The organism is Microbacterium sp. NPDC091382, assembly GCF_044757025.1.
Taxonomy (GTDB): Bacteria; Actinomycetota; Actinomycetes; order Actinomycetales; family Microbacteriaceae; genus Microbacterium.
Map to the genome: position 1 here is coordinate 1 of NZ_JBIVUD010000002.1, position 230,686 is coordinate 230,686.

The following is a 230,686-nucleotide window of genomic DNA, read 5'->3' on the forward strand; positions in this document are numbered from 1 at the left end:
CCCCTTTGGCGTGGTTGGGGGGGGTGTTTTTTTTTGGGGGGCCGTGTGGGGGTTTTTTTTTTTTTTGGGGGGGGGGGGGGGCGGCGCGGGGGGGGGGGGGGGGGGGGGGGGGCCCCCCCCCCCCCACTCCCGTCAGATCACTCGACGCCGAACTCGGTGCACTTGTCGGCGAGGCTGACCCCGGCGATGTCGCCCGAGCAGATGTCGGAGGCCGACGCGTCACCCGCGGCGACGACGTCCTTGACCTTGTCCGGACCGACGAGCTGAGGCGTGACCGCGATGTACGGTGTGCCGTCCTCGAGCTTCTGGTCGGCCGTCGGCTTCGACCCCTTGAGGAGGTCGGTCGCGACCTTGATCGCGGCCTCGGCCTCGTCCTTGACCGGCTTGTAGACCGTCGCGGTCTGCCACCCGGCGAGGATGTTGCGAAGGCCCTCGACGTTCGCGTCCTGACCCGAGACGGCGACGCCCTTGAGGTCGCGGTCCTGGAGCACCTTGATGACGCCGTCGGCGTTCGTGTCGTTGGCGGCCCAGACACCGTCGACCTTGCCGCCGTTGGCGGTCAGGGCCTGTTCGAAGTTGGTCTGGCTCTTCGCGCCGTCCCAGGCCCCCGGGGGCTCGGCGACCGGCTTGATGCCCGCCGCTTCCATGACCTCGACGGCGCCCTTGCGGAACATCGCGGCGTTACCATCGGCGGGGTCTCCGCCGATGTAGAACACGGCGGCGGTCTTCGGGTCCTTGCCGGCGGCCTTCAGGCCGTCGAGCACGGTCTGACCCTCGAGCTTGCCCACCTCGACGTTGTCGAACGAGACGTAGTAGTCGGCGCCCGTGAAGGGGCGGTCGTACGCGATGACCGGGATGCCCTGCGACTTCGCCTTGGAGGCGACACCGGCGGCGGCGCCGTTGTAGTCGACGAGCAGCATGACGCCGCAGCCCTGCGTGAGCTGCTGGTCGGCGATGGTCGCGTACTTCGACGTGTCGCCCTGGGCGTTCTGGATGTCGACCTCGAAGCCGGCGCTCTTGAGCCCCTCGTCGAGGTACTTGCGGTCGAAGTTCTCCCAGCGGGGCGACGACGCCGCGTCGGGGAGGATGACGCACGCGCGGCCGGCCTCAGCGGGGGCGGCGCCACCGCTCGACCCGCCGGGCTCGGGTGTGCTCGTGCTGGAACAGCCTGCGAGCAGGAGTGCGGCGGCCCCGAGGGCTGCGGCAACGGACAGGGACTTCTTCATCGTTCGCCTTTCGACAGTGAAATCGAGCGTGCGCGACTTCGCGCTTGACGACGATCTTGATGTGTTCACGAAATGAAGTCAAGATGTGAACATAACGCTTTCGTCACCGTCGACGGTCGTCCCGAACCTCCCCGGAAGCGGCGTCCGGCGCGCCCGGATCAGGTGCGGCCGGTGCCGAGTCGGCTGCGTCGCGTGAGGGCGTCGAGGGCGACGGCGAAGACGAGGACGGCGCCGGTCACCATGAACTGGACGGCGGAACTGAGGTTGATGAGCGTCAGTCCCGACGAGATCGCCTGGATCACGACGACCCCGAGCAGCGCGGCGAAAGCCGATCCCCGTCCGCCGAACAGCGAGGCGCCCCCGATGATGGCCGCAGCGATGGCGTTGAGGTTCGTGTCGGCAGCCCCCGTGCTCTGGTTGGCGGCGGCCAGCCGGGCGGCGGCGAGTATGCCGCCGGTCGCCGCCAGAACCGAGCACAGCACGAACACCGAGACCACGATCCGGTTGACGCGGATGCCGGCACGCCGAGCCGCCTCGATCGATCCTCCCACCGCGAACACCGAGCGGCCCCAGCGCGTGCGAGTCAGGGCGAGGTGCGCGACGACCACCAGCAGGACGAAGAGCACGAACATGACGCCGACACCTCGGGAGAGGTTGAGGTACCAGGACCCGCCCACGAGCCCGATCAGGAGCAGCGCACCGCGGATCAGGATGAACGCGATGCGTTCGCTCTCGAGCTCGGCGGCGGCGCGTCGTCGAGCTCTGCCGACGAGCGTCGCGGTGTAGGCGAGCGCCGTGATCGTCGACAGGACGTAGGACAGCCACGGGGGGAGGTACATCTGCTGTGCGAACTGCACGACCCACGAATCGAACGGCAGATTGATCGAGCCCGCGTCCCCGAGCACCCAGAGCTGCACGCCCAGCAGGCCCAGCAGACCCGCCAGGGTGACGACGAAACTCGGCAGTCCGAGTGTCGTGCGGAGCAGCCCGTAGACCGCACCGACGACGCAGCCGGCGGTCAGCGCTGCACTTATCGCGAGCCCCACCGGCCACTGCAGCTGCACCGCGGCGACCGTCAGGATCGCCGCACCGACGCCCGACATCGACCCCACGGAGAGGTCGATCTCGCCGATGAGGAGCACCAGCACGATCCCGAGCGAGATCGTCCCGAGGGCGGCGCACTGCATGAGCATGTCGCTGAGGTTCCGGCTCGTGAGGAACACGGGATTGAGGGCCTGGAACACGACGGCGATGACCACGAGGGCGAGCACCACCGGCATCCGTCCGACGTCCCCGGCACGCACGCGTGCGAGCATCCGGGCGAGGATCCCGTCGTCGCCGGTCACCGGTCGCCCTCCAGGCGGCGTCGAGCGCCTGCGAGGGGGATGACAGGAGCGCGTGGCTCCTCGGGAGGCGGCACCGGGCGGGCGGAGTCGAGCGCACCGGTGATGGCCGCGATCAGGACCTCGCTGGTGGCCGTCTCGGCGTCGAACTCGCCGTTGTTGCGGCCGAGGCGCAGCACCACGATGCGATCGGCGACGGCGAGCACGTCGGTCAGGTTGTGGCTGATGAGGATGACGCCGTGGCCGCGATCCCGCAGCCGTTCGATGAGGTTCAGGACTTCGGCGGTCTGCGCGACGCCGAGCGCGGCGGTCGGCTCGTCGAGGATCACGATCCGCGGTTCGCCGATCAGCGACCGGGCGATGGCCACGGTCTGACGCTGCCCGCCGGACAGCGTCGACACCGGGACGCGGACGGAGGGGATCTTCGCGGCGAGTTCACGCAGCAGCATCCACGTCCGCTCCTCCATGCCGACCTCGTCGAGGCGTCCACGGTCGATGAGCTCGCGACCGAGCCAGAGGTTGGCGACGACGTCGAGGTTCTCGCACAGGGCGAGGTCCTGGAACACCGTCGCGATGCCGAAGTCCTGCGCGTCCGCCGGGCTCGAGAGCTGCACCTGCTCGCCGTCGAGCTCGATCGTGCCGGCATCGGCGGGGTGGACGCCGGCCAGGATCTTCACGAGCGTCGATTTCCCCGCGCCGTTGTCGCCGACGAGGGCGACGACCTCGCCCTCGCGGACGCGGAAATCGACGCCGTTGAGCGCCCTCACGGCGCCGAACCGTTTGTCGATTCCGCGCATCGACAGGACGTGGTCGCCGGTGCGGCGAGGGGAGACGCTCACGCGGGGTGCTCTCATTCCAGGCCTGCGGCGGCGCAGGCCTCGGCGTAGGGGGGCGTGCAGATGTCGTCGACCGTCCAGAACCCGTCGGCGACGACCGTCGAGGCGATGTCCTTGACGGTCACCGCGACCGGGGTGAGCAGGGTGGAGGGGATGCCCTCGACGGTGATGTCGCCCGTCGGCCGCTCACCCGCCGCCAGCTCGGTCGCGACGTCGGCGGCGATCGTCGCCTGTTCGCGGATCGCCTTGTAGACGGTCATGTACTGGTCGCCCGAAACGATGCGCTGCAGGGCGGTGAGCTCCGCGTCCTGACCGGTGACGATCGGGAACGGTGAGACGTCGGCGGCGCGCAGCGCGGCGATGGCGCCGCTCGCGGTGCCGTCGTTGGCGGCGTAGACGGCCGCGATGTCGTCGCCGTACTGCGCCAGCTGCCCCGCGACCCACGCCTGCGCCTTGTCGGGACTCCAATCGGGGGTGTCGTATTCGGCGAGGACCCGGAGGCCCGCCTTCTCGATCACCCGCCGGGCGCCGTCGCGGAACTGGGCGGCATTGCTGTCGGTGGGGGCACCGTGGACCATGAGGACGCCGCCGTCCATCCGGCCCTCCGCCTCGAGCCCCGCTACCAGAGCCTCCGCCTGCAGCTCGCCGACGCGCTCGTTGTCGAACGAGACGTAGTACGCCGGTCTCCCGCCTCCGATGATCATCCGGTCGTACGAGATGACGGGAACGCCTTCTGCTGTCGCGGAGGCGAGGATGGATGCCGCGGCTCGCCCGTCCACCGGATCGAGCACGAGCACGGCGGCGCCCGCCGCGAGCGCCGACTCCGCCTGCTGCTGCTGACGCGCGGCATCCTGATCTGCATTCGTGTACAGCACCTGCGCATCACCGAGCTCGGCGATCCGCTTCTCGAACACGGGGCGGTCGAACGTCTCGTAGCGCGCGGTCTTCTTGTCGGGCAGCAGCAGCGCGATCGTCGTCTGCTGCGGTGAGTTGTCTGGCAGAGCGCATCCCGAGAGTGCGGCGGCAGAAGCCGCCGCGAGCAGGGCGGCGGTGACGAGCCGTCTCATGCGGGGAACGCGACCAGATCGGCGTCGACGGCCACGTGATCGAGGGCCAAGGCGATGGCCCCGCGGGTCTCGGCCCATTCCGCGAATGCGGAGGCGACGATCTCGGGGACCCCGCCGCCCAGGATCGCGCGTTCCAGGGCGTGTCGGAGCGGCGCCAGCAGGATCTCACCGGCGCGCGCCAGCTCGCCGCCCACGACGATGCGCTCGGGGTCGATGAGGTTGCACAGGCTCGCCGCGGCGATGCCGATGTGACGGCCGGCGTCGGCGATGGTGCGCTGTGCGGGAGCGACACCGTCGCCTGCCGCCGTCACGAGGTCGCGGAGGCGGTGGATGCCGTCGGCCTCGCTGAATCCCGACAGGAGCGCGGGACCTGCGGCCACCGTCTCGAGGCAGCCCCGGTTGCCGCAGCGGCACAGCGACCCGTTCTCGTCGATCGTCATGTGCCCGATCTGACCCGTGCGGCCGCTCACGCCGCGGAAGAGTTCGCCGTCGACCAGCAGTCCTGCGCTGATGGAATGCCCGACCGTGACGTACACGGACGAGGAGGCCCCGCGGGCCGCGCCCTCGCGCGCTTCGGCGAGGGCGCCGAGGTTCGCCTCGCTGTCGACGTGAACCGGCCGACCGATGCGGGCGGAGAGGCTCCGGGCGATGTCGACTCCGTCCCACCCGGGCAGCAGCCCGGGCGTCGAGATGATGGACGTGCGCGGATCGACCGGCGCGGGCAGAGCCAGCCCGACGCCGAGAAGATCCGACAGCGACCCGCCGAGCCCGTCGACCATGTCGCCCAGCAGCAGGCTGAGCCGGTCGAGTTCGGCATCGTGCCGATGGTCGGGAGCAAGGGGGATCGAGGTCTCCGCGACGACGGAGCGTGTCGCGTCGGCTATCGCGACGTGCAGCTTGCGCGTCGAGAAGTGCGCACCCGCGACCAGCCCGACCTGACGGGCGAGCGAGACGAGAGTCGCGCGCCGACCGCTCCGCGAGGTGAAGGACGTGTGGAGCACGCCCGACGCGGTCAGCTCTTTGACGATGTTCGACACCGTGGCGGGGGAGAGCCCGGTGGCGCCGGCGAGCTCGATCTGCGTCAAGCGCCCATGCCTCTTGAGCGAATCGAGCAGTCGCGCACGATTCGCTTCTCGCAGTGAGGACTGCGAGCCGGGCGGAGTTGACCGGCGAGCCACGGGGACACCCTACCGTGCGCAGGGTCGCTTGAGTCGGGATGCCGCCCGGGAGGGCTCGTCAGGAGCCGTCGACAGCGCGCACGCGGACGATGTTGGTCGATTCGTCGAGTTCGGCGACCTTCGGATGGGCCTTCACGAAGTCCGAGAACGAGCGGTGGCCGAGAGCCTTCTCGCTGAAGGAGGGGTCCATGCGCTTGAGCAGGTTCTTGACCGCCGACAGATGCATCCACTCCTCGTCGGTGCGGACCTGCTCGAGGCGCAGAGCGCGGGAGAGGAGCTGCTCCACCGGGTCGGCGGCCTTCCGTCGACGGCGCCCCGTCGACGGAGTGGTCTCGGGGGCGGGCTCGGGTTCGGGGGTCGCGACACCGGGCAACGCGTCGTAGGCGTCGAACTGATCGCACGCGGCGGCGAGCGACTTCGCCGTGGACCCGGCGACGCCGACGGCGACGACGACACGACCCAGCCGCTTGCACCGCTGCGCGAGCGGGACGTAGTCGCTGTCGCCGGCGACGATGACCACGTGCGTCAGGTCCTCGAGCCGGAACAGGTCCTCGACGGTGTCGACCGCGAGGCGGATGTCCGCACCGTTCTTGGCATACGCGGCCGCCGGGAACAGCTGGACGAGGTCGACGGCGCGGGCGACGAGCTGCTGACGGTAGAGGGAGTTGACCGGCGACGACCAGTCCGCGTAGGCGCGGGTGAGGACGAGGGTTCCGAAGGATGCCGCGTAGTCCATGATCGCGCCGACGTCGATCATGGCGGCCGCCAGACGCTCCGAGATCTCCTTCTCGTCGGGGTCCGCTGCGATCCGCTGCCGGTCACGCGAGTAGCTGTTGCGACCGTGGACCCGGTCGTACCAACTCATGACGATGTTGTCGAAATCGAGGTAGACCGCAACGCGAGGAGTGGAGGAATCCGGCATCCCCCCAGTCTTACAGCTTGTGCCGGGAGCGTGGTGTGGAGAGGGATGCGCGAAGACATGGCCCACTCATAGACTCTGGCCCATGCCGTACCTCGTGTCCCTCGTCGTGCTGGCGGGGATGATCTTCGCGCTGATCGACATCATCACGCGGGACCAGAGCCTCGTGAAGCACATGCCCAAGACGGTGTGGCTGTTCGTCGTCATCCTGCTGCCCTTCCTCGGCACGGTCCTCTGGTTCGCCATCGGGCGGGAGTACCCGCAGCGCGAGGTCCGCCGCGCGCCGCAGTTCGCGCCGTGGGCGACCGAGCCGGCGGCCCCACCGGTGCGGGTGGCGGACGCCCGATCGACCGAGCAGCAGCTCGCGGACCTCGAGCGCGAGATCGAGGAGGAGCGTCTGCGCGCCGAGCTCGCCCGCCGACGCCGCGAGCTCGGCGACCCCGCCTGAGGCGGCCTCAGCTGCGCGGGTAGACGACGCCGATCTGGCGACGGATCTCGTCGAGGGTGCCCATGATGGCGATGCTCTCCTCCAGGGGGAGCAGGTCGCTGTCGATCCGCCCCTCGGCGATGAGCTGCTCGGCGTAGAGCGCCTGAAACTGCATGCCGCGACCCTCGATCTCGGTGCGGAACTCCTCGACGAGCGTGCCGTCCAGATCGAACACCCGGAACGACGTCGGTGCGTAGAACACGCCGTCGATCTCGATGCGACCCTTCGTCCCGACGATCTGCGCCGCGTTGGCGCCCGCACCCCGCATCGACGTGAGCAGCGACGACACCCCGCCGGACGTGTGACGCACCGAGATGGCGACGTCGGTGTCGGCGCCGGTCTCGCCGAGTTGCGCCGTCGCGAGGATCTCGGCGGGGGCGCCGAGGACGTCCCAGGCGAAGGAGACCGGGTAGATGCCGAGGTCGAGGAGCGCGCCACCGCCGAGGGCGAGATCGTTGAGCCGGTGACCCGGATCGGTGGGCAGGTTCTGCGTGTGGTCGGCGCTCAGCGCCCGCACGTCGCCGATGACTCCGGCCGCGAGGATCTCGCGCAGGCGAACCATGTGCGGGAGGTACCGCGTCCACATCGCCTCCATGGCCAGCAGGCCGCGGTCCGCAGCGAGGTCGCGGATCGCGACGGCCTGGTCGGCATCGAGCGTGAGGGGCTTCTCGATGAGCACGTGCGTGCCGTGCTCGAGTGCGAGGGTCGCGCATGCGAGGTGGTGGCTGTGCGGCGTCGCGACGTACACGATGTCGACGTCGGGATCGGCGACCAGCTCCTCGTACGAACCGTAGGAGCGGGGGATGCCGTACTGCGCGGCGAACTCCTGCGCCGACTCCGCGCGGCGCGAGCCCACGGCGACGACGGTGAGACCGGCTGTCTTCAGGTCGGCGGTGAAAGCGTGGGCGATGCCACCGGTGGCCAGGATTCCCCATCGAAGAGCGGTCATGTCCCGAGCCTATCGGCGGGCGAGGCTCCGCCGACCTAGAGTCGAACCGTGGCCCGCACCCCCGACTCCGCCCTCGGCCGCTTCCGCGAACTCCTGCAGATCCCGACCGTCTCCCTCGACCCCGGCGACCCCGACGCCGACGGCGGCGACTTCATCCGCTTCCACGAGGCTCTCGTCCGGCTGTACCCGGTGCTGCACGCGGTCCTCGAGCGCGAGGCGATCGCAGAGTACTCGCTCCTGTATCGCTGGCGCGGGCGGGATGCCGCGACCCCGCTCGTCCTGATGGCGCACATGGACGTCGTCCCCGTCGTCGCGTCGGAATGGTCCCATGAGCCGTTCGGCGCCGAGGTGGTCGGGTCCGGCGACAGCGCCGAGGTCCACGCCCGCGGCGCGGTCGATGACAAGGGGTCGCTCGTCGCGATCCTCGAGGCCGTGGAATCGCTCGTCGCCGAAGGGGTCACGCCCGAGCGCGACGTGTACCTCGCCTTCGGTCACAACGAGGAGGTCGCCGGTGACGGTGCGCTGGCCATCGTCGAGGTGCTGCGACAGCGCGGTGTCCGACCCTCGCTCGTGCTCGACGAGGGCGGCGCCGTCGTCGAGGGGGCGCTCCCGGGCGTCACCGTTCCCACCGCGGTCATCGGCGTCGCCGAACGGGGTGTCATGACGGTGCACCTCACCGCGCGGGAACTCGGCGGGCACGCGTCGACGCCGCCCCGCGACCCCGCCACCGCGCGGCTCGCGCGAGCCGTCCTGCGGCTGCACCGCCGCCCGTTCCCCACGCGGCTCGTGCCGCCGGTGCGGGCGATGTTCGAGACGGTCGCTCCGCACACGTCGGGCCCCCTCCGGCGGGTGTTCGCGAGCATCGGTGTGACCGGCCGCCTCCTCGTCAAGGTCTTCCCGCGGTTGGGGCCGGAGCTCAACGCGCTCGTGCGGACCACCGCGGTGGTGACCGAGCTCTCCGGAGCGGCCGGGGCGAACGTCCTCGCGACGTCGGCACGGGCCAGCGTCAACGTGCGCCTGCTTCCCGGGGACACCGCGTCCTCGGCGGCGGATCGCATCCGTCGGGTCATCGGCGACCCGCACATCGAGGTCGAGGTGGTCTCGGCATCCGATCCGTCGCCGGTGTCGCCGTGGTCGGGCCCCGCGTGGGACCGCCTCGCGGCCGCGACGCGGTCCGCACTCGGCGAGGACGTCCTGCCGACCCCCTACATCCAGCTCGGAGCGAGCGACAGTAGGTGGTTCACCGCGATCAGCGACTCCGTGTACCGCTTCACGCCGTTCCACCTGACGCGGAGTGAGCGCGAGGCGCTGCACTCGCACGACGAGCGCATCCGGATCGGCTCGTGGCTGCGCGGCATCGAGTTCTACCGGGACCTGCTCCGGGCGAGCTGACTCAGCCCGACAGCGCCTTCGAGATCCGCTGGAGGGAGACCGGCTCGGCGGTCCCGAGCCGCTGGGCGAACAGGCTCACGCGGAACTCCTCGAGGAGCCAGCGCGCGTGCACCAGGTGCGCAGGGGCGTCGGCCGGGAGCGGCAGCGTGCCCCCGGCATCCGTGAACATCGCCGCGGCGCGCTCGAACTCGGTCATCCGCTGGCGGTCGCGGCCGGCGTTGTCCGACAGCGCGTCGACGCGTTCCTTCGCGCCCTGCAGGTATCGGGGGAGGTGAGCCAGGCGGGGAAGACCGGTGCGGGACAGGAAGCCGGGGTGGATGAGCCCCGCGAGCTGTCCCTTCACATCGCCGAGGGCGGCGAGCAGGGTCATCGAGTTCTGGTTCTTCACCGCCCGCTCGACGTCCCGCTGGAGAGTGAGGATGCGGGCGGCGAGCGAGACGGTCTGGAACAGCTCGTCGACGATCCGGGCCGAGAACGCGTCACGGGCCGCGGTGAAAGCGGCCTCGGTGCGGAGCACGGCGTCGCCCATGACGGCGTCGGCGACAGCGACGCGCGCATCCTCGATGAGCGCCTTGGCGGAGGTGTACGGCGAGGCAGCCAGGGCCAGCTTCTCGGGAGCCGTCAGATGATCCATGACGTACGCCGTCGGAGAGGGAACCGCGAGCAGCAGCAGACGTCGGGCGCCGGCGCGGGTGAGCTCGGCGGCGCGTTCAGCGGTCGCCTCGATGCGCAGCGATGCCCCGTCCTTCGCATCGACGAGGGCCGGGTAGCCGCGTACGACCCCGCCCGCGACCTTCGTGTCGACGACCTCGGGAAGGTCGCCGACATCCCACGTCGTGATCCCGGTGCGCTCGATCGGCGCGCTCGCCGCAGCGACGGCCGCGGCGGGGGATGCCGCCGGCTGCGGCCCGCGCTTCGGCGCGAGCGAGCGGGCGACCGACTCGCGAGCACGACCCGCGAGGCGGTCCTGCAGCTCGCGGAGGTCGCGGGATGACCCGACGGTGCGCCCGCGTTGGTCGACGGCGCGGAACGAGACGCCCAGGTGGGCGGGGACCCGCTCGAGGTCGAAGTCGCGTTCGGTGACCGGCTGGTGCGCGACGCGCTGGATGCGCGCGGCCAGCGCCGCCCGGAGAGTGGATGCCGGGAGCCCGTCGGTGTCCTCGGGGCCTGATCCTCGCAGCTCGTCGCCGAGGGTGGTCGCCCAGTCCGCCGCCGGGACGACGTGGCGCCGGATCGCCTTGGGGAGCGCCTTGATCAGCCCGGTGATGAGCTCGTCGCGCATGCCGGGCACCTGCCAGTCGAAGCCGTCCGGACGCAGCTGGGCCAGAAGGGCGAGCGGCACCACGACGCTCACGCCGTCGTCGGGAGCACCGGGCTCGAAGCGGTAGGCGAGTGAGAGCACCTGATCGCCCTGGCGCCAGCGCGCCGGGAAGTCGCGCTCGTCGGTGCGGGCGGACTCGCCGAGCAGGTCTGCCTCGGTCATGTCCAGGAGCTTGGGAGTCCGCGGCTGCGTCTCGCGCCACCACGATTCGAATGAGCGGACGTCGAAGACGTCGTGGGGTACGCGCGCGTCGTAGAAGGCGTACACGGCCTCGTCGCCGACGAGGATGTCGCGGCGGCGCTCGCGCTCCTCGATGCGCTCGAGCTGACGACGGAGCTCGCCGTTGCGGCGCTCGAACGCCGTCAGCCGCTTGTCGAGGTGCTGACTGTTCCACTCGCCCTCGACGAGCGCGTGACGCAGGAACAGCTCCCGCGCCAGGTCGCGGTCGCGGCGGGCGAGCTGCACGCGGCGGCGGGGGATGATCTCGACCCCGAACAGCGTCACCTTCTCGGCCGCGACGGCGGCACCCGCATCCTTCGACCAGTGCGGGTCGCTGAGGCTGCGGTGCGCGAGGTCGCCGGCGAGGTCCTCGGCCCAGGCGGGGTCGATCGCGGCGACCGTGCGGCCGAACAGGCGGGAGGTCTCGACCAGTTCGGCGGCCATGACGGCGTCGGGCGAGGCCTTGCGCAGCCCCGAGCCGGGGAAGACCGCGAACGACGCACCCCGGGCGCCGCGGTACTGAGGCAGGGGCTTGCGCGCGCTCTTCTTCGCCGGATCGGTCGTCACGGAACGCGTGTCGAGGATGCCGATGTGCGAGAGGAGCCCCGACAGGATCGCGCGGTGCAGCGCGTCGGGGTCGGCGGCGCCGGCGGGCTGACGCAGGGCATCCTTCGGCGACCCCGAGCGCGACAGCGTGCTCAGCTGCCGGTGCACGTCGAACCACTCGCGGACGCGCACGTAGTTGAGGTGCTCGCTGCGGCACAGACGCCGGAAGGCGCTCGAGCCGAGCTCGCGCTGCTGCTCGCGCAGGTGGTTCCAGAGGTTCAGCAGGGTGAGGAAGTCGCTCGTCGGGTCGACGAAGCGGGCGTGCAGCCGGTCGGCCTCCTCGCGGCGTTCCTCGGGGCGCTCGCGGACGTCCTGGATCGACAGCCCCGACACGATCGCGAGCACGTCGCGCGAGACGCCGAGCTTCTCCGCTTCGAGCAGCATCCGCGCGAATCGCGGATCGATCGGCAGACGTGCGATGCGGCGACCGAGGCCCGTGAGGCGCAGGGCACCTGTGCGTCCCGTGACGGCGCGGAGCTCGGTGAGCAGTTCGACGGCCGCCTTCACGCCGCGGCTGTCGGGCTTGGTGAGGAACGGGAACTCTGTGACGTCGCCGAACCCGAGCGACAGCATCTGCAGGATGACGGAGGCGAGCGAGGTCCGCAGGATCTCGGGCTCGGTGAACTCCGGGCGCGCCGTGAAGTCGTCCTCGCCGTAGAGGCGGATCGCGATGCCCGCCGACGTGCGCCCGGCACGGCCGGAGCGCTGCTGAGCCGACGCCTGCGAGATCGCCTCGATCGGCAGTCGCTGGATCTTCGAGCGCACGCTGTAGCGCGAGATACGCGCCGTGCCGGTGTCGACGACGTACCGGATGCCGGGGACCGTCAGGCTCGTCTCGGCGACGTTCGTGGCGAGGATGATCCGCCGCCTCACTCCGGCGACGGAGGACGGCTCGAACACGCGGTGCTGCTCGGCGGAGGAGAGCCGACCGAACAGCGGCAGCACCTCGGTGGGCCGGGCCTCCTTCGCGTACAGGCCGCGGACGGCATCCATCGCGTCGCGGATCTCGGCCTCGCCCGGGAGGAACACGAGCACGTCCCCGTCGGGCTCCCGATCGAGTTCGCGGAGCGCGGCGAGCAGACCGTCGACGTCGTCCTCGGACTCGGTGTCGTGCGCGCGATATCGGATCTCGACGGGGTAGGTGCGCCCGGAGACCTCGATGATCGGCGCGGGGACGCGCTCGCCGTCCGGTGCCGTCGCCGCGAAGTGAGCGGCGAAGCTCTCGGGGTCGATCGTCGCCGAGGTGATGATCACCTTGAGGTCGGGGCGCTCGGGCAGGATGCGGGCGAGGTAGCCGAGCAGGAAGTCGACGTTCAGCGATCGCTCGTGGGCCTCGTCGACAATGATCGTGTCATAGCGGCGCAGCAGCCGGTCGCGGTGGATCTCGTTGAGCAGGATGCCGTCGGTCATGAGGGTGACCTGGGTGGCGTCGGTCACCTCGTCGGTGAAGCGGACCTTGTAGCCGATCGCGCCGCCGAGCGGCACCTGCACCTCGTGGGCGAGGCGCTCGGCGATGGAACGGGCGGCGATGCGCCGGGGCTGCGTGTGTGCGATGCGCGTGCGGCCGAGTTCGAGACACATCTTGGGCAGCTGCGTCGTCTTTCCCGAGCCGGTGGCACCGGCGACGATGACGACCTGGTGCACCGCGATGGCGCGCGTGATCTCGTCCCGTGCGGCGCTGACGGGCAGCTCCGGGGGATACGAGATGACGGGGGCGGGTGCGGACACAGCCTTCGATGCTATCGCGCACGCGGATGCCGACGGTCGCCCGCGCGTGTCGCGGCGCCGGCGGGCGGGTCTCTCAGCGCTCGGAGCTCTGCGGCTCGTCGAGCAGGGGCAGGTCCGCGGCCGTCACGAGGCGGGAAAGGATCGCGTGCTCGACGAGGCGCGCGCGCCGGTTCGTGGCGAGCTTGCCCGCCCCGCCGCGCAGCCCCTGTACGCCTTCGCGATCGAACTTGTCGCACACGTTGTCGAGCTTGCGGTTGAAGGTCGTCAGCGGCCATCCGAGGCGTTCGGCGGCCTTCGCCGACGTCGGGATCTGACTCGACCCCATCATCCCGCCACGCAGGATGGGCTCGCACAGCGCCATCAGGAGAAGACGCTGGCTGGCCGTCAGGGGGACCGCGCCGATCGTCGTCCCGCCGTCGGTGCTGTCGCCGTCGAGGCCTGTGACCCGGCCGGTGAACCGGGCCGCGCCGTTGCGGATGGTGAACTCGTACGTGTAGGCCCCGGCCGTGAACATGACCATCAGTTCCGGGAACACGAGGGGGACGCGAGTGCCGGGGCCGAGCATCGCCTGATAGGCGCCGTCGGACGTCGCCAGGGCGACCGAGATCGACCGGCCCGTGTTCGTGAGCCACCACATCCCCTGAGACGACTCGATCTCGAGCAGCCGCCGGTGCAGGTACGGGTTCGTGTCGATCACCAGATCGGCGTCTCGTCCGATCGAGTAGGTCTCACCCGGCGTCGGGTGGAACCATTCGCCGCAGAACTCGATGCCGATCTCGGCGGCATCCGTCTCGGCCGTCATCTCGACGTCTTCCGTCATCACATGCCCCCTTGAACGATCTGGACGATTCCCCACGCGGCGCCTGCGACGACGGCGGCACCCGCGATCCCGACGGCGATGATGCCACCGCGGCGCGAGCGCGCCGGGGGCGGCGGGGCAGGCGGGGTCGGCGGTGCGACGGGTGCGCGCGTGATCGCGGGGAGCGTGTCGGCTCCGCGGGGAGCATAGACCGCACGCGAGGGCAGCGCGCCCGCGGCTGACGCCGTGCGCGGAGTGTCGGCACGGCCGTGGGCGACAGGGCGGGTGCCGGTGACCGACCTCCCCCGGCGCTGCGCCGCCCGCGTCGCGTCATCCGTGCGCCGCTCGGCGAGCAGCGTCTCGTCGTCGGGCGTGCGCCGCTCGGCGAGCAGCGTCGCGTCATCCGTGCGCCGCTCGGCGAGCAGCGTCTCGTCGTCGGGTGTGCGGCGCTGCGCGAGGAGCGTCTCGTCCTCGGGAACCTGAGGGGTGACGCGGTGCGTGCGGTCGTCGACCGGGTCAGTCATGTCGTCTCCGGCGGGACGGCACCGTCTCGACCTCGATCGTGCCGGTGGCGGGTTCGCTCGTCACGAGGCCGCCCGTCGTGTCCTCGAGACGAGGGTGGATGCCGCCCCCCACCACGTCCACGACGATCGCCGTCACGTTGTCGCGACCGCCGTGAGCGAGGGCCTGGGAGATGAGCGCGCCCGTCGTCTGCGCGGGGGAGGCTCCGGAGAGGAGTCCGGCGCGGATCGCCTCATCGGTGATCTCGCCGGAGAGGCCGTCCGAGCAGACGAGCAGTCGCTCGCCCGTGACCACGGGCAGGAGCCAGAAGTCGGCCGGGCTGTGCTCGCCGCCGACGGCTCTCGTGATGACGTTGCGCCCCTCGAAGGTGGACATCTCCTCCCGGGCGAGGCGACCGGCATCCACCATCTCCTGCGCAACGGAGTGATCGACGGTGAGCTGCTCCAGGCGCTCGGACAGCAGCCGGTAGACCCGAGAGTCGCCGACGTTGACGACGAGCCAGCGGTTCTCGCCGTTCTGCTGCACCGCGACGATCCCGGTGAGGGTCGACCCCGCTCCGCGGGTCGTCCGTCGGGAGATCGCACCGACTGCTGCATGCGCGGCGTGCACCGCGTCCGCGACCTCCTCGGGCGTCACGTCGCCGCGGCCCACGAATCCCCGGAAGGCGTCGATCACGGCGGCGGAGGCGAGATCGCCCGCCTCGTGCCCGCCCATCCCGTCGGCCACGACGAAGACGGGGAAGCTCGCCAGGTGCGAGTCCTCGTTCACCCGCCGGCGGAGGCCCGTATCGGTGAGGGCGCCGCTGATGACCTCGAACGGAAGACCGGAGGGCTCGCGCATCGTCATCGCCCGCCTGCGTCGAGGGTGAGTTCGGCGTCGCCGAGGAGGAACCGGCCGCGGACCGAGACCGGCGTTCCGACCGGGATCTCGGACTCGCTGTCGCCGACGATGACGCCGTTGGTGGACGAGAGGTCCGTGATCGACCACCCGTCGTCGGTGCGGCGCAGGAGCGCGTGGGTCTTCGAGACCGTACGGGTCGCGTCGTCGATCGCGACGGCCTGCGCCCCGGGCTCGTCCCCGGGCACGGCGGGGTTGCGCCCCAGGACGACCACGGCAGCCGTGAGCGCGACGGTCTGCCCGGTGGGCAGCATGAGGGCGGCGCTCGGTCGCCGGTGCGCCGCGAGGACGGTGTGTTCGTCGACCTCGGTCTCCGGCGCTCCGGTTCCCTCGACTGCGGGCGCCGCAGCGGTGGCGACGGGAGCGGATACGGGTGCGAGGGGCGGCGGCGACCACGGGTTCGTGGGGACCGGCGCCCCCGGCTGCAGGGCGAGGGCGACGGGGGTCGGTGCCGCGGGCGACGGAGCCGCCGTTGGCGGCGGTGCGAACGCCGTGGTGTCGGCGGGCGCGGCTGCGGCGGCGGGCGCCGGGGACGCGGCGAAGGGCGTCGGAGGGATGCCGCCGCGGGGGATGCCGAGCCAGGTCGCCGAACCCCACCCGATGATCGACGCCCAGACGGGGAGCAGGAGGGCTCCGAGGACGGCGAATCCGCCGCTGCGCCCGAAGCCGCGATTGAGAGGTCCCATCATCCGGAGCATGATGACGATCGCCGCTGCGGCGAACGCGATGAAGAAGAGCATCGGGACGACGGTCGCGGCGAGGAGGGCACCCGAGGCGTCCCCGCCCGCGCCGAACGCCGCGCCCTGGGCGGACTGCACGATCAGCGACGCCGTCACCGACGAGAGGATCGCGGTCAGGATGCCGCCACCGACCAGGACGGCGGCCCACCAGCCCTTCATGCCCGCCAGCTCGAACAGCTGCCAGAGGTTCCAGACCGGAACCCAGGCGCGACCCGGCGGTCGGCCCACCTTTCGGAAGACGGCCGCGAGAGCCAGCGACCCCCAGACGTACACGCCGACGGCAACGATCAGCTGGACCGCTGCGGCGGCCAGCGATACCGCCGCGAGACCCGCTGAGGATCCGACCGCGGCCTCGGCGATCGGGAGCACGCTCCCCGTCGTCACGCTCTGCATGTGTCCTCGTCCTCCGTCATGGGTTCCCTCGGTCCCGCATCGCACACCCTATCGGCGCCGGGGCCGCCTGCGCGGCACCAACGATCGCAGCGACAGCCGTGCCCGCAGGCGCGCCCAGAAGCCCTTGCCCGTTGCGAAGCGGGAACGCTCGGCCGTCACGATCCGCCAGAACTCCTCGTTCTCCTCGGCCGACGGAGGTACCGCGTCGAACACCGAACGGTCGGCCCACGTCGCCAGCCGTGTTCCGGCCGCCCCGTCGGTGCCCTCCCCGAAAAGTCGCGCGAGCTCCTGGCGCGTCAGATGGGCGGGCGCCGTGTACCCGTGATCGACGGCCGTGTCGACGTACTCATCCCACCCGCCGGTGAATCTGCCGGCGACGTCGGGACGGCGCCGCCGGCTCCGGCGACGGAGCCCCTTGACCGCGAGGACCGTGACGACCGGGCCGATGAGGACGACGACCCCCAGCAGCGAGACCCCACCGATCCGGACAGCCGTCCACAGTGCGGTGAGGTCCGACTGTCGGTCCGGCCCATCCTGCGCGGGGCGCTCGCCGTCGGCGGGAGACGCATCGGCGGGCAGGACCGGCTCGGCCTCGTCGCGTCGCACATCAGTGGGGTTCTCGGGATCCCTGCGCTGGTCCGGATCGGGGGAGGGGAAGCTCGCGTGCTGAGGTGTGACGTCCACCGGGGTCCATCGGCCCCCGGCATCCTGCACCTCGATCCACGCGGCGAGGTCGCCGCCGCGGCAGTCTCCGTTCTCGCACACCGGCAGCTCCTCAGAGGACGCGAGCCGCGTGCCGACCACGACACGGGCGTCGAAGCCGAGCTGATCGGCGATGAGCATGCCGGCGACGGCGAACTGCTCGTCATCGCCCACCGCGGCGACGAGGTCCGCATCGGAGCCGCCCGGAGCCTCCGCCTCGCGGTCCAGGAGCTGCGTGAAGAGCACGCCGATGCGGTCGGCGGAGTGGCCTGCCCGCGAGGACTGGAACCCTCCTCCGCCGAGATCCTCCAGCCACGACGGTGTCCGACCGGGGGTGAGCTGCAGGGCGTGGCTCAGATAGCCGCGCGAGCGGAGCCGGTCGATGAGGGTTTCGAGCCCGGCTCCTCCCGTGCCTGCCTGCTGCGCCTCGATCCAATCGGTCAGCGAGGCCGGGACCGCCTCCGGCGGCACCGACGGTCCGGTCCGGGACGGCGTGAGCGACGCCACCGCCTGTGCGGCGGGCTCGGGGGTCACCTCGAGCCGGTACGCGTCTCCCGCCCGGAGGCCGGGGTCGGCGATCTCGATCGCGGTCCCGGTCTCGGTATTGGAGAAGAAGCCGTCGGCGAGGTCGTCCGACCGGGGACCCTCGAACCCGATCGCTCGGAGGATGCCGGTGGTCGGGACCCAGATGCCTGCTCCGGCGCCCATGCGCACCGTGACGACCGCCGCGCCCTCCGCGGCGCCGTCCGCGGCGCCGTCGAGGCTCGAAGGGACTCGGGTGAAGGACGCGGACCGGTCCGCGAGACCCGCGATCGGGTCGATCGCGCGGACGGTGCGGCCGTCGTAGAACGGGAGCGTCGCCAGTCGCACCCGGTCGATCCCCGCCGACGCCGCCACGGAGAAGAGCGTCTCGTCGTACCGTTCGTCGGCGAACGACGCGCGGTAGGCGGCGAGCGGGCTCGGTGCACGCTCGAGCTCGAGGACCGGGTCGATGCCGCTTCGCGCGACCGTCCGCGGCTGGTCGGCGAGAGTCCACGGACCCCATACCGCCGCGACGGCGACGGCGACGGCGATCATCGCCACGGCCGTTCCCGCGCGGGCGGCGCCGCCGCGTCGCCGATCTCCGGGATCCCGCACGACGCCGCTCGCAGCGCCCGCCGTCGCGAGTGCCCGTCGCCGCTCGTGGGTCGTCCTCCAGACGACAGCCAGGAGAGCGGCCACCACACCGGCGAGACCGACGAGGGTCTCCGGCTGGACCGCGACCGCACCGATGCGCAGCGCTGTGCTCAGCGAACGTGCCCCGAAGACGACCCCGAAAACGGCGGGCAGGAAGGCGACGGCGACCGCAGGCATCCACCATCGCGTTGCGCGCCAGGCGATGGAGAGAGCCGCGGAGGAGCAGCCCAGGAAGATCAGCAGCGCGGGAGCGAGCGTCGCCTGATAGCTGCCCAGCGGCAGCTCGAGGGTGAGCAGGTCCTTCCACCCGGTCACGGGGGCGGTGGCGACATCGGCGAGCGCCCGTACCGCGGCGTCGGCCGATCCCAGCGACCCCGTTGCGGCGACGGGGACGCCGAGGGCGAGGTAGGCGCCGAGGGCTGCGACTGCGACCCACCAGCCCGACCAGCGCCACCGGGTGCCCATCGCCGCCACGAGGTGACCCGCCGCGATGCCGACGACGGCGACCACGATGAACGCTCCGCTGCGGTAGATGGGCCAGGCGGCGACCGCCCCCACCGCCAGCAGCAGGTCGATGACGAGAGCTTGAACGACGTAGAAGCCGGCGCGCGAGGGACCCGTCCGGCGGCGAGCGCCCCGACGCGTGGGCGGGGAGGTCACGACTGTCCCCCGCGCGCCAGGAGTTGGCGGAGATCCTTGAGCAGTCCGATCGAGATGACGGTCATGCCCCCGAGTCGACGGATGCCGGGCGCGGCGCTCGGCGCGCACACGAGCGCGACGACGGCGACCTCCGACCCGAATGCGAGAGCTGCGGCCTGCAGCTGGGTCGGGGTGGGCGTCGAGCCGCACACGAGGAAGGCGATCGAGGCATCCGGGTGATGTCCCGACGCGAGCGTCGCGACGTCGCGCAGGCGACTCGGGTTCTCGCCGCGCTCGATGCCGGCGAGCTCGTCGAGGAGTGTCCGGCTGGAGATCGTCGTGAGGGTGCGGAAAGTCCGCATGCGGCTGCGGGCGAACTCGGGGATCTCCGCCCCCGCGACGACGTCGACGTCGCGTCCGTCGCGGATGCCTCGCACGCCGATGGATGCCGTGGCGCTGACGGCGAGCTCGAACTCGTCCTCGTCGGCGTACTCGTCGGCGCCGAGGGCGAGGACGAGGATCATGCGGGAACGCCGGGTCTCCTCGTACTGGCGCACCATCATGGCGCCGGTCTTGGCCGTGGACTTCCAGTGCACCTGGCGGAGGGAGTCGCCGGGGACGTAGGGGCGCAGCGCATGGAACGAGAAGTCGGCGTCGACGATGGTGCGCGAGGGGCTGCCTTCGAGGTCGCGGATGAGACCGGTCGCGGAACTGCGCAACGCCGTCGTCACGGGGTGGACGTAGAGCGTGTGCGTGTCCTGCCAGGTCGCTTCGCGGGTCAGGATGCCCAGCGGGTCGCCGCGGACGGTGCGCGCGGGGCCGACCGTGATGACACCGCGGTGCTGCGTCGGGATGACGACGGTCTCGGAGAGCTCGTGCCCGGGACGAAGAAGCGGCACGTGCACGTCGACGAGTCCGTCGCCCACCGGCAGGTCGACTCTGCCCGGAAGCGCCGTGCGCCTGCCGACGTTCGCGACGACGAGAGCACCCTCCACCGGGGTCCCCGCCACGACGCGGTCATGAGCCAGGCGGAGGGTCACCTGATAGGCCCGGGCGCCGAAGAGGAAGGGGACCGACAGGATGAGCAGCAGCAGCGCCGCCCCGCCCGCGACGGCGAATTCGAGCAGACCGCATCCGAGGCCGACGCCGAGTCCGACGACCGCCAGCGCGACCACCATCCTGCCCGCGGGTGCGATCGTCTCGGCGGTGGCGCGCGCAGCCCGGGCGGCGGCGCGACGGAGCCGCCGCCAGCCCTGGACGCCGCGGACGGCGAGGGCGGTCGTCGTTCCGGCCGTTCCGTAGCTCGTGCGGGTGCGTCCCGTCGCCTGCGAGGTGCGGGTGAGTCGGGACTCGATCGAAGAGCTCACACGTTCTCTCGCTGACGACGTCCGTCCGTGCGCTCCTGCTGGGACGGCGGGACGACGTCGAGCAGGACCTGACCGATGACGGCCTCGGCGGTGACGCCGTCGAACTCGGCCTCCGGGTCGAGGATCAGGCGGTGAGCGAGAACCGGGACCGCCAGCGCCTTCACATCGTCGGGCGTCACGTACGTGCGTCCGTGCGCGAGCGCCCAGGTGCGGGACGCTCTGGTCAGCGCCAGCGCGCCGCGGACGCTCACTCCCAGGCGCACCTCGCGTGCCAGGCGCGTCGCGTCGACCAGACGGGCGATGTAGTCCAGGACGAGAGGGGCGAGGTAGCCGCCCCGTGCGATGTCGGCCATGCTGACGATCCCCTGGGGGGTGACGACGGGCGCCACGTCGCGGGATGCCTCGCCCGATGCTTCGAGGATCTGCAACGTGGCGGCGTGGTCGGGATAGCCGAGGGATGTCTTCATGAGGAAGCGATCGAGCTGGGCCTCGGGGAGCCGGTAGGTGCCGGCCTGCTCGACCGGGTTCTGAGTGGCGACGACGAGGAAGGGGACCCCGACGTCCCGGGTGATGCCGTCGACGGTGACGTGGCCTTCCTCCATCACCTCGAGCAGGGCGGACTGGGTCTTGGGGGACGCGCGGTTGATCTCGTCGGCGAGGACGACGTTCGCGAAGATCGGGCCCTGGTGGAACTCGAACTCCCCGCGCCGCTGGTCGTAGACGGTGATCCCGGTGACGTCGCCGGGAAGGAGGTCCGGGGTGAACTGGATACGGGAGCTGGTGCCCTGGACCGAGCGTCCCATCGCGCGCGCCAGCGAGGTCTTCCCGGTGCCGGGGTAGTCCTCCAGCAGAAGGTGGCCCTCGGACACCATGGCGGTGAAGGCCAGCTCGATGACGTGTCGCTTGCCGAGCACGACCTGCTCGACGTTGTCGACGAGCGTCGTGAAGGTCTCGGCGAACCAGGCGCTCTGCTCCTGGGTGATCGTCATCGTGTTCCTTTCGAAGAACGGGTGCGCTGCGGTGGCGGTTCAGCCCGCGGGGGCGTCGGGGTCGGGTTCCGGTTCGGGATCCGGCGGCGGAATCTGGCGGCAGTCGACGGTCAGACCCGGAGGGCTCTGCAGCTCGGCGAGCGCGCCCGTCCACCGGATCGTATACGTGACCGACAGCGGACCGAGGTCACCCTCGCGCACGCTCTTGTCGACCGTGGCGACGTTGCGCCCGATGTCGCGGGGGAACCAGTCCCGCGCCGCCTCGTCGGAGCGGCAGGAGGGGAGGTCGTCGGTGGCGACGTAGACGGGCCAGTCGGCGCTGCCCGACTCGGGGACGATCGGCGTCTCACCGGAGCATTCCGCGTCGAACCCGAGGAACGTGTCGCACCAGACGGCGCCCCACCGGTCGCCCGGTTGGTTGAGTCGCGGCGCGAACGCATCAACGGACCGACCGTTGAGCCGGTAGCGCAGCTGTGCTCCTTCGAACGGCGGCTCTCCCGCGTCGCTGTGCCCGCTTGCCGCATAGGTGAAGCCGGAGCCCTGATCGCCGCGAGGGGTCGGTGAGACGGAATAGGTCAGCCGGCCGGGCACATCGACGTTGCCGGTCGGCCGGGCCGTGACCTGGTCGTTCGTGACGCCGAACCCGGCGGTGCCGTTGAACGTGCTCGTCACGCAGACGTGGATCGTCTTGCGCTGGAACGCCACCGCGTCGAATCTCTGACTGGACGAGCGGGTGTTCGGGGTGCAGGCGGGAGACTCGCTGAACCCGAACAGCGGCTCGGTCCCGGCGCTCTGTCCGGTGACGCGCACCGACACCGTCATCGAGTTCGACGTCGTCGTTTCGGACAGCTCGATCGTGGGCGCCCCCACGCCATGGGCGGAGAGCTCCAGCGCCCGTCCCTCGCTGGAACCGCCGGCGATGGGCGGCAGCTCGAACTCGGTGAGCGGAGTCGCGGTGAGCTGGGTCGGTTCGTTGGACCCGACGCGATAGCCCGTGAAGGTCGCCGTCCCCCCGCTGACCGGCTGCGTCGCGCTTCCCGCGACCCCACCGGCCAGTCGCACCGTACCCGTCGTGTCATCCAGTCCCGTCACCGTGACCGTCGCCAGGCCCCCTTCGCCGCCGTTCGGCTCCGGCTGGAAGGATGCCGCGGCGGGCCGCGCCGGGGGACGGTAGGCCCACGCCGTGGTCCGGACCGCTCCCCGCGAGGCGCCGACGTCGTTCGTCGCGCGAGCCTCGTACACCCGCTGCTCGCCGACCGGTGCGGAGATCGGTGCGCACACGCCCGAGGCCGGGCATGTCGCGACCTCCCGGCCGCCCGTCGTGATGCGGTATCCCTGGACGGCCGGGTAGGAAGCGGCATCCGCTGTCACCCGGAGACTCACCGTGTCCTCGCTGTACGCGGTCCACTCGACACGTGTGGGGTTCGCGGGGAGCCCTCGGAGGTCGAGGACGATCGACCCGTTGCGGTCGCCGCTGGACTGCCGCCCCTGAGCGTCTTCGACGACGAAGGTACCCGCGCAGCGGGCCGCGCCCTCGGCATCCGAGCTCCAACTGGCGCGCACCGCACGATCGCCCGCCGGAGCGAATCGGACGCCGTCGCAGTTGCCCGAACTGGCCGCACCGACCACGCGCAGGGGTGTTCCCGGCAACGGGTTGACCTCACCGTCGGCGCCGACCACCTCGATCGTGCAGGACGTGGTTCCGTCGGCCTGCGAACACGTCTTCACCGCGGAACCACCGCGGGGCAGCGTCGAGGGCGAAGGGCCGACGGTGAGGATGAGGTTCGCGGCGGCGGCATCGGGATGGCTCGGCAGCGAGATCGTCACCTGTTCCTCGCGCCCGGGGCGCGCTTCGTCACGCCCGGTCACCGTCACGACGGCGTCCTTCTGCGTGACCTCGAACTGGTCGCCGCGGTACGAGACGTCGAACTCGAGCGCGCCGTCGTCGGCAGCGCCCGCCCACCGCACCATACGGGTGAGGTCGAAGGTCTGCGTCTGCCCCGGGCGTACCCCGATCGAGGCGCTCCGCAGCGACGGCTGCGGTATCTCCGCCTCGATCCGAACGGGCACCGACAGGACGGTCGGGTCATCAGCGCCGGCCAGCCGTGCCGACACGATGCACGAGTCTGTCCACGGCGCACCGCGGCCTGCGCTGTAGCGGATGATGGTGCCCGACACGACGCGGCACGTCGCCTCCGATCGTGCGCCTGCGGTCTTCGTGCCGGCGCCGTCGAGCACGAGCGCGGCGTCGTCGGGGACGGCGACCAGGTCGGCGAGATCGACGTCGACGCTCTCGCCTTCGCGCACGAGGAGGGGCTCGACGCCGTTGCGGAGCGCGAGGCGGACCTCGTCCGTCCCCGGGACGCGGAGGAAGCCGTAGGTGGTGACATCGGTGCCGTCGAAGGCCGTCCCCCTCACCTCGAACGGGATGAGCCGGCTCTGCGCGGGCAGGTCGCCCGAGATCTTCCAGCCCGACACACGCAGATCGTCCGACGCGCCCCACAGCCGCAGTGTCAGGGACGACGGATCGCCGCCGGTCCAGGCGACTTTTCCGCTCAAAACGTCGACGCCGGTCGGGAAACGGTCCCGGTCCTCGATCGTCAGCACGGTGTCCGCGACGACGGGGTGGTCCGGCACCGGATCGCGCACGACCTTGACGACCAGCAGGCCGATCGCGGTGTCGCCGTCGGCGTTGGCGACTTCGTACGAGTAAGAGAAGGTTCCCAGGGCGGTTCCGGCCCGGATCGTCACGGCGGCACCGTCGACGCTCACGCGGTCGGCCAGCGCGTCGAATTCGGGGCTGTCCGCCGGGGCGTTCGGAACGACGTCGGTGAGCTCGAGAGCGCTGCCGAACGGGTCGACGTCGTTGTCGGCGGGCCGCACGACGACGGTGCTGTCCGCTCCCGCCTGCACCTGCACGTAGTCGCTGAAGGTCACCGGGCTGGGATCGCTCTGACCGGCGATCACGCCGACGCGGACCTCCCCGACGCCGGTGGCGCCTCGGGCATCCTTCACCTGATAGGCGAACCTCACCTGCCCGGATGCGCCCTCGCTGCTCGTGTAGACGATCGACCGCCCGTCGGCGGAGATCGTCGCCGACCCCCGCTCGGGCTGGGTCGTGATCGCGTCCAGCGCGACATCGTCGCCGTCGGGATCCACCGCGTACGGATCGAAGCGGATGCTGACGGACTGGCCCGCGACGACCCGCCCGACGAGGGTGCGTGGCACCGGCGCGCGGTTCTCGTCGCCGCCGGTGACGGTGACGGTGACGCGCGCCGTGTCGACGACCTCGGGGAAGCCCAGGCGGTAGATCGTGTAGCTCAGCGCATAGGTGCCGGCCTCGCGCGGCGCGAGGTAGCGGAGCATGCGTCCCGACGCGAAGGCGAGGCCACCCCCCGTCTCGTTGACGATGGACGAGGGATCGATGCCGACGAGGGCACCCGCGGGCGCCCGGTCGTTGTCGAGGACGGGGATGTCGACCTGCGTCCCGCCCCGGACCGTCACGGCGTCGTCGACCGCGATCGGCTGCTCCGCGGAGCCCGCGGGGAGGAGGATGACGGTGACCTCACCCTCCGCCGTCGTCGCCTCGCCGCCGTCCGTGAGCGTGTAGCGGACGACGCCCAGGCGCCCGGGGCGGCCGTCGTCGGTCGTCCCGCTGACGCGGAGGAGGCTCTGTCCCACGAGGTCGACACCGAGCGAGGCCGTCGGGTCGCTGTCGGGGCGGACGTCGTCGAGGAGCAGGACGAGCCCGGCAGGGTTCGCCGCCGCCGAGGCGACGTCGATCGTCGCATCCTCGCCCGGGCGGACGAAGGCGGTGAGGGGCGGTGTCGTCACGACGGTGTCGGCGGGGTCGCGGACCGTCACGCGAGCGAGCGCGGACGCCTCGGTCACGCCGTCGCGAACGGAGTACTGGACGACGTACGACCCCGCCTCGCGCGCCGTGAAGGTCATGCGCAGAGCTGAAGGCGTGGGGGTGACCGTGGCGCGCTCGGAGTCGAGGGCGACGAGCGATCCGATCGACAGCGGGCCCGACGCGCCCGTGACGTAGGGAGTGAGGTCGACGTCCAACGGTTCGCCCACGACGCCGGTCACCGCGAACGACTCGGCCTGGAGGTCGGGCGCGGGGGTAACCTGCACCGTGACGGCCTGCGTGGTCGTCGCGCCTCGGGAGTCCGAGACCACGACCGGAACAGGGATGCTGGCAGCCTCCGTCTCGCTCGGATCGGGATGCTGATAGGTGAACTCACCCTCGGGGGAGGTCGTGGCCGTCCCCACGGAGGGCGCTCCGTCGATCCCGGCGAGATACACCGGGTCGCCGTCGGGATCGACCCACCCTCTGAGGAGGTCGGCGGTCACGGTGCCCCCGGGTGCGACGGACAGGACCGGCCAGGTGGCCTTACAGTCGGGGACGCCGCACCAGACCGGAGGCGAGTTCTCCTCGTCGGGGACCACGCGGACCGTCACGGTCGCGTACTCGGACAGACGTCCGCCGGGCGAGGTCCCGTCGGTGACGCGATAGCGGAACGTGGCAGTGCCGGTCGCGTCGGGCGAGACGTCGAGTGCGATCTGCTGTTCGGCGCCGGTGATGCTGGCACGACCGAAGGCGGCATCCACCCCCTCGAAACCGCCCACGTCGATGCTGAGGACGTCCTCATTCGGATCATGATCGTTCAGGAGTACCGGGAGCAGGGCGACCGAGCCCGCACGCACACCGAACTCGTCGTCCACGGCGACGGGGGGCTTGGGTTCGAGGACCCGCTCCACGTCCTCCTCGGTGTCGGGGGCGGCTTCGCTCGTGTCCTCGGGACGCCACTGCTGCGACGACGGGACGAGCACGCCGTCGGGAACCCGCCACACCCAGCCGGACCCGCGGTCGTTGAGGGCGAGACGCGACCCGTTGCCGACGAACACCGGGTCGACCGCGTCGCCGATGGTCGCGCCGGCGTAGTCGAGGGGCACCGTCTCGTCAGGTCGCTCGCTGGACCAGAGGCTCCCGCCGCCGGTGCCGTCGCCGAGCCAGGCGGCGTTGACGGTCCGCCCGGACGGTGTCGGGACAGCGGGGGAGCCGAGGCCCGCGGACTCCACCGGCCGGTCCGCTGGCCCCGATTCGAGCGGCACACGCGTCATGCCGGTCGGGTCGGCGATGTACGCGGCGTCGCCGGTCGTCGCCGCGCGTTGGAGGAGGGCGCCGGGGAGCGGGGTCGTGCGCACCAGATCGTCGCGGCCGCGCACGGCGACGTCGCCCGTGGTGACGTCGTAGAGGACCCAGCGACCCCCGACCGCGCTCACCTGGGCATCGACCGGGGCGATCGGTGTCTCGTCCTGGCCGATGATGCGGCCTGTCGCGGCCTCAGCGCGGACGATGAGCTTCTCTGCGGCCGAGTACGCGTAGACGACGCCCTCGGCGTCGACCGCGACGGCGGATGCCGAGAAGCGCGGCGCCTCCTCGTCGGCGTTGCGCTCCACCTCGGCGTAGGGGTCGATGGGGGAGGCCGCGCCGCCGCCAGAGAGGGTCGCCCCGAAGACGCCGCCGCCTTCGGTCCGGTAGACGATCGCGTCTCCGGCCGTGACGATCTCGACCGTCCCGGCCGGCGTCGGTGCCGTCGCGTCATCGTCCTCGCCGGTCAGGTCCGCGGGTTGGGCGAGATCGACGTCCGAGAAGGCGGAGCCGCCCTCGCTGAACACGAACAGCCGGTCGGAGGTCTGCGCGACCTGGGTGCCGTTGACGACCTGCTTGACGGTGTCGATCTCGCCGAGGTCGAGATTGACCCGCGCGTAGCCGCTGCCGGCACCGGTCTGCAGCGCCCACACCGTCGGATCCTCGACCGGTGTCTGCTGCGCGTCGTAGCCCGGCCAGACGACAGCGAGCGTTCCGACGACGGCGACGATCGCCGTGACGGCACCTGCGCCGATCCAGGTCGACCGTCGCACGCGCGGCCGGTCGGTTCCCGAGCGTGCCATTCAGCCCGCCCCGCCGAGGAGGACGGCCGTGACCGCCGCGGCGGCTGCCGCGACCATGACGCCGGCACCGAAAACGAGGGCGATGACGGTGCCGCGTCGCATCCGGCGTGCGGGCTCCGCGCCCGCGAGGACCGTCCCCTCGTCGGGCCGTCGCGCTGCGGCGCTCCGACGGCGCTCTGGGCGGGACGAGGCGTACTCGACGGCCGGCCGCACCGGACCGCGCGGCAGGTCGTCGGCGAAGTCGACGGTCGCCCCGGCGGCTGCCCATTCATCCACGGCGACCTCGAGCGGGGTGTGCGGCACGCCCATTCGGTGCTGGATCACCTGGAGGTCGTGCGCGAACGCCGCGGCGGTCGGATGCCGCGCCGCAGGGTCACGGCTCAGGGCGCGCGCGAGCACGGCATCCAGCTCGGGTGGGACGTCGGAACGGCCGATCGGCGCGTAGGCGGCCTTCCGGATCCGGGACTTCAGCTGATCACGGGTGTTCTGCCCCCGACCGGGGCGTTCGAACGGGCTGCGACCGGCGAGGAGGGAGTAGACGGTGGCACCGAGGCTCCACACCTCTGCCGCGATCGACCCGGACACGCGTTCGTCGACGACCTCGGGTGCGGACCACGGCACCGACATCGCGAAGACCTCTTCGGTGTCGGGACGGGCCTCCACGGCGGCGGCGATCCCGAAGTCCGACAGGACGGGCGAGCCGAACGCCGTGACGAGGATGTTCGACGGCTTGATGTCGCGGTGCAGCAGGCCCGCTCGATGCGCCGTCTCGAGCGCGGAGCCGATCTTGACCCCCAGCTGCAGCACCTCCGCCACGGGAATCTCCTCACGGCGGTAGCGATGCGTGAGAGAGGTCGGGCAGTACTCCATGACGAGGTACGGTCTGCCGTCCGCTGACACCGACGCCTCATGGATGGTGAGGATCGAGGGGTGAGCGCTCAGACGCGCCATGACGTCGGCCTCGGCGTTGAACATCCGCAGCACGTTCTCATCGACCACGTCTTCGAGGAGCACCTTCACGGCGACGGGACGCCGCGGGAGGTTCTGTTCGAACAGGAACACGTCGGCGAATCCGCCCGTGCCCAAGGGGCGGACGTAGGTGAACCCGGAGATCCCGGGCGGCGAAGAGGGAAGCCGGCTGGACACGCGGTCGTTCATCCCCCCGTCGAGGGGTCGAGCGTGTCGAAGACGGCGGTCACACCGTCGCCGAGATCCAGTTCGGTTCCGACCGGTACCCGCGAGGCGGCGCCCCCGCGCAGCAGCGCTGCGGCGCCGGTGGGCGGTCGCACGATCGTCCCGTTCGTGGAGCCCAGGTCGCGCACCACCAGGGTGCTGCCGTCCAGGACGGCCTCGAGGTGAGTTCCCGAGATCTCCTTGTGCGGCGAGGACACGCGCTCTACACGGGCCTCCGGATGCTCGCTCGGCCGCGGTCCGCGGCCGAGGACGACGGGCCTGTCGAGGGGAACGGTGCGACCGCCGGGGAGCCGCAGGCCGTAGGAGTTCTCCGGCGGCGGCGTGCGGGAGCCGCGCCGCGAGCCGAACCGCGTGCGCTCGTCGGGGAGGTCTGTGCGGCGAGCGTCGTCGCGCAGGAAGTCGGGCAGCTCGAGGTCGTCCTCGTCCTCGAACAGGCGCGCGAACAGGCTGCGGTCGACGGAGATCGTCTGAAGGACGTCGATCTCCTCCTCGGTCGTCGACGGGGCGGGCGCGGGAGGAGCGGGTGTCGGGCCTGCGATGGTGGGGACGGCGACCGTCACCGGAGCGAGGGTCCCCGCCGGGACCTCGCCGGCCGCAGCGGACGTGACGTCGGCTTCCGGCTCACGTCCGGCGGGGAAGGGACGCCCCCACGACAGCTCATGGGCTCGCGTGACACCCAGGCCGAGAGGCAGCAGGTCGCCGCCGGCGGATCCTGTCCCGAGGGCGAGGCGGATGCCGACGGCCCCTGCGAGCGCCGTCTCGATCCACGTCCGCGCCTCAGCGCCGGACACCCGCGTGCGATCCGAGGTCTCGACGATCGCCGCGCCTCGCACGGCGACCCGCACCGGCTGTGCGTCGTCGTCGGGGAACTCGGCGACGGCGAAGTCCGGCAGGTCGTGGATCCCGCCGGCCACGAGCACGCTCAGGACGTCCTCGAGGACGGCTGTCTCGGCCACCGCGGCGTTCCACAGGCGCGCCACCATGCCCTCGGCAACGGCGGCGCCGAGCAGGATGGCGAATCGATCGCCGGCCATGGCGTACCCCGCCTCGGCGGCGAGCGTCGGGGTGGGGTAACGGAACACGGTCACAGCCTACTGATGGGCGGCGCTCAGACCCATCCGCGGAGCCAGTTGTGCATCCAGTAGAACTCCATGGGCACGCTGATCGCGGCCCACAGCGGGTACCAGAACACCGACACGGCGACGATGATCGCCGTCGCCGTCAGCACGATCCGCCGTCCCGCGAGCCGCGCTCCCGCTGCGTCCCGGCCCGATCCCCAGACGGCGCGCAGTGCGAGGCCGACCGCGAGGAGCATGAACGGGAGGACCAGCACCGTATAGAACTGGAAGATCGTCCGCTCGGGGTAGAAGAGCCATGGAACGTACGTCGCCCCGACACCGACGAGCACGATGCCGGCGCGCCAATCCCGGGTCCGGAGCCCGTGCACGACCATCCAGAGCACGGCGAGCACGCCGAGCCACCAGAGGAGGGGGTTCGGCATCGAATACAGGATCTCGATGCAGCCGCGCGCGCTCGCGCACCCGTCGACGCCGTCCGCCGTGTTGCCCACGTACATCGACGTCGGGCGCAGCAGGAGCGGCCACTGCCAGGCGGGGCTCGCATAGGGGTGCGACGAGGTGATCTGGGCCGTCGCCGTGTAGATCGTCTCGTGGTAGTGCCAGAGGTTCTGCAGCGGCAGAGGCACCCACGACCAGGATCCCTGTGCGGGAGTGCCGTCGACCGCGTGCCTTCCGTAGCCGCCGTCCGTCGTGAGCCAGCCGATCCAGCTCGAGAGGTAGACGACGACGGCGACGGGCACGAAGACGAGGAACGCCACGGCGCCCTGGCGGACGGCATCCGCAGGCCAGAAGAAGACGCCCAGCCGTCGCCGGGCCAGCGCATCGCTGACGACGGCGTAGACGCCCAGCGCCCCCAGCACCCACGCGCCCGACCACTTCACACCGCACGCCGCGCCGCCGGCGACGCCCGCCGCGAACAGCCACGGTCGCCACCAGAGCACGGGTCCCCACCAGGGCGCCCGGCCCCCGGCATCCCGTCGCTGCATCGCGTGCGCGAGCCGGTCGAGGTGGTGCCGCCTGTCGAGCAGGACGAACCAGAGCATGAGGAGGACGAAGAGGGTGAGGACGATGTCGAGGATGGCGACACGGCTCATGACGATCGCGAGCCCGTCGATGGCCATGAGGCCGGAGACGACCGAGCTGAAGACGATCGACCGGCTCAGCTGCCACGCGATGGCGTAGAGCACCAGGACCGCGAGCGTCCCGGCGAGCGCGACGGCGAAGCGCCAGCCGAACGACGAGGTCGGTCCGAACAGGGCCATCCCGGCGCCGATCAGGTACTTCCCGAGCGGCGGGTGGACCGCGAAACTCGGTTCCGTCTCGTAGATGCCGGTCTCACCGGCGGCGAAGCGCTGATCGGCGTCGTCGGGCCAGGTGGCGGCATAGCCGAGATTCCACTGACTCCACGCATCCTTCACGTAGTACGTCTCGTCGAAGACGATCGCGTGCGGGTGGCCGAGATTCCAGAACCGCAGGATGCCGGCGAGGATCGTGACGACCAGCGGCGCGATCCAGGCCGCCGCGGGGAGGGCGTTCACCCGGCGGAGAAGGGCGTCCACGCGGGAGTCCAGACGGGGACGCATCGAGAGCGGCGGCAGCAGTGGTTCCGCGGTCGAGCTCACGGCGACCAGCCTATGCTGGGGCGGTGCTGATCCTCGCCGCGACCCCGATCGGAAATCTGGGCGACGCGACGGCGCGTCTGCGCACGGCCCTCGAGGACGCGACGATCGTCGCCGCGGAGGACACCCGCACCACCCAGCGGCTCCTGCAGGCCCTCGGGATCGAGAACCGGCCGCGGCTGATCGCCCTGCACGACCACAACGAGAAGCAGCGCGCCGGCGAGCTCGTCGCACTCGCGGCAGCCGAGGACGTGCTGCTGCTCAGCGATGCGGGGATGCCGACGGTCAGCGACCCCGGCTACGCGGTCGTCGCCGCGGCCGTCGAACAGGGCGTCCACGTGACGGCGCTCCCCGGGCCGAGCGCCGTGATCACCGCCCTCGCCCTCGCCGGCCTGCCGACCGACCGGTTCACGTTCGAGGGCTTCGCACCTCGCAAAGCGGGGGAACGTCGGACGATCTTCGGCTCCCTCGCCTCCGAGGCGCGCACCATGGTCTTCTTCGAGGCGCCGTCGCGCCTGGCCGAGACGCTCGCCGCCATGGCGGAGGCGTTCGGCGCGGACCGTCGCGCCGCCGTGTGCCGCGAGCTGACGAAGCTTCACGAGGAGGTCGTCCGCGGCCCGCTCGGCGAGCTCGCGGAGTGGGCCGGGCAGGGCGTCCGCGGCGAGATCGTCGTCGTGGTCGAGGGGGCGAGCGTCCGCGCAGTCAGCGAGGACGACGCCGTCGCCCAGGTGCAGGCGCTCGTGGCCTCCGGCATCCGCTTGAAGGACGCGGCCGGTGAGGTCTCGCGGGAGACCGGGCTGCCCTCGCGAGACCTCTACCGTGCCGCCGTGGCGGCGAAGAAGCCGCTCAGCCCTTGACGGACCCGGCGGTCAGGCCGCCGACGATGTAGCGCTGCAGCGACAGGAACAGCGCCAGCACCGGGATGGAGGCGAGGATCGCTCCCGCGGCGAAGAGCCCCCAGTTGCTGGCGAGCTGGTTCGAGACCCACTGGTACATCCCGACCGCGAGGGTCCAGTTGTCCTCGGAGACGAGGACGATCTTCGCGATGATGTAGTCGCCGAAGGCTGCGATGAACGCCAGGAGGCCGACGACGGCGAGGATCGGGGTCACCAGCGGCATGATGAGGCGCCAGAAGATCTGTGCATGCGTCGCACCGTCGATCTTGGCCGATTCGTCGATCTCCATCGGGATCGTGTTGAAGAACCCGTACATGAGGAACGTGTTCACGCCCAGTGCACCGCCGAGGTATACGCAGATGAGGGCGATCTTGGAGTTGAGCCCCAGGACGGGGAACACCTCGCCGAGGGTCAGCAGCATGAGGAAGATCGCGACGAACGCGAGCGCCTGCGGGAACATCTGGACGATGAGGAGGGCCGTCAGGCTGATCCGCCGGCCGCTGAACCGGAACCGCGAGAAGGCGTAGGCCGCCGCCGCGCCCATGAGGACGGCGCCCGCCGCCGACGCGCCGCCGACGAGCAGCGTGTTGCCGTACCAGGCCCAGTAGCTCGTCTCGGTGAGGGCTGCGTAGTTGCCGATGTCGATGACGGAGAACAGGGCGTTCGCCGCCGACAGCGTGCCGCCGGGGTTGAAGGACGCCGACAGGACGTACACGAGCGGGAACATCGCATAGAACAGGAGTCCCGCCGCGACGAGGTACTTCCAGCCGACGTCGAGCATCCACCGCCTGCGCTGCGCGGGTCGGAGGGTCGAGGCACGGCGAGAGGACCCACCGGTCGTGATGGTCGCGGTGGTCGCGGGGGTGGAGGGAGCGGACATCACTGGTACTCCTCGAGCTTCTTGGTCTGACGGAACGCGAGGGCGGACACGGCGCCCACCACGATGAACACGAGGATCGACAGGGCGCTCGCGAGACCGTAGTCGGCCTTGCCTCCCGAGACTCCGGAGATGTCGTAGATCGCGGAGATGAGGATGTCGGTGTACCCGAGTGCGTACGGGGCACCCGGGATCGCGGGCCCGCCGGCGTTGAACATGTAGATGATCGTGAAGTTGTTGAAGCTGAACGCGAAGGAGGAGATCAGCAGCGGCGCCGTCGAGACCAGCACGAGCGGGAGGATGATCGCCCGCAGCTGACGGAACCGGCCGGCGCCGTCGATCGAGGCCGCCTCGAGCGCATCCTGCGGAAGCGCCTGCAGAGCACCCGTGCACACCAGGAAGTAGTACGGATAGGTGAGCCAGACGTTCACGAACAGCACGGCCCCGCGAGCGAGCCACGGATCGCCCAGCCAGTCGATGTTCGCGCCGCCGAAGAAGAGCTCGTTGATGACGCCGAACTCGGCGTTGAACATGCCGCGGAACAGCAGGGCGGACATGAACGCCGGGAACGCGTACGGGAGGATGAACAGCGTCCGGAGGATCTTCCGACCCCGCACCCGAGGATCGTTGAAGATGAGCGCGAAGACGAGTCCCATCGCGAAGGGGATGAGGACCGAGAGCACCGCCCAGACGAAGGTCCACCCGGTGACCAGTCCCAGCGTCTCGAGGATCGTCGGGTCGGTGAACAGCTTGACGAAGTTGTCGAAGCCCACGCTGACGACCCACCCGGTGGGAAGCGTCGTGCCGTCGCCGGCGACGAAGTTGCCGGTCGGACTCGCGGTGTAGACGAGGCCGGTCGCGCTGTCGGTGATCGTCTGCGTCTCGGCATCCCACGTCATCGTGGACTGGTAGACGGCACCGCTGGAGCCGTCGCGGGTGCGGATCGAGCCGTCGTTGGGATCGTCGGAGACGGGGACGCGGAGGTCGATGACGGCCTGCTGCGTCGCCTGGTCGCCGATGATCTGGTTGCGGGGGACGACGTTCCAGCCGGGGACCTCGGTGGCGGGTCCGGATGCGGGGGCGGGGCCGACGGAGCTGAGCGGCTCGTCGGCGGAGCCGGCCAGGAGCTCACCGTCCTCGACGACGGCGAAGCCCAGTTCGCCACCGCGTTCGACGACGGTGAGGGGGAGGGTGGGGGCGCCCTCGACGCGCCGCTCGCCCTGGGCGAGCGAGGCGGCGACCGCCTGCTCTTGCGAGCCGATGTGGCCGGCACCGTAGTTCGTGAAGGCGATGTACCCCGTGTAGAGGAAGATGAACACCTGGAACACGAGCAGGAACGACAGCCCCGGCAGCAGGTACTTCAGGGGCAGGGCGCGTTTGGTGAAGTACACGACGTCGGCTGCGAGGAGCAGGGCGACGGCGACGCCGAACACGATCCAGGACTGGGCCTGGAACGCGGCGATGATGCCCAACAGCCCCATCGCGTTGATGAGGCCCATGAGGACCAGCTTGACCAGGAACCCCCAGCCGAGGCCCGACCAGCGGCGGGCGTGGGACTCCGTCGCCGGCGGTGCCTCTTCCGGCAGGGTGGGGCTCTGCAGAGCCGTCATGTCGTCTCCCTCTCGAGGAAAGTGGTCTCCGGGGGCGGGGCGTGCCCGCCCCGCCCCCGGAAGCGTGTCAGCCGATGGTCTTCTCGAGGTCGGCGACCATGGTGGTCCAGGTGCCCTCGGGGTTGGCACCCTTGATGATCTGCACCTGAGCGGCGTTCCAGAGGTCCCAGACCGAACCCATCTCGGGGATGCTCGGCATCGGGCCGCCGTTCTTGGCCGAAGCGGCGAAGCCGGCGATCACGGGGTCGGACGAGACCTCCTCGGCGAGGTCGGACCAGGCCGGGATGCGCGGGTCGGCCTCGTAGAGGGCCTTCTGCGCGTCGTAGGTCGCGAGGTACTTGGTGACGAACTCCTGTGCGACGAGAGCGTTCGCGCTCTCAGCGCTGATGTAGAAGCCCTGCACACCGACGAACGGGGACGCGGTCTCGCCGCCGGCCGACGGGATCGGGTTCACCTTGATCTTCGCGCCCTGGTCGGTCAGCGCCTTGATGGCCCAGGGGCCCTGGATCGTGTAGGCGGCCTTGCCCGAGGCGAACAGCTCGTTGTTGGTGTCGTAGTCGATCGTGGTCGAGATCTCGCCCGAGCCCTTCTCGCCGTGCTCGCCGAGCCACGTGGCGAAGGCGGTTCCCGCGTCGCCACCCATCCCGACCTCGTTCGTGTAGGACCCGGAGGAGTCCTGCGTGAACACCGGGGCGCCGAAGGAGGTCTGGAGACCGTACATCGTGTACGCGTCGCCCTTCGCGTTCTCGGTGTTGATGACGAACGGACGATCGGCGCCCGACTTCTTGCCCGCCGCGATCATGTCGTCGAAGGTCGCCGGCGCGTCCTCGCCGACGAGGTCGGTGTTCTGGACGAGCGCGACGCTCTCGAGCGAGTAGGGCAGGCCGTAGGTCTGGCCGTCGTACGTGAAGGCGTCGGTGGCGACCTTCTCGAACTTCGAGGCGTTCTCGCCGAGGTCGACGGTCGCCACGACGCCCGCCTGCACGAAGCCGCCGAGCCAGTCGTGCGCGCCGATCGTGATGTCGGGACCCTTGCCGGTGGGCACCTGGTTGGTGAAGTCGTTGCGGATGTCGCCGAAGTTCTTCTGGACCAGATCGATCTTCGCGCCGGTCTCCTCCTCGAACGTCTTCGCGGCGGCCGTGATGGCGGGCTCGCGGTTCTCATCGGTCCAGACGGTGAGGGTCACGCCGCTCGCGTCGATCGGAGCCGCCGACTCGGGCTCCGCCGGGGTGGTGGTGCTGCTGCCGCCGGCGCAACCGGCCAGCAGCAGGGAGCCGGCCGCCAGTGCGGCGATGCCGATACCCATCTTGCGCATGGATCTTCCTTCCGGATGTGGTCGATCCGACTGTCCTCTTGCGAGGTCGCGCCGTCACGACCGGGGGTGTGATCGCCGCAGCCGAGTGGCCGGGGCGGTTTTCTCTCAGTGCTGTCGACGGTGTCCCGTCGTGGGGCGATCGGTCATCGATCCCCCAGGGGAGCTGAGTGCGCCAGGCGGACGACGGCGACGTCGCCTCCTGCCAGCACCAGCGTGTCCCGGACGTCGGTCTGCGCGAGCAGGTCGGTTCCGGTGGTCGTGAGCGACACCTCGCGGGTGTCGTGGTTGATCGCGATGAGGTAGTCCGCGTCGCTCCCTCGTCGCACGATCGTCTCCACGCCGTCGGGCGTGGCGGGGACGTCGACACCCGCATCGGCGTAGACCTCGCGCATGATGGCGCGGAGACCGTCGGCATCCGATCGGGTACTGATGTACCAGCCGACACCGTCACCGTGGACGTTCCGCGTCACGGCGGCGCCTCCCTCGGCGGGTCCGGAGGTGTACGTCGCACGGACGTCGGCGGTCGTGACGACGAGATCCTCCTGCCACACGTCGGCGGCGAACGACTCGCCGCCGAACCGGATGCCGGTGGCGTGTCCTGCGCGCAGGGGCAGGTGCTCCTCGACGCGGACTCCGAGCGCGTCCTGCAGCACGGCGCCGTAGCCGCCCGGGTGGACGGCGTCGTTCTCATCGACGACGGCTGAGAAGAACGAGACGACGAGCGTGCCGCCCTGAGCGACGTAGGCGGTGAGGTTGGCGGCATCGGCCGCGGTCAGCAGGTACTGCGCGGGGACGACCACGAGACGGTATCGCGAGAGGTCGTGGCCGGGCAGGGCGAAGTCGACGGTGATGTCGTCGCGCCACAGCCGCTCGTAGAACGCCCGGACGCGCTCGTCGTGGCTGACGTCCTCAGACGGGCGCCACTCGAGATCCTGCGCCCAGAACGATTCGAAGTCCCAGAGGACCGCGACGTCGGCCTCGACCCGGGACCCCTGCACCTCGGCGAGGCGCCCGAGCTTCGCGCCGAGGTCGACGACCTCGCGGAACACGCGGGACTCGGTCCCGGCGTGGGGGAGCATCGCGGAGTGGAACTTCTCGGCGCCCGAGCGCCCCGCGCGCCATTGGAAGAAGAGGATGCCGTCGGCTCCGCGGCCGAAGTGGCTCAGGGAGTTCCGTGCCATCTCTCCGGGGCGCTTCGCGACGTTGCGCGGCTGCCAGTTCACCGCCGAGGTGGAGTGCTCCATGAGGATCCAGGGCTTTCCGCGGCCGACCGAGCGGCTGAGGTCGGCGGCGATCGCGAGGCCGATCTCGCCCTCCTCGTCGGCTGCCCAGAGGTAGTGGTCGTCGGAGACGATGTCCACCTCCTCGGCCCAGGCCCAGAGGTCGACGCCGTGGTGCTGGTTGGCCATGAAGTTCGTCGTGATCGGCTGCGAGGCGTGTGCGCGGATCGCGGCCTTCTCGATGCGGAAGCACTCGCGCAGCATCTCATCGGTGAACCGGGCCCAGTCGAGCTTCTGTGCGGGGTTGATCGTCGAGGGCGCGGCGGCGGGTGCGCCCACGTGGTCCCACTCCTCGTAGTGCTGGCCCCAGAAGGCGGTGCCCCACGCGGCGTTGAGGCCCGCGATCTCGCCGTACTTCCCCTCGAGCCACCGGCGCCAGGCGCGGACCGAGTGCGGCGAGAAGTCCTCACCCACGGGGACGCCGTACTCGTTGTGGATGTGCCAGAGGACGACGGCCGGGTGGTCGCCGTACCGCTGAGCGAGCGCGCCCGCGATGCGGCCGATCGCCTCGCGGTACTCGGGCGCGGAGTGCGACACCATGCCGCGCGCGCCGAACCCCATCGACACGCCGTCCTTCGTCACGGCGCGGGCGTCCGGGTACTGGGCGAAGAACCAGGCCGGGGGAGAGGCCGTCGGGGTGCCGAGGTCGACGGCGATGCCGTTCGCGTGCAGCAGGTCGATGATGTCGTCGAGCCAGGCGAAGTCGAACTCACCCTCGCGCAGCTCCAGGAGCCCCCACGAGAAGATGCCGATGCTCACCATCGTGACGCCGGCCTCGCGCATGAGGCGCACGTCCTCGTCCCAGACCTCCCGCGGCCACTGCTCGGGGTTGTAGTCACCGCCGTAGGCGATGCCGTCCAGTCGCGGCCAGGCGGGGGTCGTCATGCGGCGGTGCCATCCTCATCGATCGAGTGCCACCGGATGTCGGGGTAAGCGACTGGGACCGGTAACAGGTGCGCTTCGAAGTGTAGGTCGGATGCCGCGCCCCACCCGCTCCCGTTATCGAACTGTGACCGGTCCCAGTCCCGATCTGCGGCGTGGTCGCCGGGGTATAGAGTCAGCGCGTGGTTCTCCCTCCTGAACGCAGACGTCCCACCATCCGCGACGTCGCGGAGGTCGCGGGGGTCTCGCATGGGACGGTCTCGCGCGTCATCAACGGCGGCCGCTGGGTGTCCGAGGAATCCCGGATCGCGGTCGAGGAGGCGATCCAGGCGACCGGGTACACGGTCAGCCACGCGGCCCGCTCGCTGGCGACCGGCAGAGCGAACTCGGTCGCATTCCTGCTCACCGAACCGCAGCATCTGCTCTTCGCCGACCCCACCTTCGCGCTCCTGCTGCGCGGGGCGACCGAGGCTCTCGCTGCGCGTGACATGACGCTCGTCCTCCTCATCGCGGAGCACCCGTCCCAGTACGCGAACATCGAGCGGTACGTGCGTGCCGGTCACGTCGACGGCGTCCTGCTCATCTCATCCCACGAGTCCAACCCCCTGCTGGCCGCCCTCACCGACGCGGGTGTGCCCACCGTCTGCACCGGCGTCCCGCTCGGCGATCGAGCGCACGTGCCCACCGTCTCCGTCGACGAGGAGGGGTCCGCTCGCGAGATGACCCGACATCTGATCGACCGCGGGTACCAGCGCATCGCGATCATCACCGGCCCGGACGACACCCCGGGCGGTCGCTACCGCCTCGTCGGCTTCCGTGAGGAGATGGGCGACCGCTTCGATCCCGCCCTCGTCGAGCAGGATGTCTACTCGAGCGACGCCGGTGAGGCGGCGATGGCCCGACTCCTCCGGCGGGCGCCCGACATCGACGCGGTGTTCGCGGCATCCGACATCATGGCCGTCGGTGCGATCGCGGCGCTCCGCGAGGCGGGACGCCGGGTTCCCGAGGACGTCGCGGTCGCAGGTTTCGACGACTCGGGTCTGGCGGCCACCACCCACCCGCCGCTGACGACCATGCGTCAGCCGTGGACGGAGATCTCGCGTCGCATGGTCGACGTGCTTCTCGAGGTCGTCGACGGCGGGCCCGGCGAGTCCATCGTCCTGCCGACGACGCTCGTGCCGCGTGCGAGCGCCTGAACCGTCGCTGCAGCGGAGCCCGTCATGAACGACGGTGGTCCGTGCGTCGCCCGTAGAATCTCCAGGTGACTTCCGGCGGCTCCTTCTACATCACCACCCCCATCTACTACCCGAGCGATCTGCCCCACATCGGGCACGGGTACACGTCGGTGGCGGTGGACGCGCTCGCGCGCTGGCACCGCCAGTCGGGCGACGACACGTGGATGCTCACCGGCACCGACGAGCACGGTCAGAAGATGCTCCGCGCGGCGACCGCGAACGGCGTCACGCCCCAGGAATGGGTCGACAAGCTCGTCGAGGAGTCGTGGTTCCCGCTGCTGAGGACCCTCGACGTCGCCAACGACGACTTCATCCGGACGACGCAGCCCCGCCACGAGGAGCGTGTCAAGACGTTCGTGCAGGCGCTCTACGACAGCGGGTACATCTACGCGGGCGAGTACGAGGCGCTCTACTGCGTCGGCTGCGAGGAGTTCAAGCCCGAGGCCGAGATCGTCGACGGCACCGGCCCCTTCGAAGGCCTCAAGGTCTGCGCCATCCACTCCAAGCCGCTCGAGCTGCTGCAGGAGAAGAACTACTTCTTCAAGCTGAGCGAGTTCCAGGACCGCCTGCTCGAGCTGTACAAGACCCAGCCCGACTTCGTGCGGCCGGACTCCGCCCGCAACGAGGTCGTGTCGTTCGTGCGCTCCGGGTTGAAGGACCTCTCGATCTCGCGGTCCGCCTTCGACTGGGGCATCCGCGTGCCGTGGGACGACTCGCACGTCATCTACGTGTGGGTCGATGCGCTGCTGAACTACGCGACCGCCGTCGGCTACGGCGACGATCCCGAGCAGTTCGAGCGCCGCTGGCCGGCGTATCACGTCGTCGGAAAGGACATCCTCCGATTCCACGCCGTCATCTGGCCCGCCATGCTGATGGCCGCGGGGCTCGAGGTGCCCAAGGGGATCTTCGCGCACGGCTGGCTGCTCGTCGGCGGCGAGAAGATGTCCAAGTCGAAACTGACGGGCATCGCACCGACCGAGATCACCGACGTCTTCGGGTCCGACGCCTACCGGTTCTACTTCCTGTCGGCCATCGCGTTCGGTCAGGACGGCTCGTTCTCGTGGGAGGACCTCTCCGCCCGGTATCAGGCCGAGCTCGCGAACGGTTTCGGGAACCTCGCGTCGCGCACGGTCGCCATGATCGGTCGCTACTTCGACGGTGTCGTGCCGACCGCGGGTGAGCCGACGGAGATCGACCTGCGGGTGCAGCGGACGGTGGCGGATGCGGCGACGGCAGCCGACGCCGCGATGACCGCTTTCCGCCCCGACGAGGCGATCGCCTCGATCTGGCGGATCGTCGATGAGCTGAACGGATACATCACCGAGAACGAGCCGTGGGCGCTCGCGAAGGACGAGGCCAAGCGCGACCGGCTGTCGACCGTGCTGTACACGGCGGCGGAGGGCCTGCGCGCCCTCGCGGTGCTGCTGTCGCCGGTCATGCCGCAGTCCACGGCGACGCTGTGGGACGCGCTGGGCGCCCCGGGTGAGCTGAGCGCTCAGCCGCTCCGCGAGGCGGGGAAGTGGGGCCAGCTCCCGGCGGGCAGCACGGTGAAAACCCTCGCGCCGCTGTTCCCCCGTGTCGAGCAGACCGCATGACGACCGACCCGACCGATCCGAGCGGCTACGTCCGCCAGCGTGAGCAGTCCGCACGTGATGTGCGCTGGCCGGATCCGCCCGAGCCGCTCCCGGTCGCCGTCTACGACAACCACGCGCACCTCGAGATCGAAGACGGCGACGAGCCGCGCGGTCTCGACGACCAGCTGGCGCGCGCAGCCGCGGTCGGTGTGATCGGCGTGGTCCAGGCCGGAGGCGACATCGACTCCTCGCGCTGGTCGGCGTGGGCCGCGGCATCCCACCCCGCGGTGCTGGCAGCCGTCGCCATCCACCCGAACGAGGCACCGGCTTACAAGGAGGCCGGTCGCCTCGACGAGGCGCTCGCCGTCATCGACGAGCTCGCCGCGCAGCCGCGGGTGCGCGCCGTCGGCGAGACCGGTCTCGACTTCTTCCGGACGGATGAGGACGGCGTCCCCGCCCAGATGGAGAGCTTCGAGGCGCACATCGGCATCGCGAAGCGCCACGGCATCGCGATGCAGATCCACGACCGCGACGCTCACGACGCCGTCCTCGAGACCCTGGAGCGCGTCGGCGCGCCCGAGCGAACCGTGTTCCACTGCTTCTCGGGCGACGCCGATATGGCGCGGTACAGCGCCGAACGCGGCTACTGGCTGAGCTTCGCCGGGAACATCACCTTCAAGAATGCGCAGAACCTGCGCGACGCCCTCGCCGTGACGCCGCGCGAGCGGATACTCGTCGAGACCGATGCGCCGTTCCTCACGCCGACCCCTCACCGGGGTCGGCCCAACGCGCCCTACCTCGTGCCGGTCACGGTGCGTTTCATGGCCGCGGAGCTCGGGATGCCGCTCGACGAACTGTGCGCGCAGCTCGCGCAGAACACCCTCGAGGTCTACGGCGCCTTCGCGGACTGAGCCGTCTGCGCCGAAACGAGGCTCGCCGTGAGCGGCGGCCGCGTCGTCGCGCCGGGAACGAGCTCCCACGGCAGGTCGACGACCCGCGGGCCCTCATCGAGGAGAGCGGCCGGGAGCGTCTCGAACATCGCCTCCGCGGCGAGATCGGGACGGATGCAGACGTGCGTGACGCCCAAGCGTCGGTTGACGGCGCAGTCCGTCGTGCAGAGGGCGACGAGCTGTACGTCCCGCGGGATGACCAGCCGCATCTCCTCGAGCTGAAGGTAGACGTCGGGACCGTCCTCGGCGCCGGCGAAGATCGCGTCGGCGCCGTCGGCGAGGGCATCGGTCAGCAGCCGGGGGAGGGTGCGTCGCGACGGATCGACGGCGCGCACGAGCGGTTCGCGCCCGCGCACGGAGCTCCAGATCTCGTACGCCGCGCGCCCGATCTCATCACGGGGCTGACGGCCGTCCTCGGTCAGGAACACGATCCGCTGGGCTCCGGCGCGCTCGAGCTCGTCGAGGCCCGCCCGCACGGCGGCGTCGTACCCGGTGCGGATGCTGAGCCCGCGCGACCCGTCCACGAATTGGTCGTCGGCGACGATCGGGATGCCGCGCGCGATGGCCGCCTGCAGGAGCGGCTGGTTGCCGCGGGCGTCGGGGACGTAGAGCGCGTCGAGCGTCGTGCCCGAGATGAGGTCGGGGTTCGAGTCGGGGAGGACGGTCACGGTGAAGCCGTGGACGGCCGAGGCGCGGACCAGGGAGATGAGCTTGCGCGCGCGCTGGAGTTCGCCGCGGCGATCCGCCTCGGGGTCGTCGACCATGACGAAGCCGACCGTCATGGTCCTCCCGCTGCGGAGGGCCGCGGCGTGGCGATTGGGTACGTACCCGAGCTCCGCGGCGATCGCCTTGATGCGCTCCCGGGTCTCGGGACGCATGCTGCCGCGGTCGTTGAGCGCCTGGCTGATGGCCGCCGTCGACACGCCTGCGGCGCGCGCGATGTCCTTCAGCGTGACGCTCGGGCTCACAGCCGTTCGCCCTCGTCCGGCGAGACGCCTTCGCGGCTGCCCGGCAGGACCGTGCGGATCGCCTGGGCCCACTCCGTGCCGGCACCTGACGAGGCGAGCGTGTGGCCGCGGGCGATGAGCTGGTGCAGCAGCACGCCCGAGAAGTGACGCAGCGCGGTCTCCACCTCGGGCGAGTCGCCGCGGCGCCTGGCCCGTGTCAGCTCCTCGTCGAGGACACCGTGGACGAATCCGCGGAGATCGACCACCGAGGGGGAGACTTCGTGCACACGGCGGGCGGCGGCGTGCCGCTGCGCGGCGGCCTGCACGATCTCGCGCGCCTGGCCGACGGTCTCGGCCTCGTCGACGGGGGCGTGCAGACGGATCGTCTCGAGGTCCAGGAGCTCCACTCCGGGCAGGAGCGCGACCTCGGGGTCGACGTTGCGGGGCAGGCCGAGGTCGATGACGACCTGGGCCCGCGTGCTCCCTGCCCGGGCCGTCGCATGAGAGAACGCCTCGAGGGCGAACGTGTCGGTCGTCGCCGTGCACGTCACCACGACGTCGGCGGCGGCGGCCTCGACGGCGTAGTCGTCGACACCGACGTGAACGAGGTGCTCGCGGTTCGCGAACCGCTGGCGTCCGGAGCGCGAGTGCACGCGGATGTCCGTGGCCCCGACCGCACGCAGAGCGGCGAGGGCGGCCGCGGCGTATCGCCCGGTGCCCACGAGCAGGACCCGGGCGGTGTCCCAATCGACCCGCGAACTCACCAGGTCGACCGCGAGCCGGACGAGGGACCGGCCGGATTCACCGAGCCGCGTCGTGTTCTTGACGGCGCGGGAGGTCTCGGTCGCGCGCTGGAAGAGGTGCTCGAGCGGAGCGGTCGTCAGCCCGCGGTCGCGGGCGGCCTCGAGCGCGCGGCGGACCTGCCCCGCGATCTCGTCTTCGCCCACCGCCACGGAGTCGAGCCCGGACGCGACCGTGAAGAGGTGGTGCGCGACCTGGTTGCCGTGAGCGAAGTCGACGTTCTCACGCAACGACCGGTAGTCCATGTCGGCGGCGCCGGCGATGGCCTCCATCGCGGCATCCATCGCGGGGACGGGGGAGGCGAGGTCGGGTTCCTCGGCGAGGTCGAAGTAGGCCTCGAACCGGTTGCAGGTAGCGAGCACGACGGCTCCGCGTACCGAATCGTGGACCGCGGACAGGCGCTCAGCGAGGTCGTCGCCGACCGTCGAGAGCCGCTCGAGCGAGTCGAACGGTGTGGAGCGCTGATGCGCGGTCAAACAGACGAGCACGGTGCGGAGAACCCCCTTGGATCGCGACTAGTATATCGATTAACCGATTCGAGGAGTTCATCATTCCCGGCCTCAGCCACCCTCTCGTCGCCGCACGCACCCGCGAGTCGCGACTCGTCCGTGCACTCCTGGGCGATCGCCCCGACATCACTCCCGTCTGGTTCATGCGCCAGGCGGGTCGTTCGTTGCCGGAGTACCGGGCGCTGCGTTCACAGGGGACGATGCTCGACGCCTGCCTCGACCCCGCGCTGGCGAGCGAGATCACGATGCAGCCCGTCCGTCGGCACGGTGTCGACGCGGCGATCTTCTTCAGCGACATCATCGTCCCGCTCGCGCTCCTCGATATCGACGTCGAGATCGCCGCCGGCCGCGGCCCCGTGTTCTCGCAGCCGCTGCGCACCGCCGCCGACATCGCGCGCACGACGGCGATCGATCCCGCGCTCGTGGCCGAGCGTGGCGAGGCGATCGCGGACGCCGTCGGTCGCACGACGGCGATGCTCGCCGATCTGTCCGAGGAGCGCGGCGAGCCGCTGCCGCTCATCGGATTCGCCGGCGCCCCGTTCACCCTCGCCGCCTACCTCGTCGAGGGCGGCCCGTCGAAGGACCACCTCGCGGCCCGGCGCCTCATCCACGAGGACCCGGCAGCGTGGCGGGAGCTGACCATGTGGCTCGCCGAGGTGACCGGCCGCTTCCTGGCCCTGCAGATCGAGGCCGGTGCGAGCGCCGGCCAGCTGTTCGACTCGTGGGCGGGCGGCCTGAACCCCGACGACTACCGCGCGTCGGTTCTCCCGGCATCCGTCGCCGCGCTCCACCACGCGCGGTCGCTTCCGCTGCCCGAGGGTGTCGACCGCCTGCCGCTCGTGCACTTCGGTGTGGGGACGGGGGAGATCCTCCCCGACATGGCGACACCCGACATCGACGCGCTCGGCGTCGACTACCGCGTTCGCCTGAGCGATGCACGTCAGCGCATCGGGCGGGACCTCACGCTGCAGGGGAACCTCGACCCCGCGCTGCTGTTCGCGCCCGAGGACGTCCGGACCGCCGGGGTGCACCGCATCCTCGAGGACGGTCTCGCCGCCCGCGCCCACGTCTTCAACCTCGGTCACGGCGTGCCCATGGAGGCCGACCCCGACGCGATCTCGGCGGTGGTGCGCACGGTCCACGACTGGCGCGCGCCGTGACGCACGACGTCGTCATCGTGGGCGGCGGCATCGCCGGCCTGACGATCGCATGGGAGCTCGCCCGCGCGGGGCGCGATGTCGTCCTCGTCGAGGCGTCGGAGGACGCCGGCGGGATGCTGCGACGCGGCACGGCCGCCGGCGTCGAGGTAGATCTCGGCGCCGAGTCCTTCGCGACCCGCACGACGGGCGTCGCCGACCTCGTGGCCGACGCGCGACTGGCCGTGCAGCTCGTCGAGCCCGCACCGTCGGGTGCGCACGTCGCGTTCCGGCGGCGCTCCGGACGCGTCGACCGGGCGCCTCTGCCCCGTCGCGCCCTCGTCGGGATGCCCGCGGACCCGACCGCCGCCGACGTCGTACGCATCATCGGCCGCGCCGGTGCGCGTCGTGCAGCGCAGGAGCGTCACCTGCCCCTGCCGTCCGGTCCCGAGCCCACGCTCGCCGAGCTCGCGACGAGCCGGTTGGGTGCCCGGGTCACCGCCCGCCTCGTCGAACCCCTCTGCCGCAGCGTCTACTCGCAGAGCGCCGACAGCGTACGGCTGTCCTCGGTCCATCCCGTGCTCTGGGAGAAGACCCAGGTGCTCGGCTCGCTGACCGCCGCGGTCGATGCGCTCGCGCCCGCCGTCCGGACCGGGTCCGCCGTCCGCGGTGTCGAGGGCGGCCTCTGGCGACTCGCCGCCGAGCTCGAGGCCGCCGCTCTCCGAGCAGGCGCCGTCATCCGCACCGGAGCGCCCGCACGTACTGTCACGGCGACGACGGTCGAGCTCGACGGAGAGACCCTCGCAGCCCGTGCTGTCGTCATCGCGACCGGACCGACCGCCGCCGCGCGGCTGCTGCAGGTCGAGGCGGCGTCAGCGCCGCCCGTGGGCCTCGTCGTGGTCGAGGTCGTCGCCGACGGCTTCGACAGCTTCCCCGTCGGTTCCGGCGTCATCGCCGCCCCCGACGTCGACAGCGCGGCGAAGGCGCTCACCCACGTCGACGCGAAGTGGGAGTGGGCCGCCGCAGCCCTCCCCGCCGGCACCCACCTCGTCCGGCTCTCCGCCCGTGACGGTCGTCACCACGAGTTGATGGATGCCGCCGGCGCCGCCGCCGCCATCCGCACCCTGACCGGGGTCCGTCTCGCGCCGACCGACGTGCGCCGCGTCGTCCCGGTGGCGTGGCCGGACGCCGTCGCGACGCCGGGCGCACGCGCGACGGTCACCGATGCCGCAGCGACCCGCGGCATCCGACTCGCGGGAGCCGTCGCGGCCGGGACCGGACTCGCCTCGGTCATCCCGCACGCGCGCGCCCTCGCGTGCGATCTCGCCTCCCCTCCGATCCCTTCCGAAGGAGCACGTCATGTCCGCTGACGAGACTGTCCCCGGCCTCGGCTACACCCTGTTCGCGATCCTCGCGGGTCCTCGCCCGCGGACCGGGACACCCTCTCCGGGCGACGTGGACGACCTGCGGGCCGTCGCGGACGCCTTCCCCGCGGACGGCGTCACCCTGCGCGGGCTCTACGACGTGACCGGCATGCGGGCCGAGGCCGATCTCATGGTGTGGCTGCACGGCGAGGACCCGGCCGCCCTGCAGAAGGCCCTCCGCCGGCTGCGCCGGAGCGATGTGCTCGCCTCGTTCACCAACGTGTGGAGTGCGATGGGCGTGCATCGTGAGGCGGAGTTCAACAAGCGCCACGTCCCCGGATACCTCCGCGGCGAGCACGCCCGCGGATGGCTGTGCCTGTACCCGTTCGTCCGCAGCTACGAGTGGTACCTGCTCCCCGAGGAGGACCGCTCCCGCATGCTCGCCGAGCACGGTCGCAAGGGCGCCGTCTTCCGCGACGTCGTCGCCAACACCGTGTCGACGTTCGGTCTCAGCGACTACGAATGGCTGCTGCCCCTCGAGAGCGACGACCCCATCAGCCTCGTCGACATGATGCGCGAGCTCCGCGCGACGGATGCGCGACGCCATGTGCGCGAAGAGGTGCCGTTCTACACCGGTCGGCGTGTGGAGATCGACGAACTCACGGAGGTGCTCTCGTGAGCGCGCAGAACATCGGAGCGGTGAACCCGGAGTTCCGTCCGAAGCCGCCGCGGGCGACCGGAGTGGTCGTCGCCGAGGGCGCGGTCATCCCGGGCGCGACCGAGGGTGCGCGCGCGGGCGACCCCCACGCGACGATCCCCGTCGACTACGACGGGATCCTCCTGCTCGGCTTCGGCGGACCCGAGGGCCAGGACGATGTCATCCCGTTCCTTCGGAACGTCACGGCGGGTCGCGGCATCCCCGACGAGCGCCTCGAAGAGGTCGCGCACCACTACCGTCACTTCGGCGGGATATCGCCGATCAACGAGCACAACCGCGAGCTGAAGGCGGCGCTCGACGCCGAGCTCGCCTCTCGAGGGCTCGATCTGCCGGTGTACTGGGGCAACCGCAACTGGATGCCGTACGTCACCGACGCGATCGATTCCGCCGTCGCCGACGGGCGCCGCAAGCTCCTCGCCATCGCGACGAGCGCGTACAGCTCCTACTCCTCGTGCCGGCAGTATCGCGAGGACCTCGCCGACGCCGTCGAGGCGACCGGCCACCAGACCGATGTCCAGATCGACAAGGTCCGGCAGTTCTTCGACCACCCCGGATTCGTCGCGCCCTTCGTCGACGGCATCCGGGCCGGCATCGCCGAGCTCGTCGAGCGCGGCATCACCGACCTTGCGAACGAGGTCGAGATCCTCTTCTCGACGCACTCGATCCCGGCCTCCGACGCCGACCGCTCCGGCCCGCCGGAGCGCGGATTCGGCCCGGGCGGCGCGTACGTCGCGCAGCACCTGGCCGTCGGTGAGGAGATCATCTCGCGCCTCGGCTTCCCCGGCGCGTGGCAGCTGGTCTTCCAGAGCCGGTCCGGCCCGCCGCAGGTGCCGTGGCTCGAGCCCGACATCAACGATGCGATGCAGGAACTCCCGGGTCGCGGGCGCAAGGCCGTCCTCATCGTGCCGCTCGGGTTCGTGAGCGACCACATGGAGGTCATGTGGGACCTCGACACCGAGGCCATGGAGACCGCGGAGGATCTCGGCCTCGTCGCCGTCCGCACCGCGACCCCCAGCACGCATCCGAGCTACGTCGCGGGCCTCGTCGACCTCGTGGAGGAACGGCTGAAGGGCACGCCCGCGGCTGAGCGCCCCGCGGTGACGGATCTCGGCCCCTGGTACGACGTCTGCCGTCCGGGGTGCTGCGAGAACAAGCGTCTCGGTTTCCAGCCGGCGCTGTCGGGAGTCGCGCCGTGACCGCTACGTTGCGCCTCGGAACCCGGGCGAGCCTGCTGGCGACGACCCAGTCGCAGCACGTGGCGGATGCCGTGGCCGCGGCATCCGGTCGCGACGTCGAACTCGTGCCCATCACCAGCGAGGGCGACGTCCTCACAGGCCCGCTCGCGCAGATGGGCGGAACCGGCGTGTTCGCGACGGCGCTTCGCGATGCGCTCCTCCGGGACGAGTGCGACTTCCTCGTGCACTCGATGAAGGACCTCCCGACGGCGCCGTACCCCGGCATCGTCGTGGGTGCCGTGCCGGTGCGCGCCTCGCAGCGCGACGTCCTGCACTCCCGCGACGGGCTGACCCTCGATGAGCTGCCCGCCGGTGCGCGCGTCGGCACCGGGTCACCGCGCCGCGTGGCCCAGGTCCTCGCGCGCCGGCCCGACCTCGTGGTCGAGGGCATCCGCGGCAACGTCGACAGCCGTCTGCGCAAGGTCGCTGACGGTCAGTACGACGCGATCGTCCTCGCCGAGGCGGGCCTGCGGCGCATCGGGCGCGACGCCGCAGTCACCGAGGTGCTCGATTGGCCGACGTCGGCCGCGCAGGGTGCGTTGGCCGTCGAGATCCGCGACGGGGATGCCGCCGTGGCCGACGCCGTCGGTCTCATCGAGCACGCCGACACGGCTCTCGCGGCGAATCTCGAGCGCGCGGTGCTCCGACGGCTCGAAGCCGGCTGCGCCGCACCCGTCGCGATCGACGCGGAGCGTCGCGGTGACACGGTGACTCTGGTCGCCCACGTGTACGCCGAGGACGGGCGCCGCTCCGTCGTGGCGTCCCGCCGCCTCGACCCACACGTCGACGCCGATGCCGCTGCTGCCGACGTCGTCGCCGAGCTGCTCGAGGGCGGTGCCGCCGACCTCGCCGATCTCGCGGGGTCGTCGCGATGACCGGCGGCCTGCGGGGAGCGCGCGTCCTCGTTCCCCGCGCGGGCGCGTGGGGCGAGAAGGTCCGCGCCGACCTCCACATGCGCGGCGCGGAGGCCGTCGTCGCCCCGCTCATCTCGTCCGCGCCGCCGCGCGACACGGCCGCTCGAGATCGTGCGTTCACGGACCTCGCCGACGGGGCGTACGCCTGGCTGTTCGTCACGAGCGCGGCGAGCGTCGAGGAGCTCCGCGGGCACGGTGTCGCGATCCCCGCGACGACCCGCATCGCCGCCGTGGGTCGTGCGACCGCCCGCGCCGTCGCCGACGCCGGGTGGGAGGTCGATTTCGTCCCCGCCGGCGCCTCTTCGGCGACCGCCCTGGTGACCCAGTGGTGCGCCGATCGCACGCCCGCGACCACGGGGCCCGCTCTGGTCGTCCGGAGCGACCTCGCGCAGGCAGTCGTGAGCGACGAGCTCGAGGTCCGCGGGTTCGCCGTCGACGTCTGCATCGCCTACCGCACGGTCGGGGTCGACCTCGAGCCCGCCGTCGCCGCCGGTCTCCGCTCCGGCGGGATCGACGTCGTCCTGCTCACCTCCCTGAGCGTCGGCCGCGAACTCCGCCGGCAGGTCGGGGCCCTCCCGGCATCCACCCTCGTCGCCTCGATCGGCCCCGGCACGACCCGCGACGCCACCGCCCTCGGGTTCACCGTCGGCCACACCGCCCAGAGCCAGAGCATCGACGCGCTGATCGCCGAGCTCGACGCCCGCGTCCTTTCGGAGAAGTCCTCATGATCTCGTTCCCCACCCGCCGCCTCCGCCGGCTCCGCGGCACGCCCGCCCTCCGCCGCCTCGCCGCCGAGCACCACCTCGTGCCGTCGCAGCTCGTGCTCCCGGTGTTCGTGAAGGAGGGCATCGACTCCTCGCAGCCCATCGCGAGCATGCCCGGGGTGTCCCAGCATCCGCTCGACGCGGTCGCCGACGTCGTCGACGAGGCCGCCGCCGCGGGCATCGGTGGGATCATGCTCTTCGGTGTTCCGGCTGTTCGCGATGCCGCCGGCAGCGGCGCGACCGATCCGAACGGCATCCTCAACCGCGCGATCGCCGTGGCCGCGCGCGCCGCCGGTGGGCGACTCACGGTCCAGGCCGATCTCTGCCTCGACGAGTTCACCGACCACGGCCACTGCGGTCTGCTCGCCGCCGACGGCTCGGTCGACAACGACGCGACCCTCGAGGTCTACGCCGAGATGGGCGTAGCCCAGGCCCGCGCCGGCGCCGACGTGCTCGGCCTGTCGGGAATGATGGACGGCCAGGTCGCCGCGGTCCGCGCCGGATTGGATGCCGCGGGCTTCGCTCACGTCGCGATCCTCGCCTACTCCGCGAAGTACGCCTCCGCCTTCTACGGCCCGTTCCGCGACGCCGTCGAGTCGACCCTGCAGGGCGATCGCCGGACCTACCAGATGGACCCCGCCAACGCGCGGGAGGGCGTCGAGGAGGCCCTCGTCGACATCGCCGAAGGTGCCGACGTCGTCATGGTCAAGCCCGCAATGCCCTACCTCGACGTGCTCGCGCGCGTCTCGGATCGCTCGAATGTGCCGGTGTGGGCGTACCAGGTGTCGGGGGAGTACGCGATGATCGAGCACGCCGCCGCCGCCGGACTCATCGACCGCGAGCGCGCCATCGGCGAGAGCCTGCTCGGCATCCGCCGCGCCGGTGCCGACGTCATCCTCACCTACTGGGCCGTCGAGGTCGCGCACTGGCTGCGCGCCGGGAAGGAACTCGCATGAGCCGCAATCAGGAGCTGTTCGACCGTGCCCGCGGAGTGATCCCCGGCGGCGTCGATTCGCCGGTCCGGGCCTACGGCTCGGTCGGCGGCACGCCGCGGTTCATGGTGTCGGCGCAGGGCGCCTACGTGACGGATGCCGACGGCCGCGACTACGTCGACCTCGTCGCCAGCTGGGGTCCCGCCCTCCTCGGCCACTCGCACCCCGCCGTCGTGGACGCGGTGGTCGCCGCTGCGCGCCGCGGCCTCTCGTTCGGTGCGCCGACCGCCGCCGAGACCGAGCTCGCCGAGGAGATCCGCTCGCGCGTCCCCGCCGCTGAGCGGATCCGCCTCGTCTCGACCGGCACCGAGGCGACGATGACGGCGATCCGTCTCGCACGAGCCGCGACCGGCCGCGACCTGCTGATCAAGTTCGCCGGCCACTACCACGGGCACTCCGACGGCCTGCTCGCGCAGGCGGGCTCCGGACTCGCGACCCTCGCGCTGCCCGGGTCGGCGGGTGTTCCCGCTCCGATCGCGGCGCAGACCCTCGTCATCGGCTACAACGACCGCGCCGCCGTCGAGGAGGTGTTCCGCGCCCACGAGGGCCGGATCGCCGCGATCATCACCGAGGCCGCCGGCGCCAACATGGGCGTCGTGCCCCCGGCATCCGGGTTCACGGCGTTCCTCTCCGAGATCGCCCACCGGAACGGTGCGCTCCTCATCAGCGACGAGGTGCTCACCGGGTTCCGGTCATCGCGCTCGGGCTACGCCGGTGTACTGGATGCGGCGGGGGAGCACGTCGTCCCCGACCTCATCGCGTTCGGCAAGGTCATCGGCGGCGGGCTCCCCGTCGCCGCCGTCGCCGGGCGGGCCGACATCATGGACCTCCTCGCGCCGACCGGTCCCGTCTACCAGGCCGGCACGCTGTCGGGGAACCCGGTCGCCGTCGCCGCGGGACTCGCGACCCTCTCGAACGCCGACGACGCCGTGTACCGCACGCTCGACTCGGTGGCGCACACGGTCGCGGACGCGGCATCCGCTGCGCTCACGGATGCCGGAGTGCCGCACGTCGTGCAGTGGGCGGGGACGCTGTTCAGCATCTTCTTCGGCGAGTCCGTCGTGCACGGCGTGCCCGACTACGCGACGGCGACCTCGCAGGACGCCGACGCCTACGGCCGGTTCTTCCACGCGATGCTCGAGGGCGGCGTCTCGATGCCGCCGTCGGCTTTCGAGGCGTGGTTCGTGACGGCCGCGCACGACGACGCGGCCATCGGCCGGATCGTCGACGCCCTGCCCGCTGCGGCGAAGGCGGCAGCGGGCTGAACGGCGACCGGGGTCCCGGGCCACCCGCGCCGGGTGACGTCCGCACGACGCGCGGGGCGGGTGACGCCTCGTCCGCCCCGTCGGTCGGCTCCCGCCCGGCGGTCGGGCATCCGTCACCCTGAACGGCGGCACGAGGCCCGGCAACTAGGCTGGACCCCATGCCCGTCACCCTCCTCGGAGCCGCCGAGATCCGCGCCCTCGCCGCCGACCTCGACGTCACACCGACCAAGAAGCTCGGGCAGAACTTCGTCGTCGACGCCAACACGGTCCGCAAGATCGTCACGGCCGCGCGCGTGACCTCGGCCGACCGTGTCGTCGAGGTGGGGCCGGGTCTCGGCTCGCTGACCCTCGCCATCCTCGAGACCGGCGCCCCGGTGACCGCCGTCGAGATCGACCACCGCCTCGCCGAGCGCCTGCCGGCCACAGCCGCGGCGCACGGCGTGCCCGATGGTGCGCTCACCGTCGTGGCCCAGGACGCCCTGCGGGTGAGCGAGCTCCCGGGCGACCCCGACGTCCTCGTCGCGAACCTGCCGTACAACGTCAGCGTCCCGGTGCTCCTGCACTTCATGGAGCACTTTCCGACCATCCAGCGCGGCGTCGTCATGGTGCAGGCCGAGGTCGGCGAACGCCTCGCGGCTCCGTCGGGCTCGAAGGTCTACGGCGCCCCGAGCGTGAAGGCCGCCTGGTACGGCACGTGGCGCCTCGCCGGCACCGTCTCGCGTCACGTGTTCTGGCCCGTCCCCAACGTCGACAGTGTCCTGGTCGGCTTCGAACGGGATGCCGCGGCCCGCGGCACCGAGGAGGAGCGACTGCGCACCTTCGCGATCGTCGACGCGGCGTTCCAGCAGCGCCGCAAGATGCTCCGCCAGGCGCTCTCCACCGTGCTCGGCGGCTCGTCCGCCGCGGCCAGCGAGGTGCTCGAGCGCGCGGGCGTGGCTCCGACGGCCCGCGGCGAGGAACTCACGATCGAGGACTTCGTCCGCATCGCCCGCGCCTGATCGCTCGGCATCCGTGATCTCCTCTCGGAGCGAGATCCGCGCCCCGTTCTCAGCGAGTTCGCGCGTCGTTCATCACCGGTTCCCGAAACACGCCGGTAACATTTCGGAGCAAGGCGGGGGCACCCGAGCCCTGGCACCGACGGAAGAAGTGACCATGCGCCGCGCCGAGCATCCGGCCGCCGAACGGATCCTGCTCCACCTGAGTGACACGCATCTGCGTGGCCCGGGACCCCGTCTGTTCGACAGCGTCGACGGTGAGACGTCCCTGACCGCCGCTCTCGACGCCATCGAATCCAGTGGCATCGCGCCCGATGCGATCGTCTTCACGGGCGACCTCGTCGACCTCGGTGAGGCCGCCGCCTACGACGCGATCCGCGCGCTCGTCGAGCCCTTCGCCGAGCGCCTGGGCGCACGGCTGCTGTGGGTCATGGGCAACCACGACGACCGCGGTGCGTTCCGCGAGCACCTCCTCGACGAGGCGCCCGCCGACCCGACGGCACCGTACGACCGGGTCGACGAGCTCGACGGTCTCCGCATCGTCACCCTCGACACGAGCGTGCCGGGCCATCACCACGGCGAGCTCTCCGACGCGCAGCTCGAATGGCTGCGGGAGGTGCTCTCGACACCCGCGCCGCTCGGCACCGTCCTCGCGATGCACCACCCGCCGGTCCCGAGCGTCCTCCCGCTCGCGGCGAGCGTCGAGCTTCGCGACCAACGGCGCCTCGCCGACGTCCTCCGCGGCACGGACGTCCGCGCGATCATCGCCGGGCACCTGCACTACTCGACGTTCGCGACCTTCGCAGGCATCCCCGTGTCCGTCGCGTCGTCCACCTGCTACGCGCAGGATCTGACGGTCCCCGTCGGCGGCACCCGGCCGCAGGACGGCGCTCAGTCCTACAACCTCGTGCACGTCTACGACGACACGGTCGTCCATTCGGTCGTCCCGATCGACGCGTCGCGTCCGCTCGAGTACATCGATCCCGACGAGGCTCAGCGACGCCTGCACGAGGCGGGCGTCACCGGCTCCGTCACGCGTGCAAGTCGAGCGGGCGTGCCGGCGCTGCGCTGACCGCAGGGTCCTCCCACGGCGCACGGACCGGGAAGAGGCGCTCGAGCAGCCCGGTCACGGCGCGCACGCGCACCGGTTCGGGGACCTCGTGGTCGCCGCCGTCGTTGAGGCAGAACATGTCGACGTCGCTGCGCTCGGCGAGTCGCTCCATGCGCCGCAGCGACGCGGCCTGCGTCGTCTGGAAGTACCGCACCCGCGGGGCGGTCGAGGCGATCGCGCGTCCCGTGAACTGCGCGTAGTAGTGGTACAGGCAGTTGGTCACCGACACGTCGGTCGCGGAGCGGAAGCGGGATGCCGCGGTGCGCCGGATCTCCTCGGGGAACTCCCGTTCGAGCTCGAACATCACGGAGCGCCGCAGCGGCGCCGCGCAGTGCTCGAGGTCGCGGACGATCGTGCGGCCGAACCGCTCGTGCAGCAGCTCGCGGTTCAGGCGCAGCGCGTTGTCGTGGCCGCTGCGGGCGACGCGACGCGGCCCGGTCCCGATGCGCACGTCGCACTCGACGAACGACGACACGCCGGCGGGGGAGAAGAACAGTTCCGGCGAGAGCGGCCGGCCGAAGAACATGTCGTCGTTCGAGTAGAGGAAGTGCTCCGACAGACCCTCGATGCGGTGCAGCTGGGCTTCGACGGCGTGGGAGTTGTGCGTGGGGAGAACCGAGGTGTCCTCGAAGAACTCCTCGCTGCGGACGATCGTCACCTTCGGATGGTCGAGCAGCCATGCGGGGGCGGGGGAGTCGGTCGCGATGAAGATGCGGCGCACCCACGGCGCGTACATGTGGACGCTCCGCAGCGCGTACCGCAGCTCGTCGACGTGGCGGTAGCGCGCGGGCCCGTCGTCGCCGTCGCCGACCACGTACTCGGACATCTGGGCGGCGCGCTGACGCTGGAACTCCGAGGACGACCCGTCGACCCAGGAGAAGACCATGTCGATCTCGTGCGTGACGTCGCCCGGGTGCGGGTCGAACATGCCGTGCAGCGTCTGCCAGGTGCGTCCGAAGCGTTCGACGGCCGCCGGCTCGACGTCCTCCGCGGCGAAGACGCGACGGGTGAGGTCGTTGGGGTGCGGCGCCTCGACGAGCTCCTCGCCGAAGCGCCAGAACTCGACGCGCACCCCGTGGCCGGCGCCGTAGCGGAGCTCGCCGGCGATGCGCGGGCGGAACACCCGCACCGAGGCCGGTCCCGACGAGCGCAGACGCAGCTCACCGAACGGCACCGGCGTACCGCCCTTCGTCTTCGCGTAGAGCGGTTCCGCGGCGGCGCGGTCCGCGAGCGCGGCGATCGCGCGGTCGCGGTGAGCCAGATCGACGACCAGGCCCGGGATCGAGTGCGAGTGGCGGATGAGGAGGTGGGGGATGCCGGCGTCCGAGAGGGAATCGGCGATCAGCAGCAGGTCGGCGATGCGCGCCTGCTCGGGAGTGGTGTCGTCATGGCGCAGGTGCAGCATGCCTTTGATGAGGACGATGTCCTCGCGTTCGAGGAGAGCGGTCCAGGAACCACCCTCGGACGGCAGTGCAGTCAGTCGCGCCATATGTTCTCCTTGTTGTGCGTGTTCGGTCGAGCAAGAGTTGATGTCGGTCGTTTCGCCGACGTTTCGGGTGTCCGGCATCGCTAGCCTGGGGTGATGACCGACTACGCGGACCGTTTCCCCCCGTCGCGCAATGGCGACACCCACCGCCCCTATCAGGCGGCGTCCTCCCGCTACGATGCGGGGGCCTTCCGCCAGGTCGGCTCGAGCGGCCTGTATCTGCCGGCGATCTCGCTGGGACTCTGGTGGAACTTCGGGGACAACATCCCCTTCGACAATCAGCGTACTCTGCTCCGGCACGCCTTCGACCGGGGTGTCACGCACTTCGACCTGGCCAACAACTACGGCCCGCCGTTCGGATCGGCCGAGACCAACTTCGGGCGCATGATGCGGGAGGACTTCGCGCCCTACCGCGATGAGATCATCCTGTCGTCGAAGGCCGGATACGACATGTGGCCGGGCCCCTACGGCAACTACGGCTCGCGGAAGTACCTGATCGCCAGCGCCGAGCAGTCGCTCGCACGCATGAGCGTCGACTACGTCGACATCTTCTACTCGCACCGAGCCGATCCGGTGACGCCGATCGAGGAGACCATCGGCGCCCTCGACACCCTGGTCCGCCAGGGCAAGGCGCTCTACGTCGGGATCTCCTCCTACAGCGCCGAGCGCACCGAGGAGGCAGCGGCCGTCGCCCGGAGCCTCGGCACCCCGTTGATCATCCATCAGCCGTCGTACTCGATCCTGAACCGCTGGGTCGAGGACGGGCTCACGGACTCGCTGAAGACGGCGGGCATGGGCGCCATCGCGTTCACCCCGCTCGCGCAGGGCCTGCTGACCGACAAGTACCTCGGCGACGGCCGCGCCGAGCGCGCCCAGAGCCGCTTCTCGCTGCCCGACGGACAGCTGAACCAGAAGGCGCTCGAGACCCTCCGCTCGCTCAACGAGATCGCGCAGCAGCGCGGTCAGACGCTTGCGCAGATGGCCATCCAGTGGGTGCTGCGCGACGAGGTCGTGACGTCCGCCCTGATCGGGGCCTCGCGACCGGAGCAGCTCGATCAGAACCTCGCCGCCGTCGACGGGGCACCGTTCGATGACGACGAGCTCGCCCGCATCGACGCGCTGTCGGGGGCGATCGACGTCGACCTGTGGGCCGACTCGGCGAACGCGTGAGCATTCCCCTCGACACGACCCGGCGCGTGCACGTGCGCGCGCCGGGCAAGATCAACCTCTTCTTCGAGGTCGGTCCCGTCGGCGAGGACGGCTACCACGACGTGGCGTCCGTCTATCAGGCCGTCTCGCTCTACGAGGACGTGTGGGCCTCGCACGACGACACGACCTCGCTGACGGTCACGGGAGACGTCGATGTGTCGACCGTCCCGCTCGACGACTCGAACCTCGCGCTGCGTGCCGCGCGCCTGGTGACCGACGCCGTCGGCTGGGAGGGCGGCATCCGCCTGCAGATCCACAAGGGCGTCCCCGTCGCCGGCGGCATGGGAGGCGGTTCGGCGGACGCCGCTGCCGCTCTGGTCGCCGTCAACGAACTGGTCGACGGCGGGCTGAGCGCGAGCGACCTGCACGCCCTGGGCGCCCGCCTCGGAGCCGACGTCCCGTTCGCGCTCCTGGGTGGGACCGCGGTCGGGACGGGGCGCGGCGACGAGCTCGCCCCGGCGCTGGGTCGGGGATCCTTCGCATGGGTCCTCGTCGCGGACGGCGGCGGACTGTCGACCCCCGAGGTGTACGGCACCCTCGATCGCCTCCGCGCGGACGCCGACATCGCGCCCGACCGCGCCACTCCGTCGGTCGACCCGGCGGTGCTGCGGGCCCTGCGGTCGGGGGATGCCGCGGCCCTGGGCGCGGCGATCCGAAACGACCTGCAGCTCGCCGCCGTCCACCTCCGTCACGATCTGGCGGTGCTCATCGACGACGGTCTCGCCGCCGGTGCCCTCGGCGGCATCGTGTCGGGATCCGGCCCGACGACGGCGTTCCTGGCCGAGGGGACGGAACAGGCCCGAGAGCTCGCGGACCGCCTCACGTCCGCGGGTCACCGCGCGCACGCGGTCACGGGGCCCGTCGCTGGCGCACGACTGCTCTGACGTGGCGTCGTGTCGCCACCGCCGCCTAGCCTGGGGGGATGAGCTCTCTCGCTGATCGGTTCCACTCGGCCGCGCTCGACGATGGCCTCACGTCCGCCTTCGAGGCACGCGGCCTGCGGGCGGCGCGTGTCGCAGAGGACGACCGCGAGGGGACGCACCGCTGGCAGGATGCCGTCGCCCGCGGCTTCCTCGGCGGAGAGCCCACCGAGGCGCAGTACACCGAGTCCTTCGCGCGCAACGGCTACCGCCGCAAGGTGGGTGTCTACGACGACGGCGGCGTGCAGGCCGATGTCCCCGTCGCGACCTTCGCCTCGTGGGGCACCGAGCTCACCCTTCCCGGCGGCGCAGCGGTCCCGATGTGCGCCGTCAGTGCCGTGACCGTCGCGCCCACCCACCGCCGGCGTGGCATCCTCAGCACGCTCATGCGGGGCGAACTGCGCACCGCGGCATCCCTCGGCTTCCCCCTCGCCGGGCTCACGGTGAGCGAGTCCGGGATCTACGGCCGCTTCGGCTTCGCACCCGCCGTCACCGTCACATCGTGGGAGATCTCCACCCGCCGCACCGGCTGGATCGGCCCCGACGCGCCGGGCCGGATCGACTACATCACACGCGAGCAGGGGCGAGATGCCGCAACCGAGCTGTATGAGCGCATCCGACTGGCCACCCCCGGCGAGATCACCATGCCCGGTGGGCACTGGGACCGCACCTTCGGCACGCGTGCCGACGCCGAGAAGGCCGACAAGCTGCGCGTCGTCCAGTACCGCTCGCCGGAAGGGGCTGTCGAGGGCGTCGCGATCTACAGCATCAGCGAGGACGACGACGACTGGGCTGCCTCGACGGCGACCGTCTCGCGCGTGGTGGCGGGGACGGATGCCGCCTACGCCGGGCTCTGGCGCTTCCTGCTCTCCCTCGACCTCGTCGGGACGGTCCGGGCCGGCGAGCTGTCGGTCGACGAGCCGCTCTGGTGGATGATCGACAACAAGCGCGCGGCTCGCATCACGAGCCGTGACCACCACTACCTGCGCGTGCTCGACGTCCCCGCGACGCTGGCCGCCCGCAGCTACGACGTCGACGACGTCATCGCGCTGGAGGTGACGGACGCGCTCGGCATCGCTGACGGAACGTTCGTCCTGTCGGCGGGCGAGGCACCCGGCGTCGACATCGTCGACGAGGTTCCGCTCGGCGTGCCGCTCGTACGTCTCGGGGTGGAGGAGCTCTCGGCGATGCTCCTCGGCGGCGTCTCGGCGGTCACCTTGGCGCGCGCGGGTCGCGTCGAAGCGGACGATCCGCACCGCATCGCGCGGGTCTTCGCCGCGACGTCGACACCGCGGCTGAGCTTCTGGTACTGAGCGTGGACGCTCTCGCCTGGGCAGGTCTTCTCGTCGGCGGCGCCCTGCTGCTGTGGTCACTGTGGTCGACCCTGCGCGCCAATGCGGGGCGCCGCATCCCGATGCTGCGCAATGCGGACATCGTGCCGCCGGGGTCGATCGTGACGCGCGTCGTCGGCATCGCCGTCTTCGTGTTCTCGGCGCTGAGCCTCGCGGGCCGGTCGGGGCTCTGGCCGGCGGTCATCCTCTTCGTGGGCGCTCTCGGCGGAGCCCTGGCCATCGCCTGGCACAACCGGCGGGCGGCGCGCGCCGACCGGTCAGGCGACGCCGCGTAGCCTGGAGGCGATGGCACATCTTCTCGGGGCCGAGTCCCTGCACCTGGAATACCCGACCAAAGTCGTCTTCGACGGCGTCTCGCTCGGTGTCGACGAGGGCGACCGCATCGGCATCGTCGGCCGCAACGGCGACGGCAAGTCGAGCCTCATGGCCATGCTCGCCGGCCGGCGCGAACCCGACTCCGGTCGCGTCACCGTCCGCGGCGGTGTGACGATCGGCGTCCTCGAGCAGAGCGACGTCCTCCCCGACGACCTCACCGTGGGGCGCGCCGTCGTGGGCGACGGTCCCGCGCACGAGTGGGCCGGCGATGCGAAGGTGCGCGACGTCATCGCGGGCCTCCTCTCAGACCTCGACTGGGACGCCGCCATCGGCACGCTCTCCGGCGGGCAGCGCCGCCGTGTCGCGCTGGCGCAGCTCCTGACCGGGGACTGGGATGTGCTGGCCCTCGACGAGCCCACCAACCACCTCGACGTCGAGGGCATCGCCTGGCTCGCCGAGCACCTCAAGCGACGCTGGTCGGCGTCGTCGGGCGCGCTCATGGTCGTCACCCACGACCGATGGTTCCTCGACGAGGTCTGCACGAAGACGTGGGAGGTCCACGACCGCATCGTCGAGCCCTTCGACGGGGGCTACGCGGCATACATCCTGCAGCGCGTGGAGCGCGACCGTCAGGCGGCCTCCATCGAGGCACGCAGGCAGAACCTCGCCCGCAAGGAGCTCGCCTGGCTCCGCCGCGGTGCCCCTGCACGCACCAGTAAGCCCAAGTTCCGCATCGACGCCGCGAACGAGCTCATCGCCGACGTCCCCGAGATCCGCGACCGGGTCTCCCTCCAATCCCTCGCCGTCGCCCGCCTGGGCAAGGACGTCGTGGACCTGCTCGACGCCGGCGTCGCGTACGACGGCCGTGAGATCCTGCGCGATGTCGAGTGGCGCATCGCGCCGGGGGAGCGCACCGGCATCCTCGGTGTCAACGGCGCCGGCAAGTCGACGCTCCTCGGCCTCGTCTCCGGCACCGTCCAACCCACGAGCGGCCGTGTGAAGCACGGCAAGACCGTGAAGGTCGCCACCCTCACGCAGCGCATGGACGAGCTCGACCCGCACCTCGACGACCCCGTGCGGGTCGTCGTGTCCCGGCTCCGGACGACGTACACGTTCGGGGCGGGATCGAAGGCGCAGGAGCTCACCCCGGGGCAGCTCCTCGAACGGATGGGCTTCGCGTCCGCGCAGCTCTCCACGCCGGTCAAGGACCTCTCGGGTGGTCAGAAGCGGCGACTGCAGCTGCTGCTCATCCTCCTCGACCAGCCGAACGTGCTCATCCTCGACGAGCCCACGAACGACCTCGACACGGACATGCTCGCCGCGATCGAGGACCTCCTCGACTCCTGGGCGGGCACCCTCATCGTCGTGTCGCACGATCGCTACTTCATGGAGCGGGTCACCGACCAGCAGTACGCGGTTCTCGGCGGACGCCTGCGACACCTCCCCGGCGGGATCGAAGAATACCTGCGCCTGCGGGCCGCGCAGCCGCAGGCGACGGGAGCGGCGAGCCCGACGGCAGTGACGACGGATGCCGCGGGACCGTCGGCATCCGTTCTCTCCGGAGCCGAGCGCCGCACGGCCGAGAAGGAGGTCACGAGCCTCGAGCGCCGCATCGCGAAGCTCACCGACCAGATCGAGAAGGCCAGAGCGGCCCTCGCCGACCACGACCAGGGCGACTACGTCGGTCTCGGGGAGAAGATGCAGCGGATCACCGCGATGGAGGCCGAGGTCGGCGAGGCCGAGGAGCGCTGGTTCGAGCTGACCGAGCAGCTGGGCTGATCAGACGCGCGCCGCCTCGCGGAGCGTCAGCCCGGTCGTGAACTCCCGCGGCGCGCCGCTCAGCGGGTCGACGAAGCGCAGCTCCCGGGCGAGCAGTTGAAGAGGTCGCTCGGGGTCGTCCGGGGCTTCGTCGAGAAGGTCCGGGTAGAAGCGGTCGCCGAGGATGCCGAGGCCGATCCCGGCGAGGTGCGCGCGCAGCTGATGCATGCGACCCGTCCGCGGGTGCAGGCGCAGGTGCGCCGTCGACGGTCCGATGCGGATCGCCTCGACGAGCGTCTCGGCATTGGGCTCGCGGTCCTCGTGCACGACGGCGCGCAGGCTGCCTCGGGTGCTCGTGAGGTGCGAACGGACGACGCGGGGGAGCTCCGGCATCCCCTCGGCCGGGACCACCGTGACCGCTTCGTAGACCTTCCGCACCGCGCGATCGGCGAACAGGCTCTGGTACGCACCCCGGGACGCGGGGCGGACGGAGAACATGACCAGTCCGGCGGTCGCCCGGTCGAGCCGGTGGATGGGGGTCAGGTGCGGATTGTCGAACTCCTGCCGCAGCCGGACGAGAGCGGAGTTCTTCAGGAAGCCCCCGCCGGGCGTCGTCGGCAGGAAGTGCGGTTTGTCGACGACGAGGAGGTCTTCGTCGTGGTGGCGGACGACCACCTCGTACGGGATGTCGGGCTACTCGGGCGGATCCCGGTCGTACCAGAGGAAGTCCTACGCTACGAGCGGTGTCGTGCGTGTGACGATGCCGCCGTCGAAGGCCACGACCTCGCCGCGGTCGAAGCGGCTCAGGAGGATCTCGGGATCGATGTGGGAGAACCGTCCCGTCACGTAGTCGGCGATCGTGTCCCACGGGCCCGTCCGAGGCACCCGCAATCGGGTGGGACCCACCCCGTCGCGGACGGGGAGCGGAGCGCGCATCGCCATCGCGGGTCAGCCGTCGAAGCCGAGGCTGAGTTTGCGCAGCAGACCCGCGAGGCGCTCGCGGTCGGCCCGCGAGAGCTGGGCGAGCAGTTCGGCCTCGGCGTCCACGAGCCGCGTGATCGCGGCATCCACTCGGTTGCGGCCCTCTTCGATGAGAGTCACGAGGACGCCCCGTCCGTCGCCCGGATCGGCGGCGCGCACCACGAGACCGCGCTCGACCAGACGGTCGATGCGGTTCGTCATCGTGCCGCTCGAGACGAGGGTCTGCTGCAGAAGCTGCTTGGGACTGAGCGTGTAGGGCTCGCCGGCGCGGCGGAGCGCGGAGAGCACGTCCCACTCCCAGGGCTCGAGATCGCTGCGGTGGAACGCGTCGCGGCGCGCGCCGACCGGTCAGGCGACGCCGCGTAGCCTGGAGGCGATGGCACATCTTCTCGGGGCCGAGTCCCTGCACCTGGAATACCCGACCAAAGTCGTCTTCGACGGCGTCTCGCTCGGTGTCGACGAGGGCGACCGCATCGGCATCGTCGGCCGCAACGGCGACGGCAAGTCGAGCCTCATGGCCATGCTCGCCGGCCGGCGCGAACCCGACTCCGGTCGCGTCACCGTCCGCGGCGGTGTGACGATCGGCGTCCTCGAGCAGAGCGACGTCCTCCCCGACGACCTCACCGTGGGGCGCGCCGTCGTGGGCGACGGTCCCGCGCACGAGTGGGCCGGCGATGCGAAGGTGCGCGACGTCATCGCGGGCCTCCTCTCAGACCTCGACTGGGACGCCGCCATCGGCACGCTCTCCGGCGGGCAGCGCCGCCGTGTCGCGCTGGCGCAGCTCCTGACCGGGGACTGGGATGTGCTGGCCCTCGACGAGCCCACCAACCACCTCGACGTCGAGGGCATCGCCTGGCTCGCCGAGCACCTCAAGCGACGCTGGTCGGCGTCGTCGGGCGCGCTCATGGTCGTCACCCACGACCGATGGTTCCTCGACGAGGTCTGCACGAAGACGTGGGAGGTCCACGACCGCATCGTCGAGCCCTTCGACGGGGGCTACGCGGCATACATCCTGCAGCGCGTGGAGCGCGACCGTCAGGCGGCCTCCATCGAGGCACGCAGGCAGAACCTCGCCCGCAAGGAGCTCGCCTGGCTCCGCCGCGGTGCCCCTGCACGCACCAGTAAGCCCAAGTTCCGCATCGACGCCGCGAACGAGCTCATCGCCGACGTCCCCGAGATCCGCGACCGGGTCTCCCTCCAATCCCTCGCCGTCGCCCGCCTGGGCAAGGACGTCGTGGACCTGCTCGACGCCGGCGTCGCGTACGACGGCCGTGAGATCCTGCGCGATGTCGAGTGGCGCATCGCGCCGGGGGAGCGCACCGGCATCCTCGGTGTCAACGGCGCCGGCAAGTCGACGCTCCTCGGCCTCGTCTCCGGCACCGTCCAACCCACGAGCGGCCGTGTGAAGCACGGCAAGACCGTGAAGGTCGCCACCCTCACGCAGCGCATGGACGAGCTCGACCCGCACCTCGACGACCCCGTGCGGGTCGTCGTGTCCCGGCTCCGGACGACGTACACGTTCGGGGCGGGATCGAAGGCGCAGGAGCTCACCCCGGGGCAGCTCCTCGAACGGATGGGCTTCGCGTCCGCGCAGCTCTCCACGCCGGTCAAGGACCTCTCGGGTGGTCAGAAGCGGCGACTGCAGCTGCTGCTCATCCTCCTCGACCAGCCGAACGTGCTCATCCTCGACGAGCCCACGAACGACCTCGACACGGACATGCTCGCCGCGATCGAGGACCTCCTCGACTCCTGGGCGGGCACCCTCATCGTCGTGTCGCACGATCGCTACTTCATGGAGCGGGTCACCGACCAGCAGTACGCGGTTCTCGGCGGACGCCTGCGACACCTCCCCGGCGGGATCGAAGAATACCTGCGCCTGCGGGCCGCGCAGCCGCAGGCGACGGGAGCGGCGAGCCCGACGGCAGTGACGACGGATGCCGCGGGACCGTCGGCATCCGTTCTCTCCGGAGCCGAGCGCCGCACGGCCGAGAAGGAGGTCACGAGCCTCGAGCGCCGCATCGCGAAGCTCACCGACCAGATCGAGAAGGCCAGAGCGGCCCTCGCCGACCACGACCAGGGCGACTACGTCGGTCTCGGGGAGAAGATGCAGCGGATCACCGCGATGGAGGCCGAGGTCGGCGAGGCCGAGGAGCGCTGGTTCGAGCTGACCGAGCAGCTGGGCTGATCAGACGCGCGCCGCCTCGCGGAGCGTCAGCCCGGTCGTGAACTCCCGCGGCGCGCCGCTCAGCGGGTCGACGAAGCGCAGCTCCCGGGCGAGCAGTTGAAGAGGTCGCTCGGGGTCGTCCGGGGCTTCGTCGAGAAGGTCCGGGTAGAAGCGGTCGCCGAGGATGCCGAGGCCGATCCCGGCGAGGTGCGCGCGCAGCTGATGCATGCGACCCGTCCGCGGGTGCAGGCGCAGGTGCGCCGTCGACGGTCCGATGCGGATCGCCTCGACGAGCGTCTCGGCATTGGGCTCGCGGTCCTCGTGCACGACGGCGCGCAGGCTGCCTCGGGTGCTCGTGAGGTGCGAACGGACGACGCGGGGGAGCTCCGGCATCCCCTCGGCCGGGACCACCGTGACCGCTTCGTAGACCTTCCGCACCGCGCGATCGGCGAACAGGCTCTGGTACGCACCCCGGGACGCGGGGCGGACGGAGAACATGACCAGTCCGGCGGTCGCCCGGTCGAGCCGGTGGATGGGGGTCAGGTGCGGATTGTCGAACTCCTGCCGCAGCCGGACGAGAGCGGAGTTCTTCAGGAAGCCCCCGCCGGGCGTCGTCGGCAGGAAGTGCGGTTTGTCGACGACGAGGAGGTCTTCGTCGTGGTGGCGGACGACCACCTCGTACGGGATGTCGGGCTCCTCGGGCGGCTCCCGGTAGTACCAGATGAAGTCCTCCGCTCCGAGCGGTGTCGTGCGTGTGACGATGCCGCCGTCGAAGGCCACGACCTCGCCGCGGTCGAAGCGGCTCAGGAGGATCTCGGGATCGATGTGGGAGAACCGTCCCGTCACGTAGTCGGCGATCGTGTCCCACGGGCCCGTCCGAGGCACCCGCAATCGGGTGGGACCCACCCCGTCGCGGACGGGGAGCGGAGCGCGCATCGCCATCGCGGGTCAGCCGTCGAAGCCGAGGCTGAGTTTGCGCAGCAGACCCGCGAGGCGCTCGCGGTCGGCCCGCGAGAGCTGGGCGAGCAGTTCGGCCTCGGCGTCCACGAGCCGCGTGATCGCGGCATCCACTCGGTTGCGGCCCTCTTCGATGAGAGTCACGAGGACGCCCCGTCCGTCGCCCGGATCGGCGGCGCGCACCACGAGACCGCGCTCGACCAGACGGTCGATGCGGTTCGTCATCGTGCCGCTCGAGACGAGGGTCTGCTGCAGAAGCTGCTTGGGACTGAGCGTGTAGGGCTCGCCGGCGCGGCGGAGCGCGGAGAGCACGTCCCACTCCCAGGGCTCGAGATCGCTGCGGTGGAACGCGTCGCGTCGCGCGCGGTCGAGATGCCGCGAGAGGCGGTCGACACGGGAGAGGACCTCGAGGGGGGAGAAGTCGAGATCCGGCCGCTGCGCGATCCACGCGCTCACGATCCGGTCGACCTCGTCGTGTTCGGGGGCCATGCCCTCATCATCGCAGAGCGAGGTGAGGGGCGCCCGCATGGCAGACTTGTCGGGCGGCCGCCGGACCCCGGACGGCTGCGGTCCGCCGTGGTGTAATGGCAGCACGACAGCCTTTGGAGCTGTGAGGTCTAGGTTCGAGTCCTGGCGGCGGAGCATGACCAACAACCTCGATTCGCGTCTCGCCGTCGTCATCCTCGCCGCAGGCCAAGGTACGCGGATGAAGTCGTCCCTTCCGAAGGTGCTGCACCGCATCGGCGGACGCCCCCTTCTCGGGCACGTGCTCGACACCGCTCGTGACCTCGCTCCCGCGCACGTCGTCGTGGTCGTGCGCCACGAGCGCGATCAGGTCGCCGACGCCGTCCTCGGCGTCGCGCCCGAGGTCGTCGTCGTCGATCAGGACGAGATCCCCGGCACCGGTCGCGCCGTCGAGGTCGCCCTCGACGCGCTCAGTGGATTCGAGGGCGACGTCCTCGTGCTGAGCGGCGACTGCCCGTTGGCCGATTTCGACACGCTGCACGCCTTCGTCTCGGAGCATCGTGCCGCGCAGGCCGAGGCGACCCTCATGACCGCCGTGCTCGACGACCCGACCGGCTACGGCCGGATCATCCGCGAGAGCGACGGCAGCGTCGCCCGCATCGTCGAGCAGAAGGATGCCTCGCCCGAGGAGGCCGCCGTCGCCGAGGTGAACGCCGGCATGTACGTCTTCGCGGCCTCCGCTCTGCGCACTCACCTGCCGCGGGTCGGGACCGACAACGCGCAGCGTGAGAAGTACCTCACCGACATCGTCGCGTTGCTGCGACAGACCGACGGGCGGGTCGCGGCATCCATCGCCAAGGACGTGACCGTCACGTACGGCGTCAACGACCGCGTGCAGCTGTCCGAGGTCGGGCGGCTGCTGAACGCCCGGACGGTCCGGCGCTGGCAGCTCGAGGGCGTCACCGTGATCGACCCGGCCACCACGTGGATCGACGTGACGGCGACCCTCGCGCCCGATGTCACCCTGCTGCCGGGCACCCACATCCTGCGCGCGACGAAGATCTCCGCGGGCGCGACCGTCGGTCCGGACACGAGCCTCGTGGACTGCGAAGTGGGCGAGGGCGCCACCGTGACCCGCACCGATGCGACCCTCGCCGTGATCGGCGCGGGCGCGACCGTCGGCCCGTTCGCCTACCTGCGCGCGGGCGCCGAGGTGGGGGACCGGGGCAAGGTCGGAACGTTCGTCGAGATCAAGAACTCCACGATCGGCGAGGGCAGCAAGGTCCCGCACCTGTCGTACATCGGCGACACCACGATCGGTCGCAACGTCAACCTCGGTGCCGGTGCGATCACCGCCAACTACGACGACATCACGAAGCACCGGACCGAGATCGCCGACGAGGTCCACACGGGCTCGCACAACGTCTTCGTCGCGCCCGTTAGGATCGGTGAGGGCGCGAAGACGGGTGCAGGAGCCGTCGTCCGCAAGGATGTTCCGGCCGGCGCCCTCGCCCTCAGCATCGCCCCCCAACGGAACACCGTCGGGTGGGTCGAGAAGAATCGACCGGGAACGGGAGCGGCAGAAGCCGCCGCTCGCGTCCGGTCCGCACAGGAAGCTGGCGATGGGTCGCAAGAAGCAGCACACGGTTGACCTCGACTCGGAGCGCGGGATCGCGCCCGGCCTGGTAGCCAAGACCAAGAAGCGTCTCGTCGTCGCGTCGGGCCGCTCGCACGAGGAGCTCTCGGCTGAGGTCGCCGCGGCCCTCGGCACCCAGCTGGTGCCCACGGAGCACCGCACCTTCGCTTCGGGGGAGATCCTCACCCGCTTCGAGGTCTCGATCCGCGGATGCGACTTCTTCCTCATCCAGAGCTTCGGCCCGCCGGTCAACGAGTGGCTGATGGAGACGCTCATCATGCTGGATGCCGCGAAGCGCGCATCTGCGAAGCGGATCACCGTGGTCGCGCCGTACTTCCCGTATTCGCGGCAGGACAAGAAGGGACGGGGGCGAGAGCCCATCAGCGCTCGGCTGGTCGCTGACCTCTTCAAGACGGCCGGTGCCGACCGGGTGATGAGCGTCGACTTGCACGCCGCCCAGATCCAGGGCTTCTTCGACGGGCCCGTCGACCACCTGTTCGCCAAGCCCGTCCTCCTCGAGCACTTCGAGAACACGCTGTCGGCCGAGGACCGCGCCAAGCTCACCGTCGTCTCTCCCGACACCGGCCGCGTGCGGGTCGCCGACACCTGGTCCGACAGTCTGGGCGCTCCGCTGGCGATCATCCACAAGCGCCGCGACCCGAACGTCGCGAACCAGGTCACGGTGAACGAGATCGTCGGTCAGGTCGACGGACGCGTCTGCCTCCTGGTCGACGACATGATCGACACGGGCGGCACGATCGTCAAGGCTGCTCAGGCGTTGAAGGCCAACGGCGCCGAGCGCGTCATCGTCGCCGCGACGCACGCGATCTTCAGCGACCCGGCCACCGAGCGTCTCCAGGACCCCTCGATCGACGAGGTCGTCGTCACCGACACGGTGCCCCTGCCCGACGAGAAGCGGTTCGAGAGTCTCACGATCCTGCCGATCGCCCCGCTTCTGGCACGTGCCATCCGCGAGGTGTTCGAGGACGGGTCCGTCACGAGCATGTTCGACGGCGCCGCCTGAGGCTCTGCGGTCATCGCTGGACAGGCCGCACGCGGGCCCGTTAGCCTCGCGTCCATCGGGCGGGCTCCGTCTTCAGGTGATGCATAGGTCCCTGCAAGCAACGGCATGTGAGGACTGGCTTCTCTTGACGTGAACGCCCTGCACGACAGAGCGGGCGGGCACGACACGAGGAGGACCACACATGATCCGCACCACCGCCGTACCCCGGCCGATCCGCGTCGGCGCCGCCGCCGCGTCCATCGCAGGTCTCGCCCTGCTCGCGGGCTGCGCCGGCCAGACCACCGCGGACTCTTCCGACGCGGGGACCTCGTCGCAGAATCCGCCGGCATCGGCCGATGCCGGCAGCGGCTCGGGCACGGGCAGCTACAAGGACGGCACGTACACGGCCGACGGCAGCTACCAGACCCCCGAGACGGTCGAGAAGATCACGGTCACCCTGACCCTCCAGGACAGCACCGTCACCGACGTCCAGGTGACCGGTGACCCGCAGGCTCGAGAGACGCGCCAGTACCAGGCCGACTTCATCGGCGGCATCAAGGACGAGGTGGTCGGGAAGAAGCTCGACGACCTGTCGGTCGACAAGGTCGGCGGCTCCTCCCTCACCAGCGGTGGCTTCAACGCCGCGGTCAAGGAGATCCGGACCGAAGCCTCCTCATGACCGCGATCGCCCCCCTCGTCCATTCGTGGACGTTCGAGGCGATCGGAACGGTGTGGCGGATCGATGCCGCCTCGCCCCTCGACGATGGCGTCCGTGAGCAGATCACGGGCGCCATCGCCCGCTTCGACTCGGAATGGTCGCGCTTCCGCGTGGATTCACTGGTGAGCCGGCTGGGCGAGGCGGGCGGCGAGGTTCCGGCTCCCGCCGATACCGTCGCCATGCTCGATGCCTACGACGCCCTCGACGCCGCCACTGCCGGCGCCGTGAACCCCCTGGTCGGAGAGGCCCTCGCGCGGCGCGGGTACGACGCCGACTACTCCCTGATCGACCGCGGTGCGGTATCGGCCCCCCGCCACTGGCGGGAGCTGATCACGTGGTCGGCGGACACTCTGTCGCTGGCCGAGCCCGCCGTCGTGGACGTGGGTGCGCTCGGCAAGGGGCGCCTGGCGGACGTGGTGCTCGATCTCGTCCCGGTCGGTCCGGCGGTCGTCGACGCGGGCGGCGACATCGCCGTTCGCGGCGCGACCCAGCGGATCGCGCTCGAGCATCCGTACGATGCGTCGCGCGCGATCGGTGTCTGGTCGGTGACGGATGCCGCGCTCTGCGCGTCGGCGATCAACCGGCGGGCGTGGGGCGACGGCCTGCATCACGTGCTCGACGCGCGCACCGGGCAGCCGGTGCGTCGATACGCGGCCACCTGGGCCGCGGCCTCCGACGCGATGACAGCGGACGCAGTCGCCACCGCGTTGTTCTTCGACGGCGGTCCTCGACTCGCCGCCGACTGGGGAGCCGGATGGGTGCGGATGGGCACCGACGGCTCCGTCGAATGGTCCCCCCGATGCGAAGCGGAGTTGTTCTCGTGATCTCGTCTCTCAGTGCCGCGTGGACGCGCCTCGTCGGTGCGCTCGGCCGGTTCTCGATGTACCGGCTGGTCTTGCTGGCCCTGTCGCTGCTCGCGGTCGTCGCGGTCGTGCTCGCCTTCGCCGGCGCCGTCTCCGTCGCCCCTCTCGACCTCCTCGTGTCGCTCGCTGTCCTCGCCGCGTCGATCGTGGTGGTGGATGCCGTCGCCCAGCGCATCGTGCGCAGACCCTGGCGCATCGAATCGGCGCTCATCACCGCCCTCATCCTGGTGTTCGTCCTGCGGCCGGGTCTCGAGCCGATGGCGCTCCTCGGCCTTGCTCTCGCGGGTGCGATCGCCTCGGCGTCGAAGTACGTGCTCGCCTGGCAGGGCCGGCACATCTTCAACCCTGCGGCGGTGGGCGCGAGTGCTCTCACGATCATCAGCATCTGGGCACCCGATCTCGGATTCTCGGCCTGGTGGGTCGGTTCTCCCGCGATGACCGTCCCCGTGCTGCTGCTGGGGCTCGCCGTTCTCATCCGCACCGAGAAGGTGCGCGTCGTGGGGCTGTTCTTCGTCGTCGCGGTCGCGGTGGGACTGGTGCGCACGGTGGTGCAGGCGCAGGCCGCGGGGTTCGCGCTCGATCCCGGGATGACGTTCTCGAGCCTCGTCCTCTCGTCGCCGTTCCTCTTCCTCGGTGCGTTCATGCTGTCGGAGCCGCTCACGCTCCCGCCGCGGCGGTGGCAGCAGTTCACGGTCGCGGCCGTCGTCGGCGTCCTGGCGGGCTGGCCGCTCGCCGTGGGAGACATCACCCTCGGTCAGGAGCGGGCGCTCCTGATCGGCAACCTCGTCGCATTCGTCTTCGCACTCCGTACCTCGGTCCGGCTCACGATCGTCGAGCGCACCGCGGTGACACCCAGCGTGCGCGAATACAGCTTCCGCGCGGAGCGGCCGGTGAGATTCACGCCGGGGCAGTACCTCGAGCTCGAGGTGCCGCATGCGCGACCCGACTCGCGCGGCACGCGACGGGAGTTCAGCATCCTCTCCTCGCCGGCGGAATTGCCGCTCGTGCGGATCGCGATGCGCGAAGGGTCCCAGTCCAGCTACAAGAAGGCGATCGCCACGGTGGAGCCGGGGGACGAATTGGCCATCACCGGGATCTGGGGTGACTTCGTCCTCCCTCGCAACACGGAGGCCCCCGTCCTCATGGTCGCCGCCGGTATCGGCGTGACGCCTTTCGTCTCGCACCTGCGGCACCTGCGGATGACCGAGGAGCGCCGCGACGTCGTGTTCGTCTACGTGGCATCGGCGAGTGACGAGCTCGCCTTCCGCGACGATCTCGAAGCCGCCGGTATCCCGGTGATCGTCATCACCCGTGACGAGCCTGCGGACCTCCCCGACGGGTGGACGTGGGGCGGCGGCAGCCGGCTCGATGCCGAGAGTCTCGTGCGCCACGTGCCCGACATCGACCGTCGCCACGCGTTCGTCTCCGGTCCGCCGGCGCTCATCGCCTCGCTGACGCCCGCGCTGAGCCGAGCGAAGTCGATCACGACGGATGCCTTCAGCGGGTACTGAGCCGCCACCCGGACCTCGGCCGCGTCACGCGGTGGGTGAGTCGGGGCGAGCCGGCAGACACACCTCGAAGGTCGTCGAACCCGGCTCGGAGGCGACGTCGATGCGTCCCCCGTGCCCGGTGACGATCGCCTGGGCGATCGACAGACCGAGTCCCGTACCGCCGGTCTGGCGCGCACGCGACGAGTCTGCGCGGCTGAACCGCTCGAACAGTTCGTCGACGACGGACGGGTCGATGCCGGGTCCCTCGTCGTGGATGCGCAGGACGGCCTCGCCGTCCCGCGTCTCGACCGTCGTGGTGACACGGGTCCCCGCCGGGGTGTGCAGGCGGGCATTGGCCAGGAGGTTGGCAGCGACCTGGTGCAATCGACCCGCGTCGCCGGCGACGATCACCGGGGCGTCCTCGACCTCGAGGACCCACTCGTGGTCGGTGCCCGCGACACGGGCGTCCGAGACCGCCTCGACGGCGAGACGGGTGAGGTCGACGGCGCTGTAGACGAGCTCCGTGCCCTCGTCGAGACGAGCCAGCAGCAGCAGGTCCTCGACGAGAGCCGTCATGCGCAGCGACTGCGCCTGGATCCGCTCCAAGGACTCCTTCGTCGTGTCGGCGATGACCCCGGCAGCGATCCGGTCGGACGATTCCGCCTGACGGATGCCGCGCAGGGACAGCTCGGAGTACCCCCGGATCGAGGCGAGCGGGGTCCGCAGCTCGTGACTCGCATCGGCGACGAAAGCGCGCATCCGGTCCTCGTTGCGCTGGCGTGCGGCCAACGATGTCTCGACGTGGTCCAGAAGGGTGTTGAGGGCGTGACCCACCTGCCCGACCTCGGTGTGGGCGTCGGTGTCCTCGTCGGGGACGCGCTCGGTGATCGTGACGGCGCCCTCCGAGAGGGGGAGCGAGGCGACACGGGATGCCGTCGCGGCGACGGATCGCAGCGGCGCGAGGGCGCGACGGATCAGGAGCGCGATGATCGCGGCGAGGACGAGGAGGCCGCCCGTCGTCAGCAGGGCGACGGTCGTGACGATGCGCGCGCTGACGCTCGTCACCTCCGACGTCGGCAGGCCCGTGACGGTCGTGTAAGGCCCCGGCTCCTCGTGGATGCGGTAGTCGCCGAGGCCGGTCACGGTCGCGTCCGCCCACCCGTCCTGATCCGACGGCCCGAGCACGATTCGACTGACGTCGAGCGAGCGGACATCACCGTCGTCGTCGACGTAGGCCGCGGTGACCCCACCGAAGTTCCTCACGACGAGGACCGTGCCCCGTTCCTGCCGGCTGCGGCTGAGGATGTCCTGCGCGCGGTTGTTGAGATCCACGATGATCGAGTCCTGCGTCCGGGTGACCTTCGCGTCGAGGTTCTCGCGCAGGATCGACTCGAGAACGGTTCCCGTCCCGAGGCCGACCGTGATGAGGATCACCGAGACGAACGAGACGACGGCGGTGATGAGCCGCGCCTGGAGGCTCCAGCGGTGTCGCCGGCGTCGGGGTCTCGTGATCACTGGCTCGCTTTGATCATGTAGCCGACGCCGCGGACGGTGTGGATGAGGGGTTCCTTGCCTGCGTCGATCTTCTTGCGGAGGTAGGAGATGTAGAGTTCCACGACGCTCGAGCGTCCGCCGAAGTCGTAGTTCCAGACCCGGTCGAGGATCTGCGCCTTGGAGAGCACGCGACGCTGGTTCCGCATCAGGTAGCGCAGCAGTTCGAACTCCGTCGCGGTCAGTTCGATCTCGTCGTCGCCGCGGAAGACCTCGTGGGAGTCCTCGTTGAGCGTCAGGTCCCCCACGCGGAGAATGGGGTCGGCCGTGTCGGTGGATGCCCCGGCCCGACGCATCAGGCCGCGCAGGCGTGCCACGACTTCTTCGAGGCTGAAAGGTTTCGTCACGTAGTCGTCGCCGCCGGCGGTGAGGCCCGCGACACGGTCGCTCACCGAGTCCTTCGCGGTGAGGAACAGGACGGGGACGTCGTCTCCCGCCTGGCGCAGACGCTGGAGAACGGCCATGCCGTCGAGGTCCGGCATCATGATGTCGAGCACCATGGCGTCGGGGGCGAATTCTCGCGCGACGTTCAGCGCGTCGAAGCCGGATCCCGCAGTGCGGACCTCCCATCCCTCCATGCGGAGCGCCATCGAGAGGAGATCGGTCAGCATCTGCTCGTCGTCGACGACGAGGACGCGCAGCGGGGAGCCGTCGGGGCGCTGGAGGAGGGGGGCAGGCATCGTCATGGTGTCCATTCTCATGACGTTCCTATGAGCGCGCTATGGCCCGCCTTCGGTCACGCTTCGGATTGGAGATGACGCCGTGGGTGCGGGGGAGAGAGCAGGAACGCGAGCAGGAGCATGAGGCACATCCCGATGACGGACCCGAGCGTGTTGGCGACGACGTCGCGCAGGTCGGCGACGCGGGTGTCGATGAAGACCGCCTGGAGGATCTCGATCGCCGCGCTCGCGGCGGCGCCGAGTACCGGCGCCGCCCACCAGCCGCGCACGCCGAACCACAGGACCGCGATGACCCCGAGTGGGACGAACATCGCCACGTTCGCGCCGAACTCGACGCGGTCGAAGGTGATCCACGCGGTGGAGGGTCGTTCAGCGAACCACGCCAGCAGCCGGTTCAGCGCGGAGCCGATGTCCGACCCGTACGGCGCAGCGCGCAACGTGAGCCATCCCACCATCCACGCGTAGAGCGCGGTGAGGATCACGAGCACGATGCGCGCGGCGGCGCGGTGGACGCGCAGCCGCGCGTCGGCCCGACTCAGTGGGTGTCCTCGGCCTCGATCTCGCTGCGGTTGCCGGACCACAGCGTGTGGAACGTGCCGTCCTTGTCGATCCGCTTGTAGGTGTGCGCGCCGAAGAAATCGCGCTGACCCTGGATGAGCGCGGCCGGCAGGCGATCGGCCCGCAGTCCGTCGTAGTACGCCAGCGACGAGCTGAAGGCGGGCGCCGGGATGCCGGCGGCCGCCGACACGCGGACGATCTCACGCCAGGCATCCTGCGTCCGGCCGAGGGCCTCGACGAAATAGGGCGCGGTCAGCAGCACGGGGAGGTCTGCCTGCTCGTCGTACGCGTCCGCGATGCGGTTGAGGAACTGGGCGCGGATGATGCAGCCGCCGCGCCAGATCTTGCTGACCGCTCCGAGGTCGATGTTCCAGTCGTACTGGGCGGCGCCGGCGCGGATCTCGTCGAAGCCCTGGCTGTAGGCGACGATCTTCGAGGCGTACAGCGCGAGGCGGACCTGCTCGATGAAGGCATCGGCGTCCGGGACGGTGAAGTCCTCCGAGGACGGGCCGGGGAGCTCGCCCGCGACGTCGCGCTGCTCGCGGTGGCTGGAGAGCGAGCGGGCGAAGGTCGCCTCGGCGATGCCGGAGACGGGCACGCCCAGGTCGAGCGCGGTCTGCACCGTCCACGCGCCGGTGCCCTTGGCGCCGGCCTGATCGACGATGACGTCCACGAGGGGCTTGGCGGTGGCGGCATCCGTCTGCCGGAGCACCTCGGCGGTGATCTCGATCAGGTAGGACTCGAGCTCGCCGCGGTTCCACTCCTCGAAGACGTCGGCGATCTCGGCGGGGGTCTTGCCGGTGCCGCGCCGGATGAGGTCGTAGGCCTCGGCGATGAGCTGCATGTCGGCGTACTCGATGCCGTTGTGGACCATCTTCACGAAGTGTCCGGCGCCGTCGTGGCCGATGTGGGTGACGCACGGCTCGCCCTCGGCGACCGCGGCGATCGACTTCAGGATCGGGCCGAGGGTGACCCAGGCCTCGTCGGGGCCGCCGGGCATGAGGGACGGGCCGTTGAGCGCGCCCTCCTCGCCGCCCGAGACGCCCATGCCGACGAAGTTGTAGCCCGCCTCCGAGACGGCCTTCTCGCGGCGGATCGTGTCGGTGAAGAGGCTGTTGCCGCCGTCGATGATGATGTCGCCGGGCTCGAACACGCGCATGAGCTCGTCGATGACGGCATCCGTCGGCTTGCCGGCCTTGACCATGATGATCGCGGTGCGCGGCTTCTGCAGCGACGCGGCGAACTCCTCGTAGGTGAAGGCGGGGACGAATTCGGCCTCGGGGTGCGCCTCGATCAGCTCGTCGGTCTTCGAGCGCGAGCGGTTGAACACGGCGACCGTGTTGCCTTCACGCGAGGCGAGGTTGCGGGCGAGGTTCGACCCCATGACCGCGAGGCCTACGACACCGATGTTGGCCGAACCGGAGTCGGAACCGGTGGACGCGGATTCGGGGTGGGTGGGACGGTCCACCTCTTCGGGCTGCGGGGCCCCCTCGTGCTGCTGCGTGGCTTCGTGCGGAGCCTGATCCTGGTCGTTGGAATGTCCGGTGGAAGAGGGGGACGACGACATGCGTGGCTCCAGGTCTGCGTGAGGTGTGAGCGAGGGGGTGGGATGCCGGAACCCGGCGTTGCCCTCCCCGGTCACTGTATCGGCTGGCCCGGAGAGGACGGTCTGATGTGACGGCGTCAGTCCTTGTAGCTGCGCCCGAGGGAGAAGAACGCGCCGACGACGCAGACGGCGGTCGCAGTGGTCAGAGCTCCGACGAACCAGAGCAGTGCGTGCGACATCCATCCGTAGTCCATGGGTTCCTCCGTCTTTCGGGCGTGGCGGGACTGACGTTCCATCGTATCCATCGCGCTGATAGACTCGGTCCGAACTTCGGCGAGGGATGCACCGCATCCGTGATCGACGCGGTGAGCAGGCTTCGCGGCTTTCCTCACGCGCACGCGTTCGAGTCGAACCACAGACCACGTCGAGGCCGCTTCGGCCCCGATCACAGACGAGGCCGTACCGGCCCCGATGGACTGGGCCGCGAAGGCCCGCAAGGAGAACACTCATGTCGACAGAGACCGACACCAAGGTCGTCGCCGAGCTGCGCGAGCAGTTCGGCAAGGGCTTCGCCCGCCGTCTGCGCGCGGCCGGCAAGATCCCCGCCGTCATCTACGGGCACGGCACGGACCCCGTGCACGTCGCGCTGCCCGGTCACCAGGTCTCGCTGCTCATCCGCCGCGCCAACGCGCTGCTCGAGCTCGAGATCGACGGCACGCAGCAGCTGACGCTGGTGAAGGACGTCCAGAAGGACCCCGTGCACCAGATCATCGAGCACATCGACCTCCTCGTCGTCAAGAAGGGCGAGAAGATCCAGGTCGACGTCCCCGTCTCCGTCGTGGGTGAGCCGTTCTCCGGCACGATCGCAACGCTCGAGTACACGACCGTCACGCTCGAGGTCGAGGCCACGCACATCCCGCAGAACGTCGAGGTCTCGGTCGAGGGTCTCGAAGACGGTTCGCACATCACCGCCGGCGAGCTCACGCTGCCCCGTGGTGCGGTTCTGGTGACCGACCCCGAGACGCTGGTCATCGCCGTGGCACTGCCGCCGGCCCCCGTCGAGGACGAGGCGGAGGAGTCCGAGGAGGGCGCCGAAGCTGCCGAGTCCGACGAGGCTCCCGCCGAGGAATCCGCCGAGTAAGACCACTCCGATCGAAGCCCGTCGCCGCTGTCGCTGCGACGGGCTTCGTCGTCGAAAGGATCGTTCATGGCCGACACCTGGCTGATCGTGGGACTGGGCAACCCGGGTTCCCGCTACGAGGCGACCCGCCACAACGTGGGGCAGATGGTGATCGACGAGCTCGCGCGGCGGCGGTCCGAGTCTCTGCGCTCGCACAAGGCCGGCGCGCGGGTCGCGGAGTCCTGGCTGCGACCCGGCGGCGCGAAGATCGTGCTCGCCAAGCCCAACTCGTTCATGAACGTATCGGGCGGTCCCGTCGCCGGGCTCGCATCGTTCTATTCCATACCGCCCGAGCGGGTGGTGGTGGTGCACGACGAGCTCGACATCCCCTTCGACTCGCTCAAGCTGAAGATCGGCGGCGGCCACGGCGGCCACAACGGCGTCCGCGACGTCGCGAAGGCGCTGGGGACCGCGGACTTCCCGCGCGTCCGCGTCGGTATCGGCCGGCCGCCCGGACGTCAGGACCCGGCGGATTGGGTCCTCGACCCGTTCGGCTCCGCGGAACGGCAGACGCTTCCGGTCATGATCGGCGACGCGGCCGATGCCGTCGAGCAGTTGGTCGAGGAGGGTCTCCTCGCGGCGCAGCAGCGTCACCACGCGCCGCGTGCGTGACGTGCGTCGGTGATCATCTGATCCGCGACACACCGACCGTGGCGGCGGACATCCGAGCATGCCTCGTGCCCACGCCCGTTCTGGATTCGGAGATCGTCACCGGATGCGGATCACACCCCGCTCCGCAGTCCGATTCCGACGGATCCCTCCGAATCCGAGACACCGCAGACCCGCACCTCGGCCTCGCGCATCGGGACGGACCCGATGTCCGACGCGCCGCGTAGACTTCCCCGGTGACAATTCCCGGGATCGTGCGCGCCCTCGAACAGGCTGACAGCTTCCGGGAGGCCCTCGACGGCGCCGCCTCGGATGTCGACTTCTCGGCGGTGACGGGCCTCGACGCCCCGCTCCTCGCCGCTCTTCTCGAACGGCGCGCGGCGTCGGGTCGGCCTCCCGTGCTGCTCCTCGTTGCGCCCACGGGTCGCCGTGCCGAGAGCATCGGGGCCGCGCTGCAGTGCCTCCTGCCGGATGCGGCGGTGCGACACCTGCCCGCCTGGGAGACCCTGCCCCACGAGCGCCTCAGTCCCAGCGCCGAGACCGTCGGTCGACGTCTGAGCGTCCTCCGCGAGGCGGCGGACTGGGACGGTCGCACGCCTCTCGTGGTCACGGCATCCGTGCGCGGCGCCCTGCAGCCGATCGCGGCGGGACTGACGGATGCCGGTGTCGTCCGGCTCGAGCTCGGCTCGCGCGGACAGGCACTCGACGACGTCGTGCACCGCCTCGTCGACCTCGCCTACCACCGGGTCGACATGGTCTCGCGCCGCGGCGAGTTCGCGGTGCGCGGAGGCATCCTCGACGTCTTCCCGCCCGTCGCCGACCATCCCTACCGCGTCGATTTCTTCGGCGACGAGATCGACCAGATCCGTGCCTTCTCGGTCGCCGACCAGCGCTCGCTGCCGGGCGATGTGCGAGAGGTGACTCTGCTTCCGAGCCGCGAGCTCCTGCTCACCGACGCCGTCCGCGAGCGCGCGGCCGGCCTTCGGGACCGGATGCCGGGGCTCGGCGCCATGCTCGAGAAGATGAGCGAGGGTATCCCCGTCGAGGGCATGGAGTCGCTCCTGCCCGCCGTCGCCGACGCGGTGCTGCCGCTCGTGGACTACCTGCCCGAGGGCGCGGCAGTGGCCGTCGTCGACCCCGAGCGCGCCGTCACGCGGGCAATGACGCTCGCCGAGACCAACCGCGAGTTCCTCGAGGCGGCGTGGAGCGCCGCGACGGCAGGTGCGGACAGCCCCGTCGACCTCGGCGCGGGGGACTTCCTGACCCTGCCCGAGCTGCGCGAGGCGGCATCCGCTCGTGGGGGAGTGTGGTGGAGTCTCAGCACATTCGACTCCGGTGCGGCCGACGCGGCCGAGGAGGGCCTCGTCGACCGGACGGATGCCGCGGTCCGCATCCCGGCCACGGCGGTGCCGTCCTTCCAAGGCAACGTCGAGGGGGCGAGCGAGCACATCGGCAACCTCCTCGGCGCCGGCTGGCGCGTCGTCGTCGCCGCCTCGGGCCCGGGACTCGTCGATCGGTCCCGCGACGTCCTGTCGGAGCGGGGACTCGCGGCCCGGACCGCCGACGCGATCACCGAGGTCCCCGATGCGGGGATCGCCGTCGCAACCGTCGCGACGCTCGAGGCCGGGTTCCTCTTCGCCGACGCGAAGCTCGCGGTCTTCACCGAGAGCGACTTCTACGGTCGGACGATCGGCGGCGACAACCGGGTCGTGAAGAAGCTCGCGTCGCGCCGACGCAACGTCGTCGACCCTTTGCAGCTGACGCCGGGCGACCACGTCGTCCATTCCACGCACGGCATCGGCAGATTCGTCGAGCTCGTGCAGCGCGAGGTGTCCTCAGGCGGTCGGAACGCCGTCAAGAGCAAGCGCGAGTACCTCGTCCTCGAATACGCGCCGTCCAAACGCGGTCATCCCGGCGACAAGCTGTATGTCCCCACCGATCAGCTGGACCTGCTCTCGCGGTACGTCGGCGGCGAGGCCCCGCAGCTGTCGAAGATGGGCGGATCCGACTGGGCTGCCGCCAAGGGCAAGGCCCGCAAGGCCGTCCGCGACATCGCGGTGGAGCTCGTCAAGCTCTACTCGGCGCGCATGTCATCGAAGGGGTACGCCTTCGGTCCCGACACGCCCTGGCAGCGCGAGCTCGAAGAGGCGTTCCCGTTCGCCGAGACACCCGATCAGCTGCAGACGATCGACGAGATCAAGGCGGACATGGAGAAGCCGATCCCGATGGACCGACTGCTCTCCGGCGACGTCGGCTTCGGCAAGACCGAGGTCGCCGTCCGTGCCGCGTTCAAGGCGATCCAGGAGGGCAAGCAGGTCGCGATGCTCGTCCCGACCACGCTGCTCGCCAAGCAGCACCTCGAGACGTTCTCGGAGCGTTTCGCCGGCTTCCCCGTGAAGGTGAGGCCGCTGTCGCGGTTCCAGACCGCGAAGGAGGCGAAGGACACGCTCGCCGGGCTCGCCGACGGCACCATCGACATGGTGATCGGCACCCATCGCATCCTCACCGAGAAGGTCGTGTTCAAGGACCTCGGCCTGATGATCATCGACGAGGAGCAGCGCTTCGGCGTCGAGCACAAGGATGCGCTGAAGAAGTTGAAGACGAACGTCGACATCCTCGCCATGAGTGCGACCCCGATCCCGCGCACGCTCGAGATGGCCGTGACCGGCATCCGCGAGATGTCGACGCTCGCGACGCCACCCGAGGAGCGGCATCCCATCCTCACCTACGTCGGTCCCCGCAGCGACAAGCAGATCGCCGCGGCGATCCGTCGCGAGCTGCTGCGCGAAGGACAGGTGTTCTTCGTGCACAACCGGGTCTCGTCCATCCAGCGCGTGGCCGCCCAGCTCGCCGAGCTCGTGCCCGAAGCACGCATCGCCGTCGCCCACGGTCAGATGGGCGAGCACGCCCTCGAGCAGGTCGTCGACGACTTCTGGGAGCGTCGCGCCGACGTCCTCGTCTCGACGACGATCATCGAGACCGGCCTCGACATCGCGAACGCGAACACGATGATCATCGACCGCGCCGACAAGTACGGGCTCTCGCAGCTCCACCAGCTGCGCGGTCGCGTGGGCCGTGCGCGTGAGCGCGCGTACGCGTACTTCCTCTACGACGAGAACAAGCCGTTGAGCGAGACCGCCGCCGACCGCCTCGAGACGATCGCCGTCAACAACGACCTCGGGTCCGGCATGCAGGTCGCGCTCAAGGACCTAGAGATCCGTGGCGCCGGGAATCTGCTCGGCGCCGAACAGGCCGGCCACATCGCGGGAGTCGGGTTCGACCTGTACCTCCGCATGATCGGCGAGGCGGTCGCGACCTTCCGCGGCGAGGACACCGACGGACCCACCGAGCTGCGGCTTGAGCTGCCGGTCCAGGCGCGGATCCCCGAGTCGTACATCGACAGCGAGCGGCTGCGCCTCGAGGCCTACCAGAAGCTGTCGGCCGCGGCATCCGTCACCGCGTCGGCCGACGCGATCGACCTGGTGCTCGAGGAGCTCCGCGACCGGTACGGCACACCGCCGCCGGAGGTCGACGGACTCATCGCGATCGCGCGCCTGCGTCGCCGCGCCGCGCAGTCGGGGCTCTCGGACGTCGTCGCGATGGGGCCGAACCTGCGGATAGCGCCGGCCCACCTGCCCGACTCGATCCGGGTGCGCCTGCAGCGCCTGCACCCGAAGGCGAAGGTCGTTTCGGGTGGCGAGGCGATGGTCGTGCCGTTGCCGACCGCCGGGGGAGAGGCACTGGGCGATGCGGACCTGATCGCCTGGACGAGCACCCTGCTCGACCAGATCTTCCCGCTGCCGACCGGCGACCCGGCGGCCTGACGCGGGGAACGGTCCGACACGGAAGAACGCCCCGCCCGGCGTCGTGTCGGAGCGGGGCGTTTCGTCGTTCCAGGACGGCTCAGCCGGTGTTCTGCAGCCCCGCCGCGACGCCCGAGACCGAGAGCAGCAGCAGACGCTGCAGGTCCGGATCGACCTCGCCGCCCGGCGCATCGCGCAGGCCGCGGAGCGCGCGCAGCTGCAGGAGCGAGAGCGCGTCGACGTAGGGGCTGCGCATCTTCACCGCGCGGCCGAGGACCGGTCGGTTCGACAGGAGCTCGGTGCCGCCGGTGAGCTTCACGACCCACGCGCGCGTGAGCGCCATCTCCTCGCGGACGAGCGACGCGAGGTCGTCGCGGTCGCCCAGCTCGAGGTAGTGCCGGGCGATGCGGTCGTCGGTCTTCGCGAGGCTCATGGCGACGTTGTCGATGAGGGTGCGGAAGAGCGGCCAGTGCTCGTACGCCTCGCGGAGCGTGGTCTCGTCGCCCACCGCGTCGAGGGCCGTGCCCAGGCCGAACCAGCCGGCCAGATTGATGCGCGCCTGCGTCCATGCGAACACCCACGGGATGGCCCTCAGATCCTCGAGGGACTCGACCGACAGGCCGCGGCGAGCGGGACGCGATCCGAGCGCGAGCAGGCCGATCTCCTCCATGGGGGTGACCTGGGCGAACCACGGCGCGAAACCGGGCGCCTTGACGAGCGCGAAGAAGCGCTCGCGGGAGGCCGCATCCATGACGCGCGCCACGTCGGCGTACCGCTCGGCCGCCGACCGGTTCCGCTCCTCGTTCGAGGGCGCCGAGGCCATCATCATGGCGCCGGCGACCTGGTCGATGTGCCGCATCGCGATCGCCCGGTCGCCGTAGCGGGCGAAGATGACCTCACCCTGCTCCGTGAGCTTGAACCGGCCGTCGACGGAGTGCGGCGGCTGCGCGAGGATCGCGGAGTTCGCCGGCCCGCCGCCACGGCCGAGGGCGCCGCCACGACCATGGAAGAGGGTGAGCTCGATTCCCTGCGCCACGGCCCACGCCGAGATCTCGGCCTGTGCTTCGTAGAGAGCGAGGTTGGCGGCGACCGGCCCCACATCCTTGGACGAGTCCGAGTAGCCCAGCATGACCTCGAGGCGCCGCCCGGTGGAGGTGAGGCGCGAGGCGAACTGGGGCTGCTCCACGATCTCGGCGAGGATGCCGGGAGCCGCCTGCAGGTCCGCGAAGGTCTCGAACAGCGGGATGACGTCGAGTACGGGGGGAGTGCCGTCAGGCCCGACAGCGTGCCGGGCGAGCGTGTGCACGGCGGCGAGATCGTCCGCCGAACGCGTGAACGAGACGATGTAGCGGCCCGCGGCGCGGGGACCGTAGCGCTCCTGCAGGAACGCGATCGTTCGGAAGACCTCGAGGACCTCCTCGGCCAGCTCCGACCGCTCGGACCCGCCCCGTTCGAGTTCCTCGAGGACCTTCGCGTGCACGGCGGAGTGCTGACGCACCTCGAGTTCGGCGAGGTGGAACCCGAAGGTCTCGACCTGCCAGATGAGCTGCTGCAGGTGCCCGTACGCCTGGCGCGGCGCACCGGCCTGCACGAGCGCCTCCTGGACGATCCGGAGGTCGGTCAGCAGGTGCTCGGGGTCGCTGTAGGCCAGGTCCGCATTCCGAGTGCGGGTCGCGGCGATCTTCCTCGCGAGCAGCAACAGGATGCGGCGGTACGGCTCGTTGGGGGAGCGCTTGGCGATCTCCGCCGCGGCGTCCTCATCGGCATCCTTGAGTTTCTGCCACAAGGCGAGCGCTGCAGGCGTCGGGGGCGTGGTGGCGGCATCCAGGGTGAGTGTGCGACCGACGCGTCCGGCGGTCCGTTCGAGTCCGAGCAGGACGTGCTCGCTCGCGATGCCGGCGGCTTTGCGGGTCGTCTTCGCCGTCACGAAGGGGTTGCCGTCGCGGTCGCCGCCGACCCAGGAGCCGATCCGGACGAACGGCCGCACGAGCGGCGGGCGGGCACCGGCATCCTCGCCCTGCAGGGCGTCGTCGACGCGGCGGTAGACGTGCGGGATCGCGGTGTAGAGGGTCTCGTCGAAGACGCCCATGACCGAGCGGACCTCGTCGGTCGGCGACGGCTTCTCGGAGCGCAGCGGTGCGGTGCGCCACAGGGTGTCGACCTCTTCGAGCATGCGACGCTCTGCGCGTCGACGATCGGCGCTGTCGGCGTCCGTGGCGTCGCGGTCAGCGAGCAGTTCGGCCAGGCGACGGATGCTCGAGGACACCGCGCGGCGCCGCGCCTCGGTCGGGTGCGCCGTGAAGACGGGGTGGAAGCGGAGGTTCTGAAGGCGCTCGCGAGCGGCGTCCTCACCGATCTCGGATGCCAGGCTCCGATAGGCCGCGGTGATCGAGTCGCTCGCGTTCTTCGCGTCCACCCGGCCGCCGCGCTCACGGAGGATGCGGACGCGCTGGTGCTCCTCGGCGAGGTTCACCAGGTGGAAGTAGCACGTGAACGCCCGCGCGACCTCTTCGGCGCGCTCGAGCGTGTACGACTCTGCGATCGCGGCCGCGCGCGCGAACGCCTCGGGGGTGTCGTCCGTGTAGGCCTGGATCGTGGCGATCCGCAGGCGCTCGACATCCTCGAACAGGCCCGGCGAACCGCTCTCGCGGAGCACTCGCCCGAGGAGCGAGCCGAGCACGCGCACGTCGGTGCGCATCTGTTCCGGGATGTTCTGCTCGGCCTCGTACCGTCCGACGAGGTCGATCGCTTCGGTGTGGGTGAGTTCGTGCACCGTCTCACGCTAGCGGGGGTTCGAGGGGCTTCCTGACACGATGACGCGCCGCGACGGGCCTGTGAGGTGGGCGTCAGATCGAGATGGCGCCCGTGGCGATGAGGACGACCGCCACGACCGCGCCGACCGCGGCGATCACGAACAGTCCCGCTTCGACCGGCGAGAATACACGGGCCTTCTGCTCGCGCCGCCCGATGACGTAGAGCACGGTGCCCGGCACGATGATGACCAGGCACAGCAGCAGGTAGGTGAGTCCCGCCGCCCAAAGCAGGTACGCCGTGTACGCCGTCGCGAGCAGCGCGACCACCAGTTCTCCCGTGCGACGGGATGCGCCGTCCTGGATCACGAGCTTCACGCCGAAAGCCGCGGAGAGGAAGAACGGGATGAGCACGAGAGCGCTGGTCAGTTCGAGCGCGGCGTCGAAGGCGTTCTGCGCGAACAGGACGACGACGAGCATGACCTGTGCGAGGACCGTGGAGAGGGTGAGAGCCCCGATCGGGGTGTCGTTCCGGTTGGTGCGTCGCAGGAACGCGGGAAGGTCGCCGGCCCGGGCCGCGGACAGGAGGACCTCGGCGGCCATCAGCGTCCAGGCCAGGTACGCCCCGAGCACCGCGACGATGAGCGCGACGGCGACGAAGGCGGCGCCCCAGCCGCCGACGGCCTGTTCGAGCACACCGCCCATCGACGGCTGCCGGAGGCCCGCCAGCCGGTCGCGGGGGAGGATGCCGTACGACACGATCGTGACGCAGGCGAAGACGGCCAGGACGCTCACGAAGCCGAGTACGGTCGCGCGACCGACGTCGCTGCGCCGACGAGCGTGCCGGGAGTTCACGCTCGCCCCCTCGATGCCGATGAACACGAAGACCGTGACGAGCATCGTCGCGCGGATCTGCTCGCCGAGTCCTGCCATGTCGCCGCCGCCCCAGTTCGCCGCGAACACGGCCGGGTCGAAGACGGTCAGGCACAGAGCGACGAACACGACGATCGGGAGGACCTTCGCGACCGTGACGACGCGGTTGAGTGCCGCCGCCTGCCGCACGCCACGGCGGATCAGGAGGAAGAACAGCCAGATCCCGACCGACGAGACGGCCACCGCGAGCAGGGTGTCGCCCTCGCCGAGCTCCGGGAAGACGCCGCCCAGGGTCGAGGTGATGAACACCCAGTAGAAGACATTGCCGACGCAGGCGCTCGCCCAGTAGCCGAAGGCCGCGAAGAAGCCGAGGTAGTTCCCGAAACCCGCTTTCGCGTAGCTGAAGATCCCGGCGTCGAGGTCGGGTCGACGGATCGCCAGCCGATGGAAGACCAGCGCGAGCATGAGCATGCCGCCGCCCGCGATCGCCCATGAGATGAGCGCGCCGGCGACACCGGTGGATTCCGCGAAGGTCGAGGGGAGCGAGAAGACGCCGGCGCCGATCATCGATCCGACGACGAACGTCGAAAGCGTGAACATCGAGACGCGGGTCCCGCCGTCCGCGGGCGCCGCCGTGGAGACGGGGGAAGTCATCGAACCAGGGTACGTCGGAGGCCCTCCGGATGCCGCGGCCCGGCATCCCTCGTATCGTTGCGGTCATGTCGCAGTCATCGCCCGCATCCGGTGATCGCCAGCCCCCGGTGAGGGGCCTGGTCCGCGCCGTCGACACCATGCGCGCCGTCCGCGACCGCTGCGTGTGGACGCAGCAGATCCACCACGAGGACCTCGTGCCGTACCTGCAGGAGGAGGCGGCGGAGCTCGTCGACGCCGTCGAGAGCGGCACGCGCGCCGACCTCAAGGAGGAGCTGGGCGACGTCCTCTGGCAGGTGCTCTTCCACGCCGAGATCGCTTCGCGCGACGAGAGCGACCCGTTCGACATCGACGACGTCGCGGCGGCTCTCGCCGAGAAGATGATCCGCCGGCATCCGCATGTGTTCGGCGACGCGGTCGCAACCACGCCGGAGGAGGTCCTCGTGCACTGGAACGCGGCGAAGGCCGCGGAGAAGAAGGCGCGTACCAGTGTGCTCGACGGCGTCTCGATGCACATGCCCTCGCTCGCGCTCGCGCAGAAGGTGCTGGGGAAGGCGGCGCAGGTCGATGTGGCCGCGTCCGTCTGCTCGCGGGAGCCCACGAGCGAGTCGGAGCTCGGCGACGCGCTCCTCGCCCTCGTCGCCCTCGCGCGGACGGAGGGATGGGACGCGGAACGCGCGCTCCGGGAGCGGCTGCGTGCGCTCGCCGACGAGGTGAGGACTGCCGAGTCCTCCTGACGGCTCGCCGCGGTCTGCGAGACTAGGACCGTGCCCTCAGTGAACCCGCCGCGCGGCATGCGCGACTTCCTCCCCGCCGACAAGGCCCGCCGTGAGCGCGTCCTCGCGGTCATCCGCGATCGCTACCGCGCGCACGGCTTCGATGAGATCGAGACGCCCGTCGTCGAGGACTACGAGCGGCTCCACGCGGGCATCGGCGGCGACAACGAGAAGCTCGCCTTCAACGTCCTGCGACGCGGCCTCGACGCCGACGCGATCCGGGATGCCGCGGACGACCCGGCGGCGCTGTCCGATCTGGGGCTGCGTTACGACCTGACCGTCCCGCTCGCCCGCTTCTACGCGACCAACCGTGCGCAGCTTCCGACCGTGTTCCGGGCGATACAGATCGCCCCGGTCTGGCGGGCTGAGCGCCCGCAGAAGGGGCGCTACCGCCAATTCGTGCAGTGCGACATCGACATCATCGGTGACGCGACACCCCGCGCCGAGGTCGAGCTCCTCACGGCGAGCCTCGATGTGCTCGACGCGCTCGGACTCGAGGGCGGCACGATCCGGATCAACGATCGGCGTGCCCTCGACGCGATGTTGGAGGTCTTCGGGTTCGCCGGCGCGGACCGGGCGGGTGTCCTCATCACGATCGACAAGCTCGACAAGATCGGCCCCGCAGGAGTCGTCGCCGAACTGCGCGACCGCGGTGCGGACGAGTCCGCGGTGACCGCGTTCGAGACGTTCCTCACGCGCCCGCAGACACGCGAGTACCTCCCCTTCGGCGATGCCCAGATCCGGAAAGCGCTGCCGGCCGGCGTGCCCGACGAGGTCGTCGCGCACCTCGTCGGCATCGGCGACGCCGTCGCCGCCGCGCGCGGCGAGGTCGACGTGCCCTTGCACTTCGACCCGTTCCTCGTCCGCGGCATGGGGTACTACACGGGAACCATCTACGAACTCGCGCACCCCTCGGTGTCGTACTCGCTCGGTGGGGGCGGTCGGTACGACGGCATGATCGGCAGGTTCCTCGGCCAGGACGTTCCGGCTGTCGGATTCTCGATCGGCTTCGAGCGCATCGTCGACCTCGTGGGAGCGGGGGAGGATGCCGCGGCCCCCGCCGTCGTCCTCATCGCCGATCGCGACGTCCCGCTCACGGAACTCGCCACCCACAAGGCCTTCTTCGTCTCGCGGGGCGCCCGGGTGCGTCTCGAGCAGCGTACGAAGAACCTCAAGGGTCTGCTGGAGCGGTCGGCGGCCGACGGCTACACGTCGTTCGCGACGGTCTCCGCCGGGGCGGATTCTGCGACGCTCGAGACGCGTCCCCTCGGGTGACACGGTCGGCGCCCGCTGCTAGCGTGCGGCCATGACTCTCCACGTCCGCACGGTGCTGCCGAAGAACGGTCCCGCGACCGCGATCGAATTGACCGACGAGCAGGTCGACGCCCTCGGCGGCGGCAAGCGCGCTGCCGTCGTGGTGACGATCGGCGGTCGCACGGCACGCCTGCGTCTGGGCGTCATGGGCGGGCGCAACCTCATCGGCCTGTCGAAAGCCGCTCGAGCCGAGCTCGGCGTCGAGATCGGCGACGAGGTCGAGGCGCGGATCGATCTCGACACCGAGGAGCGTGAGATCGAGGTCCCGGAGGATCTCGCGCACGCCCTCGACGCCGAGCCTCAGGTGCGCGCGGCGTTCGATGCGCTCGCGCCGTCGCGGCGCAAGGAGATGGTCCGATCCGTCGTCGAGGCGAAGAAGGCGGAGACCCGTGAGAAGCGGGTCGCGGCGGCCGTCGATTCGCTGCGTTCGGCCGGAAGCGTCTGAGCACACTCCCCGCATCCGATCTTCTCGTCGACACCCGCACGTCGGAAACCGTTCACCCGCCCGGTGTGTGCTGACGGCGTGCCACGGACGACGCGGACCCTCCTCGCCCTCACCCTGCTCGCCGCCGGCGGCGCCGTCGCCGGGGCGCTGGCCGTCGGCATCCGCGTCGGCCTTTCCCGCCAGGCGGCACTCGCTCGTCGACGGATCGGGAAGCCCCTCGGCGAGACCCCGCCCATGGCCGACCGGGTCTGGCGGTCGGGGCTCGGTGGCGACCCGATCGATCTGTTGATGCTGGGGGATTCGATCGCTGCGGGGCTCGGCGCGCAGCACCGGAAGGAGACGCTCGGCGGTCGGCTCGCGAAGGCGCTGGCGGGGGAGCTCGACCGTCCGGTGCGTCTGCTGACGGGGGCTGTCGTCGGAGCCGAGTCCGCCGATCTCGCGGGCCAGCTCGCCGCTCTTCCGAAGGACTACCGCGCCGACGTCGCCGTGATCGTGGTCGGGGGCAACGACGTCACCCACCGCGTCCCGGTCGCGGTGGCCACCGGGCATCTGTCGGACGCGGTTCGACGGCTGCGGGAGATGGGCACGGCAGTCGTCGTGGGGACGTGTCCCGACCTGGGCGCGCTCCGGGCCGTCCCGCAACCGCTGCGCAGCATCGGTTCACGCGCCTCGCAGCAGCTCGCCGCCGCGCAAGCGGAGCGGGCCCGATCCGAGGGTGCCGGGGTGGTGTCGCTCCGCCGCGCCGTCGGGCCGTTCTTCCGGATCGACCCCGACGGCATGTTCAGCCTCGACCGCTTCCACCCGAGCGCTCTCGGATACCGGCGGACGGCCGAGGCGCTGCTTCCGGTGGTGCGGGACGCGTTCAGACGCGCCGACGGCGAAGCCGGAGCATCCGGTAGCCCGCCCCCACCGCGAGCACCCCGAGCCCGACGGGTACCGACGGCCACGGCAGCGTGACGACGAGGGCGACGCAGCCGCACGCCCCGAGGGTCTGCAGCAGGCGGGGATAGCGCCGCGCACTGCCCGTCTGCCGGAAGGCGGCGATGTTCGCGACGAGGTAGTAGAGCAGGACCCCGAAGGACGAGAACCCGATCGCTCCGCGGATGTCGCCGAGCGCGACGATGACCACGACCACGACGACGACGGCGATCTCGGCGTTGCGCGGGACGTGCCACCGTGCGTCCACGCTCGCCAGGATGCGCGGCAGGTCGCCCTCCCGGGCCATGGCGAACGAGGTCCGACCGATTCCCGTGATGAGGGCGAGGAGGGCGCCGAGGGATGCCGCGGCGGCGCCGATCCGGACGACGGGGGCGGCGGCATCCCACCCCGCGGCGCGGACCACGTCGACCAGGGGGGCGCTCGAGGCGGCGAGGGAGCCCGGTCCGAGGACGCGGAGAGCGACGAGGGCGATGACCGCGTACACGACGAGCGCACCTGCGAAGGCGAGGATGATCGCGCGCGGGATTGTGCGTGCGGGGTCGCGGACCTCCTCGCCGAGTGTCGCGATGCGTGCATACCCCGCGAAGGCGAAGAAGAGGATGCCGGCTGCTTGGAGGATGCCGAGGGGGCCGGCGGCGACGAGATCGATGCGTCCGTCGGCCAGGGGCGCAGCGGGGGAGAGGCCGGCGACGGCGACCAGAACGAGGGTCGCGAGGACGATCGCGACGAGGATGCGGGCCAGCTGGGCCGTTCGGGTGATGCCGAACAGATTCACAGCGCCGAGGGCGAGCGCGGCGAGCGCAGCGATCGGGCGCTCCCATCCCGGGGGCGCGACGTAGGCCGCGAACGTGAGGGCCATCGCCGCGCAACTGGCCGTCTTGCCGATGATGAAGCCCCAGCCCGCGAGGAAGCCCCACCAGGGGCCGAGCTCCGCGCGACCGTAGGCGTAGACACCTCCCGAAGTGGGATGCACCGCGGCGAGCTGAGCGGTGGACGTCGCGTTCCCGAACGCCACGGCGGCCGCGATCCCGAGGCCGAGGAGGAGTCCGGTGCCCGCCGCCTGCGCCGCCGGAGCGAACGCGGCGAACACGCCGGCGCCGACCATCGCGCCGAGGCCGATCACGACGGCGTCGCCGAGACCGAGGCGGCGAGACAGTCCGGGGGTGGGCACGGCGCGAGCGTACTCCAGGGAGGAGAACGAGTCTGTAATTATAGTTGCGCTATAATTAATGCATGATTATCCGCATCGACCCGCAGAGCGCGAAACCGCTGTTCGCGCAGATCGCCGACGCGCTCCGCGCCGACATCACCGGCGGTCGGCTCTCGGCCGGGCAGCGCCTGCCCGCGGCGCGTGACGTGGCAGAAGCTCTGCAGGTGAACCTCCACACCGTCCTCCACGCCTACCAGGACCTCCGCGACGAAGGTCTCATCGATCTCCGGCGCGGGCGCGGAGCGGTCGTCACCCCCGCCGGCGCGACTCTCGCCGGCATCCACGCCGAGATCGTCGCGCTGGTCGACAAGGCCCGATCCCTGGGCATCTCGCCCGACACCCTGTCCGCCCTCGTCAAGGAGGCTGCTCGTGACCACTGACACCCAGACGACCGTCCGTCGCCGTTTCACCCTCGTCGCGCTCGTCATCCCCGTCGTCGTGACCGTCATCGCCGTCGTCGCGCAAGCCCTGCTGGCCATCCGCGTCCCGGCCACCGTCGCGACGCACTGGGGATGGAGCGGGGCACCCGACGGTTTCGCGCCCGCCTGGTCGGTTCCCCTGGCCACAGTGCTCATCGGCATCGGACTGCCCGCCGTGCTCTTCGCCGCCACCGTCGGGGGACTCCGCCGCGGCGACCACGGTGCGGCCTATCGGGTCCTGGGTGCGGTCGCTCTCGGCATCGCGGTGCTCGTCGGCGCGCTCGGCGCGGCGACCCTCGGCATCCAGGTCGGTCGAACCGATGCCGCCGTGACGCTCCCCGTCCTGCTCATCCCGACGGTCCTCCTCGCCGCCGTCGGCGCGGGGCTCCTGGGGTGGGCGATGCAGCCCCACGTCCCGTGGCGGTCGTCACCGGCCGGAGCAGCGGTCGACGTCCCGGTGCGAGCGGGAGAGAGGGTCGTCTGGTTGCAGGGTGTCTCGCTCGCACGGGCGGGTGCGGTGGTCCTCTGGGTCGCCTTCGGCGTCGGATGCCTCGCGGTGGTGCCCGTGCTCTTCCTCGGCGATCTCGTCCCGGCGGTCATCGCGTCAGTGGTCGTCGTCGTCCTGTTCGTGGTCGTGGCCACGACGCTCCGCTTCCACGTCCGCGTCGATCCGGAGGGACTGACCGCCGTCTCTGCGGCGGGCTGGCCCCGGGTGCACGTCCCGAGCGACGACATCGTGTCGGCCGAGGTCGTCGAGGTCTCGCCCATGGAGGAGTTCGGCGGCTGGGGCATCCGCTGGTCCTCCGGCGGACGTCAGGGCGTCGTCCTCCGCAGAGGCGAGGGCCTCCTGGTGCGCCGTCGCGATGGGCGCACGCTCACCGTCACCGTCGACGACGCGGCCACGGCCGCAGGCCTGCTCAACGCCTACACGGCGTTGACGCCCGACCCGCAGCGCGATTGAGTGGCGGAATGGTCCATCCCGCACCGCACGACCCCGTGTCCGATCGATGGAACGGCGTCGACGCGTACCTGACCGAGATGCTCGTCGCCGAGGACGACGCGCTCGCGGCCTCGGTGTCCTCTCTCGCCGAGGAGGGGATGCCGGAGATCGAGGTGGCCCCGCTGGCAGGCAAGCTCCTGCACCTGCTGGCGAGGCTGGCGGGTGCCCGGCGCGTCCTCGAGATCGGGACGCTCGGCGCGTATTCGACGATCTGGCTCGCGCGCGCCCTGCCCGAGGACGGTCGGCTGGTGACGATCGAGGCCGAGCCCCGCAATGCGGCCGTGGCGCGTCGCAACCTCGAACGGGCGGGCGTCGCCGACCGGGTCGAGGTCCGCGAAGGCCGGGCGGCGGACGTCCTGCCGTCCCTGTCGGGCTCCGAGCCGTTCGATCTCGTCTTCATCGACGCCGACAAGGAGTCGAACCCGGTGTACCTCGAGTGGGCGGCGCGGCTCGGCCACCCGGGCACCGTCGTCGTCGTCGACAACGTCGTGCGCTCCGGTCACGTCGTGGAGACGGATGCCGGGCCGCAGGTGGACGGGGTCCGCGCGGGGCTCGAGATGCTCCGCGACGATCCCCGCTTCGAGGCGACCGCGCTGCAGACGCTCGATCGCAAGGGCTGGGACGGCATCGCCGTCGCGCTCCTCGTCTGAGGTCCGGTCCTGTGCGGCATCCCTCGCCTCACTAGACTCGATGACGGACCGACGACGCTCCCGTTCCATCCTCCACAAGCAAGGAGAAACCCCCGTGGCATTGATCGAGGCAGTAGGCGCACGCGAGATCCTGGACTCGCGCGGCAACCCGACCGTCGAGGTGGAGGTTCTGCTCGACGACGGCATCGTCCAGCGCGCAGCCGTCCCCTCCGGCGCGTCCACCGGCGCCTTCGAGGCGTACGAACTCCGCGACGGCGACAAGAGCCGCTACGGCGGCAAGGGCGTCCTGAAGGCCGTGAACGCCGTCATCGACGAGCTCGGCCCCGCGATCGAGGGCATCGACGCCAGCGAGCAGCGCGTCATCGACGAGATCCTCATCCAGACCGACGGCACCGAGAACAAGTCGCGCACCGGCGCGAACGCGATCCTCGGCGTCTCGCTCGCCGTGGCGAAGGCCGCCGCCGACAGCGCGGACCTCCCGCTCTACCGCTACCTCGGCGGACCCAACGCCCGGGTCCTCCCCGTGCCGCTGTTCAACGTGATCAACGGCGGCGAGCACGCCGACAACGGCATCGACATGCAGGAGTTCTTCCTCGCACCCATCGGCGCCGAGACCTTCTCCGAGTCGCTCCGCTGGGGCGCCGAGGTCTACCAGGTCCTGAAGAAGGAACTGCAGGCCGCCGGTTACGCCACGGGCCTCGGCGACGAGGGCGGCTTCGCCCCCGACCTCCCGAGCAACCGCGAGGGCCTCGACTTCCTCGTCAAGGCGATCGAGAAGGCCGGCTTCACCCCCGGATCGCAGATCGCCCTCGGCCTCGACGTCGCCGCCACCGAGTTCTTCTCCGACGGCGTGTACCGCCTCGAGAACAAGGACTGGTCCGCTGAGCAGCTCGTCGACTACTACGCCGACCTCGTCGACTCGTTCCCGATCGTCACAATCGAGGACGCGCTGGCCGAGGACGACTGGGAGAACTGGACCGCTCTCACCGAGCGCCTCGGCAAGAAGGTGCAGCTCGTCGGCGACGACCTGTTCGTCACCAACCCGCAGCGCCTGGCCGACGGCATCAAGCGGGGCGCGGCCAACTCGCTCCTGGTCAAGGTGAACCAGATCGGCACGCTCAGCGAGACGCTCGACGCGATCGACGTCGCCCACCGCGCCGGCTACACCACGATGCTCTCGCACCGCTCGGGCGAGACCGAGGACACCACGATCGCCGACCTCGCCGTCGCCGTCAACTCGGGTCAGATCAAGTCGGGCGCGCCCGCTCGGAGCGAGCGCGTCGCGAAGTACAATCAGCTTCTGCGCATCGAGGAGGACCTGGGCGAGGCCGCGGAGTTCATCGGGGCCGCCGCGTTCCCGCGCTTCACCGCCTGACCCGCGAGCGCACCGCACAGACACCGACGAGAAGGGGGAGCCATGGACAGACCATCGGCTCCCCCTTCCCGTGTCTCCCGGTCCCGACGTGCCCGGAACGACGGGGCGACACGGCGGCGCGTCGACGTCCGCGACTGGGTCGGCGGCATCCGGATGTCGGGGTTCATGGGGATCATGCTCGGCCTCGTCGTCCTGGCGTCCCTGGTGCTCGTCCCGACGATCGGGACCTACGTCGATCAGCGTCAGCAGATCGCAGCGCTGCAGCATGACGTGAAGGCCACGCAGGACGAGATCACGGAGCTCACCGCCGAGCGTGAACGATGGCGGGACGAGTCCTACATCGTCGCCCAGGCGAGGGAACGGCTGTACTACCGGCGTCCGGGCGAGGTCGTCTACCTCGTCGCCGATGATCTGCCCGCCGACGTGATCGAACCCGAGCAGCGTCCGGTGAGCGGGAGCGTCCAGGAGACGCAGCGTGACTGGATGACGCAGTTCCTCCGCTCGGTCACCGAAGCGGGCCTCGCCAAGACCGTCGCCCCGGGCTGACGCCCAGCCCCGTCGCGCGTCGCCGGGTACCCTTGAGCGGTGTCCCACCCGACCCTCTCGCCCGCATCCGCCGCCGACCACGCCACCATGCGTGAGCAGCTGGGGCGTCCGATGCGCGGCGTGCTCGGGATCGCGGCACGGTGCGCCTGCGGCAATCCGACCGTTGTGGCCACCGAGCCGCGGCTCCCCGACGGCACGCCCTTCCCGACGTTCTACTACCTCACGCATCCCGGGGCGACGGCCGCGATGTCGGCTCTCGAGGCCACGCAGGTCATGCGCGAGATGAACGACGAATTGGCCGAGAACGAGGAGCTCGCCACGGCGTACTCCGCAGCTCACGCCGCGTACCTCTCCGACCGCGAGGTCCACGGTACGGTCCCCGAGATCGCCGGAGTGTCCGCCGGGGGGATGCCGACCCGCGTGAAGTGTCTGCACGCCCTCGCCGCTCACGCCCTGGCAGCCGGCCCCGGCGTGAATCCCTTCGGCGACCTCGCATTGGCCCGAGGATCGTGGTCTCCGGATCGCTGCACGTGCGCGACGCCCAGGACGACCGGATGACGTCGGTCCGCGTCGTTGTGGCCGCCGCCCTCATCGCCGTGACGGCCGCGCTCACCGCGGCTGCACCGGCGCCCTCACCGACTCCGCCGGTGGACCCGGTGCGCAACATGGAGTACTGGCTGAAGGAGTACGGGATCTCCGACGCCTGGAAGACCACGAAGGGCGCGGGCACGACGATCGCGGTCATCGACACCGGCATCGGGCGCGGCCCGAAGGAGCTCGACGGGGCCGTCGTCGGCGGCGCCGACTTCTCGGGTGTCGGGAAGGCGGACGGTCGTACTCCCGTCGGTGACCAGGACCGCAATCACGGAAGCTGGGTGGCGTCGCTCGCGGCCGGTCGGGGCACGGCGGCCGACCAAGGCATGATCGGCGTCGCACCCGAGGCGGACCTGCTCTCCCTGTCGATCGGATTCGGCGACGATGCGAGCGTCCCGTTCGTCGATCAGGTCGCCGAAGCGATCCGCTGGGCGGTCGACCACGGTGCCGACATCATCAATCTGTCCTTCACGACCAACACGCTCGATTGGGACCGATCGTGGGATGACGCGTTCCTCTACGCCTTCGATCACGACGTCGTCGTGGTGGTCGCTGCCGGCAACCGCGAGAGCGGCACAGAGGAGGTGGGTGCTCCTGCCACGATCCCGGGCGTCCTGACGGTGGGCGGGGTCGACAAGGCGGGGCGGGCCAGCAGCACGGCATCGACGCAGGGCATCACGATCGGCGTCTCCGCCCCGAGCGAGGAGCTCCTCGGCGTATCTCCGAACGGGGACCTCGTCATCTGGGACGGCACGAGCGGCGCCGCGCCGATCGTCGCGGGCGTCGCCGCCCTCGTCCGCTCCGCCCACCCCGACCTCGACGCGGCGAACGTGATCAATCGCATCATCCGCACCGCGACACCATCCGACCGCGAGAAGAAGGTGCCCAACGCGCTGTACGGGTACGGACTGATCAACGCGGCGAAGGCCGTCTCGGCGCCCGTCACGGCCGTGTCGGCGAATCCGATGGGCGACCTGCGGGAGTGGATCCGACTCTATCGCCGCGCGGAATCCACGCCGGCGCCGAGCCCTACTCCCTCCCCGTTCGCCGTGGCTCCGCTCCCCGACGCCGAACCTCCGAGCACGGCGGCTTCCCCGCTTCTGCCCAGCAGCGATTCACTGCGCTACGGTACGGTGCCGCTCGTCGCGCTCAGCCTGGGGACTATACTGGTCGTGCTCGGGGTCACCGCTGCTGCCCGGCGCATCCGATCGGCGCGCACCTCGCGACCGCCGAGCCGTTGAATCAAGGAGTTCTTCCGACTGTGACTACCACTGTGCCCAAGATCCTGGTCGTCGGAGGCGGCTACGCGGGTTTCTACACCGCGTGGAAGCTCGAGAAGCACCTCCGCAAGGGTGAGGCCGAGGTCACCATCGTCGACCCGCTTCCCTACATGACGTACCAGCCCTTCCTCCCCGAGGTCGCGGCCGGCGAGATCGAGCCCCGCCACGTCGTGGTCGGTCTCCGTCGTCACCTCAAGCGCACCCGGGTCGTCATCGCGAAGGTGACCGGGATCGACCACGCGAGCAAGACCGCCACGATCACCCCTGAACTCGGTGAGCCGTGGCAGGAGCAGTACGACCAGATCGTCGTCACTGCGGGCGCCGTCTCGCGCACCTTCCCGATCCCCGGCATCGCCGAGAACGCCATCGGTCTCAAGACGATCGAAGAGGCCGTCGCCATCCGCGACCGCATCCTCACGAACTTCGACCGCGCGGCGAGCCTGCCTCCGGGACCCGAGCGGGAGCGTCTGCTCACGGTCGTCGTCGTCGGCGGTGGCTTCGCGGGCATCGAGGTGTTCGCCGAGACGCGTGCCTTCGCCAGCGCGCTGCTGAAGGACTACCCGAACATCTCCTTCGACGAGACCCACTTCCACCTCATCGAGGCCATGGGTCGGATCATGCCCGAGGTGTCGCTGAAGACGAGCGAGTGGGTGCTCAAGGATCTGGCCAAGCGCGGGGCGAACGTCCACCTCGACACCCAGGTCAAGGGCGCCGTCGACGGCAACGTCGAGCTGTCCACCGGTCAGGTCATTCCGACTGACCTCATCATCTGGACCGCCGGTGTCATGGCCAACCCGACCGTCGTGCGCGGCGGCGACCTCCCCGTCGAGGAGCGCGGTCGCCTGCGTGCCCGTGCCGACCTGCGCGTCGGGACGCCCGAGGAGTTCGTCGAGGGCGCATGGACCGCCGGTGACGTGGCCGCCGTGCCCGACCTCTCCGGGGGTGGCGTAGGCGGATTCTGCGTGCCGAACGCCCAGCACGCCGTCCGTCAGGGCAAGCTGCTCGCGAAGAACGTCGTGGCGGTGCTGCGCGGCGAGGAGCCCAAGGAGTACTTCCACAAGAACCTCGGTGCCGTCGCAGGCCTCGGCCTGTACAACGGTGTCTTCCAGTCCGGCAAGATCGCCCTCAAGGGCTTTGTCGCCTGGATCGCGCACCGCGGCTACCACGGCCTGGCGATGCCGACGTTCGAGCGCAAGTTCCGGGTGGTCGGCGACTGGTGGCAGAACTTCTGGCTCGGCCGCGACAACGTGTCGACCGAGACCCTGCAGAACCCGCGCCAGGTCTTCGAGGAGTTCGCCGCGCGTCCGCGCCCGGCCGCTCCGGAGAATCCCCCGATCGACCCGAAGTCGGTCGCAGCGGAGAAGACCGGAAAGGTCGCCGCGAGCTGACCGCACCGCATCGAGTGACCCCCGCGACGGCATCCGCCGGACCGGGGGTCGCTCTGCGTGACGGCTGCGCCGGGATACCCTGGCCACGGGCCCCCATAGCCCAATGGCAGAGGCAGGCGACTTAAAATCGCTTCAGTCTGGGTTCGAGTCCCAGTGGGGGTACGGGCTCATGCAGCGAGGATGCTGGGTGGATCGGCATCCCGCCACCGCTCGATCGTCTGCGTCGTCCAGAACACCGCGAACGCCGCGAGCGCGGCCGTCTCGCCGAGGAGCACGCCGCCTGCTTCGGGACGGACGACGCCCGCGACGATCGTGAGCACCAGCGCGATCACGATGGCGACGGCGACGGCGAGGTAGATCCGGCGGAAGACCCGCGCCGTCCGTTCCGCTGAGCTCAAGACGGTCACGAGGGGGATCGCCGCGAACATGGCGAAGAAGCAGACGGTCGCGACGAGGTGGAGGTTCACTCCGCCCGCGAACGGGAACGCCCCCGACAGCGTCGGCGCGAATGCGAGTATCGCGAGTGCCATCGACACCGCACCCGCCGTGCCCCCGACGACGACGACGCGCCGCCATGCCACCTCGCCCCGTGCCGCGAGGACCACGCCGAGCACGAGAAGGGCGACGACCATCGCGATGTACACACCGACGCCGTTGCGGACGGTCGGGAGCACGTCCGCCGGCACGAACGGCTGACCGCGGTAACCGGTGGGGATGATCGCGATGAGCGGTGCGAACACGGCGGCGACGTCCAGAATGATCGACTCCGCGTCGCGGCCGGACAGTGCGAGCAGAGCGACGGCGGCAGCGGTGAGTCCGCCGACGAACACGCCGCGGGCGGGGGAGTAGAAGTAGTCGCTGATCGACGGCAGCAGGACCCAGCCGTCCGCCGCGACCTGGAGGAGGACGGATGCCGCGATCGCCACCGCGACGGCGACCAGAGCGAGCCGAAGAGAGCGATGCGTACGCAGACCCGTCACACAGCGACCCTACAGGCGCGCCGCGTGTGCAACGTCTGGGAAGAGGCCCGCTGGGTCCGCACGCACGGCATGCGCGTCGTTAGGATGAGGGGGCTATCGATCGGAGATTCATGGAATACCTCATCCCGGTCCTGGTGGTCCTCGCCCTCATCGTCATCGTCGGCGTCTACCTCTGGGCCACCTACAACTCCCTCGTCGCCCTCGCTGTGCGCGTGGATGAGGCGTGGAGCGACATCACGGTCCAGCTCAAGCGCCGCGCCGACCTCCTGCCGAACCTCATCGAGACGGTCAAGGGCTATGCGGCCCACGAGAAGGCGGTCTTCGAGAATGTCACCCACGCGCGCGCCGAGACGCTCACCGCGACGACGCCTGCCGACGCAGGTGTGGCCGAAGGCCACATGCAGCAGGCGCTGAAGTCGCTGTTCGCCGTCGCCGAGGCCTACCCTCAGCTGCAGGCGAGCCAGAACTTCCTGCAGCTGCAGCAGGCGGTCGTCGACACCGAGGACAAGATCCAGGCCTCGCGACGGTTCTACAACGGTGGGGTGCGGGAGCTGAACACGAAGATCAAGGTCTTCCCCAACAACCTCTTCGCCCGGCGACTCGGTTTCGGGGAGCGGGAGTTCTTCGAGGTCGTGGACGGCGCGGCCATCGCCGAGCCGCCTCGGATCCAGTTCTGACGGTCCCGAGGCGGGCGACGACGTGCTCGGGGGCACAGCGTCCTAGGATGAGCCAGTGAGCGGTACCGACGACAGACCCCGAAGCGGATTCCTCGATTCGCTGCGAGCCCGCACCGTGTCCACGGACGTGTCGGGAACGGTCCCGCGCGGTCTGAAGGTCGCGACGGCCTACGCCTGGCGGTTCCTCGTTCTGGCGGCAGCGATCGCCGTCGTCGTGTGGATCGTCATCCAACTGCGGCTGCTGATCATCCCGCTCCTGGCGGCGATCCTCGTGACGGCGCTGGTCTGGCCGCTGTTCTCCCTTCTCGTGCGGCACCTTCCGAGGTGGCTGTCGCTCATCATCACCCTGCTCCTGACCATCGCCGTGATCACGGGACTCCTCTGGGTGGCGATCTGGCAGATCACGCGGGATGCGGCCTCCGTTCGCGACCGCACCATCGCCGGCATCGGAGACTTCCGCGACTACCTCATCGAGGGACCGCTGCACCTCACGGGTGGTCAGATCGACGACGCGGTCCGGCAGGGGTTCGGCATGCTCCAGGAGCAGGCGCAGCTGCTGTGGTCCGGGGCCCTCGCGATCGGATCGACGCTCGGACACGTGGGAACGGGGATCCTGCTCACCCTCTTCATCCTGATCTGCGTCCTCGCGGACGGAGCGGGTATCTGGCGCTGGGTGGTCCGGCTGTTCCCCTCCCGCGCTCGCGCGGCGGTGGACGGTGCCGGACGGGCGGGATGGCGCACGGTCATCACCTACGCACGAACGCAGCTGCTCGTCGCCACGATCGATGCGATCGGCATCGGTGTCGGGGCGGCTCTCCTCGGCGTTCCCCTCGCCGCCCCCATCGGTGTCCTGGTCTTCCTCGGCGCGTTCATCCCCTTCGTCGGAGCCGTGCTGACCGGTGCTCTCGCCGTGTTCCTCGCCCTCGTCTACAACGGCCCGTGGATCGCGCTGTGGATGCTGGTGATCGTCCTGGGCGTCCAGCAGGTCGAAGGACACATCCTGCAGCCGCTCCTCATGGGTGCCGCAGTGAAGGTGCACCCGCTCGCCGTCGTCCTCGCCGTGGCCGGCGGTGCGATGGTGGCCGGAATCGCCGGCGCCGTCTTCGCCGTGCCGCTGGCCGCCTTCGTCAACGTGGTCTGGCTCTACCTCTCGCGACGAGGGTGGCAGAGGCCGATGGCTCCCGGACCCGACGATCTGATCTGGAGCACCGTGCCACGAAGCAGGAGGACGAGCGCGTGAGCGAACGGACCGGAATCGCCGCCCCCACGCTGGCGGAGTTCGAGACGGCGGCGACAGAACTGGCGGGAGTCGTCTCGCGGACACCCGTGGAGGACTCCGAGTTCCTCTCGGGTGTCCTCGGCGCGCCGGTGCATCTGAAACTCGAGAATCTCCAGCGCACAGGATCGTTCAAGATCCGTGGGGCGACCTATCGTCTGTCACGCCTGACGGAGGAGGAGCGGTCGCGCGGCGTCGTGGCGGCGTCGGCGGGCAATCACGCGCAGGGGGTCGCACTCGGTGCGCAGACCCTCGGCATCCCGGCCACGATCTTCATGCCGCTCGGCGTACCGGTACCCAAACTGCTCGCCACGCGCGGATACGGCGCCGATGTGATCCTCGAGGGCGCGACCGTCGAGACCCCCCTTCGCCTCGCGCAGGAGTTCGCCGAGCGCACGGGGGCGGTCTTCATCCCGCCCTACGACAACCACGACATCATCATCGGGCAGGGCACACTCGGTCTGGAACTGATGGACGAGATCGCCGGCCTCGAGACGGTCGTCGTCGGGATCGGCGGAGGCGGCCTGGCGGCTGGTGTCGCCGCGGCGGTCAAGGCCCGTGCCGCGGCGGAGGGACGCACGATCCGCGTGATCGGCGTGCAGGCCGCGAACTCCGCCGGCTACCCCGGCTCGCTCGTCGCGGGTCGTCCCGTCGATGCCGAGCACGTGTCGCCGACCATAGCGGACGGGATAGCCGTCAAGCGGCCGGGCACCATACCGTTCGACATCATCCGGGATCTCGTCGACGAGGTCGTCACGGTGAGCGACGACGACATCGCACGCGCCATCCTGGTCCTCATCGAGCGGGCGAAGCAGGTCGTCGAACCCGCCGGAGCCGTCGGCGTGGCCGCGATCCTCACCGGGAAGGTGAGCGCGTCCGGTCCCACCGCGGCGATCCTCTCGGGCGGGAACATCGACCCGCTGCTGCTGCAACGGGTCGTCGCGCACGGGCTCGCGGCATCCGGGCGCTACATGACCATCCAGGTCCCGTTGCCCGACCGTCCGGGACAGCTCGCGCGCGTGTCGGAGCTGCTGTCGGTCGTCGGCGCGAACGTCATCGAGGTCCTGCACACGCGGCACGGTCAGGGACTGCAGATCAGCGAGGTGATCCTCCAGCTGAGCGTCGAGACGCGCGGTGAGGAGCATCGGGCTCAGGTCCTGGCGATCCTGCAGGACGCCGGCTACGCTCCGACGGTCGTCCCGAACTGAGCGTGCCGGCGCCCGTGTATCACTGGCCCGAGTAGGTCTCGACCTTGACGATCTCGACCGGGATCTCCTTGCCGTTCGGCGCGATGTAGCTCGTCTTCTCACCCTCGCGGAGGCCCATGATGGCCTCGCCGAGGGGGGATGCCTCGCTGTAGACGTCCAGTTCGCTGTTCGCGCCGATCTCGCGGTTGCCGAGGAGGAAGACTTCCTCACCACCGGCGACGACGGCCGTCACGACGGTGCCCGACTGGACCGTGCCGTCGGACTCGGGGGCGACGCCGACCTTCGCGTCCTTCAGCAGCTGCTGGAGGGTACGGATGCGCGCCTCCTGCTTACCCTGTTCGTCCTTCGCGGCGTGGTAGCCGCCGTTCTCCTTAAGGTCGCCCTCTTCGCGGGCGGCCTCGATGCGCTTGGCGATCTCCTCGCGGCCCGTCGTCGAGAGCTCCTCGAGCTCGGCGGCGAGGCGGTCGTAGGCCTCCTGGGTCAGGAACGTCTCGGACACGTGATCTCCCGGTGCGGTCGATGGGTAAGCCAAACGCCCCGGCAAGTCACCGGGGCGCGAGAGCCTTCAGCTTAGAGGATCCAGCAGGAGCGGACAAAACCCGTCGTCGCCTCGGCGGTCGTCGGAATCCGCTCCGTGAGGCTGCGGGTGTGGTCGTCCGAGGACGCCAGCTCGACGACCCTGAAGCCGACGATGCCGTGATCGGGATCCTGGGCCTCGAGTGCGCACGCGACCCTCGTGTCGGGTCGGATCGACACCTGGAAACTCACCTCGACGGTGTGCTCGTCGACGAGCGTGAACCCCGTGGAGTCGGCGTCCACCGAGTCGAGCGCATTCGACACCGTCGACCACGCGAGCAGGCCCGTGGCGGCGACGGCGACCGCGGCCACGATCACCCAGGTCAGACGGCGTGACGTCGCCGACCGTGTGCGTCCGTACCGCTCCGCGAGCTTGCGGTCGACGTCGGTCAGGGTCATGCGGCATCCGTTCTAGGCTGGGATCCCAGGCTATTCGCTCTGGCTGAGGAATGAGGTCACATGCCGGATCTGCGATGGCTCGCCGCCATCCCGTCGCCCACCCCGACCGGACCTTCGCCGACACCCACGGGACCGCCCGCCGAATCGGTGACGCCCGGCGTCGCGGGCTTCATCGCGATCGCGGTGGTGGCGATCGTGATCGTCCTTCTCGCCATCGACATGCTCCGCCGTATCCGTCGGGCTCAGTACCGGACGGACGTGACCGAGATGCTGGACGCCGAGGAAGCCGCCGCCCGGGGCGACGGTTCGTCGGATGACGACGCCTCCGACGGCGACACGAGCGCGCCGGGAGAGGTCAGCCCGGAAGGCCCAGCGAGGGACTGAGCGGCGCCAGCGAGATCAGCAGGCATGCGGCCCAGTGGCACAGGAATGCCAGGACGGTGCAGACGTGGAAGATCTCGTGGAATCCGAAGTGCCCCGGCCACGGGTTGGGGCGCTTGAGCGCGTAGATGATCGCACCGCCCGTGTACAGCAGACCGCCGACGATCACGAGCACCATCATCGCCACGCTCGCTCGCAGCAGATCACCGAGGTACATCACCGCGGCCCAGCCCAGGAGCAGGTACAGCGCGACGTAGAGCCACCGCGGCGCGTTGATCCAGAAGACGCGGAAGAGGATGCCGAGCAGGGCTCCCGACCACACGAGCACGAGCAGCAGAGTTCCCTGCGGGGGAGCGAGCGCCAACGTCGCGATCGGTGTGTACGTCCCTGCGATGAGCAACAGGATGTTGGCGTGGTCGATGCGCTTCAAGACGATCTTGGTCCGCGGGCCCCAATCGAAGCGGTGGTACAGGGCGGAGTTGCCGAACAGCAGGAGGGAGGTCGCCATGAACACGGCGGCCGCCCATTTGCCAGGCGTGCCCTGTGCAAGAGCGATCAGCACGATCCCCGCCGCGATCGCGACGGGGAACGTCCCGGCGTGGATCCACCCGCGCCACGTCGGCCGCAACTCGACCCGGCTGTCGACCGCCGCCGCGTCGAGAAGGGGCAGCTGGGGCATCTCAGCTCCATCGTCGGCACGGTGTCGGGTCACTCGGCCGAGCCTACGCGTGCAGCCATACCGGACGCTGAATACGAGGCGGTCCGGCTCCGACGGTACGGGCGGAGTAGCGTATCCCTGTGACCCGCGCATCCTCGACTCAAGGCCGTGGGCTGCTCTACCGCCTGTACAGCTCGAGACTGCGGCGGGAGATCGAGGCGGGGACGGTCCCGCACCATGTGGCGATGATGATCGACGGCAACCGCAGGTGGGCGAGGCAGCTCGGCTTCACGACGGTGTCCCACGGTCATCGCGCAGGTGCCGCGAAGATGCACGAGTTCCTGCGATGGTGCGAAGAACTGGGCATCCAGGTCGTGTCGCTGTATCTGCTGTCGACGGACAACCTCGTCAAGCGCGATTCGCAGGAACTCTCCGATCTCATCGAGATCATCGCCGACCTCGCCGGGACGCTCTCGCAGGAGCCCGGATGGCGCGTGCAGCACGTGGGCCGAGCTGAGATCCTGCCGCCGGATCTCGCCGCGACCCTCCAGACGGCGGAGGAGCGGACGCGCGAGAACACGGGACTCCACGTCAACCTCGCGGTCGGCTACGGCGGTCGCGGGGAGATCGTCGATGCAGTGCGGAGCATCATCGCGAAGCACAACGAGAAGGGCGGGTCCCTCGCCGAACTCGCCGAGAGCCTCACGCCCGAGCAGATCGGCGAGCACCTCTACACGGGCGGTCAGCCGGATCCCGACCTCGTGATCAGGACATCCGGGGAACAGCGTCTGAGCGACTTCCTGCTGTGGCAGTCCGCGCACAGCGAGTTCTACTTCGTGGAAGCGCTCGGGCCGGATCTGCGCGAGGTGGACTTCCTGCGCGCGATCCGCGACTTCGGCGACCGCGACCGTCGATTCGGCGGGTGACGCCGCTGCGCGGGGCGGCGGCCGACGGCATCCGTGGGAAAATCCGTCAGTGAGTGATCTGCAGTCCTACCTCGCCGGCTTCGACGTCGAGAGGGGGTACCTCAACTGGGCGTCGTTCGGGCCGCTGTCGGCCACGGTCCGCGAAGAGGCGCGTGCCGATGAGGAGCTCTCGGCGTCCGGTCGGCCCTCCGGGATCGACCTCGTGGCCGCGCACGTCGACGAAGCGCGCACACTCGTCGCCTCGATGCTCGGTGCGGATGCGGACGAGGTCGTCCTCGCCCCATCCACGACCGATGCGATGTTCCACGCGATGTTCGGGCTCTCGGGGACGGTTCTCCTGTCCCCGAACGAGTACCCCACCATCCCCGTCGCCGCGCGACGCGCCGCAGACCTCCGCGGGCGGGTGCGCGTGCGCGAGCTCGATCGGTCGACCGCGCGCGTCACGCCCGATGTCGTCCGCGACGCCCTCACCGACGAGGTCACGGCTGTCGCGGTCAGTCTCGTGGACTATCGGACGGGCTACGTCGCCGACCTCCCCGCCCTCCGCGACGTCGTGGGCGACCGCCTGCTCATCGTGGACGCGATTCAGGGGTTCGGCGTGGTCGACGTCGACTGGGCGGCGGCGGATGTCGTTGCAGGACACGGCTACAAGTGGGTCCGCGCCGGCCGGGGGACCGGGTTCGCCCGATTCTCGGTACGCGCCCGCGAACGCATCACCCCGGTCCTGGCAGGCGTCGCAGGCACGGCCGGAGAGCTGGGCGATCCCGAGGTGGGGGAGGCCCGCGCCGGAGCCGCCGCCTATGCGATCTCGCGGCCCGATCCGCAGGCGGCGGGACGGCTCAGCGCGGCCCTGCGCGAGATGACGGATGCCGGGGTCCCGACGATCGCCGCGCGCGTCGCCGAGAACGCTCGCCGCGTGATGGAGATCGCCGATGCCCGCGGCATTCCGGTGATCACCGATCGCGACCGGCATGCCGGCATCGTCGCGCTGAGTCCCGAGCCGGCGCGCGCGGGTGCCATCGCGGCGGAACTGGTCAACGCCGGCGTCACCGCGACCGTCCGCGGCGGGATCATCCGGATCTCGCCTCACGCGGGGACCTCGGACGACGCGTTCGGTCTGCTGGATGCCGCGCTGGCGGCCTCGGGCGCCGGCGCCGTCGTCATGCCGTCCCCGACACCGCTCCCGCTCGAGCCCTGACACGGAGTGTTCACGTCTCGGACACATCATGCGGCGTGTCGCGACGGTGCAGTGTCGTCGGGCGACCCTAGGTTCATCCCAACGGGCAAAGCGCCCGTTCGAGTCGGCCTCTCACGACTCGTGACCCCTGGTCGACTCGTGACTGCCGGGTGGGTTCCCACCCGGGGCGGGAGTGGGTTGTGGCCACACGAGCACCTGAGAAGCAGCGTCACCAGCACGAGTCCGCGGAGGCGGCTCAGGACCAGGAACTCCGCACGTACGTGCTGGACACCTCCGTCCTGCTGAGCGATCCGCGCGCGCTGTTCCGTTTCGCCGAGCATTCCGTCGTGCTGCCGGTCGTCGTCATCACGGAACTGGAGCGCAAGCGCCACGACCCTGAGATCGGCTACTTCGCCCGTCAGGCCCTGCGCCACCTCGACGAACTGCGCGTCGAGCACGGCCGGCTGGACTTCCCGGTCCCCGTGGGCGCGGACGGGACCCTGCGCGTCGAGCTGACGAACACCGACCCCTCGGTGCTTCCCGCCGGGATGCGGCTGGGCGACAACGACACGAGGATCCTGTCGGTGGCCATGCACCTGAGCCAGGACGGCCAGGCCGTCACCGTCGTGTCGAAGGACCTCCCGATGCGAGTCAAGGCCGCATCGCTCGGCCTGAACGCGGAGGAGTACCTCGCGGAGCAGGCTGTCGACTCCGGGTGGACGGGCATCGCGTCGATCGATCTCTCGGGCGACGAGGTCAGCGACCTCTACGACAGCGAGGTCGGCGTCAGCGAGGACGTCCGTGGCCTCCCGGTCAACACGGGCCTCGTCATCCATTCCGAGCGGGGGTCCGCCCTCGGCCGCGTGACCGGCGACGGGGCGTACAAGCTGGTCCGCGGCGACCGTGACGTCTTCGGTCTGCACGGTCGGTCGGCGGAGCAGCGGATCGCGATCGACCTGCTGCTGGATCCCGAGGTCGGGATCGTCTCGCTCGGCGGACGCGCCGGTACCGGCAAATCCGCGCTCGCGCTCTGCGCCGGCCTGCAGTCGGTGCTCGAGCAGCAGCAGCAGAAGAAGATCATCGTCTTCCGTCCGCTGTTCGCCGTCGGCGGTCAGGAGCTCGGCTACCTCCCGGGGGATCAGCAGGAGAAGATGAACCCGTGGGGGCAGGCGGTGTTCGACACCCTCGGCTCGGTGGTGACGGGCAACGTCCTCGAGGAGGTCGTGGCGCGCGGGATGCTCGAGGTCATGCCGCTCACGCACATCCGCGGGCGCTCTCTGCACGATGCATTCGTCATCGTGGACGAGGCGCAGTCCCTCGAGCGAAACGTCCTGCTGACCGTCCTCAGCCGTATCGGGCAGAACTCCCGCGTCGTTCTGACCCACGACGTCGGCCAGCGCGACAACTTGCGGGTCGGGCGTCACGACGGCATCGCGTCGGTCATCGAGACCCTCAAGGGGCACGATCTGTTCGGACACGTCACGCTCGTACGCTCGGAGCGCTCGGCGATCGCCGCGCTGGTCACGGACCTGTTGGAGGCCGGCGAACTCAGCTGAGGCTCCCGGCGAGACAGGACACCCCCGGTCGCTGACCGGGGGTGTCCTGTGGCAGCGGTGCCCCAGGGTTACGGAATCACTCCCAGAGGTAGCCCTCGCCGCGCACCGTCACGATGTGATCCGCGCCGAGCTTGGCCCGCAGATAGCGGACGTAGACGTCTACGACGTTCGAGCCCGGATCGAAGTCCAGACCCCACACCCGGCTCAGCAGCACCTCGCGGGTGAGCACCTCTCCCGCATTGCGCACGAACTGCTCCGCGAGCGCGAACTCGCGGGACGAGAGCTCCACTTCCCGACCGCCCACGCTGGCGCTCCGGGCGAGGATGTCCAGTGTCACGTCTCCGCGCGTGATCGAGGTGGGCGCGTTCGCCGCGCTGTCCCGCAGGCGCGATCGCACGCGCGCCATGAGCTCGGCCACGGCGAAGGGCTTCGGGACGTAGTCGCTCGCCCCGGCATCCAGTCCCTCGATCGTGTCGTGGGTTCCGCTCCGCGCCGTCAGCATGATCACCGGCGTCGTCTGGCCCGCCCCGCGGAGCTCGCGGAGGACGTCGAATCCGTCCATCGTCGGCAGCCCGACGTCCAGCACGATGAGGTCGATGTCCCCCGCGAGTGCGATCTCCAGGGCGTCGGGGCCGTCGTCGACGCCCACGGCCTCGTAGCCCTCGGCATGGACCGCGCGGGAGACGAGTGAGACGATGTGCGGCTCGTCGTCGACGATCAGGATGCGGGTCATTCGGTGGCCTCTCGCTGCAGCAGCACGTCGCCGGCGCGGATGGGGGATGGCAGCGTCCCCCTGGTGCCGATCGGTATCTCCAGGGTGAAGGTAGCACCGCCGCCGGGGGTGTCCGCGACGGCGCAGTGTCCGCCGTGGGCCTTGGCGATGACGTCGACGATCGCGAGCCCGAGCCCCGACCCGCCGATGTGACGTTTGCCAGCGCCCCGGTCGAAACGGCGGAAGATGCGGTGACGGACGGCAGGGGGGATGCCGGGACCGTGGTCGCGGACCCAGAGCTGGGCTCCGGCGGCGTTGACCGCGCTGCCGATCTCGATAGCCGTCCCGGCAGGCGAGTACTTCGCGGCGTTGTCCGCCAACGCCACCCACGCCTGCAGGAGGCGATCTCCATCCGCGCGGACGACGGCCTCGGCCGACTGCTCGACGCGCCACGCGTGGTCGCCGATGACCCCGACCATCTCGAACACCCGCTGCGTGAGCGCGGCCAGATCCACGTCACCGCGGGAGAGCCGTCCGCCCTCGACCGCGGCGAGCACATCGATGTCACCGATCAATCGCGTCATGCGGTCGAGTTCCGCGATGCTCAGGGAGCGGATCGCCTCGACGTCGCCGGAGTCGGCGGCATCCATCATCTCCAGGTGGCCCCGGACGATCGTGATGGGCGTCTTCAATTCATGTCGGACATCGTCCAGCAGTCGCTGCTGGCTCTCGAACGCGCCCTCGATGGAGTCCGACGTGTTGGCGGCGGCGAGCCCGCGTCGCTCCAGGACGGCCCAGCCGACGACTCCGATCCCCGCCAGCGCCGGCACGGCTGCCACGAGCCACGCCAGAGCCGTCCAGCCGGCTGCCTCCGGTGCGACGAGGAGGACGACGACGAACGCCGCCGCACCCGCGCCGACGAGGCCCGCGGCGGCGACGGCGAGAAGGATCCCGAGCCCCGGCGTGCCCCGTCGCGGTGGTGCGGCGGCGCTGTTCACGCTCCGATTATCAACCCGGGTGGGTCATCGAGAGGAGATCGAGCTTCTCGTCGAGCTGCTGCTCGGTGAGCTCGCCCCGCTCGACGTACCCGAGGTCGATGACGGCGTCGCGGACGGTGATCCCCTTGGCGACGGAGTGCTTGGCGATCTTGGCGGCGGCCTCGTAGCCGATGAGCTTGTTGAGCGGCGTCACGATCGACGGCGACATGCCCGCGTAGGCAGCCGCCCGCTCCTCGTTCGCTTCGAGTCCCGACACGGTCTTGTCGGCGAGGACCCGCATCGCATTGGACAGGAGGCGGATCGACTCGAGCAGCGCGGTCCCCATCACGGGGATCGCGACGTTCAGCTCGAAGGAGCCGGATGCCCCGGCCCACGCGACCGTCGCATCGTTGCCGATGACGCGGGCGGCGACCATGAGCGTGGCCTCGGGGACGACTGGGTTCACCTTGCCGGGCATGATCGAGGAGCCGGGCTGAAGGTCGGGGATGTGGAGCTCACCGAGTCCCGTGTTGGGCCCCGAACCCATCCAGCGGATGTCGTTGTTGATCTTCGTGAGCGACACGGCGATGGTGCGGAGCGCGCCGGACGCCTCGACGAGACCATCACGATTCGCCTGCGCCTCGAAGTGGTCCTTCGCCTCGGTGATGGGCAGCTCGGTCTCGGCCGCGAGCAGCTCGATCACTTTCTGCGGGAAGCCGAGGGGCGTGTTGATGCCGGTACCGACCGCGGTGCCGCCGAGGGGGACCTCGCCGACGCGGGGGAGGACGGACTGGACGCGTTCGATACCGAGGCGCATCTGCCGCGCGTAGCCGCCGAACTCCTGGCCGAGCGTGACGGGAGTCGCGTCCATCAGGTGGGTGCGTCCGCTCTTGACGACGCTCTTCCATGCCTCGGCCTTCTCCTCGAGGGCGACGGCGAGGTGGTCGAGGGCGGGGATCAGGTCGTCGATGAGGGCCTGCGTCACGGCGATGTGGACCGACGTCGGGAAGACGTCGTTCGACGACTGCGAGGCGTTGACGTGGTCGTTGGGGTGGACGGGGCCGCCGAGCTTGCGGGTCGCGAGCGTCGCGAGGACCTCGTTCATGTTCATGTTCGAGGAGGTGCCCGACCCGGTCTGGTACGTGTCAACGGGGAAGTGCGCGTCGTAGGCTCCGCTGACGACCTCGTCAGCTGCCCACGCGATGGCGTCGGCGATCGGGCCGTCGAGGGTGCCGAGCTCCTTGTTGGCGAGAGCAGCCGCCTTCTTGATGCGTGCCAGCGCCGCGATCTGCGTCGATTCGAGGCCCGACCCGGAGATGGGGAAGTTCTCGATCGCCCGCTGGGTCTGCGCGGCGTAGAGAGCGTCCTTCGGCACGCGCACCTCGCCCATCGTGTCGTGTTCGATGCGGTAGTCGGTCTCATCGGTCATGGTCGTTCACGTCCTCGTTTCGCGTGTGGTCGGGGGAAAGTGGGTCAGCCGGCTTCGCCGACGACCACGTCGGGCACAGCGGTGCCGTCCGCCAGGCGATAGTTCGCCCCGACGACGGCGACGCGCCCCTCGGCGACGGCTTCGCTGATGAGCTCGGAGGAGTGGAGGATGCCGGCGATCGTGTCGCGCAGGTGCTCCCGTCCGACCTCCTCGGCGTCCACGGTCGCGGCCGTCGTTCCGGGTGAGGCCTTGAGCACGCGGCGCACGGCCGGGACGATCGGCGCGACCTGGCGCCAGATCCCGGCCGGGAGAGCGGGCGCATCCGGTGCGGTGGACTCGATCGCGGCGCGGACGGCACCGCACTCGTCGTGCCCGAGGACCACGATGAGCGGCACACCGAGGACCGCGACGGCGTACTCGAGGCTGCCGACGACGGAGTCCGAGATGACCTGACCCGCGTTGCGGATGACGAAGAGGTCGCCCAGACCCTCGTCGAAGATGATCTCCGCGGCCAGTCGGGAGTCCGAACACCCGAACAGAGCGGCGGTCGGTCGCTGCACGTGCGCGAGCTCGTGTCGGCGCTCGGCGTCCTGGCGGGGATGCTGCGGCTCGCCGGACACGAAGCGACGGTTGCCCGCCAGCATCGACGCCCAGACGTCGGACGGAGTCGGGTCGGCGCTCATCGCGCCTCCTCTCGAAGTGTGCGGATCTGGTTCCCGAGGCTCTCCGCCACGGTCGTGGCCGCCGCGCGGTCGGTGGACTCTGCGAGGCCGATGACCACGGTGTCGGAACCCACCGTCGTGGCCAGCGCGTAATCGATCCCCTGGACAGGGCTCGGGAGTTCGTAGGCGTCCCATTCGATACCGTCGATCGTCGTCGCGCCGGTGGATGCGAAGCCGCCCAGCTTGCGCGAGACCCAGCCCTCGGGAGAGTCGAAGGACTGCGTGACCTCGACGTATCCGCGCGCGGGCGCGTAGACGATCCGCCATTCGCCACCCTCGACGCGCGCCGAATTCGGGCGCCAAGTGTCCGGGACCTCGGGGACGACGACTCCGTGTCCCGCAGTCTTCTCCGCTTGTGCGGCGGACGCGGCGACGTCGGCTTCGGGGATGTCGGCGGGTGTTCCCCGGGGGACGCCGAGATAGACGACGGCCATGATCCCGAGGCAGACGATGAGTGCGGCGATCAGGTTCCGGAAGGTCTTGCTCGACCGGTAGCGCTCCGATGAAGCCGCCTTGCGCGCCGCGGTCTCTTCCGGCGTCTCGGGTCGTCCCAACTCGGCGACGATGCGTTGCCGAGCCATCAGGACACGGCCTCGCCGTCCGGTCGGGCCTGGTCGAGACGGCGCTTGGCTCCCAGGAGCCACTCCTCGCACCGCGCGGCGAGCGACTCGCCGCGCGTCCAGAGGGCGAGCGACTCTTCGAGGGTCGGCGATCCCTGCTCCAGCTTCGCGACGACCTGCACGAGCTCATCGCGGGCCTGTTCGAAGGAGAGGGCCGACACGTCTCCGGCGTCGCTCGTCATGTGTCCCATCCTAGATCGCGGTGCCGGCGGCATCCGTCTCCGCCACCTCGCCCGCGGAGCGCGCGGCGAACGATCCCCGTCCGACCGTCACCACCACGTCCGTGCCTGCGGGCGCCTGGTGCGCATCACGGACGATCGCTCCGCCGGCGAGGTGGGCGATCGCGTAGCCCCGGTCGAGCGTCGCGCCCGGAGAGAGGGCGCGGAGGGACGCGCGCAGTTCGGCCGTCGTGCGGGCCGCGGCATCCCATCGCCGGGTCATCATCTCGCGGCCGCGCGATGACAGCGCGACGATCTCGTGCGCGCGGCTCGTCAGCATCGATTCGGGGTCGCGCAGCACCGGGCGCGAGCGCAGCTGCGCCAAGGCGGTGATGTCGTGGGCGACGCGCTGGGTCAGGCGGGTCCGCGCCCTGCTGCGCAGCTGCTGCACCACGGCGCGCTGCTCCGACACGTCCGGGACGACGCGCTTGGCGGCGTCGGTGGGGGTGGACGCGCGGAGGTCGGCCACGTCGTCGAGGAGAGGATGGTCGTTCTCGTGTCCGATGGCCGAGACGACGGGGGTGGATGCCGCGGCCACCGCACGGAGCAGTCGCTCGTCGCTGAACCCCAGCAGGGTCTGGGGATCGCCGCCGCCACGGGCGATGACGATCACGTCGACCTCGGGGTCGGCGTCCAGGGCCCGGAGCGCGGCGAGCGTCTCGGGGACGCAGCGGTCGCCCTGGACGGCGGCGTGGATCGTGCGGAAGCGCACGTGGGGCCAGCGCAGCTCGGCGTTGCGGTGGACGTCTTTCTCGGCGTCGCTGCGCTCGCCCGTGATGAGGCCGATCATGTGAGGGAGGAAGGGAAGTGGCTTCTTGCGCTCCGGATCGAACAGTCCCTCCGCCCGCAGCGTGCTGCGAAGGCGCTCGAGACGCTCGAGCTGATCGCCGAGTCCGACATGGCGCATCGAGGAAACCGTGAAGCTGAAGTCGCCGGTCTTGGTGAAGTAGTCCGCTTTGACGCAGGCCACCACGCGGTCCCCGACTTTCAGGTCGCCGGGCGTGCGCTGCAGCGTCGACGACCACATGCGGAACGAGAGCATCCCGTCGCCACCGGCATCCTTCAATCGGCCGAACACGTGCCCGCCACGGAGGTTCCACGCGGTGATCTCACCCTCGACCCACACCGAACCCCACTTCTGCACGAAGTCGCGGATCGTCTCATTGAGTCGCGAGACCGACGTGGGCGTCTCGGGGGAGGAGTCCCGAGGGTGCACCGCATCCGGTGGAGGCACGGCCCCCGCCTCGGTCTGGAAAGTGGTCACGGACATCCATCTTGGCCTACACGTCCCCCACCCAGCCGGGGGTTCGTACAATCGAGGGGTGACCTCACCAGCCGTTTCGCTGCCGATGCCCCGTATCCCGGGAGCCCGCGGGCGGCTCGTCGACCTTCCCGTCCAGGGAGACAAGCGCGTCCTCCTCGCCGCACCGCGCGGGTACTGCGCCGGCGTCGACCGCGCCGTCATCGCGGTGGAGAAGGCGTTGGAGCGCTACGGCGCACCCGTGTACGTCCGCAAACAGATCGTGCACAACATCCATGTCGTGACCGAACTCGAGTCCCAGGGCGCGATCTTCGTCGACGAGGTCGACGAAGTGCCCGAGGGGGCGCACGTCGTCTTCAGTGCCCACGGCGTCTCGCCCGCCGTCGTGAACGCGGCGGCCGATCGCGGTCTCCAGGCCATCGACGCGACGTGCCCTCTGGTGACCAAGGTCCACCGCGAGGCCGTCCGCTTCGCCCGTGACGACTTCGAGATCCTCCTCATCGGGCACGATGGCCACGAAGAGGTCGAAGGAACCGCCGGAGAAGCTCCTGAGCACGTGACGATCGTCAACTCGCCCGAGGACGCGGACACCGTGGTGGTGAAGGACCCGGACAAGGTCGTGTGGCTCTCGCAGACGACGCTGTCGGTCGACGAGACGATGGACACCGTCCGGCGCCTCCGCGAGCGCTTCCCGAACCTGCAGGACCCGCCGTCCGACGACATCTGCTACGCGACCCAGAACCGCCAGGTCGCGATCAAGAAGGTCGCTCAGGACGCGGACCTCGTGATCGTGGTCGGCTCGGCCAACTCGTCGAACAGCGTCCGCCTCGTCGAGGTCGCCCTGGAGTACGGCGCGAAGGCCGCCTACCGGGTCGACTATTCGCATGAGATCAAGCAGGAATGGCTCGAGGGCGTGCAGACGGTGGGCGTCACGTCGGGCGCATCGGTCCCCGAGGTGCTCGTCACCGAGGTGCTCGAGGACCTGGCCGGAGCGGGGTACCGCGACGTCGCCGAGGTGAAGACCGCCGAGGAGGACCTCATGTTCTCGCTCCCGAAGGAGCTCCGCCAGGACCTTGCGGGGCGCCGTGACGACCGCGCCCTCGGGGGGCGGCACCGCTCGTGAGTGACGAGCCCCGGCCGCGACCGCAGTACGGGGAGTACGCGACGCCGGAGGAGCAACGGGCGGCCATCAGAAAGCCCGTGCCGGAGCCGGTGGCCGCCGTCGATCCGCCGCATCCGCCGACCGCACCCGCAACCACGGTGGCGGCTCGCCCAACGCGGACGGCGGATCGTGTGATCACCCTGGCGCTCCTGGGCTACGGGCTGATCACGGTGATCAGTGCGATCCCGCAGCTCGTCGACTTCACCGAGTTCGCGAAGACCTGGATGACGGTGGCCGGCGTCGAGGGCGAATTCACCAACACCGGGCAGGGCGCACTCTGGGGCGGTATCGCCGCCACCGTCTTCGCTGTCGGATGGCTGCTCACCGCGGGGTTCGCGTGGTTGTCGCTCGCGCGAGGGCGGCTGAGTTGGTGGATTCCGCTCGTCGGGGCGATCGTGACGTTCGGGATCGTCAGTGTGTGCCTCGTCGTCCCCCTCTTCGGCGATGAGGGGATCATGCGCGGTCTCGCGTTCGGAGGCTGACCGCAGCCGGACCCGCATCCGTCGGAGCGGTTGAGTCGGAACTCTCTGACCTGGTATTTTTGTGCCCACTGCGGGTGCATCCTCGCGTGTTCCATTCGGGAGGAAACCGTGCACCGCACATCGCCCCGGAGGCTTGCCTCCTTCGCCGTCGCGACCGTGGCGTCTCTCGCGTTGCTGCTCGCCGGCCCGAACGCCGCTTTCGCGGGATCGGGTGCCACGGTGTCGACGACGCCGTCCCCGACCCCCACGGCCACTCGCACACCGACCCCCACACCGACTCCGGCGCGCGCCTTCACATCGGCGCCGCGGCCAACGGTGACGGGAACTCTCCGAGTGGGCGGCACGGTCTCGGCCGCCGCGGGAAGCTGGGCTCCGACGGCGACATTGCGGTATCAGTGGCGCCTCGACGGCGTCGCCGTGGCCGGCGCGACCTCCCGGACGTTCGCGCTCCCGGCCGGCGCGCTCGGCAAGCGCGTGAGCGTGACCGTGACGGCGACGCGCTCGGGGTACCGCACGACGAGCATGACGTCGGTGGCGTCGGCGACCGTGGCGCGGGGCGCCCTGGTACGCGGGAGTCTCAAGGTCTCCGGCGCTCCCACCGTCGGAGCCACCCTCACCGCCTCGGCGCCGGGATTCGGACCCGCGCCGGTCTCGTTCGCGTGGCAGTGGCTGCGTGATGGGAAGTCGATCCCCGGCGCGACGCGTCACATCTACGTCCCCACGAGCGCCGATCTCGATCGGACGCTCACGGTCCGTGTCACTCTGACGAAGCCCGGCTACACCGGCATCGCGCTGACCTCCCCGGGACTCACCGTCGGTCGGGCCTTCACCGCGTCGCCGGTTCCGGCGATCTCGGGAGCCGTTTCGGTGGGCGCGACCGTCAAAGTCGCCTCCGCGGCCTGGAAGCCGACTCCCGCAGCCATCACGTATCAATGGCTCCGCGGTGGCAAGGCGATCTCCGGCGCCACCCGGTCGTCATACAAGATCGTGGCCGCCGATGCGGGGAGCGCCCTTTCTGTGCGTGTCAGCGCGACGAAGGGCGGCTACACCTCCGTTTCGCGGACGAGTGCGAGCGTCGCTGTGCCTCGGGTGCTCACCGTGCCGAGCACCGTGACGATCTCCGGAACCGGCACCGTGGGGGAGACGCTGACCGCCGTCCCCGGCACCTGGGGCCCTGGAACCGTGACTTTCTCCTACCAGTGGCTCCGCGGTGGCACCCCGATCGCCGGGGCGACGGGTCGTACGTACCGTCCCGTGGCGGGCGACGCCGGGAAGACCATCTCGGTTCGCATCACGGGGGCACGATCCGGTTACACGACGGTGCAACGGACCTCGGCGGGGATCGCGGTGCTCGCAGCGTTCACGACCGCACCGACTCCGACGATCAGCGGATCGTCGAAGGCGGGCAGCCTCTTGACCGCGCAGACAGGTCAGTGGCAGCCCTCGTCGGCGACGTTGCGTCTGCAGTGGCGCGTCGACGGTGGCGCGGTCGCCGGAGCGACGGCATCCACCTGGCAGGTTCCGACATGGGCCGCGGGTCGCTCCGTCACCGTGTCAGTCACGGCGACCAAGAAGGACTATCGGACCGTGACGAAGACCTCGGCCGTGAAGAAGATCTCCTGGTCGCTCGGCGACACGATCACCCCGGGCACGACGCTCCGCACCGGCGTGCAGCTCACCTCACCGGACGGGCGATACGCGTTCAAGATGCTGGGCGACGGGAACGTCGCCGTGACGCGCGGCTACTCCCTGGTCCGGACGGCGAAGACCACCGGAACCCTCGACGGCACCCTCGTGTTCACCGGCGACGGCGAGCTCATGCTCCTCGATGAGAACGATGTCGCACTCTGGTCCACCAAGACGGCCGGTCTCGGGGGCACGGCCCTTCGGCTGGGCAACGACGGCATCGTCCGCGTGGTGAACGGTGAGGGCAAAGACGTGTGGACCAGCTTGCGGATGCCGGTGGTCTCCGACTCGACCGCGGCCGGGTCGTCCGTGCCCGGTCGTTACGGCTGGGCATATCCGCTGCGTCCCAACGGCTCGTTCACGACGTACTCGGGCCACAGCGGTGACGACATCGCGGCCCCGACGGGGACCCCGGTCTACGCGATGCGCGGTGGGACCGTCTCCGTTCGCGAGGTCTGGATCACCTCGGGATGCCCGTCGTGGGCGCCGAACACCTCGAAGCAGAAAGAGGTCGTCGTCACCTCGACGGTCGACGGTACGAAGATCGTCCAGGTGTATGCCCACCTGAGCGCATTCTCGGTGAGGGCCGGTCAGACCGTCTCCGCCGGTCAGCGAATCGGGTCGGTCGGCTCGACGGGCTGCTCGACGGGTCCTCACCTGCACACCGCGTTCACGGTGGACGGCGTGAGGTACGCCCTCTATCCGCGGGATGTCCTCGGCACGGCGTCATACTGACGCATACGACGAAGCCCCGGTCCTCGCGGACCGGGGCTTCGTCGTATGGCTGAGGTCAGGCGCCGAGCGACTTGCCTGCCGAGCCGAGCTGCTGCGTGGCAGCGACGACGCGCTGGGCCATCGCGGACTCCGCCACCTTGCCCCACGCGCGCGGGTCGTACTGCTTCTTGTTGCCCACCTCGCCGTCGAGCTTCAGAACGCCCTCGTAGTTGGCGAGCATGAAGCCGGCGACCGAACGCGTGAAGGCGTACTGGGTGTCCGTGTCGATGTTCATCTTCACGACGCCGTTCGCGACAGCGGTGGCGATCTCCTCGTCGGACGAACCGCTGCCGCCGTGGAACACCAGGTCGAGGGGCTTGGGGCCGGTGCCGAAGTGTGCGGCGATGCCCTCCTGGATCTCGCCGAGGAGCTCGGGACGGAGCTTCACGCCGCCGGGCTTGTAGACACCGTGGACGTTGCCGAAGGTGAGGGCCGAGATGTAACGGCCGTTCTCGCCCAGCCCGAGCGCCTCGACGGCCTTCGTGACGTCGGCGACGGTGGTGTACAGCGCGTCGTTGGAGCCCTCGTGCTGGACCCCGTCCTCCTCGCCGCCGACGACGCCGACCTCGATCTCGAGGATGGCGTTGATGTTCTTCATCCGGGGGAGCAGGTCCTTCGCGATCTCGATGTTCTCGTCGAGGGGAACGGCCGAGCCATCCCACATGTGGGACTGGAAGATCGGGTTGCGGCCCGCCTTGACCTCTGCCTCGGAGGCCTCGATGAGCGGCAGGACGAAACCGGGGAGAGCGTCCTTCGGGCAGTGATCGGTGTGGAGGGCGACCGTGATCGGGTAGTTCTTCGCGACCTCGGTGACGTACTTGGCGAACGCCAGCGCGCCGGTGGCGCGGCCCTTCACCGTATGCCCGGCGAAGTAGTCGGCCCCGCCCGTGGTGACCTGCAGGATGCCGTCGGAGCCGGCCTCGGTCAGGCCCTGGAGGACGGCGTTGATGGTCTGCGAGCTCGAGACGTTGATCGCGGGGTAGGCGAAGCCGCCTGCCTTCGCGCGGTCCAGCATGTCGGCGTACTGGTCGGGTGTGGCGACGGGCATGTCAGCTCCTCGGAGAAGTCGGTGATTCGCAGCAACTCTATCGAAGGGATGCCGCGCACTTCCGAGCGAGCTCTGCCCTCGGTCGAGCCCCGACCCTTCCGGATACGAAAGAATCCCGCTTCCTCCGCGCCGGCGAGGGGAGAAACAGAAGGTCGGGGGAGCCGACGGTCCTAGGCTGAGGCCATGGTGAGCCTGACTGCCGACATGAGTCCTCTGCACCCCGACCGCAACCTCGCGCTGGAGCTCGTCCGCGCGACGGAGGCGGCCGCGATCCGTTCGGTCCCCTTCATCGGACGGGGAAAGAAGGAACTCGCCGACGGCGCCGCGGTCGACGCGATGCGCGCGTTCCTCACGACCGTGAACTTCGACGGCGTGATCGTCATCGGTGAGGGTGAGAAGGACAACGCCCCGATGCTGTTCAATGGAGAACGCGTCGGCACGGGCCGAGGGCCGCAGTGCGACATCGCCGTCGACCCCATCGACGGTACGACGCTGACCGCCGAGGGACGCAACAACGCGCTCTCCGTCATCGCGGTCGCCGACCGCGGCGCGATGCTCGATGCATCGACCGTCTTCTACATGGACAAGATCGTGACCGGACCTGCCGGCGTCGGGGTCGTCGACATCCGACTGCCCATCGCCGAGAACATCCATCGCCTGGCCAAGGCGCTGGGCAAGCCTGTCGACGAGCTCGTCGTCTCGGTGCTGAACCGCCCGCGGCACGCGCAGCTCATCGACGAGATCCGGGATGCCGGGGCCGGCACTCGGCTCATGAGTGACGGCGATGTCGCCGGCGGTATCAATGCGGCGCGTCACAACGCCCGTACCGACATGTGCGTGGGGATCGGGGGCAGCCCGGAGGGCATCGTGACCGCTTGCGCCATCAAGGCGCTCGGCGGGCACATCCAGGGCCGCCTGTGGGCCCGCGACGACGATGAGAAACAGCGCGGCATCGACGCCGGTCTGACGCTCGACGGCCACGTGTACGAGGCGGACGATCTGGTCCGCGGGAACAACACGCTCTTCGTGGCGACAGGCGTCACGAACGGCGAACTCGTCGGCGGTGTACGTCGGGCCGGAGACTTCGTCTACACCGAGAGCGTCGTGCTGCGCGGGGCGTCGGGAACCCTCCGGCGGATTTCTTCGGAGCACCTGACCTCGAAGTGGCTGTGACGCTCGATCCGAGCTGCGGATCGCCGTAGCGGACACGCGCGCGAGGCGTCAACCCAGGATCGATCGCACGCGCTCTGGCACAATGGGCGATGGTGTCAGCTGTCCCCGGCACTCGCCACCGCCCTGTCAGGAGTCCCATGTCCACCGCATCCAGCAATCCGCGAACGGGTCAACTCTCGCTCACTGGCCACTTCCCGGCCACGCCGACCGGGCAGATCCCCATCGTCGGTCAAGCGACCGGCGGAGTGCGTCCGGTGACCGCTCAGGTTCCCGTGGTGGACGATCCCGCTCGCCGGCCCGACGTGCTGTTGCGGCGTCGCATGCCTCCGGGGCACGAGATCAGCGCATGGTGGATGATCGGCGCGTTCGTCGCCGTGTCCGCCGGCGTCGTCGGTCTCATGACGTTCTTCCCCGCCTGACCTCTTCTGTCAGTCGGTCCCGCAAATCGCCGACATCCGCCGTGTGCGGCAGGTCGTCCAGGAGTTCCGGGGCGGTCAGTCGACGCGTGGTCGAGTCGATCGGCTGCGGAGTCGACAGCGTTTCGAGTTGTGTGTCGTCGATCCCGGGGAACTTCCGCGCGCTGACGAGGACACGCGTCTCGAGCGATCCGACGAACCGGTTGTAGCTGTCGACGGTGCGCTCGATGGCGCGGCGGAGGTCGTCGGCGTGTCCGGCGAGTGACCCGAGCCGGTGGTACAACTCGTTCCCCAGATCGAAGAGTCTGCGCGCTTCGGTCGAGACCTCCTGCTGTGTCCACGTGTAGGCGACGGTCTTGAGGACGGCCCAGAGGTTCACCGGTGACGCCAGCGCCACCCGCCTTCCGAAGGCGTACTCGAGCAGGGCCGGGTCCTCCTCCAGCGCGGCTGCCAGCAGCGACTCGCTCGGGATGAAGCAGACGACGAATTCCGGGCTCGACGGCATCCCCGCCCAGTAGCGCTTCTTGGCGAGGGCGTCGATGTGAGCGCGGACGGCGGCGACGTGTCTCGCCAGCAGCCGCGATCGTCGCGCCGCTTCCTCGCCGACCGCGGTCACGGGGATCGCGCTCGCTTCGAGATAGGCATCGAAGGGGGCTTTCGCGTCGACGGCGAGGGCTTTCTGCCCCGGGAGGCGGACGATCAGGTCCGGTCGTCCACTCCCGGCATCCGAGGAGACGGACGTCTGCGTATCGAAGTCGACGTATCGCGTGAGGCCCGCCGACTCGACGATGCGGCGCAGCTGCGTCTCGCCCCAGACCCCGCGTGTTCCGTTGAAGCGGAGCGCGCCGGCGAGCGATTCGGTCGTCGCCCGAAGGGCATCGTCGGATTCCGCAGCGCGCCGCAACTGCTCGGCGAGGGAGCCGAACTGCTCGTGTCGGTCCCGCTCGAGATGGTCGACTTTCTGCTGCATGGCGGAGAGGGTCTCCTGCACGGGGGCCAGCGCGCGAAGGACCGTCTGCTCGCGCCGCTCGCGCTCGTCGCGCGCCGCCTGCTCGGCGTGCACCCGGCTCGTCACCTCGCGATGGAGGGCCCGCTGTTGATCGAGCTGCGTCTGGAGGGCGTCCTTGGCCGACTCGGCGGCTGATGCGCGCGCCTGCAGTGCGACGCGGCGGTTCGCCTCGCGCGCGGCGACGAACGAACCCGCCGCCAGCGCGCCCGCAACGAGACAGGCGAGAGCGAGGGCGGTGACGAAGGCGGCATCCATGACCCTCATCGTGCCGGAGGCCACCGACATCCGGAGTGTGCCGCGCGGCCTGGGCCCGGTCAGGCCGCCGAGGCCGGTACGGGATGCGGGATCTGCGGGATTCGGACGCCGAGGAGCATCGCCAGTTCCACGAGATCCTGTGCGCCGGCGCGCGCGGCGGAGTCGATCACGATGTGGGCGCAGGCGAGGGCATCGGCGGTCGCATCGTGATGCGGGAAGTCCAGGTGTCCGGCGGCCGCGGCGACGAACGGCAGCCGATACGACGGCAGATCGTACGTCTTCCGCGCGACGTGCAGGCTGCAGAGGTACCGCGCGGGCGGTGCGACATGGCCTGTGACCTCGCACGCGCTGCGAAGCACCCGCATGTCGAAGCCCGCGTTGTGAGCGACGAGGATGTCGCCGCCGACGAAGTCGAGCAGGCGGGGGAGTTGATCGGCCCAGGTGTCCGCCGTCACGACGTCGTCCTCACGAATCCCGTGGATGCCGACGTTGATCTCGAAGAACCGGTCGTGTCCTGCCGGCGGGCGGATGAGCCACCCTTCGGACGCGACGACCTGACCGTTCCGAACGCGGGCGAGCCCGACCGCGCAGGCGGAGGCGTTGGAGGAGTTCGCCGTCTCGAAGTCGATCGCGGTGAAGTCCAGACCCATGCCTTCACCCTCGCCGCGGGTGCCGCCCCAGCGATGGAGGCGCGCCGTGTCCCGGTCTCACCCGGATCCCGGCGCGGGCTCTCGCCGCCCGCCGCGTAGAGTGGATGCCCGTGGCTCTCACCATCGGAATCGTCGGACTGCCCAACGTCGGCAAGTCCACCCTCTTCAACGCTCTCACCAAGAACGACGTGCTCGCGGCGAACTACCCGTTCGCGACGATCGAGCCGAACGTCGGCGTGGTGAACCTGCCCGATCCTCGCCTCGACACGCTGGCCGAGATCTTCTCCTCGGAGCGGATCCTGCCGGCGACCGTGTCGTTCGTCGACATCGCCGGCATCGTGCGCGGCGCCAGCGAGGGTGAGGGGCTCGGCAACAAGTTCCTCGCCAACATCCGCGAGGCCGACGCCATCGCGCAGGTCGTGCGCGGGTTCGCCGACGACGACGTCGTGCACGTCGACGGCGCTGTGAACCCGAAGAACGACATGGAGACGATCAACGCCGAACTCCAGCTCGCCGACCTCGAGACGCTCGAGAAGGCGATCACGCGCTACGAGAAAGAAGTCCGGGGCAAGAAGCTCGACCCGTCGGTCCTCGAGGCCGCGAAGGCCGCGCAGGAGGCGCTCCAGCGGGGTGAGCTCCTCTCGGCATCCGGGATCGATCTGACGCCCATCCGCGAGCTGGGCCTGCTCAGCGCGAAGCCGTTCATCTTCGTCTTCAACGTCGACGAGGCGGTGTTGACGGATGCCGCGCGCAAGGCCGAACTGGCCGCGCTCGTCGCGCCCGCGCAGGCCGTGTTCCTCGACGCGAAGATCGAGTCCGAGCTTGCGGAGCTCGACCCCGAGGACGCGGCGGAGCTGCTCGCCTCGACCGGTCAGGACGAGTCGGGCCTCGACCAGCTCGCGCGCGTCGGATTCGACACCCTGGGCCTGCAGACCTACCTGACGGCGGGCCCGAAGGAGGCTCGCGCCTGGACGATCGGCAAGGGCTGGAAGGCGCCGCAGGCCGCGGGCGTCATCCACACCGACTTCGAGAAGGGCTTCATCAAGGCCGAGGTCATCTCGTTCGAGGACCTCGTCGCGGCGGGGTCGGTCCAGGAGGCGCGCGCCAAGGGCAAGGCGCGTCTCGAGGGCAAGGACTACGTCATGCAGGACGGCGACGTCGTCGAGTTCCGCTTCAACAACTGAGGATCCCCATGACACAGATTCAGCGCCAGGTGTTCGACGCCGAGGCTCGTGCCATTCCGTTCATCGACGAGGGGGACGGTCCCGCCCTCGTCCTGCTCCCCGCGCAGGGGCTGGATGTCGCCTACCTCGGCGGTCTCGCCAGCATCCTCGAGGAGGAGGGTTTCCGCATCGTCCGCATCGGGTCGCGCCGGCCCGGCGGCGATGTGGCCTCCATGCACGATCTCGCGACGGACGTCGTCGACGTCCTCGACCACCTCGAGATCGGTTCCGCGTGGATCGGCGGTCACGCGTTCGGCGGTGCCGTCGCTCGCACCGTGGCGCTGGATCACCCGGGCCGCGCGAACGGCGTCCTCCTTCTCGGCGTCGAAGCCGCCCGTGCGCTCGATGACGACGCGGCTCGTGCGCTGCGCAGCGCATTCTCCGCTCCGGTCGACGCACCCGACCCCGACGCCGTCCGCGCGCTCGTCGGGCCGGGGATCTCGATTCCGGTGGCCTGGGACGTCTTCGCACGCTCGCGCGACCTCGACGTCGAGGAACTGCAGAGCGCGGCGCTCGCCTCGACTCCGGTGACCGAATGGGCGAGTCTCGCCGCATCCCTTCCGATCCTCATCATCCAGGGTGCCGACGATCCCATCACCCCGCCTGCGAACGGCGACGACCTCCAGGCGACCGCCGCGGATCGGACGAGTGTCGTCCGGCTGCCGGACGCAGGGCACCTCTTCCCGATGACGCACCCGGGGGAGACGGCTTTCCAGATCGAGGACTACCTCGGCTGGGACTGACGCCCTTCGACGCGTCAGCGTCGAAGCGTCTCGTGGGGCAATTCGCCGAATGCCGATCGGTAGTGCTGCGCGAACCTCGGCAGGTGTGCGAATCCCCAGCGCCGGGCGACCTCGGCGACCGTCGTGGCGTCGGCATCCGCCCTCACGAGGTCCTGCCGGACGGCGTGGAGCCGTTCGGTGCGGACGTAGGTCGCCGGCGTCACTCCGAAGGTGCGCTGGAACGCGCTCTGCAGCCCTCGGACGCTGAGCCTCGACGCCGCGGCGATGTCCGCGACGCTCAGCGCTTCGCCGAGGTTGTCGTCGACGAACGCGACCGCTCGACGGAGGCCTCGCGAGCCGACGGACGTCTCCTCGACATCCGCATGGATGCCGAAGGTGCTGACGGTGGCGGCGAACACGGCGTCGACCGCCGCCTGACGGATCAGGTCGTTGTGAAGCAGCGTCTCGTCGTCGAAGATCCGCCCCACGTGGGTGATCGTCGATTCCCAATGGCGCTGCAGCTCCGGCGTCAACGCGCCGGAGTGCGGGAACCGGCCGCGGGCGTCGAGGTCCAGTCCCGTGAACGCCCCGAGAGCCGGGAGTCCCATCCCGACCACCTCGGCATTGACGGAGGAGGACCACGTCTCCGCCGTGCCCGGGCTGAGGAGGAACGGCGCGTCCACATCGACCCGCGACCCGTTCGACTCCGCGCGGAGTCCGCCGTCATCGAGACGCGCCACGCCGACGTACCCCCGAACGTCGATGTGCGAGTGTAGGAAACCGGTCGTCCGGAACCGCGAGACCTTCAGTCGCTCATCGCCCACGATCCGCTGGCGGAGCGAGAAGGCGCCGTCCGTCTCCCTGATGGATGCCCCGGCGGCGACCTCTCGCAGCAGGACGGCCGCGGCGCCGGGGTCGTGAGCTTCGCGCGTCACGTCGACGACGTGAAGCTCGGGGTCAAGAGGCATGGGTCATCTCTCCGATGTCATTCCAGCGCTTCGCTGGGAGCGCGGGTGGCGGAACCCTGCGGCTCGGGGATGACGTACAGGCCGGACGGGGAATTGGCGACGTGGCTGAGTGCGTCCAGCCATGCGGGGTTGAGCGACGGCTGGCGGCTTCCAAAGTATTGCCAGTTCAGATCCGCGCCGGGGTGCAGCCACACCACCTGCCGACCGTCGCCGAGGCTCTGATCGTTGCGCCACATGAACGTGAAGGCCTCGCCACGGCGCAGCTTCGTGGTGATCACGAGCTGCAGATGCGCGAGAAGTCGATCCTCGAACTCGGCGCGGATGCGGTCGTTGTAGATGAACTTGCCCACTGTGTCCTCTCGGGGTCGTGATATCCATTATGCGCACACGATCCGCAATGCGCAGAAACACAAGGGGCCGTCCTTCCCGTGCGACACGTAGGGTCGGACCAGGTGCAGTCGGACCGCAGCCGACTGGGGAAGAGAAGGACAGCGTGCCCGCGCTTCGTGAGCATTTCCGCTCCGCCGATCTCGGCGAGGCTGAGGCGTACATCACCCGCAGCTACGGGAGCGTCGACCTCGAGGCCCAGGACCTCGTGTTCGAGGAATCGAGCGTCGGCGACGATCGGTTCGGTCTCCGAAATCTCAACATCCGCGGCGGCTACAGCGCCGCGTGCGACCTTGATGCCGTCATCGTGGTCCACAGCGACGCGCGTTACGAATGGGAGATCGACGGTGAACGCGGTGACGCGGCGACCCCGGTCCTCTTCCAGCCGGGCTCGACCCTCGCCTGCCGGCTCCAGGACACCCGCGTCCGCGTCGTCGCCCTACCCATCGACGCGCTGACGGACCTCGCGCGGACCGTCTACAACGACGACACCGTGACGGTCCGTTTCGACGGCACGCGCGCCGCCGACCCGACGCTGCTGCGCGCGTGGCAGTCGGCGTCGGCGATGGCCTTCGCCGCCGGCGACGCTCTCGACAACGACCTCGCGAGGGCGTCGCTGTTCCGCTCGATCGCGGTCTCCACCCTCGAGGCGTTCCCTCTCATCGGGGATCGGGCCGACCGCGTAGAGACCGTCGCCCAGCAACAGCGGGCCTACCGCGCCGCCGTCGCGTTCTTCGAGCAGAACGCGTCTCTGCCGATCACCGTGGACGACGCCGCAGCGGCCGCCGGAGTCGGAAGCGCGGCGCTTCATCGCGCCTTCCGGGCGCACTCCGTGGCCGGGCGCACGCCGATGGATCATCTCACCGCCGTGAGGCTGGACGCGGCGCGCGCCGAGATGATCCGGACGGCGATCGGTTCGGTCGAGGACCTCGGCAAGATCGCGTTGCGTTGGGGATTCACGGCCGCTGCCCTCCGGCAGCATCACCTGGCCGCCTACGGGACCACCCCCGAGGACCTGCTCGGCGTCTGAGATCCGCCCGAAGGCAGTCGCTCAGTCCGCCTCAGCCTCGGGTTGACCCTGGCCCGGGCCGGGGCGGAACGTCGCATCGTCGGCGATGTCCACCCGGGTGACCCCGTCGTGCTCGCTCACCAGGTAGTGGGACTCCGCGGAGGGCGCGCCGCGGTCCTCAGGCTGCTCGAGGTCAGGGGAGCGGTCTTCCGGGTCTGTCGATGTCGTGCTGTCGTCGATGTCCACGTCGGCGTCCTTTCCGGGATGTCGTGACGACCACGGTAGGCGCGTGTCCGATGCGGCGCCCGGGGGTTGCTCCTGCGCCGACCGAGCGATAGGTCGGCGCAGACGGCACATAGCGTCCGGTGGCACGCTGGAGGCATGCCCGCTGTCCTGCCCCGCCCGAACCCCGTCCGCTCCGCTCTCTCCCGCATCGCGGCGGCCTCTGCCGGCGTCGCGGCGCTCCTGATCCTGGGACTGGCCGGCCCGGCTTTCGCGCACGATGAGCTCATCGGCAGCACCCCGTCGGCCGACGAGCAGCTGAGCACGGCGCCCACGTCCGTCGTGCTCACCTACTCGGCAGCGATCATGCACGAGGGCTCCGAGGTCGTCGTGGTGGATGCCGCGGGCAAGGACTGGGCCGAGGGCACGCCCGTCATCGACACGAACACGCTCACTGTCCCCCTCGCCACCGGTATGCCCGAGGCGGGCTATCTCGTGGAGTGGCGGGTCGTCTCGAGCGACGGGCACCCGATCAGTGGAACGATCCCCTTCGCCGTCGGCGATGCGACGCCCCTGCAGACGTCTCAGGCGACGCCGCAGCCCGGCGCCGATGCGACGTCGGTGGTCCCCTTCGTCGTCGGCGGCATCGTCGTGATCGTGGTCGTCGTCGTGATCGTCGCGGTCGCGGCCGCCCGTCGACGCGCGACGCCCCCGACACGCGACTGAGTCGGCGTCGGGGGCGTGATGCTCGTCGTCAGACGGTCTGGGCCGAGTGCGGCCCTTCGGCGATCTCCTCGACCAGCTTGGCGTTGAACGCGGGGAGATCATCGGGCGTGCGGCTCGACACGAGGCCGGCGTCGACGACGACCTCCTCGTCCTGCCAGGTGGCTCCGGCGTTGACCAGGTCGGTGTGCAGGCTGGGGTAGCTCGTCAGCGTGCGGCCGCCGAGGACGTCGGCCTCGACGAGGAGCCAGGCGGCATGGCAGATGGCGCCGACGGGCTTGTGCTGCGCGAAGAAGTCGCGCGCGAACCGCACGGCTGCGGTGTCCAGCCGCAGGTCGTCCGCGTTCACGACGCCGCCGGGGAGGACCAGGGCGTCATAGTCCGCCGCGTTCGCGTCACCGGAGATGGCATCGACGGGCTGCTCGTGCCCGTTCTTGCCCGTGATGGTTCCCGCTTCGGGGGCGATCATGACCGCGGTCGCCCCGGCATCCGTCACCGCCTCCCAGGGGGAGGTCAGCTCGCTGTCTTCGAATCCGTCGGTCGCGAGGAACGCGACGCGCTTTCCGCTCAGGGTGCTCATGGCCCCGACGATAGGCGTCGGACCGCGCGCGTTTCAGGCCCTTGACCCTCGCGCCGGTGCCGGTTAGGCGGGCGTAGCATGGACGCCATGGCCACCTCGAACCTGCCTACCCCGACCCTGCAGCCGCTCTCGACGCTTCCGAACGCGACCGAGCAGACGAACGCCGTCGAGCTCGTGGACGAGGGCGCGACGTGCTGCGGCGGAGGGTGCTGCAGCACCGACTGATCAGTGCGCGATGGCGGGAGACTCGCCGGCGTCCGATTCCGCAGGCTTCCGCACGAACAGCGCCAGCACGACCGCTGCGCTGGCCACGATCGCCCCGATGACGAAGGCCGCGTGGACGCCGTCCGCCTTCGCCAGCACCTCGTCCGTCCCGTCGGCCAGTCGGGCCGCCGTCGTGACGGTCATGATCGCGACGAACAGGGCGGTGCCGGCCGCGCCGGCGACCTGCTGGAGCGTCCCCACGGTCGCCGACCCGTACGGGTAGTACCGCCGGGGGAGCGAGCCGAGCGCCGACGTCAGCAGCGGCGTGAAGGTGAGGCCGAGGCCGAGGTTGAGCAGGAGGTGCACACCGATGACGAACGGCACCGTGGTGTTCACGTCGAACAAGGTCATGCCCCACAGCGCCGCAGCCGCGATGACCATGCCGGGGATGACGAGCGGCGTCGGCCCGACGCGGTCGAAGGCGTTGCCGACGAAGGGCGCCATGACGCCCATGAGGATGCCGCCGGGAAGCAGCATCAGGCCGATGCCCAGGACGTCGAGTCCCAGCACCTGCTGCAGATAGATCGGAAGGAGGACGATCGAGCCGAACAGCGCGGCGAAGACGACCACGACCAGTACGACCGCGAGCGAGAACGCGCGTGTCTGGAACGTGCGGAGATCGAGAAGTGCGCTGTCGGTCTTCTGCAGGTGCAGCTGACGAAGGACGAACAGGACGAGGGCGGCGGCGCCCACCACGAGGGGGATCCAGGGCTCGACGGGCGAGTGCCCGGACGCCGACTCGCCGATCGCGCTGAAGCCGTAGATGAGTCCGCCGAATCCCAGGGCGGAAAGCGGGACGGACAGCACGTCGAACCGGGCCTCGGGACGCGTCTCGGTCACATTCTTGACCCAGACCGCCCCGAGAACGATTGCGATGAGGGAGATCGGCAGCATCACCCAGAAGATCGCGTGCCAGGTGAGGGTCGAGAGGATGAGACCCGATACCGTCGGTCCGATCGCGGGCGCGACGGCGATCACGACGCTGATGGTGCCCATCATGCGGCCACGGTGCGACGGCGGGACGATGTTGAGCACCGTGGTGAACAGCAGCGGCATCATGATCGCGGTGCCGCTGGCCTGCACGATGCGGCCCGCGAGCAGGAATCCGAAACCGGGCGCGAGGGCTGCGACCAGGGTGCCGGCGGCGAACAGGCTCATCGCGGTGAAGAAGACGGTCCGCAGCGGGAAGCGCTCCAGCAGGAAGCCGGTCAGCGGGATGACGACGGCCATCGTCAGGAGGAAGCCGGTCGTGAGCCATTGGCCGGTCGCGACGGTGATGCCGAGGTCGGCGACGATGTCGGTCAGTGCGACGCTCATGGTCGTCTCGTTCAGGATGACGACGAAGGCGGCGACGACGAGCAGGGCGATGACCGGACCGGTCCTCTGCGGTGCCGACACGGGCGGAACGGTGGGCGTGGAGGCGGTGTCCGAGAGGGGCACGGGAATCCTTCGAGTGGGAGGGGCGGTCGGCGCGGAAGGCACACGGGCGACACGCACGTCGCGAGTCGTTCAGCCTAACGGATGCCGGTGCCGCGCCATTCCCGCCGGTCCACCGCACTCGCGCGGGGTTATGGTGACGGGATGAGCATGGGCGGGCCCGGAGGCTTCCGAGGAGGGTTCCGCGGCATCGATGAGGACGCGCAGCGCCGGCGCAACGCCTCGGCACCCCGCATCCCCGATCTCGGTCGCCGTGTCGTCGCCCTCTTCCGTCCCTACAGGCGTCGGCTCGCGGTCACCGCGCTCCTCGTCGTGGTCGGCGCGGCGGTCGGCGTGATTCCGCCGCTGCTCGTCCAGCGCATCTTCGACGATGCGCTCTTCCCCGTCGACGGGTCGCCGCCGCAGCTCGGGCTCCTGGGCGTCCTGGTGCTCTCGATGATCGGCCTGTTCGTCCTCGGCGCGGCGCTCGGGATCGCACAGACGTGGCTGACCTCGACGGTCGGCAACCGGGTGGCCGGAGACCTGCGCGTGCGGATGTTCGCGCATCTCCAGTCGATGGACCTCGGCTTCTTCACCCGGACCAAGACGGGCGTCATCCAGTCCCGGCTGCAGAACGACGTGGGCGGGGTGTCCGGCGTGCTCACCAACACGGTCACGAGCATCCTCGGGAACACCGTGACGGTGATCTCGGCGCTGGTCGCGATGCTCCTGATCGACGTGCGCCTCACGCTCATCGCCGTCGTCATGATGCCCGTGCTGATCCTCGTGCAGCGTCGGGTCGGTCAGGTCCGCGCCCGTATCGCCGGGCAGACGCAGGAGTCGCTGTCAGAGCTCAGCGCCATCACGCAGGAGACCCTGAGCGTCTCCGGGATCCTGCTGTCGAAGTCCTTCAACCGGCAGCGCGCCGAGTCGGAGCGCTATGCCGCCGAGAACCGCACCCAGATCGGTCTGCAGGTGCGCCAGGCGATGAGCGGCCAGGGCTTCTTCGCCGTCGTCCAGATCATCATGTCCTCGGTCCCCGCCGTCATCTATCTCGTGGCCGGCTTCTTCATCACGGGCGATGCGGTCCCCATCACCGCGGGAGCCGTCGTCGCGTTCACGACCGTGCAGGCGCGGCTGCTCATGCCGCTCATGGGCCTGATGCGCGTCGCGCTCGACGTGCAGACCTCGCGGGCCCTGTTCGCCCGGATCTTCGAGTACCTGGACCTGCGCCCCGCGATCGCCGACACCGCCGACGCGATCGACGTGACCGAGGCCCCCGGACCGGTAGGGCGGATCGAGTTCCGCGACGTCTCGTTCCGCTATCCCGATGCCGGGGCGGAGAGTCCCGCGACCCTCGACCGCGTCTCGTTCGTCGCGGAGCCGGGTCAGCACGTCGCCTTCGTGGGTCCCTCCGGCGCGGGGAAGACGACGATCCTCTACCTGGCGCCCCGCCTCTACGAGCCGACGGCGGGACGCGTGCTGTTCGCCGGTGCGGACGTCCGTTCGCTCTCGCAGTCCTCGATCATCGACCGCATCGGCATCGTGTCGCAGGAGACCTACCTGTTCCACGCCTCGATCCGCGACAACCTCCGGTACGCGAGGCCGGAGGCGACGGATGCCGAGATCGAGGCCGCCTGCGTCGCAGCGAACATCCATCACGTCATCGCCGGCTTCGAGGACGGCTACGACACGATCGTCGGCGAACGCGGCTACCGCCTCTCGGGCGGTGAGAAGCAGCGCATCGCGATCGCGCGCGTCCTCTTGAAGGACCCGCCGGTCCTGCTGCTTGACGAGGCGACCTCGGCGCTCGACACGGTCTCGGAGCGGGTCGTCCAGGAGGCCATCGACGAGGCGGCGCGCGGGCGGACGACCCTCTCCATCGCGCACCGGTTGTCGACGGTGATCGCCGCCGACGTCATCCATGTCGTCGATGCGGGACGCATCGTGGAGTCGGGGACGCACACGGAGCTGCTGGCGGCGGGCGGTCTCTACGCCGAGCTCGCGGCGCAGCAGGTCGCCGCGGCGCATATCGACGGGGCGGGTTAGGTCGACGGGGCGGGTTAGGTCGACGGAGCGGGTTAGGTCGACGGAGCAGGCTGAGTCGACGGCGCCGACTGAGGCGGTGTCACCACGGCCGCGCCGCGGCCAACAGCGGAGCGGATGCCTCATCGAGGACGACGCCCTCGTTCTCGGCTCGCTCGATGAGACCTCGTGTAAACGCGCCGAGGAGCTGCCGGTAGGTCTCGTCGGGGTGATGCTCCGCGACCCGGACGAGGGCCGGGACGTCCATGTCGAGGATCAGTCGCACGCGGGCGCGCGCCGCCTCGGCGAAGCCGGCGTCATCGAGGACCGCGAGCCCGCCGCTCATGCCGTCCAGGTAATCCTGGAGGACGGGGACGGCATGGCGCCGCTGCGTGATCGAGGTCCCGTCCGCCCGTTCTCGCCAGTGGACGACGACGTCGGGGACGACGTCGATGGCGGATGCCGCCGCGTAGAGCTGCTGCGCGACGACCTGATCTTCGTACGCCCGGTCCTCGGTGAACCGCAGGCCCTCACTGCGCCACAGGTCGATGCGACTGACCTTGGACCACGCGACGATGTTCCCCGACACATCGGGATGTTGCGAGAGCGTCGTGCGGCGCCGGGCGGGGGAGGTGGATGCCGCGACCCACGGCTGGACGACACCGGGGGCGTAGTGCCCCGCGGCATCCGCTCGCAGTCGGACGTACGCGCCGACGGCGACGTCACTGTCCGACTCCTCGAGGCTGCCCACGAGGGTGCCGAGCGCGGCCGGCAGCATGACGTCGTCGGCGTCGAAGAACGTCACGAAGGGCGTCTCGACGAGGTCGAGCGCCTCGTTCCGGGACGCGCCGAGGCCGCGCGCGACGTCATGGCGCACCAGGGCGAACCGCGGGTCCGCAGCGCTGGTCGCGGCGAACACCTCGGCTGTGTGATCGCGGGACGCGTCGTCGACGAGGATCGCGCGGAAGTCGTCTCGCGTCTGTGCGCGGAGAGAAGCGAGGGCCTCATCGGCGAACGCGCCGACGTCGCGTCCGGGAACGATGACGGTGACGGTCGGAGTGCTCATCAGCGCGATCGTACCGCCGCCACCGATGCGGCGACCGCGTCGGCGAGCGGGGTCGGTTCGATCCTCGCCTGGTGACCGAAGCTGAACCGCACCGACGTCTGTGCGACCTCGGGTGCGATCCCGAGCGCCACGAGCACGTGGGACGGCTCGTCGCTCCCGGCCGCGCACGCGGAGCCGCTCGAGGAGACGACGCCGCGCCGTTCGAGCTCGAGCAGGACGGCTTCGCCGCTGACGCCGGCGAAGGTGAAGCTCGCGGTCCCCGGCAGACGGTGGACGGGGTGACCCGTCGCACGCGCCTCGGGGATCAGCGCGAGGACCCGGGCCGTGAAGGCGTCGCGAACCGCCGTGACGCGCTCCGCCGCGCCCCGGCGCTCCGCCTCGGCGAGCTCGAGCGCGACGGCCAGCCCCACGGCGCCCGCGACGTTCTCGGTGCCGCTGCGGCGGTCGCGTTCCTGACCGCCGCCGTGGAGGAGAGGCTCCAGGGGGATGCGGCCGCGCAGTGCGAGAGCACCGATGCCCTGCGGTGCGCCGACCTTGTGCCCCGCGATCGAGAGCCCGTCGGCGCCCGTGCCCGCCAGCGGGAGCCAGCCGGCGGCCTGGACGGCGTCGAGGTGGAGGGGGATGCGCGTCGCCGCCGTGACTGCCGACAGCGCCGCGGCATCCTGGACCGTCCCGATCTCGTTGTTCGCGTAACCCAGCGAGACGAGCACGGTGTCCTCCCGCAGAGAGGCGGCGAGGCTCTCGGGCGACACGAGACCATCGGCGTCGACCGGGAGGCGTGTGACCGTCACACCGTGGATCCGCTCAAGGAACTCTGCCGACGCGAGCACCGACTCGTGCTCGATCGCGCTCGTCACGATATGGCCGGGGCGTCCGCTCCCGAGGAGCGCGGCGAGGGCTACCCCCTTCAGGGCGAGGTTGTTCGCCTCGGTCGCACCGGAGGTGAAGACGACGTCTCCCGGCCGCATACCGACCACCGCAGCGACTCGTCGCCGCGCATCGTCGAGGGCAGCAGCGGCATCCTCGCCGACCGAGTGGTGGCTCGAGGGGTTGCCGTAGCGCTCGCCGAGGAACGGCAGCATCGCGGCCCGCACCTCGGGCCGGACGGGGCCGGTGGCCGCGTGATCGAGGTAGAGCACGTCAGTCGCCGTCGATGCGGACGTCGAGGCCGAGGTCGAGCGCGCGGGCCGAGTGGGTCAGCGCGCCGACCGAGATGACGTCGACCCCGGTCTCGGCGATCGCGCGCACGGTGTCGAGGGAGACACCGCCGGATGCCTCGACCGTCGCACGCTTCGCGACCTGCGCGACACCTGCGCGAAGGTCGGCCGGCGTGAAGTTGTCGAGCATGACGGTGCCGATGCCGGCGGCCAGCACCGCCTCGATCTGGTCGAGCCGGTCGACCTCCACCTCGATGTGGGCCGTGTGCGGCAGACGGGTCTTCGCGTCGATGAGCGCTTCGGTGACGGACAGCCCGGAGCGCGTGAGGACGGCGAGGTGGTTGTCTTTGGCCATGACCGCGTCCGACAGCGAGTGCCGGTGGTTGGCGCCGCCGCCGCTGCGCACGGCGTGGCGCTCGAAGGCGCGCAGGCCCGGTGTCGTCTTGCGGGTGTCGGCGATGCGGACGCCGGTGCCCGCGACGGCGTCGACGTAGGCGGCGGTCACGGTCGCGATGCCCGACATGCGCTGGACGAAGTTCAGTCCGACCCGTTCGGCCGTGAGGATCGCGCGGGCGGGGCCCGTCACGACCGCGAGGACATCGCCCGGTGCGAACCGATCCCCGTCCTCGGCGCGCATGTCGGCCTCGATGCGGTCGTCGGTGAGGACGAACGCGGCGGAGAACACGTCGCCGCCGCTGAACACGCCCGATTCGCGCGCGACGAGTTCGGCGGTGGCGGTGGCGGATGCCGGAATGAGCGCCTCGCTCGTGATGTCGCCCCAGGGGGCGTCCTCGAGGAGCGCAGCGCGGACGGTGGTCTCGATGACCGCGGGCGAGAGCATCACGCAGCCCCTTCCAGATCGGGTCGGACGTGCGTATCGGCGGAGTCCGGGTCGTCTGTGCGGTGGTGGGAGCCCACCGAACCGGTCCGTTCGATCGCCGCAGCGACCATGAGTTCCGCGACGACCAGGAGGTTGGCGTTCTCGTGCTCCCTCGCGGTCACGGGGTGCGCCGTGAAGGCGTGCCAGGCGGCGAGTGTGCGGGAGGCGCGGCGGAGACCGTCGCCATTGCGCATCACCCCGGCATCCGTCCACATCAGTTCCTGCAGTGCGCGCCGGCTGAAGGGCGGGTGCGGGATGCCGTCGGTCGCCGTCTCTGCGACGGCTCCGATTCCGGCGGTCACCGGCCATGCCGCACCATCGGTCGCAGCCGCGTCTCCGGCGCGGGCGCCGAACACCGCTCCTTCGAGCAGGGAGTTCGAGGCCAGGCGGTTCGCGCCGTGCACGCCGGTGCGTGCTACTTCACCGACGGCGTAGAGACCGGGGACGTCGGTGCGCCCGTCGAGGTCAGTGACGACGCCGCCCATCAGGTAATGCGCCGCCGGCGTCACGGGAATCGGCTCCCGCGCCCAGTCGAGCCCGCGGGCACGGACGGCGGCGTCGATCGTCGGGAACCGTTCGGCGAGGAACACCGCACGCTCGTCGGGATCGGCGCTGTGCACCGCGGTGGCGTCGAGCAGAACCGGTCGCCCACCCTGACGCGCCATCGCGGCGGTCATCGCGCGGGCGACGACGTCGCGGGGCGCCAGCTCGCCGGCCGGGTGGGCCTCGAGCACGAAACGGCGTCCGCTCTCGTCGCGGAGGACCGCGCCCTCGCCCCGCACGGCCTCCGAGACCAGGAAGGCACCGCCGACGGCGAGCACCGTGGGGTGGAACTGCACGAACTCGAGATCGCGGACGGCAGCGCCGGCGCGCACCGCGAGGGCGATGCCGTCGCCGGTCGCCACGAGAGGGTTCGTCGAGTGCGCGAACACCTGACCGGCGCCACCGGTCGCGAGGATCACGGCGTCCGCCTCGACGCGCTCGCCGCCCAGGAGCTCCACACCGACCACGCGTCCGCTCCGGCGCACCAGGTCGGTCGCGAAGGAGTGCTCGAGGACACGGATGCCGCTGCGGCGGATCCGTTCGACGAGCGTGCGCTCGATCTCGGCCCCCGTCGCGTCGCCGCCGGCGTGCAGGATCCGGGGGAACGAGTGCGCGCCCTCGAGCCCGGTCCGAAGCGTCCCGTCGGCCTCTCGGTCGAACTGCACGCCGTCGTCGATGAGATCCCGGATCCGGTCCGGCCCCTCCGTGACCAGGACGTCGACGGCCTCAGGGTCTGCGAGGCCGGCACCGGCAACGAGCGTGTCGCGCGCGTGGTCGGACACTCGGTCGTCGGGGGAGAGGACACCCGCGATGCCTCCCTGCGCGTACCGCGTGTTCGATTCGCTGAGCGCGTTCTTGGTGACGACGGTCACCGCACAGCCCCCGGCGTCCGCGTGGAGCGCGGCGGTCAGCCCCGCGATCCCCGAGCCGACGATGACCACGGCGGTCACGGCTTGGCCGCCAGCATCCGCTCGAGGGCGGCACGCGCCGGGTCGGCGACGTCGGCGGGAACCGTGATCCTGTTGCGGACCTCGCCGGCGACGAGTCCTTCGAGTACCCAGGCGAGGTAGCCCGGGTGGATGCGGTACATCGTCGAGCAGGGGCAGACGACCGGGTCGAGGCAGAAGATCTCGTGCTGCGGGAACTGCGCCGCCAGGCGCTGGACGAGGTTGATCTCCGTGCCGATCGCGAAGGTCGTCGGTTCGGTCGCGGCGGCGATGGCCTTGCGGATGTAGTCCGTCGATCCCGCCTCATCGGCAGCGTCGACGACCTCCATGGGGCACTCGGGGTGCACGATCACGCGCACATCCGGGTGATCCGCGCGCGCTTGGGTGATCTGACCGACCGTGAACCGCCGATGCACCGAGCAGAATCCGTGCCAGAGGATCACACGGGCGTCCTCCAGCTGCGCCTCGGTCGCGCCGCCGAGGGGCTTGCGCGGGTTCCACATCGGCATCCGCTCGAGGGGGACGCCCATCGCCTTGGCGGTGTTGCGGCCCAGGTGCTGGTCGGGGAAGAAGAGCACGCGCCGGCCACGCGCGAACGCCCACTCGAGCACGGTCCGAGCATTGGAGGACGTGCAGACGATCCCGCCGTGCCGGCCCACGAACCCCTTGATCGCGGCGGACGAGTTCATGTACGTCACGGGGATGACGGGGAGCAGCCCCTCGGCATCCGGGGTGTCCATGTCGCCGTAGACGTCGGCGAGCTGCTCCCAGCACTCCTCGACCTGGTCGATGTCGGCCATGTCTGCCATCGAGCATCCGGCGGCGAGGTTCGGGAGGATGACGGCCTGCTCGGGCCGGGAGAGGAGATCGGCGGTCTCGGCCATGAAGTGCACGCCGCAGAAGACGATCGCCTCGGCGTCGGGGTGCTCCAGGGCCGCGTTCGCGAGCTGGAAGCTGTCGCCGACGTAGTCCGCGTGGGTGACGACTTCTTCGCGCTGGTAGAAGTGTCCGAGCACGACGACGCGCTCGCCGAGGGTCCGCTTGGCGGCGACGATGCGCGCGGCGAGGTCGGCCTCGTCCGCCTCGCGGTACTCGGCCGGGAGCTGCCCCTGTCGCGGCGCGCCCGCGGGGATGACGTCGCCCATCGACGAGCCCGGGCCGTAGCCGGGGCGGGAGTCGAAGGTCCAGGGGGCGGCGGCGAGGTCGGTGTTGCAGGTCTCCGCGACGACCTCACCGCTGACGATGGCCTGGATCTCATGGTCGACGCTGGGATCGATCGGGCGGGGCAGCAGGGTGACGCGGGTTGCGCTCATGTCGGTTCGGGTCCTTCACTGCGGGAGCGGGCCGCGATCGGCCAGCTCGACGTCCTGGTTGTAGCGGTAGAGGCGGGCGGGCCGGTGACTGCCGGTGCGGAAGTCGTCGGTGGGGATGAGGGTGCCGGACCCCTCGACCTGGCGGCGGAAGTTCGCGGGGTCCAGGCGCCGGCCGAGGATGGCCTCGTACACCTCGCGCAGCTCGGCGAGGGTGAAGAGGTCCGGGAGGAAACCGTGGGCGATGCGGCTGTAGCCGACCTTGTTCCGCAACCGCCACAGGGCGTAGTCGACGATGTGGTTGTGGTCGAACGCGAGCTCCGGCAGGGCGGTCGCGTCGAACCATGCCACGTTGTGCAACTCGGTCGCCCGCGTGATGTCCTCCCGCACGAGCGCCCAGTAGACGACCGAGACGACGCGGCCGGGGGAGCGTCCCACGTCACCGAAGGCGTAGAGCTGCTCGAGGTAGCTCGGAGCGAGCCCCGTTGTCTCGGCGAGCGTGCGGGATGCCGTCGCCTCGATGGGCTCGGCGGGGTCGCCCCATCCGCCGGGGAGGGCCCATTGCCCTTCGTGCGGATCGCGGGTGCGGCGCACGAGGGGGAGCTCGATGCGTGCGTCGTCCGCGTCGCGACGGAGGCGGAAGATCACGGTCGACACGGCGACGCCGATAGGGGAGGAGGATGTTCTTGTCATGGTGACCTTAAGTGGTGAGACGATCTTAGAGTCACGATGACAAGAACGGCAACACGAACCGATTTCACAGCGGGTGCGTCCTACGCTGATCACGAGGAACCGCCGGCTCTCCCGGGCGGACTCGTCAAGGGAGGCCCGTCGTGCTCGTCGTCGACATCATCGTCGTGCTCGTGCTCATCGCCGCACTGTTCGGTGGACTCCTCCGGGGCCTCGTCGCGACGGCGGGAACCCTGATCGGCGTCATCCTCGGAGCCGTGATCGCCGTCTGGCTCACACCCGTCATCGCGCCGACATTCGCCGGCTGGGAGTATCGCAGCCTGGTGCTCGCGGTCATCGCTCTCGGCATCGTCATCCTCCTCGCGTCGCTCGGCACGGCTGTCGGCAGACGCCTGCGCCGCGGGGTGGACCGCGCCAAGCTCGCGCCCCTCGACCGGATCCTGGGCGGCCTCGTGAACACGGTCGCAGCGGCGATCGTCCTCATGCTCGCGAGTGGTGCCATCGTCGGGTCCGGGATGCCGGTGGTCGCCCCCGCGGTGGCCTCCTCGCGCGTGCTGGGAGCGATCGATGCCATCACCCCCGCCCCGGTGGACTCGGCGCTCGCCGAGCTCCGCGGCTTCATCGTCGACGAGGGCATCCCGCGCGTCGGGGACCTGCTGGCACCCGAAGTCGAGCCGACGGCGCCCCCGGTGTCGCTCGACGATCCGCAGCTCGAACGGGCCGCGGCATCCGTCGCCCGGATCAGCGGCAACGCCTATGCCTGCGGAGCGTCGCTCACCGGTTCGGGCTTCGTGGTCGCGAAGGACCTCGTCGTCACCAATGCGCACGTCGTCGCGGGCGTCGACGCCCCGCTCGTCGAGCTTCCGGGACGGGATGCGGAAGAGGGGCGCGTCGTCTACTTCGATCCGATCGACGACCTCGCCGTCATCAGCGTCTCGGGCCTCGATGCGCGGCCGCTGCCGATCGCCGGCGACGTCGCGCCGGGCACGCCGGTCGCCGTCCAGGGCTATCCGCTCGGCGGGCCGTTCACGAGCACCTCGGCGTACGTCCTCTCGGTGGGCAACGCGATCGTGTCTGACATCTACGAGGACAGCTCGCAGCCGCGCGAGATCTACGCGCTCGAGGCGGACGTCCGCCCGGGCAATTCGGGCGGCCCGCTGCTGACCGCCGAAGGCGAGGTGACCGGCCTGGTCTTCGCGCGGGGGCAGGACGACGCGACGCGCGGCTATGCGATGACGACGGAGGAGCTCCGCCCCGCGCTGAAGGTCTCGCCGGACGCTGCGACCGTCTCGTCGGGGAAGTGCGCGCGCTGACCCCGTATCGGCGCCGCCGACCCCGGTGATAGGCTCGCGCTCACAATCGCACACCGGACCATCGCGTCTGCTCGGGAGAAGCCCTCGTGGCTGCCGAAGGAGCAATCCCTCCCCGGAATCTCTCAGGCCCCCGTACCGAGCCGACATGGTCACTCTGAAAAGCGGCGCTTCCGAGCGCCCGCCGACGGGGCAAGCGGGCATCGCCCGTGAAATCTCTCAGGCCGATGACAGAGGGGGAGGAACTCACCCGCATCCCGCTGCGCCGTCAGGAGTTCCGTTGTTCCCACCGTCTCACCCACCCGCTCCATCACCGCGATGACCCCGAGCATCGGCGTCTTCGACCTGTTCACGGTGGGAATCGGGCCGTCCAGCTCCCACACGGTGGGACCGATGCGAGCCGCGGCCGACTACGTGTCACGGATCGACGTGCGACGCGCCGCCCGGGTGCAGGTCGACCTCTACGGGTCCCTTGCGGCAACCGGTCGCGGGCACGGCACCCTCACCGCGGTGCTGCTCGGGCTGGAGGGACTCGATCCGGAGCGTGTCCTTCCGGCGCAGGTCGAGGAGCGCACCGCGGCGATCGCCGAAGAGCGTCGTGTCCGCCTCGGCGGGGCCGGAGACGTCCCCCTCTGCGAAGACGACATCGTGCTGCACCCCCTCACGATCCTCCCCGGTCACACCAACGGCCTGCGCCTGCAGGCGTGGGATGCCGAGGGCGTGCTGCTCGACGAGGCCGTGTACTACTCGACCGGCGGCGGGTTCATCGTGCGCGACGGGGAGCAGGTGCACGAGACGACGGCGACTGCCGTGCCGTACCCCTTCGAGACGGCGGCCGAGCTCCTGGCCCATTGCGAGCGCGAAGGCGTCTCGATGGCAGAGATCCAGCGACGCAACGAACTCGCGTCGCGCGATGGGGACCAGATCGACGGCGGCATCCTGCATCTCGCCGATGTCATGAGCGAGAGCGTCTCGTCGGGAGCGTCGCGAGAAGGGATGCTGCCGGGCGGCCTGCGCGTCCCCCGCCGCGCGCCTGCCTGGCGCAACAGGCTCCGACTCGACGACCCGACGGGCGAGGATCCCGCCCTCTGGCAGGAGTGGGTGAACTTCGTCGCCCTCGCCGTCAACGAGGAGAACGCGTCGGGCGGGCGGATCGTCACAGCGCCCACCAACGGCGCGGCCGGCATCATCCCAGCCGTCCTGCACTACGCGACCCATCACGCCGCGAAGGGGCGACCTCGCGACGAGATCGTCATCCCGTTCCTGCTCACAGCCGCTGCGATCGGCGTCCTCTACAAGGCGCGTGCGTCGATCTCAGGCGCGGAGGTCGGCTGCCAGGGCGAGGTGGGATCGGCGTCGTCGATGGCGGCGGCGGGCCTCGCCGAGGTGCTCGGCGGAACGCCCCGGCAGGTCGAGAACGCCGCGGAGATCGCGATGGAGCACAACCTCGGCCTCACCTGCGACCCGATCGGCGGTCTCGTGCAGATCCCATGCATCGAGCGCAACGCGATCGCCGCGGCGAAGGCCATCAACGCCGCGAAGATGGCGCTGTGGGGCGACGGCACCCACCGCGTCTCGCTCGACGAGGTCATCGTGACGATGCGCGAGACGGGGCGCGACATGAGCAGCAAGTACAAAGAGACGGCGCTCGGCGGCCTCGCCGTCAGCGTCGTGGAATGCTGAGCGGAGACGGAATGACCGACACCACGACCGAGCCGCGGCGATCGCCCCTGCACGAGCTGCACGAGCGGCTCGGCGCGTCCTTCACCGACTTCGGCGGCTGGCTCATGCCCGTCCGCTACACGTCGGACCTCGCCGAGCACCACGCGGTGCGCAGCGCGGCGGGACTCTTCGACATCTCGCACATGGCGGAGTTCCGCGTCGAAGGGACGGATGCCGCCGGGTACCTCGACCGGGCCCTCGCCGGTCGGCTGTCGACCATGAAGGTCGGCAAGGCCAAGTACTCGCTCGTCCTCGCGGACGACGGCGGCATCGTCGACGACGTCATCGTCTACCGGATCACCGACGAGGAGTTCCTCGTCATCTCCAACGCCGGGAACCGGGCCGAGGTCGCGGCCGCCTTCGCTGCCGTCGAACCCGGCGGCGCGCGCATCGAGGACATCACCGACCGGATGTCGCTCATCGCCGTGCAGGGCCCCGCGGCCCGCGGCATCCTCGAGTCGACTGCGGGGATCGAGGACGTCGATCCCGCCTTTGCGGACATCGGCTACTACTCATGGGCGCTGGGCTCGTTCCAGGACCGGAGCCTGTTCGTCGCCCGCACCGGCTACACCGGCGAGGACGGGTTCGAGCTCATGGTCCCGAACGAGACCGCGGCCGCCCTCTGGGAAGCCGTCACCGAGGCGGGCGCCGCGCACGGGCTCGTGCCCGCCGGGCTCGCCGCGCGCGACACGCTCCGCCTCGAGGCGGGCATGCCGCTCTACGGCCACGAGCTCTCGCGCGACATCGCCCCTGCCCAGGCGGGCCTCGGCCGCGTCGTCGTCGCCGACAAGGAGCAGTTCGTCGGAAAGGACGGCCTCGCCGCGCGGGATCTGTCCGACGCGCCCGTCCTCGTGGGACTCGCCGCCGAGGGTCGCCGCGCCGGACGCGCGGGCTACGCCGTGCTGTCGGGCGACGACAGCGTCGGCGAGATCACCTCGGGGGCCCTCAGCCCGACCCTCGGCCATCCCATCGCGATGGCGTTCGTCCACCCCTCGGCATCCGCTGAGGGCACCGCCCTGACCATCGACGTCCGGGGGACCCGCATCCCCGCGACCGTCACCGCCCTGCCCTTCTACCGGAGACAGAAATGACCGACCTCACCGCCCTGTCCTACACTGCCGAGCACGAGTGGATCGCCTTCGACGGCGACGTCGCGACCGTCGGCATCACCGACTACGCCGCCGAGAAGCTCGGTGACGTCGTCTTCGTCGAGCTCCCCGCCGTCGGCACCGCGGTCACCGCGGGCGAGACCTGCGGCGAGATCGAGTCGACCAAGTCCGTCGGCGAGCTCTACGCTCCGCTGACCGGAGAGGTCGTCGAGGTCAACGACGCCGTCGTGGACGACCCGTCGTCGGTCAACGCCGGCGCCTTCGACGCGTGGCTCGTGAGAATCCGCGTCGACGGTGCGCCCGCCGGTGACCTCCTCGATCGCGACGCCTACGTCGCGCTGACGGGTGGCGAGGCGTGAGCTCCGCGTTCCGCGACCGCCACATCGGCACCGACTCGGCCGCGCAGGCCGAGATGCTCCGCGTGCTCGGGCGGGAGTCCGTCGAGGCGCTCGTCAACACCGCTGTCCCCGACGCGATCCACGTCACAGCGGCTGCGAGCATCATCCCGCCCGCGGCGACCGAGGCGGAAGCCCTCGCAGAGCTCCGCGAGCTCGCGTCGCAGAACCGCTCGGCGCGCGCGATGATCGGCCTCGGCTACTACGACACGCTCACGCCGTCGGTGATCCAGCGCAACGTGCTCGAGAACCCGTCCTGGTACACGGCCTACACGCCCTACCAGCCGGAGATCTCGCAGGGCCGGCTCGAGGCGCTCATCAACTTCCAGACGATGGTGACCGACCTCACCGGCCTCGCAACCGCGAACGCGTCGATGCTCGACGAGTCCACGGCCGTGGTCGAGGGGATGCTGGTGGCCCGCCGTGCCTCGAAGTCGGCGTCGAACGTGTTCCTCGTCGACGCCGATGCGCTCCCGCAGACGAAGGCGCTGCTGCACCATCGCGCCGCCGCGGTCGGTGTCGAGATCCGCGAGACCTCCTACGGCGACGATGTCCCGGAGTCGTTCGGCGCGTTCATCCAGTACCCCGGTGCGACCGGTCGTGTCTGGGACCCGTCCGCGGTGATCGCCGCCGTGCAGGCGCAGAAGGGGCTCGTCGTCGTTGCGGCGGACCTGCTCGCCCTCACCCTCCTCCGTTCGCCGGGCTCGATGGGCGCCGATGTCGCTGTCGGGACGACGCAGCGCTTCGGCGTGCCGATGGGCTTCGGTGGACCGCACGCCGGCTACATGGCCGTCCGCGCCGGTCTTGAGCGTCAGCTCCCGGGGCGCCTCGTCGGGGTGTCGATGGATGCCGCGGGTCAGCCCGCGTACCGGCTGTCACTGCAGACGCGTGAGCAGCACATCCGCCGCGAGAAGGCGACGTCGAACATCTGCACCGCTCAGGTGCTGCTGGCCGTGATGGCCGCGATGTACGCCGTGTACCACGGCCCCGACGGGCTGCGCCGGATCGCCGAGGAGACCACCGCGAAGGCCTCGCTCCTGCGGGAATGGCTGATCGGCGCGGGCGTGGACGTGCTCCACGACGCGTTCTTCGACACGCTCGTGATCCGCACCCCGGGCCGTGCGGAGGACGTCATCGCCGATGCGCGTCGCCGTGGATACCAGCTCTGGTTCCGCGACGGCGACTCGGTGGGGATCTCGGTCGACGAGACGACGACCGTCGCGGACCTTCAGGCCGTGGCATCCGTCTTCGGCGTCGACTCGTCGAAGGTGTTCGTCCCGCTGCGGGACCGCAATGCCCACCTGCCCGCAGCGCTGCAACGCACGGACGGGTACCTGACGCACCCCGTCTTCAACACTCATCGCTCCGAGACCGCCATGATGCGCTACCTCAAACAACTCGCCGACCGGGATTACGCGCTCGATCGCGGCATGATCCCGCTCGGGTCGTGCACGATGAAGCTCAACGCGGCGACCGAGATGGCGGCGGTCTCGTGGCCCGAGTTCGCGCGGGTCCACCCGTTCGCGCCGGCCGACGACGTCGCGGGTTACCTCGTGATGATCGAGCAGCTCGAGGCGTGGCTCGCCGAGGTCACCGGCTACGACGCGGTCTCGCTGCAGCCCAACGCCGGCTCGCAGGGCGAGCTGGCGGGCCTCCTCGCCATCCGCGGGTACCACCACTCGCGCGGCGACCTCCACCGCGATGTCTGCCTCATCCCGTCGTCCGCGCACGGGACCAATGCGGCATCCGCCGTCCTTGCCGGGATGCGGGTCGTCGTCGTCGCGTGCGACGAGGCCGGCAACGTCGACCTCGACGACCTCCGGGCCAAGGTCGCGGCACACGCCGAGAACCTCGCGGCGCTCATGATCACCTACCCGTCGACGCACGGGGTCTACGAGCACGACGTCATGGACATCACCGGTGCGGTGCACGAGGCCGGTGGCCAGGTCTACGTCGACGGCGCGAACCTCAATGCGCTGCTCGGGTTCGCCCGCTTCGGCGACCTCGGCGGCGACGTGTCGCACCTGAATCTGCACAAGACGTTCGCCATCCCGCACGGCGGCGGCGGTCCCGGTGTGGGTCCGGTGGCGGCGAAGGCGCACATCGCGCCGTTCCTGCCGTCTCACCCGATGGCGCAGCGCGCCGAGCACGCCGGCGGTCACGTCTTCGACGGCGGTCCGGTCTCGGCGGCGCCGTACGGCTCCGCGTCGATCCTGCCGATCTCGTGGGCGTACGTTCGGATGATGGGCGCCGAGGGCCTGCGTCAGGCGACGGCGGCGGCGGTCCTCGCGGCGAACTACGTCGCGCGGCGCCTCGAGGGCCACTACCCGGTGCTCTACGCAGGGGAGGGCGGACTCGTCGCGCACGAGTGCATCCTCGACCTGCGTCCGCTCAAGGAGGCCACCGGCATCACGGTCGACGACGTCGCGAAGCGTCTCATCGACTACGGCTTCCACGCCCCGACGATGTCGTTCCCGGTCGCGGGGACGCTCATGGTGGAGCCGACGGAGTCCGAGGACCTCGCCGAGCTCGACCGCTTCGTCGAGGCCATGATCGCGATCAAGGCCGAGGCCGACGCGGTCGCGGCAGGGGAGTGGCCGGCGAACGACAACCCGCTCGTGAACGCGCCGCACTCCGCGGCATCCGTCATCACGAGCGAGTGGGCGCACCCGTACCCTCGCGAGATCGCCGTGTACCCCGTGCCCGGCATCGTGCGCACGAAGTACTGGCCGCCGGTCCGCCGCATCGACAACGCCTACGGCGACCGCAACCTCGTCTGCGCCTGCCCCCCGATCGAGGCCTTCGCCTGACGGTGGGCTCGGCCCGGCGGGGCGGGCGTTGCGGGCGCGGCCGGGCCCGGACGGGCTCGATCCGCGAGACTGCACGTGGTCGCCGAGACTGGGGGTTGGGACACCGGTCTCGGCGCGTGCGTGCAGTCTCGCGGCGGGGGCGGCACGCGGGCTGGGCAGCTGGACCACGCACCGCGACCGCTCGAGGCGTGGCGGCGAGCGGCCGCGCTCGCCCGACCTTCCGCGAGACTGCACGCGACGCATGAGACCGCGGGCTCAAACCCCGGTTTCGGCGCGGGCGTGCAGTCTCGGGACGTAGTGGCGCGGGGCGAGCGCGATTCGAGCGGTCGCGAGGCGATACGGGTCGGGAAGTGCGACGCGCGGGAGGCCTGCGCCACGGAGTATGCCGTCCAGCGCGTCGGGGTCGACGAGATCCGACCAGCCCCAGTGCGCGACCGAGCGGATGCCGCGCGACCGGAGACGATGATCCCGCTCGCGGCGCGCGCGCAGCAGAGACACGGGATCACCGAACCGGCCGTCATATTTGAGGTCGCCGTCCGCCTCACCGGCAATCCCCGATTCGGGCCACCAGAAGTCGGTGCGATCGGCTACAGCCGGCCCGCTCCACTCGGTCTGCAGTTCCGGTTCCTCGTAGCCGAGCAACTCGATGATCGCCCGACTCGCGGACTCGAGAGTGGATTCCGCCTCAGCCCTGGCGCGATGCAGGGGCCACCGGGCGATGCGGCGCCCCCGCGAACTCGGTCGCTGCTCGTTCTGTTCGACGAGCGATTCCACGGATGCCGCCGGATCCAGACGGAGCGCGGCGTCGGCTGCGATGAGCCCCACCACCACATGGCGAGCCCTCGCGAGGTCGACGGCGCAGTCTGACGGCGCGACGGCGGCGAATCCGCCGAGGTCGACGACGTCCCGCGCGCCCGTCGTCGTGTGCAGGCGGAGCCCGGCATGCAGGCGCGAAGTGCGGGTCGGGTCGCCCAGGGCGTGGACGACGCCGGGGTCGCCGAGCACCGGCATCCCCCAGATCGCCGCGGCCGATTCGTGGCTCAGGACGAGTCCGGGGTGCATGAGGATCGTGGCGTGGATGCGAGCCAGATAGCGATCCCACGGGAGGAGTGGTCGCCACGACGCCGTCGGCGAGTAGACCCCGCGCACGACCGACACGAGCTCGCCTCGTGACGCGAGGCGGGCGGCGTGGGGCACGTCCCGCGCGCGCAGGAGGTGTACCGGGCAGGCGACGGGAGCGGGGCGGGCGACAGGCAGGAGGTCGACATTCGAGGACATGGCCCCGAGGTTCGCGGCGCGCCGCTAGCCCGTGCACCATCGCACCCCGCCTCGTGGACTCCGCGCCCGGCGCGTACGCGGTGGAGGAACCGTCGGCCGCACCGCTCCCACCGCGAGACAGCACGCGGCGCACGAGACCGCGGCGCCGCGCCGCAGCTTCGGCGCGCACGTGCAGTCTCGCGGGATCGGAGCCCGAAATCCGGCCCGCGCGTCCGGTTACGCCGGCGGGCCGAACACGCCGGGCCACCAGGCGGCGGCGAGGGGGTAGCCCACGAACGCGATGATGTCGATGAGCACGTGGGCGACGACGAGCGGCATGACCCGGCCCCACCGAGAGTAGACCCAGCCGAACACGACGCCCATGGCCATGTTCCCCACGAGGGGTCCGAAACCCTGGTAGGCGTGATACGAACCGCGGAGGGCTGCTGTGGAGAGGATGATCGTCCAGGTGTTCCATCCGAGCAGACGCAGACGATCGAAGAGGTAGCCCACCATGATGACCTCCTCCAGCAGGCCGGCGCGGAGCGCGGCGAGCAGCAGGAGGGGGATCGTCCACCACGACGTGTCGAGCGGAGAGGCATCCACCTGCACGGTGATGCCGAGGGTCCGTCCGAGGGCGTACAGTCCCAGCCCGGGGACGCCGATGACGATGACGAGGAGAGCGCCTCCGCCGAGGTTTCGTGCGAACCGTTCGAAGGTGAGGCCGATCTTGGCGAATCCGGAGCGGACGGGTTCCCACAGCAGATAGATCGCCAACGCCACGGGGGCGAACGCGAAGAAGGCGTCGAGGAACTGTCCGAGCACGTCCCAGACGGCTGACGGTGCTGCGCCGGGATTGAGGGACGTCTGCTGATCTCCCAGGGGCGCGCGGGTCAGCGCCTCGACGAGAGCCAGCACCGAATAGACGGCCGAGCGTCCGAGTGAGAGGGCGAGGACGATTCCGATCTCCCACCACAGCCGGGCGCGGCTGGGGGCTCTCGCGACGGTGGGGGAGTCCGGGAATGCTGCCATCCGGTCAGGATGCCACGTCCATCCCGGCGTCCGGCGTCGATACACCCGACCTGTCACACTGCTTCATCCAGAGGTTGCCAAGTAAAGGCTGTGTAACGGTCTTGTGAGGGATTTGTCGCATTGCGCTCAGCCTGCCTAGTGTGCTTCTCATCACGCCCGGGTTGCGAAGCCTCGACCCGGGCTTTCATGAGGTCTCTTGGAGGACACTTTGAAGCGCAACAAGATCGGCGTGGCGGGTCTCGCCCTGCTCGGTGCGACCAGCCTGGTTCTCGCCGGCTGCGCCAGTGGCGGTGGCGACACCAACACGGACGACAACAGTTCCGGCGGCACGACGACCGAGGTCATCACGACCAACGGTTCGGAGCCGCAGAACCCGCTCATCCCGACCAATACGAACGAGACCGGCGGTGGCAAGGTCGTCGACTCGATCTTCGCGGGCCTGATCTCCTACAAGGCGGACGGCGCTGTCGAGAACGACGTCGCCGAGTCGATCACGACCGACTCGCCGACCCAGCTGACTGTCAAGCTCCGTGACGGCGTGACGTTCTCCAACGGCGACGCGGTCACCGCAGACAGCTTCATCGACGCCTGGAACTACGGCGCTCGGCTGGCCAACAAGCAGAACGCCTCGTACTTCTTCGAGGACATCGAGGGCTTCAGCTACGAGAAGGACGTCGAGAAGCTCTCCGGTCTGAAGAAGGTCGACGATCAGACCTTCACCATCACCCTCAACAAGCCCGCCTCGGACTTCGCCCAGCGTCTCGGCTACTCGGCATTCTTCCCGCTGCCCAAGGTGGCGTTCGAGGACATGAAGGCTTTCGGGGAGAACCCGATCGGCAACGGCCCCTACAAGCTCGCCAAGGAAGGCGCGTGGGAGCACAACGTCCGGATCGACCTCGTTCCCAACGACAGCTACGACGGGCCGCGCAAGCCGAAGAACGGTGGCCTGGACATCGTCTTCTACGCGACCCAGGACAGCGCCTACACCGACCTTCTCGGTGGCAACCTCGACGTCCTCGACGCGATCCCCGACAGCGCCCTCGAGAGCTACACGACCGACCTTCCCGACCGCACGGTCAACCAGCCGGCTGCGATCTTCCAGTCGCTGACGATCCCGGAGTGGCTCGACGGTTTCCAGACCGACGAAGAGGGCAAGCTCCGCCGCGCGGCGATCTCGCACTCGATCAACCGCGACCAGATCACCGATGTGGTCTTCAAGGGCACCCGCACGCCGGCGAAGGACTTCACGTCCCCCGTCATCGACGGCTGGAGCGACTCCGTTCCGGGCAACGACGTCCTCGACTACGACCCGGAGCTCGCCAAGAAGCTCTGGGACGAGGCGGACGCCATCAAGCCCTACAGCGGCGAGGACTTCACGATCTCGTACAACGCCGACGGCGGACACCAGACGTGGGTCGACGCCGTGGCGAACTCGATCTCGAAGACGCTCGGCATCAAGGCCGTCGGCAAGCCCTTCCCGGACTTCGCCACCTACCTCGACGCCCGCGACAACGAGAAGGTCGACGCCTTCCGCTCCGGTTGGCAGGCCGACTACCCCGGTCTGTACAACTTCCTCGGCCCGCTGTACGCCACCGGCGCCGGCTCGAACGACGGCAAGTACTCGGACAAGAAGTTCGATGACCTGCTCGCCAAGGGCATCAGCGAGACGGATGAGGCAGCGCGCAACGCCACCCTGCTCGAGGCGCAGTCGGTCCTCTTCGAAGACCTTCCCGCCATCCCGCTCTGGTACTCCAACGTCAACGGCGGTTGGGCCGACGGCGTCAAGAACGTCGAGTTCGGCTGGAACTCGGTGCCGCTCTACTACGAGATCACCAAGTAATCTCATAAGCAGCATCACCTCACACGAGGCGGTGACGGTCACCCGTCACCGCCTCGTGGCGTGACCCGTCCAACTCACCGTTCTCTCAGGATTCCGGGCTGAGGATGGGAACCTCAGGGGCGCCGCACTGCGGGGCCCTTCTTCGTGCGTCAGCACAGAAACGTCTTCTCCCTGAAAGGGGGCCGAGGGTGGCCTATTACATCCTCCGACGGATCCTGCAGGTGATCCCCGTATTCCTCGGGGCGACCCTGCTGATCTACTTCATGGTCTTCGGTCTGCCGGGCGACCCGATCGCCTCGCTCTTCGGCGACAAGCAGCCGCCTCAGGCAGTGATCGACGCCATCCGCGAGCAGTACCGTCTGAACGACCCGTTCATCGTCCAGTACGCGAATTACCTGGCCGGCATCTTCCGGTTCGACTTCGGAACCACATTCTCCGGCCAGAGCGTCAACGACGTCCTCGCCCGCACCGTTCCCGTGACCATGCGGCTCGCGGTCATGTCGGTCGCGATCGCCTTCGTCCTGGCACTCGTCATCGGCGCGCTCTCGGCGATCTGGAAGGGCTCGATCTTCGACAACGGCGCCCTCGTGACAGCCCTCGTCTTCATCGCGATCCCGATCTTCGTCCTCTGCTTCCTCGCGCAGTACTTCCTCGGCGTTCAGCTGGGATGGTTCCGTCCCACAGTCGGGGGCAAGAACGACTGGGGTGATCTGTGGCTCCCCGCGATCGTCCTCGGGCTGAGCATCTACGCCTCGAGCATGCGGCTCACGCGCGCGTCGATGATCGAGACCCTCGGCCAGGACTGGGTGCGCACGGCGTACTCGAAGGGGCTGTCGCGTCGTCGCGTCATCCCCGTGCATGTCCTGCGCAACTCGATGATCCCCATGGTGACGGACACGGCGACGCAGTTCGGCATCCTCATGGTCGGGGCCACCGTGACGGAAGGCATCTTCAACGTGCCCGGTGTCGGCAACACGCTGTTCAGGGCGATCACCAGCCGCGAGACCCCGACCATCGTTTCCTTCGTCACGATCTTCGTCGTGATCTACGTGCTGGTGAACCTGGTCGTCGACCTTCTCTACGGCCTGCTCGACCCGAGGATCCGCTATGTCAAGTAACCCCACCCACTACGTCGCTCCCGCGCAGACCGAAACAGTGGTGGTGGACCAGCTCCACCTCAGCGACAAGAAGAGCAACCTCTGGCTGGACGCCTGGCGCGACTTGCGGCGACGTCCGACCTTCTGGGTCTCGGTCGTTCTGTGCGTCGTCATCATCGTGATGGCTGCCGTGCCGAACCTCTTCACGTCCGTCGGCCCGTCCGGCGCGGCGTGCGACCTCGCCAACAGCAACGCCGACGCCTCGGCCGGCCACCCGCTCGGGTACAACTTCCTCGGCTGCGACATCTGGTCGCGCTTGGTCCACGGCACCCGTACGTCGGTCCTGGTCGGTGTCATGGCCACCGTCATCTCCACCGTCATCGGTGTGATCATGGGCGCTCTGGCCGGCTTCTACGGCGGTTTCCTCGATTCCCTGCTGTCGCGAGTCGGTGACGTGTTCTTCACCATTCCGTACATCATCGCGGCCGTGGTCGTCATGTCCGTCCTCGCCGACTACCGGAACGAGTTCGTCCTCGCACTCGCCATCGGCGGATTCTCGTGGGCGAGCACCGCCCGCATCGCTCGGGCCGAGGTCCTCCGGGTGAAGCAGTCGGACTACGTGACGGCATCGATCTCGATCGGCCTGTCCCGATTCCGCACGATGCTCACGCATGTCCTGCCCAATGCGATGGCGCCGGTCATCGTCGTGACGACGCTGAGCCTCGGCACGGCGATCGTCGCGGAATCGACCTTGTCCTTCCTCGGAGTCGGACTCGGAGGGGCGACGGTGTCGTGGGGTGCGGACATCAGCCAGGCGCAGACGCAGATCCGCTCCGCCCCGTTGGCCTTGTTCTGGCCGTCGCTGGCTCTCACCGTGACGGTGCTCGCCTTCATCACCCTCGGGGAACTCCTCCGTGACGCCGTCGACCCGAAGTCGAGGGCCCAGCGATGAGCGACACCGAGAACCCCATCAGCCGCGCAGCTCTGCGCGCCGGCCACAAGGAGAGCGACGTGTCGCAGCCCCTTCTGCAGATCCGTGACCTGAAGGTCTCTTTCGGTACCGGCAAGAAGTCGCGCCAGGTCCTGCACGGCGTCGACCTCGACGTGTACCCGGGGGAGACTGTCGCGATCGTCGGCGAGTCCGGCTCGGGCAAGTCGACGACGGCGGCCGCTGTCATCAACCTGCTTCCCGGGACGGGGGCGGTGACAGGCGGGTCGATCACCCTGGACGGTGTGAACCTCCTCGGCGCCAGTCGCCGCGAGATGGAGACCATCCGCGGTCGCGACATCGGCTACGTCCCGCAGGACCCGATGTCCAACCTGAACCCGGTCTGGTCGATCGGGTTCCAGGTGGAGGAAGCGGTTCGTGCGAACGGACTGGCGTCGACCCGCAAGCAGGCACGCGAGCGCGCCGTCGAGGTGCTCAAGCAGGCAGGACTGGCGGACGCAGACCGTCGCATGCACCAGTTCCCGCACCAGTTCTCCGGCGGCATGCGACAGCGGGCACTGATCGGGATCGGTCTCGCGGCAGACCCGAAGCTCCTGATCGCCGACGAGCCCACCAGCGCCCTCGACGTGACGGTGCAGCGCGTCATCCTCGACCACCTCGCTTCGCTCACGCGTGAGAAGGGCACTGCCGTGCTCTTCATCACGCATGACCTCGGCCTCGCCGCCGAGCGCGCCGATCGGATCGTCGTGATGAACCAGGGCGAGATCGTCGAGTCGGGCCCGAGTCGCCTCATCCTCGAGGGACCGCAGCATCCGTACACGCAGCGCCTCGTCGCGGCAGCTCCGAGCATCGCTTCGCAGCGGATCCAGGCCGTCGTCGAACGTCGAGGCGTCGAGCACGTCGAAGACGTCGCCGACACCACGCCCGTCGTGGAGGTCCGCGACCTCGTCAAGGAGTACAAGATCCGCTCGGGCGGCTTCCGCAGCGAGCCGTTCCGCGCGGTCGACGGCGTGTCCTTCCAGATCCCGCGGGGCAAGACCCTCGCCCTGGTGGGGGAGTCCGGTTCGGGCAAGTCGACGGTCGCCAAGATGGTCCTGCAGCTCGAGAAGCCGACCAGTGGCTCGGTCCTCGTTGACGGAGCGGACACCTCCGGCATGAGCCGCAAGGAGGTCTTCGGTCTCCGCAGCCGGATGCAGCCGGTGTTCCAGGACCCCTACGGTTCGCTCGATCCGCTCCGCAGCATCGGCGCTCTGATCGCCGAGCCGCTGCGCGTCCACAGCGTGGGCGACGAGAAGTCGCGCCGCGAGCGCGTCTTCGAACTCCTCGAACAGGTGTCGCTCCCGCGCGAGGTCGCCTGGCGCTACCCGAACGAGCTGTCCGGCGGCCAGCGTCAGCGCATCGCCATCGCGCGTGCGCTCGCACTCAAGCCGTCGATCGTCGTCCTCGACGAGGCGGTCTCGGCGCTCGACGTGCTCGTGCAGGATCAGATCCTGCGTCTGCTCGCCGACCTCCAGTCCGAGCTCGACCTGACCTACCTCTTCATCACGCACGACCTCGCGGTCGTCCGCGTCGCCGCAGACCTGGTCTGCGTCATGGAACAGGGACGGGTCGTCGAACAGGGCACGGTGGACGAGATCTTCACCACGCCTGCTCAGGACTACACCAAGCGGCTCCTCGCAGCCATCCCCGGGGCGGACATCCCCCTCGGCGGAGCGCGGTGAGCATCGACCCCACGAACGCCGGGGCCCGCCCGGGTGATTCCCGGGCGGCCTCGCCGCGGGTCTTCCGCGCACCGTCGGGGACCGTCGCCCTGGTCCTAGCGTCCGTCGTGACCCTTCTTCTGCTCGGAGACGCCGTCATCCGTGCCGGATGGGGAGAGATGCTCCTCCTCGCGCCATGGATGCTCCTGGTGCTCTGGTTCATCTACGTCGCGACCTTCGTCTCGCACATCGCGATCGACGCGAACGGTGCCACGGTGCAGAACCTGCTCCGCGTCGTTCGGATCCCGTGGGATCGGGTGAGCGACATCGGCATCCGTTATCAGGTGCGCTTCACGCTGGATGACGGTCGTATCGTCAGTGCGTTCGGTGGACCGGTGGCCGGGCGTCCTCCGCGGCCGGGCCTGCGGCCCGACACGAGTCCCCGTGCTCGGATCCCTCCAGCGGTGCGAGATCTCGACCTCATCCGCGAGCAATGGCAGTCGTCCGGTGAAACCGGTTCCGGTGCCGGTTCGGTGGTCCGGCGCTGGGACGTGCGCACGATCGGCGTGTTGGCCGTGATCATCGCGTGGGCACTGTGCGCGGTGATCATCAGCGGCGCTCCGGGCTGAGCGTACTGGCCACTTGCGCGGCGTGTTCACAGTCATTTTGCGAGCAAGTCACGCAATGTTACGTTCATACAAAGAGTTCTCCACACGGTCTTGTCAGCGTTGATGAGCGAGTTAGGGTCGTTGAGGCCGGACCCGGTTCCGGCGATCGAACGCAAACGCAAGAGCGCGTAAGCCCGAGAAAGAGCACCACCATGTCTGTGCCAGCGACCCGAATCGCCGGGATCTCCCGGTGACGCTGTATGTCCTCCGCCGGTTCGTCAACTACGCGATCCTGAGCCTCATCGCCACGTGCATGGCCTACGTCCTGGCCAGCTCGATCTTCCGGCCCGGTGACGCGTTCTACGGCAGGAACCCCCGCCCGCCGCAGGCGTCGATCGACGCCTCCCTCGCCCAGCTGGGCCAAAGCCCCGACGTCCCCGTCATCGCCCGCCTGTGGCACTGGCTCGTCGGCCTCTTCACGCAGGGGTCGCTCGGCATCACGATCGGCAAGCAGCCCGTCGTCGAGGAGATCATCGCCCGTTCCGGGGCCAGCCTGCGACTGCTCCTCATCGGATCGATCATCGGTGCGGTCGTCGGCGTCCTGCTCGGAGTCTGGGGTGCGGTGCGCCAGTACCGCGCCAGCGACCAGATCGTCACCTACGGCTCGTTCCTGATCTTCGCCACCCCGACCTTCGTCATCGGCGTCCTTCTGATGATCGGTGCGACGGCGCTCAACAACAGTCTGGGCGTGCAGCTGATCACCTTCACCGGTGAGTACAGCGCGGGCATCAACGGCAGCTGGTGGGACCTGACTGTCGACAGAGCGGTCCACCTCCTCCTCCCGACGCTGGCGCTCGTCCTCATGAGCGCGGCGAGCTACTCCCGCTACCAGCGCAGCGTCATGCTGGACGTCCTCGGAGCGGATTACATCCGCACGGCCCGGTCCAAGGGGCTGGAGCGTGGACCGGCACTGTTCCGTCACGGCGTGCGCATCGCACTCATCCCGATGTCGACCTTCTTCGCCTACAGCTTCGGCACTCTCGTCGCAGGGTCCGCCATGCTCGAGATCGTCTTCAGCTGGCGCGGCATGGGGCAGTTCCTGCTGCAGGCCGTGAACACGAACGACGTCAATGCTGCGGCGGGGAGCACCCTGTTCGTCGCCATCCTCGTGCTGCTCTCCTCGACGTTCTCGGAGATCATCTACGCCGCCCTCGACCCCCGCGTGAGGAGCTGACATGGTCATCGCTCAGCAAGAAGCCGTCGAGGTGAGCCTCGACGACGAACAGACCATCACCAAGCAGCGCCGCCCGCTCTCCCGGAACGGTCTCGTCTGGCGTCGGCTGCGCGGGATGCCGCGGTTCTGGGTCGGTGCGATCGCCTTCGCACTGATCGTCCTGCTCTCGATCGTCGGGCCGTTCCTGACGCCGTGGTCGATCACCGATCGCGACATCTACAACATGGGCATGGGACCCACGCTCCGCCACTGGTTCGGCACCAACAGCATCGGGCAGGACATCTTCGCCCAGACGATGGCCGGGCTCCAGAAGTCCCTCATCATCGGTCTCGTCGCCGGCATTCTCGGGACGATGCTCGCTGCCGTGATCGGCTCCGTGGCCGGCTACGTCGGGGGAGTCACCGACAAGGTCATCAGCTGGTTCACCCACCTGCTGCTCGTCGTGCCGTCGTTCTTCATCCTCGTGCTGCTGAGCCCGCTGTTCAAAAGCCTGTCGTGGATCGCACTGACCTTCTTCCTTGCGATCTTCAGCTGGATGATCATGGCCCAGGTCGTCCGCAATCAGACGCGTTCGCTGCGTAACCGCGACTTCGTGCGGGCCGCGCGCTACATGGGTCTGCCGACACGCAAGATCCTGAGCCGCCACATCCTTCCGAACATCGCGTCGCTGCTCATCATCGACGTGACGCTCGGAATCGTCTCGATGATCATGTCGGAGACCTCGCTCAGCTACTTCGGCTTCGGCGTTCAGAAGCCGGACGTCTCGCTCGGCACGCTGCTCGCCGACGGAACGTCGGCCGCGCTGACGCGCCCGTGGCTGTTCGTCTTCCCGGCGGGTGTCCTCATCGTCCTTCTTTTCGCCATCAGTCTCATCGGCGACGCCCTGCGCGATGCGATCGACCCGACCTCGGGGGCCAACCGTGCCTGAATCCCTCCTCACCTCCACGCGCCGCACAGGTACTCCGCTGCTGTCGGTCCGCGACCTGAGCGTCACCTTCCCGCAACGAGGTTCCGGCGACGTCCAAGCAGTCCGCGGCATCTCGTACGACGTCCACCCGGGGGAGTTCCTCGGCATCGTCGGCGAGTCCGGTTCGGGCAAGTCCGTCTCCTCCCTCGCGGTCATGGGGCTTCTGCCCAGCAACGCGCAGGTCACCGGCTCGATCGAGTTCGAGGGCACGTCACTGCTAGGAATGGACGACAAGAAGCTGTCCCGCATCCGCGGCAAGCAGCTGTCCATGGTCTTCCAGGACCCGCTGTCGGCCCTGACTCCCGTCTACACCGTGGGCGATCAGATCGCCGAGGCCCTCCGCCTCCACGACTCGAAGCTGTCGTCGCAGGCGGCCGCCGCTCGGGCCGTCGAGCTCCTCAAGACCGTCGGGATCCCCGATCCGGATCGGCGCGCCAAGGCTTTCCCGCACGAGTTCTCCGGTGGAATGCGCCAGCGCGCGATGATCGCCATGGCGATCGCCAACGACCCGAAGGTGATCATCGCCGACGAGCCCACGACGGCACTCGACGTCACCATCCAGGCGCAGATCCTCGAGGTGCTCGAGAAGGCGAAGGAGATCACCGGCGCGGCGGTCGTCCTGATCACCCACGATCTCGGCGTCGTGGCCGGTCACGCCGACCGAGTCGGCGTCATGTACGCCGGCAAGCTCGTCGAACTCGGCACCACCGACCAGGTCTTCCACGAGCCGCAGATGCCGTACTCGATCGGCCTGCTCCGCTCGGTGCCCAACATGCTCACCGCCGGAACGCAGCGGCTCGTCCCCCTCGAGGGGCGTCCGCCGTCCCTCGCAGCGCTGCCGAAGGGATGCCCCTTCGCAGCCCGCTGCCCGATCGCCGTCGACGCCTGCCACGAGGTCGAACCCGACCTCATCGCGCACGATCCCGCCTCGGGCCCGGATCACGTCGCGGCCTGCATCCGTGGCGGCGAGATCGCCCGGGGGGAGATCTCGCGGAAAGAGGTCTTCACGGTCGCGGACCCGATCATCGACGGCGAGCTCGTCGATTCCGGCGCCGCCCCGGTCGTCGAGGTCACCGACCTGCGGCGTCACTTCCCCCTCATGAAGGGCGCCGTCTTCCCGCGTCGCGTCGGAACCGTCCGCGCCGTCGACGGTGTCTCGTTCTCGCTCAAGCCGGGCCGGACGATGGGGCTCGTGGGGGAGTCGGGCTGCGGCAAGACGACCACGATCCTCGAGATCATGGAGATGACCGCACCGCAGTCCGGATCGATCAAGATCAACGGCAAGGACGTCGGCTCCCTCAGCCCCCGCGAGCGTCACGCTCTCCGTCGGGATGTGCAGATCGTCTTCCAGGATCCGATGGGCGCCATCGATCCCCGTCTTCCGATCAGCGAGGTCATCACCGAGCCCCTCTGGGCGATCGGAGCGAAGAAGGCCGATCGCGACAAGCGCGCCCTCGAGCTGCTCGACCTCGTCGGGCTCGACCCGTCGATGGCGGACCGGTACCCGCACGAGTTCTCGGGCGGTCAGCGTCAGCGCATCGGCATCGCCCGAGCCCTCGCGACGAACCCCTCCGTCATCGTCCTCGACGAGCCGGTGTCGGCGCTCGACGTGTCGATCCAGGCCGGCGTGATCAACCTGCTCGAAGACCTCAAGGCTCAGCTGGGGCTGTCGTACCTCTTCGTCGCGCACGACCTCGCCGTCGTCCGCCAGATCGCCGACGATGTAGCCGTGATGTACCTCGGTTCCGTCGTGGAGCAGGGCCCCGTGTCCGCGGTGTTCGACAATCCGCAGCATCCCTACACCAAGGCGCTCATCTCAGCCGCGCCCATCCCCGACCCGCGCATCGAGCGCGGGCGTGCCCGGGTGCTGCTGCAGGGAGACCTGCCGAGCCCGACGCAGGAGATCAGCGGATGCCGCTTCCGCACCCGCTGCCCGCTGTACAAGCTCCTGGACGAGTCCCGTCAGGAGATGTGCCGGTCCGTCGAGCCGGAACTGGCGCCGCACGGCCGTGCGCGCGTGGCCTGCCACCACGTCGACGACTCGACGCTGGTCGACGAGGTCGCACTGTCGGCCGCATCCTGAACCCCCTCCGGCGGGCGCACCATTCCGCCGGTGGTCACCAAAAGGTAAACGAGAGGAACAATCACATGAAGATTCGAGGTGCAAAGCCGTTCGGGTCTTTGGCGCTGCTCGGCGTCGCCGCACTCGTGATCTCTGGTTGTGCTGCCGGAAACACCGGTGCGCCCACCCAGAGCGAGTCGGCAGCCCCGGAGCTCCCCGCCACGGCGTGGACCCGCGCTGAGGCGTCCAAGGTCAAGGACGGCGGCACGCTGACCCTCGCGGTCGGATCGCTGCCGGTGCAGTTCAACATCAACCAGGTCGACGGCAACGAGTCCGACACGGTGAACATCGTCTCGGGGACGACCGGCGGCCCGTTCAAGATCAAGGAAGACGGCACGCCCGTCGTCGATGAGAACTACGCGTCGTCGGCCGAGCTCACCAGCGATGACCCGCAGGTCGTCGAGATCAAGCTGAACCCCGACGCCAAGTGGGAGGACGGCACGCCGATCACGGCGGCCGACTACATCGCATACTGGAAGGCGCAGAACGGCTCCAACAAGGAGTACACCCCCGCCTCCACCGCCGGCTGGGAGGACATCTCCTCGGTCGAGCAGGGCGCTGACGAGTACGACGTCAAGATCACGTTCTCGAAGATCTACGCCGACTGGCAGGCGCTGTTCACGGGCGGACTGCTCCCGGCATCCATCTCGAGCGACCCCAAGGCCTACAACGACGGCTACCGCACCAAGGCCGTCCCCTCGGCGGGTCCGTTCAAGATCTCGAAGATCGACACGACCGGCCAGGTCATCACCCTCGAGCGCAACCCGCAGTGGTGGGGGGCGACGCCCAAGCTGGAGACCGTTCTCTACCGTGCGGTCAGCCAGGACCAGCAGGGTGCCTCCTTCGCCAACTCGGAGCTCGACGCTCTGTACATCTCGGCCAACGCCGACCTGTACCAGACCGCGAAGACGCGCTCCGACGCCAAGATCGAGACCTCGGGTGGCACCACCTGGACCCACGTCACGATGAACGCGAAGAAGGGGCCGCTCTCGGACGTCAACGTCCGCAAGGCCGTCGCATCGATCGTCAACCGCGAGCAGATCGCCGCCTCGGCGAACACGCCGGTCGACGCTCCTCCGATCACCCAGGGCGACTACATCTTCATGCCCGGGCAGAACGGCTACCAGGACAAGGCGCTGCCGCAGGACAACAAGAAGGCTGCCGAGTACCTCGAGGAAGCCGGCTACGAGGGCAGCGAGGGCAAGCCCTGGACCAAGGACGGAACCGAGCTGAAGCTCACCGTCACCGTTCCTGCCGACACGGCGACGAACATCCAGCGCTCCGAGCAGGTTCAGGCCGACCTCAACGCGTTCGGCATCCCCGTCGAGCTCGTCACGGTCCCGGCTGCGACCTACTTCAGCGACTACGTCATTCCGGGCAACTTCGAGATGGTGTCGTTCTCGTGGGTCGGAACGCCGTTCCCGATCTCCTCGTCGGAGGCGCTCTACTACCCGCTCGACTCCGAGTCGAACTTCACGGGCACGACGGACGACAAGCTGGGTGACCTGTACGACCAGGCCAACTCCGAGCTCGACCCCGCCAAGCGCATCGAGATCGCCAACAAGATCAACGAGACCATCTGGAACTACGTCCCGATGTTCCCGATCGCTCCGCTGCCGAACGTCTACGCCGTCAAGGACGGCCTCGTCAACTGGGGCGCCACCCAGTTCGAGACCATCGACTGGACGATCGTCGGCTGGGCTGCCGAGTAAGCAGCCGCACACACAGCGCCGGCGGGGCGGGGACCGAAAGGTCCTCGCCCCGTCGGCGTATCGGCACCTGCGGTAAAGTGGACTGCCGGCATCCCGGCATCACCCTCTCTGCAAGGAATCCCCTTCATGGCGCACGCCCTCCGTCCTGACCTCCGTAACGTCGCGATCGTCGCGCACGTCGACCACGGCAAGACGACGCTCGTCGACGCCATGCTCCGCCAGACCGGCTCGTTCGGCGACCACGCGCACGTCGAAGAGCGCGCGATGGACTCGAACGACCTCGAGCGCGAGAAGGGCATCACGATTCTCGCCAAGAACACGGCGATCACCTACAACGGTGTCCACACCGACGCCCCGATCACGATCAACGTGATCGACACCCCGGGCCACGCGGACTTCGGCGGTGAGGTCGAGCGCGGCCTTTCCATGGTCGACGGCGTCGTCCTCCTGGTCGATGCCTCCGAGGGTCCGCTTCCGCAGACCCGCTTCGTCCTGCGCAAAGCGCTCGAGGCGAAGCTGCCGGTCATCCTCTTGGTGAACAAGACCGACCGTCCCGACGCGCGCATCGCCGAGGTCGAGGAGGAGGCGCACGACCTTCTGCTGGGTCTCGCCTCCGACCTGCAGGACGACGTCCCCGACCTCGACGTCGACGCGCTGCTCGATGTCCCGGTCGTCTACGCGTCCGGTCGCGCGGGTGCGGCATCCCGCACTCGGCCCGAGAACGGCGCCCTCCCCGACAACGACGACCTCGAGCCCCTGTTCGAGGCCATCCTCGAGCACGTCCCGGCTCCCGCATACGACGACGAAGCCCCGCTGCAGGCGTGGGTCACGAACCTGGACTCGTCTCCCTTCCTCGGCCGTCTCGCACTGCTGCGCGTGTTCAACGGCACCCTCAAGAAGGGGCAGACGGTCGCCTGGGTTCGCGCCGACGGCACGACGAGCAACGCACGTGTCACGGAGCTCCTGAAGACCCGCGCGCTCGAGCGCTACCCCGCCGAGTCCGCCGGTCCCGGCGACATCGTCGCGATCGCGGGCTTCGAGAACATCACGATCGGCGAGACCATCGCCGACCCCGAGGACATCCGCCCGCTCCCGGCCATCACGGTCGACGACCCGGCGATCTCGATGACGATCGGCACCAACACCTCGCCCCTCATGGGCAAGGTGAAGGGCCACAAGCTGACCGCCCGCATGGTGAAGGACCGCCTCGACCGCGAGCTCATCGGAAACGTGTCGCTCAAGGTCGTCGACATCGGCAAGCCCGACGTGTGGGAGGTCCAGGGCCGTGGTGAGCTGGCTCTCGCGATCCTCGTCGAGAACATGCGCCGCGAGGGCTTCGAGCTGACGGTCGGCAAGCCCCAGGTCGTCACGCGGCGTGATGAGAACGGCAAGCTCACCGAGCCGTTCGAACACCTCACGATCGACGCCCCTGAGGAGCACCTCGGCGCGATCACGCAGCTCATGGCCGGGCGCAAGGGCCGCATGGAGACCATGACCAACCACGGCACCGGGTGGGTGCGCATGGAGTTCATCGTTCCCTCACGCGGTCTCATCGGCTTCCGGAGCGAGTTCCTGACGATCACCCGCGGAACCGGCATCGCCAATGCGATCTCGCACGGTTACGACGAGTGGGCCGGCGCGATCTCGACCCGCCAGAACGGCTCGATCGTCGCCGATCGCTCGGGCGTCGTGACGCCGTTCGCGATGATCGCCCTTCAGGAGCGCATGAGCTTCTTCGTCCAGCCGACCGAAGAGGTCTACGAAGGCATGGTCATCGGCGAGAACTCGCGCGCCGACGACATGGACGTGAACATCACGAAGGAGAAGAAGCTCACGAACATGCGTTCGTCGACCTCCGACTCCTTCGAGTCGATGACGCCGCCGCGCGTACTCACGCTCGAGGAGAGCCTCGAGTTCGCGCGCGACGACGAATGCGTCGAGGTGACGCCCGAGAAGGTCCGCATCCGCAAGGTCGTACTGGACGCGACCGAGCGCGGCCGCACGGCATCTCGTCTGAAGCGCCAGGACGCCGGCTCCTGACGGTGACGGGGGAGCAGCCTCCGACTCGTCGGGCCTGGCGTGACTCCCTCGGAGTCGTGCTGGCGACGAGCGCCTACGGCGTCTCGTTCGGCGCCCTCGCGGTGACGTCGGGACTCGACGTCTGGCAGACCTGCATCCTCAGCGCCCTCATGTTCACCGGCGGATCGCAGTTCGCCTTCGTCGGTGTCATCGGCGGAGGCGGGCTCCCCGGAGCGGCGATCGCGTCGGCGGGACTGCTCGGCATCCGCAACGTCGCGTACGGTCTGCGGATGTCGCCGGTCATCGGCGACGGCTTCTGGCGCCGCGCCGCGGCATCCCATTTCACGATCGACGAGTCGACGGCCGTCGCCCTCGCGCAGACGGATGCCGCCGCCCGGCGCATCGGCTTCTGGGTGACCGGCATCGGCATCTACCTCGGCTGGAACGCGACGACGCTCGCCGGCGCGCTGCTCGGCGACGTCCTGGGCGACGTGAAGGCCTACGGGCTGGATGCTGCGGCCGCCGCGGCCTTCCTCGCACTGCTCTGGCCGCGCCTGCGTCGGCGTCAGGCGATAGCGGTGGGGGCTGCCGCTGCCGTGGTCGCCGCCCTGCTCACCCCCGCGCTGATGCCGGGGCTGCCGGTCCTGGTCTCCGCTCTCGTCGCTGTCGTGGTCGGCTGGACCAACTGGTTCGCCTCGCAACCGACGACGGGGGAACGAGCATGACGCTCTGGCATTCCGTCCTTCTCGCGTCCATCGTCTGCGTCGCGCTGAAGACCGCCGGTTACCTGGTCCCACCCGCCTGGTTCGAGGCGCCCCGCCCCTCGCGGACGATCGACCTCCTCACGGTCGCGCTCCTCGCGGCTCTGGTCGTCGTGCAGACGCTGGGGGTCGGGCAGGCGATCGTGCTGGACGCCCGGATGCCGGCCGTTCTCGTGGCAGCAGGGCTCTTGGCCCTGCGGGCTCCCTTCCTGGTGGTGGTGGCGGCCGCGGCCCTCGTCGCCGCGCTTCTGCGGCTGTGGGGGATCGCGGCCTGAGGCCGCACAGGTCGCGCACCTAGACTGTCCGGGTGAACGCCCTTCTCGCCCGCATCGCCACCTGGGTGCTCGCCGCCGTCATCGGGACCGTCTACGGCGTGGCCGGGACGATCGGACAGGCCGCCGTCTGGGGAGTCGTGCCGGTGGGCCTCCTCGTCGCGTCGATCGGATTCGTCGCGCTGCTGGTCGCGGTGCGCACCCTCACAGGGGAGCGCACATCCGCTCTCGCCTGTGGCATCGGCGCGATGCTCGCGACCCTCGTGTTCGCCAACGAAGGCCCCGGTGGTTCCGTCGTCGTACCGGCGCCGCCGGAGGGGGCCGTGATCACGCCTGGTCTCATCTGGACGTTCCTCGTCCCGCTGGCCGCGGCGCTGATCGTCGCCTGGCCGACGGCATCCCGTCTCCGATCCACGAACTAGACTCGTCTTGTGACGTATGTGATCGCTCTCCCGTGCGTGGATGTGAAGGACCGAGCCTGCATCGACGAATGTCCCGTCGACTGCATCTACGAAGGCGAACGCTCGCTCTACATCCACCCCGACGAGTGCGTCGACTGCGGCGCCTGCGAGCCGGTGTGCCCCGTCGAGGCCATCTACTACGAGGACGACCTCCCCGCCGAGTGGCAGGACTACTACACGGCGAACGTGGAGTTCTTCGAGGACCTCGGGTCGCCGGGCGGCGCTGCCAAGGTCGGCGTCATCGCGAAGGACCACCCCGTCATCGCGGGGCTGCCGCCGCAGGCGCACTGATCCCGCGATGAGCGTCCACGACCTCGCCGACTATCCGTGGGACGCCGTCGCCCCCTATGCGGAGCGTGCCCGGCGGCATCCCGACGGCATCGTCGATCTCTCGATCGGTTCGCCGGTCGACCCGACTCCCGTGGTCGTCGCCGATGCGCTTCGGAGCGCGACCGACGCTCACGCGTATCCGCAGACGGTCGGAACGGTGGCGCTGCGTGAGGCGATCGCCGACTGGTACGAACGCCGGCGGGGTGTTCCGAGGCTGACGGCGTCGCACGTCATCCCGACGGTGGGTTCCAAAGAGCTGGTGGCGCTCCTGCCGCTCCTGCTCGGCCTCGGGTCCGGGGACACCGTCGTCCATCCTCGCGCCGCCTATCCCTCCTACGAGGTCGGAGCGCGCCTGGTCGGCGCCGCCGCTTTCGCCTCGGACGAGCCGGGCGAGTGGCCGGACACGACACGTCTGGTGTGGCTGAACACGCCCGGCAATCCCGACGGGCGCGTCCTCGACGTAGACGAGCTTCGCCGCGCGGCAGCCCGCGCGCGCGAGATCGGTGCGGTACTGGCCTCGGACGAGTGCTACGCCGAACTCGGCTGGGAGGGGCCGTGGGCGGATGCCGCCGTGCCGAGCATCCTCGACCCGCGTGTGACCGAGGGCGATCTCACCGGCCTGCTCTCCGTGTACTCGTTGAGCAAGCAGTCGAACCTCGCGGGCTACCGGGCGGCGTTCCTCGCCGGCGACCCGGAACTCGTCGCAGGGCTCGTGACCGCGCGCAAGCACCTGGGACTCATGGTCCCGGGTCCGGTTCAGGCCGCGATGATCGCCGCGCTGCACGACGACGCGCACGTGGATCAGCAGAAGGCCCTCTACCGTGCTCGACGCGACGTCCTGAAGCCCGCTGTCGAGGCCGCGGGTTTCCGGGTCGATCGCAGCGAGGGTGGCCTGTACCTGTGGGCGACGGCGGGGGAGGACGCGTGGGACTCGCTCGGCAGGCTCGCCGAGCTCGGGATCCTCGCGGGGCCGGGGCACTTCTACGGCACCCACTATCCCCAGCATGTCCGCTTCTCGCTGACGGCGACCGACGACCGGATCGCGCTGGCCGCGTCGCGCCTGACGGCATCCGTTTCGTAGGTTCCCTCCTACGGATGGCGCCATTCGTTGGCGGGGTTCGGAGACGCGCCCACGCCCCATTAGGCTGTAAAAACCGCCCCGACGACCGCAAGGAGGCTTCGTGACCAACGCGGACACCCCCCAGATGGCCACTGTGACCATCGGAGACACGACCGCAGAGCTTCCGCTCGTCGCCGGTACCGAAGGCGTTCCCAGCGTCGACTTCTCCTCGTTCACGAAGCAGACCGGGCACACGTCGCTCGACTACGGGTTCGTGAACACGGCGTCGACGAAGTCGTCGATCACCTACATCGACGGCGATCAGGGCATCCTGCGCTACCGCGGATACCCGATCGAGCAGCTCGCGCAGCACAGCACCTACCTCGAGGTCGCCTGGCTCCTCCTGTACGGCGAACTGCCGACGGCGGACGAGCTGGCCGGGTGGGACGAGAAGATCCGTCGTCACACGCTGCTGCACGAGGACCTCAAGCACTTCTTCTCCGCGCTTCCGCACACCGCGCACCCCATGTCGGTCCTGTCGGCTGCGACGGCCGCTCTCTCGACGTACTACGAGGGTCAGAGCGACCCGCACAACCCCGAGCACGTCGAACTCAACACCATCCGCATGCTCGCGAAGCTCCCCGTCATCGCTGCCTACGCCCACAAGAAGAGCATCGGGCACGCCTTCCTCTACCCCGACAACTCCCTGAGCTTCGTCGACAACTTCCTCAAGCTGAACTTCGGCAACAACGCGGAACCGTACGAGATCAACCCGGTGATGTCGCGTGCCCTCGAGCGGCTGCTGATCCTGCACGCGGACCACGAGCAGAACGCGTCGACCTCCACGGTCCGTCTCGTCGGATCGACCGGAGCGAACCAGTTCTCCTCGATCTCCGCCGGCATCAACGCCCTGTACGGTCCCCTTCACGGCGGCGCGAACGAGGCCGTTCTCGACATGCTCGGGCGGATCCGTGACTCGGGGGAGAGCGTGCAGCGCTTCGTCGAGCGGGTCAAGAACAAGGAGGACGGTGTCAAGCTCATGGGCTTCGGGCACCGCGTCTACAAGAACTACGACCCGCGCGCGAAGCTCGTGAAGGAGTCCGCCGACGAGGTGCTCCGCGAGCTCGGCGTCGAGGACCCGCTTCTCGCTCTGGCGAACGAACTCGAGGAGATCGCGCTCAGCGACGACTACTTCAAGGAGCGTCGTCTCTACCCGAACGTCGACTTCTACACCGGCGTCATCTACAAGGCGATGGGCTTCCCCACGCGGATGTTCACGCCCCTGTTCGCGATCGGTCGCCTGCCGGGCTGGCTCGCTCACTGGCGTGAGATGCAGAACGACCCGCAGACCAAGATCGGCCGGCCCCAGCAGCTCTACACGGGGGCGACGGAGCGGGATTACCCGACCTCCCGCTGACGCGACCGCCGCCCCCGCTAGGGTGTGGCCATGATGATCCATGGGGGAGTAGTCGCGAGGGTCCTGTCCGCGCCGGTCCTGCCGGTCCCGGATGAGGGGGACGGCGGCTTCTTCGATCCGGGGATGCCGGGTACCGACATGGGTGCTGCGGGAGACGCGTTCTCTGTATTCTTCGGGGTCGTCATCGTCCTGATGATCGCCGGAGGAGTGTTCACGTTCGTCGTCGCGATGCGCAAACGGCGGGTCCTGCGGGACGCCGGCATCGATCCGTTCACGGTGGATGCGGCGATCGCGGCCAAGGTGCTCCGAAGCGACCTGCTCGCTCCATCGACGCCCTCATCGCCGGCGGCACCGACGATCGAGATGCGTCTCGCCGAGCTCGACGAGCTGCGCTCGCGCGGGATCATCAGCGAGGACGAGCACCGCGACGCTCGCGCCGCGGTGTTGCGAGGCTGAGCCTCTCAGGCGTGCAGGTCAGCGTTCAGCGTCACGCCGACCCCTTCGCGCCGAAGCGCCTCGACCGCGCCCGTGAGGGAGTTGCGGCGGAAAAGTATGCCGTCCTGGCCTGACAGGTCGGCGCCCTTGGCCGTCGGGGCGGTGCCGTCGTGTTGGGGCGCCTCGCCGGTGAGGACGATCTTCGTGCCCGCGGTCACGTACAGGCCCGCCTCGACGATGCAGTCGTCGCCGAGCGAGATCCCGATCCCGGCGTTCGCACCGAGCAATGTGCGTCGACCGATGGAGACCCGGTGGTTCCCGCCGCCGGAAAGGGTGCCCATGATCGAGGCGCCGCCGCCGATGTCGCTGCCGTCGCCGACGACGACCCCCTGGGAGATGCGCCCCTCGACCATGGAGGCGCCGAGGGTGCCGGCGTTGAAGTTCACGAAGCCCTCGTGCATCACCGTGGTCCCGGGGGAGAGGTGCGCGCCGAGGCGGACGCGTGATGCGTCCGCGATCCGCACCCCCTGCGGAACGACGTAGTCGGTGAGAGGGGGGAATTTGTCCAGACCGTTCACCTGGATGCCGGCACGCTGCAGCCCCGCACGGAGGCGGGTCAGGTCGTCCGGGTGGACCGGGCCTGCGCTCGTCCAGGCGACTGTGGGCAGGTGCGCGAAGATCCCGGCGAGATTGAGTTCATTCGGGGCGACGAGCAGGTGTGAGAGGGCGTGGAGTCGCAGGTAGGCATCGGAAGTGCCCGCTGGTGCGGCATCCAGGTCGATCTCGGTGACGACGACCTCGACGGTCACCCCGCGGCGCTCGTCCGGGCCGGCGAACGCGGCGAGCTCACTCGTGTCGGCGTCGCCGGGGGCGCGACCAGCGGCCGGAGCCGGATACCAGGTGTCGAGCACCGTACCGTCCCCGCTCGTCGTGGCCAGACCGATACCCCATACCCACCGCGCGTCGCTCATGATTCCAGGCTATCGGCCCGTCGTTAGACTCGACGTCATGCCCCGGCTCGACCTCCGCTCCAGCGCCGTCGATCTGACGCGCACCATCTGCGACATCCCGAGCGTGTCCGACGATGAGACCGTCCTCGCCGACGCGATCTTCGAGGCCGTCTCCGCGCTGCCCCACCTCGAGGTGCACCGCGACGGCGACACGATCATCGCGCGGACCTCCCTCGGACGCGCGCAGCGTGTCGTGATCGCCGGGCACATCGACACCGTGCCGATCAACGGGAACGTCCCGACGCGCGACGTCGACGTCGACGGGCGCGCCCACCTGTGGGGGCGGGGCACCGTCGACATGAAGGCGGGCGTCGCGGTGCAGCTGAAGCTCGCGGCTGAACTCAGGGACCCTCGCGTCGACATCACCTGGATGTGGTACGACCACGAGGAGGTCGCCGCCGAACTCAACGGGCTGACGCGGCTCGCGGCATCCCGCCCCGACCTGTTCGAGGCCGACTTCGCCATCCTCGGCGAACCCTCGAACGGCGAGGTCGAAGGCGGCTGCAACGGCACGCTCCGCGCCGTCGTCCGCACTGCCGGCGTCCGGGCGCACAGCGCGCGTGCCTGGATCGGGGAGAACGCGATCCACAAGGCCGCGCCCATTCTCGGCCGCCTCGCGGAGTACCGACCCCTCGAGATCGAGGTCGACGGACTGCTCTACCGCGAAGGGCTCAACGCCGTTGCGATCCGCGGGGGGATCGCGGGCAACGTCATCCCCGACGCGTGCGAGGTCGACGTCAACTATCGATTCGCGCCCAGCAAGGATGCCGCGGCCGCCGCGGCGCACGTGCGCGACGTCTTCGCCGGGTTCGAGGTCGAGATCGTCGACCTCTCGGAGGGCGCCCGCCCGGGGCTCAACGCGCGGCTCGCGCAGGAGTTCGTCGCGGCGGTGGGTGCGCAGCCGAAGCCGAAGTACGGCTGGACCGACGTCGCCCGGTTCTCCGCCATGGGTGTGCCCGCCGTCAACTACGGCCCGGGCGACCCGTCGCTCGCGCATCACGACGAGGAGCGTGTGCCGCTCGCTCAGATCGAGGACGTCGAGCGGGGCCTGCGGGCATGGCTGAGCGGCGACTGAGGACCACCGCCTCCGTCGCCGGCACCGTCGCCGCCGTCTACGTCTCGGCTCGCCTGGTCACCACGCTCTTCTTCTGGATCGCAGCAGAGCTGTCGGGTCCGACCTCCCGCTTCGGGCCGGAGGCCACGATCTCCTCGCTCGCGATGGGATGGGATGCGCAGTGGTACTGGGTGATCGCCGACCGCGGATATCCGACCGACCTGCCCGTGGCGGACTCCGGTCAGGTCGCTGAGAACGCCTGGGCGTTCATGCCGCTGTATCCGTGGCTGGCGCGCGCCCTCGGAACGCTGCTGGGCGGGTACCCCGTCGGAGCCATCGCGCTCGCCGTGGCCGCGGGATACGCGGCATCCGTCGTCCTGTTCGTCCTGCTCCGCGATCGCCTGGGGGAGTCGGCGGCGCTGTGGGCTGTGGTCTTCTTCGCCAACGGGCCTCTGGCCGCGCTGTTCCAGATGGGTTACGCGGAGTCGCTCCTGCTGCTGTGGCTCCTCCTCGCCCTCTGGGCGCTCATGCGGCGACGGTTCGGCTGGCTGTATCCGCTCATCGTCGTCATGGGCTTCACTCGGCCCGGTGTGCTCGCCTTCGCGCTGCTGCTCGGGCTCTACGGCATTCATCGATGGTTCCGGCGTCGGCAGGACCCGTTGCCGACGTCGCATATCGTCCATGTCATCGCGCTCGGTGCGCTGGCCACCGTGGTCGGCTTCTCCTGGCAGGTGATCGCCGGTGTCGTCACGGGCGATCCGTCGGCCTACCTCGACACGGAGCTCGCCTGGCGGCGCAGCTGGGTCGGGTCGGACGCGCACTTCCTCCCCTTCGCCGGTTTCATCCAGGCAGCGGGGATCTGGTTCGGGATCTGGGGCATACCGCCGGTGTGGGGACCGATAATGCTCGTGCTGCTCGTCGCGGCGGCGGCGGTGCTCCTCGTTCGATCGCCGCAGGTGCGCCGGCTCGGGCCGGAGATCCGACTGTGGGGGATCAGCTACCTGGTCTACCTGCTGGCGGTCTTCTTCCCGCAGTCGAGCATCTTCCGACTCCTCCTGCCGATGACGCCCGTCGCGGCAGCCGTCGCAGTACCCCGTCCGCTGTGGTGGCGCGTCAGTGTCCTGGCGCTCTGCCTCGGGGGCCAGTGGCTCTGGATCCACGAGATGCTCGCCCTGGGGGACACGTTCTTCCGGATTCCGTGACGATAAGCGTCCGCTGAGAGGTGCGCGCGCCGAAGGCGTTCACCCCATTGGGTAGACTAATGGGGTAGGCCGAAGACGAAAGGGAGCCCCACAATGGCAGCCATGAAGCCGCGCACCGGAGACGGACCTATGGAGGCCGTCAAGGAGGGCCGTCTCATCATCGTGCGTGTTCCGCTCGAGGGGGGCGGTCGACTTGTCGTCTCGGTGAACGATGACGAAGCGAAAGAACTCCACAGCGTTCTCAGCGGGGTCGTCGGCGCCGCCTGACCCCGGTTCGATGCGAAAGGCCGGCCCTGCGGGGCCGGCCTTTCGTCGTCGGTGGGCGCGTTCCCGCGCGGTGGATTCAGCTGGGGTCGGCGACGGTCGTCAGCTGGAGCAGGCCCTCTCCGACGATCGAGAGCGCACCGAGGACTGCCGGCGATGCCTGGGTCTCCTGGATGAGGGAGCGGTACGCGCTCTCGATCGGCCCACGCTTGACGGGGTCCGCGACAGCCCCGCCGGCCAGCACCCGCGGCACCAGGACAGTGCCGCCGGCGCGCACGAGACGCAAACCGTGCTCGACGTACTCGATGGCCCCCTCGGGATCGGCGTCGATCAGCACGATGTCGTAGGACGCCTCGTTCATCCGGGGCAGGACATCGGCCGCGCGGCCGGTGATGAATCGGACTCGGGCGGCCGGAACGCGGGCATCCGTGAACGCCTGGCGCGCCACGGCGAGGTGCTCAGGTTCCTTGTCGATGGTGGTGAGCGTCGCGCGCGGCGATCCGTGGAGGAGCCAGAGCCCCGACACGCCGCCGCCCGTCCCGATCTCGACGATGTTGAGTGCGCGGCTGGCCGCGGCGATGACGGCGCACTGCGCGCCGACCTCGGGGCTGATCGGGTTCGCGCCGATTTCGAGGGCGTGGGCGCGCGCCCGCGCGATGGCATCGGTCTCGACCGTCGCCTCTGCAGCGAACCGGCGTACCGCCTCGTGGTCTCCCATGTCGTGAACCTCCACGCCCAGCCTAGGGGCGCGGCCACCGCTGAACCCCCAGGCGCACGGGTAACCTGGGAACCATGTCATTCGGGCTCGATCTGGAGAAGATCCTCCTCATTGGTCTGATCGCCGCCCTCCTGCTCGGACCTGAGCGTCTGCCCGGCTACGCCGCCTCGCTCGCCCGCCTTACCCGCCGAGTGCGGGAATGGCTCGACGGAGCACGCACTCGCGTCAAAGAGGAGATGGGCGACGACTTCGACGAGATCGAGTGGCGCAAGCTCGATCCGCGTCAGTACGATCCCCGACGCATCATCCGCGAGGCCCTCATCGAGGACGCACCGGTGAAGCCCGTGACAGCCACGCCCGTCGCAGCCACGAGTGTTGCCGTCGCGGAGCCGCCCGCCTCCGTCCCCTCCGGGGAGGACATCGTGGCAGGCGTGCCGTTCGACTCCGAAGCGACCTGATCCAGCGGTTCTCCCGCCCCGTGGATCACGCGCGCGAGACCGGGAGCGAACGTCCCGCCCATGAGCGCCGCGTCGATGCGATCGCGTGCGCGATCGTCGAGATCATCCGGGACGACTCGTCGTCGGGCGCGCCTACGACGACGGGGACCCCCGTGTCGCCCCCCTCGCGCAGTGCTCGGCTGAGCGGGACCGAGCCGAGGAGCGGCACCGTCTCGGTGTCCGACGAGAGCGCCGCGGCGACGGCGGTGCCGCCACCGCCTCCGAACAGGTCGAAAGCCGTGCCGTCCGGGAGCGTGAAGCCTGCCATGTTCTCGACGACGCCCAGGATCGACTGTCCCGTCTGGCGGGCGACCACGCCGCTGCGAACGGCCACGTCCGCGGCGGCGGCCTGGGGCGTCGTCACGACGACGACCTCGGCGTGCGGCAGCAGTTGACCGACCGAGATCGCGACGTCCCCGGTGCCGGGGGGCATGTCGATGAGCAGAACGTCCAGGTCGCCGAAGTGGACATCGGTCAGGAACTGCTGCACCGTGCGGTGGAGCATCGGTCCGCGCCACGCGACGGCGGGAGAGGCCTCCGGGGGGAGGAACATCCCGATGGAGATCGTCTTCACGCCGTACGCCACCGGCGGGAGCATGAGATCGTTCAGACGGGTCGGCTGGGGTGGGCGGCCGTCGTCGTCGGTCAGACCGAGGAGGCCGGGGATCGAGAACCCGTGGACGTCGGCGTCGATGAGTCCCACTGCGAGCCCCCGCATAGCGAGCGCGACCGCGAGATTCGCCGTGAGCGTGGACTTGCCGACGCCGCCCTTGCCGCTGGTGATCGCGATGACCCGCGTCAGGGAGTCGGCGGTGAAGGCCATCCGCCTGGTGCCCCGGATGCGCTCGACCAGAGCCGAACGCTCCGCGGGCGTCATGACGCCGACATCGACGGCGACTTCGCTGACTCCCGGGACGGATGCCGCGGCATCCCGCACGTCCTGTTCGATCCGATCGGCGGCCGGGCAGCCGACGATGGTCAGCGCGATGCCCACGCGGGCGACGGCATCCGACACGACGATGTCGCGGACCATGTCCAGTTCACCCAGAGGGCGGCGCAGTTCCGGATCGATGACCGCCGCCACGGCGCGGCGCACGTCATCCGCGACGACGGCGCTCACGAGGCGGCGGAGCCGTCGTCACGGCGCTCGACGTCACGCTCGGCGTCGCGCTCGTCGAGGCGCTCGAGCAGCGTCTTCAACTCGTGACGCAGCACGTCGCGACTGATCGCCTCGTTCTGCATGTCGGTGAGAGCCATGCGGAGGGCGACGACCTCGCGGGCGAGGTACTCCGTGTCGGCGAGGTTCCGCTCGGCGCGCTGACGGTCCTGTTCGATCTGCACGCGGTCGCGGTCGTCCTGCCGGTTCTGCGCGAGCAGGATGAGCGGAGCCGCGTACGACGCCTGCAGCGACAGCACCAGGGTGAGGGCGGTGTAGCCCAGTGCGGCGTCGTCGAAGCGCAGCGTCTCGGGACCGACGGTGTTCCAGCCGATCCAGGCCGCACAGAACAGGGTCAGGATGAGCAGGAACGCGGGCGTGCCCATGGCGCGGGCGATCCACTCGGTGAACCGACCGAACCGGTCACGAGAGGGCTGGGGCGTGCGCGTCAGGACGCTCGCCCGTCGTCCGCGGGGAGCTTCGAATCCGGACTTCGGGGCGCGGGCCATCATCGCCGCGCCTCCGGGATCTCCCGCGGCGCATCCTGGGAGCGCCAGTCGTCGGGCAGGAGGTAGTCGATGACGTCGTCGACCGTGACCGTGCCGACGAGGTGTCGCGCCTGATCGACCACGGGCAGTGAGACGAGGTTGTAGCTCGCCAGCAGGCGTGCGACCTCCGCGGCGCTGGCGGCCGTCGTGACGGGCTCGACCGTGTCGTCGATGATCGCACCGAGGCGCTCGTGGGGCGGGTAGCGCAGCATCCGCTGGAAGTGGACGACGCCGAGCAGCCGGCCCGTCGGCGTCTCGTAGGGCGGGAGCGTCACGAACACAGCGGCCGCGAGAGCCGGATGGAGCTCGTGACGACGAATCAGGGCGAGCGCCTCGGCGACCGTCGCGTCCGCGGACAGGACGATCGGCTCGCTCGTCATGAGGCCGCCGGCGGTGTCGGGGCCGTGTACGAGGAGGGCGCGGACGTCCTCGGCCTCTTCGGGCTCCATCAGGTCGAGAAGCTGGCCGGCGCGGGCGTCGGACAGCTGCCCGAGGACGTCGGCCGCGTCGTCGGGCTCCATGGCGTCGAGGACGTCGGCGGCGCGCTCGTCGCCCAGGGCCTCGAGGATGTGCACCTGGTCGTCCTCGGGCATCTCTTCGAGCGCGTCGGCGAGGCGGTCGTCGGGGAGCTCCTCCGCGACCTCGAGCAGCCGCTCCTCGGGCAGGTCGAGGAGCGTGTTGGCGAGATCTGCGGGCTTGAGCTCGGAATAGGACGCGACGAGCAGCTCGGCGGACTGCGTCTGACCCGCAGCCTGGTCCTCTCGCACGTCGTCCCATTGCGCGAAGGTCGTCGGTCCCTTGGCGAAGGGGGATGCACTCGTCTTGGGGCGACGCAGGAACAGCTGTCCGACGTGCCATTCACCGAGGCGATCGCGCTCGATGGCGACGTCCTCGATGACGGCCCGGCCGGAGCCGTCGGTCAGGTGCACGCTCCGGCCGATGAGCTCCGTCATGACCCGGACCTCACCGCCGCGCTGCTCGAAGCGGCGCACGTTGATGAGACCGGTCGTGATGACCTGACCGCTCGCGATCGAGGTCACCCGCCCGATCGAGAGGAAGACGTTGCGTCTGCCGGGGATCTCGACCACGAGACCGACCACCCGCGGAGGGTCGTCCTTGCGGTAGATCACGACCACGTCGCGGACCCGCCCGAGGCGGTCTCCCGACGGGTCGAAGACAGCGCACCCGGTCAGGCGCGCGACGAAGACCCGCTGCGTACTCACTCGACCAGCGTAGTCGGCGGATCCCTCGCGGTTCCTGCGCCCGCGCAAAGGCCGCCGTGCGAGACTGAGCGCATGAGCATGATGGGCGGGGCCCCGAAGGAGCACGGCGCGACGGTTGCCGAGTACACGGCGTACGAGGCGGCGCAGAAGGCCGTGTCGACCCTGATCGCGGCCGACGTCCCCGCGCAGGACATCGCGATCGTCGGACGCGGGCTGCGCTCGGTCGAGCGGGTCACCGGGCGCCTCGGCTACGCGACCGCCGCGCGCTCCGGCGCGATCAACGGCGTGCTGCTCGGCCTCCTCTTCGCCGCGATCTTCGTCCTCGGCAGCCCGGGCGCCGTTCTCCAGCTCTTCGTCGGCGTGATGCTCGTCGGCATCGCTCTCGGCATGCTGCTGAGCATCATCAGCTATTCGATCCTCCGACGCCGACGCGACTTCACCTCCGTGACCCAGGTGATCGCCGACCACTACGACGTCACCGTGCTGCCCCGGAGCATCGGGCGCGCGAAGCAGCTGCTCGGCGCACCCGCCGCGCCGTCGACGCCGCCCGCCCGGCCGATGGACCCAGCCGAGCCGCCTCGCTACGGCGAACGCGTCGCCCCGGGCGCACCCGTGCCGCCGGCGGGGGAGCGCGTCGACCCGGCCCCGACGCCGGCGGCAGGCGAGCGCGTCGACCCGTCGGATCCGCCGCGCTACGGCGAACGGGTCGATCCGGCTCCGGCGCCGCCCGCCCTCCCGCCGCAGGAAGAGGGCCGCCCCGCAGGTCCCGATCCGCAGCGATGATCCCGGTCACCCTGCCGACGGGTGGGGTCGAGCTCAGCGCCAGGGTCGATGACGCCGAAGAGCCCGCGGGCGTCATCGCCCTCGCCCACGGCGCGGGCGCAGGGCACGAGCACCCCTTCCTCGACGGCGTCGCACAGGCCTGGAGCGCCGCGGGATTCACGACGGTTCGGTTCGACTTCCCCTACCGGCAAGCCGGAAGACGGATGCCGGGTCCCGCGGCTCACGCCATCGAGACCTGGGCCGCCGTCGAGACCTACTGCCGAGGCCTGCGACCCGGCATCCCGTTCGTCGCGGCGGGAAAGTCCTACGGCGGCCGCATGGCGTCGATGGCGGCGGCGGAGCGGAGGATCGCCCCTGAGGCGCTCGTCTACCTCGGCTATCCGTTGCATCCGCCGGGGCGTCCCGAGAACGCCCGCACCGCGCACCTTCCGTCGGTGTCCGCTCCGCAGCTGTTCCTCGCGGGCACGAGAGACCCGTTCCTGCAGCCGCTCGTCGATCTCGAGGCCGCTGTCGCGTCCTGCCGGGTCGCGGACATCCGGTGGTTCGAGGGCGGCGGACACTCGTTCGAGGTAGCGGGTGAGAAGCGTCCCCCGGACGAGGTGGGGGCGGCCACGGCGCGCGTCGCCGTGCCGTGGCTCGCCGAGCGGCTTCAGCGTCCCGCTGCGTAGCCCTGCATGCCGCGAGGGTTCGCGGCAGCCCACAGGATGCCGGTGCCGCCGTCCCGTCCGACCGCGGACAGCCGCCCCAGCGACCAGTCCCCGACGGGCGTGACGTGGTGCCCTCGTCGGGCGAGTCCCGCCAGGACGTCCTCGCCGAGTCGGCCCTCGGCGGCGACGCCCGTCGGATCCCAGGTCCGCGGCCAGAACGAATCCACCATCGCCGACGTGTGCAGCGTCGGTGCGTCGATGGCCTGCTGCGCGGTGTACCCGCCCACGAGCATCCGGAGCAGCATCGGCAGTTGCCACTGATCCTGCTGGTCGCCTCCGGGCGTCCCGAGCGCGATCCGTGTGTCGCCGTCGTGGACGAGCGTGGGTGACAGCGTCGTGCGCGGCCGATGACCGGGACGCAGCGCCGCAGGCGAGGACTCGTCGAGCCAGCACATCTGCAGCCGAGTACCGAGGCAGAACCCCAACGACGGGATCGTGGGGGAGGACTGCAACCAGCCGCCCGACGGTGTGACCGAGACGATGTTGCCCCACCGGTCGACGACGTCGATGTGACAGGTGTCACCGCGGGTGTCACCTGTGCGGGCGACGGTGGGTTCACCGGTACCGACCGCCGCGCCGCCTTCTCGACGCAACGGCGGGTGCCAGGGGCGCGCGCCCGGCAGTGTCGCGGGACGCCACTGCGCCGACGCGTGGCCGCCGATCTCGGCCCTGCGCGCAGCGGCGACGGCGTCGGTGAGGAGTGCCGCGACATCCGCACCGTCGCCGAAGTAGGCATCGCGGTCTGCAAGGACGAGCTTGAGGACCTCGATGAGGGTATGCGCGCCCACCTCCGTCGAGGGGTCCAGACGCTCGTCGGGGAGGGGCTCGAGGACGTGCAGAGCCTCCAGGAGCGCGGGGCCCTGGGACCAGGCATCCGCTTTGAAGACCGTGCGGCCCCGGAACGTCACCGACAACGGCGCCTCGTAACGGGCGGGCGGGTCGACGAGGTCGGCGGGCGCGAGGACGGCGGCGTGATCGGTGCCGCTCGAATGGCGGTGAGGGCTGGCCAGGAAGTCGCAGGCATCGGCGAGGAGGCGTCGCCACTCGGCGCGCGCGGCGTCGATCCGCTCACGGCGCTCGTGACCGGACGTGCCGGCTGCCGCGAGGCGACGCAGCACGGCACCGTAGGCGGGGTTCCGGTGCAGTTCGCCGGGCCTCGGAGGCTCGCCGTTCGCGAGCCACAGGTGCGCAGACGACGGCCAGTGATCGCGGAACAGGTCGGCGACCCGATCGATCGTCGCAGCGGCGGAAGGGAGGAACGGATGCCCCTCCTCGGCGTACCCGATCGCGTAGGACACGACGTCGGCGACCGACCACGTGCCGTGGTCGCGCAGCAGGAGCAGCCAGGCGTCGACGGCGGCGGGAATCGCCGCCGCCAGCCCGCCGGCGCCCGGGACGAGATCGAGACCCTGTTGGACGAGGTGCGCGACCGTCGCCCCCGCCGGCGCCGCGCCCTGGCCCATGAGGACCGTCGGAGTCGCGTTATCCGCTGGTTGGAAGAGCCCGACGAGGTCGCCGCCGGGGCCGTTGAGGTGCGGCTCGACGATGTGCAGCACGAACCCGCCGGCGCAGGCCGCGTCGAACGCGTTGCCGCCGCGTTCGAGCACGGCCTGCGCGACGGCGGTCGCGGTGGCGTGGGTGGATGCCGCCATCCCGAAGGTCCCCGTCAGCTGGGGACGCGTCGTGAAGGCGGACGGCGGCGTGTAGCCCGTCGTCGTCATCGCGGGGTCTCAGGCCCGGGCGTGGGCGATCCAGGCCTCGATCTCGTCCGCCGTGCGGGGGATGCCGGCGGACAGGTTCACCGGGCCGTCCTCGGTCATGAGGATGTCGTCCTCGATGCGCACGCCGATCCCCCGGTACTCCTCGGGAACGGTCAGATCGTCGATCTGGAAGTAGAGTCCCGGCTCGATCGTGAACACCATCCCCGGCTCGAGCTCGCCGTCGTAGTACATCTCGCGACGGGCCTGCGCGCAATCGTGGACGTCGATGCCGAGGTGGTGGCTCGTGCCGTGCACCATGTATCGGCGGTGCTGCCCGCCGCGGTCGGCATCGAGTGCCTCCTGGGCGGTCACGGGGAGCAGGCCCCACTCGGCCGTGCGCGTCGCGATGACCTCCATCGCCGCTTCGTGGATGGTGCGGAACTTCACACCCGGTCGTGCCGCGGCGAAGGCCGCGTCGGCCGCCTCGCGAACCGTCTCGTAGATGCGCCGCTGGACGGCGGAGAAGGTACCCGACACCGGGAGGGTGCGGGTGATGTCCGCGGTGTAGAGGCTGTCGACCTCGACTCCGGCGTCGATCAGGACGAGATCTCCCGGTACGACCGCTCCGTCGTTGCGCGTCCAGTGCAGGTAGCAGGCGTGCGGCCCGGATGCCGCGATGGTGTCGTAGCCCTCGCCGTTGCCGTCGGTGCGCGCGCGAAGGTGGAACACCCCCTCGATGGCCCGCTCGCCGCGCGGCGTGTCGATGATGCGGGGGAGCTCGGCGACGATGTCGTCGAACCCTCTGCCGGTCGCCTCGACCGCGAGGCGCATCTGCGCGATCTCGTACGGGTCCTTCACGAGACGCATCTCGGACACGAATCGGGTGAGGTCGTCGTCGTCCTCGACGGTCCTGTCCTGATCGGATGCCTGGAAGGCGTCGACGTGCGCCGTCGGGATGCCGAGCTCTGCGGCGACCTCGTCGAGGGAGGGACGCGGGCCGATCCAGAACTCCCCGATCGCGGCATCCGCGTAGAACTCGGTCGTCGTCCGGTCGGCGCGTTCGCGCAGGTAGAGGGTGATCTCATGCCCGCCGTCGGTCGGATCGAAGACGAGGACGGAGTCGGGGACCGCGTCGGCACCCCACCCGGTGAGGTGGGAGAAGGCGGAGTGCGCCCGGAACGGGTAGTCGGTGTCGTTCGAGCGCTGCTTGTAGGAACCGGCGGGGACGACCAGCCTCGAGCCGGGGAAGGCAGCGGAGAGAGCGGCTCGGCGTGCGGCCGCGTAGGGGGCTTCCGGCCGCGGCGAGGGTCGCGACGAGGGTCGCTCGGCCCAGCCTGTGGAGATCGAGTCCAGGAAGCCGGTGGGGAAGGGCTGCTTGCGGTTGGTGGTCGCTGCAGCCGCAGTCTCGGGGGTCTCCGTTGCGATGGTGTCGCGCTCATCGGTGGTCATCGTCCCAGTCTCGCACCCACCGCCTGTGACGTCAGCCCACCGGCTCCAACTGCACGATGACGGGGCGGTGGTCGCTGCCCGACCCGTCTAGCGAGGTCACGACGACGGATCCCGTCGCACGCCAGGCGTCCGTCGCCATGACATGGTCGATCGGGGTGCCCAGCAGTGCCGGCCAGCCTGTGTCCCACGTGCCGACGGCGCCGTTGCCCGTGACGGAGGCGGCATCGTGGCAGCGACCGAGGGTTCCCCCGTCGGTGCCGAGACGGCTCATGTGGTCGATGGTGGCGTTGAAGTCCCCGGCGAGGATGACGTCGGTGCTCGCGCACTGATCCGCGACCCACCGGAGGTCGCTGCGCCAGTGATCCATGTCGTTCGGCCGCGGCGCGACGGCGTGCACGGCGACGATCGTCGGCCCCTTCCCGTCGACCGGCATCGCGACCACGCTGGGGACGATCGATGTGTTGCGTGTTCCCGCCGAATCCGATGTCACGACGGCGTAGTCGCCGAGATCGGGAGAGATGAGGAGCGTCGTATAGGTGGCATCCCACCCCTGGTAGTTCTCCTCGTGCACCCACATCGGGTTCCCGCGCTCGCGCATGGCGACCGCGATCGCCGTACCGGTCTTCTCGGTCGTCTCGGGAAGTGCGACGACGTCGACGTCCATCGCGATCGCCGTCTGCACGATCGCGTCGACGTCGGTCGCCTCGCCGGCAGTGTTCCACGTCATCACCCGGATGCTGTCGGCGGTCGGTTCGGGCAGTCCCGACGTCCCGAGACCGCGGAAGGCCAGGATGCCGACGTTCGCCGCGCAGGCGAGGATGCCGATCATCGCCAGGCCGGCACCGAAACCACGTGTCCGGCGTCCGAGACAGACGAGCAGGCCCAGAAGGGCGAGGACGGCGAACCCGACCGCGACCAGGGGGCGGAGGGAGACGAGTTGCGCGATCGGGAACGTCTGCTCGAGGCGGAAGAACTGGGGCCATGTGAGGATCGCGGCACCGATGGCGGCGGCGATCGTGAAGAGGATCCCCGTCAGTCGCAGCACACCACGACACTAGGCGGGGAGGCTGGGGAGTTTCTGCGCGCGGTACGCTCGTGAGCATGTCCGCCGGGTCGCACGATTCCTCTGGCCCGCACGGGCCGGGCGATCTGCATCTGCACTCGGACCACTCCGACGGGACCGAGCCGCCCTCGGCCGTCATGGCGGCGGCGCACCGCCACGGCATCCGCACCGCCGCACTCACCGATCACGACACGACGTCGGGATGGGCCGAGGCCGCCGAGTCGGCGGTGTCCCTCGGGATGTCCTTCCTTCCGGGCATGGAGCTCTCCGCACGTCACGAGTGGCGGAGCGTGCACGTGCTCGCGTACCTCATCGATCCCGAAGATGCAGCCCTGCGCGCGCTGACCGACCGCATCCGCGAATCCCGGCTGACGCGTGCGCGCACCATGGCGGACCGGATCGGGCGCGACTACGACCTGACCTGGGAGGACATCGAGGAGCAGACCGCCGACGGCGCGACCGTCGGACGCCCGCACATCGCCGATGCGCTCGTCGCGCGCGGGCACGTCCGCGATCGCGGGGAGGCGTTCGGCGGCATCCTGTCACCGGCGAGCGAGTACTACGTCGCCCTGTACGCCCCGGACCCCGTGACCGCCGTCGCCGCCGTCGCGGGGGCGGGCGGTGTGCCCGTGATCGCGCACCCGGCGGGTCGTGCGGGGCTGCTCCCGAACCGCATCGTCCGAGGCATGCTCGAGGCGGGGCTCGCGGGCTTCGAACTGGGGCACCGCGAGAACGTCGAGCCCGCGCTGGGAGAGCTGCGCCGACTCGTCGCCGACCGGAATCTCATCGCCACCGGGTCCAGCGATTACCACGGCCGCGGCAAGCCGAACGTCCCCGGCGAGAACACCACCTCCGAGCAGGCGATCACTCGGATCCTCTCCCTCGGGACGGGGAGCTCGCTCGTCACACCCTGACGGGCGCGGGCTCAGGCGCCGGCCGCGGGAGTGCCGGAACCCGACCCGCCACGACGGCGCCGACGGCGACGCGCCGGAGCGGGCTTGCCGTCGTGGTGCTCCTTGCCGGCGCCGTCGTGCGTGCCCGCACCGTCCACGGCGCGGTCGGCGCCCGCTGACGATGCGGGGGCGGAACCGGATGCCGCCGCGTCGCCGTCCGCGGCGAACGTCGCACCGACCTTGGCCTCGCCACCGCCTGACCGACGACGGCGACGGCGGCGGGTTCCTGCTTCGGGCTGGTCCGCCGCGGCGTCGGCGGCACGTGCGGGAGCCGAGGACCCGCGCGCCGGAGCCGCCTTAGGCGCGGTGGCGATGCGTCCCTTGGTGCCGGCGGGGATGTCGAGGTCCGTGTAGAGGTGCGGGCTCGAGGAGTACGTCTCGACGGGCTCCGGCTGACCGAAGTCGAGGGCACGGTTGATCAGGGCCCACTTGTGCAGGTCGTCCCAGTCGACGAAGGTCACCGCGATGCCGGTCTTGCCGGCACGGCCGGTGCGGCCGGCGCGGTGCAGGTAGGTCTGCTCGTCGTCGGGGATCGTGTGGTTGATGACGTGGGTCACATCGTCCACGTCGATGCCGCGGGCGGCGACGTCGGTCGCGATGAGCACGTCGCGCTTGCCGGCCTTGAACGCGGCCATCGAGCGCTCTCGCGCTTCCTGGCTCATGTCGCCGTGGACGGCGCCCGCGCTGAAGCCCCGGTCGCCCAGCTCGTCGACCAGGCGCTGCGCGGCGCGCTTGGTGCGCGTGAAGATGACGGTCTTGCCTCGTCCTTCAGCCTGCAGGATGCGCGCGATGACCTCGTCCTTGTCGAGCGAGTGCGCGCGGTACACGACGTGCTTGATGTTGGCCTGCGTGAGCCCCTCGTCCGGGTCGCTCGCGCGGATGTGGATGGGGTTCGACATGAACCGGCGCGCGAGGGCGACGATCGGGCCGGGCATCGTCGCCGAGTAGAGCATCGTGTGACGAACGGGCGCGACCTTCTGGAAGATCTTCTCGATGTCGGGGAGGAAGCCGAGGTCGAGCATCTTGTCGGCCTCGTCGAGGACGACCTCGGTCGCGTGGGAGAGATCGAGCAGACGCTGGTTGTTGAGGTCGATGAGGCGACCCGGGGTGCCGACGACGATCTGCGCGCCGGCCTTGAGCTGATCGATCTGACCCTCGTAAGCCTTGCCGCCGTAGATGGCGACGACGCTGGTGGCGCGCCCCGAGGTCAGCATGTCCATGTCCTCGTAGACCTGGACGGCCAGCTCGCGCGTCGGCACGACGATCAACGCCTTGACGCCGGGCTCCGGGTTCAGGCCGAGGCGCTGGACGACGGGGATGCCGAAGCCGAAGGTCTTGCCGGTACCGGTCTTCGCCTGGCCGATGATGTCCTGGCCGGGAAGGCCGAGGGGGATGGTCTGCTCCTGGATGGGGAAGGTGTCGACGATGCCCTTGGCGGCGAGGACGTCGACGATGTCCTGATCGACGCCGAGCTCTGCGAACGTGGTCATGCTTTTCCGTGCCTGTCTGGCGGTGAGATGCCGCCGTGATGTGGGTCCACGCCCTTCACTCAGCCCCAGGCGCGGGGTCCCGATCCGACGCCGGGACAGATCCACCCTACCGGAGGGGGGCCTCTCGCCCCGTAGGCTGAGCGTGTGGTGAGGTGGTTCTGGCAGCGACGGCGCCCCCCCGGGCGCATCCTGCGATTGCGTTCCCGCGATGAGGCGAGCGACGTTCGTCGTGTCGACTTCCAGCAGCTCGCCCCGGACGTGGCTACCTACCTCGGGCAGGCCGCCTACCTCCAACTCGGGTACGCCGAGACTCTCAGCGCGGTCATCGAGCGGAGTCCTGAGCTCGCGCACAAGGAGTCGCTCTCGCGAGCCACCGGCGCGGCGTTGTCGAAGCACCAGGCGCTGGTCGAGCTCATCCGCGATCGGGGAGACGACCCTCTCGAGCTGATGCTGCCCTTCCGCGAGCCGCTCGACGCCTTCCGGCAGGCGACGCACGGGGCGCGTCCGCTCGAGACGATGCTCACCGTGCACGTCACCGCGGGGTTGCTCGACGATTTCTACCTGTCCCTCTCGGGAAGCTACGGCGAGACCGGTCGACGTGCGGCTGCGATCCTCCGAGCGGATGCCGACCGCTCCGCGCTGGTCGCGATCATCTCCGACGCCATCTCGGTCGACAACGAACTGCGCTCGCTCTTGAGCCTCTGGGGCCGGCGCCTCGTGGGGGACACTCTGCTCGTGGCGAGGGGTGCGCTTCGTCCGAGCGCGACGGATCGGCCCGGCGCGCTCGACCGGGACGACGAGAAGCAGGTCGAGCCGGTGTTCACTCAGCTCCTGGGCGCCCACTCGCGCCGGATGACCGGGATCGGCCTCGACGCCTGAGCCGGGCGATCAGGCGATGCCGAGGTCGCGCTGCGTACGCGCGTCGCGGGAGGCGCGTGTGCGCGAGAGGACGAGCAGTGCGATCGGGGTCACGACGACGGGCGCCGCGATGCTCGCCAACCAGATCCAGCCGCCGTCAGGACCGGCGCCGGCCCAGGTGAGCGCCGTCCACGTCGCCGCCCCGACGAGTGCCCCGAGGATCGGTCCGACCGACACGCCGCGCAGCGAGCGGAGCGGAAGCGCGAAATGAGCGGACGCGCCGGCGATCGCTCCGAAGACGAGCGCCAGGACGACGAGCATGTCAGGCGACGAAGCCCACGCGGCGGGACTGGTCGGTGCCCACCTCGACGAAGGTGATGCCCGCGGTGGGGATGAGGTAGGTCGCGCCCTTCGAGTCGGCGAGGGTCACGTAGTTCGCGCCGCTGTCGAGTGCAGCGCTGACCGTCTGCTTCACAGCCTCGGCGGTCTCGTTCGAATCGAAGCCGAGCTCGCGCGAGTTGGCGATGCCGATGCGGATCTCCACGGTGATGCCTGCCTTTCCCGGCCCGGGTCTCCGGGCGCGTCTCGAGCCTACGACACCCGTCGGACCCGGGATGCGGTGGACTGCTCGCTGTCGGCGAACGGCTCGGGTCCGCACTCCCGGGGCGCCGTGACGCGGGTGTCCGCCGTCCCGGTTAGCGTGGATCGCATGCCCGCTGTGTCTCCACTGTCCGACCCGGCGCAGGACGTGGTGATCGCGCTTCCCGACGCGGTCTCCGGCGTCGTCATCGGCGCGCCGGGTACGGGGAAGACGGCGACCCTCGTGGGCCGCGTCGTCGCCCTCGTCCACCGGGGGATGGCGCCGGAGCAGCTGCTCGTGCTGACCCCCACCCGCGCCGCCGCCACCGCGCTGCGCGATGAGCTCGCCGTTGCTGTCGGCGTCGCCACCAGCGGTCCGCTCGCCCGATCGGTGGCGGCCTTCGCCTATCAGGTGGTGCGTGCTCACGCCGTCCATCGAGGCGACGAACCCCCGCAGCTTCTGACCGGCCCGGATGAGGACCGCATCATCGCGGATCTGCTCGCCGGTGACGCGGACGACGAGCAGGACGCGCCGTCCCGGTGGCCCGAGTCGCTGCCCGCCGACATCCGTTCCACGTCCGGTTTTCGAGCCGAGATCCGTGCCTTCCTGGCCGAGATGACGACGCTGGGCATCGAACCCGATCGGCTCATGGCGCGGGCGACCGCGACGGACCGGCCCGCGTGGGCGTCGCTCGCATCGTTCGCGCGGGAGTACCGCGCGGTCCGGGCCCGCATGCGCGGTGCCCATCGCGACGCCGCGGGACTCGTGCGAGAGGCGGTCGGACTTCTCCGTGACGCTCCCGCCGGCTCGCCCGCGCTGGGCGCGGTGTCGGGCCTGCGGGCCATCCTGGTCGACGATGCGCAAGAGCTCACGCTCGGCGGAGTCGAGCTGCTCGAGGCGTGCCGCGCGCGGGGCATCGCCGTTCTCGCCTTCGGCGACCCCGACGTCGGGTCGGGGTCGTTCCGCGGCGCCCATCCCGAGAACTTCGCCCGGCTCGCCACGACGACGCACGTCCTCGACCGGGTCCACCGGGGCACGGCGGCGCTGCGCGATCTCACGGCGCAGGTGACGTCGCGGATCGGCGCGGCGGGGCTCGTCGCGCACCGGCATCCCCCTGTCGGTGTCGATCCCGACGAGAGCGTCCGTGCCTACACGCTGCGATCGGGAGCCGAGGAGTTCGATGTGATCGCCCGGTTCCTGCGAGAACGCCACGTCCACGACGGCGTCCGCTGGGAGGACTGCGCGGTGATCGCACACGACTCGCGCCAGGTGACGGCGCTCGAGGCGGAGCTGTCGGCCCGCGACGTCCCGACGGCGGCCGTCGGTCCCGCGCGCGCCCTCGCCGAGACGGGCATCGTCAGAGACCTCCTGCGCACCGTCGACCTGGCGGCCATCCCGGAGCGGGACCGCACCGACGACGACGTGCTCGACGCCCTGGTGGGCGGCGGACTCGATCCGGTCGAGCTGCGTCGCCTCCGCGCGGCCCTCCGACACGCAGAACTGCGAAGCGGTGGTGAGCGCACCGCTCGCGACCTCCTGGCGTCCGGCATGCGGCATCCGATCGAGTTCGACGTGGTGGACACCCCCGAGGCGCGCCGGGCCGCTCGCGTCGCGCGCACCCTCGGCGACCTGGGAGATCAGTTGCGCGGCGGATCGACCGCTCACGAGCTCCTGTGGACCGTCTGGGAGCAACGAGGGCTCGAACGCCAGCTGCGTTCCCTCGCCGACGGTCAGGGGTCGCTCGCCGACGGGGCCCGTCGAGACCTCGACGCCGTCGTCGCCCTCTTCGAGGCGGCCAAGCGCCACGGGGAGCGGGAGGACGGGACGGCCCCGATCGACTATCTGCGCGCCCTGTTGCACTCGGAGGTTGCCGAGGACCGGCTGCGGACCGGGACGATGACCAGCGGCGTTCAGATATCCACCCCGGCGGCCGCGCTCGGCCTCGAGTTCGACACCGTGATCATCGCGGGGGTGCAGGACGGAGTGTGGCCGAACCTCCGATTGCGCGGGAGCCTCCTCGAGACCGCGCGTCTGGCCGAGGAGGACACCGACCTCGACACGGCTGACCGTCGTCGAGCGGTCCTGCACGACGAGCTCCGACTCTTCGCCCGTGCCGTCTCGCGCGCCCGCTCACAGCTGATGGTGACGGCGGTGGACGATGACGACGCGGGCCCGAGCGTCCTGTTCGAGCTGCTGCCCCCGGCCATGCCGGCACCGCGGTCCGCGGAGCACCCGCTGACGCTGCGCGGTCTCGTGGCGTCACACCGTCGCACACTCACGGACCCGCGAACCGCGGAGCCGGCCCGAACGGATGCCGCGGGCCAGCTCGCGCTCCTGGCGGCGGCCGGGGTTCCCGGCGCCGATCCGACGCAGTGGTACGGGCTGGCCGAGCCGACCTCGACGGCACCCATCCGAGATCTCGACGCCGCGCCGCTGCGCATCTCGCCCTCCCGCATCCACGCTCTCGAACAGTGTCAGCTCGACTGGGTCATCGGCGACCTCGGCGGCGACTCCGGAACGGCCGTCGCGGGCCTCGGTACGCTCCTGCACGCCGCTCTGGAGCGGGCCGACGGGGCAGACGTGGACGCACTGTGGGCGTTCGTCGAGGACGGGTGGTCGCAGCTCGAGTTCGATGCGGCCTGGATCGATGAGGCCGAACGCCGTCGCGCCCGTGACCTCGTCGAGAGGCTGGCGGCCTATCTCCGCGACACCGAACGGGAGGGGACCACCCTCGTGGGTGCGGAGCCGCACTTCGAGGTCGCGCTGCCCGTGCCGGATGCCGCGCACCCGGCGATCCTCTCGGGCTACATCGACCGCGTGGAGCGCACGCGGGACGGCCGCGTCGTCATCGTGGATCTGAAGACGGGGCGATACGAAGCGACGGGGGACAAGGCCGCCGCGGAGAACCCGCAACTGGCTGCGTATCAATTGGCCTTCGAGCGCGGAGCGATCCCCGAGGCGGCCGGAGCCGAGGCGGGCGGCGCGAAGCTCCTCGTCCTCAAGGGGACGCGTCACGCGCCCTACGCCCAGCCCCGGCAGGCACCGTTCGACGATGAGACGCGCGCCGCGTTCCTCTCCCGTGTCGACGAGGCGGTGCGCGTCATGCGCAGCACCTCGTTCGTCGCGCCGTTCGAGGAGCACTGCCGTGACGACCACACCCGCGGGCTCTGCCGCATCCACACGATCGGCCCGGTGAGTTCCGCGTGAGCGCTCCCTTCGTCAGTCCCGAAGCCGTCGCGGCGGCGCTCGGTCAGTTCCCGCCGACGGCCGAGCAATCGGCGGTCATCTCGGCGCCACTGTCTCCGGCGCTCGTCGTCGCGGGTGCCGGGAGCGGCAAGACCGAGACGATGGCCGGCCGCGTCGTGTGGCTCGTCGCCAACGGACTCGTCCGCCGGGATGAGGTGCTCGGGCTCACCTTCACCCGCAAGGCCGCGGGCGAGCTGGGGGAGCGCATCGGGTCTCGCCTTCGTCGCCTGGCGGAGTTCGAGCGGCGCGGGCTGCTCCCGCAGCTCGAGCGACTGCACGCCGAGGGCCGTCTCGTCGTCTTCGGCGAGCTCGAGCGGGCGGGTGCGCCCGAGGGCGCACGTCGCGCGGCGCTCGATGCGCTGGCTCCCGAGCCCTCCGCCCCGGATTCGGGCGACTCACTTCTCGAGCGGCCGGTCGTCTCGACCTACAACAGCTTCGCCGACGCCATCGTGCGCGAGAACGCGGTCCGGATCGGCCGTGACGCCGAGGCCGTGGTCCTCAGCGAGTCGGCGGCATGGCTTCTCATGCGTCAGGTGGTGCTGTCCTCCGATGACCCGCACCTTCCCGACCGCCCCGAGCGCCCGTCGACCATCATCGATGCCGCCCTCCGGATCGCGCGCGACAGCGTCGACAACCTCGTCGACCTCGCCGACCTCGATGCGTTCGCACGCGGGTTCCAGGACGTCCTCGAGAGACCGAGCGAGCGAGCGGGCACGACCGTGTACGCGGACGTCCGCGCGGCGGCAGAGAAGGTCTCGGGGCTCACGGTCCTGACCTCCCTCGCACGCATCTATGACGCCGAGAAGCGTCGGCGCGGGCTGATCGACTTCTCCGATCAGGTAGCCGGCGCTCTGCAGGTCGTCCGTGCGCACCCGTCGGTCGCCGACGATCTCCGGCAGCGCTACCGGGTCGTCCTGCTGGACGAGTACCAGGACACCTCCGTCGTGCAGACGGATCTGCTCGCGACCCTGTTCCGGGAAACGGCCGTGATGGCCGTCGGCGACCCGCATCAGTCGATCTACGGCTGGCGTGGCGCCAGCGCGGGCAACCTCGGCGACTTCTCGCGGTCCTTCGATCCGGATGCCGGGGCTCGCACGTACTCGCTGCTCACGAGCTGGCGCAATGGCGTCGACGTGCTCCGCGCGGCGGGAGCCGTGCTCGCGCCGCTCGACGCACCGGTCGAGGTCGGTGCTCTCCGTCCGCGACCGGGAGCGCCCGCCGGCCGCGTCGACATCGCCGTGGAGGACGATGTCGATGCGGAGGCCGATGCGGTGGCCGAGTGGTTCCGCAGCGTCCGTGCTGATCGGCGACGCGTCGGCCGTCCGACGACCGCCGCCGTGCTCGTGCGCAGCAAGAAGCACATGGTCCGGTTCGCCGATGCGCTGGGCAGGCGGGGCATCCCTCATCGCATCCTCGGTCTGGGCGGGTTGCTCTCGACGCCGGAGGTCGTCGACGTGGTCGCTGCGTTGCGTGTGATCAGCGACCCTCGCGCGGGATCCGCCCTCATCAGACTGCTGGCGGGACCGAGATGGTCGATCGGGCTCGCCGACCTGCGGGAGCTCGCCCAGGTGGCGGCGCGCCTGGTCCGACACGACACGGCGTTGCAGCCCTTGCCGCCCGAGCTCGCCGAGACGATCCGCTCGTCGGCGGGAGATGAGGGCGGTTCGCTCGTCGCGGCGCTCGATTTCGTGTCGCGGCAGAAGCCGGACCACGGTTGGCTGAGCGGGTTCACCCCGGCGGCGCGGGGGCGGCTGAGGGAGGCCGGCGCCGTGTTCGCCGGACTGCGCCGGGCTGCGGGTCTGCCGATCCCGGAACTGGTCCGGCTCGTCGAGGCGGAACTGCGGCTGGACATCGAGCTCGCCGCGAACGAGTCGCGCGGCCCGGCCCGGACGGCATCCGATCAGCTCCGTGCCTTCATCGACGAACTGCACGGCTTCCTGCAGACGGATGAGCGGGGTTCGCTGGCGAGTCTGCTCGCGTGGCTCGACCGGGCGGAGCGGGTCGACGAGTTCGCGCCGCGCACGGAGCCTCCCGAGGACGACGTCGTCCAGCTTCTGACGATCCACGGCTCGAAGGGCCTCGAGTGGGACGCGGTCGCCGTCGTCCGCGGCGTGGAGGAGGAGCTGCCCGCTCGGCTGCAGGACGGAAAGGGCTGGCTGGCCTTCGGCGTGCTGCCCTACTCCTTCCGTGGAGACAGGGAGTGGTTGCCCGATCTGAGATGGCGCGCGCACGACGCGCCCAGTCAGCAGGATCTGAAGGCGGCCCTCGGGTCCTTCACCGACGGCATCCGCGAACGCCACCTGGCCGAGGAGCGCCGTCTCGCCTACGTCGCCGTCACCCGGGCGCGAGAGCACCTGCTGCTCTCGGCGTCGCCGTGGGCAGGGACCAAGAAGCCGCGCGCGCTGAGTCGATTCCTCACCGAGGTCGCGACAGAGCTCGAGATCCCGCTCCCCGAGACCGATACGACCGAGAACCCCTACGACGGGGCGCGCGCCACGCTCGAGTGGCCCCTCGACCCGTTGGGCGCGCGTGCGGGGAGGGTTCGAGATGCCGCCGTCCGCGTGCAGGAGGCGATGACCTCCGCATCGGCAGTGCCGAGTCGTGACCTCGAGCTGCTCCTCGCCGAACGGACCGCGCGCGCGGCCGGTGCGGAGCGGGTCGCTCCCGCCCGCATCCCCGCATCGCGGTTCAAGGACTTCGTCGCCGACTACGACGCCGCAGCGACCGCCGTCGCCCGACCGCTCCCGGAGCGGCCCTATCGGCAGACGCGGCTCGGGACCCTGTTCCATTCGTGGGTCGAGCAGCGGTCGGGCCTCGTGGGAAGGTCTCGGTCCAGCGACGACGTGCTGTGGGACGACGACGAGGATGCCGGATCGATGTCGGCCGCCGATGCCGACGCCCTCGACCGCTTGCGGGAAGCCTTCCTGGCGTCCGAATGGGGACCGCTGCAGCCGATCGAGGTGGAGACCGAGATCGACTTCGTCGACCCCGACGCCCTCGGCGACGGACGCCCGCACATCGTCATCTGCAAGCTCGACGCCGTCTACCGGCGCGGAGACCGCATCGAGATCGTCGACTGGAAGACGGGCCGCCCGCCGCGCACGGCCTCCGAGCGAACCGAGCGGATGCTGCAGCTAGAGCTCTACCGCAAGGCGTACCACGCCAAACACGCGGTGCCGCTGGAGATGATCGACGTCGCGCTCTTCTACGTGGCCGACGGTCTCGTCCTGCGGGGATGATCCGACGCGGAGCCGGTCCTGTCGGGTGTCAGGCGGTTCCCGTCCAGCGGCGGAGCGCATTCTTCGCGGCGTCGTCGGGATCCCGATCCTCGGCTGCCGGTGCCTCATCGGTGCCGGGCCAGTCGCTGAACTCGATGGGCTCGGTCTCCAGGTCGGTTCGGGATGTCGCCGGTTCCGGGGCGTCGTCCTCGTAGCCGTCGAGCATTCCGGGATCGTAGGCGTCGGTCTGCATCGACGTGTCCACCGACTCCGTGGTCGCGGCGGGAACACGCCCGAGCGCTGCGATCGCATCGTCGATGCTGACCGTGCCGGAGCCGATCGGCGGCTCGTCGCGGACACTCTCATCGAGGGAGGTGAGAAGCGCCACGGCATCCGTCGTCACCGACTCGGACCCGGATTCGTGCCCGTGCACGAGCCACTTGGCGAACTCGAGCTCGGCGTGCAGGCGGGCACGCTCGGCGATCATCGTGTCGGGGGAGCGTCCGGCGGCCCCGGCGTACGCGGCGACGACGTCGGCGGCGGCGTCGGGAGCGCTGGCGATCCAGCGGAGGTCCTCGGCGGGGTCGCCGACGCTCAGCCCGCCCCAGCTCAACAGACCGTCGACGATCGGCACGCCGTCGACGTCGACCACGGTGAACGCCGACGGGTCGATGCCGCCCAGGGTGACCGTGGGCTCGACGTTCCAGAGCCCGTCGAGCGCGATGGCACGGCTCCAGCGGCGCAGCAGCCCGAACGGCAGGCGCCCCGTCGCCTCGGCGCGGTCGAGCAGGCGTTCAGTGTCGGAGCGCACCTGGGCGGCGCTGCGGGAGGGAAGTCCTGCGCTGTGAACGATGGAGGTCGGCAGATCGTGGATGCCGGCGATCGCCGTCGCGATCGCCGTTGCCACCCCGCGACCCGGCGGGATGTGCGCGGCGTCGACGCGGTATCCGCTCAGGTGCGTCTCGACCTGAGCGGTGCGGCCGTCGATGCGCGCGCGGCCGAGGATCTCGGGAGCGCGGAACGGCAGCATGGCGCGGACGCCGGGAGTCAGTGCGGCAAGAGCGGCGGCCTCGCGCGACGCGTCGGCGTCGGCCTCGTCGCTCTCGGGGACGCGGACGACCAGACGTGTGCCGTCGTCGAGGTGCACGAGTGCACTGTCGTAGCGCCCGGCGGCGTCCTCGCTGAGTCGTCCGACCGCGGTGATGCTCGTGCGCACGCCCGACGCCTGCGAGAGGGCCGCCGTCGCCGCCGCGGCTAGAGTGAGAGGAGAGCGTGCCATGCCCCCAGGTTAGGCGGGGCCCGCCGCCGCGTATTCGCGCCACGCCCGCAAGAGAGGTCCTCGATGACGACGAAGGACGTCCCGCCGCCACTGGCTCGAGCGGTCATCGACCGCGCAGCCGAAGAGCGGCTCGACGAAGGTCTGCTCACCCGCATTCGAGAGGATGCCGACACGCGGGTGCTGCTGCTGCACGGCGACCGCGCCCCGCTCGACGAGACGTCGGCGCTCCGTTGGCTCGCCCCCGATGTCGTGCCGGCGGACGCTGTCTGGGCGTTCCTCGGGCGCGACGCCGCGCACCGCGCCGTCGCGCTGGCGGCGCTGCCCGCGTCGGCCGCCGAACCCGCGGTCGACGCCCGGGACTGGGGCAGCCTGCGTGTCATCGGGGGAGATCTCGATCCCGATGAGGCCGGACGCGTCGTGCAGGGCCTCAGTCTCGGTCGATGGCTGCTGGACGCCCCGTTCTGTCCGACCTGCGGAGGGGCGACGGAGATCCAGCAGGCGGGCTGGTCCCGGCGTTGCCTGGTCTGCGGGCGACAGCACTTCCCCCGGACGGACCCCGCCGTCATCGTGGCCGTCGCGAGCGCCGACGGCGAGCGTCTGCTGCTCGGGCGTAACGCCGCGTGGGGGGACATCCCGGTGTATTCGACCTTCGCCGGCTTCGTCGAGGCGGGGGAGTCCCTCGAGACGACGGTCGAGCGGGAGGTCGCCGAGGAGGCCGGTGTGCGCCTGGACCGGATCGTCTACCGCGGCTCCCAGCCCTGGCCCTATCCGCGCTCGCTCATGCTCGGTTTCACCGCGTACGCCGTCGCCGACGACGAGGCCCGTCCGGACGGGGAGGAGATCCTGGATGTCCGTTGGTTCACGCGCGCCGAGATCCGCGAAGCCCTCGAGGGACGCGGCGACGTCCGGCTTCCGGGGCCTGCGTCCATCGCGCGGAGCCTGATCATCCGGTGGGTGGGGGAGTGAGCTCGGACCCCCTCGCCGATCTGGACGACCGGCAGCGTGAGGCTGCGAGCACCCTCCGGGGCCAGGTGTGCGTGCTCGCGGGTGCGGGGACCGGGAAGACCCGTGTCATCACGCACCGGATCGCCCACGGTGTCGACACGGGCGCCTACTCGCCGCAGCGCGTGATGGCCGTCACGTTCACGACGAAGGCGGCGGGGGAGCTCCGGGGCCGCCTCCGGGCTCTCGGGGTGGAGGGCGTCGCGGCGCGCACGTTCCACGCGGCGGCGCTCGCGCAGCTGAACTTCTTCTGGCCCCAGGTCGCCGGAGACACCGCGCCCGCGATCGTCGACAGCAAGGTGCGGCTCCTCGCCCACGCCGCGGACGGCATCGGGCTCCGGCTGGATGCGTCGACCCTCCGCGACGTCGCCTCGCAGATCGAGTGGCGCAAGGTCACGATGCGGTCGATCGAGGACTACGCGCACGCGCGGCCCAGTGGCATCCCGGGCCTCTCGATCGATCCCCTCGTCGGACTGCAGCGCGCGTACGAGAAGCTGAAGGACGAGCGGCGTCAACTCGACTTCGAGGACGTCCTGCTCGCCTGCGCGGGCATGATCGAATCCGAGCCCCGCGTCGCGACCGCGGTGCACGAGCAGTACCGCCACTTCACCGTGGACGAGTATCAGGACGTGTCGCCGGTGCAGCACCGCCTGCTCGAACTGTGGCTCGGCGATCGAAAAGACCTGTGCGTCGTCGGCGACGCGAGCCAGACCATTTACTCGTTCGCAGGGGCCGACCCGCGGTACCTGCTCGACTTCTCTGAGCGCGACGACGACGTCACAGTCGTCCGCCTGGAACGGAACTACCGATCGGATGCCGCGGTCCTGGCCGTCGCGAACGAGCTCATGCGCGGGCGGCCCGGTGCCCTCCAGCTCGTCACGGCCGCCCCGGCAGGTCCCGCCCCCGAGGTGACATCCTACGATGACGACGCCGCGGAGGCGGACGGCATCGCCGACCGCATCGAGGCGCAGCTGAAGGCCGGCATAGACCCGAACGACATCGCGGTGCTCTACCGACTGAACGCACAGTCCGCGCCGCTTCTGGCCGCGCTCTCCTCCCGCGGCATCGCGGCGACGGTTCTCGGCGGAAAGCGGTTCTGGGACCTTCCCGAAGTCCGTCAGGCGCTCCTTGCGCTGCGCGGCGCGTCCGTCGCGCCGCTGTCCGGATCGTTCATCGCGACGGTGCGCGACGTGCTGCGCTCGCTGGGGCTCACCGATGAGGCACCCCCCGCAGGCGGCGCGCTCCGCGACGCCTGGGAGGCCCGCGCGGCTGTTCTTCGGCTGGCGGAGGAAGCACCGGAAGGGACGAGCCTCCGGGCCTTCACGGACGAACTGACCGCCCGGGCCAGAGCCCAGCACGAACCGGCGATGCGGACGGTGACCCTCGCCACCCTCCACGCCGCCAAGGGGCTGGAGTGGGCCCACGTGCACGTGATGGGACTCAGCGAGGGCCTCCTGCCGATCTCGTACGCGACGACGTTCGAGCAGATCGACGAGGAGCGACGTCTCGCCTACGTCGGCGTCACGCGGGCCGCGCGAACCCTGTCGCTGTCGTGGGCGCAGCGCTCGGGGAATCGGGAGCGTCAGCGATCCAGATTCCTTCAGGAGATCGGCAGAGACACGATCCGTGAGGGCGGTGCTCGCGGAGCACGCGCCGGTCGTCGGTCGCGCTGACCGCGACCGATCGCCCGGCGTCCCCCGCCCGGAGCATCCGCGCGGCGAGGGTGGCCGCTTCGACGAGGAGCAGTGGGTCCGTCGGGACCGACGGTCGGGCGAGCAGTTGTGCGGCGACGAGAGGCCAGCCCGGGTCACGCTCCCGCCGCTCGGCGTGGACGCAGGCGACGCAGGCTGTCTCACCGGGAACGACGAGCGGTCCGACCACGACCCGGTCGCCGGAGAGCTCGACGACGAGGTGAGGGACGTCCTGCGCCGTGAGGCGCGCAGCCCGACGCGGGTCGACCAGCCGGGCGGCGACGAGCACGATCGGATCGCGCCCCGGCGGGATCTCCCACCGCGCGGAGGCCGTGACGGTCACCCCGGCGCCTGCGATCCCCGCCAGAAGCGTCTGCTCATCCCTGAGCCCCATATCCGCCGGGAGCTCGACCCGGGCGCGAGGGCTCACGGTCTCGGTGGTGACGAGCGCGTCCTCGATGCGGTGGAGGAAGGCGCTCGCATCGGCATCGCTCGCGCCGAGTTCCCGGGCGAGCGGCGCAAGGCGTGCATCCGGGATGCCGCTGACGAGCTGATCGAGCAGATGCTCCTGCCAGGGATGCAGCTCCGTCAGAGGCTCCGCGTCGTCGATACCCAGCTGAACGCTCGTCGGCGTCCGCCAGAGCGGTGGGTGCGAGGGGGCGAGACGGAGCATGCGGCGATTCTGCCGACAGCCCTCCCGCACCGCGCCGCCCATCCACACCCGCCGTGATCGGGACGTTGTCACGTCCTCTGTGGAGGAGGCGCCGATTCAGACCGGGCGTGGGCCGGTCGGACCGTCGTCGCCCGAGCCGTCACCGGCGTCCGGAGCGTCACCGGGCGGCAGCGTGTCCCCGGGCGATTCCGTGGTGCCCCCCGCCGCCGCCTCCTCGTCGAGGAGAGCTGCGAGGGCGTCGTCGAACGCGTCGCGCTCAGGTTCCTCGCCGCGCTGGCGCGCCTGAAGACGGGCGATCAGGCCCGCGGGGTCGTCGATGTCCTCGGCCGTCGGCATCAGGTCGGGGTAGTCCCACAGTCCGTCGCGGACCGTCGGCCCGACGGCATCCGTCACGGCTCGCCACATCGACGCGGCCTCACGCAGGCGACGAGGACGCAGCTCGAGGCCGACGAGAGAGGCCATCGCCTGCTCGCCGGGACCTCCGACGGCGCGGCGACGGCGCACCGCCTCGGCGATCCGATCGGCTGAGGGGACGCGCGCGGTCGCATCGGCGGTGACCACGTCGACCCACCCCTCGATCGTGGCGAGGAGGTTCTCCAGCCGGGTGAGGGCGGCGACCTGAGCCTCGGAGCGCTGCGGCAGCAGCGCTCCGCTCTCGATGGCGGCCTTGAGCTCCTCGGGTGCGGACGGGTCGAAGCGCGACGCGAGGTCCTCGAGGGCGTCCGTATCCACGTGGACGCCGCGGGCGAAGTCCGTCACCTGCGAGATGACGTGCAGGCGCAGCCACCGTGCGTGTCGGAAGAGGCGGGCGTGAGCCAGCTCTCGGGTAGCGAGGACGAGCGCGAGCTGGTCCTCCTCGATCTCGAGATCGCGGCCGAAGTCCGCGAAGTTCTGCGGCAGGATCGCGGCGTCGCCGGTCGGCATGAGAGGGATGCCGACGTCGCCGCCGCTGACGACCTCGAGGGAGAGCTTGCCGATCACCGACCCGAGTTGACCGGCGAAGAGCGCACCCCCGACGCGCCGCATGATCCGTCCCGCACCCTGGATGGCCGACCGCATCTCTTCGGGGGTCTGCGACTCGAGCGCAGCCATGAGCGCATCGCTGATCGACGTCGCCACCGGCTCGGCGAGCTCCTGCCACACCGGCAGCGTGGCCTCGACCCACTGGCCGCGCGTGATGGGGTGCGGTGTCTGAGCGAGTTCGGCGATGGCGGTGACCTCGCTGAGCCACAACGAGGCGAGCGCGAAGGCCTGGTCGAACTCCGTGCGGGCCCCGGCGCTGATGCCGAGTCCGTCGCGGTTCGCGATGTGCAGCGCCTGCGTCTTCGCGGCCGACCAGTCGAGTCCGTCGTCGTCGCCGTCGGAGGACATCGCGGACTGGAACTGACGCATGATGTTCTGCATCATCGCGGGGTCGATGCCCATGCTGGACAGCTGGCGGAGCTGCTCGGGGTCGATTCCTCCCTGCCCCCCGAGCATGCGCCGCAGCATCTCCGCAAGGTCGTCGTCGCCGGGCAGATCGTCGTCCGCGGGATCGGTCATGTCAGGCGCCTTTCAGCAGGGGGGAGACGTCTCGTTCTACGCTAGTGGCAGGTTTTCTCCGCCCGGTCCGAGCGGGAGACGTCCCGTGTACGCCGGTCGCGAACGAGTGCCGGAGGAAGGACCCGCGTGTCGCTTTTCACGCCTGCACCCGAGAGCGGCGCGCGGCGCGGCTCGACCCGTCCGCGCCGGTTCGTCGCCGGCGTCTGGGCGCTGGTGGTCGCGCTCGTCGCGCTCCTCATCCTCAGCTTCCTCCCCACCGGATTCGTCATCCAGCGGCAGGGACCGGTCGTCAACACCCTGGGGAGCGCGGAGAACGCGGACGGCGAGGATGTCCCGCTCATCTCGGTCTCGGGCGCGGAGACGTATCCGACGTCAGGAGCGCTCGATCTCACGACGGTGCAGGTGCTCGGAAACCGCGAGCAGACCCCCTCGTGGTTCGAGCTGGCCCTCGCCTGGTTCGACCCGGCGGAAGCGGTCCTCCCCGTCGAGAGCATCTTCCCGGCGGGAACCACGACGGAGCAGCGGAACGAGGAGAACGCCGCCCTCATGGTCGACTCCCAGAAGGAAGCGACCGCGGCAGCCCTCACCGAGCTGGGTTACACGGTTCGTGAGCATGTCGGCGTGGGGGCTCTCCCGAAGGACTCCCCGGCCGCCGGGATCCTCGAGGTGGGCGATGAGATCGTGTCCGCTGGAGGCACGCCGATCGCGAACACCGAGCAACTGCGCTCTGTCATCAACGAGGGCGGCGGCGACCCCGTCGACCTCGTCGTCCGCCGCGGCGGGCAGGAACGGAAGGCCACCGTCACCCCCGCCCGCGCCGAGTCGAAGGACGGGCCGGTCTGGATCATCGGGATCACCACGGAACGGGACTTCGAGTTCCCGATCGACGTGACGATCCAGCTCGATCGGATCGGCGGTCCGAGTGCGGGGCAGATGTTCGCTCTCGGGATCATCGACACGCTGACGCCCGGTGAGCTCAACGGCGGCAAGCAGATCGCCGGCACCGGGACCATCGACTCGGCCGGCACGATCGGTCCGATCGGCGGCATCCGGCAGAAGCTCTACGGAGCACGCGATGCCGGCGCGACGTACTTCCTCGCCCCGGAGAAGAACTGCGACGAGGTCGTCGGACACATCCCCGGCGGCCTTCGCGTCATCCCCGTCGCGAAGCTCGACGACTCCCTCGCGGCCCTGGAGGCCATCCGCACCGGATCAGGGATCGACGACCTGCCTGTCTGCACCGCCGGCTGACGATCGCACCCCCTGCGATTCCGCCGAGAGCGCACGGGGGCGCGGCCGGGGCGCGAGACCCGCCGCCTAGGATGAGGGGGTGACCTCGACACCTGCCGGGCCGGCCACGTCCACCCCTCCGAATCCCGTCCGTCGCACGATCGCCATCACCGTCGGTGTGTTGGTTGTGCTGGTGATCGCGTTCTTCGCGTTCGCGAACCTGTACACCGACTGGCAGTGGTACCGGCAGCTCGGCTTCGACAGTGTCCTGGTCACGCAGTGGACCGCGCGCATCGTGATGTTCCTCGTCGGGTTCCTGGCCATGGCCGCCCCCGTGTTCGCGGCCATCCAGCTCGCCTATCGCCTGCGGCCCGTGTACGCGCGTCTGAGCTCGCAGCTGGATCATTATCAGGAGGTCGTCGAGCCCCTTCGCCGCCTGGCGATGTGGGGCATCCCCGTGTTCTTCGGCTTCTTCGCCGGATTCGCTGCTTCAGCGCAGTGGGAGACCGTGTGGCTCTGGGTCAACGGCGTCTCGACCGGCCAGAAGGACCCGCAGTTCGGCCTCGACACCGGCTTCTACCTCTTCCAGATGCCCTTCTACAGCATCGTCCTCGGCTTCACGTCAGCGGTCCTCCTGATCTGCCTCCTCGTCACCGTCGTCGTCGCATACCTCTATGGATCCGTGCGGGTCGGTCAGCGCGAGCTCCGCATCTCCAAGGCGGCGCGCATCCAGCTCGCGGTCATCGCCGCGCTGTACCTCGCAGTTCAGGCCGTCAGCCTCTGGTTCGACCGGTACAAGACGCTCACCACGCAGGGGGATCGCTTCACCGGTGCCAGCTACGTCGACGACAACGCCGTGATCCCGGGCCTCGCGATCGTCTCCATCGCGGCCGCCATCGTCGCGGCGCTGTTCATCGTGACCGCCATCATCGGGCGCTGGCGGTTCCCGCTCATCGGCACTGCCCTGCTGATCGTCTCGTCCCTGGTCGTCGGCGTCGCCTACCCGTGGGCCGTCAGCCAGTTCCAGGTCGCACCGAACCTCGAGACCTACGAAGCCCCGTACGTCGACCGCAACCTCGCTGCGACCAAGTTCGCCTACGGGATCCAGGGCCTCGAGAAGACCGAATACGAGGCCGTCACGACGGCCGAAGAGGGACAGCTCCGCGCGGATGCGGACACGACCGCGTCATTGCGCATCATGGACCCGGCCATCATCGGCCCCACTGTGCGACAGCTCGAGCAGTACCGCTCCTACTACCAGTTCCAGAATCCGCTCGACGTGGACCGGTACGAGATCGACGGCAAGACCCAGGACGCTGTGGTCTCGGTCCGCGAACTCAACCTCGGCCAGCTGGGGAACGCGCAGTCCTGGTACAACAACACGCTCGTGTACACGCACGGGTACGGTGTGGTCGCCGCCAAGGGCAACGAACGCACCGACGACGGAAACCCCGTCTTCATGGAACGAGGCATCCCCACCTCCGGCGAGCTCACCAAGAGTGAGAAGTACGAGCCCCGCATCTACTTCGGCGAGTACTCGCCGCCGTACTCCATCGTCGGCGCTCCGAAGGGATCGGACCCGGTCGAGCTCGACTATCCCCGTGGCGAGGACGGCTCGGATCAGACCCGGACCACCTTCGCCGGCAACGGCGGTCCCGACATCGGCAACCCCTTCAACCGTCTGCTGTATGCGCTGAAGTTCCAGTCGACCGACATCCTCTTCTCGGACGGCATCAACGACAACTCGCAGATCCTCTACGACCGGAACCCGCGGGACCGCGTCCAGAAGGTGGCCCCGTACCTCGAGCTCGACAGCGACCCGTACCCGAGTGTCGTCGACGGTCGGGTCGTCTGGATCATCGACGGATACACACTTAGCAACAACTACCCGTACTCCTCGATCGTCAGCCTGCGCGACGCCATCTCGGACACGACGAACACACAGCCGCGGGTGGCTCTCGACGACATCAACTACATCCGCAACTCGGTCAAGGCGACCGTCGACGCGTACGACGGCTCCGTCAAGCTCTACGCATGGGACGACACGGACCCCCTGTTGAAGGCGTGGCAGAAGGTCTACCCCTCGACCTTGCGTCCCATCAGCGAGATGTCCGGTGACCTGATGAGCCACGTGCGCTACCCCACCGACCTGTTCAAGGTCCAGCGCGCCATGCTCGGGACTTACCACGTCGACGACGCGCAGTCGTTCATCCGCCGGGACAACGCGTGGCGCACCCCGCAGGATCCCGTGGAGAACACGAACCTGCAGCCCCCGTACTACCTGACCATGCAGATGCCCGGGCAGGACAAGCCGGCGTTCTCGATGTTCACGTCGTTCATCCCCGCGTCCGAGGGTGATGGCGAGCGGAACGTCTTGCTCGGCTATCTCGCGGTCGATTCGAACGCGGGATCGGAGAAGGGCAAGAAGGGTGCCGACTACGGCAAGCTCCGCATGCTGGAGATCGGTGCGGATGTCTCGGTTCCCGGCCCCGGCCAGGTGCAGAACGACTTCCGATCGAATGCGACGGTGGCGCGCGAGGTCAACCTGCTTCAGCAGGGGCAATCCGACGTGCTGAACGGAAACCTCCTCACCCTCCCTGTCGGTGGCGGCCTCCTCTACGTGCAGCCGGTGTTCGTGCAGGCGTCGAGCGGTACCCAGCTGCCGCAGCTGAGGAAGATCCTGGTGTCCTTCGGTAAGCAGGTGGCCTTCGAGGACACGCTGCAGGAGGCTCTCGACAAGCTGTTCGGCGGCGACTCCGGCGCGACGGCCGGCGATGAGGGTACCAATCCGACTCCGTCCGGGTCGCCCCAGGCCACTCCTTCGCCGCAGCCCACGGACGGCAACGAACCTCCGACCGCGGGCACCGGTGACGAGACGGTTCGCCTCCTGCAGCAGGCCCGCGAGGTCATGATGGCCCGCGACGCCGCGATGCAGAAGGGCGACTGGGCTACCTACGGTCAGGAAGACGAGAAGCTCACCAACATCATCGATCGGCTGATCCAGCTCGACGGGAACTGATCCCGCGATGACCTGGTGGGGGCTGCTCAGGACAGGAACAGCCCCCACCAGATCATGAGCAGCGTCACGACGAATCCGGCGAACTGGTTGAGCCACAGGAACCGATCCCAGCCTCGCGTGGCGGTCGCGGCATCCCGGTCGGACACCGATCGGTAGGGCCACACCGTCGCCAGGTAGGGGAGCGCCACGATCGCCGCGAGCGGTCCCGGCCACGCGGTCCCGAGCATCGCCACCCCGGCCGCGGCGTAGGTCACGAGGGAGAATCGCACAGTCCAGGCGGCACCGCGTGCGGTCGCGATCGACGAGATGCCCGCCTCGCGATCGGCGACGACGTCCTGCACCGCGCCGAAGGCGTGAGATGCGACGCCCCACAGCGCGAACGCCACGATGATGAGGACCAGCTGAGGGGTCCACGTCGCAGCGGTCAGTACGAGCGCGTAGACGGCGGGCGAGAAGAAGTGGATGCTGCTGGTCACCGAGTCGGCGAAGGGGCGCTCCTTGAGTCGCAACGGCGGCGCGCTGTAGAAGACGACGGCGAGCAGACTGAGCCCCAGGACGGCCCAGGAAAGTGGCGGGCCCGAGACGACGAGGAAGACCACGAACGGTGCGCACAGCACACCGGAGGACCAGAGCGTCGGGGCATGCAGGCTCTTCTCGAGAATCGCTCCGTGCGCCCCGCCCTTGCGCGGGTTCCGGAGGTCCGATTCGTAATCGAAGACGTCATTGATCCCGTACATGGCGACGTTGTAGGGGATCAGAAAGAAGATCGTCCCGATGATGAGGACGGCGTCGACCTCACGCGTGCTCAGGAGGTACGCCGCCGCGAACGGGAACGCCGTGTTGATCCAGCTCACGGGTCGCGACGAGACGAAGAGCTGGCGTGCGAAGCGGAGCGGCGTCATGCGGCATCCTCCCGTTCCGGACGCAGCGCCGACAGCGCGGGGAGGAGGAAGGCGACGCAGAGCGGGTACGCGAAGTCCTCGATGGGAGCGAGGCCGATCCGGATGCCGCTGATGTGCTCTTCGGGATAGGTGAAAAGGTCCGCGGCGATCATCAGGTTGTCGAACACCGCGGTGAGCGCGAACAGTGCGGCGGCGGTCCACGCCGAGGCGATGAGTCGGTCGCGCCGGCCCGGGCGACGGAGCGAGAGCAGCGTCACGGCGAGCGTGAGGGCGAGGAACGGGATGAGGATCAGCGGGTAGGTCATGTCGTCTCCGGCGCTCGCATCCGTCGTCGCGCGTCGCGGACGCGTGTGACGACGGCGTACGTCACGAGGGCGAGGTGGCTGAGGAAAGCGAGGAAGACGGGCTCTTCGAGCGGCAGGTGCGGTGCGAGATCGATCCCGACGAGCAGGGGGCTGTCGCCTCGGACGAAGACGCCGCTGGCGATTCCCACGAGATCCCAGACGAGGAGGAACGCGGTCCCGCACCCGATCAGCAGGGCGGTGCGTAGGGGCGCCGCTCCGAAGGCGAGTCGGTGTCGGAGGTCGACGGCGAGAACGCCGAGCGCCGAGACGATCAGGGCGCCGAGGTAGACACCCGGCATCGTGGTCAGCGCTCCGAGGCGAGCGGCTCTGGCAGCTGTCCCGTGGAGACGTCGCCGTCGAGGAGTTTGACGACGAGCTCGGCCGAGATGAGGCACATCGGGAGCCCGACACCGGGCAGGACGGTCTGGCCGGCGTACAACAGCCCGTCGACCTTCGACCGCAGACCCGGCCGGAACATCGCCGACTGGCGCAGTGTGTGCGCGAGGCCCAGGGCACCCCCGCGGAACGACCCGAAATCGGCGGCGAAGTCCCCGGGGGAGATCGTGCGGCGCACGCGCACGCGTTCGGCGAGATCGCGGACACCGGTCCACTCGGCGATCTGGGCGATGACGGCGTCCGCGGCGGCCTCGATGACCGCATCACCGGCGCCGTCGACGCCGCCGCGTCCGAGCTCGGGGGCAGCGGGCATCGGGACCAGCACGAAGAGGTTCTCGTGGCCCGCGGGAGCGACATCGTCATCGGTGGCGCTCGGCCGGCACACGTAGAGCGACGCGGGATCCGGGACGGAGGCAGCCACGCCCGCCCCGAAGATGGCGTCGAAGTTCGCCTTCCAGTCCTTCGTGAACAAGAGGGTGTGGTGCTCGAGTTCGGGGAGTTCGCCTTCGACCCCGAGCAGGATCAAGAGCGCGCCGAAGGACGGGACACGCTTGTCCCACCACGCCTCGCTGCGCGAGCGGAGCTCGGTCGGCAGCAGCTCCGTCTCGGTGTGATGCATGTCCGCGGTGGAGATGACGTGATCTGCGTCGACGCGGGTGCCGTCGGCAAGGCGGATGCCGGTGGCCACCTCCCCGACGGTGATGATCTGTTCCACCTTGCTCGAGGTGCGGATGACCGCTCCGCGCTCCTCGGCCAGGCGGGCGATGGCGCGGATGATCTGCACGAACCCGCCGCGCGGGTAGAGCACACCGTCGTCCAGATCGAGGTGACTCATCAGGTGGTAAAGGCTCGGGGCGTCGTAGGGCGACCCGCCGAGGAAGACGGCGGGATACCCCAGCACCTGCTGGAGGACCGGGTCGGAGAACTGCTTCTCGACGTGGGCGGACAGCGGGCGCAGCAGGAGCGGCAGGAGCGTCGTGAGCTTGCCCAGGACGTCGGGGTGCGCGAGCCCCTTGAGCGAGACGTAGGGGTCGTAGAGGAACCGTGAGACGGCGAGGTCGTAGATCTCGCCGGCGGAGTCGAGATACTCCGCGAGCTTCGCGCCGGCGCCCGGTTCGCGCGCCTCGAAGGCGGCGACCGCGGCGTCCCGTCCCGAGACCACGTCGAACGGCTCTCGCTCGCCCTCGTGGTACACCCGGTAGGCGGGGTCGAGGCGGACGAGGTCGAGCTGCTCCGCGGCCGTCGTGCCGAGGAGGGCGAAGAAGTGGTCGAAGACCTCGGGCATGAGGTACCAGCTGGGACCGGTGTCGAACCGGAAGCCGTCCTTCTCCCAGCTGCCCGCGCGGCCGCCGACGTCCTCCAGCGCCTCGAACACGGTGACCTCGTCACCGCGATCGGCGAGGAGCGCAGCAGTCGCGAGACCGGTGATCCCGCCTCCGATGATGGCGATGCGGCGGGTCATGCGGGGGACCTCCGTGAGGGTGCGGGTCGTCGGGCGGGCAGCAGGGTCCGATGCGCGACCGCGGCGCGTACGGCGATCGCGGCTTTCACGGGATTCGGGACGCGGACGCGGGTGTCGATGTCCTCGGTCCGGTGCAATCTGTCGGCCAGCGAGGCGAACAGTCCGTGCGCTGTGGCGACGGCGACACGGCAGTCCGCCGGCAGGAGCGGGATCGTCGACTCCGCGGCATCCAGATCTGCGTCGATGCGCGCGAGCACCTCGGCACGGCGCGCAGCACCGACGCCCACGCCGAGGTAGTCCCGGCCCAGGCGTCCGGCGTCGTCGGCGTGGTCGCGGAGGAAGTTGATGTCCTGGAACGCCGCGCCGAGACGGCGGGCACCCGATACGAGCTGCGGGTCGGGATCGCGGGGCGACACGCTCCCGGCGTTGACGAAGACCTGCAGACACATCAGGCCGACGACCTCGGCAGAGCCGTAGACGTAGTCGTCGTGCGAGGCATCGTCGTGTTCGGCGCGCTCCAGGTCGGTGCGCATAGACGCGAAGAACGGCTCGATGCGCACCCGCGCGATGCCGCACTCCCTCGAGGTCCGCGCGAAGGCGTGGACGACGAGGTTGGCGCTGAAGCCGCGGGCGATGGCCGCGTAGGTCTCGTCTTCGAGCTGGTCCAGAACGCGCCGCTGCTCGTCGAGCGGAACTCCTGCCGCATCGGCGGCGCCGTCGACGATCTCGTCGGCGACCCGCACGAGCGCGTAGACGTTCCGCACGTGCCCTCGCACGCGTGGGCCCAGAAGGGTCGTGGCGAGCCCGAAGGATGTGGAGTAGGCGCGGATGACGGATGCCGCGGCTGCCGCTGCGGTCTCGTCGTACAGGGAATCACTCATCGAGGGATGCGGTCCTCCACGGCGGCGGCGAGCGATGCGAGGAGCACGACGGCGTCGCGCGGGAGCGCGGCGTCGGCGGCGTGGCTGCGTGCGGACCGGAGGGTCTCCGAGATCATCTCGACGGCGCGTTCCCGCGCGCCGCTGGCGGCGAGCTCCCGTTGCGCCTCCGCGATGGCGATGGGTCCCGTGGGCGCCATGGCCAGGGCGGAGGCGATGCGTGGCCACGCCTCGGTCTCGGCGGCCATCGCGATCAGGGGCGTCCGCTTGGAGGCGCGGAGGTCGGCTCCGGGCTCCCGGCCGGCCTCGGCACGCGAGCCGAAGGTGCCGATCAGGTCGTCGGCGAGCTGGAAGGCGACCCCGATCGCGGAGCCTGCGGACTCGAGTGCCGCGCGCTCGTCGTCGGTGGCGCCCGCGAGGAGCGCGCCGGCTGCCAGCGGGGCCTGGAAGGAGTAGAAGGCGGTCTTGTCGCGGGCGGTGCGGATCAGCGAATCGGTCGGCGGAAGGTCGGCTCCGATGGTCTGCTCGACGTCGGCCAGCTCGCCGGCGGCCGAGACGAGGAGGGCGTCGTCGAGCAGGACGAACAGGGCTGCCCGCTGAGGTGCGGTCACCGGGGCGGTGGCGATCAGACGCGTCGCCTCGAACAGCAGGAGATCGCCGGCGAGGACGGCGGCGGCGGCGCCCAGCAGATTCGCATCGTCGGCGTCCCCGCCCCGCGCCAGCGCGCGCTCGCGGAAGCGTCCGACGACGTTCGGGATGCCGCGTCGCTCGATGTCGCCGTCGATCAGGTCGTCGTGCACCACGAACGCCGCATGCAGCAACTCGAACGCGGCCGCGACCCGCCACAGCCCGGGGGAGTGGCCGATGTCCCCGCCGAAGGCCTGGAATGCGGCGACGACGAGTGCCGGTCGCAGTCGCTTGCCGCCTGTGGCGGAGGCGGCCGTGGCCTCGCCCAGAGCGGCCGACGCCTCACCGAGGGCTGCCGAACGGATGCGGAGACGCTCGAGCGCGACCTGCAGGGCGTCGTCGATCTCGCGCCGTGCGATCGCGGAGAGGGCGATCAAGAGGCCCTCCTGACGGTGACCGGGTCCGCCAGATCGAACTGCTGAGCCTGTAGGACGAGCCACGGGCTGAACGCCCACGGTGCTGCGAAAACCGACGCGGCGAGGTCCGCCGGATCGACCCATCGCGCCTCCGCGACTTCGTCGGGATTGAGGATGGGGTCCTCGTCCGTGTAGGCGACGTAGACGGGGCAGATCTCGTTCTCGACGATTCCCGAGGCGTCGACCGCCCGGTAGCGGAAGTCCGGGACGGTCGGCGTGACATCGCGGACGGCCAAGCCGATTTCGTGCGCGGCGCGGCGGTGGACGGCGTCGACGACGGCTTCGCCGGGGCCGGGGTGGCCGCAGAACGAGTTCGTCCAGACGCCGGGCCAGGCCGCCTTGCTGAGCGCTCGACGCGTCACGAGGATCTGGCCCCGGGAGTTGTACACGTGGCACGAGAATGCGAAATGCAGAGCCGTGTCGGTACCGTGAACCGTTGCCTTGGGAGCTGTCCCGATGTCGTGACCGTCGTCGTCCATCAGCACGACGTACTCGATATCCGACACGATTCCTCCGTAAGTTGCTAGATTATCTAGCGATCATCCGTCATGCTACCCACCGACCCCGGAGGTGTCCAATGGTTGCAGAGCCGTGGATCCCGGCCACCGAGCACGAGGCCGTGGTGATGAACGCTCTCGAGGCCATCCGTGCGTTCTCGGACTCTCTGGATCGAATGTACGCGGGTATGCGCGGCGACATGGACATGAACGCGACCGATCTCGCGGCGTTGCGCATGCTCATCATCCGGGAGCAGCACGGTGAAGTGGTCAAGCCCAACGACCTCGCGACGCACCTCGCGATCTCGACGGCGTCGACGACGAAACTCCTCGATCGGCTCACCGTGAGCGGGTACCTGACCCGTGTGCCTCATCCGCACGACCGCCGCGCCCGGATCGTGGTGCTCACCGATGAGGCACGCGTGACGTTCCGGCGTCATTTCGGTGAGCGTCTGCGACGCATGAGGAGCGCTGCGGACGGGTATTCCGACGAAGAGCTGCGCACGATCGTGCGCTTCCTCGCCGACATGGAGACGGCCATGCTGCCGTCATGATCGGGCGGGAATGGAAGAAGGCGCCCCCTCCGGAGAGGGGACGCCTTCTTCTTTTCGTTGCGGGGACAGGATTTGAACCTGCGACCTCTGGGTTATGAGCCCAGCGAGCTACCGAACTGCTCCACCCCGCGGCACAAGAGAAAACACTAGCACGTGATTCGGGGGCACGCGAATCGGGGCGCAGGTGGCCGTGCCACTGGGCAGGATGAGGGGATGTCTGCACCAGACCAGGACGTCACCTCCGATGCCCAGCCCGACGGCCGCGACGAAACCCGAGACGAGCGCGCGGACCGCAACTGGGGCGAGGTCCTGCAGGAGCTGCGTGTGCTCCAGACCGGAACGCAGATCCTCACCGGGTTCCTCCTCGCCCTCGCATTCCAGCCCTCGTTCGGCGACCTGAACGGGACGCAGCGCGCGGTGTACCTCGTGCTGGTGGTCTTGGCCGCGCTCAGCGCCGTCGTCGCGCTCGCCCCCGTGTCGGTGCACCGGTTCCTCTTCGGTCGTCGCGCGAAGCCGGCCATCGTGCGCTTCGGACACGTCTGCATGCTGGGCTCCCTCGGATTGGTGTCCCTCCTTCTGATCGGCGTCGTGGCGTTCGTGTTCGACGTCGTCGTCGGAGATGCGGCATCCTGGGTCGCGGGTGCCTGTCTCGCGGTCGTCATCGCGGGACTGTGGGTCGTTGCGCCCGTGCTCGCCCGTCGTCGCCCGGAGAGGACCTCATGACCGTCACGCCCCTCGGCGTCGCCGTGGCGCAGTTCGCGCCGACCGCCGACGAGTCGGCCAACCTAGAGGCGATCGGTGACCTGGTGGCACGCGCGCGTCATCGCGGTGCCGGCGTCGTCCTGTTCCCCGAGTATTCGAGCTACTTCGTGGATCCCTTCGACGCGTCCCTGGCCGAGCACGCGCAGGACCTCGACGGCCCGTTCGTCACCGCCCTCATCGCACTGGCCGCGGCGCACGACGTGCACATCGTCGCGGGTCTGGTCGAACGGGCGGCATCACCGGGCAAGGTCCGCAACACGGTCGTCGCCGTGGACGCCGGCGGCATCGTCGCGCGGTACCGCAAGCTCCATCTGTACGACGCCTTCGGACAGCGGGAATCGGACTGGGTCGAGCGCGGAGACATCGACGTCCCCGAGACGTTCGACCGGGGCGGCGTGCGATTCGCGCTGATGACCTGTTACGACCTTCGATTCCCGGAGGTCACACGTGTGCTCGCCGACACCGGCGCCCACGTCGTCCTCGTCGCCGCGGAATGGGTGCGCGGTCCCCTGAAAGAGGACCACTGGCGCACACTCCTGCAGGCGCGCGCCATCGAGAACACCCTTTACGTCGCCGGTGCCGATCATCCGCCACCCCTCGGCGTGGGACACTCCGTCGTCATCGATCCTCAGGGCGTGCCGATCGTGCACATCGGGACCGCCACGGACGTCGCCGTGGGCTTCGTCGACGCTCGGGCTGTGGAGCGGGTGCGCCGCGTGAACCCTGCGCTCGCCCTGCGCCGCTTCGCGGTCGCGCCTCGCGGGTGACGTGCGCGCCGGGCGTCAGCGCACGGATGCCGCCAATCGATGCGCGGCCTCCTCGATGATCTCCGTGCGCTTGCAGGAGGCGAAGCGGACGAGCGTCGCGTAGTCGCCACGGTGCTCGGGTGTCACGAACGCCGTGACAGGGATCGCGGCGACGCCGGTGCGTTCGGGAAGGGCGCGGCAGAAGTCCGCGGCATCCTCGTCTCCCGCGATCCTCGATCGGACGTCGGCGATCGTGAAGTACGAGCCCGCCGGCGTCGAGACGTTGAAGCCCGCAGCGATGAGTCCGGCGCCGAGCAGGTCGCGCCGATCCCGCTGGGTGGCCGACAGATCCTCGAAGTAGCCGTCGGGCAGCCCGAGCCCGACGGCGATCGCGGGCTGGAAGGGCGCGCCGTTCACATATGTCAGGTACTGCTTGACCGCGAGGACGGCGTCCACGAGGTCGGCGGGCCCGCTGACCCAGCCGACCTTCCATCCCGTCGTGCGGAACGTCTTTCCCCCGGACGAGATCGTGAGAGTGCGCTCGGCGGCACCGGCCAGGGTCGCGATCGGCGCATGGATGCCGGACATGACCAGGTGCTCGTACACCTCGTCGGTCACGATGAGCGCATCGTGCTGGTGTGCGAGTCGAACGATCTCGGCGCGGACCTCGGGTGAGAACGTCGTTCCGGTCGGATTGTGGGGATCGTTGACGAGGATGATCCGGGTTCGATCGGTGACGGCGGCGCGGAGATCGTCGAGGTCCGGTTCGAAGTCCGGCCAGCGGAGCGGGACCGGGACCAGACGAGCGCCGGCGAGCGCCACGGCGGCCGCGTAGGAGTCGTAGAACGGTTCGAAGACGACGACTTCGTCGGCGGGCCCGTTCACGAGCGCGAGGATGGTGGCGGTCAACGCCTCGGTCGCGCCCGCGGTGACGAGGACCTCGCGTTCGGGATCGAGGTCGATGCCGTAGAACCGATGCTGATGCTCGGCGATCGCCTCACGGAGCACCGGCATCCCTCGCCCCGGCGGGTATTGATTGACGCCGCCTCGGATCGCGCTGATGGCCGCGTCGATCACCTCGACGGGCCCGTCCTCGTCGGGGAAGCCCTGGCCGAGGTTGATGGCGTCGTGCCGCACGGCAGCAGCCGAGATCTCGGCGAAGATGGTCGGGGCGAGCTCGCCCGAGGGGGACAGCAGGCCCGCCCCGCGGGCCGCGCGTTGCCACGCGCCGGATATGTGCAGCACCGGCCCAGCGTATCGTCGCGCCCGCCCGACGCCCGGCGCACTCCCATAGGCTGATCGGAGGGGTGGCATAGCTGGTCCACAGACTCCGGGAGCAATCTGAAGTCGCCTCGATAAAGGAGCAGTCCCATGAGCGATTCCCACACCCCCGATCCGAACACGTCCGGTGCCGACGTGCCGCCGCGTCCGCCTCTGCCCGACTCCGGTGCGCCCGCGCCCCAGGGCGCCCCCAGCGCCCCGTCGACGGCTCCGTACCAGCCGGGCCAGGGCTGGTACGCGCAGGCCGCCCACCCGCAGGCCGGCCACGACGCCGGCCAGCACACGCCCGGAGCGTCGTTCTCGACCCAGCCGCTGACGGACGAGTCGGCGACGACCCGTTCGCATGACGCGAGGGTGGGGTCGGGCAAGATCGTGGCCGTGCTCGTCGCTGCCGCCATCGTGGGAGCGGTATCCGGCCTGGGCGGCGCGGCGATCGGCAACGACCTCTTCCAGCCGCAGGCCGCCGCTGTGGCCACGAAGGGATCGACGCAGGTCACGGTCAACGACCCCGACCAGGTGAATCAGACCACCGGCATCGCCGCCAAGACCCTGCCGAGCGTCGTGACCATCAACGCCTCGTCCTCGAACGGTGGCGGCACGGGATCGGGCGTCATCCTCAGCGAGGACGGCTACGTCGTCACCAACACGCACGTGGTGACCCTGGACGGCGCGAGTTCCGACGCCTCACTTCGGGTCACGACCTCCGACGGCCGCGTGTTCGACGCGAAGATCGTCGGGACCGACCCCATCTACGATCTCGCCGTCATCAAGCTGACAAACGCGAGCGATCTCACGCCCATCACTTTCGCCGACTCCGCCACGCTCAACGTCGGCGACACGACGGTCGCCGTCGGTGCGCCGCTCGGCCTGTCCAACACGGTCACGACCGGAATCGTCAGCGCGCTGAACCGATCGATCCAGATCGCCTCCTCGGCCGTTCCCGATTCTGGTGAGCAGGAGCAGGGCCAGGGCCAGAACGGCGAATCGCCGTTCCAGTTCGACTTCGGTCAGGGACAGCAGCGCGGGTCGGGCTCGTCGGGCACGATCTCGATCGCGGTCATCCAGACGGATGCCGCGATCAACCCGGGCAACTCCGGTGGGGCGCTCGTGGATGACGAGGGGAACCTCATCGGCATCAACGTCGCGATCGCGACCGCAGGCGGCGGGTCTTCCTCGTCGAGCGAGGCGGGCTCCATCGGAGTCGGCTTCTCGATCCCCTCGAACGTCGTCAAGCGGGTCGCCGACGAGATCATCAAGGACGGGAAGGCCACCCACGGCCTGCTCGGTGCGATGGTCGGCAACTCGGCCGATGCGAAGGACAGCACCGTCGCCGGCGCCCTCATCAGCGACGTGACGCCCGGCGGAGCCGCGGCGAAGGCGGGGCTGAAGGCCGGCGACATCGTCACGGAGTTCAACGGCGTCCCCGTCCGCGACGCGACGGACCTGACGGCTCAGGTTCGCGCGCTGGCGGCCGGCAGCGCGGCGAACCTCGTCTACGTGCGCGACGGGAAGTCCCTGAGCGCGGACGTGACGCTGGGGACGCTGACCGACTGATCGCTGCGGCGACGCCCTGAGGCACGACCCCATCCCGCGATAGGCTCGCGGGATGGGGTCGTTCTCGTTCTCGTCGGGCAACGCGGCGCAGGTGCTGAGACTCCCTCTCCACCTTTTGGGGCTCGCGGCGACGCGGGTGATCCCGCGATCGAACGACCTGTGGGTGTTCGGCTCGGCCGCCGGGATCGGTGAAGGGGCCTGGGCCCTCTGGACGGTCGCAGCGGCACACGGGGAACGCGCCGTCTGGCTGACGGGATCAGAGAAGGATGCCGCCGACGCGCGACGTGCGGGCATCCGTTCGGTCGCGAAAGCGGGCCTGTACGGCTTCTGGCTCACCGCCCGTGCGCGGGTCGTCGTGGTGACTCACGGCGCCGGCGACGTGAACAGATACGGGACCGCGGGGTCCTTTCTCGTGCAGCTGTGGCACGGCATCCCCCTCAAGCGGCTCGGGCTGGATTCCCCGGTGACTGCGAGAGCGCCCGTGAACGTGCCCGGCCTCGCTCGCTTCCTGCGCTGGGCCTACCGGCGCACGCAACGCCGCATCCGTCTCCTGCCCGCCGCCTCCCACCTCGTCCGCGGTCGGCTGGAGTCCGCCTTCGGGCTCGGGCACGACCGCATCCCGGTCACCGGGGAACCCCGTGTGGATGTGCTCTCCGACGGCTCGGCCGCGGACGCACGGGCATCGGTCGATGCACTCATCGGGCCGACCTCGGGCGCGCGACTCGTCCTCTACGCACCGACGTGGCGAGACGGGGCGCCGGATCCGGCGATCCCGACCCCCGCGGAGTGGGCGGCGATCGTCGATTCGCTCGACGCCGCGAACGCGGTCCTGGTGATCCGCTCTCACCCGCTAGGTGCGGGGGATTACACCTCTCCTCCCGGGACGGACCGCGTCCGGGCGATGGGAGCGGACCTCATCGCCGATGTCACACCGGTGCTCCCGGCGTTCGACACGCTCATCACGGACTACTCCTCGCTCATCTACGACACGGCTCTCATCCCGCTCCCGGTCGTCTTCTTCGCTCCTGACGAAGACCGGTACGCCCACGAACGCGGCTTCTATGGCCGTTATCGCGATCTGGCGGGCGTCGATGTGGCGACCACGTGGGTCGAGGTGATGCGTCAGCTCTCGCTCGTGCTGCTCGAGGATGCCGAGCGTGCGCGGCGGGTCGAGCGTGCCCGGGATCTCAGCACACGCGTGCATGCCTATCGCGACGGCCGGAACGCCGAGCGCGTCTATCGCGCCATCCGGCGCAGGCTGGCGAGCCCGCGAGAAGCGAAAGGTGACGAATGATCCAGGCCGCGCTTGCACCGGGCGATGTCCTCGTCCTCGACGGGTCGGGGCCCGCACCCACCGGCATCCGTCTCGAGGGCGCGCGCGCCCGCGTCGCCGGATCGGTCGAGGCATCGGATGCCGGGTGGCGGGCGACGATCCCCTTGCGGATCTCCCGGTGGGGCGGCCCGCTCCTCGCTCTCCCGAGCGGAAGCTACCGGCTCGTCGTCGACGGGGTCGAGCTCGGCGCGGCCGATGTCGCCTCCTTCCCGCGTACTGTCGGGGAGGCTCTGGCCCTCGGGGTCGACGGCGGGTACGCGAGCGTCTCGCCGCCTCTGACGGAGGCGCACTCGTCCGCTGCGGGCCAAGCAGCACTGGAACAGGCGTACGCCCGGGACTCCTCGGCGCTCGAGAACGCCGTGCTGTTCGAGAGCTTCTACGGGCGGAACGCGAGCTGCAATCCGCGCGCGATCGACGCCGAGCTCGCGCGCGAGGCGCCGAACGTGACGCGGTACTGGAGCGTCGCCGATCTCTCCGTGGAAGTTCCCGCCGGCGCCGTGCCCGTCGTCGAAGGGTCCCCGGAATGGTGGCGGGTGCGGGGGGCGGTTCGGCTCCTGGTGGTCAACGACTGGTTGCGGAGGCGGTTCGTCCGTCGCCCCGGGCAGCGCGTTCTGCAGACCTGGCACGGCACGCCTCTCAAGCGTCTCGCCCTGCAGCGCCCGGGATTCGATCCCCGCCGCATCCTCGCCGTCGTGCGTGAGAGCAGGCGGTGGGATGTGCTCCTCGCACAGAATCCCTACGCAGCCGGCATCCTGGCGAAGGCGTACGCCTTCGGTCGACGACCGATCTGGGTGGAGGGGTACCCGCGCAACGATGTGCTGGCCTCGGGCGACCGCCATCGGATCCGTCGCGGTCTCGGCGTCTCCGCCGAGGATCGGGTGCTCCTGTATGCGCCGACGTGGCGGGACGATCGCGAGCAGATGGTGGACTTCCTCGACCTGGAGCGGTTGGCGGCCGACACCGGGGCGGTCATCCTGGTGCGGGGGCACTCGCGGACGCTGGTGCCGGGTGCGGATGCGACGGGCTCACGGGTCGTCGACGTCACCTCATACCCGGACATCTCCGCACTCCTGCTCGCCGCGGACGCGCTCGTCACGGACTATTCGTCGGTCATGTTCGACTTCACGGTCACGGGCAAGCCGGTCTACTTCTTCGTTCCGGATCTCGATCATTACCGGGGCGAGCTGCGCGGCTTCTATTTCGACCTGACGGCGAAGGCGCCTGGTCCCCTGACCTCGACGCAGGAGGAGCTGACGCTCGCGCTGACCGACCCCGACACCCCGGGTCGCTACGCAGACCGGTACTCGGCGTGGGTCGCCACGTTCAACGCCCGCGACGACGGACGCGCGGCGGAACGGGTGGTCGCCAGGCTTCTCGACCAGGGGATGATCCTGCGCGCCTGACCTGGGCCGATCGGTGTCAGGGCAGCGGGGTGTTGCGGTCCAGACGCGACGTGTCGACGGTGTCCTGCGCACCCTTGAGGACGCCCGCGAGGAATCCGACGCCCCAGGCGAGGTGCATCGTGGGCAGGACGGCGACGAGCCACGCCCGTTCGCGGAGCGTTCTTCCGGCGATCGCGCCGAAGGCAATCACCCCGACCACGTAGAGCGCGACGGGAAGATGGACGACGGAGGCGAGTCCGCCCAGGAGCCCACCGGCCTGCAGCGCCCCCACCACGATGCTCACGGCCACGGCGCCGACGAGGGCGGGGGGCGCGAAGAAGCGGAGCGAGTTCTGACGACCGAACCGGCGGACGAGTTCGCCTCGCCAGGTTCCCGTGGCGACGAACTGCCGGGCGAGACGCGCCCAGCTCTCGCGCGGCCAATAGGTGACGGCGAGTTCGGGGTCGAACCACACCCGATAACCGGCGTGCCTGATGCGGAGGTTCAGCTCCCAGTCCTCGCCGCGCCGGATCGTCTCGTCGAACATTCCGACCTCTTCGAGCACGCTGCGACGCATGACACCCAGGTACGCCGACTCCGCCGGGCCTTCCGGCGCGCCTCCGTGGTAGGCACCGCCACCGAGACCGACCGGCGAGTTGTAGGCGATGGCGACGGCGCGCTGGAACGGGGTTCGGCCGTCCGCCCGCATGACCCCGCCGACGTTGGCGGCGCGCACGCGGTCCAGCGTGGCCAACGCCTGTCGCGTGTACCCCGGTGCGAGCTCTGAGTGTGCGTCGACGCGCACGATGGTGGGATGCCGCGCTGCCCGGATCGCGAGGTTCAGCGCCACGGGGATGTCGGCCCGCGGATTGTCCACGAGGCGGATGCGGTCGTCCGCCGCAGCGAGCCGCTGCGCGAGCTCGGTCGTGCCGTCGCTGGACGGCCCGAGGGCGAGGACCAGTTCGGCGGGACCGTCGACGTCCTGCTGGAGCACCGTCTCCACGGCGCGTTCCAGGTAATCGCGCTCGTTGAGCACGGGCATCACGAAGGTGACGCCCGCGTCGGCCCCGGGAACCGGCGCGTCGATCGTCACTGCGCTTCCGCGGTGTGGCCGGTGGCACGAGGGATCAGCGCATCGAACTGCGAGAGCACCTCTGCCGTGTAGGCCCCGACGTCGAGGGATGCCGGCGCCACCCGGCCGTCGAGGAACGCGGCCATGCCGCCGGCGAGCGCCCGGTCGTCGCGGTCGACGATGTGCATGTCGTCGCCGGGCAGTGCGCCGCGTGCGGACCCGAATGCCGTCGACACGATGGGCAGACTCAGCTGCGCCGCTTCGATCAGGACCATCGGCTGGCCCTCGTAGTCGCTCGAGAGGACGAAGCAGTCGCACCGTCGCATGACGGACACCGGATCCCGCAGCGGACCCGTCAAGAAGACCCGTCCGCTCAGACCCGCGTCGCGTACCTGCTGCTCGAGCCGGGCCCGCAACGGGCCTCCGCCCACGATGAACAGCTGGGTGTCCGGGGCATCGGACGCGAGGCGTGCGAACGCACGGATCAGCCGGGCGTGGTTCTTCTCCGTCGACAGCCGGCCCACGGAGACGAACCTCCGGATGCCGGGGGCCGAGAGCGCCGCTTCGACGTCGGATCCGAGGGTCGCGTCATCCTCGGCCTCGCCGTCGTCCTCTTCACGCTCGTCCACGGGTGCGGCGGAGATGAGGTCCGGGAGGTTTCGGAGGGTGACGAAGCGGTCGGCGGGCGCGTAGTCCGCGAGCTCCGCCCTATTCAATTCCGTCAGGGCGGGGGAGACGGACACGAGCTGGTCGTACGCGCGGTACATCGCGAACACGCGCCCCAGCGAACGCCGGAAAGCCTGCTTGCCGTTGACGGTCCGATCGCGGTCGGCGGCCATCTCGTTGTGCAACCAGATCGCCCGGATCGCGCGGGGCGAGTGCAGCATCAGGTGCGCCCAGAACGGACTGTAGCCGCTGAAGTCCGCGACCCAATCGAATTTCGCCGACCCGAAGATGCGCGTCCACTCGTCCCGCCACAAGGTGCGGTGCCCGAGACGGCGATGCGCACGAAGAGGGTCGGTGCTGACATCGGCGACCCGGCGCATGATCTGTCGGGCTTTCAAGCCGTTCATCCCGCCGACGCGGAAGATCTGACGGATGCCCGGGTTCAGGCGGGTCTGATTGTGGCGGGTCGTCGCGCCTCGAGGGAAGGCCATGAGGGCCGTCACGTCGTAGCGCTCGGGATCGAGCGAGTTCAAGAGGTTCACGGCCGCCGTCGTGATGCCGTTCAGGCGCATCCCGCCCACATAGAACAGCAGGCGGGGGCGGTCGTCTCGACGCGCGGAGCGGACGCGGCGTCCCTCATCACGTCCGCGGAAGACGACGTCGATGACGCGTGAGGTCGCCTGACCATCGTCGTAGGGGACGAATCGCTCGGCCCACTCGGCGTAGCGCGGGTGCGCCGCGGCATCCGGTCGCAGCAATTCGGCGAGGTCGCGCCCGAGCTCCCGTGGATCGGTGCGCACCGGCCCGGGGAGCTCGTCGAGCGGCATGTATGTGCCGCGGTCAGCGGAGTAAGCGTCGCCGTCCGGGACGAGGAAGCCGATGGGCCTGCCGGTGGCCAGATAGTCGAAGAAGATCGACGAGTAGTCCGTGACGAGCGCATCCGCCAGACCGAGGAGCACGTTCGTCGCAAGGACATTGGGGACGAGCAGACGGCGCAACGAGGGGATGCCGCTGGCCGCTCGGTGCACCACCTGATGGGTCTTGAGGAGCACCACCGTATCGTCGCCCAGCTCGCGCTGGAGTCCGGCGACCTGGTCGGCCAGGTGCGCGAGATCCGCGTCGGGGGCTTGGAAGGAGCTGCCGCGCCATGTCGGGGCGAAGAGGACGATCCGTTTACCGGTCAGGTCCGTGTTCAGCCGCGAGGCGAGGTCGTCGAGGAAGAGTGCGCGCTCGGTGTCCGACATCCACTGCCGGTCGATCCGCGGGTAGCCCTCCTCGATGATCGCGCCGCGATAGATGTTGCGCAGCTGGTAAGCGTCCTCGTACATGGTCTCGGCCATGAACGGATTGGCGGCGAGGAGGTAGTCGGCGTTCAGGAGGTTGCGGAGCGTATTGGCGGATTCGCGTGCACCGCCGGGCATGTCGAACCCCATCAGCTTGAGCGGGGTCCCATGCCACGTGTTCAGGTAGACCTGACCGACGCGCTTGCTGAACGCGGGGGGGAAGGTCGCGTTGTTGACGAGGTACCCGGCCGTCGAGACCGCGCGCCAATAAGCGGCGCTGCCCCGCGCCACGACGACGACCCTGCCGTCGCCGGCGAACTCCGCCCGGACTGCGGCCGCGGCATCCGGATCACTGATCGCCCAGACGTGCGTGAGATCGGCGAACTCGGGATCCGCGAGCAGCGCGCGGAAGATGGCCTCGGGATTGCACAGAGCGCCGTTGCCGGCGAAGGACTCGTACACCACCGTGCGAGGCCGGATCGGGCGCGATCTCGCCCAGGCGATCTGCTCCGACGTCGGAATGCGCTTCGCGCGACTCAGCGCCGAGCGGACAGCACGGGTGACGGCGGGCGGAAGGGGCGAACGCATGTGTGTGCTGTGCTCTCGTCGACGGCAGGTCAGGGCGCGACTTCACCGGCCCGGCGGCGGGCTCGTGCCGCAACAGCTCGGTGGACGCGTCGCGCCGCCTTGTGCATTCTAGCTTCGACTCCCTCGTAGAACCCCCAGGCGACCAGCAGGCTGACCGGGATGCCGAGCAGACCGACGAGTCCCCAGGCCTCTGAACCGAAGGCGAAGGCGAGGGTCGCCAGCACCGGAACGTGCACAAGGTAGAGGCTGAAGGAGATCTTGCCGAGCCACTGGATCGGACGGGTCTCGAACAGTCGGATGGCGGGTCCCCAGGCGAGCGCGACCAGGACGATCCCCGCCGCGCCCGGTGCGGCGAAGGCCCACAGGACCTGACTCAGATCCGTCCCGCTCGGGACGATCGGGCGCGCGAGCCAACTTCCGATGAGCATGAGCACGCTGAGGAGCGTGAACAGCGGCATGAACCACCGGGGTCGTGGACGGTCGACCCATGCCAGCAGGTCGGGCATCCGCGCCGCCATGATCGTGCCGATCACGAAGACGGGGAAGTACAGCAGCTCGCTCTGCTCGAACAAGCGCCCCGCAACGCTCAGCGCGCAGCACGCGATCACCGCGATCAGAGCGTGGCGCCTCACCAGGAGGGCGAGCGCCGTCGCGAGCGGCAGCACGATGGAGTACAAGAGCTCCCAGTGCAACGACCAGAGAGGGTTGTTGAGCGAGTACTGACGAGGCACGAGGGATGCCTGCGCGAAGAACGACGACCAGGTGACGCTCTCCGCGTGCGTCTCGGCCATCCACGAGCCGGCAGGCATCGTCGAACGGTCGCGCGGCACCAGGAAGATCAGCAGGGCGCTCAGGCCGAGCGACGCGATGACCGGGCCGTAGAGCCGGACGACGCGCGCGGAGAGGAACCCCATCCAGGAGAAGCCCTCGCGGAACACGGGCAGGACGACGACGAGCCCCGACAGGACGAAGAAGACAAGAACCGCTTCGTTGCCGGCGGTCAGCAGCTTGACCGGTGATTCCGAGATGACGGCCCAGCTGACGGTGCCCTCCAGGAGAGGACGCGCGATCAGAAGCCAGTGGTGCAGGAGAACGACGAGAGCCGCCACGCCACGAAGACCGTCGAGGCTCTGGATGCGGCCGGGCGGGTGCGTCGGGGGAGTCGTTACCACCCGACAACGGTAGTCGTGGGGGCTGCGCCGGCCGAACCACTTGCGCCCTCACCGTGGAGTGTGCAGGCCGTCGTGCGTCAGCTCCACGCGCCCGTCGCGGCGATGACGCCGGCGAGGATGGAGACCACCGCGAGGACGAGTGCGACGGCGATCAGCACCGTGTGGACGATGAGGAAGCGGGTTGCGCGACCGTTTCCGTCTCGCGCCCGCGGGTCGCGAGCCACGCGACGGTAGAAGGCGGGCCAGACGACCAGATTGAAGACGCCGTTCAGGAGGAGCAGGGTGACAAGAACCGGGATCACCCGGCAACGCTACCCGCTGATCTGATCATCGTGTCCGCCCGGAACCCGCCGGCCACGGCGACGCGGGGGCTTCCGCGGGGTTGCGGACTCGACGGCCAGGTCGGCAGGGAACCTGAGCGGGGCCACGCCGAACGCGCGCCGCGCACCGACGATCACGCGGCGCCCCAGGATGTGGTTTCCGCTCCCGCCGACGACGGCTCCGACGCCGAACGGGAGAGCTCTGCCGACTGCGGATACGCCGCCTTGCACGGTGACGCGACGGAGGAACGCGGATTTCAAACGGTCCACGAGAGGGCCGACCATCGCGCGGGGGAGCGACGTGGTGACCAGCTCACCCCAGTAGGCCTGTCGAGGCTTTCCGGCTCCGCTGACCTGCCCTGCGAACTGGTTGACGAGGTCCACGCCTTCGCGGCCCACCATCAACGTCAGGACGAGGGCCCTGGCGCGATCGGGATCGGACAGTCGGATGCCGTGGACTTCTGCGAGGGACTGCGCGAAGAGTGCCGTCGCTTCCAGGAAGCCGACCGTTTCCGCGCCCGCCAGAGCCAGGGTGACCGCCGTCCCGACACCGGGGACCACGGCGGTCGCTCCGACAGCCGCGCCGCCGGTCGTCACCGCGGCGAGATAGCGACGTTCGAGGATCCGGCAGACATCGGAGGGGGACGCATCCGGATGGCGCGATCGGATCGCCCGGAGGTGAGCTATGACCGCCGGACGCTGGGTGGCGAGGATCCGGTCCAGTACTCGGATGAGCCAGGGGTGCTCCGGCGAGCCCACCGGAGGCAAGCCACCCACCCACGCGGAGTCATCCGGCAGCGAATGGATGCGGGGGACGTTCGAGGCGGACGGGTTCACGACCTGGTACCGGGAGCCGTCCCGATCGTCAGACGTAGAAGTTCGCCCGGTCGAGGTCTTCGGCGAAGTCCACTTCGACCGCATACAGGTCGGAGATGTCGAGGGGACGGAGCTTCAGTCCGTTCTCGGCGATCGCGAGCTCGAGACCGCGCTCGAAGTAGTCCTGGTTGTCGACCCGGCCGAGCTGAGCGATCAGAGCCGGCTTGTCGGCACGTGAGACGAAGTTGATGCCGACGGCCTCGCCGAGTCCGCCGACGACCGTCTTGGACAGCTCCGCGATGTTGCCGGCGGCATCGACCGTGTACTTCACCTCCTCGTCGCTGACCTTGGACGTGTTCACGGTGACGAAGGACTGGTCGGCCTCGATCAGCTCGATCGCGCGACCGAGGACACGCGGGTCGAAGACCACGTCACCGTTCATCCACAGGACGCCCGACCTGCCGGTCGCCTTGAGCGCCCGCAGGAGGCTCTTGGAGGTGTTCGTCTGGTCGTAGCGGTCGTTGTACACGTAGTCGGCCGCGGGGAACGCCTCGACGATGGTCTCGGCGCGGTAGCCGACGACCGTGGTGATCGACGCGCTCGGCCCGAAGGCGGCGTGGATGTTGTCGTGCTGCTGGCCCATGATGCTGCGGCCGTCGCTCAGCTGAGTCAGCGGCTTGGGCAGGCTGCGGCCGAGCCGCGAGCCCATACCGGCTGCGAGGATGACGATCTTGGTCACGGGGGTGCTCCTGACGAGGTGGTCACTGTCCGTACATCGGAAAGACACATCCTTGTGCCAGCTAAATCGTAGCCGGGGCTCCTGACAATGGCCCGTATCCCTGTCGGGCGTTGCGTATTCGTGATAAGCGCGGCGCGATCACACGGCGCCCAGGGAGGGCGAGGACCGCTTGGTAGGTTTGACGGGTGACGCCTCCGAAGACACGACAGCCCCGCGGTAAGGCACGAGTGTCCGGAGCCGGCCCCGCGGTACCGCCGCCGCCCCCGCTGCCGACCGATCTCACCGGGGCCGGCGCAGAGGAGGCCCCTGCGGTCGACGACGCGATCGGTGTCGCGCTTCCGCCCAAGCCCGAACTCCCCGCATCCATCGCTGCGGCACGGTTCGGTGCCGTCGAGACCGCGATCGAACCTGAGGTCGCTCCCGCACCCGCGGCCGAGGTGGAGCCTGAGCCCACGCCCGCCGTCGAGTCGGCGGAGGAAGCCGACGTCGACCTCGCACCGGCGGCCGACGTCGATCCCGAGCCCGCCGTCGAGGTCGAGCCCGAGTCGGAGCCGGACACTGTCCTCGAGGATGAGCTCGTCGCAGAAGCCGAGCCCATCGCAGAAGCCGAGCTCGTCGCAGAAGCCGAGCTCGTCGCAGAAGCCGAGCCCATCGCAGAAGCCGAGCCCCTCCTCGAGGCCGAGCCGGTCGTAGAGGCCGAGGCTGTCGTCGAGGCAGAACCGGAGCCGGCGCCCGTCGTGGAGGTCGAGCCGGAGCCGGCGCCCGTCGTCGAGGTCGAACCGGAGCCGGTCGCCGACGGTGAAACAGAGGTAGAGCCCGACGCCGTCGCCATCCTCGAGCTCGAGCCGGAGCCCGAGCCGCAGGGTCCCGAGCCTGCGACCGCTGTTCTGTCGGCGGCTGAGGCGGAGCAGATCGTAGAGAGCGACGCAGCGCCCGCACTCCGGATGGTGCAGGTGTCGAAGTCCTTCGGTCGCACCCTCGCTGTGGATGCGGTGAATCTCGAGATCCGCACCGGAACGTTCTACGGGATCGTCGGCCCCAACGGCGCGGGCAAGACCACGACGCTGTCGATGATCGCGGGTCTGCTTCGCCCCGACGGCGGCACCATCCAGGTCGGCGGCGTCGATCTCCGCCGCGATCCGCGGGGGGCGAAGGCTCTCATGGGCGTGCTCCCGGACCGCCTGCGTACGTTCGATCGTCTCACCGGAAGACAACTGCTCCACTACTACGGCGTCCTGCGCGGGCTCCGCCCCGCCGTCGTCGCCGAGCGCACGCAGGACCTGGCACGTGCCTTCGACCTCGTGGCCGCTCTCGCCCGTCCGGTCTCGGATTACTCCGCGGGCATGACGAAGAAGATCATGCTCGCGGGTGCGATGATCCACGCGCCGCGACTCCTCGTCCTGGACGAGCCCTTCGAAGCGGTCGACCCGGTCTCGAGCGCCGTCATCCTCGACATCCTCTCGTCCTACGTCGCCCGGGGAGGCACCGTGGTCCTCTCGAGTCACGGCATGGAGCTCGTGGAGCGGGTGTGCGACGGTGTCGCGGTCATCGTCGCCGGTCAGGTCCTCGCGCGGGGCACGGTCGACGAGGTGCGAGGCGACAGCACCCTCGCGGAGCGTTTCGTTCAACTCTCCGGCGGGCTCAGCGACGTGGAAGGCCTGGAGTGGTTGCACACGTATTCCGACTGAGACTCGCGCTCCTCGTCGGCTCGCTCAATGCCCGCCCCGGCGTCCTCGTCCGACGGCTCGCCGCGTTCGGTGTGCTCGCTGTGGCCGTCGCGGCCGTCTGCGTCGCCCTCCTACGCCTCGACCGCGTTCCGGACGTGGAAGCGGCGACTCTGACGGTCGTCGGTGGCTCCGTGCTGATCGCGGGATTCCTCCTCGTACCGCTCTTCGCGGGGGCCGACGACCCGCTCGATCCGCGCCGTTTCATCTCGACGGGCGTACAACCGCGGACCGTGGCGTGGGCGGTGGCGGCGGTGTCCGCGTTCGGCATCCCCGGACTCGCGGTGACCGCGATCGCCGTGGCGATGGCCGTGGCGGCATCTGAACGCGGGACTCCCGTCGGGCAGACGGTGCTCGGCGCCGTACTGCTCGTGGTGACCGCCGTGCTCTCGGCGCGATGCGCCATGGCGGTGTCCGCCGTGGCACTTCGCGATCGACGGTCGCCGCAGCTCACCGGATTGATGGTGACGGCTGCCGGCGTCGTCGTGGTACCGGTCGCGGCGTTCGCCTTCTCGCTGGAGTGGTCGGGCGGATTGCCCTCGCAGCTGACGGAGGCCGCGCAGGTGCTCGCTCTGACGCCGTTCGGCGCAGCCCCGGCTATCGCCGTCCGTACGGGCGGGGATCTCGTCGTGTCCCTCCTGGTCGCCGTCGGAACGATCGTCCTGCTCGGAGCTGTCTGGTATCTCCTGGTCCAGCTGATGATGACCTCCACGGAGCGCCCGGTGCCCGTGCGCGAGCGTCGCGGCCTCGGGTGGTTCGCGGTCATGCCTGGTCTTCCGGGTGGAGCGGTGGCGGCGCGGAGCATCCTGTACTGGTTCGGCGACGCTCGCTACCTGGCCAATGTGATCGTGGTACCCATCGCATCGGTCCTGATCGTGACGCCGCTGGTGATCGTCGGGGTGCCTCTGCCGGTCGTCGCACTCATCCCACCGCCGATACTCGCCCTGTTCCTAGGATGGCTCGTGCACAACGATCTGGCCTACGACTCGACGGGCGTATGGCTTCACATATCGGCCGGGGTGCGCGGTGTCGCGGATCGGGTCGGCCGACTCGTGCCCATTCTCATGATCGGCATACCGTTGCTGGCGCTCGTGATCACGGGGTCCATCTGGGTGCACGGCCGCTGGGCTGTCCTCCCCGCCCTGGTCGGCGTGTGCGTCTCGCTCTTCGGGGCCGGTCTCGGGATCGGGTCGATCGCGTCCGTGGCGGCGCCGTACGCCGTCTCACGTCCCGGGGAGGGCCCGTTCGAACAGCCGCAGCGCACCGGCGGCGGGATGGCACAAGCCGTCGTCCTCTTCGGGGCGATCCTCTTGTCCGCCCCCGCGCTGTGGTGGGGCTGGTTGTCGCTGAACGGCGACGAAGATGCCGCGTGGACCTCGTTCTGGTCCGGCTCCGGCGTCGGAATAGGTGTGCTGGTCGTGGGCGTCGCGGTCGGCGGAGCGCTCTTCGAACGCCGCACCGGGCGCATCATGGAGTTCGCCGAAACCCTCTGACACCCGGCCACGGAGTCCTCGGCCCCAGTACACTCGGGGGAATGAGCACGCCGATCGACAGCCCGGATCAGGGCGGCCTCGCCACACTCGACCGTGAGCTCGAAGAGCTCATCCGCGAGGAGTCCATCGAACCGGGCGATCATGAGCGGTTCTCGCACTACGTCAAGAAGGACAAGATCCTCGAGTCGGCGATCACCGGCAAGCCCGTACGTGCGCTGTGCGGCAAGAAGTGGACCCCCGGTCGGGATCCCGAGAAGTTCCCGGTCTGCCCGACCTGCAAGGAGATCTACGCGTCGCTGACCTCGTAGACGGTCGGTAGCGCCGGGTCGGCGCGGCTGAGCGCCAGCGCCATGACGGGCAGTTCCTCGCGGACCCGGAGGTGATGCGCGCGAGCGGCGGTCACTCCCTCGGCTCCGAGGTGAGCGGCATCCGCTTCGCCGTGGTCCACGAGCACGGTCTGCAACGGGCGTGCGTCCGGGTGGGCTGATGCGGTGTCGAGTTCCTCGTAGCCGTCGGCCACGGTGACGACCTCTGCGGTCGCGACCCCGTCGAGGCGGCGTCGGAAAGCTGCCTTACGCCCGCCGACGGAGGCTTTCGACGTCGAAGCCTTCGCCACCGGCACCCACCCGCCGTCCGAGCCCTGTCGCGCGACGAGCTTGTAGACCATTCCGGCGGTGGGGGTGCCGGATCCCGTGACGACGGAGGTGCCGACACCGTAGGCATCGACGGGGGATGCCGCCAATGCCGCGATCGCGAATTCGTCGAGATCGCTCGTCACGGTGATCCGCGTCGAGGTGGCGCCGAGCTCGTCGAGCTGCTGACGGACGGAGGCGGCCACGGTCGGGAGATCACCCGAATCGAGTCGGACGCCGCCGAGCCCGGTACCGGCGACACGGACGGCCGTCTCCACGCCCTGTCGGATGTCGTAGGTGTCGACGAGCAGCGTCGTTCCCGTGCCGAGGGCCTCGATCTGGCTGCGGAAGGCGTCCTCCTCGGTGTCGTGGAGGAGAGTCCAGGCGTGCGCGGCGGTGCCCATCGTGGGGATGCCCCACGATCGGCCGGCTTCGAGATTGCTGGTCGCCGAGAAGCCCGCGATGTAGGCGGCGCGCGCCGCGGCGACGGCCGAGCGCTCCGCGGCCCGGCGGGATCCCATCTCGGCGAGCGGTCGGTCGCCGGCCGCGATGCTCATGCGCGCGGCAGCTGTGGCGACGGCCGAGTCGTGGTTGAGGATGCTCAGGGCCAGGGTCTCGAGGATGACCGCCTCGGCGAACGTGCCCTCGATCGTGAGGATGGGGGAGCCGGGGAAGTAGAGCTCGCCTTCCCGGTATCCGCTGATCCTGCCCGTGAACCGGTAGCCCTCGAGATAGCCCACCGTCTCGGGGCTGACGATGTCGTTGTCGCGCAGGTAGGCGAGCTCGGCCTCGTCGAAGCGGAAGTCTGCGATCTCCGTGAGAAGCCGCCCGGTGCCCGCGACGACGCCGAAGCGACGCCCGCCCGGCAAGCGTCGTCCGAACAGTTCGAAGACGCAGCGACGGCTCGCGGTGCCGTCGCGCAACGCGGCATCCAGCATCGTGAGTTCGTAGCGGTCGGTCAGCAATGCTGTGGACGTGGCCATTCGGTCACTCTATCCAGGCGCGGAGACGGGTCGGACCGAGACTAGGCTGGTCGATCGTGACGGACGCACCGATCGGGATCTTCGACTCCGGAGTGGGCGGGCTCACGGTGGCCCGCGCCGTCTCTCAGCTCCTTCCGCGCGAGTCGATCCTCTACATCGGCGACACCGCGCACTCACCGTACGGTCCCAAACCGATCGCGGACGTGCGGCGCTACGGGTTGGAGGTCCTCGACTCGCTCGTCGATCAGGGCGTGAAGATGCTCGTCATCGCGTGCAACACCGCGTCCGCCGCGCTCCTTCGCGACGCACGTGAGCGGTACGACGTGCCGGTCGTCGAGGTCATCGGGCCGGCTGTCCGCACCGCCATCTCGACCACGCGGAACGGACGCATCGGTGTCATCGGCACGGCGGGCACGATCGGCTCGGGCGTTTACCAGGACATGCTCGGCGTCAACGAGCACCTCAGCGTCTTCGCGCAGGCCTGCCCGCGCTTCGTCGACTTCGTCGAGGCGGGTGTCACCGACACGACGGATGTCCTCCGTGTCGCGGAGGAGTACCTTTCTCCCCTCCGCCACGCCGGCGTCGACACCGTCGTCCTCGGGTGCACGCACTACCCGTTCCTCGAAGGCGCGATCAGTTACGTCATGGGTCCTGACGTGTCGCTCGTCTCGAGCGATACCGAGACGGCGAAGGACGTGTACCGACAGCTCGTCTCCCGGGACCTCCTCGCGGGTCCGGATGCCTCGCCGACCCACGTGTACGAGGCCACCGGCGATTCCGCCGACGACTTCATCCGACTCGCAGACCGGTTGATGGGCCGCGGCGTCAGCGCCGTCCGGCTCGTTCAGACCGGTGCCATCGACCTACCGAAGGAGACCTCATGACCGAGACCACCCGAGCCGACGGTCGGACCGTCGACCAGCTGCGCCCCGTCACGATCGAGCGTGGGTGGAGTGCGCACGCAGAGGGTTCGGCGCTGATCTCCTTCGGGGGCACGAAGGTGCTGTGCACGGCATCCTTCACCAACGGCGTGCCCCGCTGGCTCACCGGAAAGGGCAAGGGCTGGGTCACCGCCGAATACGCGATGCTGCCGCGCGCCACGAACTCCCGCAACGACCGCGAGTCGATCAAGGGCAAGGTCGGCGGGCGCACGCACGAGATCTCGCGGCTGATCGGTCGCGCGCTGCGCGCCGTCGTCGATACGAAGGCCCTCGGCGAGAACACGATCGTCATCGACTGCGACGTCCTGCAGGCCGACGGGGGCACGCGGACCGCGGCCATCACCGGCGCCTACGTCGCCCTGGCGGACGCGATCGAATGGGGCCGCGCCAAGGGTTTCGTCGGCAAGAACGCGAAGGCGCTCATCGACTCCGTCTCCGCGGTCTCGGTCGGCATCATCGACGGTGAGCCGATGCTCGACCTGGCCTACGTCGAGGACGTGCGTGCCGAGACCGACATGAACGTCGTCGTCACCGGTCGCGGGCTGTTCGTCGAGGTCCAGGGCACCGCCGAGGGCGCGCCCTTCGACAAACGCGAGCTGGACGCCCTCCTCGAGCTCGGCGTGAACGGCTGCGGCGACCTCCGCGAGGCGCAGATCGCAGCGCTGGCGGAGGGGCTGGCGTGACGGCGCGCCGTATCGTCCTCGCTACGCACAACGCGCACAAGGTCGAGGAGTTCGGTGCGATCGTCGCGGCGACCCGACCCGATATCGAGGTCGTCGGGTACGACGGACCCGAGCCCGTCGAGGACGGCGTGACCTTCGCGCAGAACGCCCTCATCAAGGCGCGCGCCGCGGCAGCCCACACCGGCCTCCCGGCGATGGCGGACGACTCGGGAATCGCCGTCGACGTGCTGGGCGGATCACCCGGAGTGTTCTCGGCCTACTGGGCGGGGCACAAGAAGGACGGCGTCGCGAATTACGAGCTCCTGCTCGATCAGCTCGCCGACATCGCCGACCCGCATCGGACGGCGCAGTTCGTCTCGACGATCGCCCTGGTCGTCCCCGGCGGGGAGGAGCACGTCGTCACCGGTGTCTGGCCCGGTCGGCTCGCGACCGCACCTGCGGGGGAGAACGGGTTCGGTTACGACCCGGTCTTCCTGCCGGACGACGCCGACGGCAGGTCCGCAGCGGAGCTGACGCCCGCGGAGAAGAACGCCTCGTCGCATCGCGCGCGGGCGTTCGTCGCGCTGGGGCCACTGCTCGAGACCCTCTGACGTCCTGACGTTCGGCGCAGAGGCTGAGAATCGGACTCATTCCCGAGTTCTCCGATCCGGCCGGTCGGTGATGCGCCCGGTTCTACCCTCGTAGGTATGCACGATCACGCACCCGCCGGCATCCGGGGAGGACATCCGCGACGCCTGCTCGCGGTCTCCCTCGGGATCACCGCGACCGTGCTCGTCGTCCAGCTGGCCGGCGCGATCCTGACCGGGTCGCTTGCGCTGCTCGCCGACGCCGGTCACATGTTCACCGACAGCTCGGGTCTTGTGATCGCCCTGATCGCGGCGTCGGTCGCCGCTCGACCCGCGGACGACCGGCAGACCTACGGATATCAGCGTGCCGAGGTCTTCGGCGCGCTTCTGAACGCCCTGATCCTCATCGCCCTCGGTGCCTGGATCGCGGTCGAGGCCATCGGACGGCTGATGCACCCCGCGCAGGCCGAGGTGCAGGGCCTGCCGATGCTCGTCGTCGCCGTGATCGGCCTCGTCGCGAACGGTGTCTCACTGTACGTCCTGAGCGCCGCCCAGCGCACGAGCATCAACGTGCGGGGCGCCTACCTCGAGGTGCTCGGCGACCTGCTCGGTTCGGTAATCGTCATCATCGCAGCGGGCCTGATCTGGCTGACGGGATGGATGCCGGCGGACGCCGTGGCCTCGCTGGTCATCGCCGCGCTCATCGTGCCGCGCGCCATCGCTCTGCTGCGCGAGGTCTTCGCGGTGCTCGGCGAGCGCGCCCCGGCGGGAACGAAGGTGACCGAGATCCGCGATCACATCCTGGGTGCCGACGGTGTCGTCGACGTGCACGACGTGCACGTGTGGCAGCTCACCCGCGGCGCCCCGGTCTTCACGGCGCACGTCGTCGTCGCGGCGGACCATTTCGCGGACGACCGTGCCGGGGCGCTGCTGTCGCAACTGCAGTCGTGCCTCGCGCGTCATTTCGATGTCGAGCACTCGACCTTCCAGCTCGAGCCGGCAGGCCACGTCGAGCACGAGGCTCACGCCTGATCCGGACGGGAGGGGATCACTGATGACGGACACCGCTGCGCCCAATCTGCCGTCGCGGGACTTCGCCGCGTCGGCGGCGTTCTACGGCGGCCTGGGGCTCGAGGTCGTCTATCGAGCCGATGACTGGCTCATCCTGCGGCGCGATCTGCTGCAGCTCGAGTTCTTTCCCGACCCTGATCTCGATCCGTTCGCGAACACCTTCATGTGCTGCCTCCGTGTGGACGACCTCGACGGGTGGTATGACCGCATCGTCGAGGCCGGCGTGCCCGAGGGCGTCACGGGCTTCCCCCGTCATCACGCGCCCAGGGACGAGCCCTGGGGCGGCAGAGCGGCGTACCTCCTCGACCCCGACGGCACCCAGCTGACGATCATCCAGAACCGGTGACGACGCGCCTCACCGTTCGGCGCGCACATCCTCGGCGGTCTTGTCCGGGCGCAGCCCGCGCCAGCGTGCGTGACGAAGCGTGCCGTTGGGTGTCGTCTCGGCGTACTCCACCTCGCCGACGAGATCGGGGCTGACCCAGAGAGCATCGGATGCCTCGGCCCGGCCGATGTCGACGAACGGATTCTCCTCGGTCCGCAGCGGCGTGAGTTCGGCGTCGAGGCGTGCGAGAGTGCGATCGCTGAAGCCGGACCCGACACGACCGACGTAGTGCAGTCCGCCCTCTGTCGGGATTCCCATGAGAAGCGATCCGATCCCGCCGCTGCGACCTCCCTTGCCCGGACGGATGCCGCCGATCACCACCTCCTGCATGAGGGTCAGCTTCACCTTCAGCCATTCCTCGCCGCGGACGCCGCGACGGTAGATCGAGGCGGGATCCTTGACGACGACGCCCTCGAGGCCCAGTTCCTCCGCCGTCGCCAGCGCATCGTCGACGTCGTTCGCGACGGGCGGGACGACGATCTCATCGATCGTGCCTCCGGCGATGCGTTCCAGGAGCTCGCGCCGCTGCGAGAGGGGGAGCCGGCCGGCATCCCTTCCGTCCACCTCCAGGACGTCGAACAGCAGAAACTGCACGGGGATTCGTGCGGACTCCTGAGCGATCTCAGCGGACTTCGTGAGGTGCATCCGGTGCTGCAGCAGGGAGAAGCTCGGCCGGTTCCGCTCGTCGAGCGCGACGATCTCGCCGTCGATGACGCAGGCGGCGGGTCCGAGGCCGGGATCACCGCCGGTCAGTTCGGGGTATCTGGCGGTGATGTCCGTGCCGCTGCGGGCATGGAGGCGGAGATGCTCCCCGTCCCAGATGCCGAGGGCACGCACCCCGTCCCATTTGAACTCGACCCACGGGCCCCACC

The 230,686-nt window shown here is 70.2% G+C and carries 201 protein-coding genes, 3 tRNA genes, 2 pseudogenes and 2 riboswitches (1 of these 208 cut by a window edge); of the genes and pseudogenes, 112 read left to right on the forward strand and 94 right to left on the reverse strand.

Annotated features, from left to right (window positions below; all coding sequences use genetic code 11):
* Positions 1-137: 137 nt before the first annotated feature.
* From ACIQLK_RS07475 to ACIQLK_RS07500, 6 genes are all read right to left on the reverse strand, one after another.
* Positions 138-1,226: a sugar ABC transporter substrate-binding protein gene (locus ACIQLK_RS07475; protein WP_400363902.1), complete on the reverse strand. Its 1,089-nt coding sequence runs from the start codon at positions 1,224-1,226 to the stop codon at positions 138-140.
* A 158-nt stretch (positions 1,227-1,384) separates the two neighbouring features.
* Complete coding sequence (locus ACIQLK_RS07480) at positions 1,385-2,542, reverse strand: sugar ABC transporter permease (protein ID WP_400364906.1); 1,158 nt, start codon at positions 2,540-2,542, stop codon at positions 1,385-1,387.
* Positions 2,543-2,568: 26 nt separating this feature from the next.
* Positions 2,569-3,408 (reverse strand): ATP-binding cassette domain-containing protein, encoded by an 840-nt coding sequence (locus ACIQLK_RS07485; protein ID WP_400363903.1) that lies wholly within the window; start codon positions 3,406-3,408, stop codon positions 2,569-2,571.
* Positions 3,409-3,419: 11 nt separating this feature from the next.
* A complete protein-coding gene (locus tag ACIQLK_RS07490; protein WP_400363904.1) occupies positions 3,420-4,472 on the reverse strand; it encodes a substrate-binding domain-containing protein in 1,053 nt (350 codons plus the stop codon).
* Positions 4,469-5,650, reverse strand: coding sequence for an ROK family transcriptional regulator (locus ACIQLK_RS07495; RefSeq protein WP_400363905.1), 1,182 nt, complete (start codon positions 5,648-5,650; stop codon positions 4,469-4,471). Before ACIQLK_RS07495 ends, ACIQLK_RS07490 begins: the two co-directional genes overlap by 4 nt.
* 58 nt (positions 5,651-5,708) lie before the next feature.
* Entirely contained in the window at positions 5,709-6,572 is an 864-nt protein-coding gene (locus ACIQLK_RS07500) for an NYN domain-containing protein (RefSeq protein WP_400363907.1), read from the reverse strand.
* A gap of 82 nt (positions 6,573-6,654) precedes the next feature.
* On the opposite strand from ACIQLK_RS07500, the gene ACIQLK_RS07505 reads away from it, so the two are divergent.
* Positions 6,655-7,017, forward strand: a complete 363-nt coding sequence (locus tag ACIQLK_RS07505; RefSeq protein ID WP_400363909.1) for a PLD nuclease N-terminal domain-containing protein — start codon at positions 6,655-6,657, stop codon at positions 7,015-7,017.
* A 7-nt stretch (positions 7,018-7,024) separates the two neighbouring features.
* On the opposite strand, the gene ACIQLK_RS07510 is transcribed toward ACIQLK_RS07505, so the two are convergent.
* Positions 7,025-8,005 carry a Gfo/Idh/MocA family protein gene (locus tag ACIQLK_RS07510; protein ID WP_400363911.1) on the reverse strand — a complete coding sequence of 327 codons (981 nt, stop codon included), beginning with the start codon at positions 8,003-8,005 and terminating at the stop codon, positions 7,025-7,027.
* A gap of 48 nt (positions 8,006-8,053) precedes the next feature.
* On the opposite strand from ACIQLK_RS07510, the gene ACIQLK_RS07515 reads away from it, so the two are divergent.
* Positions 8,054-9,397 (forward strand): M20/M25/M40 family metallo-hydrolase, encoded by a 1,344-nt coding sequence (locus tag ACIQLK_RS07515; protein WP_400363912.1) that lies wholly within the window; start codon positions 8,054-8,056, stop codon positions 9,395-9,397.
* 1 nt (position 9,398) lies between these two features.
* Here the strand turns inward: ACIQLK_RS07515 and hrpA are convergent, their stop codons facing one another.
* From hrpA to ACIQLK_RS07575, 12 genes are all read right to left on the reverse strand, one after another.
* The gene (gene hrpA / locus ACIQLK_RS07520) at positions 9,399-13,271 is read right to left on the reverse strand and encodes an ATP-dependent RNA helicase HrpA (protein ID WP_400363913.1); all 3,873 of its coding nucleotides are present in this window, start codon (positions 13,269-13,271) and stop codon (positions 9,399-9,401) included.
* Positions 13,272-13,344: 73 nt separating this feature from the next.
* Entirely contained in the window at positions 13,345-14,073 is a 729-nt protein-coding gene (locus ACIQLK_RS07525; RefSeq protein ID WP_400364907.1) for a hypothetical protein, read from the reverse strand.
* A 17-nt stretch (positions 14,074-14,090) separates the two neighbouring features.
* Positions 14,091-14,594, reverse strand: a complete 504-nt coding sequence (locus ACIQLK_RS07530; protein ID WP_400363914.1) for a hypothetical protein — start codon at positions 14,592-14,594, stop codon at positions 14,091-14,093.
* On the reverse strand, positions 14,587-15,438 hold the full coding sequence (locus ACIQLK_RS07535; RefSeq protein ID WP_400363915.1) for a PP2C family protein-serine/threonine phosphatase: 852 nt from the start codon (positions 15,436-15,438) through the stop codon (positions 14,587-14,589). Before ACIQLK_RS07535 ends, ACIQLK_RS07530 begins: the two co-directional genes overlap by 8 nt.
* A complete protein-coding gene (locus ACIQLK_RS07540; protein ID WP_400363917.1) occupies positions 15,435-16,622 on the reverse strand; it encodes a DUF5684 domain-containing protein in 1,188 nt (395 codons plus the stop codon). The genes ACIQLK_RS07535 and ACIQLK_RS07540 overlap by 4 nt, the downstream gene beginning before the upstream one ends.
* Before the next feature lie 48 nt (positions 16,623-16,670).
* Positions 16,671-19,160: a transglutaminase domain-containing protein gene (locus ACIQLK_RS07545; RefSeq protein ID WP_400363919.1), complete on the reverse strand. Its 2,490-nt coding sequence runs from the start codon at positions 19,158-19,160 to the stop codon at positions 16,671-16,673.
* On the reverse strand, positions 19,157-20,506 hold the full coding sequence (locus ACIQLK_RS07550) for a DUF58 domain-containing protein (RefSeq protein ID WP_400363920.1): 1,350 nt from the start codon (positions 20,504-20,506) through the stop codon (positions 19,157-19,159). The genes ACIQLK_RS07545 and ACIQLK_RS07550 overlap by 4 nt, the downstream gene beginning before the upstream one ends.
* Positions 20,503-21,495: an AAA family ATPase gene (locus ACIQLK_RS07555; RefSeq protein WP_400363922.1), complete on the reverse strand. Its 993-nt coding sequence runs from the start codon at positions 21,493-21,495 to the stop codon at positions 20,503-20,505. The genes ACIQLK_RS07550 and ACIQLK_RS07555 overlap by 4 nt, the downstream gene beginning before the upstream one ends.
* A 39-nt stretch (positions 21,496-21,534) precedes the next feature.
* Positions 21,535-27,456, reverse strand: coding sequence for an Ig-like domain-containing protein (locus ACIQLK_RS07560; protein ID WP_400363923.1), 5,922 nt, complete (start codon positions 27,454-27,456; stop codon positions 21,535-21,537).
* The gene (locus tag ACIQLK_RS07565) at positions 27,457-28,614 is read right to left on the reverse strand and encodes a serine/threonine-protein kinase (protein WP_400363925.1); all 1,158 of its coding nucleotides are present in this window, start codon (positions 28,612-28,614) and stop codon (positions 27,457-27,459) included.
* The gene (locus ACIQLK_RS07570; RefSeq protein ID WP_400363926.1) at positions 28,611-29,732 is read right to left on the reverse strand and encodes an FHA domain-containing protein; all 1,122 of its coding nucleotides are present in this window, start codon (positions 29,730-29,732) and stop codon (positions 28,611-28,613) included. The genes ACIQLK_RS07565 and ACIQLK_RS07570 overlap by 4 nt, the downstream gene beginning before the upstream one ends.
* 26 nt (positions 29,733-29,758) lie before the next feature.
* Positions 29,759-31,351, reverse strand: a complete 1,593-nt coding sequence (locus ACIQLK_RS07575; RefSeq protein WP_400363927.1) for a dolichyl-phosphate-mannose--protein mannosyltransferase — start codon at positions 31,349-31,351, stop codon at positions 29,759-29,761.
* A 23-nt stretch (positions 31,352-31,374) separates the two neighbouring features.
* Between ACIQLK_RS07575 and rsmI the strand changes: the two genes are divergently transcribed.
* Positions 31,375-32,205, forward strand: coding sequence for a 16S rRNA (cytidine(1402)-2'-O)-methyltransferase (gene rsmI, locus ACIQLK_RS07580; protein ID WP_400363928.1), 831 nt, complete (start codon positions 31,375-31,377; stop codon positions 32,203-32,205).
* Here the strand turns inward: rsmI and ACIQLK_RS07585 are convergent.
* From ACIQLK_RS07585 to ACIQLK_RS07600, 4 genes are all read right to left on the reverse strand, one after another.
* Complete coding sequence (locus ACIQLK_RS07585) at positions 32,195-33,124, reverse strand: sugar ABC transporter permease (RefSeq protein WP_400363929.1); 930 nt, start codon at positions 33,122-33,124, stop codon at positions 32,195-32,197. The two genes, rsmI and ACIQLK_RS07585, sit on opposite strands and share 11 nt — an antisense overlap.
* The gene (locus ACIQLK_RS07590) at positions 33,124-34,731 is read right to left on the reverse strand and encodes an ABC transporter permease subunit (RefSeq protein ID WP_400363930.1); all 1,608 of its coding nucleotides are present in this window, start codon (positions 34,729-34,731) and stop codon (positions 33,124-33,126) included. The genes ACIQLK_RS07585 and ACIQLK_RS07590 overlap by 1 nt, the downstream gene beginning before the upstream one ends.
* A 67-nt stretch (positions 34,732-34,798) precedes the next feature.
* Positions 34,799-36,046, reverse strand: coding sequence for an extracellular solute-binding protein (locus tag ACIQLK_RS07595; RefSeq protein WP_400363931.1), 1,248 nt, complete (start codon positions 36,044-36,046; stop codon positions 34,799-34,801).
* A 143-nt stretch (positions 36,047-36,189) separates the two neighbouring features.
* Positions 36,190-38,211, reverse strand: coding sequence for a beta-galactosidase (locus ACIQLK_RS07600; RefSeq protein ID WP_400363932.1), 2,022 nt, complete (start codon positions 38,209-38,211; stop codon positions 36,190-36,192).
* A 179-nt stretch (positions 38,212-38,390) separates the two neighbouring features.
* On the opposite strand from ACIQLK_RS07600, the gene ACIQLK_RS07605 reads away from it, so the two are divergent.
* From ACIQLK_RS07605 to ACIQLK_RS07615, 3 genes are all read left to right on the forward strand, one after another.
* Positions 38,391-39,404 carry a LacI family DNA-binding transcriptional regulator gene (locus ACIQLK_RS07605; protein ID WP_400363933.1) on the forward strand — a complete coding sequence of 338 codons (1,014 nt, stop codon included), beginning with the start codon at positions 38,391-38,393 and terminating at the stop codon, positions 39,402-39,404.
* A gap of 65 nt (positions 39,405-39,469) precedes the next feature.
* Complete coding sequence (metG, locus tag ACIQLK_RS07610) at positions 39,470-41,038, forward strand: methionine--tRNA ligase (RefSeq protein ID WP_400363934.1); 1,569 nt, start codon at positions 39,470-39,472, stop codon at positions 41,036-41,038.
* Complete coding sequence (locus ACIQLK_RS07615; protein WP_400363935.1) at positions 41,035-41,928, forward strand: TatD family hydrolase; 894 nt, start codon at positions 41,035-41,037, stop codon at positions 41,926-41,928. The genes metG and ACIQLK_RS07615 overlap by 4 nt, the downstream gene beginning before the upstream one ends.
* Here the strand turns inward: ACIQLK_RS07615 and ACIQLK_RS07620 are convergent.
* Together ACIQLK_RS07620 and ACIQLK_RS07625 are read right to left on the reverse strand one after the other, a co-directional pair.
* A complete protein-coding gene (locus ACIQLK_RS07620; protein ID WP_400363936.1) occupies positions 41,907-42,935 on the reverse strand; it encodes a LacI family DNA-binding transcriptional regulator in 1,029 nt (342 codons plus the stop codon). The genes ACIQLK_RS07615 and ACIQLK_RS07620 overlap by 22 nt on opposite strands.
* Complete coding sequence (locus ACIQLK_RS07625; protein WP_400363938.1) at positions 42,932-44,203, reverse strand: glutamyl-tRNA reductase; 1,272 nt, start codon at positions 44,201-44,203, stop codon at positions 42,932-42,934. The genes ACIQLK_RS07620 and ACIQLK_RS07625 overlap by 4 nt, the downstream gene beginning before the upstream one ends.
* A 59-nt stretch (positions 44,204-44,262) precedes the next feature.
* On the opposite strand from ACIQLK_RS07625, the gene hemE reads away from it, so the two are divergent.
* From hemE to ACIQLK_RS07675, 10 genes are all read left to right on the forward strand, one after another.
* Complete coding sequence (hemE, locus tag ACIQLK_RS07630) at positions 44,263-45,384, forward strand: uroporphyrinogen decarboxylase (protein ID WP_400364908.1); 1,122 nt, start codon at positions 44,263-44,265, stop codon at positions 45,382-45,384.
* Positions 45,381-46,730 carry a protoporphyrinogen/coproporphyrinogen oxidase gene (locus tag ACIQLK_RS07635; protein ID WP_400363939.1) on the forward strand — a complete coding sequence of 450 codons (1,350 nt, stop codon included), beginning with the start codon at positions 45,381-45,383 and terminating at the stop codon, positions 46,728-46,730. The genes hemE and ACIQLK_RS07635 overlap by 4 nt, the downstream gene beginning before the upstream one ends.
* Positions 46,720-47,403 (forward strand): hydrogen peroxide-dependent heme synthase, encoded by a 684-nt coding sequence (gene hemQ / locus ACIQLK_RS07640; protein ID WP_400363940.1) that lies wholly within the window; start codon positions 46,720-46,722, stop codon positions 47,401-47,403. The genes ACIQLK_RS07635 and hemQ overlap by 11 nt, the downstream gene beginning before the upstream one ends.
* Positions 47,400-48,638 carry a ferrochelatase gene (locus tag ACIQLK_RS07645; RefSeq protein WP_400363942.1) on the forward strand — a complete coding sequence of 413 codons (1,239 nt, stop codon included), beginning with the start codon at positions 47,400-47,402 and terminating at the stop codon, positions 48,636-48,638. Before hemQ ends, ACIQLK_RS07645 begins: the two co-directional genes overlap by 4 nt.
* On the forward strand, positions 48,635-49,552 hold the full coding sequence (gene hemC / locus ACIQLK_RS07650; RefSeq protein ID WP_400363943.1) for a hydroxymethylbilane synthase: 918 nt from the start codon (positions 48,635-48,637) through the stop codon (positions 49,550-49,552). The genes ACIQLK_RS07645 and hemC overlap by 4 nt, the downstream gene beginning before the upstream one ends.
* The gene (locus ACIQLK_RS07655; RefSeq protein WP_400363945.1) at positions 49,549-50,319 is read left to right on the forward strand and encodes a uroporphyrinogen-III synthase; all 771 of its coding nucleotides are present in this window, start codon (positions 49,549-49,551) and stop codon (positions 50,317-50,319) included. The genes hemC and ACIQLK_RS07655 overlap by 4 nt, the downstream gene beginning before the upstream one ends.
* Complete coding sequence (hemB, locus tag ACIQLK_RS07660; RefSeq protein WP_400363947.1) at positions 50,316-51,311, forward strand: porphobilinogen synthase; 996 nt, start codon at positions 50,316-50,318, stop codon at positions 51,309-51,311. The genes ACIQLK_RS07655 and hemB overlap by 4 nt, the downstream gene beginning before the upstream one ends.
* Positions 51,308-52,612 (forward strand): glutamate-1-semialdehyde 2,1-aminomutase, encoded by a 1,305-nt coding sequence (hemL, locus tag ACIQLK_RS07665; RefSeq protein ID WP_400363948.1) that lies wholly within the window; start codon positions 51,308-51,310, stop codon positions 52,610-52,612. The genes hemB and hemL overlap by 4 nt, the downstream gene beginning before the upstream one ends.
* Positions 52,613-52,770: 158 nt before the next feature.
* Positions 52,771-53,610 carry a 16S rRNA (adenine(1518)-N(6)/adenine(1519)-N(6))-dimethyltransferase RsmA gene (rsmA, locus tag ACIQLK_RS07670; RefSeq protein WP_400363950.1) on the forward strand — a complete coding sequence of 280 codons (840 nt, stop codon included), beginning with the start codon at positions 52,771-52,773 and terminating at the stop codon, positions 53,608-53,610.
* Between the two features lie 154 nt (positions 53,611-53,764).
* Entirely contained in the window at positions 53,765-54,679 is a 915-nt protein-coding gene (locus ACIQLK_RS07675) for a phosphodiesterase (RefSeq protein ID WP_400363951.1), read from the forward strand.
* Here ACIQLK_RS07675 and ACIQLK_RS07680 read toward each other — a convergent pair.
* Positions 54,639-56,207 carry a stealth conserved region 3 domain-containing protein gene (locus tag ACIQLK_RS07680; RefSeq protein ID WP_400363953.1) on the reverse strand — a complete coding sequence of 523 codons (1,569 nt, stop codon included), beginning with the start codon at positions 56,205-56,207 and terminating at the stop codon, positions 54,639-54,641. The genes ACIQLK_RS07675 and ACIQLK_RS07680 overlap by 41 nt on opposite strands.
* 93 nt (positions 56,208-56,300) lie before the next feature.
* On the opposite strand from ACIQLK_RS07680, the gene mgrA reads away from it, so the two are divergent.
* From mgrA to ACIQLK_RS07705, 5 genes are read left to right on the forward strand one after another with little or no spacing between them, the layout of a single operon-like run.
* The gene (mgrA, locus tag ACIQLK_RS07685) at positions 56,301-57,374 is read left to right on the forward strand and encodes an L-glyceraldehyde 3-phosphate reductase (RefSeq protein ID WP_400363955.1); all 1,074 of its coding nucleotides are present in this window, start codon (positions 56,301-56,303) and stop codon (positions 57,372-57,374) included.
* Positions 57,371-58,297 (forward strand): 4-(cytidine 5'-diphospho)-2-C-methyl-D-erythritol kinase, encoded by a 927-nt coding sequence (locus tag ACIQLK_RS07690; protein WP_400363957.1) that lies wholly within the window; start codon positions 57,371-57,373, stop codon positions 58,295-58,297. The genes mgrA and ACIQLK_RS07690 overlap by 4 nt, the downstream gene beginning before the upstream one ends.
* A gap of 38 nt (positions 58,298-58,335) precedes the next feature.
* Entirely contained in the window at positions 58,336-59,646 is a 1,311-nt protein-coding gene (locus tag ACIQLK_RS07695; protein ID WP_400363958.1) for a GNAT family N-acetyltransferase, read from the forward strand.
* 2 nt (positions 59,647-59,648) lie between these two features.
* Positions 59,649-59,960: a hypothetical protein gene (locus ACIQLK_RS07700; protein WP_400363960.1), complete on the forward strand. Its 312-nt coding sequence runs from the start codon at positions 59,649-59,651 to the stop codon at positions 59,958-59,960.
* Positions 59,961-59,970: 10 nt separating this feature from the next.
* A complete protein-coding gene (locus tag ACIQLK_RS07705; RefSeq protein WP_400363962.1) occupies positions 59,971-61,779 on the forward strand; it encodes an ABC-F family ATP-binding cassette domain-containing protein in 1,809 nt (602 codons plus the stop codon).
* Here ACIQLK_RS07705 and ACIQLK_RS07710 read toward each other — a convergent pair.
* Positions 61,780-62,604: pseudogene (locus ACIQLK_RS07710) on the reverse strand (pseudouridine synthase).
* Positions 62,605-62,706: 102 nt separating this feature from the next.
* A pseudogene (locus tag ACIQLK_RS07715) lies at positions 62,707-63,078 on the reverse strand (MarR family winged helix-turn-helix transcriptional regulator); the annotation flags it as partial.
* A gap of 37 nt (positions 63,079-63,115) precedes the next feature.
* Here ACIQLK_RS07715 and ACIQLK_RS07720 point away from each other — a divergent pair.
* The gene (locus tag ACIQLK_RS07720) at positions 63,116-64,924 is read left to right on the forward strand and encodes an ABC-F family ATP-binding cassette domain-containing protein (protein WP_400363962.1); all 1,809 of its coding nucleotides are present in this window, start codon (positions 63,116-63,118) and stop codon (positions 64,922-64,924) included.
* Here the strand turns inward: ACIQLK_RS07720 and ACIQLK_RS07725 are convergent, their stop codons facing one another.
* Positions 64,925-65,845, reverse strand: coding sequence for a pseudouridine synthase (locus tag ACIQLK_RS07725; protein WP_400363964.1), 921 nt, complete (start codon positions 65,843-65,845; stop codon positions 64,925-64,927). It abuts the gene before it with no gap.
* A gap of 6 nt (positions 65,846-65,851) precedes the next feature.
* On the reverse strand, positions 65,852-66,349 hold the full coding sequence (locus tag ACIQLK_RS07730; RefSeq protein WP_400363966.1) for a MarR family winged helix-turn-helix transcriptional regulator: 498 nt from the start codon (positions 66,347-66,349) through the stop codon (positions 65,852-65,854).
* Positions 66,350-66,430: 81 nt separating this feature from the next.
* Here ACIQLK_RS07730 and ACIQLK_RS07735 point away from each other — a divergent pair.
* From ACIQLK_RS07735 to ACIQLK_RS07760, 6 genes are all read left to right on the forward strand, one after another.
* Positions 66,431-66,502, forward strand: a tRNA-Gln gene (locus ACIQLK_RS07735).
* Between the two features lies 1 nt (position 66,503).
* On the forward strand, positions 66,504-67,976 hold the full coding sequence (glmU, locus tag ACIQLK_RS07740; protein ID WP_400363968.1) for a bifunctional UDP-N-acetylglucosamine diphosphorylase/glucosamine-1-phosphate N-acetyltransferase GlmU: 1,473 nt from the start codon (positions 66,504-66,506) through the stop codon (positions 67,974-67,976).
* Positions 67,948-68,985, forward strand: coding sequence for a ribose-phosphate diphosphokinase (locus ACIQLK_RS07745; protein ID WP_400363970.1), 1,038 nt, complete (start codon positions 67,948-67,950; stop codon positions 68,983-68,985). The genes glmU and ACIQLK_RS07745 overlap by 29 nt, the downstream gene beginning before the upstream one ends.
* Positions 68,986-69,166: 181 nt before the next feature.
* On the forward strand, positions 69,167-69,643 hold the full coding sequence (locus ACIQLK_RS07750) for an FMN-binding protein (protein ID WP_400363972.1): 477 nt from the start codon (positions 69,167-69,169) through the stop codon (positions 69,641-69,643).
* On the forward strand, positions 69,640-70,506 hold the full coding sequence (locus ACIQLK_RS07755; RefSeq protein WP_400363974.1) for an FAD:protein FMN transferase: 867 nt from the start codon (positions 69,640-69,642) through the stop codon (positions 70,504-70,506). The genes ACIQLK_RS07750 and ACIQLK_RS07755 overlap by 4 nt, the downstream gene beginning before the upstream one ends.
* On the forward strand, positions 70,503-72,056 hold the full coding sequence (locus ACIQLK_RS07760; protein WP_400363975.1) for an FAD-dependent oxidoreductase: 1,554 nt from the start codon (positions 70,503-70,505) through the stop codon (positions 72,054-72,056). The genes ACIQLK_RS07755 and ACIQLK_RS07760 overlap by 4 nt, the downstream gene beginning before the upstream one ends.
* 24 nt (positions 72,057-72,080) lie before the next feature.
* On the opposite strand, the gene ACIQLK_RS07765 is transcribed toward ACIQLK_RS07760, so the two are convergent.
* Genes ACIQLK_RS07765 through gndA form a run of 4 tightly spaced genes read right to left on the reverse strand, consistent with a single transcriptional unit; the run spans position 72,081 to position 76,391 of the window.
* Entirely contained in the window at positions 72,081-73,550 is a 1,470-nt protein-coding gene (locus tag ACIQLK_RS07765; protein ID WP_400363977.1) for a sensor histidine kinase, read from the reverse strand.
* Complete coding sequence (locus tag ACIQLK_RS07770) at positions 73,547-74,272, reverse strand: response regulator transcription factor (protein WP_400363979.1); 726 nt, start codon at positions 74,270-74,272, stop codon at positions 73,547-73,549. The genes ACIQLK_RS07765 and ACIQLK_RS07770 overlap by 4 nt, the downstream gene beginning before the upstream one ends.
* A 50-nt stretch (positions 74,273-74,322) precedes the next feature.
* Positions 74,323-74,748: a VanZ family protein gene (locus ACIQLK_RS07775; protein ID WP_400363981.1), complete on the reverse strand. Its 426-nt coding sequence runs from the start codon at positions 74,746-74,748 to the stop codon at positions 74,323-74,325.
* Positions 74,749-74,801: 53 nt separating this feature from the next.
* Positions 74,802-76,391 (reverse strand): NADP-dependent phosphogluconate dehydrogenase, encoded by a 1,590-nt coding sequence (gndA, locus tag ACIQLK_RS07780; RefSeq protein WP_400363982.1) that lies wholly within the window; start codon positions 76,389-76,391, stop codon positions 74,802-74,804.
* Positions 76,392-76,878: 487 nt separating this feature from the next.
* Between gndA and ACIQLK_RS07785 the strand changes: the two genes are divergently transcribed.
* The 3 genes from ACIQLK_RS07785 (at position 76,879) to mfd (ending at position 81,983) form a co-directional block, all read left to right on the forward strand.
* Positions 76,879-77,511: a 50S ribosomal protein L25/general stress protein Ctc gene (locus ACIQLK_RS07785; RefSeq protein WP_400363983.1), complete on the forward strand. Its 633-nt coding sequence runs from the start codon at positions 76,879-76,881 to the stop codon at positions 77,509-77,511.
* Positions 77,512-77,577: 66 nt separating this feature from the next.
* Positions 77,578-78,162 carry an aminoacyl-tRNA hydrolase gene (pth, locus tag ACIQLK_RS07790; RefSeq protein WP_400363985.1) on the forward strand — a complete coding sequence of 195 codons (585 nt, stop codon included), beginning with the start codon at positions 77,578-77,580 and terminating at the stop codon, positions 78,160-78,162.
* A 233-nt stretch (positions 78,163-78,395) separates the two neighbouring features.
* The gene (mfd, locus tag ACIQLK_RS07795; RefSeq protein WP_400363986.1) at positions 78,396-81,983 is read left to right on the forward strand and encodes a transcription-repair coupling factor; all 3,588 of its coding nucleotides are present in this window, start codon (positions 78,396-78,398) and stop codon (positions 81,981-81,983) included.
* Between the two features lie 79 nt (positions 81,984-82,062).
* Here mfd and ACIQLK_RS07800 read toward each other — a convergent pair whose 3' ends face one another.
* Positions 82,063-84,735, reverse strand: a complete 2,673-nt coding sequence (locus ACIQLK_RS07800; RefSeq protein WP_400363987.1) for a phosphoenolpyruvate carboxylase — start codon at positions 84,733-84,735, stop codon at positions 82,063-82,065.
* 73 nt (positions 84,736-84,808) lie between these two features.
* Entirely contained in the window at positions 84,809-86,239 is a 1,431-nt protein-coding gene (locus ACIQLK_RS07805; RefSeq protein WP_400363989.1) for a basic amino acid/polyamine antiporter, read from the reverse strand.
* Positions 86,240-86,304: 65 nt separating this feature from the next.
* On the opposite strand from ACIQLK_RS07805, the gene ACIQLK_RS07810 reads away from it, so the two are divergent.
* The 4 genes from ACIQLK_RS07810 (at position 86,305) to ACIQLK_RS07825 (ending at position 89,728) form a co-directional block, all read left to right on the forward strand.
* The gene (locus ACIQLK_RS07810) at positions 86,305-86,973 is read left to right on the forward strand and encodes a MazG family protein (RefSeq protein WP_400363991.1); all 669 of its coding nucleotides are present in this window, start codon (positions 86,305-86,307) and stop codon (positions 86,971-86,973) included.
* Positions 86,974-87,030: 57 nt separating this feature from the next.
* On the forward strand, positions 87,031-88,287 hold the full coding sequence (locus ACIQLK_RS07815) for a histidine--tRNA ligase (RefSeq protein WP_400364909.1): 1,257 nt from the start codon (positions 87,031-87,033) through the stop codon (positions 88,285-88,287).
* A 31-nt stretch (positions 88,288-88,318) separates the two neighbouring features.
* Entirely contained in the window at positions 88,319-88,771 is a 453-nt protein-coding gene (locus ACIQLK_RS07820; protein ID WP_400363992.1) for a YdeI/OmpD-associated family protein, read from the forward strand.
* Between the two features lie 78 nt (positions 88,772-88,849).
* Entirely contained in the window at positions 88,850-89,728 is an 879-nt protein-coding gene (locus tag ACIQLK_RS07825) for an SGNH/GDSL hydrolase family protein (protein ID WP_400363994.1), read from the forward strand.
* Here ACIQLK_RS07825 and ACIQLK_RS07830 read toward each other — a convergent pair.
* A complete protein-coding gene (locus tag ACIQLK_RS07830) occupies positions 89,634-90,881 on the reverse strand; it encodes an APC family permease (protein WP_400363995.1) in 1,248 nt (415 codons plus the stop codon). The genes ACIQLK_RS07825 and ACIQLK_RS07830 overlap by 95 nt on opposite strands.
* Positions 90,882-90,943: 62 nt before the next feature.
* Here ACIQLK_RS07830 and ACIQLK_RS07835 point away from each other — a divergent pair, with 62 nt between their 5' ends.
* The 9 genes from ACIQLK_RS07835 to ACIQLK_RS07875 all read left to right on the forward strand — a co-directional run bounded on the left by ACIQLK_RS07835 (position 90,944) and on the right by ACIQLK_RS07875 (position 98,334).
* Complete coding sequence (locus ACIQLK_RS07835; RefSeq protein ID WP_400363996.1) at positions 90,944-91,300, forward strand: GntR family transcriptional regulator; 357 nt, start codon at positions 90,944-90,946, stop codon at positions 91,298-91,300.
* Positions 91,290-92,300: a DUF1648 domain-containing protein gene (locus ACIQLK_RS07840; protein WP_400363997.1), complete on the forward strand. Its 1,011-nt coding sequence runs from the start codon at positions 91,290-91,292 to the stop codon at positions 92,298-92,300. Before ACIQLK_RS07835 ends, ACIQLK_RS07840 begins: the two co-directional genes overlap by 11 nt.
* Positions 92,301-92,308: 8 nt before the next feature.
* On the forward strand, positions 92,309-92,989 hold the full coding sequence (locus ACIQLK_RS07845) for an O-methyltransferase (RefSeq protein ID WP_400363998.1): 681 nt from the start codon (positions 92,309-92,311) through the stop codon (positions 92,987-92,989).
* Between the two features lie 94 nt (positions 92,990-93,083).
* Entirely contained in the window at positions 93,084-94,364 is a 1,281-nt protein-coding gene (gene eno / locus ACIQLK_RS07850) for a phosphopyruvate hydratase (protein WP_400363999.1), read from the forward strand.
* A gap of 42 nt (positions 94,365-94,406) precedes the next feature.
* Positions 94,407-94,910, forward strand: a complete 504-nt coding sequence (locus ACIQLK_RS07855) for a septum formation initiator family protein (RefSeq protein ID WP_400364000.1) — start codon at positions 94,407-94,409, stop codon at positions 94,908-94,910.
* A gap of 87 nt (positions 94,911-94,997) precedes the next feature.
* Positions 94,998-95,468, forward strand: coding sequence for a DUF501 domain-containing protein (locus ACIQLK_RS07860; protein ID WP_400364910.1), 471 nt, complete (start codon positions 94,998-95,000; stop codon positions 95,466-95,468).
* Entirely contained in the window at positions 95,465-96,745 is a 1,281-nt protein-coding gene (locus ACIQLK_RS07865; protein ID WP_400364911.1) for a S8 family serine peptidase, read from the forward strand. Before ACIQLK_RS07860 ends, ACIQLK_RS07865 begins: the two co-directional genes overlap by 4 nt.
* A gap of 32 nt (positions 96,746-96,777) precedes the next feature.
* Complete coding sequence (locus ACIQLK_RS07870) at positions 96,778-98,172, forward strand: NAD(P)/FAD-dependent oxidoreductase (protein ID WP_400364001.1); 1,395 nt, start codon at positions 96,778-96,780, stop codon at positions 98,170-98,172.
* 89 nt (positions 98,173-98,261) lie between these two features.
* Positions 98,262-98,334, forward strand: a tRNA-Leu gene (locus ACIQLK_RS07875).
* 5 nt (positions 98,335-98,339) lie between these two features.
* Here ACIQLK_RS07875 and ACIQLK_RS07880 read toward each other — a convergent pair.
* Positions 98,340-99,152, reverse strand: coding sequence for a hypothetical protein (locus ACIQLK_RS07880; RefSeq protein ID WP_400364003.1), 813 nt, complete (start codon positions 99,150-99,152; stop codon positions 98,340-98,342).
* 110 nt (positions 99,153-99,262) lie between these two features.
* On the opposite strand from ACIQLK_RS07880, the gene ACIQLK_RS07885 reads away from it, so the two are divergent.
* From ACIQLK_RS07885 to ilvA, 3 genes are read left to right on the forward strand one after another with little or no spacing between them, the layout of a single operon-like run.
* Positions 99,263-99,829 carry a LemA family protein gene (locus tag ACIQLK_RS07885; protein WP_400364005.1) on the forward strand — a complete coding sequence of 189 codons (567 nt, stop codon included), beginning with the start codon at positions 99,263-99,265 and terminating at the stop codon, positions 99,827-99,829.
* A 55-nt stretch (positions 99,830-99,884) separates the two neighbouring features.
* On the forward strand, positions 99,885-101,069 hold the full coding sequence (locus tag ACIQLK_RS07890; protein WP_400364007.1) for an AI-2E family transporter: 1,185 nt from the start codon (positions 99,885-99,887) through the stop codon (positions 101,067-101,069).
* Positions 101,066-102,313 (forward strand): threonine ammonia-lyase, encoded by a 1,248-nt coding sequence (gene ilvA / locus ACIQLK_RS07895; RefSeq protein WP_400364008.1) that lies wholly within the window; start codon positions 101,066-101,068, stop codon positions 102,311-102,313. The genes ACIQLK_RS07890 and ilvA overlap by 4 nt, the downstream gene beginning before the upstream one ends.
* Before the next feature lie 19 nt (positions 102,314-102,332).
* On the opposite strand, the gene greA is transcribed toward ilvA, so the two are convergent.
* Both greA and ACIQLK_RS07905 read right to left on the reverse strand, forming a co-directional pair.
* Positions 102,333-102,812 carry a transcription elongation factor GreA gene (greA, locus tag ACIQLK_RS07900; RefSeq protein ID WP_400364010.1) on the reverse strand — a complete coding sequence of 160 codons (480 nt, stop codon included), beginning with the start codon at positions 102,810-102,812 and terminating at the stop codon, positions 102,333-102,335.
* 71 nt (positions 102,813-102,883) lie between these two features.
* Positions 102,884-103,288, reverse strand: a complete 405-nt coding sequence (locus ACIQLK_RS07905; RefSeq protein ID WP_400364012.1) for a DUF4307 domain-containing protein — start codon at positions 103,286-103,288, stop codon at positions 102,884-102,886.
* Positions 103,289-103,348: 60 nt separating this feature from the next.
* Between ACIQLK_RS07905 and ACIQLK_RS07910 the strand changes: the two genes are divergently transcribed.
* The gene (locus ACIQLK_RS07910; RefSeq protein WP_400364014.1) at positions 103,349-103,672 is read left to right on the forward strand and encodes a hypothetical protein; all 324 of its coding nucleotides are present in this window, start codon (positions 103,349-103,351) and stop codon (positions 103,670-103,672) included.
* Here the strand turns inward: ACIQLK_RS07910 and ACIQLK_RS07915 are convergent.
* Positions 103,644-104,348 (reverse strand): hemolysin III family protein, encoded by a 705-nt coding sequence (locus ACIQLK_RS07915; protein WP_400364912.1) that lies wholly within the window; start codon positions 104,346-104,348, stop codon positions 103,644-103,646. The two genes, ACIQLK_RS07910 and ACIQLK_RS07915, sit on opposite strands and share 29 nt — an antisense overlap.
* Positions 104,349-104,467: 119 nt before the next feature.
* On the opposite strand from ACIQLK_RS07915, the gene ACIQLK_RS07920 reads away from it, so the two are divergent.
* The 3 genes from ACIQLK_RS07920 to ACIQLK_RS07930 all read left to right on the forward strand — a co-directional run bounded on the left by ACIQLK_RS07920 (position 104,468) and on the right by ACIQLK_RS07930 (position 107,986).
* Positions 104,468-105,253, forward strand: coding sequence for an isoprenyl transferase (locus tag ACIQLK_RS07920; protein WP_400364016.1), 786 nt, complete (start codon positions 104,468-104,470; stop codon positions 105,251-105,253).
* A 49-nt stretch (positions 105,254-105,302) separates the two neighbouring features.
* Positions 105,303-106,451, forward strand: coding sequence for an aminotransferase class V-fold PLP-dependent enzyme (locus tag ACIQLK_RS07925; protein WP_400364017.1), 1,149 nt, complete (start codon positions 105,303-105,305; stop codon positions 106,449-106,451).
* Positions 106,452-106,630: 179 nt separating this feature from the next.
* Positions 106,631-107,986, forward strand: coding sequence for a PhoH family protein (locus tag ACIQLK_RS07930; RefSeq protein ID WP_400364018.1), 1,356 nt, complete (start codon positions 106,631-106,633; stop codon positions 107,984-107,986).
* Between the two features lie 76 nt (positions 107,987-108,062).
* On the opposite strand, the gene ACIQLK_RS07935 is transcribed toward ACIQLK_RS07930, so the two are convergent.
* Genes ACIQLK_RS07935 through xseA form a run of 7 tightly spaced genes read right to left on the reverse strand, consistent with a single transcriptional unit; the run spans position 108,063 to position 113,928 of the window.
* On the reverse strand, positions 108,063-108,719 hold the full coding sequence (locus ACIQLK_RS07935) for a response regulator transcription factor (RefSeq protein ID WP_400364020.1): 657 nt from the start codon (positions 108,717-108,719) through the stop codon (positions 108,063-108,065).
* Positions 108,716-109,696, reverse strand: coding sequence for a sensor histidine kinase (locus ACIQLK_RS07940; RefSeq protein WP_400364021.1), 981 nt, complete (start codon positions 109,694-109,696; stop codon positions 108,716-108,718). Before ACIQLK_RS07940 ends, ACIQLK_RS07935 begins: the two co-directional genes overlap by 4 nt.
* A 10-nt stretch (positions 109,697-109,706) precedes the next feature.
* Positions 109,707-111,104, reverse strand: a complete 1,398-nt coding sequence (locus ACIQLK_RS07945) for a class II fumarate hydratase (protein ID WP_400364022.1) — start codon at positions 111,102-111,104, stop codon at positions 109,707-109,709.
* Positions 111,105-111,148: 44 nt separating this feature from the next.
* Entirely contained in the window at positions 111,149-111,787 is a 639-nt protein-coding gene (locus ACIQLK_RS07950) for a carbonic anhydrase (protein ID WP_400364023.1), read from the reverse strand.
* Positions 111,784-112,407: a DUF4245 family protein gene (locus ACIQLK_RS07955; RefSeq protein ID WP_400364024.1), complete on the reverse strand. Its 624-nt coding sequence runs from the start codon at positions 112,405-112,407 to the stop codon at positions 111,784-111,786. Before ACIQLK_RS07955 ends, ACIQLK_RS07950 begins: the two co-directional genes overlap by 4 nt.
* A complete protein-coding gene (locus ACIQLK_RS07960; protein WP_400364026.1) occupies positions 112,407-112,628 on the reverse strand; it encodes an exodeoxyribonuclease VII small subunit in 222 nt (73 codons plus the stop codon). Before ACIQLK_RS07960 ends, ACIQLK_RS07955 begins: the two co-directional genes overlap by 1 nt.
* Positions 112,629-112,638: 10 nt before the next feature.
* Entirely contained in the window at positions 112,639-113,928 is a 1,290-nt protein-coding gene (gene xseA / locus ACIQLK_RS07965) for an exodeoxyribonuclease VII large subunit (RefSeq protein WP_400364028.1), read from the reverse strand.
* Positions 113,929-114,013: 85 nt separating this feature from the next.
* Here xseA and ACIQLK_RS07970 point away from each other — a divergent pair, with 85 nt between their 5' ends.
* From ACIQLK_RS07970 to ACIQLK_RS07980, 3 genes are all read left to right on the forward strand, one after another.
* Positions 114,014-115,048, forward strand: a complete 1,035-nt coding sequence (locus ACIQLK_RS07970; RefSeq protein ID WP_400364913.1) for a 4-hydroxy-3-methylbut-2-enyl diphosphate reductase — start codon at positions 114,014-114,016, stop codon at positions 115,046-115,048.
* Entirely contained in the window at positions 115,045-115,569 is a 525-nt protein-coding gene (locus ACIQLK_RS07975) for a DUF6264 family protein (RefSeq protein WP_400364030.1), read from the forward strand. Before ACIQLK_RS07970 ends, ACIQLK_RS07975 begins: the two co-directional genes overlap by 4 nt.
* Positions 115,570-115,677: 108 nt before the next feature.
* Positions 115,678-117,990 carry a peptidoglycan DD-metalloendopeptidase family protein gene (locus ACIQLK_RS07980; RefSeq protein WP_400364031.1) on the forward strand — a complete coding sequence of 771 codons (2,313 nt, stop codon included), beginning with the start codon at positions 115,678-115,680 and terminating at the stop codon, positions 117,988-117,990.
* 55 nt (positions 117,991-118,045) lie between these two features.
* On the opposite strand, the gene fbaA is transcribed toward ACIQLK_RS07980, so the two are convergent.
* Positions 118,046-119,077 carry a class II fructose-bisphosphate aldolase gene (gene fbaA / locus ACIQLK_RS07985; protein WP_400364033.1) on the reverse strand — a complete coding sequence of 344 codons (1,032 nt, stop codon included), beginning with the start codon at positions 119,075-119,077 and terminating at the stop codon, positions 118,046-118,048.
* 183 nt (positions 119,078-119,260) lie between these two features.
* Here fbaA and glpX point away from each other — a divergent pair, with 183 nt between their 5' ends.
* Together glpX and ACIQLK_RS07995 are read left to right on the forward strand one after the other, a co-directional pair.
* Positions 119,261-120,250 carry a class II fructose-bisphosphatase gene (gene glpX, locus ACIQLK_RS07990; protein WP_400364034.1) on the forward strand — a complete coding sequence of 330 codons (990 nt, stop codon included), beginning with the start codon at positions 119,261-119,263 and terminating at the stop codon, positions 120,248-120,250.
* A gap of 137 nt (positions 120,251-120,387) precedes the next feature.
* Positions 120,388-120,669, forward strand: a complete 282-nt coding sequence (locus tag ACIQLK_RS07995) for a hypothetical protein (RefSeq protein ID WP_400364036.1) — start codon at positions 120,388-120,390, stop codon at positions 120,667-120,669.
* Here ACIQLK_RS07995 and rmuC read toward each other — a convergent pair.
* Both rmuC and ACIQLK_RS08005 read right to left on the reverse strand, forming a co-directional pair.
* The gene (gene rmuC, locus ACIQLK_RS08000) at positions 120,647-121,960 is read right to left on the reverse strand and encodes a DNA recombination protein RmuC (RefSeq protein WP_400364037.1); all 1,314 of its coding nucleotides are present in this window, start codon (positions 121,958-121,960) and stop codon (positions 120,647-120,649) included. The genes ACIQLK_RS07995 and rmuC overlap by 23 nt on opposite strands.
* 29 nt (positions 121,961-121,989) lie before the next feature.
* Entirely contained in the window at positions 121,990-122,580 is a 591-nt protein-coding gene (locus ACIQLK_RS08005; RefSeq protein WP_400364039.1) for a 3'-5' exonuclease, read from the reverse strand.
* 110 nt (positions 122,581-122,690) lie between these two features.
* Between ACIQLK_RS08005 and ychF the strand changes: the two genes are divergently transcribed.
* Positions 122,691-123,764 (forward strand): redox-regulated ATPase YchF, encoded by a 1,074-nt coding sequence (gene ychF, locus ACIQLK_RS08010; RefSeq protein ID WP_400364041.1) that lies wholly within the window; start codon positions 122,691-122,693, stop codon positions 123,762-123,764.
* Between the two features lie 8 nt (positions 123,765-123,772).
* A complete protein-coding gene (locus ACIQLK_RS08015; protein ID WP_400364043.1) occupies positions 123,773-124,546 on the forward strand; it encodes an alpha/beta fold hydrolase in 774 nt (257 codons plus the stop codon).
* A 14-nt stretch (positions 124,547-124,560) separates the two neighbouring features.
* On the opposite strand, the gene ACIQLK_RS08020 is transcribed toward ACIQLK_RS08015, so the two are convergent.
* Both ACIQLK_RS08020 and ACIQLK_RS08025 read right to left on the reverse strand, forming a co-directional pair.
* Entirely contained in the window at positions 124,561-125,493 is a 933-nt protein-coding gene (locus ACIQLK_RS08020) for a helix-turn-helix transcriptional regulator (RefSeq protein ID WP_400364045.1), read from the reverse strand.
* A 17-nt stretch (positions 125,494-125,510) separates the two neighbouring features.
* A complete protein-coding gene (locus ACIQLK_RS08025) occupies positions 125,511-125,843 on the reverse strand; it encodes an ATP-dependent DNA ligase (RefSeq protein WP_400364046.1) in 333 nt (110 codons plus the stop codon).
* Between the two features lie 143 nt (positions 125,844-125,986).
* Here ACIQLK_RS08025 and ACIQLK_RS08030 point away from each other — a divergent pair, with 143 nt between their 5' ends.
* Complete coding sequence (locus ACIQLK_RS08030; protein WP_400364047.1) at positions 125,987-126,910, forward strand: helix-turn-helix domain-containing protein; 924 nt, start codon at positions 125,987-125,989, stop codon at positions 126,908-126,910.
* 21 nt (positions 126,911-126,931) lie between these two features.
* Here the strand turns inward: ACIQLK_RS08030 and ACIQLK_RS08035 are convergent, their stop codons facing one another.
* A complete protein-coding gene (locus ACIQLK_RS08035) occupies positions 126,932-127,135 on the reverse strand; it encodes a hypothetical protein (RefSeq protein ID WP_400364049.1) in 204 nt (67 codons plus the stop codon).
* A 135-nt stretch (positions 127,136-127,270) separates the two neighbouring features.
* Between ACIQLK_RS08035 and ACIQLK_RS08040 the strand changes: the two genes are divergently transcribed.
* Positions 127,271-127,837, forward strand: a complete 567-nt coding sequence (locus tag ACIQLK_RS08040; protein WP_400364051.1) for a copper resistance protein CopC — start codon at positions 127,271-127,273, stop codon at positions 127,835-127,837.
* Positions 127,838-127,865: 28 nt separating this feature from the next.
* Here the strand turns inward: ACIQLK_RS08040 and ACIQLK_RS08045 are convergent, their stop codons facing one another.
* Complete coding sequence (locus ACIQLK_RS08045) at positions 127,866-128,414, reverse strand: type 1 glutamine amidotransferase domain-containing protein (protein ID WP_400364052.1); 549 nt, start codon at positions 128,412-128,414, stop codon at positions 127,866-127,868.
* 87 nt (positions 128,415-128,501) lie between these two features.
* Here ACIQLK_RS08045 and ACIQLK_RS08050 point away from each other — a divergent pair, with 87 nt between their 5' ends.
* Complete coding sequence (locus ACIQLK_RS08050) at positions 128,502-128,639, forward strand: hypothetical protein (protein WP_400364053.1); 138 nt, start codon at positions 128,502-128,504, stop codon at positions 128,637-128,639.
* Here ACIQLK_RS08050 and ACIQLK_RS08055 read toward each other — a convergent pair whose 3' ends face one another.
* Positions 128,640-130,118: an MDR family MFS transporter gene (locus ACIQLK_RS08055; protein WP_400364054.1), complete on the reverse strand. Its 1,479-nt coding sequence runs from the start codon at positions 130,116-130,118 to the stop codon at positions 128,640-128,642.
* Positions 130,119-130,265: 147 nt separating this feature from the next.
* On the opposite strand from ACIQLK_RS08055, the gene ACIQLK_RS08060 reads away from it, so the two are divergent.
* Positions 130,266-132,143, forward strand: a complete 1,878-nt coding sequence (locus ACIQLK_RS08060) for an ABC transporter ATP-binding protein (protein ID WP_400364914.1) — start codon at positions 130,266-130,268, stop codon at positions 132,141-132,143.
* 79 nt (positions 132,144-132,222) lie between these two features.
* On the opposite strand, the gene ACIQLK_RS08065 is transcribed toward ACIQLK_RS08060, so the two are convergent.
* From ACIQLK_RS08065 to ACIQLK_RS08090, 6 genes are read right to left on the reverse strand one after another with little or no spacing between them, the layout of a single operon-like run.
* Complete coding sequence (locus tag ACIQLK_RS08065; protein WP_400364055.1) at positions 132,223-133,185, reverse strand: glycosyltransferase family 2 protein; 963 nt, start codon at positions 133,183-133,185, stop codon at positions 132,223-132,225.
* The gene (locus ACIQLK_RS08070) at positions 133,185-134,324 is read right to left on the reverse strand and encodes a cysteine desulfurase family protein (protein ID WP_400364056.1); all 1,140 of its coding nucleotides are present in this window, start codon (positions 134,322-134,324) and stop codon (positions 133,185-133,187) included. The genes ACIQLK_RS08065 and ACIQLK_RS08070 overlap by 1 nt, the downstream gene beginning before the upstream one ends.
* 1 nt (position 134,325) lies before the next feature.
* Positions 134,326-135,183, reverse strand: a complete 858-nt coding sequence (gene nadC / locus ACIQLK_RS08075; RefSeq protein ID WP_400364057.1) for a carboxylating nicotinate-nucleotide diphosphorylase — start codon at positions 135,181-135,183, stop codon at positions 134,326-134,328.
* On the reverse strand, positions 135,183-136,715 hold the full coding sequence (gene nadB, locus ACIQLK_RS08080) for an L-aspartate oxidase (protein WP_400364058.1): 1,533 nt from the start codon (positions 136,713-136,715) through the stop codon (positions 135,183-135,185). The genes nadC and nadB overlap by 1 nt, the downstream gene beginning before the upstream one ends.
* The gene (nadA, locus tag ACIQLK_RS08085) at positions 136,712-138,025 is read right to left on the reverse strand and encodes a quinolinate synthase NadA (RefSeq protein ID WP_400364060.1); all 1,314 of its coding nucleotides are present in this window, start codon (positions 138,023-138,025) and stop codon (positions 136,712-136,714) included. Before nadA ends, nadB begins: the two co-directional genes overlap by 4 nt.
* 15 nt (positions 138,026-138,040) lie before the next feature.
* Positions 138,041-138,715: an NUDIX hydrolase gene (locus ACIQLK_RS08090; protein WP_400364064.1), complete on the reverse strand. Its 675-nt coding sequence runs from the start codon at positions 138,713-138,715 to the stop codon at positions 138,041-138,043.
* 140 nt (positions 138,716-138,855) lie between these two features.
* Here ACIQLK_RS08090 and ACIQLK_RS08095 point away from each other — a divergent pair, with 140 nt between their 5' ends.
* From ACIQLK_RS08095 to gcvP, 5 genes are all read left to right on the forward strand, one after another.
* Positions 138,856-140,025 (forward strand): MarP family serine protease, encoded by a 1,170-nt coding sequence (locus tag ACIQLK_RS08095; protein ID WP_400364067.1) that lies wholly within the window; start codon positions 138,856-138,858, stop codon positions 140,023-140,025.
* Positions 140,026-140,087: 62 nt separating this feature from the next.
* Positions 140,088-140,173: riboswitch (glycine riboswitch) on the forward strand.
* Positions 140,174-140,266, forward strand: a riboswitch (glycine riboswitch).
* Between the two features lie 74 nt (positions 140,267-140,340).
* Entirely contained in the window at positions 140,341-141,705 is a 1,365-nt protein-coding gene (locus tag ACIQLK_RS08100; RefSeq protein WP_400364069.1) for an L-serine ammonia-lyase, read from the forward strand.
* Between the two features lie 11 nt (positions 141,706-141,716).
* Entirely contained in the window at positions 141,717-142,835 is a 1,119-nt protein-coding gene (gene gcvT, locus ACIQLK_RS08105) for a glycine cleavage system aminomethyltransferase GcvT (RefSeq protein ID WP_400364071.1), read from the forward strand.
* Positions 142,832-143,212 carry a glycine cleavage system protein GcvH gene (gene gcvH, locus ACIQLK_RS08110; protein WP_400364073.1) on the forward strand — a complete coding sequence of 127 codons (381 nt, stop codon included), beginning with the start codon at positions 142,832-142,834 and terminating at the stop codon, positions 143,210-143,212. The genes gcvT and gcvH overlap by 4 nt, the downstream gene beginning before the upstream one ends.
* 53 nt (positions 143,213-143,265) lie before the next feature.
* Positions 143,266-146,058, forward strand: a complete 2,793-nt coding sequence (gene gcvP / locus ACIQLK_RS08115; protein WP_400364915.1) for an aminomethyl-transferring glycine dehydrogenase — start codon at positions 143,266-143,268, stop codon at positions 146,056-146,058.
* Positions 146,059-146,313: 255 nt separating this feature from the next.
* Here gcvP and ACIQLK_RS08120 read toward each other — a convergent pair whose 3' ends face one another.
* Entirely contained in the window at positions 146,314-147,336 is a 1,023-nt protein-coding gene (locus ACIQLK_RS08120; protein WP_400364075.1) for a hypothetical protein, read from the reverse strand.
* A 216-nt stretch (positions 147,337-147,552) separates the two neighbouring features.
* Positions 147,553-148,347 (reverse strand): CPBP family intramembrane glutamic endopeptidase, encoded by a 795-nt coding sequence (locus ACIQLK_RS08125; protein WP_400364077.1) that lies wholly within the window; start codon positions 148,345-148,347, stop codon positions 147,553-147,555.
* A gap of 208 nt (positions 148,348-148,555) precedes the next feature.
* Between ACIQLK_RS08125 and ACIQLK_RS08130 the strand changes: the two genes are divergently transcribed.
* The 17 genes from ACIQLK_RS08130 to ACIQLK_RS08210 all read left to right on the forward strand — a co-directional run bounded on the left by ACIQLK_RS08130 (position 148,556) and on the right by ACIQLK_RS08210 (position 167,352).
* On the forward strand, positions 148,556-150,187 hold the full coding sequence (locus ACIQLK_RS08130) for an ABC transporter substrate-binding protein (protein ID WP_400364079.1): 1,632 nt from the start codon (positions 148,556-148,558) through the stop codon (positions 150,185-150,187).
* A gap of 188 nt (positions 150,188-150,375) precedes the next feature.
* Positions 150,376-151,305, forward strand: a complete 930-nt coding sequence (locus tag ACIQLK_RS08135; protein WP_400364081.1) for an ABC transporter permease — start codon at positions 150,376-150,378, stop codon at positions 151,303-151,305.
* The gene (locus tag ACIQLK_RS08140) at positions 151,295-152,236 is read left to right on the forward strand and encodes an ABC transporter permease (protein WP_400364082.1); all 942 of its coding nucleotides are present in this window, start codon (positions 151,295-151,297) and stop codon (positions 152,234-152,236) included. The genes ACIQLK_RS08135 and ACIQLK_RS08140 overlap by 11 nt, the downstream gene beginning before the upstream one ends.
* Positions 152,233-153,954: an ABC transporter ATP-binding protein gene (locus tag ACIQLK_RS08145; RefSeq protein WP_400364083.1), complete on the forward strand. Its 1,722-nt coding sequence runs from the start codon at positions 152,233-152,235 to the stop codon at positions 153,952-153,954. The genes ACIQLK_RS08140 and ACIQLK_RS08145 overlap by 4 nt, the downstream gene beginning before the upstream one ends.
* Before the next feature lie 107 nt (positions 153,955-154,061).
* Entirely contained in the window at positions 154,062-154,562 is a 501-nt protein-coding gene (locus tag ACIQLK_RS08150; RefSeq protein WP_400364084.1) for a PH domain-containing protein, read from the forward strand.
* Positions 154,563-154,791: 229 nt separating this feature from the next.
* Positions 154,792-155,775: an ABC transporter permease gene (locus ACIQLK_RS08155; RefSeq protein WP_400364086.1), complete on the forward strand. Its 984-nt coding sequence runs from the start codon at positions 154,792-154,794 to the stop codon at positions 155,773-155,775.
* Position 155,776: 1 nt separating this feature from the next.
* Entirely contained in the window at positions 155,777-156,703 is a 927-nt protein-coding gene (locus tag ACIQLK_RS08160) for an ABC transporter permease (protein WP_400364088.1), read from the forward strand.
* Positions 156,696-158,825, forward strand: a complete 2,130-nt coding sequence (locus ACIQLK_RS08165; RefSeq protein ID WP_400364090.1) for a dipeptide ABC transporter ATP-binding protein — start codon at positions 156,696-156,698, stop codon at positions 158,823-158,825. Before ACIQLK_RS08160 ends, ACIQLK_RS08165 begins: the two co-directional genes overlap by 8 nt.
* Before the next feature lie 65 nt (positions 158,826-158,890).
* Complete coding sequence (locus ACIQLK_RS08170; RefSeq protein ID WP_400364092.1) at positions 158,891-160,576, forward strand: ABC transporter family substrate-binding protein; 1,686 nt, start codon at positions 158,891-158,893, stop codon at positions 160,574-160,576.
* A 126-nt stretch (positions 160,577-160,702) separates the two neighbouring features.
* Positions 160,703-162,616 (forward strand): translational GTPase TypA, encoded by a 1,914-nt coding sequence (gene typA / locus ACIQLK_RS08175; protein ID WP_400364094.1) that lies wholly within the window; start codon positions 160,703-160,705, stop codon positions 162,614-162,616.
* Positions 162,617-162,618: 2 nt separating this feature from the next.
* Complete coding sequence (locus ACIQLK_RS08180) at positions 162,619-163,320, forward strand: AzlC family ABC transporter permease (RefSeq protein WP_400364096.1); 702 nt, start codon at positions 162,619-162,621, stop codon at positions 163,318-163,320.
* Complete coding sequence (locus tag ACIQLK_RS08185; RefSeq protein WP_400364098.1) at positions 163,317-163,631, forward strand: AzlD domain-containing protein; 315 nt, start codon at positions 163,317-163,319, stop codon at positions 163,629-163,631. The genes ACIQLK_RS08180 and ACIQLK_RS08185 overlap by 4 nt, the downstream gene beginning before the upstream one ends.
* A 32-nt stretch (positions 163,632-163,663) precedes the next feature.
* Positions 163,664-164,050 carry a histidinol dehydrogenase gene (locus ACIQLK_RS08190; RefSeq protein WP_400364100.1) on the forward strand — a complete coding sequence of 129 codons (387 nt, stop codon included), beginning with the start codon at positions 163,664-163,666 and terminating at the stop codon, positions 164,048-164,050.
* A gap of 9 nt (positions 164,051-164,059) precedes the next feature.
* The gene (gene fdxA, locus ACIQLK_RS08195) at positions 164,060-164,380 is read left to right on the forward strand and encodes a ferredoxin (protein WP_018188277.1); all 321 of its coding nucleotides are present in this window, start codon (positions 164,060-164,062) and stop codon (positions 164,378-164,380) included.
* 7 nt (positions 164,381-164,387) lie between these two features.
* Positions 164,388-165,500 (forward strand): succinyldiaminopimelate transaminase, encoded by a 1,113-nt coding sequence (dapC, locus tag ACIQLK_RS08200; protein ID WP_400364102.1) that lies wholly within the window; start codon positions 164,388-164,390, stop codon positions 165,498-165,500.
* Positions 165,501-165,624: 124 nt separating this feature from the next.
* On the forward strand, positions 165,625-166,896 hold the full coding sequence (locus ACIQLK_RS08205; protein WP_400364916.1) for a citrate synthase: 1,272 nt from the start codon (positions 165,625-165,627) through the stop codon (positions 166,894-166,896).
* A gap of 30 nt (positions 166,897-166,926) precedes the next feature.
* Positions 166,927-167,352, forward strand: coding sequence for an SHOCT domain-containing protein (locus ACIQLK_RS08210; protein ID WP_400364104.1), 426 nt, complete (start codon positions 166,927-166,929; stop codon positions 167,350-167,352).
* A 5-nt stretch (positions 167,353-167,357) separates the two neighbouring features.
* On the opposite strand, the gene dapD is transcribed toward ACIQLK_RS08210, so the two are convergent.
* Positions 167,358-168,302, reverse strand: a complete 945-nt coding sequence (gene dapD, locus ACIQLK_RS08215; RefSeq protein WP_400364106.1) for a 2,3,4,5-tetrahydropyridine-2,6-dicarboxylate N-succinyltransferase — start codon at positions 168,300-168,302, stop codon at positions 167,358-167,360.
* A 37-nt stretch (positions 168,303-168,339) separates the two neighbouring features.
* Here dapD and dapE point away from each other — a divergent pair, with 37 nt between their 5' ends.
* From dapE to ACIQLK_RS08230, 3 genes are all read left to right on the forward strand, one after another.
* Positions 168,340-169,416, forward strand: coding sequence for a succinyl-diaminopimelate desuccinylase (gene dapE, locus ACIQLK_RS08220; protein ID WP_400364108.1), 1,077 nt, complete (start codon positions 168,340-168,342; stop codon positions 169,414-169,416).
* Positions 169,398-170,597 (forward strand): hypothetical protein, encoded by a 1,200-nt coding sequence (locus ACIQLK_RS08225; protein WP_400364110.1) that lies wholly within the window; start codon positions 169,398-169,400, stop codon positions 170,595-170,597. The genes dapE and ACIQLK_RS08225 overlap by 19 nt, the downstream gene beginning before the upstream one ends.
* A gap of 93 nt (positions 170,598-170,690) precedes the next feature.
* Positions 170,691-170,864, forward strand: coding sequence for a DUF3117 domain-containing protein (locus ACIQLK_RS08230; RefSeq protein WP_064506455.1), 174 nt, complete (start codon positions 170,691-170,693; stop codon positions 170,862-170,864).
* A 76-nt stretch (positions 170,865-170,940) separates the two neighbouring features.
* Here ACIQLK_RS08230 and ACIQLK_RS08235 read toward each other — a convergent pair whose 3' ends face one another.
* A complete protein-coding gene (locus ACIQLK_RS08235) occupies positions 170,941-171,579 on the reverse strand; it encodes an O-methyltransferase (protein WP_400364112.1) in 639 nt (212 codons plus the stop codon).
* A gap of 74 nt (positions 171,580-171,653) precedes the next feature.
* Here ACIQLK_RS08235 and ACIQLK_RS08240 point away from each other — a divergent pair, with 74 nt between their 5' ends.
* Complete coding sequence (locus ACIQLK_RS08240) at positions 171,654-172,037, forward strand: Sec-independent protein translocase TatB (RefSeq protein ID WP_400364114.1); 384 nt, start codon at positions 171,654-171,656, stop codon at positions 172,035-172,037.
* 25 nt (positions 172,038-172,062) lie between these two features.
* On the opposite strand, the gene ACIQLK_RS08245 is transcribed toward ACIQLK_RS08240, so the two are convergent.
* From ACIQLK_RS08245 to ACIQLK_RS08255, 3 genes are read right to left on the reverse strand one after another with little or no spacing between them, the layout of a single operon-like run.
* Positions 172,063-173,196 carry an Mrp/NBP35 family ATP-binding protein gene (locus ACIQLK_RS08245; protein ID WP_400364116.1) on the reverse strand — a complete coding sequence of 378 codons (1,134 nt, stop codon included), beginning with the start codon at positions 173,194-173,196 and terminating at the stop codon, positions 172,063-172,065.
* Positions 173,193-173,741, reverse strand: coding sequence for a DUF1003 domain-containing protein (locus ACIQLK_RS08250; protein ID WP_400364917.1), 549 nt, complete (start codon positions 173,739-173,741; stop codon positions 173,193-173,195). Before ACIQLK_RS08250 ends, ACIQLK_RS08245 begins: the two co-directional genes overlap by 4 nt.
* Positions 173,741-175,003 (reverse strand): magnesium transporter MgtE N-terminal domain-containing protein, encoded by a 1,263-nt coding sequence (locus tag ACIQLK_RS08255; RefSeq protein ID WP_400364118.1) that lies wholly within the window; start codon positions 175,001-175,003, stop codon positions 173,741-173,743. Before ACIQLK_RS08255 ends, ACIQLK_RS08250 begins: the two co-directional genes overlap by 1 nt.
* A 72-nt stretch (positions 175,004-175,075) precedes the next feature.
* On the opposite strand from ACIQLK_RS08255, the gene ACIQLK_RS08260 reads away from it, so the two are divergent.
* A complete protein-coding gene (locus ACIQLK_RS08260; protein ID WP_400364120.1) occupies positions 175,076-175,786 on the forward strand; it encodes a general stress protein in 711 nt (236 codons plus the stop codon).
* A complete protein-coding gene (locus tag ACIQLK_RS08265) occupies positions 175,783-176,454 on the forward strand; it encodes an alpha/beta family hydrolase (protein WP_400364121.1) in 672 nt (223 codons plus the stop codon). Before ACIQLK_RS08260 ends, ACIQLK_RS08265 begins: the two co-directional genes overlap by 4 nt.
* Here ACIQLK_RS08265 and ACIQLK_RS08270 read toward each other — a convergent pair.
* The 3 genes from ACIQLK_RS08270 to ACIQLK_RS08280 are packed head-to-tail and all read right to left on the reverse strand — an operon-like array spanning position 176,436 to position 180,687.
* The gene (locus ACIQLK_RS08270; protein ID WP_400364123.1) at positions 176,436-178,214 is read right to left on the reverse strand and encodes a gamma-glutamyltransferase family protein; all 1,779 of its coding nucleotides are present in this window, start codon (positions 178,212-178,214) and stop codon (positions 176,436-176,438) included. The genes ACIQLK_RS08265 and ACIQLK_RS08270 overlap by 19 nt on opposite strands.
* A gap of 9 nt (positions 178,215-178,223) precedes the next feature.
* A complete protein-coding gene (locus ACIQLK_RS08275; protein ID WP_400364125.1) occupies positions 178,224-179,642 on the reverse strand; it encodes an aminopeptidase P family protein in 1,419 nt (472 codons plus the stop codon).
* A 31-nt stretch (positions 179,643-179,673) separates the two neighbouring features.
* A complete protein-coding gene (locus tag ACIQLK_RS08280; RefSeq protein WP_400364127.1) occupies positions 179,674-180,687 on the reverse strand; it encodes an endonuclease/exonuclease/phosphatase family protein in 1,014 nt (337 codons plus the stop codon).
* Positions 180,688-180,743: 56 nt separating this feature from the next.
* Here ACIQLK_RS08280 and ACIQLK_RS08285 point away from each other — a divergent pair, with 56 nt between their 5' ends.
* A complete protein-coding gene (locus ACIQLK_RS08285) occupies positions 180,744-181,619 on the forward strand; it encodes a PHP domain-containing protein (RefSeq protein ID WP_400364128.1) in 876 nt (291 codons plus the stop codon).
* A gap of 11 nt (positions 181,620-181,630) precedes the next feature.
* On the opposite strand, the gene ACIQLK_RS08290 is transcribed toward ACIQLK_RS08285, so the two are convergent.
* Positions 181,631-183,148, reverse strand: coding sequence for a DEAD/DEAH box helicase (locus ACIQLK_RS08290; RefSeq protein ID WP_400364129.1), 1,518 nt, complete (start codon positions 183,146-183,148; stop codon positions 181,631-181,633).
* A gap of 144 nt (positions 183,149-183,292) precedes the next feature.
* Between ACIQLK_RS08290 and ACIQLK_RS08295 the strand changes: the two genes are divergently transcribed.
* Positions 183,293-184,027, forward strand: a complete 735-nt coding sequence (locus ACIQLK_RS08295) for a ferritin-like fold-containing protein (RefSeq protein ID WP_400364130.1) — start codon at positions 183,293-183,295, stop codon at positions 184,025-184,027.
* A 9-nt stretch (positions 184,028-184,036) separates the two neighbouring features.
* On the opposite strand, the gene ACIQLK_RS08300 is transcribed toward ACIQLK_RS08295, so the two are convergent.
* Positions 184,037-184,327, reverse strand: coding sequence for a hypothetical protein (locus ACIQLK_RS08300; RefSeq protein ID WP_400364132.1), 291 nt, complete (start codon positions 184,325-184,327; stop codon positions 184,037-184,039).
* 1 nt (position 184,328) lies between these two features.
* Positions 184,329-184,550, reverse strand: coding sequence for a DUF3107 domain-containing protein (locus ACIQLK_RS08305; RefSeq protein WP_400364134.1), 222 nt, complete (start codon positions 184,548-184,550; stop codon positions 184,329-184,331).
* 165 nt (positions 184,551-184,715) lie between these two features.
* Here ACIQLK_RS08305 and ACIQLK_RS08310 point away from each other — a divergent pair, with 165 nt between their 5' ends.
* Entirely contained in the window at positions 184,716-187,793 is a 3,078-nt protein-coding gene (locus tag ACIQLK_RS08310) for an ATP-dependent helicase (RefSeq protein WP_400364135.1), read from the forward strand.
* Positions 187,790-191,071 carry a UvrD-helicase domain-containing protein gene (locus ACIQLK_RS08315; RefSeq protein ID WP_400364137.1) on the forward strand — a complete coding sequence of 1,094 codons (3,282 nt, stop codon included), beginning with the start codon at positions 187,790-187,792 and terminating at the stop codon, positions 191,069-191,071. The genes ACIQLK_RS08310 and ACIQLK_RS08315 overlap by 4 nt, the downstream gene beginning before the upstream one ends.
* A gap of 28 nt (positions 191,072-191,099) precedes the next feature.
* Here the strand turns inward: ACIQLK_RS08315 and ACIQLK_RS08320 are convergent, their stop codons facing one another.
* Positions 191,100-192,329, reverse strand: a complete 1,230-nt coding sequence (locus ACIQLK_RS08320) for a phosphotransferase (RefSeq protein WP_400364138.1) — start codon at positions 192,327-192,329, stop codon at positions 191,100-191,102.
* Between the two features lie 63 nt (positions 192,330-192,392).
* Between ACIQLK_RS08320 and nudC the strand changes: the two genes are divergently transcribed.
* Both nudC and ACIQLK_RS08330 read left to right on the forward strand, forming a co-directional pair.
* On the forward strand, positions 192,393-193,295 hold the full coding sequence (nudC, locus tag ACIQLK_RS08325; RefSeq protein WP_400364139.1) for an NAD(+) diphosphatase: 903 nt from the start codon (positions 192,393-192,395) through the stop codon (positions 193,293-193,295).
* The gene (locus tag ACIQLK_RS08330) at positions 193,292-195,004 is read left to right on the forward strand and encodes an ATP-dependent helicase (RefSeq protein ID WP_400364141.1); all 1,713 of its coding nucleotides are present in this window, start codon (positions 193,292-193,294) and stop codon (positions 195,002-195,004) included. Before nudC ends, ACIQLK_RS08330 begins: the two co-directional genes overlap by 4 nt.
* Before the next feature lie 787 nt (positions 195,005-195,791).
* On the opposite strand, the gene ACIQLK_RS08335 is transcribed toward ACIQLK_RS08330, so the two are convergent.
* Entirely contained in the window at positions 195,792-197,237 is a 1,446-nt protein-coding gene (locus tag ACIQLK_RS08335; RefSeq protein WP_400364142.1) for a zinc-dependent metalloprotease, read from the reverse strand.
* A gap of 126 nt (positions 197,238-197,363) precedes the next feature.
* On the opposite strand from ACIQLK_RS08335, the gene ACIQLK_RS08340 reads away from it, so the two are divergent.
* Together ACIQLK_RS08340 and ACIQLK_RS08345 are read left to right on the forward strand one after the other, a co-directional pair.
* Positions 197,364-198,488 (forward strand): PDZ domain-containing protein, encoded by a 1,125-nt coding sequence (locus ACIQLK_RS08340; protein ID WP_400364144.1) that lies wholly within the window; start codon positions 197,364-197,366, stop codon positions 198,486-198,488.
* A gap of 79 nt (positions 198,489-198,567) precedes the next feature.
* Positions 198,568-201,486: a UPF0182 family protein gene (locus tag ACIQLK_RS08345; RefSeq protein ID WP_400364145.1), complete on the forward strand. Its 2,919-nt coding sequence runs from the start codon at positions 198,568-198,570 to the stop codon at positions 201,484-201,486.
* 26 nt (positions 201,487-201,512) lie between these two features.
* Here the strand turns inward: ACIQLK_RS08345 and ACIQLK_RS08350 are convergent, their stop codons facing one another.
* Genes ACIQLK_RS08350 through idi form a run of 7 tightly spaced genes read right to left on the reverse strand, consistent with a single transcriptional unit; the run spans position 201,513 to position 207,077 of the window.
* A complete protein-coding gene (locus ACIQLK_RS08350; protein WP_400364146.1) occupies positions 201,513-202,388 on the reverse strand; it encodes a prenyltransferase in 876 nt (291 codons plus the stop codon).
* On the reverse strand, positions 202,385-202,693 hold the full coding sequence (locus ACIQLK_RS08355) for a lycopene cyclase domain-containing protein (protein ID WP_400364147.1): 309 nt from the start codon (positions 202,691-202,693) through the stop codon (positions 202,385-202,387). The genes ACIQLK_RS08350 and ACIQLK_RS08355 overlap by 4 nt, the downstream gene beginning before the upstream one ends.
* Entirely contained in the window at positions 202,690-203,031 is a 342-nt protein-coding gene (locus tag ACIQLK_RS08360) for a lycopene cyclase domain-containing protein (RefSeq protein ID WP_400364148.1), read from the reverse strand. Before ACIQLK_RS08360 ends, ACIQLK_RS08355 begins: the two co-directional genes overlap by 4 nt.
* A 5-nt stretch (positions 203,032-203,036) precedes the next feature.
* Positions 203,037-204,590 (reverse strand): phytoene desaturase family protein, encoded by a 1,554-nt coding sequence (gene crtI, locus ACIQLK_RS08365; protein ID WP_400364149.1) that lies wholly within the window; start codon positions 204,588-204,590, stop codon positions 203,037-203,039.
* Positions 204,587-205,471, reverse strand: coding sequence for a phytoene/squalene synthase family protein (locus ACIQLK_RS08370; RefSeq protein WP_400364150.1), 885 nt, complete (start codon positions 205,469-205,471; stop codon positions 204,587-204,589). The genes crtI and ACIQLK_RS08370 overlap by 4 nt, the downstream gene beginning before the upstream one ends.
* Positions 205,468-206,532, reverse strand: coding sequence for a polyprenyl synthetase family protein (locus ACIQLK_RS08375; protein ID WP_400364151.1), 1,065 nt, complete (start codon positions 206,530-206,532; stop codon positions 205,468-205,470). Before ACIQLK_RS08375 ends, ACIQLK_RS08370 begins: the two co-directional genes overlap by 4 nt.
* A complete protein-coding gene (gene idi, locus ACIQLK_RS08380; RefSeq protein WP_400364153.1) occupies positions 206,529-207,077 on the reverse strand; it encodes an isopentenyl-diphosphate Delta-isomerase in 549 nt (182 codons plus the stop codon). Before idi ends, ACIQLK_RS08375 begins: the two co-directional genes overlap by 4 nt.
* Positions 207,078-207,148: 71 nt before the next feature.
* Here idi and ACIQLK_RS08385 point away from each other — a divergent pair, with 71 nt between their 5' ends.
* On the forward strand, positions 207,149-207,622 hold the full coding sequence (locus ACIQLK_RS08385) for a MarR family winged helix-turn-helix transcriptional regulator (RefSeq protein ID WP_400364155.1): 474 nt from the start codon (positions 207,149-207,151) through the stop codon (positions 207,620-207,622).
* Between the two features lie 57 nt (positions 207,623-207,679).
* On the opposite strand, the gene ACIQLK_RS08390 is transcribed toward ACIQLK_RS08385, so the two are convergent.
* Positions 207,680-207,753 (reverse strand) — tRNA-Met (locus ACIQLK_RS08390).
* 82 nt (positions 207,754-207,835) lie between these two features.
* Between ACIQLK_RS08390 and ACIQLK_RS08395 the strand changes: the two genes are divergently transcribed.
* Both ACIQLK_RS08395 and ACIQLK_RS08400 read left to right on the forward strand, forming a co-directional pair.
* Entirely contained in the window at positions 207,836-208,345 is a 510-nt protein-coding gene (locus ACIQLK_RS08395) for a DUF6328 family protein (protein WP_400364157.1), read from the forward strand.
* Complete coding sequence (locus tag ACIQLK_RS08400; RefSeq protein ID WP_400364158.1) at positions 208,342-209,151, forward strand: carbon-nitrogen hydrolase family protein; 810 nt, start codon at positions 208,342-208,344, stop codon at positions 209,149-209,151. The genes ACIQLK_RS08395 and ACIQLK_RS08400 overlap by 4 nt, the downstream gene beginning before the upstream one ends.
* A 15-nt stretch (positions 209,152-209,166) precedes the next feature.
* Here ACIQLK_RS08400 and ACIQLK_RS08405 read toward each other — a convergent pair whose 3' ends face one another.
* Positions 209,167-210,375 (reverse strand): aminotransferase class I/II-fold pyridoxal phosphate-dependent enzyme, encoded by a 1,209-nt coding sequence (locus ACIQLK_RS08405; protein ID WP_400364159.1) that lies wholly within the window; start codon positions 210,373-210,375, stop codon positions 209,167-209,169.
* Positions 210,376-210,501: 126 nt separating this feature from the next.
* Between ACIQLK_RS08405 and ACIQLK_RS08410 the strand changes: the two genes are divergently transcribed.
* Genes ACIQLK_RS08410 through ACIQLK_RS08420 form a run of 3 tightly spaced genes read left to right on the forward strand, consistent with a single transcriptional unit; the run spans position 210,502 to position 214,701 of the window.
* Entirely contained in the window at positions 210,502-211,965 is a 1,464-nt protein-coding gene (locus ACIQLK_RS08410; protein ID WP_400364160.1) for a trypsin-like peptidase domain-containing protein, read from the forward strand.
* A 52-nt stretch (positions 211,966-212,017) separates the two neighbouring features.
* On the forward strand, positions 212,018-213,259 hold the full coding sequence (locus tag ACIQLK_RS08415) for a CDP-glycerol glycerophosphotransferase family protein (protein WP_400364161.1): 1,242 nt from the start codon (positions 212,018-212,020) through the stop codon (positions 213,257-213,259).
* Complete coding sequence (locus ACIQLK_RS08420) at positions 213,256-214,701, forward strand: CDP-glycerol glycerophosphotransferase family protein (protein ID WP_400364163.1); 1,446 nt, start codon at positions 213,256-213,258, stop codon at positions 214,699-214,701. The genes ACIQLK_RS08415 and ACIQLK_RS08420 overlap by 4 nt, the downstream gene beginning before the upstream one ends.
* A 16-nt stretch (positions 214,702-214,717) precedes the next feature.
* On the opposite strand, the gene ACIQLK_RS08425 is transcribed toward ACIQLK_RS08420, so the two are convergent.
* From ACIQLK_RS08425 to ACIQLK_RS08450, 6 genes are all read right to left on the reverse strand, one after another.
* Positions 214,718-215,773: a glycosyltransferase family 2 protein gene (locus ACIQLK_RS08425; RefSeq protein WP_400364165.1), complete on the reverse strand. Its 1,056-nt coding sequence runs from the start codon at positions 215,771-215,773 to the stop codon at positions 214,718-214,720.
* Positions 215,770-218,289, reverse strand: a complete 2,520-nt coding sequence (locus ACIQLK_RS08430) for a CDP-glycerol glycerophosphotransferase family protein (RefSeq protein ID WP_400364167.1) — start codon at positions 218,287-218,289, stop codon at positions 215,770-215,772. The genes ACIQLK_RS08425 and ACIQLK_RS08430 overlap by 4 nt, the downstream gene beginning before the upstream one ends.
* A gap of 29 nt (positions 218,290-218,318) precedes the next feature.
* On the reverse strand, positions 218,319-219,461 hold the full coding sequence (locus ACIQLK_RS08435) for an acyltransferase family protein (RefSeq protein WP_400364169.1): 1,143 nt from the start codon (positions 219,459-219,461) through the stop codon (positions 218,319-218,321).
* A gap of 77 nt (positions 219,462-219,538) precedes the next feature.
* Complete coding sequence (locus ACIQLK_RS08440) at positions 219,539-219,763, reverse strand: SCO4848 family membrane protein (protein ID WP_400364171.1); 225 nt, start codon at positions 219,761-219,763, stop codon at positions 219,539-219,541.
* A gap of 9 nt (positions 219,764-219,772) precedes the next feature.
* On the reverse strand, positions 219,773-220,618 hold the full coding sequence (locus tag ACIQLK_RS08445; protein ID WP_400364173.1) for a hypothetical protein: 846 nt from the start codon (positions 220,616-220,618) through the stop codon (positions 219,773-219,775).
* Between the two features lie 28 nt (positions 220,619-220,646).
* Positions 220,647-221,336 (reverse strand): NTP transferase domain-containing protein, encoded by a 690-nt coding sequence (locus ACIQLK_RS08450; protein ID WP_400364175.1) that lies wholly within the window; start codon positions 221,334-221,336, stop codon positions 220,647-220,649.
* A gap of 185 nt (positions 221,337-221,521) precedes the next feature.
* Here ACIQLK_RS08450 and ACIQLK_RS08455 point away from each other — a divergent pair, with 185 nt between their 5' ends.
* The 3 genes from ACIQLK_RS08455 to ACIQLK_RS08465 are packed head-to-tail and all read left to right on the forward strand — an operon-like array spanning position 221,522 to position 224,861.
* The gene (locus ACIQLK_RS08455) at positions 221,522-223,024 is read left to right on the forward strand and encodes an ATP-binding cassette domain-containing protein (protein WP_400364178.1); all 1,503 of its coding nucleotides are present in this window, start codon (positions 221,522-221,524) and stop codon (positions 223,022-223,024) included.
* A complete protein-coding gene (locus ACIQLK_RS08460; RefSeq protein WP_400364180.1) occupies positions 223,000-224,553 on the forward strand; it encodes a hypothetical protein in 1,554 nt (517 codons plus the stop codon). Before ACIQLK_RS08455 ends, ACIQLK_RS08460 begins: the two co-directional genes overlap by 25 nt.
* A 41-nt stretch (positions 224,554-224,594) precedes the next feature.
* On the forward strand, positions 224,595-224,861 hold the full coding sequence (locus tag ACIQLK_RS08465) for a DUF3039 domain-containing protein (protein WP_064001855.1): 267 nt from the start codon (positions 224,595-224,597) through the stop codon (positions 224,859-224,861).
* On the opposite strand, the gene ACIQLK_RS08470 is transcribed toward ACIQLK_RS08465, so the two are convergent.
* The gene (locus tag ACIQLK_RS08470; RefSeq protein ID WP_400364181.1) at positions 224,840-226,168 is read right to left on the reverse strand and encodes a nicotinate phosphoribosyltransferase; all 1,329 of its coding nucleotides are present in this window, start codon (positions 226,166-226,168) and stop codon (positions 224,840-224,842) included. The two genes, ACIQLK_RS08465 and ACIQLK_RS08470, sit on opposite strands and share 22 nt — an antisense overlap.
* A gap of 56 nt (positions 226,169-226,224) precedes the next feature.
* Between ACIQLK_RS08470 and murI the strand changes: the two genes are divergently transcribed.
* The 5 genes from murI (at position 226,225) to ACIQLK_RS08495 (ending at position 229,775) form a co-directional block, all read left to right on the forward strand.
* On the forward strand, positions 226,225-227,052 hold the full coding sequence (gene murI, locus ACIQLK_RS08475; protein WP_400364182.1) for a glutamate racemase: 828 nt from the start codon (positions 226,225-226,227) through the stop codon (positions 227,050-227,052).
* Positions 227,049-227,792, forward strand: a complete 744-nt coding sequence (rph, locus tag ACIQLK_RS08480; protein ID WP_400364183.1) for a ribonuclease PH — start codon at positions 227,049-227,051, stop codon at positions 227,790-227,792. The genes murI and rph overlap by 4 nt, the downstream gene beginning before the upstream one ends.
* Complete coding sequence (rdgB, locus tag ACIQLK_RS08485; protein ID WP_400364184.1) at positions 227,789-228,382, forward strand: RdgB/HAM1 family non-canonical purine NTP pyrophosphatase; 594 nt, start codon at positions 227,789-227,791, stop codon at positions 228,380-228,382. The genes rph and rdgB overlap by 4 nt, the downstream gene beginning before the upstream one ends.
* Before the next feature lie 96 nt (positions 228,383-228,478).
* A complete protein-coding gene (locus tag ACIQLK_RS08490; protein ID WP_400364185.1) occupies positions 228,479-229,390 on the forward strand; it encodes a cation diffusion facilitator family transporter in 912 nt (303 codons plus the stop codon).
* A 22-nt stretch (positions 229,391-229,412) separates the two neighbouring features.
* Positions 229,413-229,775: a bleomycin resistance protein gene (locus tag ACIQLK_RS08495; RefSeq protein WP_400364186.1), complete on the forward strand. Its 363-nt coding sequence runs from the start codon at positions 229,413-229,415 to the stop codon at positions 229,773-229,775.
* Between the two features lie 9 nt (positions 229,776-229,784).
* Here ACIQLK_RS08495 and ACIQLK_RS08500 read toward each other — a convergent pair whose 3' ends face one another.
* Positions 229,785-230,686 carry the 3' end of an ATP-dependent DNA ligase gene (locus tag ACIQLK_RS08500; protein ID WP_400364187.1) on the reverse strand. The gene runs 1,480 nt beyond the window's last position, so only the last 902 of its 2,382 coding nucleotides appear in the window; the start codon falls outside the window, past its right edge; the stop codon is at positions 229,785-229,787.

What these genes read in the sequence shown, in the direction of transcription:
- ACIQLK_RS07820 (WP_400363992.1), top strand. Translation starts at nt 88,319, where the DNA reads ATGACTCTCCACGTCCGCACGGTGCTGCCGAAGAACGGTCCCGCGACC.
- nadA (WP_400364060.1), bottom strand. Translation starts at nt 138,025, where the DNA reads ATGAGCGCAACCCGCGTCACCCTGCTGCCCCGCCCGATCGATCCCAGC.
- ACIQLK_RS08270 (WP_400364123.1), bottom strand. Translation starts at nt 178,214, where the DNA reads ATGACGACGACGGGCTACACGCCGCCGTCCGCCTTCACGACGCGTCCC.
- rmuC (WP_400364037.1), bottom strand. Translation starts at nt 121,960, where the DNA reads ATGTCGGTGGCCTCCGGCACGATGAGGGTCATGGATGCCGCCTTCGTC.
- ACIQLK_RS08290 (WP_400364129.1), bottom strand. Translation starts at nt 183,148, where the DNA reads ATGACCACGTTCGCAGAGCTCGGCGTCGATCAGGACATCGTCGACGTC.
- ACIQLK_RS07835 (WP_400363996.1), top strand. Translation starts at nt 90,944, where the DNA reads ATGATTATCCGCATCGACCCGCAGAGCGCGAAACCGCTGTTCGCGCAG.
- hemL (WP_400363948.1), top strand. Translation starts at nt 51,308, where the DNA reads ATGAGCCGCAATCAGGAGCTGTTCGACCGTGCCCGCGGAGTGATCCCC.
- ACIQLK_RS07475 (WP_400363902.1), bottom strand. Translation starts at nt 1,226, where the DNA reads ATGAAGAAGTCCCTGTCCGTTGCCGCAGCCCTCGGGGCCGCCGCACTC.
- ACIQLK_RS07945 (WP_400364022.1), bottom strand. Translation starts at nt 111,104, where the DNA reads ATGACCGATGAGACCGACTACCGCATCGAACACGACACGATGGGCGAG.
- ACIQLK_RS07865 (WP_400364911.1), top strand. Translation starts at nt 95,465, where the DNA reads ATGACGTCGGTCCGCGTCGTTGTGGCCGCCGCCCTCATCGCCGTGACG.
- ACIQLK_RS07860 (WP_400364910.1), top strand. Translation starts at nt 94,998, where the DNA reads ATGCGTGAGCAGCTGGGGCGTCCGATGCGCGGCGTGCTCGGGATCGCG.
- dapD (WP_400364106.1), bottom strand. Translation starts at nt 168,302, where the DNA reads ATGAGCGACGCGCGGTGGGTATGGGGTATCGGTCTGGCCACGACGAGC.
- hemQ (WP_400363940.1), top strand. Translation starts at nt 46,720, where the DNA reads ATGTCCGCTGACGAGACTGTCCCCGGCCTCGGCTACACCCTGTTCGCG.
- ACIQLK_RS07500 (WP_400363907.1), bottom strand. Translation starts at nt 6,572, where the DNA reads ATGCCGGATTCCTCCACTCCTCGCGTTGCGGTCTACCTCGATTTCGAC.
- ACIQLK_RS08235 (WP_400364112.1), bottom strand. Translation starts at nt 171,579, where the DNA reads ATGGGAGACCACGAGGCGGTACGCCGGTTCGCTGCAGAGGCGACGGTC.
- ACIQLK_RS07540 (WP_400363917.1), bottom strand. Translation starts at nt 16,622, where the DNA reads ATGCAGAGCGTGACGACGGGGAGCGTGCTCCCGATCGCCGAGGCCGCG.
- ACIQLK_RS07705 (WP_400363962.1), top strand. Translation starts at nt 59,971, where the DNA reads ATGGCACATCTTCTCGGGGCCGAGTCCCTGCACCTGGAATACCCGACC.
- ACIQLK_RS08275 (WP_400364125.1), bottom strand. Translation starts at nt 179,642, where the DNA reads ATGACCACCGATGAGCGCGACACCATCGCAACGGAGACCCCCGAGACT.
- ACIQLK_RS07970 (WP_400364913.1), top strand. Translation starts at nt 114,014, where the DNA reads ATGCCCCGTATCCCGGGAGCCCGCGGGCGGCTCGTCGACCTTCCCGTC.
- ACIQLK_RS07675 (WP_400363951.1), top strand. Translation starts at nt 53,765, where the DNA reads ATGCGCCGCGCCGAGCATCCGGCCGCCGAACGGATCCTGCTCCACCTG.
- ACIQLK_RS08490 (WP_400364185.1), top strand. Translation starts at nt 228,479, where the DNA reads ATGCACGATCACGCACCCGCCGGCATCCGGGGAGGACATCCGCGACGC.
- ACIQLK_RS07530 (WP_400363914.1), bottom strand. Translation starts at nt 14,594, where the DNA reads ATGACTGACCCGGTCGACGACCGCACGCACCGCGTCACCCCTCAGGTT.
- ACIQLK_RS08465 (WP_064001855.1), top strand. Translation starts at nt 224,595, where the DNA reads ATGAGCACGCCGATCGACAGCCCGGATCAGGGCGGCCTCGCCACACTC.
- ACIQLK_RS08260 (WP_400364120.1), top strand. Translation starts at nt 175,076, where the DNA reads ATGAGCATGATGGGCGGGGCCCCGAAGGAGCACGGCGCGACGGTTGCC.
- ACIQLK_RS08385 (WP_400364155.1), top strand. Translation starts at nt 207,149, where the DNA reads ATGGTTGCAGAGCCGTGGATCCCGGCCACCGAGCACGAGGCCGTGGTG.
- ACIQLK_RS08100 (WP_400364069.1), top strand. Translation starts at nt 140,341, where the DNA reads ATGACCCCGAGCATCGGCGTCTTCGACCTGTTCACGGTGGGAATCGGG.
- ACIQLK_RS08050 (WP_400364053.1), top strand. Translation starts at nt 128,502, where the DNA reads ATGGCCACCTCGAACCTGCCTACCCCGACCCTGCAGCCGCTCTCGACG.
- rsmA (WP_400363950.1), top strand. Translation starts at nt 52,771, where the DNA reads ATGCCCGTCACCCTCCTCGGAGCCGCCGAGATCCGCGCCCTCGCCGCC.
- ACIQLK_RS07935 (WP_400364020.1), bottom strand. Translation starts at nt 108,719, where the DNA reads ATGACCCGCATCCTGATCGTCGACGACGAGCCGCACATCGTCTCACTC.
- ACIQLK_RS08420 (WP_400364163.1), top strand. Translation starts at nt 213,256, where the DNA reads ATGATCCAGGCCGCGCTTGCACCGGGCGATGTCCTCGTCCTCGACGGG.
- ACIQLK_RS08225 (WP_400364110.1), top strand. Translation starts at nt 169,398, where the DNA reads ATGGCTGAGCGGCGACTGAGGACCACCGCCTCCGTCGCCGGCACCGTC.
- ACIQLK_RS07695 (WP_400363958.1), top strand. Translation starts at nt 58,336, where the DNA reads ATGAGCTCTCTCGCTGATCGGTTCCACTCGGCCGCGCTCGACGATGGC.
- hemB (WP_400363947.1), top strand. Translation starts at nt 50,316, where the DNA reads ATGATCTCGTTCCCCACCCGCCGCCTCCGCCGGCTCCGCGGCACGCCC.
- ACIQLK_RS07560 (WP_400363923.1), bottom strand. Translation starts at nt 27,456, where the DNA reads ATGGCACGCTCGGGAACCGACCGGCCGCGCGTGCGACGGTCGACCTGG.
- gndA (WP_400363982.1), bottom strand. Translation starts at nt 76,391, where the DNA reads ATGTCGTCGTCCCCCTCTTCCACCGGACATTCCAACGACCAGGATCAG.
- ACIQLK_RS08140 (WP_400364082.1), top strand. Translation starts at nt 151,295, where the DNA reads ATGTCAAGTAACCCCACCCACTACGTCGCTCCCGCGCAGACCGAAACA.
- ACIQLK_RS07815 (WP_400364909.1), top strand. Translation starts at nt 87,031, where the DNA reads ATGCGCGACTTCCTCCCCGCCGACAAGGCCCGCCGTGAGCGCGTCCTC.
- ACIQLK_RS07810 (WP_400363991.1), top strand. Translation starts at nt 86,305, where the DNA reads ATGTCGCAGTCATCGCCCGCATCCGGTGATCGCCAGCCCCCGGTGAGG.
- ACIQLK_RS07960 (WP_400364026.1), bottom strand. Translation starts at nt 112,628, where the DNA reads ATGACGAGCGACGCCGGAGACGTGTCGGCCCTCTCCTTCGAACAGGCC.
- ACIQLK_RS08410 (WP_400364160.1), top strand. Translation starts at nt 210,502, where the DNA reads ATGAGCGATTCCCACACCCCCGATCCGAACACGTCCGGTGCCGACGTG.
- ACIQLK_RS07655 (WP_400363945.1), top strand. Translation starts at nt 49,549, where the DNA reads ATGACCGGCGGCCTGCGGGGAGCGCGCGTCCTCGTTCCCCGCGCGGGC.
- ACIQLK_RS07525 (WP_400364907.1), bottom strand. Translation starts at nt 14,073, where the DNA reads ATGACGGCCGAGACGGATGCCGCCGAGATCGGCATCGAGTTCTGCGGC.
- ACIQLK_RS08415 (WP_400364161.1), top strand. Translation starts at nt 212,018, where the DNA reads ATGGGGTCGTTCTCGTTCTCGTCGGGCAACGCGGCGCAGGTGCTGAGA.
- ACIQLK_RS08065 (WP_400364055.1), bottom strand. Translation starts at nt 133,185, where the DNA reads ATGAGCACTCCGACCGTCACCGTCATCGTTCCCGGACGCGACGTCGGC.
- ACIQLK_RS07585 (WP_400363929.1), bottom strand. Translation starts at nt 33,124, where the DNA reads ATGTCCGCTCCCTCCACCCCCGCGACCACCGCGACCATCACGACCGGT.
- ACIQLK_RS07950 (WP_400364023.1), bottom strand. Translation starts at nt 111,787, where the DNA reads ATGAGCGCCGACCCGACTCCGTCCGACGTCTGGGCGTCGATGCTGGCG.
- ACIQLK_RS07595 (WP_400363931.1), bottom strand. Translation starts at nt 36,046, where the DNA reads ATGCGCAAGATGGGTATCGGCATCGCCGCACTGGCGGCCGGCTCCCTG.
- ACIQLK_RS07845 (WP_400363998.1), top strand. Translation starts at nt 92,309, where the DNA reads ATGGTCCATCCCGCACCGCACGACCCCGTGTCCGATCGATGGAACGGC.
- ACIQLK_RS07745 (WP_400363970.1), top strand. Translation starts at nt 67,948, where the DNA reads ATGGGTCGCAAGAAGCAGCACACGGTTGACCTCGACTCGGAGCGCGGG.
- ACIQLK_RS08240 (WP_400364114.1), top strand. Translation starts at nt 171,654, where the DNA reads ATGTCATTCGGGCTCGATCTGGAGAAGATCCTCCTCATTGGTCTGATC.
- ACIQLK_RS07750 (WP_400363972.1), top strand. Translation starts at nt 69,167, where the DNA reads ATGATCCGCACCACCGCCGTACCCCGGCCGATCCGCGTCGGCGCCGCC.
- ACIQLK_RS07615 (WP_400363935.1), top strand. Translation starts at nt 41,035, where the DNA reads ATGACGACCGACCCGACCGATCCGAGCGGCTACGTCCGCCAGCGTGAG.
- ACIQLK_RS08210 (WP_400364104.1), top strand. Translation starts at nt 166,927, where the DNA reads ATGATGATCCATGGGGGAGTAGTCGCGAGGGTCCTGTCCGCGCCGGTC.
- gcvH (WP_400364073.1), top strand. Translation starts at nt 142,832, where the DNA reads ATGACCGACCTCACCGCCCTGTCCTACACTGCCGAGCACGAGTGGATC.
- ACIQLK_RS08160 (WP_400364088.1), top strand. Translation starts at nt 155,777, where the DNA reads ATGGTCATCGCTCAGCAAGAAGCCGTCGAGGTGAGCCTCGACGACGAA.
- ACIQLK_RS07910 (WP_400364014.1), top strand. Translation starts at nt 103,349, where the DNA reads ATGCCGGATCTGCGATGGCTCGCCGCCATCCCGTCGCCCACCCCGACC.
- ACIQLK_RS08495 (WP_400364186.1), top strand. Translation starts at nt 229,413, where the DNA reads ATGACGGACACCGCTGCGCCCAATCTGCCGTCGCGGGACTTCGCCGCG.
- ACIQLK_RS08360 (WP_400364148.1), bottom strand. Translation starts at nt 203,031, where the DNA reads ATGCCGGGTGTCTACCTCGGCGCCCTGATCGTCTCGGCGCTCGGCGTT.
- ACIQLK_RS08185 (WP_400364098.1), top strand. Translation starts at nt 163,317, where the DNA reads ATGACGCTCTGGCATTCCGTCCTTCTCGCGTCCATCGTCTGCGTCGCG.
- fbaA (WP_400364033.1), bottom strand. Translation starts at nt 119,077, where the DNA reads ATGCCCGTCGCCACACCCGACCAGTACGCCGACATGCTGGACCGCGCG.
- ACIQLK_RS07565 (WP_400363925.1), bottom strand. Translation starts at nt 28,614, where the DNA reads ATGAACGACCGCGTGTCCAGCCGGCTTCCCTCTTCGCCGCCCGGGATC.
- ACIQLK_RS07490 (WP_400363904.1), bottom strand. Translation starts at nt 4,472, where the DNA reads ATGAGACGGCTCGTCACCGCCGCCCTGCTCGCGGCGGCTTCTGCCGCC.
- ACIQLK_RS07555 (WP_400363922.1), bottom strand. Translation starts at nt 21,495, where the DNA reads ATGACGATCACCCAGGAGCAGAGCGCCTGGTTCGCCGAGACCTTCACG.
- ACIQLK_RS08370 (WP_400364150.1), bottom strand. Translation starts at nt 205,471, where the DNA reads ATGAGTGATTCCCTGTACGACGAGACCGCAGCGGCAGCCGCGGCATCC.
- ACIQLK_RS07955 (WP_400364024.1), bottom strand. Translation starts at nt 112,407, where the DNA reads ATGGCTCGGCAACGCATCGTCGCCGAGTTGGGACGACCCGAGACGCCG.
- gcvP (WP_400364915.1), top strand. Translation starts at nt 143,266, where the DNA reads ATGCTCCGCGTGCTCGGGCGGGAGTCCGTCGAGGCGCTCGTCAACACC.
- ACIQLK_RS08205 (WP_400364916.1), top strand. Translation starts at nt 165,625, where the DNA reads ATGGCCACTGTGACCATCGGAGACACGACCGCAGAGCTTCCGCTCGTC.
- ACIQLK_RS07600 (WP_400363932.1), bottom strand. Translation starts at nt 38,211, where the DNA reads ATGACGACCCCCGCCTGGCCGCGACTGGACGGCATCGCCTACGGCGGT.
- ACIQLK_RS08040 (WP_400364051.1), top strand. Translation starts at nt 127,271, where the DNA reads ATGCCCGCTGTCCTGCCCCGCCCGAACCCCGTCCGCTCCGCTCTCTCC.
- ACIQLK_RS08265 (WP_400364121.1), top strand. Translation starts at nt 175,783, where the DNA reads ATGATCCCGGTCACCCTGCCGACGGGTGGGGTCGAGCTCAGCGCCAGG.
- ACIQLK_RS08395 (WP_400364157.1), top strand. Translation starts at nt 207,836, where the DNA reads ATGTCTGCACCAGACCAGGACGTCACCTCCGATGCCCAGCCCGACGGC.
- ACIQLK_RS08285 (WP_400364128.1), top strand. Translation starts at nt 180,744, where the DNA reads ATGTCCGCCGGGTCGCACGATTCCTCTGGCCCGCACGGGCCGGGCGAT.
- ACIQLK_RS07785 (WP_400363983.1), top strand. Translation starts at nt 76,879, where the DNA reads ATGTCGACAGAGACCGACACCAAGGTCGTCGCCGAGCTGCGCGAGCAG.
- ACIQLK_RS08470 (WP_400364181.1), bottom strand. Translation starts at nt 226,168, where the DNA reads ATGGCCACGTCCACAGCATTGCTGACCGACCGCTACGAACTCACGATG.
- ACIQLK_RS08320 (WP_400364138.1), bottom strand. Translation starts at nt 192,329, where the DNA reads ATGGCACGCTCTCCTCTCACTCTAGCCGCGGCGGCGACGGCGGCCCTC.
- typA (WP_400364094.1), top strand. Translation starts at nt 160,703, where the DNA reads ATGGCGCACGCCCTCCGTCCTGACCTCCGTAACGTCGCGATCGTCGCG.
- ACIQLK_RS08145 (WP_400364083.1), top strand. Translation starts at nt 152,233, where the DNA reads ATGAGCGACACCGAGAACCCCATCAGCCGCGCAGCTCTGCGCGCCGGC.
- ACIQLK_RS08045 (WP_400364052.1), bottom strand. Translation starts at nt 128,414, where the DNA reads ATGAGCACCCTGAGCGGAAAGCGCGTCGCGTTCCTCGCGACCGACGGA.
- gcvT (WP_400364071.1), top strand. Translation starts at nt 141,717, where the DNA reads ATGACCGACACCACGACCGAGCCGCGGCGATCGCCCCTGCACGAGCTG.
- ACIQLK_RS07680 (WP_400363953.1), bottom strand. Translation starts at nt 56,207, where the DNA reads ATGGCGCGACTGACTGCACTGCCGTCCGAGGGTGGTTCCTGGACCGCT.
- ACIQLK_RS07510 (WP_400363911.1), bottom strand. Translation starts at nt 8,005, where the DNA reads ATGACCGCTCTTCGATGGGGAATCCTGGCCACCGGTGGCATCGCCCAC.
- nadC (WP_400364057.1), bottom strand. Translation starts at nt 135,183, where the DNA reads ATGCTCTCGCCCGCGGTCATCGAGACCACCGTCCGCGCTGCGCTCCTC.
- pth (WP_400363985.1), top strand. Translation starts at nt 77,578, where the DNA reads ATGGCCGACACCTGGCTGATCGTGGGACTGGGCAACCCGGGTTCCCGC.
- dapC (WP_400364102.1), top strand. Translation starts at nt 164,388, where the DNA reads ATGAGCGTCCACGACCTCGCCGACTATCCGTGGGACGCCGTCGCCCCC.
- ACIQLK_RS08250 (WP_400364917.1), bottom strand. Translation starts at nt 173,741, where the DNA reads ATGGCCCGCGCCCCGAAGTCCGGATTCGAAGCTCCCCGCGGACGACGG.
- ACIQLK_RS08230 (WP_064506455.1), top strand. Translation starts at nt 170,691, where the DNA reads ATGGCAGCCATGAAGCCGCGCACCGGAGACGGACCTATGGAGGCCGTC.
- ACIQLK_RS07720 (WP_400363962.1), top strand. Translation starts at nt 63,116, where the DNA reads ATGGCACATCTTCTCGGGGCCGAGTCCCTGCACCTGGAATACCCGACC.
- ACIQLK_RS08430 (WP_400364167.1), bottom strand. Translation starts at nt 218,289, where the DNA reads ATGCGTTCGCCCCTTCCGCCCGCCGTCACCCGTGCTGTCCGCTCGGCG.
- ACIQLK_RS08335 (WP_400364142.1), bottom strand. Translation starts at nt 197,237, where the DNA reads ATGACCGATCCCGCGGACGACGATCTGCCCGGCGACGACGACCTTGCG.
- ACIQLK_RS08300 (WP_400364132.1), bottom strand. Translation starts at nt 184,327, where the DNA reads ATGCTCGTCGTCCTGGCGCTCGTCTTCGGAGCGATCGCCGGCGCGTCC.
- glpX (WP_400364034.1), top strand. Translation starts at nt 119,261, where the DNA reads ATGGTGAGCCTGACTGCCGACATGAGTCCTCTGCACCCCGACCGCAAC.
- ACIQLK_RS07905 (WP_400364012.1), bottom strand. Translation starts at nt 103,288, where the DNA reads ATGACCCTGACCGACGTCGACCGCAAGCTCGCGGAGCGGTACGGACGC.
- ACIQLK_RS07805 (WP_400363989.1), bottom strand. Translation starts at nt 86,239, where the DNA reads ATGACTTCCCCCGTCTCCACGGCGGCGCCCGCGGACGGCGGGACCCGC.
- ACIQLK_RS07755 (WP_400363974.1), top strand. Translation starts at nt 69,640, where the DNA reads ATGACCGCGATCGCCCCCCTCGTCCATTCGTGGACGTTCGAGGCGATC.
- ACIQLK_RS08120 (WP_400364075.1), bottom strand. Translation starts at nt 147,336, where the DNA reads ATGTCCTCGAATGTCGACCTCCTGCCTGTCGCCCGCCCCGCTCCCGTC.
- ACIQLK_RS08060 (WP_400364914.1), top strand. Translation starts at nt 130,266, where the DNA reads ATGGGCGGGCCCGGAGGCTTCCGAGGAGGGTTCCGCGGCATCGATGAG.
- ACIQLK_RS08170 (WP_400364092.1), top strand. Translation starts at nt 158,891, where the DNA reads ATGAAGATTCGAGGTGCAAAGCCGTTCGGGTCTTTGGCGCTGCTCGGC.
- glmU (WP_400363968.1), top strand. Translation starts at nt 66,504, where the DNA reads ATGACCAACAACCTCGATTCGCGTCTCGCCGTCGTCATCCTCGCCGCA.
- ACIQLK_RS07995 (WP_400364036.1), top strand. Translation starts at nt 120,388, where the DNA reads ATGTCCACCGCATCCAGCAATCCGCGAACGGGTCAACTCTCGCTCACT.
- ACIQLK_RS07730 (WP_400363966.1), bottom strand. Translation starts at nt 66,349, where the DNA reads ATGGCCCCCGAACACGACGAGGTCGACCGGATCGTGAGCGCGTGGATC.
- nudC (WP_400364139.1), top strand. Translation starts at nt 192,393, where the DNA reads ATGACGACGAAGGACGTCCCGCCGCCACTGGCTCGAGCGGTCATCGAC.
- ACIQLK_RS07915 (WP_400364912.1), bottom strand. Translation starts at nt 104,348, where the DNA reads ATGCCCCAGCTGCCCCTTCTCGACGCGGCGGCGGTCGACAGCCGGGTC.
- ACIQLK_RS07885 (WP_400364005.1), top strand. Translation starts at nt 99,263, where the DNA reads ATGGAATACCTCATCCCGGTCCTGGTGGTCCTCGCCCTCATCGTCATC.
- ACIQLK_RS08020 (WP_400364045.1), bottom strand. Translation starts at nt 125,493, where the DNA reads ATGCCTCTTGACCCCGAGCTTCACGTCGTCGACGTGACGCGCGAAGCT.
- ACIQLK_RS08400 (WP_400364158.1), top strand. Translation starts at nt 208,342, where the DNA reads ATGACCGTCACGCCCCTCGGCGTCGCCGTGGCGCAGTTCGCGCCGACC.
- ACIQLK_RS08015 (WP_400364043.1), top strand. Translation starts at nt 123,773, where the DNA reads ATGACACAGATTCAGCGCCAGGTGTTCGACGCCGAGGCTCGTGCCATT.
- ACIQLK_RS07725 (WP_400363964.1), bottom strand. Translation starts at nt 65,845, where the DNA reads ATGGCGATGCGCGCTCCGCTCCCCGTCCGCGACGGGGTGGGTCCCACC.
- mgrA (WP_400363955.1), top strand. Translation starts at nt 56,301, where the DNA reads ATGACCGACTACGCGGACCGTTTCCCCCCGTCGCGCAATGGCGACACC.
- ACIQLK_RS08310 (WP_400364135.1), top strand. Translation starts at nt 184,716, where the DNA reads ATGCCCGCTGTGTCTCCACTGTCCGACCCGGCGCAGGACGTGGTGATC.
- ACIQLK_RS08125 (WP_400364077.1), bottom strand. Translation starts at nt 148,347, where the DNA reads ATGGCAGCATTCCCGGACTCCCCCACCGTCGCGAGAGCCCCCAGCCGC.
- ACIQLK_RS08090 (WP_400364064.1), bottom strand. Translation starts at nt 138,715, where the DNA reads ATGACAAGAACATCCTCCTCCCCTATCGGCGTCGCCGTGTCGACCGTG.
- rph (WP_400364183.1), top strand. Translation starts at nt 227,049, where the DNA reads ATGACCGAGACCACCCGAGCCGACGGTCGGACCGTCGACCAGCTGCGC.
- ACIQLK_RS07770 (WP_400363979.1), bottom strand. Translation starts at nt 74,272, where the DNA reads ATGACGATGCCTGCCCCCCTCCTCCAGCGCCCCGACGGCTCCCCGCTG.
- ACIQLK_RS07535 (WP_400363915.1), bottom strand. Translation starts at nt 15,438, where the DNA reads ATGACGATGCGCGAGCCCTCCGGTCTTCCGTTCGAGGTCATCAGCGGC.
- ACIQLK_RS08355 (WP_400364147.1), bottom strand. Translation starts at nt 202,693, where the DNA reads ATGACCTACCCGCTGATCCTCATCCCGTTCCTCGCCCTCACGCTCGCC.
- ACIQLK_RS08005 (WP_400364039.1), bottom strand. Translation starts at nt 122,580, where the DNA reads ATGGGTCTGGACTTCACCGCGATCGACTTCGAGACGGCGAACTCCTCC.
- ACIQLK_RS08350 (WP_400364146.1), bottom strand. Translation starts at nt 202,388, where the DNA reads ATGACGCCGCTCCGCTTCGCACGCCAGCTCTTCGTCTCGTCGCGACCC.
- ACIQLK_RS07855 (WP_400364000.1), top strand. Translation starts at nt 94,407, where the DNA reads ATGGACAGACCATCGGCTCCCCCTTCCCGTGTCTCCCGGTCCCGACGT.
- crtI (WP_400364149.1), bottom strand. Translation starts at nt 204,590, where the DNA reads ATGACCCGCCGCATCGCCATCATCGGAGGCGGGATCACCGGTCTCGCG.
- ACIQLK_RS07480 (WP_400364906.1), bottom strand. Translation starts at nt 2,542, where the DNA reads ATGCTCGCACGCGTGCGTGCCGGGGACGTCGGACGGATGCCGGTGGTG.
- ACIQLK_RS07505 (WP_400363909.1), top strand. Translation starts at nt 6,655, where the DNA reads ATGCCGTACCTCGTGTCCCTCGTCGTGCTGGCGGGGATGATCTTCGCG.
- dapE (WP_400364108.1), top strand. Translation starts at nt 168,340, where the DNA reads ATGCCCCGGCTCGACCTCCGCTCCAGCGCCGTCGATCTGACGCGCACC.
- ACIQLK_RS07590 (WP_400363930.1), bottom strand. Translation starts at nt 34,731, where the DNA reads ATGACGGCTCTGCAGAGCCCCACCCTGCCGGAAGAGGCACCGCCGGCG.